The sequence below is a fragment of the Brachybacterium zhongshanense genome (assembly GCF_055385755.1).
The window spans coordinates 1,697,144-1,924,878 of record NZ_AP043790.1; the positions used below are offsets into that span (position 1 = coordinate 1,697,144).

Annotated in this window: 195 protein-coding genes, 2 tRNA genes, 3 pseudogenes and 2 riboswitches (2 of these 202 running past the window's edge); of the genes and pseudogenes, 90 read left to right on the forward strand and 110 right to left on the reverse strand. The window is 70.4% G+C overall.

Going from position 1 to position 227,735, the window contains the following annotated elements; translation table 11 throughout:
• The 9 genes from ACZ5AJ_RS07655 to ACZ5AJ_RS07695 all read right to left on the reverse strand — a co-directional run.
• A protein-coding gene (locus tag ACZ5AJ_RS07655; protein WP_464138486.1) for an NAD(P)/FAD-dependent oxidoreductase crosses the window boundary here: on the reverse strand, positions 1–601 show its beginning. The gene continues 776 nt to the left of window position 1, outside the view; 601 of the gene's 1,377 nt are visible here — the first part of the coding sequence; the start codon lies at positions 599–601; its stop codon lies off the left edge, out of view.
• A gap of 131 nt (positions 602–732) precedes the next feature.
• Positions 733–1,692 (reverse strand): Ppx/GppA phosphatase family protein, encoded by a 960-nt coding sequence (locus ACZ5AJ_RS07660; RefSeq protein WP_464138487.1) that lies wholly within the window; start codon positions 1,690–1,692, stop codon positions 733–735.
• Positions 1,689–2,234: a DUF501 domain-containing protein gene (locus tag ACZ5AJ_RS07665; RefSeq protein ID WP_464138719.1), complete on the reverse strand. Its 546-nt coding sequence runs from the start codon at positions 2,232–2,234 to the stop codon at positions 1,689–1,691. Before ACZ5AJ_RS07665 ends, ACZ5AJ_RS07660 begins: the two co-directional genes overlap by 4 nt.
• A gap of 77 nt (positions 2,235–2,311) precedes the next feature.
• On the reverse strand, positions 2,312–3,073 hold the full coding sequence (locus ACZ5AJ_RS07670) for an FtsB family cell division protein (RefSeq protein ID WP_464138488.1): 762 nt from the start codon (positions 3,071–3,073) through the stop codon (positions 2,312–2,314).
• Positions 3,074–3,126: 53 nt separating this feature from the next.
• Positions 3,127–4,413: a phosphopyruvate hydratase gene (gene eno / locus ACZ5AJ_RS07675; protein ID WP_464138490.1), complete on the reverse strand. Its 1,287-nt coding sequence runs from the start codon at positions 4,411–4,413 to the stop codon at positions 3,127–3,129.
• 164 nt (positions 4,414–4,577) lie between these two features.
• On the reverse strand, positions 4,578–5,387 hold the full coding sequence (locus ACZ5AJ_RS07680) for a MazG nucleotide pyrophosphohydrolase domain-containing protein (protein ID WP_464138491.1): 810 nt from the start codon (positions 5,385–5,387) through the stop codon (positions 4,578–4,580).
• Complete coding sequence (mfd, locus tag ACZ5AJ_RS07685; protein WP_464138493.1) at positions 5,384–8,956, reverse strand: transcription-repair coupling factor; 3,573 nt, start codon at positions 8,954–8,956, stop codon at positions 5,384–5,386. Before mfd ends, ACZ5AJ_RS07680 begins: the two co-directional genes overlap by 4 nt.
• Positions 8,953–9,567, reverse strand: a complete 615-nt coding sequence (gene pth, locus ACZ5AJ_RS07690) for an aminoacyl-tRNA hydrolase (protein WP_464138494.1) — start codon at positions 9,565–9,567, stop codon at positions 8,953–8,955. The genes mfd and pth overlap by 4 nt, the downstream gene beginning before the upstream one ends.
• 214 nt (positions 9,568–9,781) lie before the next feature.
• Positions 9,782–10,390 carry a 50S ribosomal protein L25/general stress protein Ctc gene (locus tag ACZ5AJ_RS07695; RefSeq protein ID WP_464138496.1) on the reverse strand — a complete coding sequence of 203 codons (609 nt, stop codon included), beginning with the start codon at positions 10,388–10,390 and terminating at the stop codon, positions 9,782–9,784.
• Positions 10,391–10,733: 343 nt separating this feature from the next.
• Here ACZ5AJ_RS07695 and ACZ5AJ_RS07700 point away from each other — a divergent pair, with 343 nt between their 5' ends.
• Positions 10,734–11,285, forward strand: coding sequence for a hypothetical protein (locus tag ACZ5AJ_RS07700; protein ID WP_464138497.1), 552 nt, complete (start codon positions 10,734–10,736; stop codon positions 11,283–11,285).
• Between the two features lie 162 nt (positions 11,286–11,447).
• Here the strand turns inward: ACZ5AJ_RS07700 and ACZ5AJ_RS07705 are convergent, their stop codons facing one another.
• From ACZ5AJ_RS07705 to ACZ5AJ_RS07715, 3 genes are all read right to left on the reverse strand, one after another.
• On the reverse strand, positions 11,448–12,428 hold the full coding sequence (locus tag ACZ5AJ_RS07705) for a ribose-phosphate diphosphokinase (protein WP_464138499.1): 981 nt from the start codon (positions 12,426–12,428) through the stop codon (positions 11,448–11,450).
• Complete coding sequence (gene glmU, locus ACZ5AJ_RS07710) at positions 12,425–13,861, reverse strand: bifunctional UDP-N-acetylglucosamine diphosphorylase/glucosamine-1-phosphate N-acetyltransferase GlmU (protein WP_464138720.1); 1,437 nt, start codon at positions 13,859–13,861, stop codon at positions 12,425–12,427. The genes ACZ5AJ_RS07705 and glmU overlap by 4 nt, the downstream gene beginning before the upstream one ends.
• A 115-nt stretch (positions 13,862–13,976) precedes the next feature.
• Positions 13,977–14,048, reverse strand: a tRNA-Gln gene (locus ACZ5AJ_RS07715).
• A 168-nt stretch (positions 14,049–14,216) separates the two neighbouring features.
• On the opposite strand from ACZ5AJ_RS07715, the gene ACZ5AJ_RS07720 reads away from it, so the two are divergent.
• The 3 genes from ACZ5AJ_RS07720 to ACZ5AJ_RS07730 all read left to right on the forward strand — a co-directional run bounded on the left by ACZ5AJ_RS07720 (position 14,217) and on the right by ACZ5AJ_RS07730 (position 17,301).
• Positions 14,217–14,864, forward strand: coding sequence for a TetR/AcrR family transcriptional regulator (locus tag ACZ5AJ_RS07720; RefSeq protein WP_464138500.1), 648 nt, complete (start codon positions 14,217–14,219; stop codon positions 14,862–14,864).
• 35 nt (positions 14,865–14,899) lie between these two features.
• Positions 14,900–15,427, forward strand: a complete 528-nt coding sequence (locus ACZ5AJ_RS07725; RefSeq protein ID WP_464138501.1) for a MarR family winged helix-turn-helix transcriptional regulator — start codon at positions 14,900–14,902, stop codon at positions 15,425–15,427.
• Positions 15,428–15,489: 62 nt separating this feature from the next.
• Positions 15,490–17,301 (forward strand): ABC-F family ATP-binding cassette domain-containing protein, encoded by a 1,812-nt coding sequence (locus ACZ5AJ_RS07730; protein WP_464138503.1) that lies wholly within the window; start codon positions 15,490–15,492, stop codon positions 17,299–17,301.
• Positions 17,302–17,310: 9 nt separating this feature from the next.
• Here the strand turns inward: ACZ5AJ_RS07730 and ACZ5AJ_RS07735 are convergent, their stop codons facing one another.
• The 3 genes from ACZ5AJ_RS07735 to ACZ5AJ_RS07745 are packed head-to-tail and all read right to left on the reverse strand — an operon-like array spanning position 17,311 to position 20,143.
• A complete protein-coding gene (locus tag ACZ5AJ_RS07735; protein ID WP_464138505.1) occupies positions 17,311–18,237 on the reverse strand; it encodes a 4-(cytidine 5'-diphospho)-2-C-methyl-D-erythritol kinase in 927 nt (308 codons plus the stop codon).
• The gene (gene rsmA / locus ACZ5AJ_RS07740; RefSeq protein ID WP_464138506.1) at positions 18,234–19,139 is read right to left on the reverse strand and encodes a 16S rRNA (adenine(1518)-N(6)/adenine(1519)-N(6))-dimethyltransferase RsmA; all 906 of its coding nucleotides are present in this window, start codon (positions 19,137–19,139) and stop codon (positions 18,234–18,236) included. The genes ACZ5AJ_RS07735 and rsmA overlap by 4 nt, the downstream gene beginning before the upstream one ends.
• Complete coding sequence (locus ACZ5AJ_RS07745; protein ID WP_464138507.1) at positions 19,136–20,143, reverse strand: TatD family hydrolase; 1,008 nt, start codon at positions 20,141–20,143, stop codon at positions 19,136–19,138. The genes rsmA and ACZ5AJ_RS07745 overlap by 4 nt, the downstream gene beginning before the upstream one ends.
• A 278-nt stretch (positions 20,144–20,421) precedes the next feature.
• On the opposite strand from ACZ5AJ_RS07745, the gene rpmF reads away from it, so the two are divergent.
• Complete coding sequence (gene rpmF / locus ACZ5AJ_RS07750; protein ID WP_464138509.1) at positions 20,422–20,592, forward strand: 50S ribosomal protein L32; 171 nt, start codon at positions 20,422–20,424, stop codon at positions 20,590–20,592.
• Between the two features lie 154 nt (positions 20,593–20,746).
• On the opposite strand, the gene rsmI is transcribed toward rpmF, so the two are convergent.
• Positions 20,747–21,592, reverse strand: a complete 846-nt coding sequence (gene rsmI, locus ACZ5AJ_RS07755; RefSeq protein WP_464138510.1) for a 16S rRNA (cytidine(1402)-2'-O)-methyltransferase — start codon at positions 21,590–21,592, stop codon at positions 20,747–20,749.
• 130 nt (positions 21,593–21,722) lie between these two features.
• Between rsmI and ACZ5AJ_RS07760 the strand changes: the two genes are divergently transcribed.
• Positions 21,723–23,492 (forward strand): dolichyl-phosphate-mannose--protein mannosyltransferase, encoded by a 1,770-nt coding sequence (locus tag ACZ5AJ_RS07760; RefSeq protein ID WP_464138512.1) that lies wholly within the window; start codon positions 21,723–21,725, stop codon positions 23,490–23,492.
• 71 nt (positions 23,493–23,563) lie between these two features.
• Complete coding sequence (gene malQ / locus ACZ5AJ_RS07765) at positions 23,564–25,699, forward strand: 4-alpha-glucanotransferase (RefSeq protein ID WP_464138513.1); 2,136 nt, start codon at positions 23,564–23,566, stop codon at positions 25,697–25,699.
• 18 nt (positions 25,700–25,717) lie between these two features.
• Here malQ and ACZ5AJ_RS07770 read toward each other — a convergent pair whose 3' ends face one another.
• The 3 genes from ACZ5AJ_RS07770 to ACZ5AJ_RS07780 all read right to left on the reverse strand — a co-directional run bounded on the left by ACZ5AJ_RS07770 (position 25,718) and on the right by ACZ5AJ_RS07780 (position 27,653).
• The gene (locus ACZ5AJ_RS07770) at positions 25,718–26,194 is read right to left on the reverse strand and encodes an S-ribosylhomocysteine lyase (protein ID WP_464138515.1); all 477 of its coding nucleotides are present in this window, start codon (positions 26,192–26,194) and stop codon (positions 25,718–25,720) included.
• Positions 26,195–26,271: 77 nt separating this feature from the next.
• The gene (locus tag ACZ5AJ_RS07775) at positions 26,272–26,817 is read right to left on the reverse strand and encodes a LysR substrate-binding domain-containing protein (RefSeq protein WP_464138516.1); all 546 of its coding nucleotides are present in this window, start codon (positions 26,815–26,817) and stop codon (positions 26,272–26,274) included.
• Positions 26,814–27,653, reverse strand: a complete 840-nt coding sequence (locus ACZ5AJ_RS07780; RefSeq protein ID WP_464138517.1) for an alpha/beta fold hydrolase — start codon at positions 27,651–27,653, stop codon at positions 26,814–26,816. The genes ACZ5AJ_RS07775 and ACZ5AJ_RS07780 overlap by 4 nt, the downstream gene beginning before the upstream one ends.
• A gap of 188 nt (positions 27,654–27,841) precedes the next feature.
• On the opposite strand from ACZ5AJ_RS07780, the gene ACZ5AJ_RS07785 reads away from it, so the two are divergent.
• On the forward strand, positions 27,842–28,180 hold the full coding sequence (locus ACZ5AJ_RS07785) for a hypothetical protein (protein ID WP_464138519.1): 339 nt from the start codon (positions 27,842–27,844) through the stop codon (positions 28,178–28,180).
• Between the two features lie 93 nt (positions 28,181–28,273).
• Here ACZ5AJ_RS07785 and ACZ5AJ_RS07790 read toward each other — a convergent pair whose 3' ends face one another.
• Complete coding sequence (locus tag ACZ5AJ_RS07790) at positions 28,274–29,044, reverse strand: SurA N-terminal domain-containing protein (protein WP_464138520.1); 771 nt, start codon at positions 29,042–29,044, stop codon at positions 28,274–28,276.
• 251 nt (positions 29,045–29,295) lie between these two features.
• Between ACZ5AJ_RS07790 and ACZ5AJ_RS07795 the strand changes: the two genes are divergently transcribed.
• From ACZ5AJ_RS07795 to ACZ5AJ_RS07830, 8 genes are all read left to right on the forward strand, one after another.
• Positions 29,296–30,903 (forward strand): L-lactate permease, encoded by a 1,608-nt coding sequence (locus tag ACZ5AJ_RS07795; protein WP_464138522.1) that lies wholly within the window; start codon positions 29,296–29,298, stop codon positions 30,901–30,903.
• 126 nt (positions 30,904–31,029) lie between these two features.
• A riboswitch (TPP riboswitch) is annotated at positions 31,030–31,140 on the forward strand.
• Positions 31,135–32,910 carry a phosphomethylpyrimidine synthase ThiC gene (gene thiC, locus ACZ5AJ_RS07800; protein WP_464138523.1) on the forward strand — a complete coding sequence of 592 codons (1,776 nt, stop codon included), beginning with the start codon at positions 31,135–31,137 and terminating at the stop codon, positions 32,908–32,910. (Overlaps the previous riboswitch by 6 nt.)
• Positions 32,911–32,983: 73 nt before the next feature.
• Positions 32,984–35,179 carry a molybdopterin oxidoreductase family protein gene (locus ACZ5AJ_RS07805; protein ID WP_464138524.1) on the forward strand — a complete coding sequence of 732 codons (2,196 nt, stop codon included), beginning with the start codon at positions 32,984–32,986 and terminating at the stop codon, positions 35,177–35,179.
• The gene (locus ACZ5AJ_RS07810; RefSeq protein ID WP_464138526.1) at positions 35,176–36,741 is read left to right on the forward strand and encodes an FAD-dependent oxidoreductase; all 1,566 of its coding nucleotides are present in this window, start codon (positions 35,176–35,178) and stop codon (positions 36,739–36,741) included. Before ACZ5AJ_RS07805 ends, ACZ5AJ_RS07810 begins: the two co-directional genes overlap by 4 nt.
• 234 nt (positions 36,742–36,975) lie before the next feature.
• Positions 36,976–38,295, forward strand: a complete 1,320-nt coding sequence (locus ACZ5AJ_RS07815) for an ISL3 family transposase (protein WP_464138527.1) — start codon at positions 36,976–36,978, stop codon at positions 38,293–38,295.
• A 225-nt stretch (positions 38,296–38,520) separates the two neighbouring features.
• Positions 38,521–39,420: a hypothetical protein gene (locus tag ACZ5AJ_RS07820; RefSeq protein WP_464138529.1), complete on the forward strand. Its 900-nt coding sequence runs from the start codon at positions 38,521–38,523 to the stop codon at positions 39,418–39,420.
• A 59-nt stretch (positions 39,421–39,479) separates the two neighbouring features.
• Positions 39,480–40,622 carry a glycohydrolase toxin TNT-related protein gene (locus ACZ5AJ_RS07825; protein WP_464138530.1) on the forward strand — a complete coding sequence of 381 codons (1,143 nt, stop codon included), beginning with the start codon at positions 39,480–39,482 and terminating at the stop codon, positions 40,620–40,622.
• Complete coding sequence (locus ACZ5AJ_RS07830) at positions 40,619–41,056, forward strand: hypothetical protein (protein ID WP_464138531.1); 438 nt, start codon at positions 40,619–40,621, stop codon at positions 41,054–41,056. The genes ACZ5AJ_RS07825 and ACZ5AJ_RS07830 overlap by 4 nt, the downstream gene beginning before the upstream one ends.
• 269 nt (positions 41,057–41,325) lie before the next feature.
• Here ACZ5AJ_RS07830 and ACZ5AJ_RS07835 read toward each other — a convergent pair.
• Positions 41,326–41,805: pseudogene (locus tag ACZ5AJ_RS07835) on the reverse strand (transposase); the annotation flags it as partial.
• 110 nt (positions 41,806–41,915) lie between these two features.
• Between ACZ5AJ_RS07835 and ACZ5AJ_RS07840 the strand changes: the two are divergent.
• Positions 41,916–43,223: an ISL3 family transposase gene (locus ACZ5AJ_RS07840; protein ID WP_464138533.1), complete on the forward strand. Its 1,308-nt coding sequence runs from the start codon at positions 41,916–41,918 to the stop codon at positions 43,221–43,223.
• A gap of 95 nt (positions 43,224–43,318) precedes the next feature.
• Here ACZ5AJ_RS07840 and ACZ5AJ_RS07845 read toward each other — a convergent pair whose 3' ends face one another.
• The 3 genes from ACZ5AJ_RS07845 to ACZ5AJ_RS07855 all read right to left on the reverse strand — a co-directional run bounded on the left by ACZ5AJ_RS07845 (position 43,319) and on the right by ACZ5AJ_RS07855 (position 45,206).
• On the reverse strand, positions 43,319–43,726 hold the full coding sequence (locus tag ACZ5AJ_RS07845) for a hypothetical protein (RefSeq protein WP_464138534.1): 408 nt from the start codon (positions 43,724–43,726) through the stop codon (positions 43,319–43,321).
• 74 nt (positions 43,727–43,800) lie between these two features.
• A complete protein-coding gene (locus tag ACZ5AJ_RS07850) occupies positions 43,801–44,583 on the reverse strand; it encodes a hypothetical protein (protein WP_464138535.1) in 783 nt (260 codons plus the stop codon).
• Positions 44,580–45,206 carry a hypothetical protein gene (locus ACZ5AJ_RS07855; RefSeq protein WP_464138536.1) on the reverse strand — a complete coding sequence of 209 codons (627 nt, stop codon included), beginning with the start codon at positions 45,204–45,206 and terminating at the stop codon, positions 44,580–44,582. The genes ACZ5AJ_RS07850 and ACZ5AJ_RS07855 overlap by 4 nt, the downstream gene beginning before the upstream one ends.
• 93 nt (positions 45,207–45,299) lie before the next feature.
• Between ACZ5AJ_RS07855 and ACZ5AJ_RS07860 the strand changes: the two genes are divergently transcribed.
• Positions 45,300–45,629 carry a hypothetical protein gene (locus ACZ5AJ_RS07860; protein ID WP_464138538.1) on the forward strand — a complete coding sequence of 110 codons (330 nt, stop codon included), beginning with the start codon at positions 45,300–45,302 and terminating at the stop codon, positions 45,627–45,629.
• Here ACZ5AJ_RS07860 and ACZ5AJ_RS07865 read toward each other — a convergent pair whose 3' ends face one another.
• Genes ACZ5AJ_RS07865 through ACZ5AJ_RS07875 form a run of 3 tightly spaced genes read right to left on the reverse strand, consistent with a single transcriptional unit; the run spans position 45,630 to position 47,911 of the window.
• The gene (locus ACZ5AJ_RS07865) at positions 45,630–46,376 is read right to left on the reverse strand and encodes a hypothetical protein (RefSeq protein WP_464138539.1); all 747 of its coding nucleotides are present in this window, start codon (positions 46,374–46,376) and stop codon (positions 45,630–45,632) included. It abuts the gene before it with no gap.
• A 37-nt stretch (positions 46,377–46,413) separates the two neighbouring features.
• A complete protein-coding gene (locus ACZ5AJ_RS07870) occupies positions 46,414–46,581 on the reverse strand; it encodes a hypothetical protein (protein WP_464138540.1) in 168 nt (55 codons plus the stop codon).
• 10 nt (positions 46,582–46,591) lie between these two features.
• Positions 46,592–47,911, reverse strand: a complete 1,320-nt coding sequence (locus ACZ5AJ_RS07875; RefSeq protein WP_464138541.1) for an ISL3 family transposase — start codon at positions 47,909–47,911, stop codon at positions 46,592–46,594.
• Between ACZ5AJ_RS07875 and ACZ5AJ_RS07880 the strand changes: the two are divergent.
• Positions 47,819–48,367 (forward strand): annotated as a pseudogene (locus tag ACZ5AJ_RS07880) (recombinase family protein); the annotation flags it as partial. The gene ACZ5AJ_RS07875 and the pseudogene ACZ5AJ_RS07880 sit on opposite strands and share 93 nt — an antisense overlap.
• 799 nt (positions 48,368–49,166) lie before the next feature.
• On the opposite strand, the gene ACZ5AJ_RS07885 reads toward ACZ5AJ_RS07880, so the two are convergent.
• The 6 genes from ACZ5AJ_RS07885 to ACZ5AJ_RS07910 form a co-directional block, all read right to left on the reverse strand.
• Positions 49,167–49,239, reverse strand: a tRNA-Ala gene (locus ACZ5AJ_RS07885).
• 296 nt (positions 49,240–49,535) lie between these two features.
• Positions 49,536–50,468, reverse strand: coding sequence for an inositol monophosphatase family protein (locus ACZ5AJ_RS07890; RefSeq protein WP_464138543.1), 933 nt, complete (start codon positions 50,466–50,468; stop codon positions 49,536–49,538).
• Between the two features lie 126 nt (positions 50,469–50,594).
• Positions 50,595–51,971, reverse strand: coding sequence for a D-arabinono-1,4-lactone oxidase (locus ACZ5AJ_RS07895; RefSeq protein WP_464138544.1), 1,377 nt, complete (start codon positions 51,969–51,971; stop codon positions 50,595–50,597).
• On the reverse strand, positions 51,959–53,194 hold the full coding sequence (locus ACZ5AJ_RS07900) for an alanine racemase (RefSeq protein WP_464138545.1): 1,236 nt from the start codon (positions 53,192–53,194) through the stop codon (positions 51,959–51,961). The genes ACZ5AJ_RS07895 and ACZ5AJ_RS07900 overlap by 13 nt, the downstream gene beginning before the upstream one ends.
• A 29-nt stretch (positions 53,195–53,223) precedes the next feature.
• Positions 53,224–54,141 (reverse strand): hypothetical protein, encoded by a 918-nt coding sequence (locus ACZ5AJ_RS07905; protein ID WP_464138547.1) that lies wholly within the window; start codon positions 54,139–54,141, stop codon positions 53,224–53,226.
• 36 nt (positions 54,142–54,177) lie between these two features.
• Positions 54,178–54,816: a GNAT family N-acetyltransferase gene (locus tag ACZ5AJ_RS07910; protein ID WP_464138549.1), complete on the reverse strand. Its 639-nt coding sequence runs from the start codon at positions 54,814–54,816 to the stop codon at positions 54,178–54,180.
• A 37-nt stretch (positions 54,817–54,853) separates the two neighbouring features.
• Between ACZ5AJ_RS07910 and ACZ5AJ_RS07915 the strand changes: the two genes are divergently transcribed.
• From ACZ5AJ_RS07915 to ACZ5AJ_RS07935, 5 genes are all read left to right on the forward strand, one after another.
• A complete protein-coding gene (locus ACZ5AJ_RS07915) occupies positions 54,854–55,585 on the forward strand; it encodes a 5-formyltetrahydrofolate cyclo-ligase (protein WP_464138550.1) in 732 nt (243 codons plus the stop codon).
• A gap of 80 nt (positions 55,586–55,665) precedes the next feature.
• On the forward strand, positions 55,666–56,010 hold the full coding sequence (locus tag ACZ5AJ_RS07920) for an FmdB family zinc ribbon protein (protein WP_464138552.1): 345 nt from the start codon (positions 55,666–55,668) through the stop codon (positions 56,008–56,010).
• 84 nt (positions 56,011–56,094) lie between these two features.
• Complete coding sequence (locus ACZ5AJ_RS07925; RefSeq protein ID WP_464138553.1) at positions 56,095–56,844, forward strand: SAF domain-containing protein; 750 nt, start codon at positions 56,095–56,097, stop codon at positions 56,842–56,844.
• A gap of 114 nt (positions 56,845–56,958) precedes the next feature.
• A complete protein-coding gene (mscL, locus tag ACZ5AJ_RS07930) occupies positions 56,959–57,363 on the forward strand; it encodes a large conductance mechanosensitive channel protein MscL (protein ID WP_464138554.1) in 405 nt (134 codons plus the stop codon).
• A gap of 278 nt (positions 57,364–57,641) precedes the next feature.
• On the forward strand, positions 57,642–58,547 hold the full coding sequence (locus ACZ5AJ_RS07935) for an HhH-GPD family protein (RefSeq protein ID WP_464138556.1): 906 nt from the start codon (positions 57,642–57,644) through the stop codon (positions 58,545–58,547).
• Positions 58,548–58,581: 34 nt separating this feature from the next.
• On the opposite strand, the gene ACZ5AJ_RS07940 is transcribed toward ACZ5AJ_RS07935, so the two are convergent.
• The 3 genes from ACZ5AJ_RS07940 to ACZ5AJ_RS07950 all read right to left on the reverse strand — a co-directional run bounded on the left by ACZ5AJ_RS07940 (position 58,582) and on the right by ACZ5AJ_RS07950 (position 62,696).
• A complete protein-coding gene (locus tag ACZ5AJ_RS07940; RefSeq protein WP_464138557.1) occupies positions 58,582–59,088 on the reverse strand; it encodes an amino-acid N-acetyltransferase in 507 nt (168 codons plus the stop codon).
• Complete coding sequence (locus ACZ5AJ_RS07945) at positions 59,085–59,960, reverse strand: DedA family protein (RefSeq protein WP_464138558.1); 876 nt, start codon at positions 59,958–59,960, stop codon at positions 59,085–59,087. Before ACZ5AJ_RS07945 ends, ACZ5AJ_RS07940 begins: the two co-directional genes overlap by 4 nt.
• Before the next feature lie 153 nt (positions 59,961–60,113).
• Complete coding sequence (locus tag ACZ5AJ_RS07950) at positions 60,114–62,696, reverse strand: ATP-dependent Clp protease ATP-binding subunit (protein ID WP_464138560.1); 2,583 nt, start codon at positions 62,694–62,696, stop codon at positions 60,114–60,116.
• Between the two features lie 247 nt (positions 62,697–62,943).
• Here ACZ5AJ_RS07950 and ACZ5AJ_RS07955 point away from each other — a divergent pair, with 247 nt between their 5' ends.
• Complete coding sequence (locus ACZ5AJ_RS07955) at positions 62,944–63,636, forward strand: FadR/GntR family transcriptional regulator (protein WP_464138561.1); 693 nt, start codon at positions 62,944–62,946, stop codon at positions 63,634–63,636.
• 66 nt (positions 63,637–63,702) lie between these two features.
• On the opposite strand, the gene ACZ5AJ_RS07960 is transcribed toward ACZ5AJ_RS07955, so the two are convergent.
• From ACZ5AJ_RS07960 to ACZ5AJ_RS07985, 6 genes are all read right to left on the reverse strand, one after another.
• Entirely contained in the window at positions 63,703–64,632 is a 930-nt protein-coding gene (locus tag ACZ5AJ_RS07960) for an amidohydrolase family protein (RefSeq protein ID WP_464138562.1), read from the reverse strand.
• The gene (locus ACZ5AJ_RS07965) at positions 64,625–65,650 is read right to left on the reverse strand and encodes an aldo/keto reductase (RefSeq protein WP_464138564.1); all 1,026 of its coding nucleotides are present in this window, start codon (positions 65,648–65,650) and stop codon (positions 64,625–64,627) included. Before ACZ5AJ_RS07965 ends, ACZ5AJ_RS07960 begins: the two co-directional genes overlap by 8 nt.
• The gene (locus ACZ5AJ_RS07970; protein ID WP_464138566.1) at positions 65,647–66,036 is read right to left on the reverse strand and encodes an L-rhamnose mutarotase; all 390 of its coding nucleotides are present in this window, start codon (positions 66,034–66,036) and stop codon (positions 65,647–65,649) included. Before ACZ5AJ_RS07970 ends, ACZ5AJ_RS07965 begins: the two co-directional genes overlap by 4 nt.
• A gap of 4 nt (positions 66,037–66,040) precedes the next feature.
• Positions 66,041–67,390, reverse strand: a complete 1,350-nt coding sequence (locus ACZ5AJ_RS07975; protein WP_464138569.1) for an alpha-L-fucosidase — start codon at positions 67,388–67,390, stop codon at positions 66,041–66,043.
• Positions 67,374–68,687, reverse strand: coding sequence for an enolase C-terminal domain-like protein (locus ACZ5AJ_RS07980; RefSeq protein ID WP_464138570.1), 1,314 nt, complete (start codon positions 68,685–68,687; stop codon positions 67,374–67,376). The genes ACZ5AJ_RS07975 and ACZ5AJ_RS07980 overlap by 17 nt, the downstream gene beginning before the upstream one ends.
• Positions 68,688–68,995: 308 nt before the next feature.
• Positions 68,996–70,363: an alpha-L-fucosidase gene (locus ACZ5AJ_RS07985; RefSeq protein ID WP_464138571.1), complete on the reverse strand. Its 1,368-nt coding sequence runs from the start codon at positions 70,361–70,363 to the stop codon at positions 68,996–68,998.
• Between the two features lie 34 nt (positions 70,364–70,397).
• Here ACZ5AJ_RS07985 and ACZ5AJ_RS07990 point away from each other — a divergent pair, with 34 nt between their 5' ends.
• The 6 genes from ACZ5AJ_RS07990 to ACZ5AJ_RS08015 all read left to right on the forward strand — a co-directional run bounded on the left by ACZ5AJ_RS07990 (position 70,398) and on the right by ACZ5AJ_RS08015 (position 76,977).
• A complete protein-coding gene (locus tag ACZ5AJ_RS07990; protein ID WP_464138573.1) occupies positions 70,398–71,090 on the forward strand; it encodes a DUF624 domain-containing protein in 693 nt (230 codons plus the stop codon).
• A gap of 178 nt (positions 71,091–71,268) precedes the next feature.
• Positions 71,269–72,759 (forward strand): malate:quinone oxidoreductase, encoded by a 1,491-nt coding sequence (locus tag ACZ5AJ_RS07995; RefSeq protein ID WP_464138574.1) that lies wholly within the window; start codon positions 71,269–71,271, stop codon positions 72,757–72,759.
• A gap of 63 nt (positions 72,760–72,822) precedes the next feature.
• On the forward strand, positions 72,823–73,608 hold the full coding sequence (locus ACZ5AJ_RS08000) for a (Fe-S)-binding protein (RefSeq protein ID WP_464138575.1): 786 nt from the start codon (positions 72,823–72,825) through the stop codon (positions 73,606–73,608).
• Positions 73,605–75,161 (forward strand): lactate utilization protein B, encoded by a 1,557-nt coding sequence (locus ACZ5AJ_RS08005; RefSeq protein WP_464138577.1) that lies wholly within the window; start codon positions 73,605–73,607, stop codon positions 75,159–75,161. The genes ACZ5AJ_RS08000 and ACZ5AJ_RS08005 overlap by 4 nt, the downstream gene beginning before the upstream one ends.
• Positions 75,158–76,045, forward strand: coding sequence for a LutC/YkgG family protein (locus ACZ5AJ_RS08010; protein WP_464138578.1), 888 nt, complete (start codon positions 75,158–75,160; stop codon positions 76,043–76,045). The genes ACZ5AJ_RS08005 and ACZ5AJ_RS08010 overlap by 4 nt, the downstream gene beginning before the upstream one ends.
• Positions 76,042–76,977, forward strand: coding sequence for an aldose 1-epimerase family protein (locus ACZ5AJ_RS08015; protein ID WP_464138580.1), 936 nt, complete (start codon positions 76,042–76,044; stop codon positions 76,975–76,977). Before ACZ5AJ_RS08010 ends, ACZ5AJ_RS08015 begins: the two co-directional genes overlap by 4 nt.
• A gap of 92 nt (positions 76,978–77,069) precedes the next feature.
• On the opposite strand, the gene ACZ5AJ_RS08020 is transcribed toward ACZ5AJ_RS08015, so the two are convergent.
• From ACZ5AJ_RS08020 to ACZ5AJ_RS08090, 15 genes are all read right to left on the reverse strand, one after another.
• Positions 77,070–77,399: a histone-like nucleoid-structuring protein Lsr2 gene (locus ACZ5AJ_RS08020; RefSeq protein ID WP_464138581.1), complete on the reverse strand. Its 330-nt coding sequence runs from the start codon at positions 77,397–77,399 to the stop codon at positions 77,070–77,072.
• A 147-nt stretch (positions 77,400–77,546) separates the two neighbouring features.
• Positions 77,547–77,720, reverse strand: coding sequence for a hypothetical protein (locus ACZ5AJ_RS08025; protein ID WP_464138582.1), 174 nt, complete (start codon positions 77,718–77,720; stop codon positions 77,547–77,549).
• A 3-nt stretch (positions 77,721–77,723) separates the two neighbouring features.
• Complete coding sequence (gene lysS / locus ACZ5AJ_RS08030; RefSeq protein WP_464138584.1) at positions 77,724–79,232, reverse strand: lysine--tRNA ligase; 1,509 nt, start codon at positions 79,230–79,232, stop codon at positions 77,724–77,726.
• 43 nt (positions 79,233–79,275) lie between these two features.
• Positions 79,276–80,163 (reverse strand): pantoate--beta-alanine ligase, encoded by an 888-nt coding sequence (gene panC, locus ACZ5AJ_RS08035; protein ID WP_464138585.1) that lies wholly within the window; start codon positions 80,161–80,163, stop codon positions 79,276–79,278.
• On the reverse strand, positions 80,163–81,071 hold the full coding sequence (locus ACZ5AJ_RS08040; RefSeq protein ID WP_464138587.1) for a Rossmann-like and DUF2520 domain-containing protein: 909 nt from the start codon (positions 81,069–81,071) through the stop codon (positions 80,163–80,165). The genes panC and ACZ5AJ_RS08040 overlap by 1 nt, the downstream gene beginning before the upstream one ends.
• Positions 81,068–82,669 (reverse strand): PH domain-containing protein, encoded by a 1,602-nt coding sequence (locus ACZ5AJ_RS08045; RefSeq protein ID WP_464138588.1) that lies wholly within the window; start codon positions 82,667–82,669, stop codon positions 81,068–81,070. The genes ACZ5AJ_RS08040 and ACZ5AJ_RS08045 overlap by 4 nt, the downstream gene beginning before the upstream one ends.
• The gene (locus tag ACZ5AJ_RS08050; RefSeq protein ID WP_464138589.1) at positions 82,666–83,199 is read right to left on the reverse strand and encodes a PH domain-containing protein; all 534 of its coding nucleotides are present in this window, start codon (positions 83,197–83,199) and stop codon (positions 82,666–82,668) included. Before ACZ5AJ_RS08050 ends, ACZ5AJ_RS08045 begins: the two co-directional genes overlap by 4 nt.
• 141 nt (positions 83,200–83,340) lie before the next feature.
• Positions 83,341–83,856: a DUF3180 domain-containing protein gene (locus ACZ5AJ_RS08055; RefSeq protein WP_464138591.1), complete on the reverse strand. Its 516-nt coding sequence runs from the start codon at positions 83,854–83,856 to the stop codon at positions 83,341–83,343.
• Positions 83,853–84,752 carry a 2-amino-4-hydroxy-6-hydroxymethyldihydropteridine diphosphokinase gene (folK, locus tag ACZ5AJ_RS08060; RefSeq protein WP_464138592.1) on the reverse strand — a complete coding sequence of 300 codons (900 nt, stop codon included), beginning with the start codon at positions 84,750–84,752 and terminating at the stop codon, positions 83,853–83,855. The genes ACZ5AJ_RS08055 and folK overlap by 4 nt, the downstream gene beginning before the upstream one ends.
• Entirely contained in the window at positions 84,749–85,600 is an 852-nt protein-coding gene (gene folP / locus ACZ5AJ_RS08065) for a dihydropteroate synthase (protein ID WP_464138594.1), read from the reverse strand. Before folP ends, folK begins: the two co-directional genes overlap by 4 nt.
• A 5-nt stretch (positions 85,601–85,605) precedes the next feature.
• Positions 85,606–86,172 (reverse strand): GTP cyclohydrolase I FolE, encoded by a 567-nt coding sequence (gene folE, locus ACZ5AJ_RS08070; RefSeq protein ID WP_464138595.1) that lies wholly within the window; start codon positions 86,170–86,172, stop codon positions 85,606–85,608.
• Positions 86,173–86,174: 2 nt separating this feature from the next.
• On the reverse strand, positions 86,175–88,247 hold the full coding sequence (gene ftsH / locus ACZ5AJ_RS08075; RefSeq protein WP_464138596.1) for an ATP-dependent zinc metalloprotease FtsH: 2,073 nt from the start codon (positions 88,245–88,247) through the stop codon (positions 86,175–86,177).
• Positions 88,248–88,259: 12 nt separating this feature from the next.
• Positions 88,260–88,814 (reverse strand): hypoxanthine phosphoribosyltransferase, encoded by a 555-nt coding sequence (hpt, locus tag ACZ5AJ_RS08080; RefSeq protein ID WP_464138598.1) that lies wholly within the window; start codon positions 88,812–88,814, stop codon positions 88,260–88,262.
• A gap of 42 nt (positions 88,815–88,856) precedes the next feature.
• Positions 88,857–89,960, reverse strand: a complete 1,104-nt coding sequence (gene tilS, locus ACZ5AJ_RS08085; protein ID WP_464138599.1) for a tRNA lysidine(34) synthetase TilS — start codon at positions 89,958–89,960, stop codon at positions 88,857–88,859.
• Positions 89,960–91,360, reverse strand: a complete 1,401-nt coding sequence (locus tag ACZ5AJ_RS08090) for a D-alanyl-D-alanine carboxypeptidase/D-alanyl-D-alanine-endopeptidase (RefSeq protein WP_464138600.1) — start codon at positions 91,358–91,360, stop codon at positions 89,960–89,962. The genes tilS and ACZ5AJ_RS08090 overlap by 1 nt, the downstream gene beginning before the upstream one ends.
• 69 nt (positions 91,361–91,429) lie before the next feature.
• Here ACZ5AJ_RS08090 and ACZ5AJ_RS08095 point away from each other — a divergent pair, with 69 nt between their 5' ends.
• Positions 91,430–91,942, forward strand: coding sequence for an inorganic diphosphatase (locus tag ACZ5AJ_RS08095; protein WP_464138602.1), 513 nt, complete (start codon positions 91,430–91,432; stop codon positions 91,940–91,942).
• Positions 91,943–92,039: 97 nt separating this feature from the next.
• On the opposite strand, the gene ACZ5AJ_RS08100 is transcribed toward ACZ5AJ_RS08095, so the two are convergent.
• Together ACZ5AJ_RS08100 and ACZ5AJ_RS08105 are read right to left on the reverse strand one after the other, a co-directional pair.
• Positions 92,040–92,762, reverse strand: coding sequence for a hypothetical protein (locus ACZ5AJ_RS08100; protein WP_464138603.1), 723 nt, complete (start codon positions 92,760–92,762; stop codon positions 92,040–92,042).
• Complete coding sequence (locus ACZ5AJ_RS08105) at positions 92,759–93,526, reverse strand: peptide deformylase (protein ID WP_464138604.1); 768 nt, start codon at positions 93,524–93,526, stop codon at positions 92,759–92,761. The genes ACZ5AJ_RS08100 and ACZ5AJ_RS08105 overlap by 4 nt, the downstream gene beginning before the upstream one ends.
• A 267-nt stretch (positions 93,527–93,793) precedes the next feature.
• On the opposite strand from ACZ5AJ_RS08105, the gene ACZ5AJ_RS08110 reads away from it, so the two are divergent.
• Positions 93,794–94,879 carry an ABC transporter ATP-binding protein gene (locus ACZ5AJ_RS08110; protein ID WP_464138606.1) on the forward strand — a complete coding sequence of 362 codons (1,086 nt, stop codon included), beginning with the start codon at positions 93,794–93,796 and terminating at the stop codon, positions 94,877–94,879.
• A gap of 144 nt (positions 94,880–95,023) precedes the next feature.
• A complete protein-coding gene (locus ACZ5AJ_RS08115; protein WP_464138607.1) occupies positions 95,024–96,265 on the forward strand; it encodes a DUF4032 domain-containing protein in 1,242 nt (413 codons plus the stop codon).
• A gap of 143 nt (positions 96,266–96,408) precedes the next feature.
• Here the strand turns inward: ACZ5AJ_RS08115 and rlmB are convergent, their stop codons facing one another.
• From rlmB to ACZ5AJ_RS08135, 4 genes are all read right to left on the reverse strand, one after another.
• Positions 96,409–97,371, reverse strand: a complete 963-nt coding sequence (gene rlmB, locus ACZ5AJ_RS08120) for a 23S rRNA (guanosine(2251)-2'-O)-methyltransferase RlmB (protein WP_464138608.1) — start codon at positions 97,369–97,371, stop codon at positions 96,409–96,411.
• Positions 97,372–97,380: 9 nt separating this feature from the next.
• Positions 97,381–98,847, reverse strand: coding sequence for a cysteine--tRNA ligase (gene cysS, locus ACZ5AJ_RS08125; protein WP_464138609.1), 1,467 nt, complete (start codon positions 98,845–98,847; stop codon positions 97,381–97,383).
• A 110-nt stretch (positions 98,848–98,957) separates the two neighbouring features.
• Positions 98,958–99,437 carry a phage holin family protein gene (locus ACZ5AJ_RS08130; RefSeq protein ID WP_464138611.1) on the reverse strand — a complete coding sequence of 160 codons (480 nt, stop codon included), beginning with the start codon at positions 99,435–99,437 and terminating at the stop codon, positions 98,958–98,960.
• 83 nt (positions 99,438–99,520) lie between these two features.
• A complete protein-coding gene (locus ACZ5AJ_RS08135) occupies positions 99,521–100,627 on the reverse strand; it encodes a LacI family DNA-binding transcriptional regulator (RefSeq protein WP_464138612.1) in 1,107 nt (368 codons plus the stop codon).
• Positions 100,628–100,777: 150 nt separating this feature from the next.
• Between ACZ5AJ_RS08135 and ACZ5AJ_RS08140 the strand changes: the two genes are divergently transcribed.
• Genes ACZ5AJ_RS08140 through ACZ5AJ_RS08150 form a run of 3 tightly spaced genes read left to right on the forward strand, consistent with a single transcriptional unit; the run spans position 100,778 to position 103,856 of the window.
• Positions 100,778–102,235, forward strand: a complete 1,458-nt coding sequence (locus tag ACZ5AJ_RS08140; protein ID WP_464138613.1) for a sensor histidine kinase — start codon at positions 100,778–100,780, stop codon at positions 102,233–102,235.
• The gene (locus ACZ5AJ_RS08145; protein WP_464138615.1) at positions 102,232–102,885 is read left to right on the forward strand and encodes a LuxR C-terminal-related transcriptional regulator; all 654 of its coding nucleotides are present in this window, start codon (positions 102,232–102,234) and stop codon (positions 102,883–102,885) included. Before ACZ5AJ_RS08140 ends, ACZ5AJ_RS08145 begins: the two co-directional genes overlap by 4 nt.
• Positions 102,885–103,856: a DUF4097 family beta strand repeat-containing protein gene (locus ACZ5AJ_RS08150; protein ID WP_464138616.1), complete on the forward strand. Its 972-nt coding sequence runs from the start codon at positions 102,885–102,887 to the stop codon at positions 103,854–103,856. Before ACZ5AJ_RS08145 ends, ACZ5AJ_RS08150 begins: the two co-directional genes overlap by 1 nt.
• A gap of 106 nt (positions 103,857–103,962) precedes the next feature.
• On the opposite strand, the gene acs is transcribed toward ACZ5AJ_RS08150, so the two are convergent.
• On the reverse strand, positions 103,963–105,942 hold the full coding sequence (acs, locus tag ACZ5AJ_RS08155; protein ID WP_464138618.1) for an acetate--CoA ligase: 1,980 nt from the start codon (positions 105,940–105,942) through the stop codon (positions 103,963–103,965).
• 369 nt (positions 105,943–106,311) lie between these two features.
• Between acs and ACZ5AJ_RS08160 the strand changes: the two genes are divergently transcribed.
• Both ACZ5AJ_RS08160 and ACZ5AJ_RS08165 read left to right on the forward strand, forming a co-directional pair.
• The gene (locus ACZ5AJ_RS08160; RefSeq protein ID WP_464138619.1) at positions 106,312–107,421 is read left to right on the forward strand and encodes an NADH:flavin oxidoreductase/NADH oxidase; all 1,110 of its coding nucleotides are present in this window, start codon (positions 106,312–106,314) and stop codon (positions 107,419–107,421) included.
• Between the two features lie 162 nt (positions 107,422–107,583).
• Positions 107,584–108,777 (forward strand): AMP-binding protein, encoded by a 1,194-nt coding sequence (locus ACZ5AJ_RS08165; protein WP_464138621.1) that lies wholly within the window; start codon positions 107,584–107,586, stop codon positions 108,775–108,777.
• Here the strand turns inward: ACZ5AJ_RS08165 and ACZ5AJ_RS08170 are convergent.
• Complete coding sequence (locus tag ACZ5AJ_RS08170) at positions 108,758–110,152, reverse strand: L-serine ammonia-lyase (protein ID WP_464138622.1); 1,395 nt, start codon at positions 110,150–110,152, stop codon at positions 108,758–108,760. The genes ACZ5AJ_RS08165 and ACZ5AJ_RS08170 overlap by 20 nt on opposite strands.
• A gap of 108 nt (positions 110,153–110,260) precedes the next feature.
• Positions 110,261–111,838: a DEAD/DEAH box helicase gene (locus ACZ5AJ_RS08175; protein ID WP_464138624.1), complete on the reverse strand. Its 1,578-nt coding sequence runs from the start codon at positions 111,836–111,838 to the stop codon at positions 110,261–110,263.
• Between the two features lie 59 nt (positions 111,839–111,897).
• Here ACZ5AJ_RS08175 and panD point away from each other — a divergent pair, with 59 nt between their 5' ends.
• The 4 genes from panD to ACZ5AJ_RS08195 all read left to right on the forward strand — a co-directional run bounded on the left by panD (position 111,898) and on the right by ACZ5AJ_RS08195 (position 118,071).
• Complete coding sequence (gene panD, locus ACZ5AJ_RS08180; RefSeq protein WP_464138626.1) at positions 111,898–112,323, forward strand: aspartate 1-decarboxylase; 426 nt, start codon at positions 111,898–111,900, stop codon at positions 112,321–112,323.
• Positions 112,324–112,491: 168 nt separating this feature from the next.
• Positions 112,492–113,418, forward strand: coding sequence for an AEC family transporter (locus ACZ5AJ_RS08185; protein WP_464138627.1), 927 nt, complete (start codon positions 112,492–112,494; stop codon positions 113,416–113,418).
• Positions 113,419–113,679: 261 nt separating this feature from the next.
• On the forward strand, positions 113,680–116,619 hold the full coding sequence (gene leuS, locus ACZ5AJ_RS08190) for a leucine--tRNA ligase (protein WP_464138629.1): 2,940 nt from the start codon (positions 113,680–113,682) through the stop codon (positions 116,617–116,619).
• A gap of 210 nt (positions 116,620–116,829) precedes the next feature.
• Complete coding sequence (locus tag ACZ5AJ_RS08195) at positions 116,830–118,071, forward strand: hypothetical protein (protein WP_464138630.1); 1,242 nt, start codon at positions 116,830–116,832, stop codon at positions 118,069–118,071.
• A gap of 29 nt (positions 118,072–118,100) precedes the next feature.
• On the opposite strand, the gene ACZ5AJ_RS08200 is transcribed toward ACZ5AJ_RS08195, so the two are convergent.
• Positions 118,101–120,740: an ATP-dependent Clp protease ATP-binding subunit gene (locus ACZ5AJ_RS08200; protein ID WP_464138631.1), complete on the reverse strand. Its 2,640-nt coding sequence runs from the start codon at positions 120,738–120,740 to the stop codon at positions 118,101–118,103.
• Positions 120,741–121,037: 297 nt separating this feature from the next.
• Here ACZ5AJ_RS08200 and ACZ5AJ_RS08205 point away from each other — a divergent pair, with 297 nt between their 5' ends.
• On the forward strand, positions 121,038–122,438 hold the full coding sequence (locus tag ACZ5AJ_RS08205) for a PrsW family intramembrane metalloprotease (protein ID WP_464138633.1): 1,401 nt from the start codon (positions 121,038–121,040) through the stop codon (positions 122,436–122,438).
• A gap of 100 nt (positions 122,439–122,538) precedes the next feature.
• Here ACZ5AJ_RS08205 and ACZ5AJ_RS08210 read toward each other — a convergent pair whose 3' ends face one another.
• The 4 genes from ACZ5AJ_RS08210 to ACZ5AJ_RS08225 are packed head-to-tail and all read right to left on the reverse strand — an operon-like array spanning position 122,539 to position 125,298.
• Entirely contained in the window at positions 122,539–122,973 is a 435-nt protein-coding gene (locus ACZ5AJ_RS08210; protein WP_464138634.1) for an RNA-binding S4 domain-containing protein, read from the reverse strand.
• Positions 122,970–124,451, reverse strand: a complete 1,482-nt coding sequence (locus tag ACZ5AJ_RS08215; RefSeq protein ID WP_464138636.1) for an amidase — start codon at positions 124,449–124,451, stop codon at positions 122,970–122,972. The genes ACZ5AJ_RS08210 and ACZ5AJ_RS08215 overlap by 4 nt, the downstream gene beginning before the upstream one ends.
• Entirely contained in the window at positions 124,448–124,948 is a 501-nt protein-coding gene (locus ACZ5AJ_RS08220) for a low molecular weight protein-tyrosine-phosphatase (protein ID WP_464138637.1), read from the reverse strand. Before ACZ5AJ_RS08220 ends, ACZ5AJ_RS08215 begins: the two co-directional genes overlap by 4 nt.
• A complete protein-coding gene (locus ACZ5AJ_RS08225; protein ID WP_464138638.1) occupies positions 124,945–125,298 on the reverse strand; it encodes a GNAT family N-acetyltransferase in 354 nt (117 codons plus the stop codon). The genes ACZ5AJ_RS08220 and ACZ5AJ_RS08225 overlap by 4 nt, the downstream gene beginning before the upstream one ends.
• A gap of 24 nt (positions 125,299–125,322) precedes the next feature.
• On the opposite strand from ACZ5AJ_RS08225, the gene ACZ5AJ_RS08230 reads away from it, so the two are divergent.
• Positions 125,323–125,688, forward strand: coding sequence for a DUF952 domain-containing protein (locus tag ACZ5AJ_RS08230; RefSeq protein ID WP_464138640.1), 366 nt, complete (start codon positions 125,323–125,325; stop codon positions 125,686–125,688).
• A 142-nt stretch (positions 125,689–125,830) separates the two neighbouring features.
• A complete protein-coding gene (locus ACZ5AJ_RS08235) occupies positions 125,831–126,448 on the forward strand; it encodes an L-threonylcarbamoyladenylate synthase (RefSeq protein WP_464138642.1) in 618 nt (205 codons plus the stop codon).
• A gap of 125 nt (positions 126,449–126,573) precedes the next feature.
• On the opposite strand, the gene ACZ5AJ_RS08240 is transcribed toward ACZ5AJ_RS08235, so the two are convergent.
• Entirely contained in the window at positions 126,574–127,935 is a 1,362-nt protein-coding gene (locus ACZ5AJ_RS08240; protein WP_464138644.1) for an MFS transporter, read from the reverse strand.
• Positions 127,936–128,015: 80 nt separating this feature from the next.
• Between ACZ5AJ_RS08240 and deoD the strand changes: the two genes are divergently transcribed.
• A complete protein-coding gene (gene deoD, locus ACZ5AJ_RS08245; protein WP_464138646.1) occupies positions 128,016–128,738 on the forward strand; it encodes a purine-nucleoside phosphorylase in 723 nt (240 codons plus the stop codon).
• A gap of 186 nt (positions 128,739–128,924) precedes the next feature.
• Here deoD and ACZ5AJ_RS08250 read toward each other — a convergent pair whose 3' ends face one another.
• The 7 genes from ACZ5AJ_RS08250 to gcvT all read right to left on the reverse strand — a co-directional run bounded on the left by ACZ5AJ_RS08250 (position 128,925) and on the right by gcvT (position 137,581).
• A complete protein-coding gene (locus ACZ5AJ_RS08250) occupies positions 128,925–129,164 on the reverse strand; it encodes a hypothetical protein (RefSeq protein WP_464138648.1) in 240 nt (79 codons plus the stop codon).
• A 94-nt stretch (positions 129,165–129,258) separates the two neighbouring features.
• Positions 129,259–130,020, reverse strand: coding sequence for a gamma-glutamyl-gamma-aminobutyrate hydrolase family protein (locus ACZ5AJ_RS08255; RefSeq protein ID WP_464138649.1), 762 nt, complete (start codon positions 130,018–130,020; stop codon positions 129,259–129,261).
• A gap of 191 nt (positions 130,021–130,211) precedes the next feature.
• The gene (locus ACZ5AJ_RS08260; protein ID WP_464138651.1) at positions 130,212–131,354 is read right to left on the reverse strand and encodes a glycosyltransferase family 4 protein; all 1,143 of its coding nucleotides are present in this window, start codon (positions 131,352–131,354) and stop codon (positions 130,212–130,214) included.
• Positions 131,355–131,519: 165 nt separating this feature from the next.
• The gene (locus ACZ5AJ_RS08265) at positions 131,520–132,731 is read right to left on the reverse strand and encodes a cobalamin-independent methionine synthase II family protein (RefSeq protein WP_464138653.1); all 1,212 of its coding nucleotides are present in this window, start codon (positions 132,729–132,731) and stop codon (positions 131,520–131,522) included.
• A 147-nt stretch (positions 132,732–132,878) separates the two neighbouring features.
• A complete protein-coding gene (gcvP, locus tag ACZ5AJ_RS08270; protein WP_464138655.1) occupies positions 132,879–135,824 on the reverse strand; it encodes an aminomethyl-transferring glycine dehydrogenase in 2,946 nt (981 codons plus the stop codon).
• 94 nt (positions 135,825–135,918) lie between these two features.
• Positions 135,919–136,290 (reverse strand): glycine cleavage system protein GcvH, encoded by a 372-nt coding sequence (gene gcvH / locus ACZ5AJ_RS08275; RefSeq protein ID WP_464138656.1) that lies wholly within the window; start codon positions 136,288–136,290, stop codon positions 135,919–135,921.
• A 139-nt stretch (positions 136,291–136,429) separates the two neighbouring features.
• Entirely contained in the window at positions 136,430–137,581 is a 1,152-nt protein-coding gene (gene gcvT / locus ACZ5AJ_RS08280) for a glycine cleavage system aminomethyltransferase GcvT (protein ID WP_464138721.1), read from the reverse strand.
• Positions 137,582–137,885: 304 nt separating this feature from the next.
• Here gcvT and ACZ5AJ_RS08285 point away from each other — a divergent pair, with 304 nt between their 5' ends.
• Positions 137,886–138,458 (forward strand): GNAT family N-acetyltransferase, encoded by a 573-nt coding sequence (locus ACZ5AJ_RS08285; RefSeq protein ID WP_464132590.1) that lies wholly within the window; start codon positions 137,886–137,888, stop codon positions 138,456–138,458.
• 73 nt (positions 138,459–138,531) lie between these two features.
• Here the strand turns inward: ACZ5AJ_RS08285 and ACZ5AJ_RS08290 are convergent, their stop codons facing one another.
• Positions 138,532–139,872 (reverse strand): arginine deiminase, encoded by a 1,341-nt coding sequence (locus ACZ5AJ_RS08290; protein ID WP_464132594.1) that lies wholly within the window; start codon positions 139,870–139,872, stop codon positions 138,532–138,534.
• A 205-nt stretch (positions 139,873–140,077) separates the two neighbouring features.
• Between ACZ5AJ_RS08290 and ACZ5AJ_RS08295 the strand changes: the two genes are divergently transcribed.
• Together ACZ5AJ_RS08295 and ACZ5AJ_RS08300 are read left to right on the forward strand one after the other, a co-directional pair.
• Positions 140,078–140,929, forward strand: a complete 852-nt coding sequence (locus ACZ5AJ_RS08295) for an aldo/keto reductase (RefSeq protein WP_464132597.1) — start codon at positions 140,078–140,080, stop codon at positions 140,927–140,929.
• Entirely contained in the window at positions 140,926–141,711 is a 786-nt protein-coding gene (locus ACZ5AJ_RS08300; RefSeq protein ID WP_464132601.1) for an SIR2 family NAD-dependent protein deacylase, read from the forward strand. The genes ACZ5AJ_RS08295 and ACZ5AJ_RS08300 overlap by 4 nt, the downstream gene beginning before the upstream one ends.
• A gap of 98 nt (positions 141,712–141,809) precedes the next feature.
• Here the strand turns inward: ACZ5AJ_RS08300 and epsC are convergent, their stop codons facing one another.
• From epsC to ACZ5AJ_RS08320, 4 genes are all read right to left on the reverse strand, one after another.
• Positions 141,810–142,355, reverse strand: a complete 546-nt coding sequence (gene epsC, locus ACZ5AJ_RS08305) for a serine O-acetyltransferase EpsC (protein WP_464138723.1) — start codon at positions 142,353–142,355, stop codon at positions 141,810–141,812.
• Positions 142,356–142,402: 47 nt separating this feature from the next.
• On the reverse strand, positions 142,403–143,332 hold the full coding sequence (cysK, locus tag ACZ5AJ_RS08310) for a cysteine synthase A (protein ID WP_464132604.1): 930 nt from the start codon (positions 143,330–143,332) through the stop codon (positions 142,403–142,405).
• A gap of 530 nt (positions 143,333–143,862) precedes the next feature.
• The gene (gene trpS / locus ACZ5AJ_RS08315) at positions 143,863–144,939 is read right to left on the reverse strand and encodes a tryptophan--tRNA ligase (protein WP_464132606.1); all 1,077 of its coding nucleotides are present in this window, start codon (positions 144,937–144,939) and stop codon (positions 143,863–143,865) included.
• 20 nt (positions 144,940–144,959) lie between these two features.
• On the reverse strand, positions 144,960–146,042 hold the full coding sequence (locus tag ACZ5AJ_RS08320) for a LacI family DNA-binding transcriptional regulator (protein ID WP_464132609.1): 1,083 nt from the start codon (positions 146,040–146,042) through the stop codon (positions 144,960–144,962).
• Between the two features lie 158 nt (positions 146,043–146,200).
• On the opposite strand from ACZ5AJ_RS08320, the gene ACZ5AJ_RS08325 reads away from it, so the two are divergent.
• The 11 genes from ACZ5AJ_RS08325 to ACZ5AJ_RS08375 all read left to right on the forward strand — a co-directional run bounded on the left by ACZ5AJ_RS08325 (position 146,201) and on the right by ACZ5AJ_RS08375 (position 161,004).
• Entirely contained in the window at positions 146,201–147,499 is a 1,299-nt protein-coding gene (locus ACZ5AJ_RS08325; RefSeq protein ID WP_464132612.1) for a sugar ABC transporter substrate-binding protein, read from the forward strand.
• Positions 147,500–147,604: 105 nt separating this feature from the next.
• Positions 147,605–149,185 carry an ABC transporter permease subunit gene (locus ACZ5AJ_RS08330; RefSeq protein WP_464132615.1) on the forward strand — a complete coding sequence of 527 codons (1,581 nt, stop codon included), beginning with the start codon at positions 147,605–147,607 and terminating at the stop codon, positions 149,183–149,185.
• Positions 149,186–149,197: 12 nt separating this feature from the next.
• Positions 149,198–150,103 (forward strand): sugar ABC transporter permease, encoded by a 906-nt coding sequence (locus tag ACZ5AJ_RS08335; protein WP_464132618.1) that lies wholly within the window; start codon positions 149,198–149,200, stop codon positions 150,101–150,103.
• A gap of 26 nt (positions 150,104–150,129) precedes the next feature.
• Positions 150,130–152,184 (forward strand): glycoside hydrolase family 13 protein, encoded by a 2,055-nt coding sequence (locus ACZ5AJ_RS08340; protein ID WP_464132621.1) that lies wholly within the window; start codon positions 150,130–150,132, stop codon positions 152,182–152,184.
• A gap of 124 nt (positions 152,185–152,308) precedes the next feature.
• Positions 152,309–154,015, forward strand: a complete 1,707-nt coding sequence (locus ACZ5AJ_RS08345) for a glycoside hydrolase family 13 protein (RefSeq protein WP_464132626.1) — start codon at positions 152,309–152,311, stop codon at positions 154,013–154,015.
• 140 nt (positions 154,016–154,155) lie between these two features.
• A complete protein-coding gene (locus ACZ5AJ_RS08350; RefSeq protein WP_464132629.1) occupies positions 154,156–155,415 on the forward strand; it encodes a carboxylate--amine ligase in 1,260 nt (419 codons plus the stop codon).
• A 47-nt stretch (positions 155,416–155,462) separates the two neighbouring features.
• A complete protein-coding gene (locus tag ACZ5AJ_RS08355) occupies positions 155,463–156,770 on the forward strand; it encodes a carboxylate--amine ligase (RefSeq protein WP_464132634.1) in 1,308 nt (435 codons plus the stop codon).
• A gap of 90 nt (positions 156,771–156,860) precedes the next feature.
• Positions 156,861–157,367: a YbhB/YbcL family Raf kinase inhibitor-like protein gene (locus tag ACZ5AJ_RS08360; RefSeq protein WP_464132640.1), complete on the forward strand. Its 507-nt coding sequence runs from the start codon at positions 156,861–156,863 to the stop codon at positions 157,365–157,367.
• A gap of 196 nt (positions 157,368–157,563) precedes the next feature.
• Entirely contained in the window at positions 157,564–158,835 is a 1,272-nt protein-coding gene (locus ACZ5AJ_RS08365; RefSeq protein WP_464132644.1) for a glycosyltransferase family 4 protein, read from the forward strand.
• Positions 158,832–159,557, forward strand: a complete 726-nt coding sequence (locus ACZ5AJ_RS08370) for a TVP38/TMEM64 family protein (RefSeq protein WP_464132647.1) — start codon at positions 158,832–158,834, stop codon at positions 159,555–159,557. Before ACZ5AJ_RS08365 ends, ACZ5AJ_RS08370 begins: the two co-directional genes overlap by 4 nt.
• 193 nt (positions 159,558–159,750) lie before the next feature.
• On the forward strand, positions 159,751–161,004 hold the full coding sequence (locus tag ACZ5AJ_RS08375) for a glycosyltransferase (RefSeq protein WP_464138724.1): 1,254 nt from the start codon (positions 159,751–159,753) through the stop codon (positions 161,002–161,004).
• Here the strand turns inward: ACZ5AJ_RS08375 and ACZ5AJ_RS08380 are convergent.
• The 5 genes and pseudogenes from ACZ5AJ_RS08380 to ACZ5AJ_RS08400 all read right to left on the reverse strand — a co-directional run bounded on the left by ACZ5AJ_RS08380 (position 160,922) and on the right by ACZ5AJ_RS08400 (position 166,197).
• Positions 160,922–161,359, reverse strand: coding sequence for a heat shock protein transcriptional repressor HspR (locus ACZ5AJ_RS08380; protein ID WP_464132649.1), 438 nt, complete (start codon positions 161,357–161,359; stop codon positions 160,922–160,924). The genes ACZ5AJ_RS08375 and ACZ5AJ_RS08380 overlap by 83 nt on opposite strands.
• Positions 161,360–161,410: 51 nt before the next feature.
• Positions 161,411–162,433 (reverse strand): DnaJ C-terminal domain-containing protein, encoded by a 1,023-nt coding sequence (locus ACZ5AJ_RS08385; protein ID WP_464132653.1) that lies wholly within the window; start codon positions 162,431–162,433, stop codon positions 161,411–161,413.
• A gap of 116 nt (positions 162,434–162,549) precedes the next feature.
• On the reverse strand, positions 162,550–163,203 hold the full coding sequence (locus ACZ5AJ_RS08390) for a nucleotide exchange factor GrpE (RefSeq protein ID WP_464132655.1): 654 nt from the start codon (positions 163,201–163,203) through the stop codon (positions 162,550–162,552).
• The gene (dnaK, locus tag ACZ5AJ_RS08395) at positions 163,203–165,074 is read right to left on the reverse strand and encodes a molecular chaperone DnaK (RefSeq protein ID WP_464132657.1); all 1,872 of its coding nucleotides are present in this window, start codon (positions 165,072–165,074) and stop codon (positions 163,203–163,205) included. The genes ACZ5AJ_RS08390 and dnaK overlap by 1 nt, the downstream gene beginning before the upstream one ends.
• Before the next feature lie 361 nt (positions 165,075–165,435).
• Positions 165,436–166,197, reverse strand: a pseudogene (locus ACZ5AJ_RS08400) (NAD(P)H-dependent oxidoreductase).
• Positions 166,198–166,420: 223 nt separating this feature from the next.
• Between ACZ5AJ_RS08400 and ACZ5AJ_RS08405 the strand changes: the two are divergent.
• The 5 genes from ACZ5AJ_RS08405 to ACZ5AJ_RS08425 all read left to right on the forward strand — a co-directional run bounded on the left by ACZ5AJ_RS08405 (position 166,421) and on the right by ACZ5AJ_RS08425 (position 172,056).
• The gene (locus ACZ5AJ_RS08405) at positions 166,421–166,744 is read left to right on the forward strand and encodes a winged helix-turn-helix transcriptional regulator (protein ID WP_464132660.1); all 324 of its coding nucleotides are present in this window, start codon (positions 166,421–166,423) and stop codon (positions 166,742–166,744) included.
• Between the two features lie 215 nt (positions 166,745–166,959).
• Complete coding sequence (locus tag ACZ5AJ_RS08410; protein ID WP_464132662.1) at positions 166,960–168,213, forward strand: multidrug effflux MFS transporter; 1,254 nt, start codon at positions 166,960–166,962, stop codon at positions 168,211–168,213.
• A gap of 40 nt (positions 168,214–168,253) precedes the next feature.
• A complete protein-coding gene (gene ilvD / locus ACZ5AJ_RS08415; RefSeq protein WP_464132666.1) occupies positions 168,254–170,050 on the forward strand; it encodes a dihydroxy-acid dehydratase in 1,797 nt (598 codons plus the stop codon).
• A gap of 62 nt (positions 170,051–170,112) precedes the next feature.
• The gene (locus ACZ5AJ_RS08420) at positions 170,113–170,955 is read left to right on the forward strand and encodes a spermidine synthase (RefSeq protein WP_464132670.1); all 843 of its coding nucleotides are present in this window, start codon (positions 170,113–170,115) and stop codon (positions 170,953–170,955) included.
• Between the two features lie 9 nt (positions 170,956–170,964).
• Positions 170,965–172,056 carry an FAD-dependent monooxygenase gene (locus tag ACZ5AJ_RS08425; protein WP_464132673.1) on the forward strand — a complete coding sequence of 364 codons (1,092 nt, stop codon included), beginning with the start codon at positions 170,965–170,967 and terminating at the stop codon, positions 172,054–172,056.
• 33 nt (positions 172,057–172,089) lie between these two features.
• Here ACZ5AJ_RS08425 and ACZ5AJ_RS08430 read toward each other — a convergent pair whose 3' ends face one another.
• Positions 172,090–172,689, reverse strand: a complete 600-nt coding sequence (locus ACZ5AJ_RS08430) for a class I SAM-dependent methyltransferase (RefSeq protein ID WP_464132677.1) — start codon at positions 172,687–172,689, stop codon at positions 172,090–172,092.
• A gap of 128 nt (positions 172,690–172,817) precedes the next feature.
• On the opposite strand from ACZ5AJ_RS08430, the gene ACZ5AJ_RS08435 reads away from it, so the two are divergent.
• Both ACZ5AJ_RS08435 and ACZ5AJ_RS08440 read left to right on the forward strand, forming a co-directional pair.
• Entirely contained in the window at positions 172,818–174,071 is a 1,254-nt protein-coding gene (locus tag ACZ5AJ_RS08435) for a glycosyltransferase (protein WP_464132681.1), read from the forward strand.
• Positions 174,068–174,925: a PIG-L family deacetylase gene (locus ACZ5AJ_RS08440; RefSeq protein ID WP_464132685.1), complete on the forward strand. Its 858-nt coding sequence runs from the start codon at positions 174,068–174,070 to the stop codon at positions 174,923–174,925. The genes ACZ5AJ_RS08435 and ACZ5AJ_RS08440 overlap by 4 nt, the downstream gene beginning before the upstream one ends.
• Before the next feature lie 6 nt (positions 174,926–174,931).
• Here the strand turns inward: ACZ5AJ_RS08440 and ACZ5AJ_RS08445 are convergent, their stop codons facing one another.
• Both ACZ5AJ_RS08445 and ACZ5AJ_RS08450 read right to left on the reverse strand, forming a co-directional pair.
• Positions 174,932–175,636, reverse strand: a complete 705-nt coding sequence (locus ACZ5AJ_RS08445; RefSeq protein ID WP_464132689.1) for an endonuclease/exonuclease/phosphatase family protein — start codon at positions 175,634–175,636, stop codon at positions 174,932–174,934.
• Between the two features lie 127 nt (positions 175,637–175,763).
• On the reverse strand, positions 175,764–176,774 hold the full coding sequence (locus tag ACZ5AJ_RS08450) for an ADP-ribosylglycohydrolase family protein (RefSeq protein ID WP_464132692.1): 1,011 nt from the start codon (positions 176,772–176,774) through the stop codon (positions 175,764–175,766).
• 134 nt (positions 176,775–176,908) lie between these two features.
• Between ACZ5AJ_RS08450 and ACZ5AJ_RS08455 the strand changes: the two genes are divergently transcribed.
• The 6 genes from ACZ5AJ_RS08455 to ACZ5AJ_RS08480 all read left to right on the forward strand — a co-directional run bounded on the left by ACZ5AJ_RS08455 (position 176,909) and on the right by ACZ5AJ_RS08480 (position 184,039).
• The gene (locus ACZ5AJ_RS08455) at positions 176,909–177,703 is read left to right on the forward strand and encodes a hypothetical protein (RefSeq protein WP_464132695.1); all 795 of its coding nucleotides are present in this window, start codon (positions 176,909–176,911) and stop codon (positions 177,701–177,703) included.
• A 37-nt stretch (positions 177,704–177,740) separates the two neighbouring features.
• On the forward strand, positions 177,741–179,750 hold the full coding sequence (locus tag ACZ5AJ_RS08460; RefSeq protein ID WP_464132699.1) for a M13 family metallopeptidase: 2,010 nt from the start codon (positions 177,741–177,743) through the stop codon (positions 179,748–179,750).
• Between the two features lie 7 nt (positions 179,751–179,757).
• The gene (locus ACZ5AJ_RS08465) at positions 179,758–180,333 is read left to right on the forward strand and encodes a hypothetical protein (RefSeq protein WP_464132703.1); all 576 of its coding nucleotides are present in this window, start codon (positions 179,758–179,760) and stop codon (positions 180,331–180,333) included.
• A 39-nt stretch (positions 180,334–180,372) separates the two neighbouring features.
• Positions 180,373–180,480: riboswitch (TPP riboswitch) on the forward strand.
• 99 nt (positions 180,481–180,579) lie between these two features.
• A complete protein-coding gene (locus tag ACZ5AJ_RS08470; RefSeq protein ID WP_464132705.1) occupies positions 180,580–181,260 on the forward strand; it encodes an ECF transporter S component in 681 nt (226 codons plus the stop codon).
• A complete protein-coding gene (locus ACZ5AJ_RS08475; RefSeq protein WP_464132709.1) occupies positions 181,257–183,488 on the forward strand; it encodes an ATP-binding cassette domain-containing protein in 2,232 nt (743 codons plus the stop codon). The genes ACZ5AJ_RS08470 and ACZ5AJ_RS08475 overlap by 4 nt, the downstream gene beginning before the upstream one ends.
• Positions 183,489–183,511: 23 nt before the next feature.
• Complete coding sequence (locus ACZ5AJ_RS08480) at positions 183,512–184,039, forward strand: ankyrin repeat domain-containing protein (protein ID WP_464132714.1); 528 nt, start codon at positions 183,512–183,514, stop codon at positions 184,037–184,039.
• Here the strand turns inward: ACZ5AJ_RS08480 and ACZ5AJ_RS08485 are convergent.
• The 5 genes from ACZ5AJ_RS08485 to ACZ5AJ_RS08505 form a co-directional block, all read right to left on the reverse strand.
• Positions 183,997–184,485 (reverse strand): GNAT family N-acetyltransferase, encoded by a 489-nt coding sequence (locus ACZ5AJ_RS08485; RefSeq protein ID WP_464132719.1) that lies wholly within the window; start codon positions 184,483–184,485, stop codon positions 183,997–183,999. The genes ACZ5AJ_RS08480 and ACZ5AJ_RS08485 overlap by 43 nt on opposite strands.
• A gap of 62 nt (positions 184,486–184,547) precedes the next feature.
• Complete coding sequence (locus ACZ5AJ_RS08490) at positions 184,548–185,618, reverse strand: alpha/beta fold hydrolase (RefSeq protein WP_464132723.1); 1,071 nt, start codon at positions 185,616–185,618, stop codon at positions 184,548–184,550.
• Between the two features lie 32 nt (positions 185,619–185,650).
• Positions 185,651–186,775, reverse strand: a complete 1,125-nt coding sequence (locus ACZ5AJ_RS08495) for an Fpg/Nei family DNA glycosylase (protein WP_464132726.1) — start codon at positions 186,773–186,775, stop codon at positions 185,651–185,653.
• Positions 186,775–187,248: a ribose-5-phosphate isomerase gene (locus tag ACZ5AJ_RS08500; protein ID WP_464132733.1), complete on the reverse strand. Its 474-nt coding sequence runs from the start codon at positions 187,246–187,248 to the stop codon at positions 186,775–186,777. Before ACZ5AJ_RS08500 ends, ACZ5AJ_RS08495 begins: the two co-directional genes overlap by 1 nt.
• 88 nt (positions 187,249–187,336) lie before the next feature.
• Positions 187,337–187,954: a mycothiol-dependent nitroreductase Rv2466c family protein gene (locus ACZ5AJ_RS08505; RefSeq protein ID WP_464132737.1), complete on the reverse strand. Its 618-nt coding sequence runs from the start codon at positions 187,952–187,954 to the stop codon at positions 187,337–187,339.
• 110 nt (positions 187,955–188,064) lie between these two features.
• On the opposite strand from ACZ5AJ_RS08505, the gene ACZ5AJ_RS08510 reads away from it, so the two are divergent.
• Both ACZ5AJ_RS08510 and ACZ5AJ_RS08515 read left to right on the forward strand, forming a co-directional pair.
• Positions 188,065–189,885 (forward strand): ABC transporter transmembrane domain-containing protein, encoded by a 1,821-nt coding sequence (locus ACZ5AJ_RS08510; RefSeq protein WP_464132740.1) that lies wholly within the window; start codon positions 188,065–188,067, stop codon positions 189,883–189,885.
• Positions 189,882–191,732, forward strand: a complete 1,851-nt coding sequence (locus ACZ5AJ_RS08515) for an ABC transporter ATP-binding protein (RefSeq protein WP_464132744.1) — start codon at positions 189,882–189,884, stop codon at positions 191,730–191,732. Before ACZ5AJ_RS08510 ends, ACZ5AJ_RS08515 begins: the two co-directional genes overlap by 4 nt.
• Positions 191,733–191,781: 49 nt before the next feature.
• On the opposite strand, the gene ACZ5AJ_RS08520 is transcribed toward ACZ5AJ_RS08515, so the two are convergent.
• Positions 191,782–193,080, reverse strand: a complete 1,299-nt coding sequence (locus tag ACZ5AJ_RS08520) for a hypothetical protein (protein ID WP_464132748.1) — start codon at positions 193,078–193,080, stop codon at positions 191,782–191,784.
• Here ACZ5AJ_RS08520 and ACZ5AJ_RS08525 point away from each other — a divergent pair.
• The 5 genes from ACZ5AJ_RS08525 (at position 193,079) to ACZ5AJ_RS08545 (ending at position 199,243) form a co-directional block, all read left to right on the forward strand.
• A complete protein-coding gene (locus ACZ5AJ_RS08525; RefSeq protein WP_464132754.1) occupies positions 193,079–194,398 on the forward strand; it encodes a protein kinase domain-containing protein in 1,320 nt (439 codons plus the stop codon). The genes ACZ5AJ_RS08520 and ACZ5AJ_RS08525 overlap by 2 nt on opposite strands.
• A gap of 206 nt (positions 194,399–194,604) precedes the next feature.
• A complete protein-coding gene (locus ACZ5AJ_RS08530; protein ID WP_464132758.1) occupies positions 194,605–195,222 on the forward strand; it encodes a ribonuclease FAU-1 family protein in 618 nt (205 codons plus the stop codon).
• A gap of 30 nt (positions 195,223–195,252) precedes the next feature.
• Positions 195,253–197,808 carry an aminopeptidase N gene (gene pepN, locus ACZ5AJ_RS08535; protein WP_464132762.1) on the forward strand — a complete coding sequence of 852 codons (2,556 nt, stop codon included), beginning with the start codon at positions 195,253–195,255 and terminating at the stop codon, positions 197,806–197,808.
• 41 nt (positions 197,809–197,849) lie between these two features.
• On the forward strand, positions 197,850–198,794 hold the full coding sequence (locus ACZ5AJ_RS08540) for a mechanosensitive ion channel family protein (RefSeq protein WP_464132765.1): 945 nt from the start codon (positions 197,850–197,852) through the stop codon (positions 198,792–198,794).
• Positions 198,791–199,243: a globin gene (locus ACZ5AJ_RS08545; RefSeq protein WP_464132768.1), complete on the forward strand. Its 453-nt coding sequence runs from the start codon at positions 198,791–198,793 to the stop codon at positions 199,241–199,243. Before ACZ5AJ_RS08540 ends, ACZ5AJ_RS08545 begins: the two co-directional genes overlap by 4 nt.
• 97 nt (positions 199,244–199,340) lie before the next feature.
• Here the strand turns inward: ACZ5AJ_RS08545 and ACZ5AJ_RS08550 are convergent, their stop codons facing one another.
• Complete coding sequence (locus ACZ5AJ_RS08550; RefSeq protein ID WP_464132771.1) at positions 199,341–199,823, reverse strand: acyl-CoA thioesterase; 483 nt, start codon at positions 199,821–199,823, stop codon at positions 199,341–199,343.
• A 54-nt stretch (positions 199,824–199,877) separates the two neighbouring features.
• On the opposite strand from ACZ5AJ_RS08550, the gene ACZ5AJ_RS08555 reads away from it, so the two are divergent.
• Complete coding sequence (locus tag ACZ5AJ_RS08555) at positions 199,878–200,915, forward strand: acyl-CoA thioesterase (RefSeq protein WP_464132774.1); 1,038 nt, start codon at positions 199,878–199,880, stop codon at positions 200,913–200,915.
• Positions 200,916–201,025: 110 nt separating this feature from the next.
• Here ACZ5AJ_RS08555 and ACZ5AJ_RS08560 read toward each other — a convergent pair whose 3' ends face one another.
• The 5 genes from ACZ5AJ_RS08560 to ACZ5AJ_RS08580 all read right to left on the reverse strand — a co-directional run bounded on the left by ACZ5AJ_RS08560 (position 201,026) and on the right by ACZ5AJ_RS08580 (position 208,924).
• On the reverse strand, positions 201,026–202,360 hold the full coding sequence (locus ACZ5AJ_RS08560) for an ABC transporter substrate-binding protein (protein ID WP_464132780.1): 1,335 nt from the start codon (positions 202,358–202,360) through the stop codon (positions 201,026–201,028).
• A gap of 65 nt (positions 202,361–202,425) precedes the next feature.
• Positions 202,426–204,987 (reverse strand): alpha-glucan family phosphorylase, encoded by a 2,562-nt coding sequence (glgP, locus tag ACZ5AJ_RS08565; protein ID WP_464132785.1) that lies wholly within the window; start codon positions 204,985–204,987, stop codon positions 202,426–202,428.
• Between the two features lie 287 nt (positions 204,988–205,274).
• Complete coding sequence (gene ettA / locus ACZ5AJ_RS08570; RefSeq protein ID WP_464132790.1) at positions 205,275–206,957, reverse strand: energy-dependent translational throttle protein EttA; 1,683 nt, start codon at positions 206,955–206,957, stop codon at positions 205,275–205,277.
• A 168-nt stretch (positions 206,958–207,125) separates the two neighbouring features.
• Positions 207,126–207,812 (reverse strand): HAD family hydrolase, encoded by a 687-nt coding sequence (locus tag ACZ5AJ_RS08575; protein WP_464132794.1) that lies wholly within the window; start codon positions 207,810–207,812, stop codon positions 207,126–207,128.
• On the reverse strand, positions 207,812–208,924 hold the full coding sequence (locus ACZ5AJ_RS08580; protein WP_464132797.1) for a YlbL family protein: 1,113 nt from the start codon (positions 208,922–208,924) through the stop codon (positions 207,812–207,814). The genes ACZ5AJ_RS08575 and ACZ5AJ_RS08580 overlap by 1 nt, the downstream gene beginning before the upstream one ends.
• Before the next feature lie 108 nt (positions 208,925–209,032).
• Here ACZ5AJ_RS08580 and ACZ5AJ_RS08585 point away from each other — a divergent pair, with 108 nt between their 5' ends.
• Both ACZ5AJ_RS08585 and ACZ5AJ_RS08590 read left to right on the forward strand, forming a co-directional pair.
• Complete coding sequence (locus tag ACZ5AJ_RS08585) at positions 209,033–210,544, forward strand: zinc-dependent metalloprotease (protein WP_464132800.1); 1,512 nt, start codon at positions 209,033–209,035, stop codon at positions 210,542–210,544.
• Entirely contained in the window at positions 210,541–211,095 is a 555-nt protein-coding gene (locus ACZ5AJ_RS08590; RefSeq protein ID WP_464132803.1) for an NUDIX hydrolase, read from the forward strand. The genes ACZ5AJ_RS08585 and ACZ5AJ_RS08590 overlap by 4 nt, the downstream gene beginning before the upstream one ends.
• Before the next feature lie 82 nt (positions 211,096–211,177).
• Here the strand turns inward: ACZ5AJ_RS08590 and ACZ5AJ_RS08595 are convergent, their stop codons facing one another.
• Positions 211,178–211,813 (reverse strand): M48 metallopeptidase family protein, encoded by a 636-nt coding sequence (locus ACZ5AJ_RS08595; protein ID WP_464132808.1) that lies wholly within the window; start codon positions 211,811–211,813, stop codon positions 211,178–211,180.
• A gap of 487 nt (positions 211,814–212,300) precedes the next feature.
• Between ACZ5AJ_RS08595 and ACZ5AJ_RS08600 the strand changes: the two genes are divergently transcribed.
• Entirely contained in the window at positions 212,301–212,459 is a 159-nt protein-coding gene (locus ACZ5AJ_RS08600) for a DUF5679 domain-containing protein (protein ID WP_457883999.1), read from the forward strand.
• Between the two features lie 135 nt (positions 212,460–212,594).
• Here the strand turns inward: ACZ5AJ_RS08600 and ACZ5AJ_RS08605 are convergent, their stop codons facing one another.
• The 3 genes from ACZ5AJ_RS08605 to nudC form a co-directional block, all read right to left on the reverse strand.
• Positions 212,595–212,885 (reverse strand): WhiB family transcriptional regulator, encoded by a 291-nt coding sequence (locus ACZ5AJ_RS08605; protein WP_464132816.1) that lies wholly within the window; start codon positions 212,883–212,885, stop codon positions 212,595–212,597.
• Positions 212,886–213,289: 404 nt separating this feature from the next.
• Complete coding sequence (locus ACZ5AJ_RS08610; RefSeq protein ID WP_464132821.1) at positions 213,290–215,383, reverse strand: UvrD-helicase domain-containing protein; 2,094 nt, start codon at positions 215,381–215,383, stop codon at positions 213,290–213,292.
• Between the two features lie 123 nt (positions 215,384–215,506).
• A complete protein-coding gene (nudC, locus tag ACZ5AJ_RS08615; protein ID WP_464132825.1) occupies positions 215,507–216,418 on the reverse strand; it encodes an NAD(+) diphosphatase in 912 nt (303 codons plus the stop codon).
• 48 nt (positions 216,419–216,466) lie between these two features.
• Here nudC and ACZ5AJ_RS08620 point away from each other — a divergent pair, with 48 nt between their 5' ends.
• Positions 216,467–217,420 (forward strand): phosphotransferase, encoded by a 954-nt coding sequence (locus ACZ5AJ_RS08620; RefSeq protein WP_464132828.1) that lies wholly within the window; start codon positions 216,467–216,469, stop codon positions 217,418–217,420.
• Between the two features lie 95 nt (positions 217,421–217,515).
• On the opposite strand, the gene ACZ5AJ_RS08625 is transcribed toward ACZ5AJ_RS08620, so the two are convergent.
• Together ACZ5AJ_RS08625 and ACZ5AJ_RS08630 are read right to left on the reverse strand one after the other, a co-directional pair.
• Positions 217,516–220,953: an ATP-dependent helicase gene (locus tag ACZ5AJ_RS08625; protein WP_464132831.1), complete on the reverse strand. Its 3,438-nt coding sequence runs from the start codon at positions 220,951–220,953 to the stop codon at positions 217,516–217,518.
• Positions 220,950–224,240 carry a PD-(D/E)XK nuclease family protein gene (locus tag ACZ5AJ_RS08630; protein WP_464132834.1) on the reverse strand — a complete coding sequence of 1,097 codons (3,291 nt, stop codon included), beginning with the start codon at positions 224,238–224,240 and terminating at the stop codon, positions 220,950–220,952. Before ACZ5AJ_RS08630 ends, ACZ5AJ_RS08625 begins: the two co-directional genes overlap by 4 nt.
• A 105-nt stretch (positions 224,241–224,345) precedes the next feature.
• Here ACZ5AJ_RS08630 and ACZ5AJ_RS08635 point away from each other — a divergent pair, with 105 nt between their 5' ends.
• The 4 genes in view from ACZ5AJ_RS08635 to ACZ5AJ_RS08650 are tightly spaced (at most 60 nt apart) and all read left to right on the forward strand, a layout consistent with a single transcriptional unit that may run on beyond the window.
• Positions 224,346–224,957, forward strand: a complete 612-nt coding sequence (locus ACZ5AJ_RS08635) for a TetR/AcrR family transcriptional regulator (RefSeq protein ID WP_464132837.1) — start codon at positions 224,346–224,348, stop codon at positions 224,955–224,957.
• A gap of 60 nt (positions 224,958–225,017) precedes the next feature.
• The gene (locus ACZ5AJ_RS08640) at positions 225,018–225,239 is read left to right on the forward strand and encodes a DUF3107 domain-containing protein (protein WP_464132841.1); all 222 of its coding nucleotides are present in this window, start codon (positions 225,018–225,020) and stop codon (positions 225,237–225,239) included.
• Positions 225,240–225,254: 15 nt separating this feature from the next.
• Positions 225,255–227,003 (forward strand): metallophosphoesterase, encoded by a 1,749-nt coding sequence (locus ACZ5AJ_RS08645; protein WP_464132846.1) that lies wholly within the window; start codon positions 225,255–225,257, stop codon positions 227,001–227,003.
• A 36-nt stretch (positions 227,004–227,039) separates the two neighbouring features.
• Positions 227,040–227,735 carry the start of a DEAD/DEAH box helicase gene (locus tag ACZ5AJ_RS08650; RefSeq protein WP_464132851.1) on the forward strand. Its footprint extends 1,044 nt past the window's final position, so only the first 696 of its 1,740 coding nucleotides appear in the window; the start codon lies at positions 227,040–227,042; its stop codon lies beyond the right edge, outside the window.

Below are 227,735 nucleotides of genomic sequence, written 5' to 3' on the forward strand. Positions count from 1 at the left end.
AGGCATGCAGGTCGGGGTAGTAGCGCAGCGCATCGCGCACCATGTCCTCGGCCTCGGAGACAGCCTCGCCACCGGCGAAGCCGCCGCCGATGAAGGTGAAGGTGAGCAGGCGCTTGCGGGTCTGAGGATCCTTGGTCGAGGCGGCCTCGGCCAGGTTCGCGAGGATGCGGTCGCGCACGGCGATCGCCTCCTCGACCTGCTTGAAGCCGATCGCGTTCTCCGCGAGCCCGGGGATCGGGAGCAGTCGCGGGACCGCACCGAGGCCCACGACCAGGTAGTCATAGGCGATCTCGAGCTGCGAGTCGTCCTCGGTGGTGACGACGACGACGTTCTCGCCGCTGCGGATCGAGGTGACCGAGCCGGTGACGACCTTCGTCCCTGCAAGGACCTTGCGCAGCGGGGCGAGGACGTTGCGAGGATCGATGCTTCCCGCCCCGACCTCGGGGAGGAAGGGTGCGTAGGTCATGTACGGACGCGGGTCGACGACCGTGATCGCCACCTCCGAGCCGAGGGTCTTGCGCAGCTCGGACGCGGCCGTCAGGCCGACCGACCCGCCGCCGAGGATCAGGACATGGGGCTTTCCGCCGAAGGTGGTGTTCATGCACTCAGACTAGAACCGACGCCCCTCTTGTCCAAAACTCGGATGAGTCGTGGACAGCCCCGTCGGCCTCGCGGAACCTGCACCCGGTGTGCTCCGGCAGGGCCCGGCGCAGGCGCTCGGATCGCCTCCGCTCAGGCGCCGACGGGCCCGATCCGGTCCAGTTCGGCGAGCGCGATGCCATCGAGGATGTCGTGCTCGCTGGTGCGCTCCGTCGTGATCCCCGCGGCATCGGAGACCCTGCGCAGCACGCGTGCCCAGATCAGAGCGCCGGCGCCGATGACGTCGATGCGTCCCGGATGGATGACCCGCAGCGCAGCGCGCTCCTGACGGCTCATGCCGAGCACCCGCTCGCAGACCCTGATGGACTCCTCGACGCCGAGGCTCGCACCATGGGTGACATCGGGCTCGTAGGTCTCCAGGCCCTGTGCCACAGCAGTGATGGTCGTCACGGTTCCTGCGACGCCGACGAGAGCCCGAGTGCGTTCGACAGGCACTGCCGCGAAGGCCTCGTCAAGGAGCTCATCGATGTCAGCCTGCGCAGCGGCGATCTCCTCGGCCGTCGGCGGATCGGAACGCAGGTGCCTCTCCGTCAGCCGCACGGAGCCCATGTCGGTGCTGATCCGGGCCTCGGGCAGCAGCTCTCCGAGGACCAGCTCGGTCGAGCCGCCGCCGATGTCGACCACGAGCCGCGGACCGTCGGCGAGGTCCGCGATCGTCGAGACGGCGCCCCGGAAGGACAGCTCCGCCTCCTCCTCGCCGGAGATGACCTCCGGGACGACCCCGAGGATGCTTCGGATGCCATCGATGAACACGTCGCGGTTCTCGGCGTCGCGCGTCGCCGAGGTCGCGACGAAGCGGATAGCCGCCACGTCATGACGGGAGATCAGCTCGGCGTAGCCGCGTGTGGCGGCGAGGGTCCGCTCCACGGCGTCGGGGTCGAATCGACCGGTGCGATCCACGCCGTATCCCAGCCTCACCATCTCCAGCCGCCTGTCGAGCTCGACCATCGCTCCGGTGGCCGGATCCCGGCGGGCGATCAGCAGTCGGATGGAGTTGGTGCCGCAGTCGATCGCGGCCACTGCCCTGCTCATCGCACATCTCCCTCTCGAGTGCCGGCCTCGTCGGCTCCGGAGCCGACAGCCCTGTCGATGATCGCCGACGCAGCGGACTCCTCAGGATCCTCGCAGCGGCAGCGGAGCTCGACTCCGCCGTCGATCGAGGCGAGGACCTCGTCGGCCACAGGGTTGATCCCGGGTCCCTCGGCCAGCGCCTGCCCTGCCAGCGCATGCAGGCACTTCACGCGAGCAGGCATGCCGCCGGCGCTCACCTCGGCGACCTCCTCGGCGGTGCCGAGCTCGTCTCGGCGCGCGAGATAGCGCACATGGGCGAGACGGTACGCGGCGGCGAGCTCCTCGTCGGCCGCGAGGCGCTCGGTGAGCTCGGCCATGGCGCCCGTCGCCTCGATCCGCGAGATCTCCAGCGTCAGCCACGGCAGGGTGAGGTAGAGCGACGTCGGGAACGGGGTGCCGTCCTCGAGCCGTGGGCGGGTGCGCACCACGGCAGGACGCCCGCAGGCGCAGCGACGTGCGATCGAGACCACACCGCGCATGTCGCGGCCGAGCTGCTCGCGCATGACCGCGAGGTCGTCCTCGGTGGCGGGGGTCTCGTAGGGCAGCGCGGGCAGGGCCTCTGCTGCGAGATCGTGGGCGTTCACGGGGTGGTGTCCTCGGGGTCTGCGGTTTCTGCGGTGTCTGCGGTGTCTGCGGTGTCTGCGGTGTCGGGGTCCGTCGCATCGGTGGAGCCGGCGACCTCGTCTGTCGGATCGCCGGATTCGCCGGTGGCGTCCCCCTCGCCCGTGGTGTCCCCGGTGTCGGGGATGTCCTCCGGGGTCAGGCGGCTGGCTCCCTCGACGCTGCTCCACAGCGCGGAGAACCACTCCTCCTGGGTGGCCTCCTCGGCGGACTGCTCATCCTCCGTCAGCGGCACGTCCTGCCCGGAGGTGTCGGTGAGGCGGTACTGCGTCTCCCCCGGCATGGCGAACAGCAGACGCTCGCGAGCCTGTGCAGCGACGTAGGCGGGATCCTCCCAGCGATCCACCTGCGCCTGCAGGTCGTCGACGTCCTCCTGCTGGGAGGAGACCTGCGAGCGCAGGCTCGCCAGCTGCTGCCGCTGGGCCACGTAGGAGTTGACCGTCGGCACCAGAGCCGCCAGAGCTATCACGATCAGGGAGACCAGCACGAGGGTGCGGCGGGTGATGGTGATCCCGGGGCCGTCGCCCGAGGATCCCGGAGCCGTCGTGGAACGAGGACGGGCGGCCGCGGCGGGGCCTCGGCTCGAGCCTGCGGCACCGGCGGACAAGCTGCGCGGCGTGCCGCCCCCGGGTGTTCCGCGCCGGGCGCCCCCGCGCCGACCTCCGGATGCGGCGACCGGGCGCCTCGCAGCTCGCGGGGCGCCCGGTCGTCGTGAAGTCATGCGGAAAGGCTACCGCCTCGGACCGAGGGAGGTCCCAGGCGGCATGCGGCCTCTCAGGCCGAGAAGCGCGGGAACGCCGCGGCGCCGGCGTAGACGGCGGCCTGGTCCAGCTCCTCCTCGATGCGCAGGAGCTGGTTGTACTTGTTCACGCGCTCGCCGCGAGCAGGAGCTCCGGACTTGATCTGGCCGCAGTTGGTGGCGACCGCGAGGTCCGCGATGGTGGTGTCCTCGGTCTCGCCGGAACGATGGGACATCATCGCCTTGAAGCCCGCACGATGCGCGAGCTCGACGGCGTCGAAGGTCTCGGTGAGCGAGCCGATCTGGTTGACCTTCACCAGGAGCGCGTTGGCCGAGCCCTCCGCGATGCCGCGGCCCAGACGCTCCGGGTTGGTGACGAACAGGTCGTCGCCCACCAGCTGGACCTTGGAGCCCAGCTCGTCGGTGATGGTCTTCCAGCCGGCCCAGTCCTCCTCGTCCAGCGGGTCCTCGATGGACACCAGCGGGTAGGCGGCCACGAGCTCGGCGTAGTAGGCAGTCATCTCGGCCGAGGTCTTGGCCTCGCCCTCGAACTGGTAGGTGCCGTCCTCGTTGTGGAACTCGGAGGCCGCGACGTCGAGCGCGAGCGCGACGTCCTTGCCCGCCTCGAAGCCGGCCTTGCCGATGGCCTCGACGATCAGGTCGAGAGCAGCGCGGTTGGACTCGAGGTTCGGCGCGAAGCCGCCCTCGTCGCCGAGCCCGGTGTTGAGGCCGCGCTCCTTGAGCACTGCCTTCAGCGCGTGGTAGACCTCGGCGCCGACGCGCAGGGCCTCCCGGAAGGACTCCGCGCCGATCGGAGCGATCATGAACTCCTGGATGTCGACGTTGGAGTCCGCATGGGAGCCGCCGTTGAGGATGTTCATCATCGGGACGGGCAGGACGTGGGCGTTCGGGCCGCCCAGGTACTGGTAGAGCGGGACGGCGGCGGAGTCCGCGGCGGCCTTCGCCACGGCGAGGGACACACCGAGGATGGCGTTGGCGCCGATGGAGCCCTTGTTCTTGGTCCCGTCGGCCTCGATCATCGCCTGATCGATGGCCCGCTGCTCCTGAACGTCGAGGCCGACGACCACCGGGGCGAGGTCGTCGATGACGGCGGACACGGCCTCCTCGACGCCCTTGCCGAGGTAGCGGCCCTTGTCGCCGTCACGGCGCTCGACGGCCTCGAAGGCGCCGGTGGAGGCGCCGGAGGGGACCTCGGCGCGGGCGAAGGTGCCGTCGGAGAGCAGCACCTCCACCTCGACGGTCGGGTTCCCGCGGGAGTCGAGGATCTCGCGGGCGTGGACGGCATCGATGAGAGCTGCCATGTGCTGTTCCTTCCAGAGGATGAGGTTCGGGCATGGCCGGTCGGCGCTGACCCACCTCCGACAGTCTAGGCGGTGGCGCAGGGCGACGAGTCCGGCATCGGGTCCCGGACGGCGCAGTTTCCCTCGCGAGCGTATCGGGAACGGTCCTCCAGCGCCCTCTCCGCTCACCCCTCGCGGGAGATGCGTGCCAGGAGGGTGCGCAGGGTCGTCTCGGGGTCGACGTCGCGGGCCTCTGCGGCGATCACCAGGTCCAGGAGGGCCCGTCCGAGGTCCGCATCGCCCGGATCGGGGGCTCCTCCGACGGCGTCGGCCCTCTCCCGGAGCTCCGCCAGCCGCCCCTCCGACCGTGCGCGATGGACGATCTTCGCCGCGGTCTGCAGGGCGGGCAGCCGCTCAGGAATCCCGTCGGCCCAGGTTCCGGGGCTCTCGCCCTTCGCCTCCTTCTCGGCGGCCTTGACCGCATGCCACTGGGCGACGATCTGCTCGACGTCCCCGCGATCTTCGAGCGCCGTCGAGCGCTCGGGCCCGAAGACGTGAGGGTTGCGCCGCTCCATCTTCGCGACGAAGGAGCGCGCGACGTCGTCGATGTCCCACGCCGGGTCCTCGTCCTGACCGATGCGAGCATGGAACAGGATCTGGAAGAGGAGGTCCCCGAGCTCGTCGACGAGGGCCGACGGCCGGTGGGAGCCGGGGGCGTCGATCACCTCGAGCACCTCGTGGGTCTCCTCGAGGAGATAGCGGGCGAGCGAGGAGTGCGTCTGCTGATGGGTCCAGGCGTCGCCGTCGGGAGAGCGCAGCGCCTCCATCACCTCGACCGCGCGCAGCAGAGCCTCTCCGCGGGGCGCCGCCCCGCGCATCGGGTCATCGGAGGTCCGCCCTCGGGGAGCCGGCCCGCCGGGCGTCCGCTCCGCCGCAGCGCGGCCCCCTCCGGGGAGGCCCGACGTCGCGTCCGCAGGATTCTCGGAAGATGTCACGTGGACGAGGCTACCGAGGATGGGACCAGGGTGGTCATCACCTTCCGCGCCCAGTCCAGCAGCTCATGGTCCCTCAGCTCCGTGCCTCCGAGGCGGGAGGTCATGGGCCGGGGCACCAGCACCTGACGCACTGCCGGTTTGATCAGGGTGCCCGGATGCAGGCGCTTCATGCGCATGGCCACCGAGTCGGGCGGCTCGACGTGCGCGAAGCGGATCATCCTGCCCTGCGCCTGGACTTCGTCGATCCCCGCGGCGCGGGCGTCGATGCGGAAGCGGGCGACATCCAGGAGCATCTCCACCGGGGCCGGCGGGGCGCCGTACCGGTCCGTGAGCTCGGCGCGGATCTGCTCGATCTCGGAGACCTCCCGCACCGCGGAGAGCTTCGAGTAGGCCTCCAGGCGCAGCCGCTCCGAGGAGATGTAGTCGTGCGGTACATGGGCGTCCAGCGGCAGCTCGACCCGGATGTCCTTCTCCGGCGCGGCGGACTCTCCGCGGAACGCTGCCACCGCCTCCCCGACCATCCGCACGTACAGGTCGAAGCCGACCCCGGCGATGTGGCCGGACTGCTCGCCGCCCAGCAGGTTGCCGGCACCGCGGATCTCGAGGTCCTTCATCGCCACCTGCATGCCGGCGCCGAGATCGGTGTTCGTGGCGAGGGTGGTGAGCCGGTCATGGGCCGTCTCCGTGAGCGGCTTCGAGCCGTCGTAGAGGAAGTACGCATAGGCGCGCTCGCTCGAGCGGCCCACGCGTCCCCTCAGCTGGTGCAGCTGGGAGAGGCCGAAGCGGTCGGCGTTCTCGACGATCAGCGTGTTGGCGTTGGCGATGTCCAGCCCGGTCTCGACGATCGTGGTGCACACCAGGACGTCGAACTCCCGCTCCCAGAAGTCCACGATCACCCGTTCGAGCTGGTTCTCGTTCATCTTGCCGTGGGCGACCTGCACACGGGCGTCCGGCACGAGCTCCCTCAGATGCGCGGCGACCCGGTCGATGTCCTCGACCCGGTTGTGGATGTAGAAGACCTGGCCCTCGCGGAGCAGTTCGCGACGGATCGCGGCGGTGACCTGCTTGTCGTCCTCGGCACCGACATAGGTCAGCACCGGGTGGCGCTCCTCCGGAGGAGTCGCGAGGATCGACATCTCGCGGATCCCGGTGACAGCCATCTCGAGGGTGCGCGGGATCGGCGTGGCGGACATGGCCAGCACGTCGACGTTCGTGCGCAGGGCCTTGAGGGTCTCCTTGTGCTCGACCCCGAAGCGCTGCTCCTCGTCGATGATCAGCAGGCCCAGATCCTTGAAGCGGACCTGACCGGTGAGAAGACGATGGGTGCCGATGACCACGTCGACGCTGCCGTCGAGCAGCCCCTTGACGGTCTCCTCGGAGTCCGCGGCGCTCTGGAAGCGCGAGAGCCCTCGAACGGTCACGGGGAATCCCGTGTAGCGCTCGGTGAAGGTGTCCAGGTGCTGCTGCGCCAGGAGGGTGGTGGGAGCCAGGACGGCGACCTGCTTGCCGTCCTGGACGGCCTTGAAGGCCGCGCGGACGGCGATCTCGGTCTTGCCGTAGCCGACGTCGCCGAGGATCAGGCGATCCATCGGCACCGGCTTCTCCATGTCCGCCTTGACGTCGTCGAGGGTGGCGAGCTGGTCGGGCGTCTCGACGAACTCGAAGGCGTCCTCGAGCTCCCGCTGCCACGGCGTGTCCGGGGCGAAGGCATGGCCGGGTGCGGACTGCCGTGCGGAGTACAGGCGCACCAGCTCGTCGGCGATCTCCCGGATCGCCTTGCGCGCCCTCGACTTCGTCTTCGCCCAGTCGGCTCCGCCCATGCGGTTGACGCTCGGCTCTTCGCCGCCGACGTACTTGGTGACCTGGTCGAGCTGGTCGCTGGGGACGTAGAGCCGGTCGCCCGGCTGTCCCTTCTTCGACGGCGCATACTCGATGACGAGGTACTCGCGGGTGGTGCGCTTGGCTCCCGCACCGACAGTGCGGCTGGTCATCTCGACGAACCGTCCGACGCCGTGGTGGGCGTGGACGACGTGGTCGCCGGGGCGCAGCTGGAGCGGATCGACGACGTTGCGGCGGCGCGAGGGAATGCGCCTCTCCTCACCGCGACGGGCCCCGGACTTCCCGGTCAGGTCCCGTTCGGCGGCGAGGATCAGTCGGAGGTCCTCGTCGACCAGCCCGTCGGCGAAGGGCCCGACGGTGACGACGGCCTCGCCGGCCGTCACCCGATCCTCGAGGGGCGCTGCGAATACCGCGGGCAGGCCCTCGGCGCGGAGGTTCTCGGCGGCGTGCCGTGCTCCGCCGGGACCGGTCATGGTCGCGACCACCGTCCATCCGTCCCGGCGGCGGCGCTCGAGATCCTGCGCCGCGTCGCCGGGCTTCCCGGAGTATCCGGGGTGGGTGGTCGAGGAGGTGGTGAGGTCGACGTCGGCGTCGAGTCCGAAGGCTGCCAGGGTGAACCAGGCGCGTCCTCCGTCGCGAGCGTGCGCCTTCGCCTCGGACAGCGGCACGAAGCTCGCCGCTCCCACGTCGATCGGCAGCCCTCCTCCGGCGGCGGCGCTCGACCACGCGGCGGCCAGGAACTCATCGGTCGTGGCCACGAGCTCCTCGGCGCGGGCACGGCACTTCTCGGGGTCCAGGATCAGGAAGCGGGCTCCTGCGGGAAGCACGTCGGCGACCTGCTCCATGCGCTCGACGAGCACAGGGCTGAGGGACTCCATGCCGTCCACGGCGATGCCGGCGGCGATCCTCCCGAGCATCTCCGACACGCCCGGCAGGTCCTCGGCCATCGCGGCCGCGCGCTCGCGCACCGCGGGCGTCAGCAGGATCTCTCGGCAGGGAGGTGCCTCGAGACCATGGGGAACGGCCTCCAGGGAGCGCTGGTCGGCGACGGAGAAGTACCGCACGTCGTCGATCTCGTCGCCGAAGAGGTCCACGCGCACCGGATGAGGCTCCGTCGGGGGGAAGACGTCGAGGATCCCGCCGCGGACGGCGAACTCCCCGCGCTTCTCGACCATGTCGACCCGTGCATAGGCGGCGTCGACCAGATCGCGCTCGATCTGCTCGAGGGGGTACTCGTCGCCGACGGCGGCGCGCACCGGACGCAGGTCCCCCAGGCCGGACGCGATCGGCTGGAGGAGGGAGCGCACGGGCATCAGCAGGGTGCGCACACCTCGCTCGCTCTCCGGGTGGGCGATGCGGCGCAGCGTCGACAGCCTGCGTGCGACGGTGTCGGCGCGCGGGGAGAGGCGCTCGTGCGGGAGGGTCTCCCATGCAGGCAGCTCGGCGAGGTGCTCACCGCCCACCATGGCCGTGATCGCCGCACGCGCGTCCTCGGCGGCGCGCGTGGTGGGCGTGACGATGACCAGCGGCTCCTCGACGCTCGCGCGCCGGGCGAGATCCGCCAGCAGGAAGGGGACCAGACCCGTGGCGGAGACGATGTCCCCGCCCTCGCCGGTGGCCGTCCCCTCGGCGACGAGAGCCCGCACGGCGGTGAGGTCCCGCCCGTCGGCGATCTGATCGAGCAGGGGGGCGAGCGGCGGACGCTGGGGCTGCGGGACTGCGGTGCTCATCGGACCTCACGGGAGTGGAAGCGCTGCTGCGCGGCGGTCAGGCCCTGCAGGACGAGGTCCTCGACCGCATCCGACGCGTCGGAGATCAGCAGCTCGAGGGTCTTCCGCTCGGATGCGGTGAAGGGGGCGAGCACGTGGTCGGCGGTGTCCCGCCCGCCCTCGGGCCGACCGACTCCGACCCGCACCCGCAGGTAGTCCCTGGTACCGAGGGCGCGCGTGATGTCCCGGAGGCCGTTGTGGCCGCCCTCACCGCCGCCCCGCTTGAGCTTGATGGTGTCGAACGGGATGTCGACCTCGTCGTGGACGACGACGATCCTCTCCGGCGGCACATCGTAGTACGAGGACAGCGCCTTGACCGGTCCCCCGGACGTGTTCATGTAGGTGGTCGGGGTCGCGAGGACCACCCGCTCGCCGACGCCCGGGGCACCCAGGTGCCCCTCCAGCACGAGCGCCTGGGCCCGACGCGCGGTCGAGAGCCTCCCGCCTGAGGTCGCGACGATGTGGTCGATGACCATGCGGCCGACGTTGTGCCGAGTGCCGGCGTACTTCGCACCGGGATTGCCCAGGCCCACCACCAGGTGGGTCCCCGGACTGCGGTCTGACGGGTTCACAGGAGCCTCCTCGGCGCGGCACGGGCGGGATCGGGCCGGTGCCGCTCCCCCTCGAGCGACGCGCACGGCCCCGGCAAACCTACCGGGGCGCCGCGCAGCGCGCGACGCCCCGGAGGCGGTGGTGTGACGAACGAGCATCCCGTGACGATGCGGACGGTGCGGACGATGCGTCGACGCGGACGCCGGATCCGGGAGGCTCGGACAGGACAGAGGCTCAGGCCTCCTCGGAGGCCTCCTCGGAGGACTCCTCCGAGCTCTCCTCGTCGGACTCCTCGTCCTCGTCCTGGGCGCGCGGGGTCGTGATCGCGATGACGAGCGACTCGGCGTCGGTGACCAGCTCGGCCCCCTCGGGCAGCGTGATGTCGCCGGCGTGGAACTGCTGACCGTCCTCGGCGCCCTCGACGGAGACCTCGACCTGCTCGGGCACGCTGACGGCGTCCACGGAGACGGTGAGTGTCTGGAGGTCGACCACGGCGATCGACGGGGAGACGGGCTCGCCGGTGACGATCACGGGGATGTCGACCTCGACCTTCTCGCCGCGACGGACGATCAGCAGGTCCAGGTGGTTCAGGGTGCGCTTGAGCGGGTGGCGCTGGATCTCCTTGATCAGCGCCAGGTGCGAGGTGCCGTCAGCGAGCTGGAGATCGAGCAGGGCGTTGGAGTTGCGGGCCGCCAGGGCGGTCTCGTGGCCGGGCAGGACCAGGTGGATCGGATCGGTGCCGTGGCCGTACAGGACGGCCGGGACCTTGTCGGTGGCGCGGATGCGACGCGCCGCGCCCTTGCCGAACTCCTCGCGCAGCTCGACGTTCAGCTTCTCAGCCATGGGTTCTCCTCGAAGACGGATGCGGGGGCGAGGACCGCCGCGGCATCCGGAGGCGCACAGGGCCTCGGGAACCGCACCGCGTCGATCACGGAGCGGGCTCGCAGCCCTCTCCCTCGCCGAAGTGACCTCGCGAGATTAGCATGCGCGTCCGGGACCCAGAAGCGGACGTGACGACCGTCGCCCGTCGCCCGGGCGCTCGGCGCCGCACGGATTCCGCATTCCTCAGGATCCTCAGATGGATGACTTTGGTCCTTTGGGTGCGCGCGCGGAGATATCTAGCGTTGATGCCATCAGAAAGACACCGCGATCCGTCCCCGGTCGCTCTCCCGAAAGGTCAGCCGTCATGGCCACCGCAACCCCCGCCCCCGTCTCCTCCGTCGACGTCACCGCAGGTTCTCCCGTCCGCAGCTGGGGCTTCAAGGCCCTCGGAGTCGTCCGCATCCTCGTCGGCTTCTACTTCCTGTGGGCCTTCTTCGACAAGCTGTTCGGCCTCGGATTCTCCACCCCCTCGGAGAACGCCTGGATCAGGGGCGGCTCTCCGACCGCTGGATTCCTCGGCGGTTCGATCGAAGGAGGGAATCCGTTCGCCGGATTCTGGGATTTCTGGCTCTCCCTGAATCCCTTCACGAACATCCTGTTCATGGCGGGCCTGCTCGGCATCGGCATCGCGATGCTGCTGGGCATCGGGATGCGGATCGGTGCAGCCTCCGGATTCGCCCTCTACATGCTCATGTACCTGGCAGCGTTCCCGATGACCACCAACCCGATCCTCGACGACCACGTGATCATGGCCGTTCTGCTGATCGCGCTGGCCGGCCTCGCCGCGGGCGACCACCTGGGGCTGGGCAAGCAGTGGCGCAAGCTCGTCGGTGAGAAGGCTCCGTTCCTGATCTGAGACCCCGAACCTACCCGGTTCCTCCCCCGGCATCGGATACGCCAGGAGCCCGCAGCCTCGAGGCCGCGGGCTCCTGGCGTGTCGGCCTCCGTCCCCGAGAGACGGAGGGTCCCCGAGAGGCGGAGGCCGACGACGTCGCGACCTCCTGTCGACGCCTCCGGCTCAGACCTCGCCGTCGAACAAGCTGGTGACCGAGCCGTCGTCGAAGACGGCGCGGATCGCGCGGGCGATGAGGGGCGCGATGGACAGCTGCGTGAGCTCCTCGAAGCGCTTGTCCTCCGGGATCGGCAGAGTGTTGGTGCAGATCACCTCGCGCACACCCGAGGCGCGCAGGCGCTCAGCAGCCGGATCCGAGAGGATCGGGTGGGTGGTCGCCACGACGACGGAGGCCGCACCGTTGGTGCGCAGCGCATCGATCGCCTGCACGATCGTCCCTGCCGTATCGATCATGTCGTCGACCAGGACGCACGTCTTGCCGACCACGTCGCCGATCACACGCTTGGCGACAGCCTGGTTCGGCCGGCTCTTGTCCCGCGACTTGTGGATGAAGGCGAGGTCCGCTCCGCCCAGCTTCTTGGCCCACTGCTCGGCCACGCGGATCCGGCCGGCGTCGGGCGAGACGACGGCGATGTCCTCCTCGCCGTACTTCTCGGCGACATAGGCAGCGAGGATCGGCAGCGCCATCAGATGGTCGACCGGCTTCGCGAAGTACCCCTGCACCTGCGGCGCATGCAGGTCCACGGAGATCATCCGGTCCACACCGGCGGTCTCGTACAGGTCGGCCACGAGCCGTGCCGAGATCGGCTCGCGACCACGGTGCTTCTTGTCCTGCCGGGCGTACGGGAAGCTCGGGGCGATCGCGGTGATCCGCTTCGCCGACGCGCGCTTGAGCGCGTCGATCATGATCAGGTGCTCCATCAGCCAGGTGTTGATCGGAGCGGGATGGGACTGGAGGACGAACACGTCGGTGCCGCGCACCGACTCGCCGTAGCGCACGTAGATCTCGCCGTTGGCGAAGTCCCATGCGTCCATCGGGAGGACATCGACGCCGAGCTCCTCCGCGACCTCCTGGGCGAGCACCGGATGGGCCCGACCCGAGGCCAGGACCAGCCGCTTCTCCCCCGTGGTGACGATTCCGCTCATCGCTGCTGATTCTCCTTGCTGTCCTCGGCGTCGTCCGCCCCGGTGCTGCCTGCGTCGTCGGCGTTGCCGAGAGCGGCGCGCGCGGCCTCATCGGCCGCGGTCCCCGCGCGGCGGCGCAGGGTCCATCCTTCCACGTTCCGCTGACCGACAGCGTTGACCGCGAGCGAGCCGGCCGGGACATCCTTGCGCACGACGGTCCCGGCTCCGGTCGCAGCACCGTCCCCGATCGTGACGGGAGCCACCAGCACGCTGTCCGAGCCCACGCGCACATGCTTGCCCACCGAGGTGCGATGCTTGTTCACCCCGTCGTAGTTCGCGAAGATGGTCGCGGCGCCGATGTTGGTCCCCTCGCCGATCTCCGCGTCGCCGACATAGCTGAGATGCGGAACCTTCGCGCCCGTCCCGATCTGCGCGTTCTTGGTCTCGACGAAGCCGCCGATCTTCCCCTTCGCCCCGAGGTCGGTTCCCGCTCGGAGGTAGGAGAAGGGTCCGACGGTCGCCTGCTCGCCGATCACCGCGAGCACCGCATGCGAGCGCACGACCTCCGCCCCTGCGCCGACCTCGGTGTCCCGCAGCGTGGTGTCCGGACCGATGATCGCCTCCGCCCCGACGTCCGTGGCGCCGTGCAGCTGCACGCCCGGCAGCAGCACCGCGTCCTGGCCGATGACGACATCGGCGTCGACCCAGGTGGTCGCCGGATCCACGACGGTGACCCCAGCGCGCATGTGCCGCTCGAGGATGCGGCGGTTCATCTCGGCGCCCAGCTGCGCCAGCTGCACACGGTCGTTGACGCCTTCGACCATCATCACGTCATCGGTGACGACCGCCCGCACGGAGCGGCCGTCGGAGCGCGCGACCGCGAGGACGTCCGTGAGGTACATCTCGCCCTGCGCGTTGTCGGTGCCGATGCGCCCCAGCGCATCGCGCAGCACGGCGAGATCGAAGGCGTAGATCCCCGAGTTGATCTCGTCGATGGCGAGCTGCTCGTCGGTGGCGTCCTTGTGCTCGACGATGCCGAGCACCTCCGAGCCGTCCTCGCTGCGCAGGATGCGGCCGTATCCGGTCGGGTCCGGCACCCGTGCGGAGAGGACGGTCACCGCGGCGCCGGTGCTCTCGTGCTGAGCGACCAGCTCACGCAGGGTGACGGGATCCAGGAGCGGGACGTCGCCGTAGGTCACCAGGACGGTCCCCTCGGCCGCCCCCACCTTCTCGAGACCGCACTGGACGGCGCGTCCCGTGCCGGGGATCTCGTCCTGGTCGGCGACGGAGACCTCGGGAGCGTGATCGGCCAGATGGGCCGCGACGCGCTCGCGCTCATGGCGCAGGACCACCACGAGCTCGGCGGGCCCGGTGCCCTCCGCAGCGGTGACGGCGTGGATCAGGAGGGATCTGCCCCCGATCTCGTGCAGGACCTTCGGGGTGCGGGACTTCATGCGCGTCCCTGCGCCGGCGGCCAGTACGACGACAGCGGCGGGTGCGGGCGATTCCACGTCGGCAGCTCCTCGGTTTCGACGGGTGGTGTGCTGCGGCTCCGCGGTCACGGAGTCGTTCCGCCATCAGGACTCGAACCTGAAACTTCAGAACCAAAATCTGAGGTGTTGCCGATTACACCATGGCGGACCGCGTCCCGTGGGCGGTCCGGCGGTGGGCGCGGTCCGATGCCTGGACCGCCCCGGAACCGGCTCCGGAGGACCCGGGGATGCCCGGGACGCGGGCCGATCCTATCGTCGTGCGCACGCACCCACTCGCACCCGCGGTCCCCGACGTCCCCTGTGCGAGACTTCGCTCATGGCGAAGGACGGGACCCCGCGCGCACGATCGACCCGGATGAGCGGCCGGGAGCGGCGCGAGCAGCTGGTGGCGATCGGGCGGCACCTGTTCGCCGAGAAGGGGTACGACGCCACGAGCGTCGAGGAGATCGCCGCGCGCGCGAAGGTCTCCAAGCCGATCGTCTACGAGCACTTCGGCGGCAAGGAGGGGCTGTACGCCGTCGTCGTCGACCGCGAGGTCAGCACGCTCCTGGCGTCCCTGGAGCACTCGCTCCGTCAGCAGCGCGCCCATCCGCGGGTGCTCATGGAGCGCGCGGCCATGGCCTTCCTGTCCTACATCGACGAGAACGAGGACGGCTTCCGGATCCTGGTGCGGGACTCCCCCGTCAGCCAGAGCGGAGGCACCTTCTCCTCGCTGCTGACCGACGTCGCCCGAAGGGTCGAGGAGATCCTGGCCGCTCAGCTCAAGCTGCGCTCATACCCCACCCGCGACGCACCGATGTATGCGCAGATGCTGGTCGGGATGGTCGCCTACACGGGGCAGTGGTGGCTGGAGACGCGGCGGCCCTCCAAGGAGGTCGTCGCCGCCGGCATGGTCAACCTCTCGTGGTTCGGACTCTCCGCGATCGAGAAGAAGCCGGAGCTGCGGGGCATCGACCCCGGGTGACCATCCCCTCGATCGCGCCCCCTAGAATCTGACGCATGTCCCCTGCTGCCGACGATCTCCGCCCGCTCGACGAGGTGGACCGCATCATCGACGGCTGGGCGCGCGCCCGTCCCGACCTGGATACGGCACCCCTGGCCGTGCTCTCGCGGATCTCCCGCCTCTCGCGCTATCTCGAGACCGCGCGCCGCGAAGCCTTCTCCGGCGCAGGCCTGGAGGGCTGGGAGTTCGACATGCTGTCCGCCCTGCGCCGCAGCGGCGATGCCCTCTCCCCCGGCGCTCTGATGCAGCAGACCCTCGTGACGAGCGGCACGATGACCACCCGCATCGACAAGCTCGTCGCCCGCGGCCTGGTCAGCAAGTCCCGCAGCCCGCATGACGGCCGCGCCGTCGAGGTGCGGCTGCGACGCGAGGGCATCGCTCGCGTCGACGATGCGATGGAGAGTCTGCTGGAGGCTGAGCGCGAGCTGCTGAGCGGGCTGCCGGAGCATGATGCCGGGGAGCTGGCCGGCATCCTGAGGAGCCTCCTGCTCACCTTCGAGGCCGACGTCCCAGGGCGCGACTGAGCCTCCTGGTCTCCCCAGACCTCGCTTCGTCCAGACGACTCCCCTTCGGAGGATCCACCCGTATGGCCCATCTGCTCGGCACCCAGTCCCTCCACGTCGCGCTGCCCGACCGCGTGCTGCTGGACGATGTCACGCTCGGCATCGACGAGGGCGACCGCATCGGCGTGGTCGGCCGCAACGGCGACGGCAAGTCCACGCTCCTGCGGCTCCTCTCCCGTCTCCAGGAGCCCGACTCGGGACGTGTCACCGTCCGCGGGGACGTGCGCGTCGGCGTCCTCTCCCAGCAGGACACGGCCACGCCCGGCGCGAGCGTCCGGGATCGGGTGGTCGGGGACCGGCCGGAGCACGAGTGGGCATCCGATGCACGCATCCGCGATGTCCTCGCCGGGCTTCTCGACGGCATCGACCTCGACGAGAAGCTGACCGCCCTCTCCGGCGGCCAGCTCCGCCGGGTCCATCTCGCCGAGCTGCTCGTCGGCGACTGGGACGTGCTCCTCCTGGACGAGCCCACGAACCATCTCGACGTCGAAGGCATCGCCTGGCTCGCCGAGCATCTCTCCCGCCGTTGGAGCGCCAAGGACGGCGGTCTCGTGGTCATCACCCACGACCGCTGGTTCCTCGACGCCGTGTGTACCCGCATGTGGGAGGTGCATGACGGGCTGGTCGAGCCCTTCGAGGGCGGCTACGCCGCCTATGTCCTGCAGCGGGTCGAGCGCCATCGCCAGGCGGCGGCCGTCGAGGCGAAGCGCCAGAACCTCATGCGCAAAGAGCTGGCGTGGCTGCGTCGCGGCGCTCCGGCCCGCACCTCCAAGCCCAAGTTCCGCATCGACGCCGCCAACGAGCTGATCGCCGGCGAGCCTCCCGTGCGCGACACCGTCGCACTCACACAGCTGGCGACCTCCCGGCTCGGGCGCGACGTCATCGACATCCTCGATGCCGACGCCGGCTACGGGGACCGTACGGTGCTCACCGACGTCACCCTGCACATCGGCCCCGCCGACCGCATCGGCGTGCTGGGCCCCAACGGTGCCGGGAAGTCCACCCTCCTGGGCCTGGTCATGGGAACCGTGCCGCCGACCTCGGGACGGGTCAAACGCGGGAAGACCGTCACGGTCCGCCAGGTGTCCCAGCGCCTCGACGGTCTGGCCGAGCACATGGAGGAGCGCATCAGCGACATCGTCGGCCGCTATCGCACCTCCTTCCGGGCCGGCAGGGACGAGGTCTCCCCCGGTCAACTGCTCGAACGGCTCGGCTTCACCGCAGCGCACCAGAAGGTCCAGGTCAAGGCGCTCTCCGGTGGGCAGCAGCGTCGTCTGGACCTGCTGCTGACGCTCCTGGAGGAGCCCAACGTCCTGGTGCTCGACGAGCCCACCAACGACATGGACACCGACATGCTGGCCGCCATGGAGGACCTGCTGGACACCTGGCCGGGCCCGCTCGTCGTCGTCTCCCATGATCGCTACCTTCTCGAGCGGGTCACCGACATGCAGTACGCCGTCCTCGACGGGCGCGTCCGCCACGTCCCCGGCGGTGTCGACGAGTACCTGCGGCTGCGCGCCGAGGGCTCGGCGGCCGATGGTCGTGCCGGCGGCACGACGACCGCGGGATCGGGATCGGGTGCCGATGCTCCGACGGGATCAGCGTCGGTGCCGACGGGCGCGCAGAAGCGGGCCGCGCAGAAGGAGGCGTCCGCGCTCGAGCGCAAGGTGGAACGCACGCAGAGGAGCATCGACGAGGCGAAGGCGGCCCTCGCCGACCATGATCCCGCCGACTACGCCGGGCTGGCCGAGGAGATGAAGCGGATCTCGGCGATGGAGACGGAGCTCGCGGAGCTCGAGGGCCGCTGGTACGAAGCCATGGAGCTCGCCGAGTGAGTCGGCAGGTCAGACGATCTCGAGGACAGTCGCTCCCGGGGCGGAGCCTCTGACCAGATGGCACTGCTCGACCCTGCCCAGGTCCAGCAGGTCCTCGGTGAGGGTCCGGCCCTTGGCCTCGTCGCCGACCAGCACGGCGATGGTCGGACCTGAGCCGGAGACCATCGCTCCCCAGACACCTGCGCCGAGGGAGGTCTCGAGCGCGGGCTCGAGCCCCGGATGCAGCGCGCAGGCCGCGGCCTGCAGGTCATTGCGGAGCGTCCGTCCCAGCAGCTCCAGATCGCCGCTCGCGAGCGCCTCGATCTGTCGCGGGTCGATCGACGGGGTGCGCGGGAGCTCGCGTCCCCGGGCTGCGGCGAGCTCGTCGTGCCGACGGTAGACCTCAGGCGTGGACAGATGCCCTCCGGGGACCCCCAGCAGCCAGTACCAGTCGCCGTCGGTGAGGATGCGGGTGAGATCGGTCCCATTCCCCCGCCCCAGCGCCGTGCGACCGAGCATCGCGAAGGGGACGTCTGCGCCGAGTCGCGCCCCGAGCTGACGCAGCTCCTCCGGCGGGATCTCCAGCGACCACAGATGGTTCAGCGCCACCAGGGTCGCCGCGGCATCGGCGGATCCCCCGCCCATCCCCCCGGCGACGGGGACCTGCTTGTGGATGTGCAGGGCGGCACCGCGATCGATCCCCGCATGCTCCTGCAGCAGCCGCGCGGCGCGCAGGGCGAGATTGGTCCCGTCGGTCGGGATGTCCCCCGGCACGTCGGAGTCGACGACGAGGCTGAGCTCGTCGGAAGCCAGAGCTGTGACGGTCTCGAACAGGTGCACCGCGTGGAAGACCGTCGCGAGTTCGTGGTAGCCGCGCTCATCCACAGCGCCGACTGCCAGCGAGAGGTTGATCTTGCCCGGGGCGCGGACGACGACGCGCATCGGGGGGCGGCTCATCGAGCCTCCCCGCCCGCAGCCGCGGCCGCGCGCCCGATCGCCCGGAACTCCTCGATGCCCAGGCGCTCTCCGCGCACGGCGGGGTCGATGCCCGCGGCACGCAGGATCTCCTCGGAGCGCGAGGCGGACCCCGCCCAGGTCGACAGCGCGGCGCGCAGGGTCTTGCGCCGCTGCGCGAAGGCCGCGTCGATGATGGTGAAGACTCGCTCCCGCTCGAGGTCATCCCCCAGCGGCTGCTCCCACCGGACGAGGCGGACCAGAGCCGAGTCCACATTGGGCACCGGCCAGAAGATCTGCCGGGAGATCCGTCCCGCATGCTCGACGGTCCCGTACCAGGCGGTCTTCGCGCTCGGCGCCCCATAGGTGCGAGAGCCCGGACCCGCGGCGAGTCGGTCGACGACCTCGGACTGCACCATCACCAGCGCCGTCGCGATCGCGGGGAAGCGCTCCAGGGCCGTCAGCAGGATGGGTGTGGCGACGTTGTAGGGGAGGTTCGCGACCAGCGCCGTCGGCGTCCCGGCGTGCGGGAGCACGGGCGGCTCGGTGACCTGCAGAGCATCGGCATGCACCAGGCGGAATCGATCCTCCTCGACACCGCGGGCGCGCAGTGTCAGCGGGAGCAGGCCAGCCAGCCCGCGATCCAGCTCGATCGCCGCGACATCCGCGCCCGCCTCCAGCAGCCCCAGGGTCAGCGACCCCAGTCCTGGTCCGACCTCGAGCACGGCCTGCCCCGGCACGACTCCGGCGCGCTCGACGATCAGCCGCACGGTGTTGGGGTCCATCACGAAGTTCTGTCCGCGCTGCTTGGAGGGACGGATCCCTGCGGCGTCGGCCAGCTCGCGGATGTCCCGGGCGGTCAGCAGCATCCCGGACGAGGCCGCGTCCGCCGCGTCGGCGCTCATGCGGCCTCGCCGATCCGTCCGTAGACCTCCTCGGTGGTCGCGCGCACGATGCGGCACGCCTCCTCCAGCTCCGTCCCGGTGGTCTCCGCGATGGTGGCCATCGTCAGAGGGATCAGATAGGAGGAGTTGGGGCGGCCCCGGTAGGGCACAGGGGTCAGGAACGGCGCGTCGGTCTCGACCATCACGCGGCCGAGACCGACGTCGGCGAGGGCCTCGCGCAGAGGCTGCGAGTTCTTGAAGGTGACGGTGCCGGCGAAGGACAGGTAGAAGCCGCGCTCGACGCAGGCCCTCGCGAACTCGGCATCGCCCGAGAAGCAGTGCAGCACCGTGCGCTCGGGGGCACCGTCGGCATCGAGCACCTCGAGCACGTCCCGATGGGCGTCGCGGTCGTGGATCTGCATCGGCAGTCCGAGCTCCTTGGCCAGCGCGATGTGCGCTCGGAAGGAGCCGATCTGCGCGGCGCGCGCGCCCTCATCCTTCCGGGAGGTGCGGAACCAGTCCAGTCCGGTCTCCCCGACGACCACCATGCCGGGAGTGCGCATCACGTCGGCGACCTCGGCGATCGCTGCGTCCAGAGGGATCATCGGCTCGCCGTCATGGCCGCTGCCGCGGGCGTGGAGCGGCGCCTCGTTGGGATGGACCGCGACGCCGCCGCGCAGCTGAGGCGGGCACTGGGGGGAGGACAGCAGCGCACCGGTCCAGCGCACCGCCTCCCTGTCCGAACCGATCGTGATCATCGCATCGATGCCGGAGGCCTTCGCCAGGCGCACGTGATCGGACACGTCCAGCTGCTCCTCCCCGTCGGAGAAGTCGAGGTGGCAGTGGTTGTCGATCACCGGGAAGGGCAGAGCCTCAGGGGCCGGCGGCCATGAGCGATCGCGCTTCCTCCCGCGCGGATCGATGTCCTCTCGAGCACGCACGGGCGCCGGAGCGGCCGCCGCAGCGGGCGCACCGGAGTCCTGCGCGCCGGAGGCGGCGCGGCTGTCTGGCAGGGGAGTCGGCATGCGCCCATCGTAGGAGGATCTCGGCACCGGCTCCCGCCCTCGACCGCAGCGGGGGCGCAGATCACCCCGGGGCGCCGGCCGTGCCCTCCGGCGGACCCCACGGTGTCACAGGTCACCTGGTCCGATGCGACATGGACGCCGTTCCTGTGGCACCATGGGATGTCGTCGCGCGCACCTCCGTGCCCCGAGCGCCCCGCCTCTTCCGAGGAGGGTCCGGGTCGCAGCTCGGTGGTCGGCGCCGATGCAAGTTCATCTCCGGACCGTCAAGGAGCGTTCCCATGGCAGTGCCCAAGTTCAAGATGTCCCGGGCTCGCACCCGGTCCCGCCGTGCGCAGTGGAAGGCGAACAACGCCGACCTGGTCCAGGTGACCGTGCGCGGCCGCAGCGCCGCTGTCCCGCGCCGCCTGGCCAAGGCCTACCAGCGCGGTCTCCTGCAGATCGACGACTGAGGTCGTCCACCGGTTCTGCACCCGGTATCGCAGCACGAGAGCCCCGACCATCCCGGTCGGGGCTCTCGTGCATCCGGAGCAGTGCATCCGGAGCGCCTTCTCGCTGCGTCCGCTTCCGCTCCTGAGCCCACGAGGCCGGGCCAGGTCCGACAGGTCAGCCCCGTCGAGCCGAGAGCACGAGGTCGTACAGCTCCCGGGAGCTGACGCCCTCCGCGGCGGCGGCCACGGCCTTGGCGGCGTCCTTGAGCCTCTCCCCCGCCTCCGCGCGGGCGATGACATCGGGGACGAGGTCCTCCGCGCTCACGCTGCGGCGCTCGGCTCCGGCGATGACGATCACCACCTCGCCCAGCACCTCGTTCTCGGCGGCATGGACTGCCAGCTGACCGAGCGTTCCGCGCAGCACCTGCTCATAGGTCTTGGTCAGCTCCCGGCAGAGCGCGGCCCGACGATCCTCGCCGAACGCCGCCGCCATCGCCGTGAGCGTCTGGGCGGTGCGCCTCGGGGATTCGAAGAACACCAGGGTGCGCGTCTCGTCGGCGAGCCGCTCGAAAGCCGTCGACCGCTGTCCGTCGCGGCGCGGCGGGAAGCCCTCGAAGGTGAACCTGTCAGGGGCGATGCCGGAGGCAGCGAGTGCGGTCAGGACGGCAGACGGTCCCGGGATGACCGTGACCGTGAATCCTGCGTCGGACGCCGCGCGCACCGCGCGGAACCCGGGGTCGGAGACGACGGGCATGCCGGCATCGGTCACGATCAGGACGCGCAGGCCCTCCTCGAGGGCGTCGAGCAGCCGACCCGTGCGCTCGGTCTCGTTGTGCTCGTGGTACGACATGACCGTCCCCGTCACCTCGACCTCGAGGGCGGCCGCCAGCCGGGCCAGGCGCCGGGTGTCCTCGGCCGCGATGAGATCCGCCTCCGACAGGGCGCGCATCAGGCGCACGGAGGCGTCCAGCGGGTTGCCGATGGGTGTGGCGGCGAGGGTGAGGACACCGGGTTCGAGCATGTCCACCATGCTAGGTGCCCACGGCCGCATCCCGACGTCGGCACTCCGGCGGATGCTCCGCCGTGCGCCGCGGCGCGGGCGAGCTGTTCCGCCGTCAGGCCGTGAGCAGCCGATGTCCTAGCATGACCGGGTGCAGACGACGGCCCCGGACTCCCCTCAGCCTGCCGATCCCGAGCGCGACCCGGAACCGGCGCCCGCAGCGGAGGACCGGTCCCCCTCCCCAGAGGGCAGTCCGACCGCAGCGGAGGACGGTCCGTCGACCGCTGGGGTCTCCGTTGCCGAGGGCGAGCACTCAGTCCCCGCGGAGCACGCAGATCCGGAGGAGCACGCGGCACCGGAGGAGTCGGATGCCGTCCTGTCCTCCCTCCGTCGTCGGCTGAAGGTGTTCGACCTCCCCCTCTCGCGGGCCTCATGGGCCCTCGCGCTCGGCCTGTTCGGGCTCGCGCTGGTGCTGCGGCTGTGGGGGCTCGGGACGATCGACGAGCTGATCTTCGATGAGACCTACTACGTCAAGGACGCCTACACCATCTCCCAGAACGGCGTGGAGATGGACTGGCCCGACGAGCCTGACGCGGCCTTCGAGGCCGGGGACGTCGACAGCTATGAGGACGAGGGCTCCTACGTCGTCCATCCGCCGCTGGGCAAGTGGGTCATCTCGCTCGGGATGACGGCGCTCGGTGCGGACAGCCCATGGGGCTGGCGGATGTCGGTCGCGGTGCTGGGGTCGCTCAGCGTCCTGATGATCACGCGGATCGGGCGCCGGCTGTTCCGCTCGACCACGGCCGGGGCGATCGCCGGGCTGCTGCTCGCGATCGACGGCATGCATCTGGTGCATTCGCGCACGAGCCTGCTGGATCTGATCCTGATGCTCTTCGCCCTGGCAGCCTTCGGCGCGCTGCTGATCGATCGCGATCGGTTCCGGCAGCGCCTCGCCATCGAGACCGCCCGGCTGCATGTCGCCGGTGAAGCAGGCGACCCGATGGGAGCGGCCGGCGGATGGCGCCCCTGGCGGATCGCCGCCGGCGTCCTGCTGGGCATGGCGTGCTCGGTGAAGTGGTCCGGCCTGTACTTCCTGGCCGTCTTCGGCATCATGACCGTGCTCTGGGACTGGTGGGCACGACGCGCCGCCGGAGAGCGCCGTTGGCGGCTCGCAGGCCTTGTGCGCGACGCGATCCCCGCGTTCTTCGCGATGGTCGGATCGGCCTTCGTCACCTACCTGATCTCCTGGAGCGGATGGTTCGCCTCCTCCAAAGGCTATTACCGCGACTGGGCGGCGTCCCAGGACGGCGGCGGGACCGGCATCGGCCCGCTGGACGCCCTCTGGTCGCTGTGGCACTACCACCAGCAGGCCTACTCCTTCCACATCGGCCTCGACACCCCGCACCCGTACCAGGCGAACCCGCTGGGCTGGCTGCTCATGATCCGGCCGACGAACTTCTACTACCGCTCCTACGAGTACGGAGAGCACGGGTGCGAGGTCGCCAAGTGCGCCTCCCACATCCTCTCCGTCGGCAATCCGCTGATCTGGTGGCTGGGCACCCTGGCCGTGCTGGCCGTGCTCGTCATCGCGATCGTGCGTCGCGACGGACGCTGCTGGGCTGCGCTCGCAGGCATCGCCGCCGGCTATCTGCCCTGGCTGATGTACATGGACCGCACCGTCTTCACGTTCTACGCGGTGGTGTTCGAGCCCTGGCTGGTGCTGTGCCTCGCGTACGTGCTCGCGCTGATCATCGGACCGCGCGGGGCGGACCACGAGCGGCGCCTGGCCGGCGGGCTGTTCGCAGGATCGCTCCTGGTCCTCATCGTGCTGGTGTCGGCGTTCTTCTGGCCGATCTGGACCGGTCAGGTGATCGACTTCGAGCAGTGGCGCTGGAGGATGTGGCTCCCCACCTGGACCTGATCCGGCAAGGACCTGCAGGACGCGGGACGCTCCTCCCTGGACAGGGTGCCCCATCTCACTACGATGTCGCTATGGCACTGACCTCCTCCCTGTTGCGCGAGTTCTCCTCAGAGCTCGGCATAGGCACCGAGTTCTGGGGGTGGGACGGGAATCGTCAGCAGGTCGAGGACAGCACGCTCCAGCGCGTGCTCGAGTCCCTGGGCTTCCCCGTCTCCTCCGACGACGACATCCGTCGCCTGCGCGCGGAGCGCGAGCGCGAGCCGTGGGAGCGCACGCTGCCCCCGGTGACTGTCCTGCGAGAGGACCGCGGCAGCTCCATCGCCGTGCATGTGGACCATGGGACCGAGGTGTCGGTCCACCTCGTCCTCGAGGACGGCGGCACCGTGGGGCTGCAGCAGGTCGACGACTTCACTCCGCCCTTCGACCTCGACGGTCGGCCGCGCGGCCGCGCTCGCTTCGCCCTGCCGCCGGGTCTTCCGCTGGGCTGGCATCGAGCGGTGGCCAGCACCTCCCGAGGTGATGAGTCGGCCGACGTCGTGGTGACCCCTGCACGCCTGACGACAGCCGATCGTCTCGGCTCGCGCCGTGCCTTCGGCCTGCAGGCCCAGCTGTACTCGGTGCGCTCCGAGCGCTCCTGGGGCATCGGGGACCTCGCCGACCTGCGCGACATCGCCGCGATCACTGCCGCAGACCACGGAGCGGACTTCCTCCTGGTCAACCCGCTGCACGCGTCCTATCCGACACCGCCGATGGAGCCCTCGCCCTATCTCCCCGTGACACGGCGCTTCACCAGCCCCCTCTATCTGCGCATCGAGGACGTCCCCGAGCACCGCGACCTCCCTGACTTCGCCCGTCAGCGGATCGCGCTGCTGCGGGAGGGGGTGTCCGGATGGAACGACCGGACCGACCGCCTCGAGCGCGACGACGTGCTGGCTGCCAAGCTGCAGGCGCTCGAGGAGCTCTTCGCCGTGCCGCGCACCGCCGGACGGCAGGCGCTGCTGGACGCCTACCGGCGCAGGGAGGGTCAGGGACTGGAGGACTTCGCGGTGTGGTCGGCGATCGCCGAGCGCGTCCGCGGGCAGGACGACGATCTGCTGCGGCATCTGGATGAGCGCACCGTCGAGCAGGCTCGGACGGAGCTCGCCGACCGCGTGGAGTTCCATGCCTGGGTGCAGTGGCTCCTGGACGAGCAGCTGGGTCGGGCCCAGGCGGCAGCCCTCGAGGCCGGCATGCGGATCGGGGTCATGCACGACCTCGCCGTCGGCGTCGAGCAGGTCGGTGCGGACTCCTGGCGCCTGAGGGACGTGCTCGCCGTCGGCGTCGGCGTCGGCGCCCCGGCGGACCAGTACAACCAGCAGGGGCAGAACTGGCACCAGCCGCCCTGGCATCCCGAGCGGCTCCGCCAGGCGTCCTACCGACCCTGGCGCGACATGCTGCGCTCCCTGATGCGCCATGCCGGTGCACTGCGGATCGACCATGTGCTGGGCCTGTTCCGCCTGTGGTGGATCCCCGAAGGGCAGCAGGCATCCGACGGCGCGTACGTCTTCTACGACCATGAGGCGATGGTCGGGATCCTCGCGCTGGAGGCCGAGCGCTCGGGCACCATCGTGATCGGCGAGGATCTCGGCACCTTCGAGCCCTGGGTGCGGGATCATCTCGCCGACCGCGGCATCCTCGGAACCTCGATCCTGTGGTTCGAGCAGGACGCCTCCGGCGGCCCGCTCGCGCCGGAGCACTATCGTCGGCTGTGCCTGGCGTCGGTGAACACGCATGATCTTCCTCCGACCGCGGGCTATCTCGCGGGCGACCACGTGCAGCTGCGCCATGAGCTCGGTCTTCTCGAGCGTCCGCTGGAGGAGGAGCTCGCCGCCGACGTCGCCGCGCGGCAGAGGGTGCTGGAGGCTCTGCGGGACGAGGGGCTGCTGGAGGAGGGCGCATCCGTCGAGGACACCGTGATCGCCCTGCACAGGCATCTGGCGCGGACGCCGTCCCTGCTGATGGGCGTCTCGCTCGTCGACTGCGTCGGCGAACGGCGGATCCAGAACCAGCCGGGCACCGACGACGAGTACCCGAACTGGAGGATCCCGCTGGCGGATGCCGACGGCGCATCGGTGTCCGTCGACGATCTGGCCACCGATGCGCGCACCGAGCGCCTGCTGCGGGCTGTACGGGAGGGGATCGGCGGAGCGGGGATCGGCGGGGCCTGAGCCCAGGTGCCGTCCCGCTCAGGACACGGTGACCTGCTCCCATCCCTCGCGGGCCGCGAGGAGCTCCCGGGCGGCCTGCTGGGCGCCCTCGAGGGTGTGGTGGGCTCCCCAGCCGCACTGGATCTCGTTGGCGGCCGGGACCTCGTCGGCGGCGATCAGGTCCTTCAGCGTCGCCTCCAGCAGCGGAGCGAACGACGCGGGAGTATGGTCCCCCACCAGCAGCACGTAGAAGCCGGTGCGGCATCCCATCGGCGAGACGTCGATGACGACATCGGAATGGTCACGCATATGCTCGGCCATCATGTGCTCGAGCGAGTGCACCGTCTCGGACTCGAGGTGCGCGACGTTGGGCTGGGTGAAGCGCACGTCGAACTTCGTGAGCACGTCGCCGCCCGGCAGCACCTTGCGATCGGCGATGCGGATGTACGGGGCGGCCACGGTGCGGTGATCGAGGTTGAAGCTCTCGACGTTCATGTGCGGGGTCTGCTCGGTCATGGTTCTCTCCTCGGGATCTATGGGCAGGGACTCTGCGAGCACGGGATCTGCGGGCACGCGATCAGCGGTGAGGGGTGTCATCGGCTGGAGCGCGAGGTGCGTCCGCGCACGACGCCGACGAACTCCTGGCGGTCCTCGTCGTCGGCGGCGCTCGGCCACACCAGGGCGATGCGGCTGGGAGCACCATCCACCAGCGGACGATGGACGGCGTCCTTCCGATGATGCAGGCGCGCGAGGGACAGCGGCATCCTGGCATAGCCGACACCGGTCGCCGCGACGGCGACCCGCGATGCCGCGTCGTCGGCGTCCTGCTCGACCAGCTCGTTCTCCCCGGACAGATCGGACTCGGTGATCTCGTCGAGGACGCTCAGCACGTGATCGGAGCCGACGACCACCGCAGGGCGCTCCTCCCACAGCGCGACCACGTGCAGGCCCTCGGTGGCGATGGGGAGGCGCACGAAGCACATGTCGACCTCTCCTCCATCCAGGGCAGCGCGCTGGTGCGATACAGGGATCGGGATGAGCTCGAGCCAGGCGCGGCCGCGACCGGTCTTCCAGCGTCGCGCGAAGCGGTCCGGCTCGACTCCCGGCACGAAGCCGACGCGCAGTATGGGGCGTGTCATGGTGCCACCCTACGGGGCACGGGCACCGGTCCGATGCGGCCCAGCACGCGGAGCAGCTCCACCGTGAAGCGACCATGATCGGAGAGATTCACCAGATGGCTCCCGAAGGGGAGGACCTCCAGCCGGCCATCGGGTGCCGCGGCCGCGAGACGCTTCTCATGGACCCGCAGCTGATCGAAGCGCCCGTGCAGGAAGGTCACGGGGAACCGGATCCGATGCAGATCGGAGAGCGGGTCGAGCGACCCTGCCGCCTCCATGGCAGGGCCGACGACCTCCACGCCAGCGCGGCCTCCGCGGCGCAGAGCGCGTGCTCCGTCGACGCCCAGCAGAAGGGTCAGAAGCCGTCCCCCGGCTGCTTCGTGCCCCGTGAGCAGATCAGCGACCCGGATCGCGCAGCCGTACGCACGTGCAGCCCATGGCGTCGGCTGGATCGCCGCCCCGCACAGGGTGAGCGAGGCCAGCTGCGCAGGGTCCGCAGCGGCCGCGTTCAGCGCGAGGAGCCCGCCGAGCGAGGAGCCGACGAGGTGCACCGTCGGTCCTCCGGGGCCTGCAGCTTCGTCGATCGCAGTGCGGATCGCCGTAAGGGCGGAGTCCAGCGTGAACGGCTCCCGGCTGCGGATGCCGTGCCCGGGAAGATCCGGGGCGAGCACTCGGTATCCGGCCGCCCGCAGCGAGGGGATCTGCAGGTCCCACTGCGAATGCGAGGCGCGAGTACCGTGCACGAGGACCACGGACGCGGGCCCTGTGCCGGCAGAGGCCGACAGCGAAGGGCGGCCGCGGGATCCGACGGCTCGGCCGGGTTCGCGCGGAGTCGCAGCATCAGCTTCGCAGAGCACCTGACCATTCTCCTCCGCGCCGCGAGATCGGGGACAGGACCCCAGCGCACCCCCGCGCGAGGCGAAGCCCACGCCGCTCTGTCCGATCGGCGAGAGCACCGCCCCGATCGACGGGACGAATCGACGGGACGAGGGGACCGATCATCGAGACGACCGGACCGTTCGCCCGGACTGGCTAGATTGGGCAGATGCCGAGCTATCGCATGCACCTCCCCATCGGAGACCTGCAGGAGGGTGCGACCCCCGCCGATGTGATGGAGCAGGCCTCGCTCGCGCTGGGCTCGCTGCACCAGGTGGAGACGAAGGACGTCGAGGCCCCGGTGGTCGCCGGTCGCCGCGTGGGCCGCATCGTGCTGCGCTTCCTCGTCGATCCGCTCGACGGTGCGAGCGAGGACGATTCGGCCCGTCAGGCCCTGCACATGGTCATCGACCACCTCGAGCGCGGCACCGCCCTCGTCTCCCCCTCATCCGCCGTGCTGCTGACCCGCGGCCGGGGCGGCCGGTTCCGTCCCATCCCCTGGCGCTGATCCGACATCCCGGGAGGTCTGGCCGCAGGGCATCAGGGCCCCGAACCCGAACCCGAACCCGAACCCGAACCATGCTCGGCGGCGCTGACCGGTTCAGAGGTTGACCGTGACCTCGCCCTTCTCAGCGAGCTCCTCGGCGAGCGCCGAGGCCGCCTGGTCCTCCTGCTCCGAGATCATCTGCTGGGCGAGCTGATCACGGACGTCCTCGAAGTCGGGCACCTGAGAGGTGTCACCGCCCTGCGCGGTGAGCTGCTCCACCTGCGCGTCGTACTCCTCCTGGATCTCCTCATCGCTGGGCTCGGAGATGTCGCCCTCCTGGTCGACGTAGGCGGTCAGCTCGTACTGGGTGGCGGCGTCCTCGCGGACCTGCTCCTCGGTGCTCCCCTGGTCGACGAGCGCCTGGACGACCTCGTCCCCCGAGCCCATGCCGTTCTGCGCGGCGATCTCGTCGAGGGTGTCATCGACATCCTGATCGCTCGCCTCGATCCCGGCATCCTCCGCGCCCTGCTGCAGCAGCAGGTTGTCGACCAGCATGTCGGCGACCTGCCCGCGCAGCTCGCTCTCGTCGACCTCCTGCCCGGTGGTCTGTGATGCGGTCATGGCCTGCTGGTACTGCGACTGGTAGACCTCGACGAACTGCTCCTTGGTGATCTCCTCGCCGTTGACCTCCGCCACCGGGTCGGGGACGTCGGAGACGTCGGCCTCGGGGACGGCCGATCCGTCGGCCGAGGACGACTGACCGGCATCGCTCGCAGCCGATCCGCCGGCGTCGCTACCGGCGGACGCGTCGCCTCCCCCGCTGCATCCGGCGAGCGCCAGGACGGCGGTGAGGGAGAGCGCCGCAAGGGCGTGCTTGATCTGCATGGGGTGGTCCTCCTGTCGCGGACGTCTGCGGACGGCCCGGGCGACGGTACACGTCCTACCAGGGCATCGCGTCCCGGATGCGGACAGGGAGCACTGAGGCCGCATCCAGGAACAGTGGCGTTCCGGAACTCTGTCGCGCCGCCGCGCCATCGTGACCATCCGGGACCTTGGTCCTTAGGATGCCGATCGACGACAGCCTCGGTCCTCTGCAGACAGTCCTCTTCCCACCGCCCGTTCGTGAGGAGACGCGCATGTGGTACCAGTCCATCGACCCCCTGGGCTGCCTGCCGTTGTCGGCGCTGGTCGCCGCCCTGCCCATCGTCGTGTTCCTCCTGTGCCTGGTGGCGTTCAAGCTGTCCGGCATCAAGACGGCACTGATCGCCCTGGCCGTGCAGGTCGTCGTGGCGCTCGCAGTCTTCGGCATGCCGGCCTCGGCCGCCGCGGGCGCCGGGATGCTGGGAGCGCTGACGGCGATCTGGCCGATCGGATACATCATCGTGATGGCGGTGTGGCTCTACCGACTGAGCGTCGCCTCCGGTCATTTCGACGTCATCCGCGCCTCGATCGGTGCGGTCTCCGACGACCAGCGCATCCAGGTGCTGCTGATCAGCTTCGCCTTCGGCGCGTTCCTCGAGGGCGCGGCGGGATTCGGCGTGCCGATCGCGATCTGCGCGGCGCTGCTCGTGCAGCTGGGCTTCCGCCCCGTGCGGGCGGCCATGATCTCGCTGGTCGCCAATGCGGCCGCCGGTGCATACGGGGCGATCGGCGTGCCTGTGCTGGTGGGGGCACAGGTGACCGGGCTCGATGTGCTCGAGCTGTCGCGCGCCCTGGTGATCGTGCTGCAGCCGCTCACCCTGCTGATCCCGTTCCTCCTGGTGGTGATCCTCGATGGGCTGCGAGGGCTCCGGGAGACCTGGCCCATCGCTCTGGTGGTGACGATCGTGTTCAGCGGGATCCAGGCGGCGGTGCTGTGGTTCCTCGGCCCCGAGCTCGCGGATCTGGCCGCAGGCCTCGGAGCGATGGTCGCGATCTTCGCTCTGTGCAGGGTGTGGTCCCCGAAGCGGGTGTTCCGCGAGGCTGACGCCCCGGAGCCGGTCCGCACCGCAGCGCCGTCGCTGAAGGAGGTGGGAGTCGCCTGGAGCCCCTTCTACTTCCTCTCGCTGGTCATCCTGCTGTGGTCGATCCCGCCGGTGAAGGCGCTGTTCTCCGAGGGTCTGCCCTCCTTCTCGACGCTCGAGACCGGCATCCCGGGGCTTACGGGGAGCGTCACCACGGCCTCGGGAACCGTCGTGACCGCGACGTGGACCTTCAGCATCCTCGGAGCGACCGGCACCGCGATCCTGCTCGCGGTCCTGGCGACGTACCTGACGACTCCGCGGATCACGGCATCGATGCTGCTCGACGAGCTGCGCGCCACCATCGCGAGCCTGTGGAAGGCGCTCGCCCTGATCCTGGTCATCCTGGTCCTCGCGAACATCGCCAACTACTCCGGGGGCTCGACGTCGATGGGCACGGCGCTCGCCGCCACCGGCCGTCTGTTCCCGCTGATCGCGCCGGTGATCGGGTGGATCGGAGTGTTCCTCACGGGATCGGTCGTCAACAACAACACCCTGTTCGCGCCGCTGCAGGTCGCGACTGCCGAGACCATCGGCTTCACGCCGTCCACCCTGGTCGCGGCCAACACCGCCGGAGGGAACGCCGCCAAGGTGATCTCGCCTCAGTCGATCGCGATCGCTGCAGGCGCCGTGGGCCTGTCCGGCCGGGAGAGCGAGATCCTGCGAGCCTCGATCCTCTACAGCCTGGGGATGCTGGCCTTCCTGTGCGTGTGGATCTTCGTCCTCACCCTCATGGGCGGCTGAGCCGTACGGTCCTCTCTCCTCGCTCTCCTCGCTCTCCTCGTCCGAGGACGGTCCGCCGCACTCCGGGACGGTGCACTGCACTCCGGGACGGTGCGCTGCGCACCGGCACCCATGTGATAGACAGTCCGCGACCCCACGGGGGCCCTCGGCAGAGGGCTGAGACCGGGCTGCAGCCGCCCGGGACCGTAGAACCTGATCCGGCTAGCACCGGCGTAGGAAGAGAGGCCGCAGATGACTGTGCGCTCCCCGCTGTCCGAGCAGTACCCCTCGCACTCCCTGGACCATCTGGAGGATCCCGAGCACGGGATCCGGGTTCCGGTGACCCGCATCGACCTGGAGCCCACCGGTGAGGTCCCCAACGAGCCGTTCATGGTGTACCGGACCGCCGGCCCCGGCAGCGTCCCCGAGGAGGGGCTGGCGCCGATGCGCAGTCCGTGGATCGCCGAGCGCGGCGACACCGAGGAGCATGAGGCGCGCGCACGGAGACTGGCCGACGACGGCCGGGCCGCCTTGCGCCGCGGCAGTCCGTCGCAGCAGTGGCGGGGCCGTCGGCCCCTCCCCCGTCGGGCGCTGCCCGGGCGGACCGTCACCCAGATGCACTACGCGAGGCGCGGCATGATCACCCCCGAGATGCGCTTCGTGGCGCTGCGGGAGGGTTGCGACGTCGAGCTGGTGCGCTCCGAGGTCGCCGCCGGACGGGCGATCATCCCCGCGAACGTCAACCATCCGGAGTCCGAGCCCATGATCATCGGCCGGGCGTTCCTGGTGAAGATCAACGCCAACATCGGCAACTCAGCCGTCACCAGCTCCATCGCGGAGGAGGTCGAGAAGCTACGCTGGGCCTCCCGCTGGGGCGCGGACACCCTGATGGACCTGTCCACCGGCGACGACATCCACACCACCCGCGAGTGGGTGATCCGCAACTCCCCGATCCCCATCGGCACGGTCCCGATCTACCAGGCTCTCGAGAAGGTCGACGGCGACGCCTCGGCGCTGACCTGGGAGGTCTATCGCGACACCGTCATCGAGCAGTGCGAGCAGGGCGTGGACTACATGACCGTCCACGCCGGAGTGCTCCTGCGCTACGTGCCGCTGACCGCGGACCGGGTCACCGGCATCGTCTCGCGGGGCGGATCGATCATGGCCGGGTGGTGCCTCGCCCATCACCAGGAGAACTTCCTCTACACCCGCTTCGACGAGCTGTGCGAGATCTTCGCACGGTACGACGTCGCGTTCTCCCTCGGGGACGGGCTGCGACCCGGTTCCCTGGCCGACGCGAACGATGCCGCACAGTTCGCCGAGCTGGACACCTTGGCCGAGCTCACCCATCGGGCCTGGGAGCACGACGTCCAGGTGATGGTGGAGGGACCCGGCCATGTGCCGCTGCACAAGGTGCGGGAGAACGTCGAGCGCCAGCAGGAGCTGTGCTCCGGGGCGCCGTTCTACACGCTGGGTCCGCTGGTCACGGACATCGCCCCGGGCTACGACCACATCACCTCGGCGATCGGGGCGACGGAGATCGCCCGCTACGGCACGGCGATGCTCTGCTACGTCACCCCGAAGGAGCATCTGGGGCTGCCGGACCGGGAGGACGTGCGCGCCGGCGTCGTGACGTACAGGATCGCCGCGCATGCCGCGGACATCGCCAAGGGTCATCCGGGGGCGGCCGCCCGCGACGCCGCGCTGTCCAGGGCCCGCTTCGAGTTCCGGTGGCGGGATCAGTTCGCACTGGGCCTGGACCCGGAGACCGCCGAGTCGTTCCATGACGAGACGCTGCCCGCCGAGCCGGCCAAGACCGCGCACTTCTGCTCCATGTGCGGGCCGAAGTTCTGCTCGATGAGGATCTCCCAGGACATCCGGGACACCTACGGCAGCGCGGAGGCGCAGGTTGCGATCGCCGGGATGCAGGAGCGCAGCCGGGAGTTCGTCGAGCGGGGAGGAGCCATCTATCTGCCGGATCCGACTGTCGTCGGCGACGACGGGACCACCCCTCGCCCCGTGCCGTGACCCGATCGTGACCGGAGGGTCCGGGCGCTGATCGGATGCTGAGCAGGCCCGGGGTCCATCGCACCCTCGTTGCATGAGCCTGTCGACCGTCCCCGCGCGCCCGGCGAAGACCTCGTTGCCCGTCGGCACCGTGCCCGGCACCACGGCGACGCACTGCCCGTACTGCGCCCTGCAGTGCGCCCAGTCGTTGACCGTGGGGCCGGGAGCCGCATCGGACGGCTCCGGGGAGGTCACCGTGGACGGGCGGGACTTCCCCACGAACCTCGGAGGCCTGTGCCGCAAAGGATGGACGAGTGCGGAGGTCCTCACCGCTCCCGACCGTCTGCTGCACCCGCAGATCCGCACTGCCGACGGAGGCTTCCGCGATGCCTCCTGGGACGAGGCTCTCGACCTGATCGCGGGGAAGGTCCGCGAGCTCCAGGAGCGTGATGGCGCCGACGCCGTCGCCGTGTTCGGCGGCGGCGGGCTCACCAATGAGAAGGCCTATGCGCTGGGGAAGTTCACCCGAGTGGTGCTGGGCTCGCGGTTCATCGACTACAACGGACGCTTCTGCATGGCGGCCGCGGCGACCGCCTCGAACCGTTCACTGGGGCTGGACCGGGGCCTCGCGTTCCCGCTCGCCGACCTCGGCGGATCGGACTGCGTCCTCCTGCTCGGGTCGAACGTCGCCGCCACCATGCCCCCGTTCGTGCAGCATCTCGCGGGCGTCCGCGAGCGCGGGGGCCTGATCGTCATGGATCCGCGCGAGTCGGCGACCGCGAGGCTCACGGCCGACGGCAGAGGGACCCATCTCGCCCCGGTCCCCGGCACCGACCTGGTGGTGCTGCTCGCCCTGATCCACATCGTCCTCGCCGAGGAGCTGTACGACGCCGAGTACGTGGCCGACCGCACCACGGGCATCGAGGACCTCGCCCGCTCCGTGGCCGCATGGTGGCCCGAGCGTGCCGAGGGCGTGTGCGGCATCGGCGCCGACCGTCTGCGCGAGGTCGCGCACCTGCTCGCCGACGCCTCGCCCTCACGGGGCGGCCGGGGAGCGCACCTGCTGACCGGTCGTGGTGTCGAGCAGTCCACCCAGGGCACCGCCACCGTCACCGCGACCATCGATCTCGCCCTGCTGCTGGGGCTCGTCGGCCGCGAGGGATCCGGATACGGACCGATCACCGGCCAGGGCAACGGCCAGGGCGGGCGCGAGCACGGGCTCAAGGCGGATCAGCTGCCCGGATACCGGTCGATCGCCGACCCGGCGGCGCGCTCCCACGTGGCCGGCGTCTGGGGAGTGGACCCCGACTCCCTTCCCGGTCCCGGGGTCCCCGCGGTCGACCTCATCCACCGTCTGGGGACGCCAGAGGGCCCGTCGGCGCTGCTGGTCGCCGGGGCGAACATGGTCGTCTCCGCGCCCAACGCCGGTCGCGTGCGCGAGCGCCTCGAGTCCCTCGAGCTGATGGTGGTCATGGATGTGATCCCCTCCGAGACGGCACTCCTGGCCGATGTGATCCTCCCGGTGAACCAGTGGGCCGAGGAGGAGGGCACCATGACCAACCTCGAGGGCCGCGTGATCCGTCGTCGCAAGGCTCGCGAGGCCCCTGGAGAGGCCCGCAGCGAGCTGTGGATCCTGCGAGAGCTCGCCGCCCGGCTCGAGCGGCCCGAACCCTTCCCGCTCGAGCCCGCCGACGTGTTCGACGAGCTGGCGCGTGCCAGCGCCGGCGGCCGCGCCGACTACTCGGGGCTCAGCCACCGCCGCCTCGACGAGGAGGGGTCGCTGCAGTGGCCCGTCCCCGCTCCTGACCATCCAGGCACACCACGGGTGCTCCTCGACGGGTTCCCGCTGCCCGACGGGCGCGCCAGGCTGATCCCCGTCGACCACCACGGCCCGGAGGACGACGTCCACGACCAGGCGCCGATCCACCTCATCACCGGGCGCCTGCTCGAGCAGTACCAGTCGGGCGCCCAGACGCGCCGCGTGCCCTCCCTGCTGGCCGCACGGCCGGAGTCTTTCGTCGAGATCCATCCGCTGCTCGCGGATCGGCTCGACGTCGAGGACGGGGACATCCTCCTGCTGCGCACGGGCCGCGGAGAGGTGCGGGCACCCGCCGTGATCACGGAGGGCATCCGCCCGGACACCGTCTTCATGCCCTTCCACTACTCAGGGGCCGGCAGCGTGAACCTGGTGACCAACGACGCGGTGGACCCCCTCTCGGGCATGCCGGAGTTCAAGGTGACTGCAGTCGACGTGGTGCCGATGCGCCGGAAGGGATGGAGTCCCGCATGAGAGTCGTCGTGATCGGACACGGGATGGTGGGCTCCCGCTTCGCCGCAGATCTCCTCACCGCACTCCCGCAGACCGAGGTGACCGTCCTCGGTCAGGAGGAGCACGATCCGTACAACCGCGTCCAGCTGTCCTCCGTGGTCGCCGGGAAGAAGGACCCCACGACGCTGACGCTCGACCAGGCGGACCCCGAGCAGGCTCGCATCCTGCGGGGCGTCCGGGCCGTCTCCATCGACCGCGAGCGCAGAGAGGTCCTCGACTCCCGCGGAGAGTCGCACCCGTACGACCGGCTCGTGCTGGCCACCGGCTCCGCCGCCAGGATCCCCCAGATCCCCTGGCTGCGCGGACGCATGGGCACTCCGGTGGAGGGGGTCACGGCGCTCAAGGAGATGGACGACGCCTACCGGATCCTCGGCGCCATCGCGCCCGACCGCCGCGCCGTCGTGCTCGGGGCAGGCGTCCTCGGGCTCGAGGTCGCCACCGGCCTCGCCTCCCGCGGGATGCAGGTCACCCTGGTCCATCATCGCGACCGACTCATGGAGCGCCAGCTCGACCCCGATGCCTCGGAGATCCTGCGAGGGACTCTCGAGGAGCTCGGGATCGCCGTGGTCACCGGGGTCAACGCCGTCCGGGCCACCAGTCACGAGGACCGGCTCACCGGGCTCGAGCTGTCCGACGGCACCTACAGCCCCGCAGAGCTGCTGGTGCTGTGCACCGGCACCTCGCCCAACGTCGCCCTCGCCGCCGAAGCGGGACTCGACTGCGCCCACGGCGTCCTCGTCGGCGACGACCTCGCCGCACCCTCCGACCCGTCGGTCTTCGCCATCGGAGACTGCGCCCAGCCGCCCGATGGCGCGAGCGGCCTGGTCGCCCAGGGCTGGGACCAGGCCCGACGACTCGTCGACGCCTGGGCGGCGCAGGCAGCGCACGACGAAGCACTCGCCCGCGGCGAGGAGCCTCCTGCGCGGGCTCCCCAGGCCGCCCCGGTCGATCGGCGCACCCAGGGCGATCTGGTGCGCGTGAAGTCCGTCGGCTTCGCCATGGTCACGATGGGCCGCATCGACCGGCCCGGCCCGTCCGCCCATGCTCCGCGCTCGGTGCGACTGAGCGACCCCGAGGGCGGACGCTACACCGAGGTGGTCGTGCGCGACGGCCTGCTCCTGGGGGCGACGGTGATCGGCGATGATGACGTCGCAGCGGAGCTGAGCTCCGCCTTCACCCGTCGCACCCCGGTGCCCCGGGACCCCATCCATCTGGTCGCACGTCCGCTGCCTGCGTCGGCGGCTGCCGCTTCACCCGCCCGCTCCGTGCTCGAGATGGACGACGACGAGACCGTCTGCCAATGCAACGGCGTCTCCAAGGGCGCGATCTGCACCGCGGTCCACGACGGCGCCGATGGCGCTGACGACGTCGCCAAGGCGACACGCGCCGGCACCGGGTGCGGCACCTGCAGGAGCCAGGTCGCCGAGCTGTGCCAGGCACTCACCTCGGCGGCGGCCCCGGAGGGAACGAGCGCAGGTGCCGGTCCGAACGCTGTCCCCGAGCCTCTCCCTGCGCGACTCTGAGAGTCGCGCGCGTCGGCACTAGCCCTCGCGCTCGCCCGGACAGCTCCGCCCGGCCGGCCCGCTCCGCCCGGCCTCGGATGGCCCTGAACCGCCCCGAATGATGGGCAGTGTCCGTCTACCGGCTCTTCGGACATCCGGTGGGGTGAGGGTGGCCGGGCGGTGATTCGGCGGTAGGGGTCGAGGTCCCCGAGGATCAGAAGCGCTAACTCTCTGATTCCGACCGAGGACCTCGACGTGCTTCACCCTACTTCGGGGTGCGCTGACGCGCGCCCCGCCGACTGTCCGTGTGCCCGCTGCGACCTGCTGCTCGGCCTCGACGGCGTCCATGTCGAGCACGTCGAGCGTCGCGACGGACTTCTTGTGGTGACCGTTTCGACTCCGGCGTCCCCGACGGGCTGCCCGGGGTGCGGCGTGCTCGTGACGAGCCGTGGTCGGCGCCTTCGGGTGCTGCATGACGTGCCGGGTGTGACGCGGGTGAGGGTGGTGTGGCGGCAGCGGATGTGGCGGTGCGGCGAGTCCGGCTGTCCGCGGAAGACGTTCGTGGAACAGGTCCCGTCGCTGGTCGCGCCGCGCGGGTCGATCACGAAGCGCGCCGTCGCGTGGGCGATCGGGCAGCTGCGTCGCGAGCTCGCCACCATCCAAGGACTCGCCCGGCAGCTCGGGACGTCGTGGAAGACGGTGTGGCGGGCCGTCGAACCCGAACTGGTCAAGCTCGCGGCGGACGAGTCCCGGTTCGAGAATGTCACCAGCCTCGGCGTCGACGAGCACGTCTGGCATCACGTCGACCCGCGCCGACGGGGGCCGAAGGAGCTGACCGGGATGGTCGACCTCACCCGCGACAGCCACGGGAAGACGCGGGCCAGGCTGCTCGACCTCGTTCCCGGCCGGTCCGGGAAGGCGTACGCGACCTGGCTCGGTGAGCGCGGCGACGCGTTCCGGAAGCAGGTGAAGGTCGCCGCGTTGGATCCGTTCGCCGGATACAAGACCGCGATCGACGACAAGCTCGACGACGCCGTCGCCGTCCTCGACGCGTTCCACGTTGCGAAGCTCGGCACCGCCGCGGTCGACGAGGTCCGCCGTCGCGTTCAGCAGGACACCCTCGGGCACCGCGGACGCACGGGCGACCCGCTCTACGGGGTGCAGACCATCCTGCGCGCCGGGGCCGAGAACCTCACCGAGAAGCAGCGGGTGAGGCTGACCGCGGCGATGGAAGCCGACCCCGCGCACGACGAAGTGTCCGTCGCTTGGCAGTGCGCGCAGCAACTCCGCTCCGCCTACCACCAGGGCGATCTGGCTGCGGGGCGGCGGATCGCTGAGCAAGTCGTCGACACGTTCCACACCTGCCCGATCCCCGAGATCGCACGACTGGGCCGCACCCTCCGCCGCTGGCGCGACGCGTTCCTGGCGTACTTCACGACGGGGCGGTCATCGAACGGTGGCACCGAGGCCGTGAACGGGATCATCGAGCTCCACCGCCGCCTCGCCCGCGGCTACCGCAACCGGCACAACTACCGGCTCCGCATGCTCCCCGCCGCCGGCGGACTCACCCCATGACCCCCACCGGATGTCCGAAGAGCCGGGATAGGGAGCAGGCATGATGCACATCCTTCCCTGCGACGCTGCTCAGCGCCACAGATGATGTGTCACCTACACGTGCACCAGTCCCCGGCGAACTACCGCGTGTACCATCGACGAAGCGACAGCACTCAGTGGGATTATGCGCGACTCAAGAATGTCCTTCCCACAACGTAACGAAAAGGTGAAGGTGGTTAGTTGCGCGTGAGCACCGAAGAGCACGCTGTGCTTCAGAAGAAGATCGCGGATGTCATCATCGCTGCGTGTGCAGACTCGCCGTGGGCCAGAGCGGACGTCTCTGCGGTCCTCGTCGGAGACGAGATCTGGTTCCGCTGGGGAGTGACGGGCGGGAACGGACGTCCTCTCGATCTCGAGCGTCCACCGCCGTTCAGCCAACTCGAGACACCGGTCTTGGAATTGCAACAGGCGATGCACGACCGAGAAGCGGGAACCTGGTTGTCGGTTCAGATTGCGGTGCAGGCGAATGGGAGTTTCGCGTTTACCTTCAACTACGATGAACCGGTTTACGCGGGCGGCCACCCCGGCGCACCACTGCAACCGGACTCGACTGTGCCAGTGGGCGATGAATCGCCCACCCTCGAGGACTACCGTCAGTTCATTCAGGAGTTCCCACGGTCCGCTTCGAACACCCCGGCATGGATGACGGGTTCGACCGGGCAAGCGGGAAGCGAGCCGCGGGAATCAAACGCCGCGGAGATCGAGCGAAAGCTTGCCGCTCCGATCAGCGTTCCCGCACGGTTTGAAGACGCTGTCGCTCATGACAACGCGTGGGTCAAGATCTTTGCATCGGTTCAGAGCAATCTGCGGTCAGTGCTGGCTGACCAGGCGCGCACGGGAGGGCTGCCTCTCGAGGATCCAGCGCGTCTTGCCGGCGATCTGGACGTTCTCATTGATGTGATCGAATCCGCTGTGTTTGCAGAAACGCTTGCGCATGCTGACACGAACGAGCTTCGTCGCGTGCTTGACGTCGCTGGAGGGACCACTGTCGCTGACGAGGACACCACCGACAAGGTCAAGCGCTTGATCAGTAGCATGGTGAGCCAAGTGATGGTGTCCATCTTTGGAGTGGAACCGGTGAGCTGACGGGTGAATAACACGATGTTCTCGACCACCCACGTCTGCAATCAGGAAGATTTGAGAATATGAACGCGCTACGACAGATGGAGCTACAGAAATCCATCGCTGGTCGCATTTTTGCCGCGCACCAGTCGGAGGAATGGGACTCGCTCGCTGTGACGTGGGCAGAAGTCGGCCGCTTTGTCGCATCGCGTGTTGCGTTGCTTGATCACAAGGGCGTGCAGACGACCGTGCATGTTGGAGCGGTCGGCAGTGAGGAAACCGATCTTCTCAGAGAGCTTCGACAGGCAATGTCATCGTCAGAGACCGGAGCGTGGCTGACCGCCTCCGTAAACATCTCCCGTCCCGGTGACTTCTCGTATGCCTTCTCGTTCGACGAGAAAGTCTCTGTGGGTTCTGCTGAACCCACGGAGCGCGATTATCTTGACGATCTCGACGCCTTCCCGCGGACACTCGAGCACGTTCCTGCATGGTATCCGACCGCTGATCGCCGACAGATTCTCGCTGTGCCGAGGAATGTCGCCCAGCCGCCGAATCGAGATTTCAAGCCGGGAACTCAGGCGCGGTTCACGGACGTCGCCAAATTTATCGACGTGTTCGGGGACGTACTCGATCATTTCGGAACTCCGAACGATCGGGTGTTCACGGTTGGTGGCGGGACGCTATCGGAACGTTCGGCCGTCCCACCCGTGCTGCGGTCCGAATCCAACCTTTACGAATACCGCCTCACCGGTGCGCTGCCGTCGAATGTGGTGGTCGAGGTCGGAGAGACTGCGCCAGCGTTCGGAGGAACCGGCGGTGCGTCGCAGGTCGTCTTCATGGCAGGGGATGAACAGCTGCTGAGCGCCTACGATCTCGTCGATGCCGGTGTGCTCGTCGGTGTCACGAACAAGTACACGACTGCGGTCACGGCGACGCCCAACGTCGCGGGCCTTTTCGCTCGGCATCCTGAGCTTGTCGACCTTGCTGCGACGTGTTTGGGAACCGATCAGAACGATGTGCTCACCCACCATGAGGATCTGTCTGAGGAAAGCGCCGTTTATGTGTGGCGCCCGATTCGTGGCGGTGGAAAGATCATTGTCGCGGAAGACGGCTCGGCACTCTTCGGAGCGTCAAGCATCGATCGGGAGACGCTATTCGACCTGTTTCGGCAGGGGAAGCGAAGCGATCTGAGTTCGCTTCTGTGGATTGACGACGACCGAAGATGAGCTATCGTGCAGTGGTTCGCCGGGATCCCGTAAGTCCGGCGGACGAATCCCATCCGGTTGAAATCGAGGTCGACAGTGATACGCGAATCGGTGACATCATCGTCACGATCGCCACAGAGCTCGTGCCGAGAGTCTCAGCGAGCGTCGCGTGGTCGGTCCGCGTCGTGGACCGACCCGTCATTCTGCGCTCAGAGTCAGGAGCGCCGCGAGGGATTTCGCGCGAATCCGGTGTTTTTCGTCCCCTTGCGATGATCGTCGTTCCACGCGGTGAAACACCGCAGATCATCCGGATGAGCGCCGGACTCGGGCCGCGCCAGGAGCTCGTGAATGTGCTGACTCCCTCGGAAGACGGCACTTTCGCTTTCACCGTGAGTTATCTCGAGGATGGAAAGCCGACGGCACTCGATGAATACAGATCGTGGCTCGACCGTTGACACCGTTTCGTCACGGTGAGGCAATCCGGGTGTGAGTTCAGGAGTGCTGTGTCAGCGCCGTTGCACTTCTGCCTAGGAAAGATCCGCGGGGATATCCCCTAGCCTCGATCTTTCATGGTGTCGGTGAGCGGGTGTGGTCGGCGTCGTTGCCGGTGTTCGCAGGGGGATTCTGGCATGAGGGTGTGACGGAGTGCCGCGTGTCGTCGCGGTGGCCGGGCTTCCAGCGGGCCGGGTCCTTGAGGTCGTGGGCAGTCGGGGGTCCTGAGGGCCTATCCAGCAGGGACGGGCAGAGCGCAGAGACGAGCGTGGCCAGCCTCGACGATCCCGGCCCAGGCTGAGCGGTCCGAGAGGTGCACGGTTCGAGCGCGGGCATGGCGGGCGAAGGTCGCCGGGACCTGGAACAAGCGGTCGCGGAGACGTTTGGGCTCCCACCTCCTGGCAGGCGCTTCGGGGTGGGCGAGCAGCCCCATCCAGGCGGTGAGTTCGCTGGCCAGAGCGACGATCTGGCACCAGATCCGGTTCTGCGCGAACGATGCAAGGGGCAGGTTCGCAAGTCCCATGTCCTTGGCGAGGCGGATCCGGTCCTCGCAGCGTGCCCGGCGGCGGTGGCGTACCTCGAGATCGGCCAGCTGCCCACGGGCGGTGTTGGTCGCGAAGGCGGTCAGCCGATACCCGTCCACATCTTCGAACCTCAGCTGTGCTCCCGGATGGGGACGCTCGCGGCGGACGATGACCCGCATCCCTTTGGGGGCTCTTCACAGATGAGGGTGTAGGAGCTGGCGGCGCGGCGGTGTCGGGATAGACGTCGAGGTCTCCCGATGATGGAAGTTCCTACGCTCGCCATCTGGAAGACCTCGACGTGCTCAACGCTACCTTCACCGCGCCCGATCTCGATACCTTCAGCCAGCTTGACCGGCTGGGCCTGACCGTGACGGGGCAGCTGATCGAGCCGCACCGATCGGTGTTGGAGTGTCGCGTGCTCGAACCGGACAACTGGTGCCACGGTTGCGGCCAGCAAGGCGTCTCCCGGGGCACGGTGGTCCGGCGTCTCACCCACGTCCCGCTGGGCTGGCGTCCCACGACGCTGCAGGTCAGAGTGCGTAGGTACCGGTGCCCGGACTGCCGTAGCGTGTGGCGTCAGGACACCTCGACCGCGGCCGAGCCCCGCGCTGTCCTCTCCCGGCACGCCGTGCTGTGGGCGCTCAAGGGCGTGGTGATCGATCGCTTGTCCGTCGCCCGGATCGCCGCCGGGCTCGCAGTCGCCTGGAACACCGCCAACGATGCGATTCTGGCCACCGGCCAGCAGCTGCTGATCAACGATCCCACCCGCCTCGACGGGGTCCGCGTCATCGGCGTGGACGAGCACGTGTGGTCCCACACCCGTCGGGGCAGCAAGTACGTCACCGTCATCATCGACCTGACTCCGATCCGCGACGGCACCGGCCCCTCCAGGCTCCTGGACATGGTCCCGGGACGCTCGAAGAAAGTGTTCAAGACCTGGCTCGATGGCCAGACCGCCCAGTTCCGGGACGGGGTCGAGGTCGTCGCGATGGACGGGTTCTCCGGCTTCAAGACCGCGACCGCCGAGGAGCTGCCCGAGGCGACCGCGGTGATGGACCCCTTCCACGTCGTCGCCCTGGCCGGCGAGAAGATCGATCAGTGCCGCCAGCGCGTCCAACAGGCCATCCTCGGCCATCGGGGCCGATCTGGGGATCCGCTCTACGGGATCCGGCGCGTTCTGCACACCGGCGCTGACCTGCTCACCGACAAGCAGATCACCCGCCTGAAGGCCGTGTTCGCCCGAGACGAGCACGTCGAGGTCGAAGCGACCTGGGGCATCTACCAGCACATCGTCGCCGCCTACCGACACCCCGACCGCGCGAGTGGGAAGAAGGCTCTGCAAGCCGTGATCGACGACCTCACCCAGGGAGTGCCCACGCAGCTCACCGAGCTGATCACTCTCGGTCGAACCCTGAAACGACGGGCCCTGGACGTGCTGGCCTACTTCGACCACCCCGGCACCAGCAACGGTCCCACCGAAGCGATCAACGGCCGACTCGAGCACCTCCGTGGCACCGCGCTCGGCTTCCGCAATCTCGCCCACTACGTCATCCGCGCCCTACTCGACACCGGAGGATTCAGAACCGAACTACACCGTCATCTGTGAAGAGCCGGATATCTCCGAACGCTCGGTAAACGTCAACCCGACTCGGACCATCCAGCCACCTCACCCTCCGAGACCCCCGCCGACCGGGAGTGTTGCTACGACGCTACGACACCACCGGCATGCTGTGCCACGATTGCGTGACTCTCGAGAACGCCGTCTGCGTACACGACTCGCTGTGTGAACAGTGCGGGAGAGGCTTCCTCGAGCTCAGCAATCCGCGCGACCACCGACTGCTCAGCCTCGACGGCGAGTGCAAGCGTGACGTTCGAGACCCAATCGTGGATGTCGCCCGCGAAGTCTGGGCAGTGAACGATGAGGATGCCGCCATCGTCGACGAGCTTGAACGCGCTCCAGCCCGCGCGCAGCACGAACCCGTCTCTCACAAGCTCGGTGGGCGCCGCCTCGATCACGCTCAGGAGCGCGTCGGCCTGCGGTTCCAGAGCGGGATCCGCCGTGCACGAAACCGTCTGACCAGCAATCTCTCGCGTATACGTCTCAGCCACAAACTCATCGTATCGACGGCTGCAGTCTGACGACGACGCGTGTGCCGTGTCAATTCATCGGATGCTCGCCCGGCTCACTTCTTGGGAGGCGGCGCAACCCAGGTGGGGTCGACGAGCTGACCGATGCGGTTCATGGCGTCCATCGCTGCCGCTCCCGCGAGAAACTCCGTGCCGGAGTATCGGCAGCCCTGCTCGAGGGCGTAGATCATCGCGCCGAGAGGCTCGGGGTTCACCAGCGCATCGGGAACGAGGCTCACCGTGCCGGTCCGTGGGCCCGACGGTTGTTTCCACGTGCTGACGAAACGACGTGCGTCAGCATCCGTAGCCCTCTCGACCACAGCATCCGCGTTCTTGAGAGCGAGCATGACCGAGACCCAACCGTTCCCTGACCGCGCCGAGAGGCGGGCGCCTGTTCCGAGCAACGGTCTCTTCAACTGCGCCGGCTTGTTGGCCGTGCGGTCGATCACCGCGATGAGGAAGATCTCATCCCAGCGGATCACCGGGAATTTCGCCAGGTGGATTCCCTCGGCCGACACCCCGAGATAGAGGGGGGACTGCTGCGCGGTCTCGCGCCGAATCCGACGACGATAGGCAAGCATCAGAGGAACAAGGATGCCGACCGTGATAGCCGCGAAGATCGCCAACACGACGATGAGTCGCACCCAGATACCGATGTCCACGGCCAGGGCGAGCACGACGCACACGAGCGCCGCACCGCCGAGGATGCTGCCTGCGGTGACGACCCAGCGATTCCAGCGCAGAACACTCTCACGACGCGACGAATCGTACAGTGTGTCGTGGCGGCGGTGTGCTGAGAAGTACTCCGCCCACTCCGGGGCGACACCCGGATGACTCATGCGCTGCCTCCGACACGACCATCTTCGGGGACAGGCCGACGGATGCCGCGCTTCTTCGCGTCGGCGAGGATACGGTACCTCGCACCTCGCATCTCGATCATCGGGAATACGACCTTGTCGACGCGATGGGCCAGAAAGACGTAGCCGATCTGGTCGGCGTCGCAGAGCCAGACCTCAAGCAGGGCTCCGCCTTTCGAATCCGACTCCGGAACGGGGAGGAAGCTGTTCGGCGCTCCGGTCGCAAAGTTCTGAGCAAGCTGAGCGACCTGCTGCGAAGATGCGTGAAAGTACTCGCGCACGACGGGCACGATCTCCGCTCCCGTCTCAGTCCGAGCCCACCGTACGGCTTTGATCGCGGAATACACGACGAACAGACCGATCACAGCGATGAGCACAGGCGTCAGCGGTGTCCCGAGAGCGTGGACGATGACCGAGTTGTAACGGGTACCACTCGCTCCCGATGGCTCCACCCATTCGCTGAACGTACTGTAGCCCGCGACGATGGCTCCGGCGACCGCGATGAGCGCGCCTCCGATCACTCCGAGGATCGCTGTCTTCCGCGCGTTTCGACGCGACGTGAATCGCTGCGGGTCGGCTCGAAACTCGTTCTCGATGTCGCGCATTGTGTCCTTCGCTGTCGGGCGCGTCCATTCTAAATGCACGTGCGAAGACCGATCGGTACACTCGTCGAGGATCATCCGCGAAACGGAGGAATCATGTCAGACGCTCTGCGAGACCGATGCGAAGAACTGCGCGCCGTCGTGCTCGAACTGACCACGACGACGATCGAGGCCATGGGCAAGCCGTCCAAGCTCACCGATGTGGTGACCGTCATCGGCAAGCTCCGCGCCATCGGCGACAAGGGCGCCGCCGGCATCGACAACCCCGACTACCTCGCCTGGGACCGAGTGTACGAGGCCAGCCTTCAGACGTTGGAGGATACCGCGCGACGAGGCGACGCGCAAGAGGCGTGGCGCGCGTTCGCCGACCAGGAGACGGGTGTGAACCTCATCGCACGCGCCTGCACCGGCTACCCAGGCTGGTAATCATTCGCAGCCGACGACGACGTCGTCGGGAACGGTCGGTGTGCGGGTCGTCCCCCAGTCGTCGAATGTGAAGGATGCGTCACCTGACGAGTCGCCCGCGACATAGTTGTGCGGAAGCGGCGGCCCGAATGCGGCGACGCTCATCGTCCCGACGGGCGCTGTCCCGTCGCTGATCACAACATCGACGCTCTTCTGCTTCCCGTCCGTCGGAGCGCTGACCGATGCACTGCTGCCGAGCAGTGCCGCCACAAGCGCCGCGGGATCGAACACAAGATTCCATTCGTCGAGGATGCCTCGGGCATCCGCGACGCAGACCGAACCCTCAACTGCTTCAGCCTCTCCGATGTGCGCCGCGAAGGCCTCGTTGCCCGACACGTAGGTGTCGCCCTTCACCGTCACAATGCTCGCCGTGAGTTTCCCGGCCTCGATCGACGCCGAGTACTGCTCCGGGCTTCCCGCATACGTCACGTGCAGCGTGCGCCCCTCGGTCGTCGCCTGATCGTCACCGTCGACAGGGACCTGCTCGACGTACGTGCCCTCGTACAGCACCCCGTCCGAACGATCGACAGCGTCGACGATCTGCTCGATCGCCTGGTTCCCTGACAGGTGCCACAGTCCGTTCTGTCCCGATTTCGCGTCATCGACGGAACCGAGGTCGAGGTTCGCCGGAGGCGTCCCCGGCGGCGGCGGGCTCGATTTGCCGCGCTTGAGCAACCCGCCTGAGCACCCGCTCATCACGATCGACACGGCGACGGCGACGGCGAGCGCTCGTCCGATGCTGCGCTTACGAACCGACATCTGCCATGCACACGCTCTGCGCACCCTGGGCTTCGAGGACGTCTGCGCTGAGCTTCACGGCATCGGGCACCTCGGATGCGCGGACGACGAAGCAGCTGTTCTCGTCATAGAGGCCGAGCGCATTCGGAATCCAGATATCGGGCTCTTCGGACATCCGGTGGGGGTCATGGGGTGAGTCCGCCGGCGGCGGGGAGCATGCGGAGCCGGTAGTTGTGCCGGTTGCGGTAGCCGCGGGCGAGGCGGCGGTGGAGCTCGATGATCCCGTTCACGGCCTCGGTGCCACCGTTCGATGACCGCCCCGTCGTGAAGTACGCCAGGAACGCGTTGCGCCAGCGGCGGAGGGTGCGGCCCAGTCGTGCGATCTCGGGGATCGGGCAGGTGTGGAACGTGTCGACGACTTGCTCAGCGATCCGCCGCCCCGCGGCCAGATCGCCCTGGTGGTAGGCGGAGCGGAGTTGCTGCGCGCACTGCCAAGCGACGGACACTTCGTCGTGCGCGGGGTCGGCTTCCATCGCCGCGGTCAGCCTCACCCGCTGCTTCTCGGTGAGGTTCTCGGCCTCGGCGCGCAGGATGGTCTGCACCCCGTAGAGCGGGTCGCCCGTGCGTCCGCGGTGCCCGAGGGTGTCCTGCTGAACGCGACGGCGGACCTCGTCGACCGCGGCGGTGCCGAGCTTCACAACGTGGAACGCGTCGAGGACGGCGACGGCGTCGTCGAGCTTGTCGTCGATCGCGGTCTTGTATCCGGCGAACGGATCCAACGCGGCGACCTTCACCTGCTTCCGGAACGCGTCGCCGCGCTCACCGAGCCAGGTCGCGTACGCCTTCCCGGACCGGCCGGGAACGAGGTCGAGCAGCCTGGCCCGCGTCTTCCCTTGGCTGTCGCGGGTGAGGTCGACCATCCCGGTCAGCTCCTTCGGCCCCCGTCGGCGCGGGTCGACGTGATGCCAGACGTGCTCGTCGACGCCGAGGCTGGTGACATTCTCGAACCGGGACTCGTCCGCCGCGAGCTTGACCAGTTCGGGTTCGACGGCCCGCCACACCGTCTTCCACGACGTCCCGAGCTGCCGGGCGAGTCCTTGGATGGTGGCGTGCTCGCGACGCAGCTGCCCGATCGCCCACGCGACGGCGCGCTTCGTGATCGACCCGCGCGGCGCGACCAGCGACGGGACCTGTTCCACGAACGTCTTCCGCGGACAGCCGGACTCGCCGCACCGCCACATCCGCTGCCGCCACACCACCCTCACCCGCGTCACACCCGGCACGTCATGCAGCACCCGAAGGCGCCGACCACGGCTCGTCACGAGCACGCCGCACCCCGGGCAGCCCGTCGGGGACGCCGGAGTCGAAACGGTCACCACAAGAAGTCCGTCGCGACGCTCGACGTGCTCGACATGGACACCGTCGAGGCCGAGCAGCAGGTCGCAGCGGGCACACGGACAGTCGGCGGGGCGCGCGTCAGCGCACCCCGAAGTAGGGTGAAGCACGTCGAGGTCCTCGGTCGGAATCAGAGAGTTAGCGCTTCTGATCCTCGGGGACCTCGACCCCTACCGCCGAATCACCGCCCGGCCACCCTCACCCCACCGGATGTCCGAAGAGCCACCAAAGGGCTCGTGCAGAAGGCGTCCACCGGCGGCACCCCGCACAAGGCGCCCATCGGATACCTCAACATCCGCACCACCGACGCGGGCGGCCACGAGGTGCGTGACGTGGAACTCGACCCGGACCGGGCCGAGCTGGTCCGGTTCGCGTTCACCGCCTACGCCACCGGCGACTGGTCCCTGTCCAGGATCGCCCGCGAGTTGGAGACCCGCGGCCTCACCACCAGGCCCACGCCGTCGTTCCCCGCGAAGCCGGTCACCACCACGACGCTGCACAAGATCCTCACGAACCCCTACTACCAGGGCATCGTCACCTTCCGTGACGCCACCTACCCCGGCACGCACGACCCGCTCGTGACGCCGGAGACGTTCGAGCAGGTGCAGACGATCCTCCAGCAGAACCACGTCGTCGGCGACAAGCCGCAGAAGTACGACCACTACCTCAAAGGCTCGATCTACTGCGCGTGCGGGAAGCGGCTCATGTTCGAACGGCCCCGCAACCACCAGGGCGTCGCCTACGACTACTTCACCTGTACCGGCCGCCGGTTCAAGCGCAACGACTGTCAGCGCACGGCCGTGCTCGCGCACCGTGTCGAGCAGACCATCGAGGACGGCTACCGGCCCCTGTCGGTCAGCAGCGACGAGGCCGCGCAGATCAAGGGTGTGCTCGGGCAGGTGTTCGATACCCTTGCCGAGTCCACCAGCGACGAACAGAAGCTCCTCGCCGGGCAGAAGGCCAAGCTCGAAGCCGATCAGGTCAAGCTCCTCCAAGCCCACTACGCCGACGCGGTCCCGCTCGACCTGCTCAAGACCGAGCAAGACCGCATCCGAGCGAGCCTGCAAGCGATCACCAGCCGGCTCGACACGCTGGAGACGACCTACGACAAGGCCAAGGTCGGGCTCGACGCGATCCTCGGACTCCTCACCGACATCGGCGACGTCTACGCGAGGGCCGAACCAGCCGAGCGGCGGATGCTCAACAGGGCACTGTTCGACCGCATCACCATCGATGACGAGGACCAGGCCACCCTCGAACCAGTCGAGGCCATCGAGACGATCCTCGCCGCCAACCCCAGGTCACACAACGAAAGAACCTTGCCCCGCGATCAAGCGGGGCAAGGTTCGAACGTTCAACTTTACGTGGAGCTAGGGGGATTCGAACCCCCGACCTTCTCATTGCGAACGAGACGCGCTACCAACTGCGCCATAGCCCCATGTCGCTGAACGACTCGTACAGAGTAGCACCGGTCATGGGCTCCCCGCGAACCGGAAGAGCTCTCATTGACGAGCGTCACAGATGTCGCGGGCTCTTTCGCTTCGGCCCTCTGCCTGCGACGACACTCGGACTGCACCCCAGCCTCCCGCGCTTCGCGTGCTTGTCGCGGGCCCGGAGCATCGGCCCGGGGCAGCGTCCCGACACCGGCCCGGGTCCGGAGCGGCGGCGGTGGCGGCGCCGGACGCGGTGACGCAGCGGGCGGTCCGGTCCAGAGACCCGGGACCGCAGACCGGATCAGGAGCCCGCGGCGGCAGCGGAGGCAGCGTCCCGGAGGTCCTGCAGCTCCTGCTGGAGCTCGTCGAAGACCTCGAGGCGGCCCTGCCCGGTGCAGGCGACGTAGGCGGGCTGGAGGTGGGCCGGGAGCGAGGGATCGCCGTCGCGGCCCGGCCAAGTGCGCACGGACCCTCCGGCACGGCGGAGGATGTGGAAGCCGGCGGCGATGTCCCAGGGGTTGATGGAGCCCAGCCCGGTCGCGTCGGCCCAGCCGGCGGCGACGTAGGCGAGCTCCAGAGCAGCGGTCCCCAGGTGGCGGACCGCGGACACGCCCTCGTGCAGCACGACCGTGGAGCGCCCCGTGAACTCGGGGAACTCGCGAGCGATGTTGTGACCGGGGAAACCGGAGACGATCAGTGCGTCGGCCGCGGGGCGGGTTTCCCGCGGGGTGATCGGCCTGCCGTCCAGCAGAGCGGGACCGTCGGCCGCGGAGAAGACGGTGCCCAGGATCGGGGCGTCGATGACGCCGGCGACCAGCTCGTCGTCCACGGCGACGCCGATGGAGATGCAGAACAGCGGCAGACCGGCCGCGAAGTTGCTCGTGCCGTCGATGGGATCGACGTAGAAGCTGACCACGGGCCCCTCGGCGGCCGCCGTCTCCGCAGGCCGTTCGCCGCCCTCCTCGCCGACGATGCGGCAGCCTGGCAGCTCGCGGCGCAGCGCGGCGACGATGATGTCCTCGCTCGCACGATCGTGCACGGTGACGATGTCGTGGCTGGAGGTCTTGTACTCGCGGGCGAGATCGTCCCGATCCAGTCCGCGGATGTAGTCGGCCGCCTCATGTGCGGCGGCGACTGCGATCCTCCGCAGAGCCTCCGGAGAGGGCACCGCGGACGTCTCCTCGGCATCGGACAGGGAGCGAGGGCTGCTGGGTGCGCTGATCTCGGTGTTCACCTGACCCACCCTAGACCGGACCGGTCGCCGGGGCTCGTCCTCCCGATGGACGGCAGATGACGGCGCCCCGCCCATCGAGCGACGCAGTTCGTCCGCGCAGCCACGCCGCCCAGCGGACGCTGCCGTTCAGCCCAGCAGATGACGCAGATAGGGGGTCATCAGGAGGCCGTCGGGATCGACGCGCTCGCGCACGCGCCGGAAGTCCTCGAAGCGAGGATGCACCGCGACGAGCTCCCGGGCGCCCAGCCAGTGCCGCTTGCCCCAGTGCGGCCGGGCGGCGAAGGGCTCGAGGGTCCGCTGGACCATCAGCAGATAGGGGCCGGGCTCCTCGCGGTGGTAGCGGTGCGCGGCGACGTACACGGTGTCGCGGCCGTAGGCGGTGGAGAGCCACACGTCGTCGGGTGCGGCCCGACGGATCTCGAGCGGGAAGGTGACCCGGACGTCCTCATCCTCGAAGCGTCGGCGCAGCGCAGCGAAGGCCGCGTCGAAGCGCTCGGCGGGGATCGCCCACTCGGACTCGTGGAAGCGCACCCGACGCGGCGCCGTGAACACGCGTGCGGAGTCGTCCACCACGCGAGGGCCGGCGAATGCCCGCGAGGCGATCTCCGCGGTGGGCCGGGACAGCGGGGGCAGCAGGGCCGACGCCCCGCAGAGGAGCTCGAATGCTCCGTTGCCCAGGATCTCGCTCTGCAGGACCTCGAGCGGGCGCGGCGGGCGGGACTGCTCGACGTCGGCCGGGAGCCTGCGGCTGCTGCGCACGGTCGCCCGCGGCGTGCGGGGGAACCAGAAGATCTCGTGATGGTCGACGATCGAGGAGTCGGGCACGAAGGACCCCACGGCCTCGTCGATGCCGACGGTCGACTCGAGCAGCTCGAGCCGGTACCGGGGCACGCACTGCAGCGTCACCTCGAGCAGGACCCCGATGGTGCCGAGTCCGAGACGGGCCGCCTCGAACAGGTCGGGCTCGTGCTCGGCGGAGACCTCGAGGACCTCGCCGTCGGCGAGCGCGAGCCGCATGCCGCGCACCATGCCGGCGAAGCCCGTGAAACGGGCCCCTGTGCCGTGGGTGCCGGTCTGGATCGCCCCGGCGATCGACTGCCGGTCGATGTCTCCCATGACCGACAGCGCGAGATCGAAGGGGGCGAGCAGATCGGCGATCTGCCAGAGCCTCGTGCCGGCGCGCAGCGTGGCCCTCCTCCGGTCGAGGTCGACGCTCACCAGCCCCTGATGCGCGTCGAGCGTCATGAGGGTTCCGTCGGTCGCTGCGAGCGGGGTGAACGAGTGGCCGCCGCCGATCACCCGCAGCGAGCGCCCGCTGCGCCGGGCGGAGGCGAGGGCTGCGAGGACATCGGCCTCGCAGCGCGGGGCGGCGATCTCAGCAGGGCTCCAGCGTGCCGATCCGCTCCAGTTGCGGTGCATCGGCGCGGTGCCGGCCCCCGACCGGTCGTCGTGCCGACGATCGGAGTGCTGACGGATGGAGAGGGCGCCGATCAGAGGAAGCATCGCTGCTCTCCTCGGTAGGTGGGAGCCTCGTCGACGACCCGGGCCTCGACCCCGGCGACGAGCACGCAGCGCTCGGTGTGCTCGGCCGGCTCCCCCGCCTTGGCATGGCGGAGCCATACGTCGTCGCCGAGGCGCAGCGACTCGGCCGCCGGACCGACGACGGGAGTCTGCACCTCCCCGGCGCCCTCCTGCGGGGCGAAGGAGAGGCCCTCAGGTGCATCGATCGTCGGAAGGCGGTCCGCTCCCGGGACGCTGCTGGCGATGCGGCCGCCGCCGAGCAGCGTGGCCACGTCGGGGCCGGGACGTCGGACGACCGGGAAGGCGGTGAACAGTGCCGGGGTCGGCGAGAACCCGCGGTAGTGGTCGAAGAGTCCTGCTCCGATCAGCCCGGAGCCGGCGGCGATCTCGGTGACGGCGCTCTCGGCTCCCGTGGTCTCCACCGATCCGGTGCCGCCGCCGTTGACGAACTCCAGCTCCGCGAGCTCCTGCACCGCGGCGACGGCTTCGGCCCGGCGTGCGGCGATCTCCCGGACGGACAGGCGCTTCATCGTCCTGACCGCGGCCCCGCGGGGAGTGCCGGCGTCGTCGACGACACCGGCGATCTGCCCCTCGTAGGCCATGACCCCGACGAGACGAAGTCCCTGACGTCCCAGGATCTCGCGAGCGAGCTCGACGAGCTGCGGGGCCGTGCGCACCGGTGAGCGCAGCGCCCCGAAGCGCACTCCGGGGACCGGCGCGAAGGCGGCGTCGAGCTCCAGGGCGACGCGGATCGGACGGTCGCGGTCGATCAGGCCCCGACAGGCATCGAGGATCAGCTCGGCGTGGGCGGTCTCGTCGACCATGACGGTGATGGCCGCACGTGCGGCGTCGTCCGCGGCGAGTCGGCGCAGCGCCGCGCGATCGACGCTGGGGTAGGCGACGACGACGTCGTCATGGCCGTGCTCGACCAGCCAGAGCGCCTCAGGGAGCGTGAAGGCGAGGACCCCTCGGAAGCCGTCGGCGGCGACTGCTCGATCGATGAGCCGACGCACCCTCAGGGATTTCGAGGCGACGCGCAGCGGCACTCCGCGGGCTCTGCGGGCGAGGTCGACGGCGTTGGCGTCGAAGGCATCGAGGTCGAGCACGGTCAGAGGCCGGCGCTCTATGCCCGCCGAGCGGAGGGCCGCCCCGATCACCTCGAGCCGCTCCGCGATCTGCTGAGCACGGAGCTCTGCGCTGCGCACCGCACGATCCTCGGCGCCGCGCACGTCGATCAGGCCCGACGGCGGGCCAGAACCTCGTCCAGCCGCAGGTCGACGGCGGGGGCGGGGATCCCGGTCGCGGCCTCGGCGACCGCTTCGGCCTCCTCGACGCCTGCGCTCTCGAAGGCAGTGGTGGCCGCGCGGACGCTCTCGCGGTGCATCGCGTGGCGGGTGCCGAGATCGTCGACCTCTCCGCGCATCTCATAGGTGGGCCTCGGAACCGGTCGCGGCGTCCATGCGCCCGGTGCTGCCAGCCTCTCGCTCGCACGGCGCTCCGTGTCCTCGAGCGAGGGGCGCGGCGCGCGCTCGCGCGGAACGAGGGCTCGCTGCTCGGCGGGCTCCCCCGCTCCTTCCCGGTGCTCGGCGCGCTGCTCACGCGCATGCCGTTCCGCGCGCTGGGCATCGGCGCGGTCCGCCGCCTCGAGGCGGGCGAGCGCGGCGGCGCGGCGGGCCCGGGTGCGACGCTCGAGCTCAGCCCTGCGCAGACCGAGCAGATAGGCGGCGACCCCCAGGGCCGCGATCGCCGGAGCGGCCCAGTGCACCATCTGCAGCACGGCGAGCACACCGAGGGCGGCCGTCACGGCGATGAGCAGACCGAGGACGACGACGAGCAGGCGACGCGATCGCGCCCGCTCCTCGATCGGATCGACCCTCACACCCGGGGCGGCGTCGAAGCGCGGACGACTGGTGGGGTCGGCGGGGCGGAGGAGCAGTCGGTCCTGGGGCATCGCGGGACTCGCCTCTCGAGACGGACGACGGTTGTGGACGGCCTCGGAGAGGTCGCGGGCTCCCGAGGTGGGCTCGGCGAGCTCTGCGGAGCGCGCGCGACCCATCACATCGCGTCGGCTCGCGGTGCGCGGCAGGGCATAGCCCAGCCACAGCACGAGGAGAAGGGCGAACAGCACGGCCCCGAGATTGATGGGCTCCATGAGCCCAGCGTAATGACAGCGATGTCGTTCCGCTGGTCACACCCTGGGCGTGTCGGTCGGAAGATGCGTCGGATGCTCGGCGTGCAGCCGGGCGAGGACTCCTCGCCCGCTGTCGTCCGTCGCGACCTCCTCCGCGCACAGAGCGAACACCAGATGGTCCCTCCAGGCGCCGTCGACATGGATCGCCGCCCGACGCAGCCCTTCCTCGCGCAGGTGCAGCTTCTCCGCGACGCGCAGGCTCGCCGAGTTCTCCGGACGAACCGTCATCTCGACGCGGTGCATGCCGACCTCGGCGAACAGGTGGTCGATCAGCAGCGCAGCAGCTCTCGGCACGAGCCCCCGACCGGCGTGCCCGCGGTCGATCCAATATCCGATCACCGCGGAGCGCACAGCGCCGTACTGGAGGGGACCGGCGGTGATCTGGCCCAGCAGGACCCCGTGGGCCTCGATCACCAGCGGCAGGTGGGCTCCCATGCGCGCCTGGCTCTCGTTCCAGCGCCGCAGGGCGGAGAACGACGGCCGACGACCGAGCCGCACCGGATCGGTGGCGTCCCACGGTCGCAACCACTCATGATTGCGCATCCGCAGCCTCTCGAAGGCTGTGCGGTCGCGCCGATGCAGCGGCCTGAGCGTCAGCTCCCCGTCGCTCAGCGTGAGCGGCCACACGTGCACCATCGGCCCATCGTAGGCATGGCAGGCTCTCGCCATGGGCATGGACGGCACACGGGATCAGCGCACGGGCGAGGCGGACGAGCCTCTCGCGGAGCGGAAGCGGCGATTGCGCGCCGCTCTCCGCGCACGACGGCGGGAGCTGTACGGGGGGCACGACGGTGCGGCCCGCCGCGCGAGCGAGGGTGCCGAGGTGCGCGCCCGCGCCACCGAGCTCGTCGGCATGATCACCCCATCCGAGAGGCCGCTCGTCGCGGTGTTCCATCCGACGCCGACGGAGCCCGACGTGATGCCGCTCGTCCGGGCCCTGGTCGCCGCAGGGGCGCGCCCGCTCTTCCCCGTCCTGGCCAGGAGATCGCCCGAGCGTGCCGACGGAGCTGAGGCGGAGTCCGATCCGGCGGAGCCGTGCTCCCTGGAGCTGAGCCCGCCGGAGCTGGACTGGGCGGAGTGGGATGGCAGCTCCCCACTCCGCGTCTCGCCGGGGAGAGGGTTCGGCCTCGAGCCGGACGGACCGCGCCATGGCTCCGACGCCCTCGCCCGCGCACGCCTGGTCCTCGTCCCCGCTCTCGCGGTGGACCTCAGCGGTACGCGTCTCGGCCACGGCGCCGGCTACTACGACCGGGCTCTCACCCATCTGCTGCCCGGCACGGCGGCAGTCGCGGTCGTCCACCCGCACGAGGTGCTCGAGCCGGGGGTGCTGCCCCGCGCCGACCACGACATCCCGATCTCCGAGGCGATCACCGCCGCGGGACGCGTATCACTGCGGACGCCCTGACCCGTCCGTGCTCTCCGGTCGTAGAATCGAGGGCGCCGCGACGGCGGCTCACCCCTTCTGACCATCCCGGAGGATCCCGCGTGCCCACCTACGTCTACGCCTGCAAGAACTGCGGTCACCGGTTCGAGAAGTACCAGTCCTTCAGCGAGGACTCGCTGAGCACCTGCCCCGAGTGCGCACAGGAGTCGCTGCGGAAGGTCTTCGACTCGGTGGGCATCGTGTTCAAGGGCTCGGGCTTCTACTCCACCGACTCCCAGACCTCCGGAGCCAGCTCGGTGGCCAGCACGTCATCCCCCTCCGAGAGCGCCGCCTCCGCGACGACCTCGGACTCGGGCAGTGCGAGCAGCTCGGGTTCCGCCGCCTCTGCGCCCGCCGCTCCCGCCGCGACCGCCGCTCCGGCCGCGAGCGCACCAGCCGCCTCCTGACGCTGCTCCTCCCCACCGGTCGATCGTCCACAGAGCCGGAGGATCGGGCGTCGTCCCTGCCCGTGCCCGCCTAGCGTGCACGTCATGCTCGATCAGCTCCGCCTACGAATCCCGCGCTGGCGACGCGCACTGCGACGTCGTCGGCGCACCCTGCTTCTGCTGGTGATCGCCGCTCTGCTGGCCACCGCCGCTCCGCCGCTCGCCGCCGCCCTGACCCCGGCTGAGCGCGACGGGGTCACCGTGGCCGTCGCCGCTCGCGACATCGCCCCAGGCGCTGAGCTCACCGCCGCCGACCTGGCCACGACGCACGTGGCCGCCGCGCTGGTGCCGTCCGGGACTGCGAAGGACCCTGAGGAGCTGATCGGCCGAAGGACCTCGGCATCCGTTCCTGCGGGGACGGTGGTCCAGGAGGGCATGCTCGCCTCCGGATCCACCCCCGTTCCGGAGGACATGGCGCTGATGGCCATCACAGCTCCCGCCGTGCTGTCCGCGCACCTGGAGCCCGGAGTGCGGCTCCACGTCCATGGCAGCGGGGCCGTCGACGACGTCTGGTCCGGCGGAGGGGCCGCCGCCCGGACGAGCTCAGGATCCGGCGGTCAGGAGCCTGAGGGGACGCACCTCACCGCTGGAGATCCGGCCGAGCAGGGAGGCTCCACCGGGAGCGCCCTGACGGTCCTGGTCATCGAGGTGCCGCAGGATGCGGCCGACGGGATCGATCTGGGAACGACCTCCGGCCAGGATCTCCAGATCCTCGTGGCCGTGGACATGGCCGACGAGCGTGCTCTGGCTCGCATCATCGCGGAGGGCTGGTTCACCGTCTCGGTCATCCGCTAATGTCCTGCGTGATCCGTCGGGCTACGGACGGAACGGTCGCCTCTTCCGATGAGGCGCTCCGGGCCTCCTTGTTCCGCGCCTCTGTCCCCGATCTCTCCCAGTAAGGATCACCCCATGAAGGGCTTCAAGGATTTCGTCATGCAGGGCAACGTCATCGACCTCGCGGTCGGCGTCGTCATCGGCTCTGCCTTCACCGCCCTCATCACGGCGTTCGTGGACAACCTGATCCAGCCGATCATCAACGTCTTCGGCGGCTCCAATGTGGACGGCCTGGCCTTCACGATCACGAACGAGGCCACCAAGGTCGACCTCGGCGCCATCCTCTCGGCGATCATCGCCTTCCTGATCACCGCCGCAGTCGTGTACTTCGTCTTCGTGCTCCCGATCTCCAAGGCGCGCGAGATGGATCGTCGCCGTCGTGGCCTCCCGGTCGATGAGGAGGAGGCGGCGCCGGAGGACATCGCGCTGCTCACGCAGATCCGCGATCTGCTGGAGGCTCAGCAGGCACCGCGCCAGTGACGCGCTGACGCACGCGGATCCTTCCGCGCGCAGAACCCCACGGAGGCGGGGCGGGACCGAACAGCGGTCCCGCCCCGTCGTCGTTCTGCGCAGCGTCCCCGCGCGGGTCTTCCCGGCGTCGTGCCCGCGTCGCCCCGGCAGCACCCAAGCCGCCCTCCGGCGTCCCCGCCGACGCACGGCCTGGACCGGACCTGTCGAGAGTGCGATACCGTCCCTGGGTGCCCGCCGTTCCCCCTCCCTCCCCCTCCGAAGCATCGTCGGGATCACGAGCATCGCCAGTGTCCTCGACGGCCCCGTCCGAGGAGCAGGTCCGTCTTCCACCTGCCTCGGTCGACGCGGTGATCGACTGGTTCGAGCACGCTGCCCGGGACCTCCCCTGGAGAGCTCCTGACGCCTCAGCCTGGAGCATCCTCGTCTCCGAGATCATGCTCCAGCAGACTCCGGTCGTCCGCGTGCTGCCGCGATGGCAGGCGTGGATGGAGCGCTGGCCGACCCCTGCGGACCTCGCAGACGCTCCCACGGCCGAGGTGCTGCGTGCATGGGACCGACTCGGCTATCCCCGTCGCGCACTGCGCCTGCAGGAATGTGCACGCGCCATCGTGCTCGAGCACGGCGGCGAGGTGCCGCACGGGGAGGATGCGCTGCGGAGCCTGCCAGGCATCGGCGAGTACACTGCAGCGGCCGTCACAGCCTTCGCCCATCGTCGGCGCGCCGTCGTCGTCGACACGAACATCCGCCGCGTGCTCGTGCGGTCCGTGACCGGCCGAGCGGTTCCGGCGCGCTCCTACACGGCGGCCGAGCGTCGGCTCGCCGCCGCGACCGTCCCCGCCGAGACGGATCGTTCGGTCCTGTGGAACCAGGCGTCGATGGAGCTCGGCGCCCTGGTGTGCACTGCCCGCTCACCGCGCTGCGAGCAGTGCCCGCTGTCCGACAGCTCCTGCGCTTGGCATGCTGCGGGCCGTCCTCCGGCTCGGCCGGAGGAGCGGCGCACCCAGCCCTTCGAAGGGACGGATCGGCAGATGCGCGGGCAGATCATGGCCGTGCTCCGCAGCAGGGGCGAGGTCGCGCGAGTCGACCTCGACGCACTCGATCCGGAGGACCTCGGTCGGGTGGAGCGCTGCGTGCGATCCCTGGTCTCGGACTCGCTCGCGGTCGTCGAAGGGGACCGGCTGCGCCTGCCGTGAGCGCGCTGCCGGACCGTCAGGACGCCGCCGCCGGTCAGCGGTCGAGGTGCACGATCATGCGGGTGTTGCCCAATGTGTTGGGCTTGACCCTGGCGAGATCGAGGAACTCTGCGATGCCTTCGTCGGGAGAGCGCAGCAGCTGGCTGTAGAGCTCGGGATCGACATCCTCCGCCATCTCCTCGAAGCCATGGCGACGGAAGAACGGCACCTCGAAGGTCAGGCAGAACACGCGTGCCAGGCCCAGGTCCCTGGCTCGTTGCAGGAGGGCCTCGAGCATCCTGTGGCCGAGTCCCGTACCCAGCATCTCCTCGAGCACGGCGAGCGTGCGCACCTCGGCGAGGTCCTCCCACATGACGTGCAGGGCGCCGCAGCCGACGACTCTGCCGTCCTCGTCGTCGACGGCGACGAGGAACTCCTGGACCGCTTCGTAGAACGAGACGAGATCCTTGCCGAGCAGGATCCCCCGATGGGACAGAGGCTGGACGATGGCATCGATCGATCGGACGTCCGCTGGCAGCGCCGGGCGGATGGTGATGCTCATGAATGCTGATCCTCCTCGACAGGCGACTCCCTCACGCCTCCCGGCGCCTCCTGCAGCGCGCGACTCCTCCGGGAGCCGGTCCGCTCGCTCCGATCGTCCTGCTCCGCCCGTCCGGCATCGCCGTCCGAACGGTGCGCGGGGCGGTCCTCCCCGTCCGCAGGGTCGAGCTGCTCGGCCAGCTCCTCCTCCGCCCGCGCGACCAGACGGTCGACCGTCTGGTTCCCGCGACGCTCGGCACGACGATCCAGCGCCCGGTGCACGGCGTTGATGACGCGCTCGACGACGACGGCCAGCACCACTGCGGCGACCAGCGCCACGCTGATCGCCAGCAGATGATTGTCCTCGAACCAGGAGCCCGCCACCGCACCGATCGCACAGGAGTACACGGCCCACACGAACGTCGACAGCAGCGAGCGCGGCCAGAAGTTCCGATGCGGATAGTGGACCGCGCCGGCGACGAGGTTCACCGCAGTGCGGCCGAAGGGGATGTAGCGGGCCGTCATGAGGAACAGAAGAGCCCTGCGCTGCAGTCCGCGATCGGCGGCCTCCACAGCACGCCGCCCCTTGCCCTCGCGCAGGAAGCGGAATCGCTCCCAGCCGATCATGCGTCCCAGGAGATAGCCGAGGTTGTCCCCCGCCCAGGCACCCATCCAGGCGGCCATTCCGATGAGGATGATGGCAGGCTCCCCGGATGACGACCACAGGGAGGACAGCGTGACGATCGTGGACTCGCTCGGCACCGTCGGGAAGAAGCCGTCGGCGGCGGCGAAGACGAGGACGACGAGATGGATCCACCAGGCGTCCGCCACCACGAGGATCCAATCCTCGATCTGGCCGCTGATGGACATGAGCCGGTCCAGGAGGTCCTGCACTCGCGATTCTCCTTCGCTGGCCCGGAAGAGGTGCCGGCCTCCGGTGCTGACGCCGCGGCACGGCGCCCACGTGCACCGCCGTCGGGACGGTGCCGGCTGGTCCCGATGATACGGAACCGGCTCCGTCGAGGACGGAGCCGGTTCCCAGGTTCATCAGGAGGCGGTGGCCTCCGCGCCGTCGGGCGAGGACGGCTCGCCCGCATCAGGACGGGAGACCTCGGCGGTGCGCGCCGCCGTCATGCTCTCGACGTCCACCTCGTCGCTGATCGGCTCGAGGGAGCCGTCCGGCGTGCGCCGGCTGAAGGTGAGCTCGCCCAGCAGGCCCTCTCCCTCGGCATCGACGACGAGGGTGTCGCCGACCTTGACCTGACCGAAGAGGATCTTCTCGCTGAGCGTGTCCTCGATGTCGCGCTGGATCGTGCGACGCAGGGGACGCGCTCCGAGGACCGGGTCGTAGCCCTTGTCTGCCAGCAGCTGCTTGGCCGCCGGGGTGAGCTCGATCGACATGTCCTTCTCCTCGAGACGGGTCTCCAGACGACCCACCATGAGGTCGACGATCTCGACGATCTCGGACGGGGACAGCTGCGGGAAGACCACCACGTCGTCGACACGGTTGAGGAACTCCGGCCGGAAGTGCTGCTTGAGCTCCTCGTGGACCTTCGCCTTCATCCGGTCGTAGTCGGTGGACAGGCCGCCGCCGGCGGTGAAGCCGATGGAGACGCCCTTGGCGATGTCCCGGGTGCCGAGGTTCGTGGTCATGATGATGACGGTGTTCTTGAAGTCCACCACGCGGCCCTGCGAGTCGGTCAGGCGACCGTCCTCGAGGATCTGCAGCAGCGAGTTGAAGATGTCGACGTGCGCCTTCTCCACCTCGTCGAACAGCACGACGGAGAACGGCTTGCGACGCACCTTCTCGGTGAGCTGGCCGCCCTCGTCGTAGCCGACGTAGCCGGGGGGCGAGCCGAACAGGCGCGATGCCGTGTGCTTCTCGCCGAACTCCGACATGTCCAGCTGGATGAGGGCGTCCTCGTCACCGAACAGGAACTCCGCGAGCGCCTTGGCCAGCTCGGTCTTGCCCACGCCCGTGGGCCCGGCGAAGATGAACGACCCGCCGGGGCGCTTGGGGTCCTTCAAGCCGGCACGGGTGCGCCGGATGGCCTGCGAGAGGGCCTTGATGGCCTCGTGCTGACCGATGACGCGCTTGTGCAGCTCGTCCTCCATGTGCAGCAGGCGCGAGGACTCCTCCTCGGTGAGCTTCACGATCGGGATGCCGGTCGCGGCGGCCAGCACCTCGGCGATGGTCTCCTCGCTGACGGTGGTCACGGCATCGGACTCGCCGTGGCGCCAGGCCTTCTCCTTCTCGTCCCGCTCGGTCTTGAGGTTCTGCTCCTCGTCGCGGAGGGAGGCGGCGAGCTCGAAGTCCTGCCCGTCGATCGCCTCCTCCTTCTTCTTGCGCGTCTCCTCGATGCGGGCGTCGTACTCCTTGAGCTCCGGAGGAGCCGTGAGGCGACGGATGCGCAGACGGGCGCCGGCCTCGTCGATCAGATCGATCGCCTTGTCCGGGAGGAAGCGGTCGTTGACGTAGCGGTCGGCGAGGTTGGCCGCGGCCACCAGGGCGCTGTCGGTGATGGTCACCTTGTGGTGCGCCTCGTAGCGGTCGCGCAGACCCTTCAGGATCTCGACCGTGAGAGCGACGGAGGGCTCATTGACCTGGATCGGCTGGAAGCGCCGCTCGAGCGCGGCGTCCTTCTCGATGTGCTTGCGGTACTCCTCGAGCGTGGTCGCGCCGATGGTCTGCAGCTCGCCGCGGGCGAGCATCGGCTTGAGGATGCTGGCGGCGTCGATCGCGCCCTCGGCGGCGCCCGCTCCGACGAGGGTGTGGATCTCATCGATGAACAGGATGATGTCGCCGCGGGTGCGGATCTCCTTGAGGACCTTCTTCAGGCGCTCCTCGAAGTCGCCGCGGTAGCGGGATCCGGCCACCAGCGATCCGAGATCGAGGGTGTAGAGCTGCTTGTCCTTGAGCGTCTCCGGGACGTCGCCGGCGACGATCGACTGCGCGAGGCCCTCGACGACGGCGGACTTCCCGACACCGGGCTCGCCGATCAGCACCGGGTTGTTCTTGGTGCGACGGCTGAGGACCTGCATCACGCGCTCGGCCTCGTGCTCGCGCCCGATCACCGGGTCGAGCTTGCCCTCGCGAGCGGCCTGGGTGAGGTTGCGGCCGAACTGGTCCAGGACGAGCGAGCCCGCGGGCTGACCCTCGGCGGGGCCTCCGGCGGTCGCCGGCTCCTTGCCCTGGTAGCCGGAGAGTCGCTCGATGACCTCCTGGCGGACCGCGGCGGGCTCCGCCTTGAGGCGCGAGAGGACCTTGACGGCGGTGCCCTCGCCCTCGCGCAGCAGGCCGAGCAGGATGTGCTCGGTCCCGATGTAGTTGTGGCCGAGCTGGAGGGCCTCCCGCAGGCTCAGCTCGAGGACCTTCTTGGCACGCGGGGTGAAGGGGATGTGCCCGCTGGGGGTCTGGTTCCCCTCCCCGATGATGTCGCGGACCTGCTCACGGACGGCGTCGAGCGTGACGCCGAGGGCCTCGAGGGCCTTCGCCCCGACGCCCTCGTTCTCGTGGATCAGGCCCAGCAGGATGTGCTCGGTCCCGATGTAGTTGTGGTTGAGCAGGCGTGCCTCGTCCTGCGCGAGGACGACGACGCGGCGTGCGCGATCGGTGAAGCGTTCGAACATGGTCCTCCCCCGTTCGTTGGAGCTGATGCAGCGAGACTACGCGGGTTCCAGGCTCGGTTGAGCGCTGTTCGCCGCTGGCGTGACTCCATCCGTCGGCAGGGCTCCTCCCTCCCGTCCCGCCGTCGGCGTCCGGAGCCGTGGACTAGGATCGCGGCGTCGGCCCGAGCGCCGCCCCGTCGCAGGTGGGAGGCTCGGCAGCACCTGGACGGCAGGCCCCGGCACTGCCCCGAGACGAGGAGCTCAGAGCGTGAGTGCACCCCGCGCCGTGACAGATCGGGCGATCGAAGCGATCAAGCAGATGATCATCGCCGGGGAGCTCGGCCCCGGGGATCGCCTCCCGCCGGAGAAGGAGCTGGCCGAGAGGGTCGGCGTCTCCCGCAACTCCCTGCGCGAGGCGGTCAAGGCGCTGTCCGTGATCCGTGTGCTGGACGTGCGTCAGGGTGACGGCACCTACGTCACCTCCCTCGCGCCGAACCTGCTGGTCGAGGCGCTCGGCTTCATGCTCGACCTGCACCGCAGCGACGACGAGGGCCATGTGATGGAGGTCCGCCGTCTCCTCGAGCCGGCAGCGGTGGAGCAGGCCTGCCCGCATCTGACCGCGGAGGACTTCGACGAGCTCGAGCGGATCATGGTGGACCTGTCCGAGCGATCCGAGGTGGAGGATCTGGTGGAGGCCGACATCGCCTTCCATCGTCTGATCAACGCCCGCTGCCCCAACGGCTATCTCAGCTCCATGCTCGAAGGGCTGGCGTCCGCGACCGCTCGTGCCCGGGTATGGCGCGGGCTGACCGAGGGCGCCGCCGTGGAGCGGACCCTGGCCGAGCACCGTCGGATCCTCGATGCCCTCCACGCAGGAAGAGGGGACCTCGCGCGCGTGCACGCCGCGGCTCACATCGCCGGCGTCGAGAGCTGGCTGGAGCGGACGGCGCAGGTCGGCTGATGCTCGACAGGGGCCTCGCCGCTCGACGACGGTCCCACGGATCGCACGATCCGGTGGCCGCCCTTCTCAGACGATGCGGCGGTAGATCCTCTCGGCGGTGATCGAGAGGATCTGATCCCGTGCGCCACCGGGCAGCTCGCCGAGCAGATCGTGCAGACGTCCTGTGCCACGGGCGAGGTCGAAGGGGACCGGGGCGATCGGCCAGTCGCTGCCGTACATGAGCCGTCCGGGTCCGAGCACCTCGAGGGCGAGATCCAGCGCGCGGCGGAGATCGTCGTCGGCCGAGTACCCTTCGCCGCTGGTGGACAGGCCCGAGAGCTTGGCGACCGCGGTGGGCAGCGCGGCGAGGCGCCGGAGACCGATCGCCCAGTCGTCCATGCGATCAGGGTGTCCCAGCGGGGGCTTGCCCAGATGGTCGAGGACGACGACGAGCCCCTCCACCTCCTCGGCGATGCGTGCCGCCTGGTCGAGATGCCGGGGGAAGGCGTCAGGGACATCCAACGGAAGGCCCTTCGCGGCTAGCATCGTGAGGCTCTCACGCACCGGTGACCTGTCCAGGAAGCCGGCATCGGGGTCGTCGTGCACCAGATGGCGCGCGCCGACGATCCGCTCCATCGCGGCTCGGTCCTCCAGGAGCACGGCGACGGCGGACGGATCCGCGAGGGGCAGCCAGGCCACGACGTCGGCGCGATGCACCGTCCCCTCCTGCACCCGGGCCTCCGGTCGAGCCTCCACCTGACCCTGGACCAGCGCCTCGCTCTCGATGCGGGCGGCGGCACGCTGCAGGGCACGCGTATCGGTGAGCGCATCGTCGGCCTGGACCAGGACGACCCGATCGACGTCCAGGACGGACAGCTGCGGGGCGACCTGCTCCCATCGCGCGTCGCGACGCAGCCCCTCGGGGGCATCGTCCAGCCAGGCATAGCCCCCGCCTGAACGATCCCACAGGTGCAGATGCGCGTCGGTGACCGCGAGACGACCTCTCGGCTCACCCATCCGCGGCCGTCCGCTGCAGCTCGTCGACCTCGTCCCACAGCTCCTGGGGGATCGGCCTGCGCATGCGTCCGAGATTCTGCCGGACCTGCTCGCCGGTGCGCATGCCCAGCACCACAGACGCGATCGCCGGATGCTGCAGCGGCCAGTGGATGGCCAGGTCGGGCAGCTCGACGCCATAGCGCTCCGCCAGCCCTGCGAGCCGACGGGCGCGATCCAGCAGCTCGGCAGGAGCTCGGCCGTACTCGTACTTCGCGTCATCGGGGACGCGATGGCGCGAGAGGATGCCCGAGTTGAACACGGACACCGCGACGACGTCCACCTCGTGCTCCAGGCAGGCGGGCAGGAGTTGCTCCGCGGCGGGCTGCTCGAGCAGCGTGTACCGGCCGGAGACCATCACCGTGTCCACCTGGCGTGTGCGCACGGCACGGGCCAGGACATCCGTGTCCTTCGAGCCGACGCCGACGCGGGAGACGAGTCCCTCATCGCGCATCGCGGCGAGCGTCGGGAGCGCCTCCGCGAAGGCCTGCTCCACCGGTCCCTCCTCCGGATCATGGAGGTACAGGATGTCGATGCGCTCGGTGCCGAGGCGCTCGAGGGACTCCTGATGGCTGCGACGGATGCCTGACTCGCTGAGGTCCCATCGGCGGACGTGATGGTTCGGGACGGCGAACTCGTGCGCCATGTCGTCGCCGTCGCCGGGTCCCGGTACGAGCAGGCGACCGACCTTGGTCGAGAGCAGATACTCGTCGCGCGGCCGCTCGGCCAGGAGCGCTCCCAGCCGACGCTCGCTCGTCCCCACGCCGTAGTGCGGAGCGGTGTCGAACATCCGCAGACCGCCCTCCCAGGCCGCCTCGACGGCGTCGGCCACCTCGGCATCCGTGGTGGGGCGGTAGAGGTTCCCCAGCTGGGCGGCGCCGAACCCGAAGTCCGGGAGCGCGGGCCGGCCGCCGGGCCCGCTGCGGCGCGGTGCGGTCGGGGACGGCGAGGGGATCGAGGTCGGAGCCGGGATCCTGCTCATCGTCCGCCCTCCGATGCGGTGTGCGAGGCGCTCCCCGGCGCCCCCTCCTGCGTCGGCCCGGCGGATGCCGGCTCGGCGGGCAGATGCCAGACCTGCTCGATGCCCTCATCGTCGCCGTCGTAGGAGTCGACGACCTCGAGGAAGGCGTTGATGTGCTCCTGCCAGGCCAGATTCACGGGGTCGTCGGCGAGCGCGCGCCGCATGGCGCGATAGTCCTCCACCTCGACGAGGTGGAAGAGGTCGCGTCCGTCGCGCCAGATCCGCCAGGCGCGCGCACCGTCGCGTCGGAGCGAGGTGTCGAGATCGTCGGGGATGCGCCGATGCTCGCGGACGTAGTCGTCCTCGGCTCCTTCGGCGATGCGGGTGTGCAGGGCGATGGTCTGCATGGGTTCAGCCTTCCGTGTCCTCCGCTGCGACGTCCAGCCGGATCTCGATGACGGGCAGGAGGACGTCGGGTCGGGTGATGGGGATGGAGAGGGTCGCGACGTCCGGTCCGATGCCGTCGACGTCGGTATGGCTGCCCTGCGGTCCGGGCTGGATCACGCTGTGGTTGATCTCTGAGCAGTCGTGCAGGAGCCGGGCGAAGCGCACCTTCCCTGCCAGCCCCTTCACATGCAGATGCCCGAGCGGCCAGGCCGCCACGCACAGATGGAGACGGTCGCCGCGCTGGGTGATGAGTGTGCCGGGAGGAGGCTCGATGCCCAGCGCCGGGTCCAGAGGGCCGGCGCCGTGGATGACCCCGCGATGCAGATCCATCCATCCGCCGATCGCGCTGAGCAGCTCCGTGTCCTCGCGACGGAGTCCGCCCCGACCGTCCGGTCCGATGTTCAGGAGCATGCTGCCGCCCTTGGCGACGGTGTCCACGAGCATCCGGAGCAGCAGATCCGCAGACTTGAACTCGAGATTGTCCCGGTCATACCCCCAGGAGCCGTCGGTGGTCTGGCAGGCCTCCCATCGCACCGGCTCGCCGCGGTCGTCGCGGACCGGCTCGGCCGGCTGGTTCTGCTCAGGGGTGGCGAGGTCCCCGGGGATGCCCAGCCGATCGTTGACGATGCAGCCGGGCTGCAGCTCGCGGACGAGCGCCAGCAGTCCCTCCGCGTCCCAGTCCTCCGGGCCCTTGCCGTCCTCGCCCGGGTAGGTGAAGTCGAAGAAGAGGTAGTCGATCTGTCCGTATCGGGTCAGGAGCTCCCGGACCTGGCCGTGGAGATGCGCCCGATAGCGGGCCATGTCCCGCCCGGCGTTCAGCTTCTCACGGTCGGGACGGTCGCGCAGGGGATGGATGCCGTCGATGGTGAAATCCGGATGATGCCAGTCGATCAGCGAATGGTAGAGGCCGACCTTCAGCCCTTCGGCACGCACCGCCTCGACGAACTCGCGCACGAGATCGCGTCCGCAGGCGGTCACAGAGGTGTAGTCGGTCAGTTCGCTGCCGAACAGGCAGAAGCCCTCGTGGTGCTTGGTCGTCAGCACCGCGTAGCGCATGCCCGCCTCGCGTCCGGTGCGTGCGATGAGACCGGCATCGAAGCGATCCGGATCGAAGCTCTCCGCATACTGCTCGTAGTCCTCGGCGCTCCGGCGCTCGCGGCTCATCGACCATTCGTGGCGGGCAGGGATCGCATAGAGGCCGAATTGCACGAACAGACCGAAGCGAGCGGCGTCGAACCAGCCGGTGTCGGCTGATCCGGGGGCGCTCGCGGGCGCGGGAGCGGCGGTTGCGTCGGTCTCACGGGACGGCGACATGGAGCTCCTCGGTCCAGACGGGGCCGTTCGGGTAGAGATGCCGCGCGACTGACTCCTCGTGCATGCGCGCACCGCTGCCCGGGGCGGTGGGAGCCAGATATGCGCCGCGCACGACGGCTGCAGGATGCTCGAAGTGCTCGTGGAGATGGTCGACGTACTCCACGAACCGCTGCGGGTGCTCCCCGCTCACCGCGGCCGCGTCGAAGAGGGCATAGTGCTGGACCAGCTCGCACAGGCCGACTCCGCCCGCATGCGGGCACACCGGCACGCCGAACTTCGCGGCCAGCAGGATGATCGCGAGGTTCTCGCTGAGTCCTCCGACCCGCGTCGCGTCCAGCTGCAGGACGTCGATGGCCTCGGCCTGCAGCAGCTGCTTGGCGACGATGCGGCTCTGCATCTGCTCGCCGGTCGCGACCGGCAGCGGGGCGACGGCCCGTCGGATCGCGGCATGGGCGAGGACGTCGTCGGGACTGGTCGGCTCCTCGATCCACGCCGGCCGATAGGGCGCCAGACGGCCGAGCCAGTCGATCGCGTCGGCGACATCCCAGCGCTGATTGGCGTCGACGGCTATCGGGAAGCCATCGCCGAGCTCCTCCCGCGCGATGGCCATACGGCGCACATCGTCCTCGACGTCGGCGCCGACCTTGAGCTTGACCATGGGGAAGCCGTCCTCGCGAGCCTCACGCAGCAGTCGCAGGAGCTTCTCGTCGCTGTAGCCGAGCCAGCCGGGGCTGGTCGTGTAAGCGGGCACGCCATGCTGGAGGAGCCCGGCGATGCGCTCCTCCTTGCCGTCCTCTCCGCGACGGAGGATCTCCAGCGCCTCCTCGCGGGTCAGGGCATCGGTGAGATAGCGGAAGTCGATGAGTCCGACGACCTCCTCCGGGGAGAGGCGCGCCAGCAGCAGCCACAGCGGGAGGCCCTCACGACGGGCGCGGAGATCCCACAGGGCGTTGACGACCGCGCCGATGGCCATGTGCATGACGCCCTTCTCGGGCCCCAGCCAGCGCAGCTGGGAGTCGCCGACGAGGCGCCGCGAGAGCCCTCCGAGGTCTGCGAGGGTCTCCTCGACGTCGAGGCCGACGAGATGGCCCGCGAGCAGCTCGATCGCCGCGCACTGGAGGTCGTTCCCCCGACCGATGGTGAAGACCAGGGACCAGCCTGCGTCCCCGTCGGAGGTGCGCAGCTCCAGGTACGCCGCGGAGTAGTCGGGGTCCGGGTTCATGGCGTCGGAGCCGTCGAGCTCCCGGGACGTCGGGAAGCGGACGTCGGACACGCGCAGGTGGGTCAGAGTGCTCATCGGGCCTTCCTCGACCGGTGCAGTCGGTGCCGCCGATGCGACTCTCCGCCCCCGGCGCTCCAGTGATCGGATGTCTGGGAGTGTATGCGTCACACAGACATCGGACAACTCGCGCCGAGGCGCCTTCCATCCACCCCTTCTCCAGAGGTCAGATGGAGACTTGAGAAAGGGCACTGACCCCAGGTGGGCGTTCACCTCTCCCGCACTACCGCCACCCATCGGAGGTGTCATCGCTGAGCGGCGGAACGACGCCGACGGAGCGCACTCGTTCCGCCGACCCCGTCGGCCCCTCACCCCTCTCTGACCCCTCACCCCGCTTCCGGCGGCGCCGTCGTCGCCGCATAGAAGTCGCTCAGGTCGGGCACGGGAGCGTCGTCGGCATCATGGACGAGAACGGCGTCGAGCGCGGCCCCCTCGCCGACCAGCTCGACGACGATCGCATCGGCCTCGGCCGCCGACTCGAGCCGATGGATCCGCCGCACACCGATGCTGCCGCCTTCGGCGAGGACCTCCCCGTCGTGCGTCGTCACCCGATGTCCGACGACTCGCTGGCCGCCCTCGAGGGACTCCCGCAGCTCGATGTGGTCGAAGCGGGTCCTCCCCGGGAGCACGGCGCGGAGACGGTGCACGGCTCCGTCTGGGCCACCGGGTCCTTCGGCGAAACCGGCTCCTGTGGTGCTGCCGGTCTCGAGCACCAGCTCGACCGGAGCGCCGAAGCGCGCATGCAGCGCGGCGGAGAGCTCGCCGATCCGAGCAGCGTCGGCGGGATCGATCCGTCCGCGCCGGTCCGGCGGGATGTTCAGCAGGAGGTTGGCGCCCAGTCCGATCGACCTGTCGTGGATGGCGAGCAGGTGACCGAGCGACTTGGGCTCCTCGCCCTCCTGCCAGAACCAGCCCTTGCGCAGGGAGACATCGCACTCGGGTGGGAGGTAGCGGGCCTCTGCGGTCTCGATGACATCGGTGTCGTAGTTGTTCAGGTCCGCCGACCGCATCACGTAGCGGACAGGGTCTGCCGCCAGTCCGTCCTCGTTGCCGACCCAGCGGATCGTCGCAGGCCCCATGGTGAAGACCTTCGCGCCGGGCTGGAGCTCGGCGATCAGTGCCCCGATACGGTCCCAGGCGTACTCCCGCTCGGCCGAGCCCGCACCGTCGAACCACAGCTCGTGCAGGTCGCCGTGGTGCGTGCACAGCTCGCGCAGCTGGGCGAGGTAGAGATCGTCGTACGCCTCCGGATCCGCGTATCGCGGGTCGTGCCGGTCCCACGGGGACAGGTAGAGGCCCAGCCGCATCCCCTGTGCCCGGCAGGCCTGCTCGACCTCGCGCACCACGTCGCCACGGCCGTCCCTCCATGGGGAGGAGGCGACCGAGTAGTCGGTGGTGGCCGTGGGCCACAGGCAGAAGCCGTCGTGATGCTTGGCCGTCAGCACCACGAACTGCGCACCGAACTCGGAGGCTGTGCGCACCCATTCGTCGGCGTCGAGATCCGTGGGATCGAAGATCTCCGGGGAGAGAGTCCCATCGCTCCATTCGAGGCCCGCGAAGGTGTTGATGCCGAAGTGGAAGAAGACCCCGAGACCTTCCTTCTGCCAGGCGAGCTGCTCCGGTGTGGGGACGAGGTGGGTGCCGCCGCTGGTGTCGGCGACAGCGCTGGGGTTCTCTGCGATGCCCTCACCCAAGCAGAGATCGGACGTCTGGCGATAGTGTTTCCGCATGAGCGATCGCCGAGGCCGTCCGGGCCCCGCCGAGGTCCCCGCCTGGGGGATGCGCATGAACGAGGTCATCGAGCGCATCTGGCTCCTCGTCCGCGTCTCCGTCATCTGGCTCGCCCTGAGCCTCCTCGGTCTCGTCGTCCTCGGGATCGCCCCGGCGACCTGCGCGGCGGCCGACGTGCTGATCGCCGCACGCCGCGGCGACAGGGTGAGGGTCGTCCGGACGATGTGGGGGTCGTGGCGCTCGCACCTGGTCACGGCCAACATCCGGATGCTGCCTCTGATGATCGTCCAGGCGGGCGCTGCGACGACGCTGCGCCTGATCACCCCCGGCGGAGCGTCGAGCCCCGCGGAGACCGTGCTGGTCGGCATCCTCGCCGTCATCAGCACCGGATGGACGACGGTCGCCCTGGCCGCGATCGTCGCCTCACCGCGAGTGCGACGGCAGGACCTCCTGGTGTGCTGGCGACTCGCGCTGCTCATGCCGGGCATGATCCCGGGCCGTGCGATCGCGCTGCTCCTGCTGCTGGTCATCTGGCTCTATCTGTGCATGCTGCTGTGGCCGCTCGCGCTGCTGGTGGGCGTCGGCGCGGCGACAGACCTGGCCACAGCGGTCCTGAGCGGGCGCATCGGGGATCTGCTCGAACAGATCGACCGTGCCGGCGAGAGCCCACCCGGGGCGGAGAGCGCATGAGCAGCCGGGCAGGAGCTGCCGAGCGTGACCCGCGCCTCGTCGCCCCCGCCTTCGTGATCCGGCGCCGCAGGGAGACAGGTGGGGGCGATACCCTGGCATGCACGGCCGCCCGGGGTCGCGCGATGCATCGTGCCGTACAGCGCCGGGCGGCGAGCCCGGCGACCTCGAACGGAGAGACATGGCAGACCTCAGGGTGGAAGTGACTCGCGCAGATGCGGTCCTGATCGGCGGCGGCATCGCCAGCGCCACGCTGGCGGCCATGCTCAGCGAGCTGGAGCCGGACTGGGACATCCAGGTCGTGGAGAAGCTCGACAGCCTCGGGCTGGAGTCCAGCGACGGCTGGAACAACGCCGGCACCGGCCACAGCGCCCTGTGCGAGCTGAACTACACGCCGCAGGACGTCGACGGCTCCGTCAGCCCCTCCAAGGCGATCAGGATCAACGAGCAGTTCCAGATCAGCCGTCAGTTCTGGGCTCATCTGGTGGAGAACGACCGGATCGGTGACCCGTCCTCGTTCATCCACACGGTGCCGCACATGAGCTTCGTGCATGGCACCGACAGCGTCGACTATCTGCGTCGCCGCCATGAGGCGCTTACCGCGAACCCTCTGTTCGACCGCATGCTCTTCACCTCCGAGCACGCGCGGCTGAAGCAGTGGGCCCCGCTGGTCGCAGAGGACCGGCCGGTCACCGAGACGATCGCGGCCACCTACTCCCCCGACGGCACCGACGTCGACTTCGGGGCCCTGACCGGGCAGCTGTTCGACTATGCCCAGCGCGTGGGCACGACCGTCTCCACCGGCTGGGAGGTCGTCGACCTGCGCCGGATGGGACAGGACTGGGGCGTGATGGCGCGCTCCACCCGCACCGGTGACACTCGGGTCCTGCGCGCCCCCTTCGTCTTCGTCGGAGCGGGCGGCAACGCTCTGCCGCTGCTGCAGAAGTCCGGCATCGAGGAGATCCGCGGCTTCGGAGGGTTCCCGATCTCCGGTCAGTGGCTGCGCTGCACGGATCCCGGGATCGTCGCCCGCCATTCTGCGAAGGTCTACGGCAAGGCCGCCGTGGGCGCTCCCCCGATGAGCGTGCCCCACCTGGACACCCGCTACATCGACGGCGAGCAGGCCCTCATGTTCGGCCCGTACGCGGGGTGGTCGCCGAAGTTCCTCAAGACCGGCCGCTACACGGATCTGTTCGCCTCCATCAAGCCCGGCAACCTCGCCCAGATGATGGCGGTCGCGCCGCCGAACCTCGACCTCATGAGCTACCTGGTCGGGCAGCTCGCTGCGACGCGCAGCCAGCGCTTCGAGGCGCTTCTGGAGTACATGCCCTCCGCCCGTCCCGAGGACTGGGAGCTGGTCACCGCGGGGCAGCGCGTCCAGGTGATCGCCCCGGACCGCAAGAAGGTGGGCGTGCTGCAGTTCGGCACACAGCTGATCACGTCTTCGGACCGCTCCATCGGCGGCATGCTCGGCGCCTCGCCGGGAGCCTCCACGGCGACCGACATCATGCTCAGCCTGCTGGGGACGATGTTCCCGGAGCGCGCCCGCCGATGGGCGCCCACGATCTCCCGCATGGTGCCGAGCTTCGGCACCTCGCTGTCCGATGACGCACAGGCGGCCCACGCCTCGCTGGAGCGGACCGCGGCCTCGCTCGGACTCGACCACGACTGAGTCTCGGGCACGACAGTTTTCGGAGCCGGCGCCTCGAGCGCCGCGGACCTGGAAGAGACACCGATGAGAATCTCCTTGATGACGACCTGCCTGGTCGACGTGATGGCGCCCGACGTCGCGAAGTCCACGGTGCGGCTCCTCGAGCGCCTGGGCCACGAGGTCGTGTTCGAGCGCCGCCAGACCTGCTGCGGCCAGATGCACACCAACACCGGCTACTACACGGAGGCGGCACCCGTGGTGCGCAGCTTCGTGGACACCTTCGAGCCGACCCTCGATCGGATCGACGCGATCGTCATGCCCTCGGGATCGTGCGCAGGCTGCGTGCGCGAGCAGCACCGGCTGGTCGCCCAGCACGAGGGCGATGCCGAGCTCGAGGAGCGCTCCGCGGCGGTGTCCGCGAAGACCTATGAGCTCTCCGAGCTGCTGATCGACGTCCTCAAGGTGACCGACGTCGGCGCCTACTTCCCTCACACGGTCACCTACCACCCCACCTGCCACTCGATGCGATTCCTGAAGGTCGGACCGAGACCGCTGAAGCTCCTTCGCGCCGTCGAGGGGATATCCGTGGTGAATCTGCCGGAGTCGGACACCTGCTGCGGCTTCGGGGGGACCTTCTCGGTGAAGAACGACGCCACCTCCGATGCGATGGTCACCGACAAGGCCGCCAACGTCGTCCGCTCCGGAGCCGACTACGTCGTCGCGGGCGATGCCTCGTGCCTGATGAACATCGGTGGGAAGCTGCATCGCACGGGCGCCGAGCCGCGTTCGATCCATCTCGCGCAGATCCTCGCGTCCACCCATGAGGAGCCGTTCGTCCCGTCGGAGACCATCCTGGGGAGGGCCTCATGACCACTGTCGACCTCGGCATGCCTGCGGTCCGTCCGCAGCACGCGTCCCCGTCGTCCCATCTGCGCGGTGCAGAATCCTTCCCGAAGGCTGCCCGCTCGGAGCTGCAGGACGAGACCCTGCGGTCCAACCTGCGCCATGCGACCACCACCATCCAGGCCAAGCGCGCCGGCGTGGTGCGCGAGGTCCGCGACTGGCAGAAGCTGCGGGATGCGGGCAGCGCCCTGAAGTGGCAGGTCACCGATCATCTGCCTGAGCTGCTGCTGCAGCTGGAGGAGTCGGTGCAGGCCGCGGGCGGCACCGTCCATTGGGCGCGCGACGCCGAGGAGGCCGGCGAGATCGTCACCTCCCTGGCGCTCGAGAGAGGCGCCCGCGAGATCCTCAAGGTCAAGTCCATGGCCACCCAGGAGATCGCGCTGAACGAGACGCTCGCCGCCGCGGGCATCCAGGCGATCGAGACCGACCTCGCCGAGCTGATCGTCCAGCTGGCCGACGACACCCCCTCGCACATCCTGGTGCCGGCGATCCACCGCAACCGCGCCGAGATCCGGGAGATCTTCCTCCGGGCCATGCCCGATCTGGATCCGTCGATCACCGACGACCCTGCTGAGCTCGCAGGGGCCGCCCGTCGGTTCCTGAGGGAGAAGTTCCTCGACATGCCCGGCTCCGTCGCCGTGTCCGGCGCGAACTTCGCCGTCGCCGACACGGGCACGCTGGTCGTCGTGGAGTCCGAGGGCAACGGTCGCATGTGCCTCACGCTCCCGAAGACCCTCATCTCCGTCGTCGGCATCGAGAAGATCGTCCCCAGCTTCCAGGATCTCGAGGTGTTCCTGCAGCTGCTGCCCCGCTCCTCCACCGGTGAGCGGATGAACCCGTACACGACCCTGTTCACCGGAGTCTCCGAGGGCGATGGGCCCGAGGAGTTCCACCTGGTGCTGCTGGACAACGGCCGCAGCTCGGTGCTCGAGGACCCGGAGGGCCGATCGGCACTGCACTGCATCCGCTGCTCCGCGTGCCTGAACGTGTGCCCCGTGTATGCACGAGCCGGCGGCCACGCCTACGGATCCACCTATCCCGGTCCGATCGGAGCCATCCTCTCACCGCAGCTGACGGGCACCACCGGCGAGGGCGACCCCAACAGCTCCCTGCCATATGCCTCGAGCCTCTGCGGCGCCTGCTACGACGTCTGCCCGGTGAAGATCAACATTCCCGAGATCCTCGTGCATCTCCGCGCCAAGGGCGTCGACGAGCGCCGCGGGCAGCGCGGGCAGTTCCACGGCCAGTGGGATCTTGCGATGAAGGGCGCGAGCTCGCTCATGTCCTCACCGCGCGCCTACGACACGGCCGTGCGCTCCGCCGGGACTCTCGCGAAGGCCCTGCCCGGCCGCAACATCGGCAAGCTCCCCGGGATCCTTCCAGTGATCCCCGGCTGGACGGACCATCGCGATCTGCCCAAGCCCGAGCAGTCCTTCCGCTCCTGGTGGGACAAGCGGGAGAAGGAGGGCGGCGCGCCCTCCGACGACGACGGGACGACGAACGGGAGCGAGCAGCGATGAGCAACCAGGCCTCCGCCCAGCAGCGCCCCCAGCGCACACCGGGCATGAGCGCGAAGGACGAGATCCTCGCGCGAGTGCGCAGCGCACTGGCCGTGCCGCGCCGCGACGCCGTCACCGAAGCGGACGACGTCCCCCGCGCCTACCAGCGGGCCGACGATCGTCAGGAGGTCAGGACGGATCCGACGAAGATCCGCGACGTCCTCGTCCAGCGCATCGAGGACTACAAGGCCACCGTTCACCGCACCACGCCGTCGAAGCTTCCCGAGACGATCGCAGAGGCGCTGTCCGGCGCCTCCACCGTCATCGTCCCGCCGGGGCTGCCGGGCACATGGACCTCACAGGTCGGCGCCGGCATCCGCGTCGACGACGGGTCGGCCGCACCTCGAGAGCTCGACGCGATCGACGCCGTGCTCACCGGCTGCCATACGGCCATCGCGATCACCGGCACCATCGTCCTGCGGGCCGATGGGATCGGCGGGCGGCGCGCCATCACACTGGTCCCGGACCACCATGTGGTCGTCGTCGAGTCCGAGCAGGTGGTGCTGGGTGTGCCCAAGGCGATCGAACGCATGGACGAGGACCCCCGCGCGGCGTGGACGATGATCTCGGGTCCGAGCGCCACCAGCGACATCGAGCTCTCCCGCGTCGAGGGAGTCCATGGCCCGCGAACGCTGGAGGTCATCCTCGTAGAGCCCGAGCCCGAGCCCGAGCCCGAGCCCGAGCCCGAGACGGAGCCTGAGTCGGACTCACGTCCTGACGCGCGCACCCGCCGCGACTCCACGGCGGACGCCTCACCGGGCGCCGACGTCCCCTCACAGTCCTCCGACGGGCCCTCGCAGGGACCCTCGGCGTCATCCCCGCAGAAGAAGGAACCCACCGCATGAGCGCTCCCTCCCCCACCCCCCGCGATCGCGGACGGCTCTTCACGCTGACCGCCGGCGACTACCGTGCCGAGATCTCCGCCGTCGGCGCCGTCGTGGAGTCGCTGACCATCGGCGGCCGGGACCTGCTGGTGCGCAACCCCGAGCAGGGCCCGATCCAGTTCTACCGCGGAGCGCTCGTGGCGCCCTGGCCCAACCGCATCGGTGACGGCCGGTACACCTGGGACGGCCAGGAGATCCAAGCTCCCATCAACGAGGTGGAGCGGAACACAGCCCTGCACGGGGTGGTCTCCTTCCAGACCTTCGAGGCGGTCTCCGAGCAGGCTGACGTGCTCGAGCTGCGCACCGAGATCTTCGCGAGCCCGGGATACCCCTTCCACCTGGAGCTGCGGGCGCGATTCTCCCTCGATGCGGAGAAGGGGCTGGAGACCGTCGTGACCGCCCGCAATCTCGGCGAGAAGGATGCACCCTACGGCGTCTGCCCCCACCCCTATCTCGTCGCAGGCGTCGACCGCCTGGATGAGTGGTCCCTCGAGGTGTCCGCGGGAACGGTCGTCACCGTCACCGAGGATCGTCTTCTTCCCACGGGAACCGCGCCGATCATCCCCGGCAGCGAGTTCGACTTCTCCTCGGCGCGCGTCATCGGCGATCTGTTCATCGACCATGCGTTCACCGACCTCGCCCGCGATGAGGACGGGCGCCTGCGCGTGACCGTGACCTCGACCCAGGGAACCGGTGCGGAGCTGACCTCGGGTCCCGAGTGCCCGTGGCTCCAGATCCACACCGGTGACCAGCCGGACCCGGCGATCGACCGACTGGGGCTAGCAGTCGAGCCGATGACCTGCCCTCCTGACGCCTTCCGCTCCGGCACCGACGTCGTCCGCCTCGCGCCGCAGGCGGAGCACACCGCCGCCTGGACCATCCGAGGCTGGTGACTCGACAGGGGACGACGACTCTCCGACAGCCCCATGAGGAAGGGCTCGTCACCGCCGGCGGCGGTGACGAGCCCTTCCTCATGGGGCTGTGATCAGGCGCCGTGGGCCTCCTCGTAGGCCTTGCGGATCGCACCTGCGACACGACCGCGATCCGGCACGTCATAGCCGTTCTCGCGAGCCCACTCACGGATGCGCGCGGAGTCGTTCGAGCCGGAGCGCGCCGTCGAGGTCCCGCGCTGGCGACGGCCACCGACACGGCGCGCCCGATCCGCCCATGCGCCGAGCTCGGAACGCAGCTTCAGCGCATTCTCCTCGGAGAGGTCGATCTCGTAGGCGACGCCGTCGAGCGCGAAGCTGACGGTCTCGTCAGCCTTCTCTCCATCGATGTCATCGATGAGCTCCACGAAAGTCTTCCGTGCCATGAAGGTACTCCCTATACGTCGGGTGCGATGTGCATCGCATGGTCGATCCGGTCGAGTCTTCGAGGGGGAATGATGCCCGACCGGTGCCGCCCAGTATGCACGGTAAATATAGAGAATTCAATCCGACACGGAGTTTCCTGTGGATTCTCAGGAATCGTCGGCACCGCCATGACGTGCACGATAATCGAGCTCGGCCTGCTTCTCAGCATCCCTGACATGGCGATCGCCACGCAGGATGGAGCGCATGGCGAACCAGAACGCGAGCCCTGTGAGGACCGGCGGGATCAGCGATGCCGCTTCGTACCAGAATCCAGATTCCATGTCTCAGCCCTCCGGCTTCACGAGCGGGAACAGGATCGTCTCGCGGATGCCCAGCCCGGTGATCGCCATGAGCAGACGATCGATGCCCATGCCCATCCCGCCGGTGGGCGGCAGCGCGAACTCCATGGCCTCCAGGAAGTCCTCGTCGAGTCGCATGGCCTCGTCATCTCCCTGCGCGGCCAGCCGTGCCTGCTGGGCGAAGCGCTCACGCTGGATGACGGGGTCCACGAGCTCCGAGTATCCGGTCGCGAGCTCGAACCCGCGCACGTACAGGTCCCACTTCTCGACCACGCCCGGGATGCTGCGATGGGCGCGGACCAGCGGACTGGTCTCGACGGGGAAGTCCCTGACGAAGGTCGGGAGATGGAGATGATCGGCGACCCGATGCTCGAAGAGCTCCTCCACGAGCTTTCCGTGGCCGAACTTCGGATGGTCAAGATCCAGGTCCAGCGAGTGCGCGATCTCCCGAAGGCGCTCGGGGGTGGTCTCCGGGGTGATCTCCTCCCCGAGAGACTCCGAGAGCGACCCGTACACGGTGATCGACCTCCACTGACCGGAGAGATCGTATTCGCTGCCGTCGGCCAGCGTCACGACCTGCGATCCTGTGGCCGCCTCGGCGGCCTCCTGCACGAGGGTGCGCGTGAGATCCCCGATCGAGTCGTAGTCGCCATAGGCCTGATACGCCTCGAGCATGGCGAATTCGGGCGAATGAGTGGAATCCGCACCCTCGTTCCGGAAGTTGCGGTTGATCTCGAAGACCCGCTCGAGACCGCCGACAGCGGCCCGCTTGAGGAACAGCTCCGGAGCGATGCGCAGGTAGAGATCCAGGTCGAAGGCGTTCATATGGGTCACGAACGGGCGCGCGGCCGCGCCCGACGGGACCACCTGCAGCATCGGTGTCTCCACCTCGACGAAGTCGCGACTCTCGAAGGAGGAGCGCAGAGCACGCATGACCGCGGCCCTCTGGCGCACGGCATCACGAGCCTCCTGGCGCACGATGAGGTCGACGTATCGGCGCCGCACCCGTGACTCCTCGCTCAGCCCGGCATGAAGCACCGGCAGCGGACGCACGGCCTTCGCCGCCATCTGCCAGGAGTCGGCGAAGATGCTCAGCTCCCCGCGGCGGGACGCCCCCACGCGTCCATGGAAGAACACGTGGTCGCCCAGGTCGACGTCGGCCTTGAGATCGGCCAGGCGATCGGCGCCGACCTCCGCGAGGGACAGCATGATCTGCAGCCTCGTGCCCTCCCCGTCTTGGACGGTGACGAAGGCGAGCTTGCCGGTGTTGCGCTGGAAGACCACTCGACCGGCCACGCCGACCACGTCCTGCGTCTCCTCCCCCGCCTGCAGGTGCGCATACTTCGCGCGGACCTCGGCGATGGTGGTCGTCACGGGGACGGAGACCGGGTAGGCCTCCTCGCCGCGGGCGAGCAGCCGCTCCCGCTTGGCCATGCGGACCGCGACCTGGTCGGAGGTGTCCGGCTGTTCGGGTGCAGGGGGGTTCTCGCTCATGGGGGAGATTGTCTCACTTGGGCCCTGGGGATCGCCGTCGCGGTCAGGGAGCTGTCACAGGGATTACAGCCGCGTCGATGAGCCTGGTCCCCTCGACCCGTGCTGCGAGCACGATGATCGTCTCCCCGCGGTGCTCCGCTGAGATCTCCTCAAGGGTCACAGGATCCACCGCCAGTGCGTAGTCCCAGTCCACGGCGCCGTCCCTCAGCGCCTCCTGGAGAGCGCCGAGGACCCTTCGTGCCGAGGGAGCGGCCTGCTGCGCGGCGACGACGGTCCGCGAGAGGGCGAGAGCCCGCCGACGTCCGTCCTCGCTGAGATAGGCGTTGCGGCTCGATCGGGCCAGGCCTGAGGGCTCACGCTGGATGTCCACCGCCTCGATGCGCACGGGAAGATCGAGGTCGGCGACCAGCCGGGTGATGATGGCCAGCTGCTGAGCGTCCTTGCGACCGAAGACGGCGACATCGGGGGCCGTGAGCATCAGGACCTTCGCGACGACGGTGACCACCCCGTCGAAGTGCCCGGGGCGCGCCGCCCCTTCGAGCACGGTCCCGGCCCGCCCTGCGGTCACCGAGACCGTCGGGGGCAGGACCGGATACATCTCCTCCACGGACGGGGCGAAGACGGCATCGACGAGGCCATCGACGAGGCCGACGTCGGCGTCGAGGTCGCGCGGATAGGCCTCGTAGTCCTCGCCGGGCCCGAACTGGAGCGGGTTCACGAAGTCGCTCAGGATCACGTGATCGGCGATCTCGCGGGCCCGGTGGACGAGGGCGAGGTGCCCCTCGTGGAGGGCGCCCATGGTCATCACCAGGCCGACGCTCCCGTCGAGACCCTGGCGCAGCGCCCGCACCTGCTCCTTCGTCGTCAGGACGCGGGTGGTGCGGTCCACGGCATGCCGGGCAGAGCGGGCGAGATCCTTCTCGCGGGTCATCAGGACTCCTCCATCGATCGAGGATCCTCGAGCAGTGCACGGATCTGCTGCTCGAGGATCGGGTCGAGGCCCGAGCGGCGCAATGCTGCCAGGGCGAGCGTGCGGTAGACGGCCTCGACGTCGCGCGGCGAACCGGGGACGGCCGTGCGGTCGAGGTCCTCGAGAGCGCCCAGGTGCGCGGCGATCGTCCCGCTGTCACCGCGCATCACCGGTCCGGTCAGCGCCTTCGCCCCGCGCCGGAGGGACTCCTCGAGGGCCGCCTCCAGGAGCGGGCGCAGGTAAGCACCGGGATCCTCGAAACCCAGCCGCTCAAGGGACTCGCGGGCCTGGTCGACCAGCACCACGAGATGGTTCGCCCCATGGGCGAGAGCCGCGTGGTAGAGCGGCCGGTCCGCCTCCGCGAGGACCACCGCCTCTCCTCCGAGCTCGACCACGAGCGCGGCGGCGACGGGCAGGTAGGTCTCCTCCGCGGTGACGGCCATGGGGCACCCGATCAGCCGAGGGAGGTCCTGCGCGGTGCCGGTGAAGGTCATCGCGGGATGGATCGCGAGGGTCGCACAGCCCGCCTCAGCGAGCGGCGCGAGCGCCCCGATCCCATGCAGGCCGGAGGTGTGCACCACGAGCTGGCCACCCGGAGCCAGGCCGGTCGAGGCGATGCCTGCCGCAAGAGGGGCGAGCTGGTCGTCGGGCACCGCCAGCAGCAGCATCTCGCTGCGCTCGACGATCCTCTCCACGTCCAGCAGCGGCACACCCGGCAGCAGCTGAGCAGCACGTTCGCGGGAGGCGTCCGAGACCGCATAGGCACCGGTGATCGCGTGGCCCTCGGCGCGCAGAGCTGCGCCGAGCACCGCTCCGACCCGCCCGGCGCCGATCACTCCGATGCCCAGGCGAGGCGCGGACGGGCTCATGCCGCCCCCTCCGGTGCCGGTTCCGCGCCGGCGAGCGCGGGACTGGCCCAGGAGCTCCTATCGCGATACCGGCGGGAGGAGGCGGCATCCGGCGCGAGGACCGAGTGCAGCTCGATCGCTCCCTCCCGCGGGAGGGAGCTGAGCAGAAGGCTCTCGCCCGCCACCGCGACCGTCAGGTCGAGCGCTCCGAGTCGTCGCGAGAGCGGACCATCGGCGATGGTCAGCTGCTGGATGCGGTCGCGGGGCACGATCTCCAGGGTACGTCCCAGGATCCCTCGGCGTCGCACGACGGCTCCGGGCAGGAGAACGGTGACGTGGGTGCGCCGCATGATCCACTGGAGCCGATGCGGGGCCCTCCACCCGGGGATCGAGCGCGCCGGTGCGGTGAGGAGATGCTCGATGGTCGCGAGATCATCGTCCGTTCCCAGCGGCGGTGCGAGATGCCCGAGCGTGAGGGCGAGCTCCTCCCTGGATCCCACCGGCAGGACGCTGCGGGCGCCGGTGTCCTCGGCGTCGTCGATGCCGGCGACGGTCGCGGAGACCGCGGTCCAGTCCGGAGTCCGCCATAGCAGGGGGCGGGAGACCTCGAACATCTGGATCCTCCCGGCCGCGATGTTGTCCGTCCGCGTGTTCATCAGTCCCCGGCGCATGCGCAGGCCGCTCTCGGAGATCCGGGAGACGAACCCCCAGCCCGCCTCGATGCGCCCGAGGACGTATCTCGGGAGAGCGATGACGGCGGGAACGAGCGCGATCACCATGGCGAGGCTCGCCCCCTCCTGCCAGATCGCGACGCCCACCGCGACGGCGACGCCCGCGGCGCTGGCGAGGGTCCCCGCCAGGAATCCGGGGTCCCGGACGAGGGATCGCAGCAGACGCTCCGTGGGGATCTCGGCGATCGGTTCGCCGTCGGTGACGCCGTCGATCATCATCTCGCGCAGATGCTCGCGCATGCCGGGCTGGGGCGCCTCGCCCGACCGGACGTCTGCTGCGCTCGCCGCTCCCTCGGCCGCTGCGCTCTCCGCTCCCCCGTCGGAGCCGGCCTCCGCCTCCGATGTACGTTCGCTGATCCTGCTCTCCGTCGGATCCGAGTCGTCCTCGGACGTCGGTGCGGTCTCCGATGCGGGTTCGGCCGACGCAGAGGAGGCGACGTGCAGGATCCTCCGGCGGAGCGCCTCGGCGTCCTCTGCGGTCACGTAGCGGATGTCCAGGTGGGAGTCGCCACCGCCGGCGACCTCGATGCGCACCTTCGCGAGCCCTGCCAGACGTGCGATGAGCGGCCGCTCCACGGAGACGGACTCGATGCGGGAACGGGGCGCGAACTCCCTGCTGCGGCTGAGCAGTCCGCTGTGCAGCGCCACCCCCTCGTCGTCGACCGCGTAGCTGGTGCGGCGCCAGGAGACCAGGGAGACCAGGACGGCGATCACGACGACGGCGGCCAGCAGGCCGATGCCGATGAGCGCGCGCCGCACGGTGAAGTCCTGCAGGAGGGTCGCGAGGTTCTGGGCGGTGATCACGGCGACCACTCCGACGACGATCCGCCATCCGGTCAGCAGCGGCGTGATCGGGTGGGTGCGCCGATGCCCCTCGGGAAGGCTCACAGCGCCGCCATCCGCTCGATCCCGCGCTCGGTGAGCAGCTCGCGCAGACGCTCCGCCTCCTCGCGAGGGAGTCCGGAGAGCGACTCGGTGCCCGTGTCCGAGGCCGTGCTGAGCGTCAGGGAGGCCAGACCGTAGCGGCGCTGGATCGGACCCTCGTCGATCGTGACGGACTGGATCCGTCCGTAGGGCACGGTGACGATGCTGCGGAACAGGATCCCCGAGGCGATGACGAGCTCCTCCTCGCCGTCCAGGTAGCCCCTGGCACGGACCCGTCTCCCGGTGAGGGCGAGCCCCTGAGCGCTCAGGATCAGCGGCACGATCGCGATCAGTGCGAGCCACCACCAGGAGGTGAGGACGGCGCCGACGATCGATCCGGCGATCATGAGCAGCCCGATCAGGTGGAAGGGGAGCACGGAGAGGTGATGGGCGCGGATCTGCCGGGGAGAGATGGGCCGCAGACCCACCGCATCGAGTCGGCCGTCGGTCAGGCGCGCGCGGGCATGCGTGTCGGGTCCGGGGGGTTGGTCCATGGGGACATCGTGGCATCCCGACCGTCGTCCTGCTTCCCTCGGAGGTCGCGCTGTCGCCGACGGAAGTCGCACGATGTCCGAGGGAGGTCGCACCGTCCCGCGCACCGTCCCGGGCCGAGAGCTGAGTGCGCCCGCGCCCCCTCACGACTCCGCGCCGGCCTCCTCGTGCCCGGGTTCGCCCTGGCCGTCCTGCGGCGGCAGGGTGCCCCAGTGCTCGACGACCACGCCGAGCACTCCCAGAGCCACGCCGCAGATGGCGGCACCAGCGGTCGGCAGCACGCCGGTGACGAGGTCTCCGATGCCGGATCCGATCAGATAGAGCGTCTGGCCCGAGAAGATCCCGCCGACGACGGCGCCGGTGCAGGCGCAGGCGCGGGCGAGCAGCACCGTGCGGAAGGCCGTGGGCATGTCGATCTGATGGCGACGCGGCGCGAGGGTGGGCGTCCTCTCCCGCTCAGCGGACTCCAGCATGTAGCGGCGCAGCGGGATTCCCCGCGCCAGGAGGACTCCGATCATCGCCAGGAGCACGAGCGACGTCAGCCAGCCGCCGAGCGGCAGGACGAGCCCGCGTGAGGCGATCAGCGCCAGCAGCTGCGCGCCGAGGCCGGCGCTGATCACGGCGACCAGCACCAGCACCGGGATGTTCAGCGGCTTCATGGCCGGTCGAATCCTGCGATCCTCGGGCCGGGACGCAGTCCGTCCCGGTCGGCGGCACGTTCCAGCAGGGCTCCCACGGTGCCATGCCCGTCGAGCTCGGCACCGGGACGGGCGGCATGCCATGGGCCCAGGACGAAGGCGCGCTCGTGGGCGCGCGGATGCGGGAGCGTGAGATCCGGATCGTCGGAGACGACCTCGCCGTAGACGATGACGTCGACGTCGAGGGTCCGCGGTCCCCAGCGCACCAGGCGCTCCCGTCGCGCGTCGCGCTCGGCGCGGTGGCAGACCTCGAGCAGGGCGAAAGGCGCGAGCACGGTGCGCACACCGATCACCGAGTTCAGGAATGCTCCCTGATCGTCGGGCCCGCCGACGGGCTCGGTCTCGAGAACGGGGCCGGTCCACTCGAGATCGATCCCATCGGCCTGCGAGATGATCTCCAGCGCCCGCTCGAGGTGACTCTCGCGATCGCCCAGGTTGGTACCCAGGGCCAGCACGGCCTCGACAGGCGCGGCATCGCGGACCACGCGCACGCGCACGTCACCGACAGGGAGCCCGACGGGTGCGGACGGCTTGTGGACGACGACCTCGATGCGCCGCACCGTCGGATGCCCGACGCCGGACAGGATCCGCTCGGCGATCCGCTCGGCAAGCGTCTCGACGAGGTCGTGAGGGCCACCGGCGATCTCCTCGCGGATCTCGGCGGCGACCTGGGCGTAGTTGACGGTGCGCGAGAGGGCGTCGGAGCGTCCGGCGGCGGCGGTGGACAGATGCAGGACCGCATCGACCGAGAACTGCTGGCCGATCTGCTTCTCCTGCTCGAGCACGCCGTGGTGCCCCCACTCGCGGATCCCGATGACCTCGATGCGGTCCGGTGCGCTGGAGGTCGAGCGGATCATGGGCGTCGGCTCCTTCGGAGGCGGTCGCCGACACGGACGGCGGCGAGAGTGGGCGGGACCGAGTGAACGCGCACCGCCCACGCTCCGCGCTGTGCGGAGTACTCGCTGATGGCGGCTGTGGCGGCGTCGCGGTCGACGCCGAGAGCGGAGACGAAGCGCTTCCGCGAGGCGCCGATCAGGATCGGGAGCCCGTGCTCGGCGATCGGTTCCCAGTTCGCCAGCAGCTCCCAGTTCTGCTCTCCGGTCTTGGAGAAGCCGAGCCCGGGGTCGACCACGAGGAAGCGATCCTCGACACCGGCTTCGCGCAGCGCGCGCAGGCGCTCCTCGAGCTCATCGGCGCTCTCATGCGCGACGTCGTCGTACACGGCCAGCTCGTTCATGACGTCGCTGTGGCCGCGCCAGTGCATCGCGATGAAGACCGGCGGAGTGCCCAGGCGAGTGCGCAGCCGTGCGACCTCGGTGCCCATGTCCTGGTCGGCGCGGCCCGCGGAGACGTCGTTGACGATCATCGCGCCGGCCCGGATGCTGGCCACTGCGACCGATGCCCTCATGGTGTCCACACTGACGACGACGTCCTCGGCGGCGAGCGCTTCGACCACGGGGATCACTCGTCGCATCTCCTCGTCCTCGTCGACACGGGGTGCGCCCGGACGGGTGGACTCTCCGCCGACGTCGACGATGTCGGCTCCCTGGGAGACCAGCAGCCGTCCGTGCGCGATCGCCTCCGGCGCGCGATCGTGCTGCCCGCCGTCCGAGAAGGAGTCGGGCGTGACGTTCAGCACCCCCATCACGAGGGTGTCGTCCCGATCGAGATGCTCGGGCAGTCCCTGGGGCCGGCGCTGACCCATCGAACTCACCCCCTGTTGATGAGGCTCATCGCCTCGGCGCGGGTGCTCGAGCTCTCTCGGAGCATGCCCCGCACCGCCGAGGTGACGGTGCGGGCGCCTTCGGCCCGCACACCGCGCATGGACATGCACATGTGCTCGGCCTCGACGACGACGATCGCGCCCGCCGCGTCGATCTGCTCCATGAGGGCATCGGCGACCTGACTGGTGATGCGCTCCTGGACCTGCGGTCGCTTCGCATACACGTGCACGAGGCGGGCCAGCTTGCTCAGCCCTGTGACCTTTCCCCGGCCGGGGATGTAGCCGACGTGGGCGACTCCCATGAACGGCAGCAGATGATGCTCGCACATCGAGTGGAACCGGATGTCGCGCACCAGGACGAGCTCCTGGTGATCGATCTCGAAGGTCGTCGCGAGCGGCTCGTCGGCGTCCTGGTCCAGGCCCTGGAACACCTCGGCGTACATGCGGGCGACCCTCGCGGGGGTCTCCTGAAGGCCGTCGCGATCCGGGTCCTCGCCGACTGCGGCGAGGATCTCCCTCACAGCGGCGGCGACCCGCGGCTGGTCCACCGGCATGCTCAGCCCTCCGTCCTCTGGTCGCGATCGGAGCCGTCATGCCAGGGGGCGCCGGGGATGTCAGGGCCCTCACCGCCCGGGTGCGGAAGCTCCGGGGCGCCCGGATGCACCGGCTCGCCCGCGTCCTGCGACTCGGCACCGGTCGCAGTGGTCTGACCGCCGACCCGCGGGGCCTCCAGGACGGGACGCTGATCGCTGGACTGCCAGACCTCGCGCAGCGGACGCTTGCGCACATCCTTGAAGACCTCGGCGAGCTCGTGCTCGTTCAGGGTCTCCTTCTCGAGCAGCTGCTCGACCAGACGGTCCAGCACATGGCGATTGTCCACGATCACCGCCCAGGCCTCGTCCAGGGCGTTCTCGAGCAGGCGTCGGACCTCCTGGTCGATCAGGGAGGCGGTCTCGGCGCTGAACTGCGGGCCCTGCCCCTGCTGCATGCCCACGAAGACCTCGTCCTGGTCACCGGAGAGCGCGACCTGGCCAACGGCATCGCTCATTCCCAGCTGCATGACCATCGTCCGCGCGATCTTCGTCGCGTTCTGCAGATCGGAGCTGGGCCCTGTCGTGACGTCGTGGAAGATGCTCTCCTCCACGGCGTAGCCGCCCATCGCATAGGCGAGGCGGTCCAGCAGCTCATTGCGGGACTGGTAATTGCGGTCCTGGGTCGGCACCACCATCGTGTAGCCGCCGGCACGGCCGCGGGGAAGGATCGTCACCTTCGTGACGGGAGCGGAGTTGTTCAGCGCCGCTGCCACCAGGGCATGCCCGCCCTCGTGGTATGCGGTCATCTGGCGCTCGCGATCGGTCATGACCTTGGAGTACCGCTGCGGCCCCATGGAGACGCGATCGATGGCCTCGTCGAGGGCACGGTTGTCGATGATCTGGTTCCCGCTGCGCGCGGTGAGCAGCGCCGCCTCGTTGAGCACGTTGGCGAGATCCGCGCCGGACATGCCGATGGTGCGCCGCGCGACGGCCTCGAGGTCGACGTCGTGCGCGAGCGGCTTGCCCTTGGCGTGCACCGTCAGGATGTGCAGGCGTCCCTTGAGGTCCGGGGCCTCCACGGCGATCTGGCGATCGAAGCGGCCCGGACGCAGCAGAGCGGGGTCGAGGATGTCCACGCGGTTGGTGGCGGCGATGAGGATGACGTTCTGGTTCTCGTCGAACCCGTCCATCTCCACGAGCATCTGGTTCAGGGTCTGCTCGCGCTCATCGTGACCGCCGCCCATGCCGGCGCCGCGATGGCGGCCGACGGCGTCGATCTCATCGATGAAGATGATCGCGGGGGCGTTCTCCTTGGCGGTGGAGAAGAGGTCGCGGACGCGGCTCGCGCCGACGCCGACGAACATCTCGACGAAGTCGGAGCCGGAGATCGAGTAGAAGGGCACGTTGGCCTCGCCTGCGACGGCGCGCGCCAGCAGGGTCTTGCCCGTGCCGGGAGGGCCGTACAGGAGCACGCCCTTGGGGATCTTCGCTCCGACGGCCTGGTACTTCTCGGGCGCGACGAGGAACTGCTTGATCTCGTCGAGCTCCTCGACTGCCTCCTCGGCTCCGGCGACGTCGGCGAAGGTGACCTTGGGGGCCTCCTTGCTGAACAGCTTGGCCTTGGACTTGCCGAACTGCATGGCCTTGCCGCCGCCCTGCGCGTTCATGATGAGGAACCAGAACAGGCCGATGAAGATCAGCAGCGGCAGGAAGGAGACCAGCAGCGTCGACCACCAGGAGCTGCCGACCATCTCATCCGTGTAGCCCTGAGCCGGCTCTGCGGCGGAGACCGCAGCGACCACGTCGTCGGACCGGGCGGTCACGTAGGAGAAGCTGACCCTGGTGCCCTTGTCGGTGTCGTCGACGACGTAGGACTCGGTGAGGACGAGGTCCACACGCTGCTGATTGCCGTCGATGATCTTCGCCTGCTCGACGGTGCCGCCCTCGAGCAGCTCGAGACCCTGCTGGGTGTCGATCTGCTGATAGCCGTCACGGTTGAAGACGCCGATGAGAATGCTGATCAGCACGATCGCCACCAAGGACCAGATCGCGATGCTGACCAGGGGACGCTTGCGGGTGCTCGTGTTCTCCGCCATCTCAGTCCTCTCTCAGCCCTCGTAGACCGAGCGCTTGAGGACGCCCACGTACGGAAGGTTGCGGTAGTGCTCGGCGTAGTCCAGGCCGTAGCCGATCACGAAGTCGTTGGGTATGTCGAAGCCGACGTATCGCACGTCGATCTCGACGCGAGCCGCCTCGGGCTTGCGCAGCAGCGCACAGATCTCGACGCTCCGGGGCCCGCGCGAGCGCAGGTTGGAGATCAGCCACTTGAGCGTCAGGCCGGAGTCGATGACATCCTCGACGATCAGCACATGCCGATCGGTGATGTCGGTGCCGAGATCCTTGAGGATCCTCACCACGCCGGAGGACTTGGTGCCGGATCCGTAGGAGGACACGGCCATCCAGTCCATCTCCGTCTGGAGATCGATCGCCCGGGCGAGATCGGCCATGACCATCACCGCGCCCTTGAGGACCCCGACCAGGATCGGCGGCTCGTCCGCGTAGTCGTCGGCGATCGCGGCGCCGAGCTCGGCGATGCGATCCGCGATCTGCCGCTCGTCGAGCAGAACGCGCTCGACGTCGGGGTGGATGGGCGTAGATGGCACGCGGGTCTCCTCCGTGGGTGAGATGGGTGCGAACGCCGCGGCTCACGGATCCGTTCGGCGCCACACGAGCAGGCCGTCGCGGCGAGCGACCTCGATCCTACCCGGAACGCTCACCGCTGCCTGACCATGCCATGAGACGAGAAGTCCGTCGACGGCCAGCAGCTGCCGACGCAGCAGGGACTTGCCGGAACCGCCCGACGACCTGCCCATCCTGCCGTCGGCCTCGATGCGGGCGGCACGAGTGGCATCGCGGAGCACCCTCGTGCGCAGGGGAGCCGGAGCAGCCGCGAGGGCATGCGCGTCCAGCAGCAGCAGATCCCTCTCCTCGCGCCGCCCGGCACCGTCGCGTCGCAGCTGCTCCAGCAGCTCCCCCGCCTCCGCATCGAGATGCTCCACGTCCGGCCGCACCAGATCGGCGGTGCGGGCGAGGTTCTCGTCGATGTGGTCGCCCAGGATCTCCCGCAGCAGCGGGAGCGCCCGATGCCGGACACGGGCCCGGAGAAGGGTCTCGTCGGCGTTCATCGGGTCCTGCCACCACTCCAGATCGTGCAGGCGGCAGATCTCCTCGGTGTCGGCGCGACGGAGAGCGGTTGCCTCGTCACGGCCGCTGCCGAGGAAGGGCCGAAGCACTCCGTCGCGCTCTCGGGCGATACCGGCGAGCGCCCTCGGGCCGCCTCCGCGAGCCAGCCCCATGAGCACCTGCTCGGCCTGGTCGTCCAGGGTGTGGCCGAGCAGGAGCGCCAGTGCGCCCGTGTCCTCGACGCGAGCATCGAGGACTGAGCGGCGAGCGTCCCGAGCCGCGTTCTCGATGCCTCCCGGGGCATCTGCGTCCACGCGCACCGTGAGGACGATCGCTTCGGCTCCGAGGCGCTCGGCCTGGGTGCGGGCCCTCTCGGCGACGGACGCGGACTGCCCCGACAGACCGTGGTCGACGATCGCCGCCTCGACGGCGAGTCCCATGCGGGGCGCGACCCACTGCGCCGTCGCGAGCAGGGCGAGGGAGTCCGATCCCCCGCTCACGCCGACCACCAGACGCGGGGAGAGCCGCCCGGAGGAGGTGTCGTCGGCGAGCGCCTCGAGCCGCGAGGCGAGCGCCGCCCGCACGGCGAGCCGGGCCCGGGCGACGACCTGGGGAGGGCCCGCCATCACGCAGCCGCGACGATCTGAGCGGCCACGGCGTCCACGGCGGATCTCGCCTCCGCCGCATCGGCACCGTCGAAGCCGTGCACGACGATCGAGTAGCCGACGGTCCGTCCGTCAGCCATCACAGCGACCCCCGCGAGGGTCGCAGCACCGCCCAGGTAGCCGGTCTTCCCCCGGACGACCCCCCGCGCGGACTCGGTGCCCTCTGCACCGAAGCGCTCGGCCAGCGTGCCGGACAGACCCGCGATCGGGACGTCGTAGAGGATCTGCTCGAGCTGAGGGACGCTCCCCGAGGCGACCTCCCCGAGCACGGCCGCGAGCAGCGCCGGCGGGATCCGATCCTCTCGGGAGAGCCCTGAGCCGTCGTTGATGACGATCGACTCGAGATCGTCCTGCGCGACCCCGAGCTCCTTCCCGAGCTCGACGATCTCGGCGCGCACGGCGCCCGCCGCACCTTCCGGGGTCGTCGGCTCGCCCCTGCGCAGAGCGACCAGATGGGCGAGCATCTCGGCGGCGGTGTTGTCCGAGATCTGCAGGGTGCGGCGCACGATGTCGCCGAGCGGCTCGGACTCGACGGTCGCCTCTGCGGCGTCCTCCGGAGCCGTTCCCGAGGAGATGTCCCCCTCGACCTCGACACCCGCCTCCTCGAGCAGCGCGGCGAACAGCTCGGCGGCGTCTCCGGCCGGGTCGACGGACTTCGGTCCGTACTCCTCATCGTCGAGCCATCCCTCGTCGACGGCGAGGGCCGCCGTCGGCGCCACCCACCCGCCGGCGGTTCCGTTGTTCCCCCAGGCCGGGTTCTGGCCGCCGACGATCAGCGAGCTGTCCAGCACCAGGGAGACGCTCCCTCCGCCCTGCTGCTCGACGAGCTCCGCCGTCTGCTGGGCGAGGTCTCGGAGATCGCCCTCGGTGAGAGTCATGTCGCCCTCGCCGACGAGGGTCACTGTCCCGTCCGCCACGACGGCGCGCGTCGTGAGCGTCTCGTCGGCGTCGTAGAGACGCAGCGTCGCCGCGGCGGTCAGCAGCTTGAGGGTGGAGGCCGGGGTCCGGGCGGTGTCCGCGTCGCGCTCGGCGATGACCATGCCGGTCTCCGCATCGACCACGGAGAAGGCGAGGTTGCCTCCGACGACATCGAGGTCAGCCTGCGCATCCATGCGTTCCTGCAGGTCGGAGGCGAGCTCTGGGGAGACCTCCGCGGCTGTCGCCCCGGTGGGCACCGAGGCGCTCTCCCGCTCCCAGTCCTCGGCGACCGCGCGCGGCCCGGCCTCGGGGGTCGCCTGCGCGGATGCCACCGTGAGGACGCCGGGGAAGGCATCGGCCAGATCGCCGAGGACGTAGAAGCTGGCGGGGACGGCGATGCACAGGCCGATCGCGGTGTTCCGCCATATGCGCTCAGAGACCATGTCCCTCACGATAGAGTGTCGAGGTCAGAATCAATGCCCGCTAGGGGCGGAAGCAACGGAGCGGCTGTCGTGGAATTCGACGTGACCATCGAGATCCCTCGCGGGAATCGGAACAAGTACGAGGTGGACCACCACAACGGGCGCATCCGCCTGGACCGGATGCTGTTCACGGCGACGCGCTACCCGGACGACTACGGGTTCATCGAAGGGACGCTGGGCGAGGACGGGGACCCCCTGGACTGCCTGGTGCTGCTGGAGGAGCCCACGTTCCCCGGCTGTCTGATCCGCTGCCGCGCGCTCGGCATGTTCCGCATGCGGGACGAGGCCGGGGGCGACGACAAGATCGTGGCGGTGCCCGTCGGCGACCGGCGGCAGGTGCGTCGTCAGGAGCTCACCGACGTCTCGGAGTTCCATCGTCTGGAGATCCAGCACTTCTTCGAGGTCTACAAGGACCTCGAGCCCGGCAAGAGCGTCGAGGGCGCTCACTGGGAAGGTCGCAGCGATGCCGAGGCCGAGATCCGTCGCTCGTACGAGCGCGCGGTCGGCACCGAGCACGCCAATGAGTTCACCCAGACCACCTGATCGCGGGGACGGAGCGATCCGTCGATGAGGACGGCGCGGGCCCGGAGGAGATCCTCCGGGCCCGCGCCGTCATCGGTGTCCGACCCGGACGAGGTCCTCAGCCCTCCAGCGCGGCGCCCTGTCCGGCCAGCTCGCCTTCGATGGTCTCGGCCTGCGCGAAGATGTCCTCGAGCACCTCGATCACGGTGCGGCTGATCGCGCGGGCTCCGAAGCCGCCGATGGCAGCACCGATCCCGAACGGCAGCAGGCGGACCATCCACAGCTTCCCGCTGCGCGAGATCACGCGCTTGCGGACGTATCGCGAGACCTGCTTGCTGACGAACGTGGGGACGATGCCGCCCCCGCCGCCGAGCAGCGCGTTCCACTGCAGCCCCTGCTTGCCCATCGCCCGGGCCACGATCTCCGCGCCCCGCTCGCCGCTGAGGACGGCCATGAGGATCAGCCTTCGCGTCTCACGGTCGTCCATGTCGACCTCGTGGATCTCGGCCGTGGCGAGAGTCAGGAAGGCGCAGCTCTCGGCGAACGAGATGCCCTCTCCGACGGTCAGGCCGACGGCCACGGCCGTGCCGATGCCCGGCAGCGCCGCCGTGCCGCCGATGCCCGCGCCGGTGAGCGTGGACAGGGCGGTGAACCTCCGGTGGAGCGCGCTCAGCAGCTCCTCGCGGCTGGCATCGGGATGCTTGGACCGCAGACGACGCACGTAGGAGCGCGCGAGCGGGGCCTGCACCTTCAGGGCGGTGTCGATCAGGGAGAGCCAGCGGTCGTCGACCGGCTCCGGGCTCTCGGGCGCCGTCTCGGGCGTCGGGGCGCTCTGGTTCACCGGTGTGCTCCGTTCCTGGGGGTCGAGGTCAGGGACACGCTACCCTCGGCGGCTCCGAGCTCCTCGTCGGCGGTGTCGAGGACGACCTCCCCGGGCGCCAGCCGAGCGATGTCGCCCTCGAGGCCCAGCAGACGCACGGCGTCGGAGAGCTCGGCGTAGTGCGGGGCGTAGGAGGACTCGATGAAGGACCGCGGGACCGCCCGGTCGTGGCAGAGGGTGCCGTGCAGATGATCGGTCTCGTGCTGGAGGATGCGGGCGGTCCAGCCCACGAGCTCCTCATCGACCTCGCGAGGGGCTGCATCCGGTGCATCCGTGCGCACCTCATGCGCCCTCAGCCGCACTCGGCGCGACCGCGGCACGATCGACTGCCATCCGTCGACGGACAGGCAGCCCTCCCAGGCATGGACGGTCTCGGTGCCCATCTGCTCGATCCGCGGATCGAGCAGCGCACGCAGCGGAAGCGGACGACGCTCGAGCAGGTCGTCGTCCGCGTCCTCGCCGGGAGCGGTGCCATAGCGGTCCTCGACGACGATCAGGCGCAGCGGGATGCCGACCTGCGGTGCGGCCAGGCCCACCCCGGGAGCGCGCCGCATCGTGACCGTCATGGCTGCGATCAGCTCGGCCTGGAGCTCCGGATCGAGGCGCCCGACGGCGGGGGCCGATCGCCGCCGCAGCGCCGGATGCCCCGCCTGCACGATGCGCAGCGGGTCCTCCGGCGCGCCTCGACGGTCCAGGATCCTGCGGGTGAGTTCGGAGATGTCCACCCGGAGATTATCCATCGGTGGGGCTCGCTCGGGCCCCGTGCACCACCTGAGCGCCATCAGGGCGCGCGGCCTGCGGCGATGCCGCCCTGCACGGCGACGCGCGGAGATTTCTTGTCCGAACGACGTCAGATGGCGCGGAACACGTGAGAGTTCGGCTACACTTCTCGAAGCCGGTGCAAGGGAGCACCCCAACGCCCCCAGCCATACCGGTGAACGACACTTCACAACGGACCGTCCGGCACGTACCTGCCGGTGAAGGGAAACACCATGGCAACTGTGACATTCGACAATGCGTCGCGCATCTACCCGGGGCAGGAGCGCCCGGCGGTGGACAGCCTGAACATCGAGATCGGCGACGGCGAGTTCCTCGTGTTCGTCGGCCCCTCCGGCTGCGGCAAGTCCACCTCGCTGCGCATGCTCGCCGGCCTCGAGGAGATCGACGCAGGTCGCATCCTGATCGGCGACCGGGACGTGACCGACGTCCCGCCGAAGGACCGCGACATCGCGATGGTGTTCCAGAACTACGCGCTCTACCCGCACATGACGGTGGCCGACAACATGGGCTTCGCCCTGAAGATCGCCGGCACGCCGAAGGCGGAGATCCGCAAGCGCGTCGAGGACGCCGCCGAGATCCTCGACCTCACCGAGTACCTCGACCGCAAGCCGAAGGCGCTCTCCGGCGGTCAGCGCCAGCGCGTCGCCATGGGCCGCGCGATCGTGCGCTCCCCGCAGGTGTTCCTCATGGACGAGCCGCTGTCGAACCTCGACGCCAAGCTTCGTGTGTCCACCCGCACGCAGATCGCCTCCCTGCAGCGTCGGCTGGGCGTCACCACGGTCTACGTGACGCATGATCAGACCGAGGCCATGACGATGGGCGACCGCGTCGCCGTCCTGAACGCCGGCGTCCTGCAGCAGATCGATTCCCCGCGCCGCATGTACGACCACCCGAACAACGTGTTCGTGGCCGGCTTCATCGGCTCCCCCGCGATGAACCTGCTCGAGGAGAAGCTCACCGACCAGGGTGTCCAGTTCGGCGGCGCCGTGCTGCCCGTGGACCGCGCGACCCTCTCGGACACCGACGAGACCAGCGTGACCGTCGGCATCCGTCCCGAGGACCTCGAGCTCGTCGGTGAGGGCCAGGGCATCGCCATCGAGGTCGACGTGGTCGAGGAGCTGGGCGCGGACGCGTTCATCTACGGTCGCCGCGCCGGTGCGGACGAGACGGCCAAGCCGTTCATCGCCCGTGTCGACGGCCGCCGTCCCCCGGTGAAGGGCGAGACCGTCCACTTCCGCCCGAAGCAGGATCATCTGCACCTGTTCGATGCGAAGAGCGGCGAGCGCCTGGGCGACTGATCCCCACGCTGAGCGAGCGGGCGTCCGGCACCTGGCCGGGCGCCCGCTTCTCTTGTGCCGGTACCTGAGGAGATTCCGGGACGAACCCGTGCCCATCCGCACGTCGGCCCCCGACCACACCGCCCTGTAGGGGAGAATGAGGCCATGGCACCCTTGGAGATCACCGCGTCCCGTGCAGATCCGGCGCTGCTCGATCTGCCCTGGGAGCATCCGCTGGAGGACTGGCCCGAGGAGATGCTCGCGGCCCTGCCCCGCGGCATCTCCCGCCATGTCGTGCGCTTCGTGCGGGTCTCCGGCCGTGTGCTCGCACTCAAGGAGATCGACCACGCGCTCGCCCGCCGCGAGTACGAGATGCTGCGCGTCCTGGGTCGTCTGGACATCCCCGCCGTCGAGCCCTTCGCCGTCATCTCCGGCCGTGCACGGCCGGACGGCACTGAGCTGGACGCCGTCCTGATCACCCGGCACCTGCAGTTCTCCCTCCCCTACCGTGCGGTGTTCAGCCAGGTCTCGAAGGCGGAGACCGCCCATCGCCTGCTGGATGCGCTCACGGTCCTGCTGGTGCGTCTGCACCTCGAGGGCTTCTACTGGGGTGACGTCTCGCTGTCGAACACGCTGTTCCGCCGCGACGCCGGCGCATTCGCCGCATACATCGTCGACGTCGAGACCGGAAGCCTCCATGAGGAGCTCTCCGACGGGCAGCGCCTCTATGACCTCGACCTCGCCCGCACCAACATCATCGGCGAGCTCATGGATCTCCAGGCAGGAGATCTGCTGGATCCGGAGACTGATCCTGTCGCCGTCGGCGACGACCTGGTGCGCCGCTACGAGGAGCTGTGGGCGGCGCTGACCGCCCGCGAACAGTTCTCGACCGACGAGCGCTGGCGAGTATCGGCTCGCATCGAGAAGCTGAACGAGCTGGGCTTCGACGTCGGTGAGCTGGAGATCACGACCGACCTCGACGGCACCACCCTCTCGATCCGCCCCAAGGTCGTCGACGCGGGCCATCACGCCCGACGTCTGATGCGTCTGACGGGCATCGACGCGCAGGAGAACCAGGCCCGGCGACTCCTCAACGACCTCGATCACTATCGGGCGGTGACCGACCAGCAGGCCGAGGAGGAGGAGTTCGTCGCGCACGAGTGGCTGCAGCAGCAGTACGAGCCGGTGGTCCGGGCCATCCCTCGCGGGATGCGGTCGAAGCTCGAGCCGCCCGAGTTCTTCCACGAGGTGCTAGAGCACAAGTGGTTCCTCTCCGAGAAGGAGGGGGCGGACGTCAGCCTCGATGACACGGTGCGCGACTACATCCTCACCGTGCTCGTCCATCGGCCCGACGAGAAGTCCCTGGTCACCACCGAGACGTCAGCCCTGCCGATCTTCCGGGACTGACGGGACCGGACTCAGCCGGCGCGCATCCGGCGTGGCGGCCCTTCGGCGCGACTGCCCTCCGGCGTGGCGACCATCAGGCACTGCCGGGGCCGACGGCCCGGTGGGACGGGACGGAGACCTCGCCGCACCGGGCCGCCGTCATGTCACGCGCGACCGAGCGCCGAGCGGACCCCGGAGATCTCGTAGAGAGCGATCGCAGCGGCGACCGACGCGTTGAGGGACTCGGTCCTGCCTGCCATCGGGATGGAGACCACCTGGTCGCTGTGCTCGCGCGCGAGCCGCGACAGGCCCTTGCCCTCGGCCCCGACCACGATGACCACAGGCTGCGCGCCGAGCTCGAGCTCCCGGGAGGTGACGTCGCCGTCGGCGTCCAGGCCGAGGACGAACACGCCCTTCGTCTTCAACGAGGCGAGGGTCCGGTTGAGGTTGGTGACCTGCGCGACGGGCACGCGGCCGGCCGCTCCGGCCGCCACCTTCCACACGCTCGCAGTCATCCCCACGCTGCGACGCTCGGGGATGATCACACCGTGAGCGCCGAATGCGTCGGCGCTGCGCAGGATCGCGCCGAGGTTCCTCGGATCGGTGATGCCGTCCAGGGCGATCAGCAGCGGCTCCTCGAAGCTCTCGGAGGCGCGCTGCAGAAGGTCCTCGACATCCGCGTAGTCGTACGGCGGGATCGTCAGCGCGACGCCCTGGTGGACGGCCCGGTCAGTCATCCGATCGAGGTCCGTCCGGGTCGCCTCGGTGATCGGCAGAGACCGGGAGCCCGCCAGACGCAGGATCTCGCGGACGCGCTCATCGACCTCGATGCCGTTGAGGACGGTCAGACGCGTCGCAGGGACGTCCTCCCGCAGCGCCTCGAGCACGGCATTGCGGCCGGCGACCTGATCCTGGCCGCGCCGGGCGCGCTCCTGGCCACCCCGCGGAGCCCGACCTCCCGACGCGCCACCGCTGCCGCCGCGGTAGGCCTTGTGCGCGGGGCGGTCCTCCGCCTTCGGTGTCGGGCCCCTGCCCTCGAGCCCACGGCGGCGGACGCCGCCCGATCCGGTGCTGGCACCCTTCTTGCCGCGGCGCACTGCGCCCCGGCGAGAGCTGTTCCCTGCCATGATTCCTCCTCAGCTGCCGGTCGCGAGCGTCCAGCGGGCGCCGTCGGCCCCGTCCTCGACGCGGATCCCGGCAGCGCTCAGGGCGTCGCGGATGGCGTCCGCCCCGGCCCAGTCCTTCTCCGCGCGAGCGGTCGCCCGCGCGTCCAGCTGTGCGGTCACGAGAGCCTCCAGCGCAGCATGCTCCGCTGCACCGCTCCCCTCGGCCGACGCCCACTGGTGTCCCAGCGGGTCAAGTCCCATGACGTCGAGCATCGCACGCAGACGCCCCAGCCCGGCAGCGACCCGTTCGACGCGGTCGGGACCGGACTCCCCCGCGGCCTCCGCCAGCAGGGTGTTCAGGGCGGACTGCTCACGATGGATCACGGCGAAGGCCTCCGGCACGGCGAGGTCATCGTCCATCGCCCCGACGAACGCCTCCGGCAGCTCGACGGCGAGGAGATCGGCATCGGGCCGGGCAGTCGCCGCGGCGGGCGTGCCGTCGAGGATCTCCGCCGCCCTCTGCGAGGTGGCCACGAAGCGCTCCCAGACGACACCGGCCTCGTGGATCGCGCGGGAGTTGTACTCGACGGTCGCACGGTAGTGGCCGCTGATCAGGGCGAGGCGGACCACCGGCGCGGGATGCGCGGCCAAGGCGTCCGCGGCGGTGACGAAGTTGTCCAGGCTCTTGCCCATCTTCAGACCGTCCACGGTGAGCACGCCGGAATGCATCCACCGCTGCGCGAATCCGAATCCGGCGGCATGGGACTGGGCCTGCTCGTTCTCGTGATGCGGGAATCGCAGATCGAGACCGCCGGCGTGGATGTCGAAGGTCTCGCCGAGGTACTTGCGGCTCATGGCGGAGCATTCGAGGTGCCAGCCCGGCCGGCCCCGGCCGAAGGGGGTGTCCCAGGAGGCGGTCTCCGGCTCCGTCGGCTTCGCGGCCTTCCACAGCGCGAAGTCCCGCCGATCCCGCTTGCCGGGTTCCATCTCCTCGCCGGCATCCTGCATGTCCTCGAGGCTCTGTCGGGTCAGGGAGCCGTAGGACGGCAGGGAGGCGACGTCGAAGTAGACCGAGCCGTCGCCGTCGGCGTAGGCGTGCCCCCGCTCGATCAGCCGCTGCATCAGCTCGATCATCTCGGGAACGTGACCCGTGGCGCGCGGCTCGTAGCTGGGGCGTCGGTTCCCCACCCGGTCCAGCACGTCCTGGAACTCGCGCTCGAACCTCAGCGACCAGGCCCACCATCGCGCACCCGCCTCAGCGGACTTCACCAGGATCTTGTCGTCGATGTCCGTGACGTTGCGGACATGGGTGACCTCGTATCCGCTGCGCTCGAGCCAGCGCACGAGCACGTCGAAGGCGAGGAAGGTGCGCAGATGCCCCAGATGGGGTGCCCCCTGGGTCGTCGGCCCGCAGACATACAGCGACACCGCCCCCTCGCGCACCGGGGTGAACGGCGCAGTGGTGCGGGTGGCGGTGTCGTGCAGTTGGAGTGTCACGCGTCCCAGGGTACTGCCCCGGACGCCGTGGTCAGGACCTTCACACGCGGACGGTCGGTGAGGCGCCGCGGGTGCGGGACGGCTGGTCGCCGCGCGCGACGGAACGGTCCTCAGGCCGAAGGCCCGGCAGGCTTGCCGTAGAGCTCCTCGAAGGTGTCGTCGTAGGAGACGGCGTTGCTGCGCTTCTTGCCCTGGACGGCGCCGACGGCGGCCTGTGCGGTCTCGATCGTCGTCTCGGGGGCGCGGATCCGCTTGGAGACGAGGTAGGCGACCAGGCCCGCGATCGCGGAGATCACGATGAAGACGCCTGCCACGATCAGGAAGGCGGCCCAGTCGGGCAGGCCCGCGCGCTCGAGCCCGGTGGCCGCCGCGAACAGCAGCATCACCCAGGCCGACAGCAGGAGGAACAGGAGCACGGCGGCGCAGGCGGCGATGATGCCCACCTTGATCGCGATCGCCGTGATCTCCTTCTTGGCGATGTCGATCTCGTGGTGGACCACCCCGAGCAGCTCGTCGCGGATGGACTGGACGAGCTCGCCGATGGACCGCTGGGTGGGCGGCGTGCTCGGGTCGTTCGTGGTGTTGATCATGGTCAGAGCCTAACGCAGGCGGGACGGAGGACGGGGAGGGCACGACAGGCGGGGCCGGGGAGCAGACGCCCCGGGCATCCCGCTCACTCCACGGAGATGCGCTTGCGGCGCGGAGCCTCGGCGCGGGGACCGGCAGAGCTCGAACGGCGCACGACGACCTCAGGGGCGACCGCGACGTCGCGGGCGTCCTCCTCGTGACCTGACACGCGCTCGACGAGGAACTGCGCGGCGAGGGCGCCGAGCCGGTCGGAGTTGGGATCCACGCTGGTGATCTGCGCGATGCCGGATGCGGCCAGCGAGGTGTTGCCGTAGCCGGCGACGGCCAGCTGGTCGGGGACCGAGAAGCCGTACTCCCGTGCGGCGGAGAGCACGCCGATCGCGGTGACGTCGTTGGCGCAGGTGACAGCGGTGGGGACCTGGCTCCCGCGCAGCAGCATGTTGCCTGCCGTCTGCCCGACCTGCTCGGTGAAGTCGCCCGGCTCGACACGGGCATGGTCCGCCAGGCCGTGGCGCTCCATGGCGTGGCGGAAGGCGTCGGCCCGCTCTCGGGCGACGGCCGCGCCGACACCGCCGACGTGCGCGATGTCCCGATGTCCGAGGCTCACCAGATGGTCGACCAGCAGACCCTGACCGACCTCGTCGTCGATGCGGACCGTGTCGATGCGGCCGATGAAGTCCCTCGAGCAGCCGATGCCGACGATCGGTCGATCACCGGTCGCCGTCATCACGCCGTCCACGTCGGCGGGATCGGAGACCATCAGGAAGCCGTCCACGCCGAGATGGACGAGGTTCTCGATCGCGTCGGTGTCGGCCGCGACCGGATGCTCCGGCACGCGACGTCGGGTGGGGACGACCACGGCGGAGCGACCGGTCGCGGTCAGCTCGATGCGGATCGCCCGCACGAGATCCGAGATCCAGGTGTTGCGCATCGTGTTGACCAGCACGGCGACCACGCCGCGATGGTCGTGCTCGCCGGCGAGCTCCTCGAGCGGGAAGTTCATGCGTTCCGCCGCCTCTCGCACCCGTCCCGCCAGCTGGGGACGGATGTCGTCGGTCCCGCGCAGCGCCCTGAGGGCGACGGCGCTGGAGATGCCGACGGAGTCCGCCACGTCGCGGAGCGTTGCGCGGCCGGTTCCGCCGGAGGACGGATCTGCAGGGGTCTCGGAAGGAGTGCTCGCCTCGTTGCTCATGGACCCATTGAACCGCATCCGGAGATCACCACGGAGACCTGCGGGCGGTTCGCCCCAGGTCGTGACCTCAGCCTGCGGGGGATATCCCCCCGCAGGTCCGGCGGGAGGACCGGGTGGGAGGTCGCTCCCCCGCCGCCTAGGGTCGGTGACATGGAAGACACCTCCGCCCCGCCCTACGCGCCGCGCTCCGCGCCGCCCCCGGCGCCGACGTCCCCGGCAGCGGCTCCGAGCACGGCCCCGGGAGCACATCCGGCGCCCGTCCCGTCCCGGCTGTCGTTCGCGGGCGTCTGCGCCGTCATCCCCGGGGGTCTGCTGTCCCTCACCTGGTTCTGGATCAGCCTGACGCTCCTGATCGCCGGCATCGGCGGACTCCTGGCGCTGGGCTCCGGGGTGCTGCTGCTGATCCCCTGGGTGCTGCTCATGCAGGCGGCCGTGCGCATCGAGCGCCGACGGGCGGTGGCCGTGCACCGCATCGAGGTGATCGTCCCCCGACGGCGCCGCAGCCGTCGCGCCGGGTTCGTGGGCTGGCTGCACGGGCTGTGGCTCGAGATCACCTCCGGTGCCTTCTGGCGCGGGGTGCTCCACCATCATCTGGCCATGCTCGTCGCCGGTGTTTTCTTCATCCTCTTCCTCTCGATGCTCTGGGTCTCGTGGACCGCCGGCGACATCGCGGTGCGCGCCGGCGAGCTGGCGCTGGGACCCGTCGTCCTGCCTCGCTGGTCGCTGGTCGCGCTCAGCGCGCTCAGCGCAGTGCTCGCGCTCCTGATGCTCGTGCTCGGCGGGCTCAGCGATCGCGGCCTGGCGCGGGGGCTCATCTCCGGCTCCGAGGATGACCTGCGCGAGCAGGTCGCCGAGATGAGCGAGCGCCGACAGGGCGCCGTCGACGCCGCCGCCCAGGAGAGGCTGCGCATCGAGCGCGACCTCCATGACGGGGTGCAGCCGCGCCTGGTGGCGCTCGCGATGACGCTGGGCATGGCCAAGGGCGCCATCCGCCGCGACCCCGACCGCGCCGAAGAGCTCGTCTCACAGGCGCACGGCGAGGCGAAGGGCATCATGACCGATCTGCGGCAGCTCGCCCGCGGCATCCATCCCGCGGTGCTCACGGACCGTGGCCTGGACGCTGCGCTCTCGGCGATCGCCGCCCGATCGAGCGTGCCCGTGGACCTCCGGGTGGAGCTGTCCGGCCCGCTCGACCGCGAGCGCGAGGCCGTCGCCTACTTCGTGGTCGCCGAGGCGCTCACGAACATCGCCCGGCATGCGCAGGCGAGCCGCGCGAGCGTCCTGGTCGCCCAGAGCGGCGACGTTCTGCGGGTGCGGGTCGAGGACGACGGACGCGGCGGTGCGATCGTGCACCGGGACGGCGTCTCCACCGGTCTGGCAGGTCTGACCGACCGCGTCCGAGCGACCGGAGGCAGGCTGGAGATCGCGAGCCCTGCCGGGGGCGGCACCGCTCTGCTGGCCGTCATCCCGCTGCCGACGCTCCCTCGGAGCGGTGTCCCTCAGCCGTCGACCCAGCAGCCGTCGACCCCGCAGGACCTCGGCCCTGCCGACGGTCCTCCCGCTCCTGCGGACGCCGGAGCCCCCGACCACCAGGAGGTCTCCCGATGAGGATCGTCATCGCCGACGACGCCGTGCTGCTCCGTGCCGGCCTGGAGCGTCTGCTGACCGAGTCCGGGCACGAGGTGGTCGCCGCCGTGGGAGACGCCTCCGCGCTGCTCTCCGCCGTCAGCACCCATCGCCCCGACCTCGCCGTCGTGGACGTGCGCATGCCCCCGACCTTCACCGATGAGGGGGTGCGCGCCGCCGCCCTGATCCGTCGCCAGGACCCCGACGTCGCCCTCCTGGTGCTCTCGCAGTACGTCGAGGAGCGCTACGCCTCCGAGCTGATCGCGGACTCCCCGCACGGACTCGGGTACGTGCTCAAGGACCGCGTGGCCGACGTGGAGGACTTCCTCGAGGTCGTCGACGAGGTGGGCTCCGGCAGCACCTGGCTGGACCCCGAGGTCGTCCAGCAGATCTTCGTGCGATCGCGTCGTCGTCGGACCCTCGAGTCCCTGACCCCGCGAGAGCGGGAGGTGCTCGCGCTCATGGCGCAGGGCCGCTCGAACCAGGCGATCGCCGACACGCTGTTCGTCTCTCCCGGCAGCGTCGAGAAGCACATCTCCTCCCTGCTGTCCAAGCTCGACCTCCCGCCCGTGGACGGCGAGAACCGCCGTGTGATGGCCGTCCTGCGCTACCTGGAATCCGAGGACCGATGATGAGCACCGAACTGCATGCCGCCCCCGTCCCTCCGTCGGCCGATCCCTCCGGTACGCCGACCGCGGCGCGCTCCGGGGAGGAGCGCCGAGGAGTCTATGTCGAGCCCGCCCGCCGCCTCTCGCCCGAGCCGGGAGGCGGCCGCGGCTGGCGGACCGTCACGGTGATCGTCTCGCTGGTCGTCACCGGGATCGCGGTGCTGGGTCTGGCCGCCTCGACGATCGTCCCGTGGGCGGTCGCCCGCAGCTACGACGACGTCCCGGCGACCATCCCGCTCGGTGCCCCCTCCTCTCTCACGCTCGACGCCGACGTCGCCGACGTCCGCGTGGTGAGCAGCGCCGAGGCCCAGGAGGTCGTGGTCGCTCTCGTCGAGGACGGATCGACCGAGCTGCCGGGCCCTGATGAGTCCGCCCGCGCGATGGTCCGTCAGAGCGGCACCGAGGACTCCCCCGAGCTCACGATCAGCGAGCCCGTCGACGCGAACCCCATCCCCTGGATCAGCGACTCCCACGACCTGCTGGTGATCATCCCCGACTCCCTCGAGATCGCTCTCGATCTCAGCTCGGACGTCGGCGGGATCGAGGCCGACGGCTCCTACTCCTCCCTGCGTGCCTCCACCTCCGTGGGCGACATCGATCTGCGGGCGATCACCTCGACGGGTGAAGTCGTCGCGAGCACGAGCACCGGATCGATCGAGCTGGACCTGGGAGGCGCCTCCGGCGACGTCTCCCTGGACTCCTCGATCGGCGACGTCGACCTGGTCCTCTCCGAGGAGTCCGCGAACGGCATCGACATCACTGCCGAGACCGGTGACGTGAGCGTCCGGGCGCCCGGGTCCTCGCTCTGGGATGTCGACGCGCAGTCGGACCTCGGCGAGGTCGACATCGACCGCTCGCTCATCGGGGCAGGCTCCCGCGCCGCGGGCACGATGACCCTGCGCACATCCGTCGGCGACATCCTGGTGACCCGCTGAACCGGAGCCTCCCGCGCCGCAGAGCTGCAACAGCGAGGCGGAGCTGCAACAGCGAGGAGGCCCTGCCCGCGGTATCGCCGCGGGCAGGGCCTCCGTCGTGCGGGACTCAGCGCTTGCCCGTCAGCCCCTGCTGGATGAGGTCCATGACCGAGGAGTCGGCGAGGGTCTGGGTGTCGCCGACGGTGCGGTTCTCGGCGACGTCGCGCAGGAGGCGCCGCATGATCTTCCCGGACCTGGTCTTGGGCAGCTCCGTCACCAGGAGCACCTTCTTGGGCTTGGCGATCGGACCGATCTCCTTGCCCACGTGCTGGCGCAGGACCTCCACGGCCGCGGACTCGCCGCCAGCCTCCTCGACCGCGCTCTCGGTGCCCTCGCGCAGGATGACGAAGGCGACCACGGCCTGGCCCGTGGTCTCGTCGTCCGCGCCCACCACAGCGGCCTCGGCCACCCATTCGTGGCTGACCAGAGCGGACTCGATCTCCATGGTGGAGAGACGATGCCCGGAGACGTTCATGACATCGTCCACCCTGCCGAGCAGCCAGATGTCGCCGTCCTCGTCCTTGCGTGCGCCATCCCCGGCGAAGTACTTCCCGGGGAACCGTGACCAGTAGGTCTCCTGGAAGCGCTCCGGATCGCCCCAGATCCCCCGCAGCATCGACGGCCAGGGATCGGAGAGGACCAGATATCCACCCTGCCCGTCGGGGATCTGCTCGCCGGCGTCGTTGATGACGTCGGCCGTGATGCCCGGCAGGGGGACCTGCGCCGAGCCGGGCTTGGTGGCGGTGATGCCCGGCAGCGGCGAGATCATGATCGCGCCCGTCTCCGTCTGCCACCAGGTGTCGACGATCGGGCAGCGGTCCTTGCCGATCACACGGCGGTACCACATCCATGCCTCGGGGTTGATCGCCTCGCCGACGCTGCCGAGCAGCCGCAGCGAGCTGAGGTCGAACCGGTCCGGGATCTCCTCGCCCCACTTCATCGCCGTGCGGATCGCCGTGGGCGAGGAGTAGAACAGCGAGACCTTGTGCTTCTGGACGATCTCCCACCAGCGGCCCTGGTGCGGAGTGTCGGGCGTCCCCTCATAGATCACCTGGGTGGCGCGGTTGGTCATGGGTCCGTACACGACGTATGAGTGGCCGGTCACCCAGCCGATGTCCGCGGTGCACCAGTAGACGTCCGAGGCGGGCTTGAGGTCGAAGACCGCGCGGTGCGAGTAGCTGACCTGCGTGAGGTAGCCACCGGTGGTGTGGACGATGCCCTTGGGCTTCCCGGTGGTGCCCGAGGTGTAGAGGATGAACAGAGGATGCTCGGCCTCGACCCACACGGGCTCGTGCTCGCTCGAGGCGGTCTCGCGAGCCTCGTGCCACCACACGTCGCGCCCCTCGGTCCACTCGACGTCGCCTCCGGTGCGACGCACCACGAGGACTTTCTCGACGCTCTTCCCACCGCCGGCGAGCGCCTCGTCGACAGCGGTCTTCAGCGGCATCGCCTTCCCACGACGGAACTGGCCGTCGGCGGTGATCACCGCACGCGCCTCGGCGTCCTCGATGCGGGAGCGCAGCGCCTCCGCGCTGAACCCTCCGAAGACGACCGAGTGCGGGGCGCCGATGCGCGCGCAGGCCAGCATCGCGAAGACCGCCTCGGGGATCATCGGCATGTAGATGGCCACGCGGTCCCCGGTCCTCACCCCGAGGTCCACGAGGACGTTCGCCATCCGACTGATCTCATCCTTGACCTGGGCATAGGTGTAGGACGCGTCAGACCCGTCCTCGTACTCCGCCAGGAGCGCGACCTGCTGACCGTGACCCGACTCGACGTGACGATCCACGCAGTTGTAGGCGGCGTTCAGCGTCCCGTCGGCGAACCAGCGGGCGAAGGGCGGGTTCGACCAGTCCAGGGTCTCCGTGAACGGAGTGTTCCAGCTCAGCAGCATCGCCCGCGAGCGCCAGAAGGCGAGCCGGTCGCGGGCCGCCTCCTCGTACAGCGAGGGACGGGCCACCGCATTCTGGACGAACTCGGTGGGCGGCGAGAACGTGCGGCTCTCGTGCGAGAGGTTGTCGATACCGGTGGCGGCGTCGTCCGACATCTGCGCTCCTGAATCTCGGGTTCCCGCACGCGGCGGGGACGGTTCGGTCGCACCCACCCTATCGCGCTGAGATCCAGCTCACTGACACTCCTCGCGAAGAGATCGGACCTCCACGTGATGCCGCTGATCAGCGAGGACGACGCCTTCCGCGCCCTGCGGAACTGTCGGATCCGAGCGGGGCGGAGGACCCGGGGGACATCCGCGCGGTCCGGCACCGGCTCCGTCGACGGAGCGCGCAGCGATCCCTGCGAGGTCCTCGGACGTCTCGACGCCCGGGTGGGTCCGGAGGCCGTGCCCGGGCCCGGCGGTCGCCGTCCACGGGCGGGTCCGTCCGCGCAGGCCCGACGGTGCGAGGGATACCGTGGGAGCATGTCCCTCGCTACCGGATCGTCGAGCCCCATCGCCCTCTTCGACCCCGTCAGCCTGCGCGACATGTCCATGCGCAATCGCATCTGGCTCGCTCCCATGTGCCAGTACATGGTGGAGGCGGAGGACGGGGTCCCCGGGGACTGGCACCTCATGCATCTGGGCGCTCGGGCGGCCGGCGGCTTCGGCCTGCTGATCACCGAGGCCACCGCGGTCTCCCCTGAGGGGCGGATCTCGCCGAGGGACACCGGCCTGTGGAACGACGAGCAGGCGGCGGCGTGGGCACGCATCGCCCGCTTCTCCCGCTCGCAGGGAGCCCCGATCGCCGTGCAGCTCGCCCATGCGGGCCGCAAGGCGTCCACCTGGCCGGCGCTGCCGCGCTATGCGAACCGGCGAGGCACGATCCCCGCGTTCGCCTCCGGATGGCGGACCGTCGGCCCCACTGCCGAGCCGTTTCCCGGCCTCGAGGCTCCCGACGTCCTCAGCCGCGAGGACATCTCCCGCGTGATCGAGGACTTCCGCTCCGCCACCCGCAGGGCGCTGGATGCGGGGTTCGACGCCATCGAGCTCCATTTCGCCCATGGCTATCTCGTGCACGAGTTCCTCTCACCGCTCGTGAACAGCCGTACCGACGAGTACGGGGGCGATGACGCGGGCCGCCGGCGGCTCGCGCTCGAGATCGCCCGCACCGTGCGGGAGGCATGGCCCGCCGAGCGACCGCTGCTGGTGCGGATCAGCGCCACCGACTGGATCGACGGAGGCTGGGATGTCACCCAGTCGATCGATCTCGCCCGCGAGCTCGAGGCGGTCGGTGTGGACGCCCTGCACGTGTCCACCGGGGGCGCCGTCATCGCCGACATCACCATGGGACCGCAGTACCAGGTGGGCTTCGCCCGCTCGATCCGCGATGCGGTGGGCATGCCCGTCGCCGCCGTCGGCCTGATCACGGATCCCGCCGAGGCGCAGGAGGTGCTGGAGCGCGGCGATGCCGACTATGTGGCTCTCGGGAGGGTCGCCCTGCGGGAACCGACCTGGCCCCAGCGCGCCGCCCATGAGCTGGGCGTGCGCGATTCGTCGCTCTATCCCGGGCCCTATCGTCGCGGCTCCTGGTGAGGCGACCGCGGTCAGGCATGGGGATAGCACGGATCGGACGCGTCCTCCGCGCGGCGGGACCGTCGGACACCGCGCACAGGGCATGATGCACAGGGAGCGAGGCGAGCTCGACCGGCAGGAGGCGGAGCATCCTGCCGGTGGATCGCCGGAGGGAGGACGTCCATGAGAGTGCTGCAGGCGGGCACCGCGCTGCGCATGCGCGTCACGCTGCGTCCGGCATCGGTGGTCCTCACCGATGTCCACGGCGATCTCAGCGCCCGGGACCTGTTCGATCAGGTGCAGCTGTTCCGCCGCCGTGGAACGCGCGCTCCCCATCTCGCCGATCTGCCGGCCGATGCCCCGCTGCGCACCGTGCTGGTGACGGCGCTGGCCGACGGCGGTCGGATCTCCCTGCGCTCGAGCGGCGCCACAGGCACGCCCCACCATCTCGAGCGCGGGCCCCTCACCCCTGCCCAGCTGCGGACCCTCGCGGATCTCGCACGGCGCATCGGCCTGCGCAGCGGAGCGAAGGTCGCGATCGCAGCTCCCGGGGTCCACGGCCACGGCCTGCTGCTCGCGCTGGGTGCGCTCGGGCTCGGAGCTCCGCTCGTGGACCTGAGCCACCTGCTCGTCGGCGAGCGCGTGACGCTGCTGCGACGGACCTCCCCGAGGATCCTCTCCGGAGTGCCTGTGCACCTCTCGGACCTGCTGCAGGCGGACAGGGAGCTCTCGGGCAACCGAACCCTGGCCATCCCCCGGATCGTCTCGGGGTCCGACGTGCTGCCCCCCGAGCTGCGCGCCGATCTCGCCCGCCACTGGCGCGCCCGGGTCCACGATGTGTACGGCACCGTGGAGACCGGCTCGATCAGCGTCGACGGGCGTCCCCTTCGCGGAGTCTCCGTGACCGAGCGCGACGGGCTGCTGATGGTCCGCTCCCCCTTCACGGGCGGGCGCGCGCTGGCCACCGACCGCGGCCGCATCGAGGCCGACGGGACGATCGTGATCGAGGGACGCGCCGACGGACGGATCACTGACGGCGGGATGGTCCACGACCCCCGTGCCGTCGTGCGGCTGCTGCGGCTCCAGCCGGGCATCGACGAGGTCAGCCTCAGGATGGTCCCCGATCCGAAGCTCGGACGGCGCACCGTCGCAGAGGTCGCGGTGCGAGAAGGAGTCGTCGTCACCCCCGATGGTCTGCGTGCCCTGGTCCTCGACCGTCTGGGGGCGGCGTCCGTTCCACGGGAGGTGATCCTGCGGGGCGCACGGGACGAGGCGTCGGGCAGCGGGACGCGAGGAGGCGCGGCGTCGACCGGCGACGCATCGGAGCAGGCCACGACCGCCGGAGCCGGCGAGGGCCTCAGCAGTCCGGGACGCTGACGGGCACCGCGGTCACCGCGAGCCCGCCCATCGCGGTCTCCTTGTACCGCTCGCTCATGTCCCTTCCCGTGCGGCGCATGGTCTCGATGACGGTGTCCAGGGACACGAAGTGCTCACCGGTGCCCCGCAGTGCGAAACGTGCCGCGGTGATCGCCGTCACCGCCGCCATCGCGTTGCGCTCGATGCACGGGACCTGCACCAATCCACCGACAGGATCGCAGGTCAGCCCCAGGTTGTGCTCCATGGCGATCTCCGCTGCGTTCTCCACCTGTGCAGGTTTGCCGCCCATGGCCTCGCACAGCGCACCAGCGGCCATGGAGCAGGCCGATCCGACTTCGCCCTGGCATCCGACCTCCGCTCCGGAGATCGACGCCCGCTCCTTGTACAGCGAGCCGATCGCACCGGCGGTCAGCAGGAAGCGCACGGCGATCTCCTCCGGATCGACCCCCTCGATGTAGGTGGTCGCGAAGTGCAGGACGGCCGGGATGATCCCGGCCGCCCCGTTCGTCGGCGCGGTGACCACACGACCCCCCGCGGCGTTCTCCTCGTTGACCGCGAGGGCGGCGAGGGAGACCCACTCGACGGCGTTCATCGGCAGCCGCACGGGATCCTCCGCACTGAGGGACTCGAACCAGGAGGCGGCCCGGCGAGGGACCTCGAGGCCTCCGGGCAGGACGCCGCGGGCCCGCATCCCGCAGTCGATGCAGTCGCGCATGGCGTGCCAGATCTCGAGCGCCCCACGGCGGATCTCCTCGTCGCTGCGCCACTGCCGCTCCCTCAGGAGCATCGCCTCGGACACGGCGATGCCCTGTTCAGAGCACACCTGCAGCAGCTCTGCGGCGGAGGAGAACACCGCGCTACCCTCGCCCTCCGCCGCCACCTCGGCGATCGGTCGGCCCATGTCGTCCTCGTCCACGATGAAGCCTCCGCCCACGGAGTACATGGTCCGTCGGAGGATCTCCTCGCCATCTGCGTCGACGGCGAGGAACGTCATCCCGTTGGGATGCGCCGGCAGGAGCGTCAGCGGGTGCAGAGCGATGGTCGAGGGCCGCACCGTGACCTCGACCCGACCGTCGAGCATGAGTCCGCCGTCGGCCTCGATCTCCGCGACGCGCTCGCGCCCGGCGACGGGATCCACGGTCTCGGGGTCGCTCCCCTCCAGACCCATGATGACGGCGTCGAGGGTCCCGTGCCCGGCCCCTGTCGCGGCGAGCGATCCGTACAGGTGCACCTGCACATCGGCGAGTGCGGCTCCGACGACAGGATCTCCGAGCGCCTCACGAGCGAACACGGCGGCCGCGCGCATCGGTCCGACCGTGTGCGAGCTCGATGGTCCGATCCCGATCGTGAACAGGTCGAACAGGCTGATGCTCATGCCCCTCCTACGGAAGACGGGGACCGCCGTCGCCGCGGGCCCTGCTCCTCTCATCATGCCTCGCGCCGGGCGCGCATGCCGCCCCCAGCGGACCTCCCGCCGGATGCTTCAGCGAGCGCCTCCGCGCCTGCCCCCGCCGGAGGACCGTCCTCCGCGCCGGGCTCCGCTTCCCTTCCCGCCGCCGTTCCGAGCACCACCGGACCGGGAACCGCCGGAGCGAGCGCCACCGGACCGGGCGCCACCAGAGCGAGCGCCACCGGAGCCGCTGCCCCCGGAGCGGGCGTCGGCGGATCGGGGCGCGGCCTGGCCCCGCTTCCCGGATCGGGTCCCAGCACGGCCGGCGCTCGACGACTCCTCGTCCCAGGATGCGCGGCGCTCCTCGTTCAGGCGCCGCTCAGCCGCCTTGCGCGAGTTCGCACCGGTGGTCTTCGAGATGTCGAGCTTTCGGGGTGCTCCCTTGTACTTCACGGTCGCCGGATCCTCGACCGGCTCACCCTTGGGCCTGCGCCCCCCGAGGACCCCGATCTCCGGCTCCTCCCCGGTGGCGATCTCGCTCCAGGTCGGTTCGACGTCGGCGTCCTCGAGGATGCGACGGGTCGAAGAGGTCTGATGGGGCAGCGCGAGCGTGACCACGGAGCCGGAGGCTCCGGCGCGCGCCGTGCGGCCCGAGCGGTGGACGTACTCCTTGACGTCATCGGAGGGGTCCACGTGGACGACCATCGTGATGTCGTCGATGTGCAGACCCCGCGCCGCCACATCGGTGGCCACCAGCACCGGGAAGGCGCCGGACCGGAACCCTGCGAGGACGTTCGTGCGCAGCCCCTGCTGCTTGCTCCCGTGCAGCGCAGCGGCCTTCACCCCGACCTCGACGAGCTCCTGCGCGACGCGCTCGGCTCCCAGCTGCGTGCGGGTGAACAGGAGCGTGCGCCCCTTGCGCGCCGCCAGTCTGGCCGTCGTCTCGCGCTTCGCTGCCGGGGCGATGGCGAGCACATGGTGCTCCATGCTCTGCACCGCCGCCGCCACCGGTGTCGTCTCATGGGTGACCGGGTCGACCAGGAAGGAGTCCACGATGCCCTCGACCTGACCGTCGAGGGTCGCTGAGAACAGCATCTTCTGGGTGCCCATCTCGACGGCGGCCAGGATGTCCCGCACCTGGGGCAGGAACCCGAGGTCGGCCATATGGTCGGCCTCGTCGATCACCGTGGTCTCCACGCGGTCGAGCATGAGGTCGCCGCGCTCGGCGAGGTCGATGAGCCGTCCGGGCGTCGCGACGATGATCTCGACGCCTCGTCGCAGCGCCTCGGCCTGCTTCTCGACGTTCATGCCGCCGGCGACCAGCTGGGCACGGATTCCCACGGCCCGCGCGAAGGGGTGGATCGTGTCGACGACCTGCACGGCCAGCTCACGGGTCGGCACCAGGACGACGCCGAGCGGCCGACGGCGGTGGACACCTCGACCGCGGAACCGGGCCGTCATCGCGAGGGTGAAGGCGAGCGTCTTGCCGGATCCCGTCTCCGCCCGGGCGAGGACGTCCCGCCCTGCCAGGGCGTCGGGCAGGATCGCCTCCTGGATCTCGAAGGCGCGCTCGAACCCGTGGTGGGCGAGCTCGGCGAGAAGCTCCTCGGGCAGCGCCATGTCCTCGAAGCGGCTCGAGCTGTGGGCGGAGCGGCGGCGAGCCTTGGGCATGGTGATCCTCCTGACGATGCGGGCCCGACCATCATCCCCCATGGGACACTGGGGGGACGATGCTCAGGACACTCATGACCTCGAAGATCCACCGTGCCACCGTCACGCAGGCAGATCTGCACTACGTGGGCTCGGTGACCATCGACGCCGATCTCGTGGATGCGGCAGGCCTGATCGAGAACGAGCAGGTCACGATCGCGGACATCACCAACGGCCAGCGCCTGACGACCTATGTGATCGCCGGCGACCGCGGCAGCGGTGTGATCGGCATCAACGGTGCGGCTGCTCACCTCGTCGCCCCCGGCGACCTCGTGATCATCATGGCCTACGGGCAGATGGACGAGATCGAGGCCGCCGCGCACACCCCGCGGGTCGTGCACGTCGACGAGCACAACCGCATCGTGGCGCTTGGCTCCGACGGCGCGGAGCCGGTCCCCGGCATGGCGGACCAGATCAACGGCCGACAGAGCGTCGGAGCCCGCTGACCGCTGCCCGCGGGCCCTTCTGCGCACCACGGGCGCTTCTGCGAGCATCCGCAGCCCCGTCGACCGGCCGCTGGGAAAGCCCTGTCCGACGGCCGGACCCCGCTCGCGCCCCCTGGAGCGTCCCCCTAGGATCGAGCCCATGCGCCTCCCCCATCCCCGCACATCCGCATGAGCGGGGTCCTCGCCGGGTTCTTCGTCGTCTGGTCGATGATCCTCGTGGGCTGGATCGCGGGTCGCGCCGGCGTGCTCGGCCCCCAGGGGCGCTATGTCCTGAACCGAGCGACCTTCTTCATCTCCTCCCCCGCTCTCGTGCTCGTGGGACTGCTGGACTCGGATCCGCGGGAGATCCTCTCCACCCCGTTCCTGGTCGCCGGGATCTCCGGGCTCCTCACCGGCGGGCTCCTGGTCCTGGTCCTGCGCCTGTTCACAGCCCGGCGCGGACCGGACCTGGTCGTCGCCGCGATCACCGGCTCCGTCGTCAACGGCGCCAACATGGGCTTCCCCATCGCCGCCTACGTGCTGGGCGACATCTCCCACGCCCTGCCCGTGATCCTCTTCCAGCAGGCCGTCTACAACCCGCTGTACCTGTTCGTGCTGCACTCGATGACGCAGGAGTCGAAGCTCGGGGCGCGGGGCATCGCCCGCAGCATCGGCGCGAACCCCACCATCATCGCCGCGGCCGTCGGCATCGTCGTCTCCCTCGCCGACGTGCGCGTGCCCGGCGTCGTCCTGGAGCCCCTGCAGTCGCTCGCCGACATGGCCATCCCGGCGATGCTGCTGGCCTACGGCCTGTCCCTGCACGGCTCGAAGCCACTGGCGAAGGACGACGGATACCGGGGACTGATCGCGCTGTCCTCGTCGTCGAAGCTCGTCGTGATGCCGCTGATCGCGCTCGGCGTGGGGGCGCTGATGGGGCTGCGAGGCCAGTCCCTGTACGAGGTGGCCGTGATGGCCGCGCTGCCGACCGCGCAGAACGTCTTCGTCGCCGCCTCGCGCTACCGCGCCGCCGAGAACCTCGCGCGCGACACCGTGCTGATCACGACCATCGGCACGGTGCTGGTGCTGCTCGTGCTGTCCTCCGTGCTCGGGCACTGATCCCCCGCGGAGCCTGATGGATCACGGCAGCCGGGTCGTTCCTGCGACGTCGCCGCGGGCCGCGGTACCATGTCCCCGTGACTCGACGGCTTCTGCTTCCGTAGCCGCGTCGGAGAACATCGCCCCGCACGGCGGCCGCAGAGGCCGCGGGTGCGGCGCCGATACCGACGCGGCTCCCCTCGCTCGCGCGGGGGTTTTTTCATGTCACGACACGCTTGCAGGCGGCGCAGGCCGCACCGAGAACCCGGGAGACGATCGCCCATGAGCGAGGCACCGTACCGCTACACCGCCGCGGTGGCGGACCAGATCGAGCAGCGCTGGCAGCGGCGCTGGGACGAGGACGGCACCTTCCGCGCCGTCAACCCCGTCGGAGCGCTCTCGGACGGCACACCCGCCGATGAGCTGCCCGAGAAGTGCTACATCATGGACATGTTCCCCTATCCGTCCGGATCGGGACTGCACGTGGGGCACCCGCTGGGCTACATCGCGACCGACGTCGTCGCCCGCCACCAGCGCATGATGGGCCGCAACGTGCTGTACACGATGGGCTACGACGCCTTCGGGCTGCCGGCCGAGCAGTACGCCGTGCAGACAGGCACCCACCCCCGCACGACCACCGAGGCGAATGTGGCGAACATGCGCCGCCAGCTGCACCGCCTGGGTCTGTCGCACGATCCCCGCCATTCGCTGGCCACGACCGATCGAGAGTTCGTGAAGTGGACGCAATGGATCTTCCTGCGCATCTTCGACTCCTGGTACGACCCGGAGGCGGAGAACGCCGACGGGATCCTCGGCCGTGCCCGCCCCGTCTCCGAGCTGCGCTCGGGGCTGCGCGACGGCAGCGTGGATCCGTTCGCGCTGGCCGATCGTCAGGGCATCGAGCTGCCCGCCGCCTGGACCGGCCGCACAGCCGCCGACGTCCCCGGGGCCGAGGACGCGGAGATCGAGGAGCTGGTGGAGTCATTCCGTCTGGCCTACATCTCCGAGACGCCGGTGAACTGGTGCCCGGGACTGGGCACCGTGCTGGCCAACGAGGAGGTCACCGCCGAAGGCCGTTCCGAGCGCGGCAACTTCCCGGTCTTCACCCGCCGGCTGCGCCAGTGGAACATGCGCATCACGGCGTACTCGGATCGCCTGATCGACGACCTCGATCGTGTGGACTGGCCCGAGTCGATCCGTGCCATGCAGCGCAACTGGATCGGACGCAGCCACGGCGCCCAGATCACCTTCCGCGTCCTGGGCGCCTCCGGTGCCGCAGCCGATGACGCGTCGTTCGACGTGTTCACCACCCGCGCTGACACCCTGTTCGGCGCGACCTTCTGCGTGCTCTCCCCCGAGCACTCCCTGCTGGAGAGCACCGAGGCCCTGCCCACCGCCTGGCCCGAGGGCACGAAGGACGCCTGGACCGGTGGGATGGCGAGTCCGCGGGAAGCGGTCGCCGCCTATCGTGAGCGCGCGGCGGCGCTCGACGACTCGGAGCGCACCGCGGAGGACCGCGAGAAGACAGGCGTGTTCACCGGGCTGTATGCGAAGAACCCGATGGACGGTCGCGAGCTGCCGGTCTTCACCGCCGACTACGTGCTCACCGGCTACGGGACCGGCGCGATCATGGCGGTCCCCGCGGAGGACGAGCGCGACTTCGCCTTCGCCGAGAAGTTCGACCTGCCGGTGATCCGCACGGTCCGTCCCCCGGAGGACTTCGAGGGCGGCGCCTGGACCGGCGAGGGCGAGAAGATCAACTCCGCGAACGACGAGCTGGATCTGAACGGCCTGGACAAGGACGAGGCGAAGGCCCGTGCCACGCGGTACGCAGCCGAGAAGGGATTCGGCCGCGCCCGCACGACCTACCGTCTTCGCGACTGGCTGTTCTCGCGCCAGCGGTACTGGGGAGAGCCCTTCCCGATCGTCTACGACCCCGAGCGCCCGCACGAGCCGATCGCGCTGCCGGAGTCGATGCTGCCCGTTGACCTGCCCGAGGTCGCGGACTTCTCCCCGAAGACCTTCGATCCGACGGATGCGGACACCGAGCCGCAGACCCCGCTGTCGCGGGCGACAGACTGGGTCGAGGTCGAGCTGGACCTGGGGCAGGGTCCCAGGACATACCTGCGCGAGACCAACACGATGCCGAACTGGGCCGGTTCCTCCTGGTACCAGCTGCGCTACATCGATCCCACCGACGACGACCACCTGGTCCGGGCGGAGAACGAGAGCTACTGGCTGGGCGCGCGCGAGGACGGCGGCGTCGGCGGAGTGGACCTGTACGTCGGCGGTGTCGAGCACGCGGTGCTGCACCTGCTGTACGCGCGCTTCTGGCACAAGGTGCTGTTCGACCGGGGAGACGTCTCCAGCCAGGAGCCCTTCCATCGCCTGTTCAACCAGGGCTACATCCAGGCCTTCGCCTACACCGACTCCCGCGGGGTGTATGTCCCGGCGGAGGACGTCATCGCCGAGGCCGACGGCACGTTCACCTATCAGGGACAGCCCGTCACCCAGGAGTACGGCAAGATGGGCAAGTCGCTGAAGAATGCGGTCGCGCCCGACGACATGTACGAGCAGTACGGCGCGGACACCCTGCGGGTCTACGAGATGTCGATGGGTCCGCTGGATCTGTCGCGACCGTGGGAGACCCGCGCGGTGGTCGGCTCCCAGCGCTTCCTGCAGCGGCTGTGGCGTCTGGCGGTCGACGAGGAGTCCGGCGATCTGCTGGTGTCGGACGACGACGCGGACCCCGCGACCCTGAAGGCGGTGCACCGCACCATCGACAGCGTCTCCCGCGACATGGCCGGAATGCAGTTCAACACGGCGATCGCGAAGCTCATCGAACTGGTCAACCATCTGACGAAGTCTGCCTCCGACGGCGTGCGCGCCCCTCGGACCGCCGTGGAGCCGCTGGTGCTGATGGTCTCCCCGTTCGCGCCGCACCTGGCGGAGGAGCTGTGGAGCCGCCTGGGCCACGAGGAGTCCCTCGCCCGCGCCCCCTACCCGGTCGCCGATCCTGAGCATCTGAAGGCCGATGCGGTAACCTGCGTCGTCCAGATCAGGGGCAAGGTCCGCCACAAGGTGGAGGTCGACCCCGAGATCTCCGAGGCGGACCTGAAGGCGCTGGTCCTGGCCGAGGACCGCGTCCAGCAGCTGCTCGACGGCCAGACGCCCCGCAAGGTCATCGTGCGCGCACCCAAGATCGTCAACATCGTGGTCTGATCCCCGCGCAGCTCCTGATCCTCGGAGTCCAATGCCTCAGCCCGTCGGCCCGACGGATGCGGCTGACAGACGGCCCCGGTGTCCTCGAGACGCCGGGGCCGTCGCCGCATCGGATGATCCCCCGATCCGATGCTCCTCCCCAATCCCTGTTCATCCACATTCGGACGTACCGGCGGGCACGGAGGACAGCGGTCGCCCTACGGTCGGCGCATGGACGAGATCTGGGGTTGCGACACCGACGACATGACGACGCTGGCGGACCGCTTCATCGAGGCGGCCTCTCGGGTGCGGAGACTCATCGAGCTGCTGAGCTCGGCATCGATGTCGGTCACCTGGACCGGGCCCGATGCGGACACCCACCGTGAGAGCACCGAAGCCGTGCTCGCTGAGCTGGACGCTCTCGGCACCGCAGTGGAGACGCGGGGACAGGGACTCGACGACGAGGCCGCGCAGCAGGAGGAGGCATCCGGGCCGGAGAGCGGCACAGGGCAGGCTCCTGCTCTCAGCGCACCTGGCCTGCGCGCCGAGCTGCCGGACTGGCACCCGGCGGCGGGCCGCGATGACCACCGCAGCAGCCCCGACAGCCCCGGCGGCGTCTCCGGCATCCCTCCTGCCTTGCGTCCCTTCGTCGAGAAGGGCCGCCGGCTGGTGGACGGCATCAGCCCGGAGGACGAGGGGCTGGGACCCTGGATCGGTGGGCCCATGGGACCGACCATCGGTGGCCGGGACCCGCAGAGGGTCGACACCGGAGGTCTCGTCGAGAGGCTGCGCGAGAGCTCCGACGAGCGGGTGCGCATCCCCCTCCCGGGCGGCGGCGAGTACGAGCTGGATCCGGACCAGCTGCGGCTCGCCGAACAGCGCCGCCGCGCAGCCGTCGGGAGCATCCCGGTGGCGAGTCGGGTCCAGCAGGCCGTGTCGATGCACGAGCTCCGGGACGAGGAGCTGGATGCGATGGAGGAGGGCGCTCGCGCCAGCGGCATACCGCTCGCGACGGCGGCGGTCGGCGCCGCGCGCCTTCCCCATGAGCTCAGCGGAGCCGTCCTCGGCGACCGGTCGCTGGTAGGTCAGGCTCTCTCCAGCATCGACGAGGAGATCGCGAACTATCAGCAGACTGGTCAGGAGGTCTCCGATGCGATCGGCGAGCGCGATCCCGGTGCCGTGTTCGGAGCCCTCGAGCGCGGAGGCTATCGTCATCTCGGAGTGATCGCAGACCGGGTGACCCTCACCTCATTGCCCGGGACGCTCGACGCCGCCGGCGGTGCAGCGGGTGCCGTCGGGGAGATGGTCGAGCCCATCAGCGGCGAAGCCGCTGATGTCCTGCACGAGACGGAGCGGAGGCTCGACGGCCATGCCGACGACGCCGAGGCTCTCCTCGACCGCGTCACGGACACCGAGCGGCTGTATGAGGCTCGCCGTCGGCACCTGCCACTCCCCTGGGAGGACGGAGTCTGAGGGCGGCGTCCGAGGACGCCGCCCTGCGATCACCGCGTGGCCGCAGCAGCCTCCGGGGCATCATGGTCGGGCACGCTGAGCACCAGCGAGGTGCCGTCCTCCGCCGTCCGGACCAGCACGGTGTCGTCGTCGTGGACCGCCCCGGTGAGGATCAGGCGGGCCAGAGCGTCACCGATCTCCTTCTGGACGAGCCGCTTGAGCGGGCGCGCCCCGTACAACGGGTCGAAGCCTTCGGCTGCCAGCCAGGTCGTCGAGGCATCGTCCACATCCAGGCGGATGCGACGGTCCTTCAGCCGATCCGCGACCGCGGCGATCTGCAGCGAGACGATCCTTGCGAGCTCCTCTCGGTCGAGGGCATCGAACATGACCACGTCGTCGAGGCGGTTGAGGAACTCCGGCTTGAAGGAGGCTCGCACGACCTGCATGACCTTCTCATGGCGCTCCTTCTCCGAGAGCAGCTGGTCCTGGAGGAAGTGCGCGCCGAGGTTCGAGGTCAGGATCAGGATGGTGAAGCGGAAGTCCACCGTCCTCCCCTGCCCGTCGGTCAGCCGCCCGTCGTCGAGCACCTGCAGGAGGATGTCGAAGACGTCCGGGTGCGCCTTCTCGATCTCGTCGAGCAGGACGACCGAATAGGGTCGACGGCGCACGGCCTCGGTGAGCTGTCCGCCCTCGTCGTAGCCCACGTACCCCGGTGGGGCACCGACCAGACGGGAGACGGTGTGCTTCTCCCCGTACTCCGACATGTCGATGCGGATCATCGCCCGCTCGTCGTCGAAGAGGAACTCGGCGAGCGCCTTGGCGAGCTCGGTCTTGCCCACGCCGGTCGGGCCGAGGAACAGGAAGGACCCTGTGGGGCGGTTCGGATCGGAGATCCCGGCACGAGCACGGCGCACCGCATCGGAGACCTCGCCGACCGCACGCTTCTGACCGATCAGGCGCTGACCGATGATGTCCTCCATCTCCAGCAGCTTCTCGGTCTCGGACTGCAGGAGCCGACCCGCCGGGATCCCGGTCCACGAGCCCACCACCTCAGCGATGTCGTCGGGACCGACATGGTCGGCCACCAGCGGACGCTCACCGTCGACCGTCTCCCCGCGGGCTTCGTTCTCCTCAGCCTCGCGCAGCTGGGACTTCAGGGTCGGGATGTCGCCATAGAGGATCTTCGAGGCCGCAGTCAGGTCGCCTTCACGCTGAGCACGATCGGCCTGCATGCGCAGCTGCTCGAGCTGGGCCTTGAGATCGCCGACGAGGTTCAGTCCCGCCTTCTCCCGCTCCCAGCGCGCAGACAGCGCGGTCATCCTCTCGGTCCGATCAGCCAGCTGGGCGCGCACGGAGTCCAGCTGAGCGACGCTGCCGGGGTCGTCGCTGCCGGCGAGCGCCAGCTCCTCCATCTTCAGGCGGTCGACCTGGCGGCGCAGGATGTCGAGCTCCTCGGGAGAGGAGTCGAGCTCCATGCGCTGACGTGAGGCGGCCTCGTCGACAAGGTCGATGGCCTTGTCCGGGAGCTGTCGACCGGAGATGTACCGGTCTGACAGCGTGGCCGCCGCCACGAGCGCCGCATCGGTGATCGAGACCTTGTGGTGCGCCTCGTACTTGTCCTTGAGCCCTCGCAGGATGGTGATGGTGTCCTCGACGCTGGGCTCCCCGACGAAGACCTGCTGGAATCGGCGCTCGAGAGCAGGATCCTTCTCGATGTTCTCGCGGTACTCGTCCAGCGTGGTCGCGCCGACCATGCGCAGCTCACCGCGGGCGAGCATGGGCTTGAGCATGTTCCCGGCGTCCATCGCACCGTCACCACCGCCGCCTGCTCCGACGACGGTGTGCAGCTCATCGATGAAGGTGATGATCTGACCGTTCGAGGTCCGGATCTCGTCGAGGACCGCCTTCATGCGCTCCTCGAACTCACCGCGGTACTTCGATCCCGCGACCATCGAGGACAGGTCCAGGGAGATGAGCTTCTTCCCGCGCAGCGAATCGGGGACGTCCCCGGCGACGATGCGCTGGGCGAGGCCCTCGACCACAGCGGTCTTGCCCACGCCGGGCTCACCGATCAGCACGGGATTGTTCTTGGTGCGACGGCTGAGCACCTGGACCACGCGCCGGATCTCGGCGTCACGACCGATGACGGGATCGAGCCTGCCCTCCCGAGCCTGCTCGGTCAGGTCGAGGCCGTACTTCTCGAGGCTCTTGAAGGTCCCCTCGGGGTTCTGCGAATCGTTGCTCATGCGGTCATCTCCTGTGGTGAGTCGGTCGACGGCATCGCGCAGGAGGCCCGGTCCGGCGCCGACGTCGGCCAGCAGACGGGCAGCGTCGTCCGAGCCGATCGCGATGCCGATCAGGAGGTGCTCGGTGGACAGGTAGGTGCGGCTCCGGGCATCCGCCTCCCGCCGCGCGGCCTCGAGAGCATCGAAGCCCGCACCGACGAAGGTGGGGTGCGATGCAGCGCCGCTCGCACGGGGCAGAGCGCGGATGCCCTCCTCCGCCCGTTCGAGGACGTCCGCGGGGTCGGCTCCGACGTCGATCAGGACCGCCCGAGCGATGCCGTCCCCCTGCGCGGCGAGAGCCGCGAGCAGGTGCAGAGGGGTGATCTCAGGGTTGCCGAGCTCGGCCGCCTGCTGCGCGGCAGCGGCGACGGCCTCCTGGCTCCTGGTGGTGAACTGGAACTCCATGGGACTCCTTCCGGGCCTGCGACGAAGCGAGGCGGACGACTGCGCTCGGTCCTCCACAACGACGGTGACGTTGAGTCTATTCCACTCAACCCTGACCCGACCTCGCGCCATGGACCTTCTGCGACCAGGAGCTGCACCTCGCAGCTCCTGCATCGGCATCCGACACGGCCTCCGAGAGCATCGTCATCCACAACCGCCCGCGAGGAGGCCACGCATCGGGGACGATGGGTCCGCCACCGGTAGCATCGCACCGCACCAAGCGCATCCCGCCGTCCCGACGCCGAATTCGAGGTCCCGATGTCCCAGATCCCGTCGCCGCAGCCCGACCCGTGGCAGTCCCCACCAGCCGGCCGGCCTCGCCCCGGTGCGAGCCCCGTGCCCGGTGGGGCACCGTCCTTCCAGGCGCAGCCCCGCTACATCGACTACGGCACGCCCCGCGCCTTCGACACATCAGTGCGCCCAGCCGGCGTCCTGACCGCGGCGCGCTACGCCCCTGCACAGATCCAGCGCCCCGGATCAGCGCAGCCGCATTCGGCGTGGTCGACGCAGACCCGGCGGATCCAGGAGGTCGCGCAGAACGCGACCATCGTCCCCGCCGTCGGCGTGGCCGCATGGATCGCGGCGATCCTCCTGGGGGTCGCGCTGCTGGTCGTGCTGGGACTGTCGTTCCTCGAGTTCGTGGTGTTCGCCAGCTCGAACCCCATCTGGTGGCCGCTCTCGGCGTTCCTCGCACTGTTCTCGCTGATCGTGATCATCGGCGTGATAACCCTTGCTGACCGCTGGGACCCTCAGCCGAGGACCCTGCTGCTCATCGCGGTGCTCTGGGGCGCTGCGATCGCCGCCGGCATCTCCTACTGCCTGAACACGCTGAACGGCATCATCCTCTACTCGGTGACCGGGGACGAGGGCCTTGCCAACACGCTCACGGCCGTGCTCAGCGCCCCTCTGGTGGAGGAGTCCAGCAAGGGGCTCGGCCTCATCCTGCTGATGCTGCTGGCACGCCGATACTTCAACGGCCCCCTGGACGGGCTCATCTACGGCGCCCTGATCGGCGGTGGGTTCGCCTTCACCGAGAACATCCTCTATTACACGCGCCAGGTCGAGGACTTCGGCGTCCAGGGCTGGGCGCTCCTCTTCGGAGTCCGTGGCGTGCTGAGCATCTTCGGGCACGCCATCTACACGTCGCTCACCGGAGTGGTGATGGGTTTCATCGCCCGCAAATGGGGGACCCTCCCCGGCGTGCTCGCGTTCATCGTCGGCGTGATCCCCGGCATGATCCTCCACGGCCTGTGGAACCTCGGTGCGAGCTTCGCCTCCACCATCGCCCTCATGGTCCTGATATTCGGCCTCGAGATCCTGCTCTCCATCCTGTGGCTGACGCTGATCGGCGTCCTGGTCTGGGATGAGTCCCGCCTGACCCGCGTACGCCTGGGCGACTACGCGAACCAGGGATGGCTCACCCATGAGGAGGTCGACATGCTCGCCACCTGGAGAGGACGCTACGAGGGCAAGCGCTGGGCTGCGCAGATCGGCGCCAAGCCCCTGATGAAGAGGTTCATCCGCGAGAGCGCGGACCTCGCCTCAGTCCGTCAGCGCCTCCTCGCCGATGGAGCGAATCCCAAGGTCGTCGCGCAGGAGGCTGCGCTGCTGGAGCGCCTGACCGAGAACCGGCGCACACTGCTCCGCACCAACGGCTGACCTCCGTTGCGCGGGCTCCCGACGTGCTCCGCCGACGGATGCGCGCAGGGGTCTGCGCCGAGGACGGATCCGTATTCGCCTCCCTGCTCGCCGAGACCGCTCAGCTCCGCCGGTCCTCGTCGGAGCTGTCCCGGTGCGGCCTGCCCTGCTCGCGTCCGCGCAGTCGATCCAGTTCGCGGCGCTCCCGCTTGGTGGGACGGCCGGCACCTCGGTCGCGGCGGGGTGGGGCCGCCAGCAGCTGGGGCGCCGGCTCGGGACTGCGATCCTCATAGGCCTCGCGGGCGATGGGTGCCCCCACCCGCTTGGCGAGGAGCTTCGTGATCACCACGATCCGCTCCCGTCCCGGGGATCGCACTCGCAGCTCATCGCCGACGACCACCTGCTGCGCCGCCTTCGTCGGATCGCCGTTGCGGCGGACGTGACCGGCACGGCACGCGGCGGTCGCCGCGGAGCGGGTCGGGAACAGCCGCACGCTCCACAGCCACACGTCCAGCCGCACAGACGTCGGCCCTCCGGTCTCCTGCGCAGGACTCATGCGGTCCGCGGAGAGATGGGAGGTACGAGGGGCCAAGGGTCGGCCGCTTCGATCTGCGCAGCGAGCGCCAGCAGCAGCGGTTCGTCACCGATGCGCACACCCCCCAGCTGCACGCCGAGCGGCAGGAGGGAGCCGTCGATCTCCTCTCGATGGAGGGGGAGGCTGATCGCAGGGCATCCGGTCATGTTCCACAGGCTCGTCCATGGCGTGAAGGCGCTCTGCGCCGCGAAGTCCGCAGCGGGATCATCGAGCTGCAGGTCCTGCGGGAAGGCCGGCGGGCCGGCGAGCGTGGGAGTCAGGACGACATCGAGGCCGTCGAACGCATCTGCTGTCCGGCGCACCAGGAGCTGGACCGCGCTGAACGCCTGCGCGAGCTCGACGGCGCTGAAGGACCGCCCGCGCTCGCGCAGCCAACCCGTCAGCGCCATCAGCCGATCCTCCCTCTCCGGGGGCACGGGGATCGTCGCGGCTCCGACGGACCACAGCGGCATGAAGCTGCGCCACTGCTCGGCACTGAACGGGGCGTCGACATGGACAGTCTCATGCCCGATGCCGCGCAGCACCTCCTCGGCCCGCTCGACGCCGCGCAGAGCCGCCGGCTGCACCTCGGTGTCCGCAGCGACCGGCTGGGTGAGGATGCCGATGCGCAGGGGCCGCACCGTCTGCTCGCAGTCCGCGAGGAACGAGCCCCGATGCGAGGGCGATGCGTGGAAGTCGCCCGGTCGTGCTCCGGCGATGAGGTCGAGCCCGGCGGCGACGTCCCGCACGCTGCGCCCGAGCATCCCGTCGACGGCCAGTCCCATCCCCTCCACGCCGAAGGGCCCCGGCGAGACAGCGCCTCGAGAGGACTTGATGCCGACGACTCCGCAGCATGCGGCGGGGATCCGCACCGATCCTCCGCCGTCGTTGCCGTGCGCGAGGGGGACGATCCCGGAGGCCACGGCGGCAGCGGCTCCACCGCTCGAACCGCCGGCGGTGCGCCGTCGGTCCCACGGGGACCGTGCCGGGGCGCCGATCGCCGGTTCGGTGTAGCAGGGCATTCCGAACTCCGGCGTGGTGGTCTTGCCGACCGTCACGGTTCCCGCATCGAGGATCCGCTGGGCGACGCCGTCGGTGACGTCGGCGCGGACTCCCTCCATCGCGGCGCTGCCGCACTCGAAGGGCTCGCCCTCGATGCGGACGAGGTCCTTGATCGGCAATGGCACGCCCAGGAGCGGCGCCGAGTCGGCGAGATCCTGCATCGCCTCAGGGCTCTTCCGGCGGGCGCCCGCCAGACGCTCGGCGGCCAGATCGGCCTGGCGCCGGCTGCGCTCCTCGAGCAGGTGCGCGAACGCACCCACCCTCGACCCTCCGGTGCGGGCCTCGTCGAGGACGCTCTCGGTGTGCTCTCGCACATCGATCTCGCCTGTGCGCAGTGCAGCGGCGAGGTCCAGCGCTCCGATCGGCGAGTCCTCGGGCTTCCGGCCGTCGGCGGTCACCGCGTCTCCTGAGATCGCGTGCCCAGCTCGGCCCGGACATGCTCGAGGATGCCGCCGACGGCGGCGTCGATCTGCTCGCCGGTCGTGATGAAGTCGCGCTCGTCCCCGTACCAGGGATCGCGGATGCCGGTGTCCTCGGGATGCGACGGGTCGAAGTCCCTCAGCATTCGCAGTCGCCCGCCCAGGGACTCCCCCATCATCCGTTCGAGGGGTGCGACGTGGTCGTGGTCCAGGGCGAGCACGAGATCCGAGGCGGCGAGCTCCTCCCGGGACGCGGCGCGGGCGACGTGGGCCGAGGAGTCGATGCCTCGGACGTCCAGCAGCGCGGCGGCTCGCGGATCGATGGGGTTGCCCTCCTCCCAGCGGGTGGTGCCCGCACTGGCCACCTCGACCGCGCCGTCGAGGCCCTCTCTCTCGAGAGCGTCCCTCAGCAGCAGCTCGGCCATCGGGGAGCGGCAGATGTTCCCCGTGCAGACGGTGAGGATGCGGTAGGTCATCGGGACTCCTCGGCGAGGTCATCGGGGTCCGCGAGCAGATCCCGGTACTCGGGATGGCGCTGGATCCAGCCGCGCACGAACCAGCACGTCGGCAGGATGCGCAGATCTGAGGCCCGGACGTCGTCGAGGGCGAAGCGCACGAGAGCCGAGGCGATCCCCTGCCCCGAATGCTCCGGGGCGACGACGGTGGATCGCAGATCCCTCACCGGCGACCCTTCGTCGTCGGGCTGCTCCTCATCTCCGTACTGGAGGACGCCCAGGACGGCCCCTCCTCGGATCGCCTCGTACCGGTCGCGGTCATCGTCGTGGACCAGGCGCATCTCGCCGGGTGCGACGGAGCTGTCATCCATGCCGGTCACGGTACACTGCCCGTCATGCCCGCGCCTCTGATCTGGCACATCACCGCACTGTCCGCCTGGGAGGCGGCCGTGCGCGACGGAGCGTACGCCCAATCCACCCGAGGCCGCGATCTCGACCGCGTCGGGTTCGTGCACGCCTGCTGGCCGGAGCAGGTCTCGATGGTCGCCAAGCGCGTCTACCCCGACCGGCCCGACGACCTCGTGATCCTCGAGATCGATGTCGCTCGGGTGGAGGCCGCCGGCATCGCCGTGGACATCGAAGCGGACGACGACGGCCGCGGTCGCGGCTATCCGCACGTGAAGGGCCCCCTGCCGATCGGTGCCGTCCTGCGCCTGCGGCGCACCAAGTGGATCGGCCGGGAGTTCGTCGTCGTCGCCTGAGAGTCCGCCGGCGCAGTCCGTCAGCAGTGCGCGCAGCAGTGCGCAGTCGTCAGAGCACCGTCTGCCGAGCACCACCGCCCGAGCGCCGCCGACATGGACTCCGTCGGAGCGCGCTGCGAGGCGCAGAGACGTAGCATCGGGTATGGCCCGATATCTCGACATCCATCCCGTCGATCCGCAGCCGCGCCTGATCGAGCAGACCGTGAGGGTCCTGCGGGACGGCGGACTGATCGCCTATCCGACCGACTCCTGCTATGCGCTGGGGTGCACTCTCGACGCCCACGACGGGCTCGAGAGGATCCGCCGCATCCGCCAGCTCGGCAAGGACCACAACTTCACGCTCGTCTGCGCGGACTTCGCGCAGCTGGGACAGTTCGTGCTGGTCTCGAATCCGGTGTTCCGTCTGGTCAAGAACGCGACTCCCGGTCCGTACACCTTCATCCTGCCCGCGACCAAGGAGGTGCCGCGGAGGATGGCGCATGTCAAGAAGCACACCGTCGGCGTCCGCATCCCCGAGCATCGCGTGGCGCATGCGCTCGTGGAGGCCCTCGGCGAGCCGATCGTCACCTCCACACTGCTGCTGCCGGGTCAGGAGCAGCCTCCGACCCAGGGGTGGGAGGTCCAGGACCTCCTGGACCAGCAGGTGGATGTCATCATCGACTCCGGCGAGGTCGGCGTGGAGCCCACCACGGTCATCGACCTCTCCCGCGGCGAGGTCGAGATCGCACGCGAAGGCGCGGGCGACATCAGCCGGTTCTGAGCAGCTCCTGATCGTCGCGATGCTGCGCAGAGGCAGAACAGCGGCTGCCTCAGCCTCAGCCGCAGCCGCAGCCGCAGCCGCAGCCGCAGCCGCAGCCCAGGGTCCCGAAGCGGCGCCTCTCGTGCTCAGGCGCTCGAGGGCCGGTCTCCCTGCCGTCGCCTGCGGGTGCTGAACGCGCCGGAGAAGATCAGGATCCCGACGGCGTAGAGAGGCACGAGCCACAGCGCGTACCGCAGGGTCAGCGCGTCGGCGAGCACACCGACGAGCGGCGGGGTCGCGAAGAAGCCCACCCGGGCTATCCAACCGACGACGGTGATGCCGACGCCGTGGGGAACGCCCGGCATGTCATCGGCCGCCCGGTACGCCGCCGGGAAGAGCGTCGCCACTCCCCAGCCGGCGGCGGCGAAACCGATCATCGCGGTCACCGGGGTCGGGACCAGCAGCGCGAAGCTCATGCCGATCGCCGACACCAGTGCCCCGAGACGTGCCGTGGTGCGGTCGCCGAGCCGGTCGACGACAGCATCGCCGGTGAACCGACCGATCGTCTGTGCTCCCTGGAGGCAGACGAAGGCGAGGCTCGCGACGAAGGGGGTGACCGAGAAGGTCGAGGTCATGAACAGCGCCCCCCAGGTGCTTCCGGCGTCCTCGGTGGAGCCGGCGAAGACCAGGACGATGCCGAGTGCGACGATCAGCGCGAGTCCGCGCAGGCTCATCCCGGCGATGCTGCGGCCGACGGCCGACGGCGCCTCCCCGTCGACCGGTACCTCTGCGGCGCTGGACACGGACGGCGAGGCCACCTCCGGCCGCTCCGTCGCGTCGTGGCCGGGGAGCATGAACCTCCCCGAGACCAGGGCGAGAGCCCCGAAGAGCACCAGACCGATCAGTCCCTGCAGCCACAGGGCGAGGCCGACCTGCGCCGCCGCCCCTCCGAGGAGGCCGCCCGCGACCGCACCCAGCGACCACCATCCGTGGTAGCTGTTCATGATGGAACGGCGGTAGCGGCGCTCCACCCGCATGCCATGGGCGTTCATGGAGATGTCGGTGATGGAGTCCGCCGCTGCGGCGAGGAGCAGAGCGGCCGCCAGCCAGAGCCAGGACCCGGAGGTGTACACCGCGAGGTGGACGGTGGAGGCGGCGACCTGGGCGACGACGGCGGAGCGCGCCGAGCCGAAACGACGCATGAGAGTCGCGGCGGTGAGCCCGGCCAGCAGCCCGCCGACGGGCCCGATGCCGACGGCGAGGCCGAAGGCGGTGTTGCTCAGGCCGATCTGCTCGACGAGCTCCGGGTAGCGGGGAAGGATGGCGCAGAACGATGCGCCGTTGATGAAGAACAGCAGCGAGACCGCCCAGCGCGCGCGGCGGGCGTCGGCGGCGACCGCGCGTGCGCCGCCACCCTCGCCGTCGCCGTCACCGTCGGGCGAAGCATCGCGGGACACGTCGGAGGCAGTGGCGTCGGGACGCGCACGATCATCGGAGTGAGCGTTCACGACGCACCATCCTCCTCCTTCTGAGCACCGGTCCGCAACGCCTGCGGCATCAGCCCCGCGCCCCCACGTACGCTGTGCGCATGTCGACACACATCGGTGCCTCTCCCGATCAGATCTCCCCTTACGTGCTGATGCCGGGCGATCCCTACCGCGCGCGGTGGATCGCCGAGACCTTCCTCGAGGATCCTGTCCAGTACAACGAGGTGCGCGGGATGCTCGGCTACACCGGCACCTATCAGGGGGTGCGCATCTCCGTGCAGGGCTCCGGCATGGGGCAGCCCTCGATGGCGATCTACGCCCAGGAGCTGTTCTCGGACTACGACGTGCAGGCGATCATCCGCGTGGGCACATGCGGAGCGCTGTCGGAGCGCGTCAAGGTCCGCGATGTCATCCTCGGGCTCGCCGCCTCGACGGATTCGAGCATGAATCGAGTGCGCTTCGGCGAGGTCTCCTTCGCTCCGGCCGCTGACTTCGAGCTCGCCCGGATCGCCGCTGACGTCGCCGAGGAGCGTCTGCTGCCGGTCGTCGCCGGAGGGCTGTTCTCCTCCGATCAGTTCTACAACCCCGATCCGCTCATCACCTCGACGCTCGCGGGGTACGGGGTACTCGGGGTGGAGATGGAGGCCGCCGCGCTGTACACGCTGGCCGCACAGTTCTCGCGGCGCGCACTGGCGGTCTGCACCGTCTCGGACCACCTGCTCACCGGAGAGGAGACCAGCGCGCTCGAACGGCAGGAGTCCTTCGAGGACATGATCGTGATGGCCCTCGAGACCGTGGTGAGGCTGGATCGGGGACGCTCCTGAGCTGCTGCCGATCCTGAGAGCTCCTCCGCGTCCGAGCTCGTGATGGATCGGCGGAGCCGTTCGGCGGCACCTGACGCTCCCTGCGGCACTCCGGGCGGCACCTGATGCGCGAGAGCCCGGCACCTCTCGGTGCCGGGCTCTCGCGCAGGTGCTCGGAGCGTCCCGGGAAGGGGACCTGCTCCTCCGTCAGGAGAGGAAGCGCGGAACGGTGTCGAAGGTCAGGAAGAGCGCGAGCAGCACCATTCCGAGGCCGACCAGGAAGGTGACCGCGGTGAAGAGGCTCATGACGTAGAGGCCCGCGGCGAAGAGGACGAACAGGATCGCGAAGAGCACCCACGACTGGACGACGCTGTTGCCCTCATGGGTGGTGACCGACTCGCGGCCCTCGACCTGCTCGGCCGTGGGGGTGGCCTGCTCAGTGCTCATGCTGCTGCTTCCTCCGCTCGAGGGGTTCGCTCAGGACCGTTGCTCTCGGACGGTGCGCTCGCGGTCGGCGATCCCGGATGATGACGCTCAGTCCTCATCCTAGACCAGCCACGAGGGCGGTGCGCGCATCCTGACGGTGGCGGATCGCACCCAGCAGCGCCGAGAACAGGCTCTCGCCCTCCCCGTTCGGAGCATCGAGCTCGGGATGCCACTGCACGGCGATCACCGGGGAGCCGCAGGTGGCCTCGACCGCGAGCGGCAGCCCGCTCGCGTGGTGGGCGACCGTCCGGAGATCGCCGGCGACACCACGGACGCCCTGGTGATGGTAGGCGGTGACCTCGGCACTGGTGCCGAGCGCGAGGGCGATGTCGCTGTCGGCATCGATCTCGACCTCCACCTGTGTGGGGGCGAGCCCCGTGGAGGGATGCGAGGGAAGATCCACCGGAAGGTGGCGGTGCAGAGATCCCCCCTCGGCGACGACGATGATCTGCAGGCCGCGGCAGATGCCGAGGACGGGGACCTCTGCCCGTCGGGCAGCCCGGTACAGCGCGGTCTCGAAGGCGTCGCGCTCCGGATCCGGAGTCATGTCGGTGGGGAGCGGAGCCTCGCCGAACCCGGTCGGATCCAGGTCGGTGCCGCCGGTGAGCACGATCCCGTCGAGCTCGGCGACCTCCTCGTCGCTCCACTCGTCCTGCGGGGCGATGATCACGGGCCGGGCGCCGGCCTCGCGGATGGCGCGCACATAGTGCTCGGTCACGGTGACGACGCGATGACCCTCCCAGGCGCCGGACATCATCCGGGTCGCTCCCGCGGTGACTCCGATGAGCGGTCGACGGGAGGTCGTGCGCTGCGCCATGAGTGGTCCTTTCCGCGTGGAGGGGGCGCCGCCGATCGGCGACAGGCACAGTCCACTCCTCCGGGTGCCCGCTGCGCGACATCCGTGGCGGAATATGACGCCGCCGTGACAGCGACGACGGAACGGTCCTCAGCACGAGGTCCGAGCGCAGGGTCTCGGCGTCGGCCCTCAGCGCGGGTTCTGCGCGGGACTCAGTGGGCCGGCTCGCCCACCGCCTCTTCGATCGCCGCGCGATAGTGCTCGTGCAGCTGCTCGCACAGCACCGGCCAGGTGCGCCGCTTGACGGACTCGAGCGCCGCCTCCCCCATCGCGCGGCGCTTGGCGTCGTCGAACAGGAGGTCGGTGGCCGCCTCGCGCAGCTCGTCGAGCATCCCCGGCGCATAGAGGTGGCCCGTGCGGCTGGGGTCGACGATGTCGATCGGGCCGCCGCGGCGCGGGGCGATGACCGGCAGGCCGGATGCCATCGCCTCCTGGAGCGTCTGCCCGAAGGTCTCGAGCTCTCCCGGATGCACGAACAGATCCGCGCTGGCCAGGTGCGCACCCAGATCGGTACCGCTGCGGAAGCCCGCGAAGCGGGCGCGCGGCATGGCCCTGCGCAGCACCTCGCGCTCCGGTCCGTCGCCGACGATCAGGAGCCGCACACCGGGGATGTCATGGATGACCCGGAGATCCTCGACCTGCTTCTCCGGTGCGAGGCGGCCGACATAGGCGACCAGCCTCTCGCCGTCCTCGGCATACCGGGCGCGCAGTCGCTCGCTGCGCAGCGACGGCGAGAAGGAAGAGGTGTCCACTCCCCGGCCCCACAGGCGCACGTTCGCGATCCCGTGCTCCTCGAGCTGGTCCCGGGTCGCCCGGGAGGGTGCGAGCGTGAGAGCACAGCGGTTGTGGACGTCCCGCAGCAGCTGCCAGGAAGCCGCCTCGAGGAACGGCATCCCGTACTTCGCGGTGTATCCGGGGATGTCCGTCTGGTAGACGGCGACCGCCGGGACGCCCGCCCTCTGAGCGGCGACCGCAGCGCGTCCGCCGAGGATCGTGGGAGAGGCGAGATGGACGACATCGGGGGCGAAGTCCTCGATGCGGCGGCGCAGCAGTGCGGCGCTCGCAGCGGCGATCCGAACATCGGAGTACCCGGGCAGGGGCGCGGAAGCGATCCGGTGCACTCTCACCCGGCGCCCGCAGGCGGTGCGCAGGAAGCGATCAGCTCCCCGTCGGTGCGGGGCGATGATCTCCAGGTCCTCGCCCGCGGCTGCGAAGCGCTCGACGATCTGCAGGACCGAGTTGGTCACACCGTTCACATGGGGGAGGAAGGACTCGGCCACGACAAGGATCCTCACGCCCGCATCGTCTCCTCGGCGGATGGCTGAGTCCCAGCCCCCGGATGACGCGAGGCCGACGGTCCGGTGACAACCTGTCCGTCGGCCTCGCGCCGCATCGCGGCGTCGTCGGTGCGTCATCGATGCGTCGTCCGCCCAGGGGCGACGCACCGACGCCCTCCCCGCTCAGAGTCGCCGGGAAGCGATCTCCGCGCCCTGCACGAGCGACTCGAGCTTGGCCCAGGCGATGTCGGGATGGATGCGCCCGCCCAGGCCGCAGTCGGTCGAGCCGATCACGCGCTCAGGGCCGACGATGCGGGCGAACCGCTCGAGCCGCTGAGCGACCAGCTCAGGATGCTCCACGACATTGGTGGCATGGGAGACGATGCCCGGGACGATCACCCGGTCCTCGGGCAGCTCGACGTCCTGCCACACGGTCCACTCGTGCTCGTGGCGGGCGTTGGCGGCCTCGAAGCTGTAGTACCTCGCGTCGACCTCGAGGAGCAGGCCGACGATGTGGCGCAGCTCAATGTCGGTGGTGTGCGGCCCGTGCCAGGAGCCCCAGCACAGGTGGAAGCGAGTCTGCTCGGTGGGCACGTTCTCCAGCGCCCTGTTGACCGCCTCGACGCGCTTGCGCGTGAACGCGAGGTAGTCCTCGACCGAGGGCTCGGGATTGATCTGGTCCCAGTTCTCCGCGAACGACGGATCGTCGACCTGGACCAGCAGGCCAGCAGCGGCGATCGCCTCGTACTCCGGACGCATGACCTCGACCCAGGCGTCGAGGAAGGCGTCCTCGTCGCCGTAGTGATCGTCGACGATCCGGCTTCCCGATCCCGGCGAGAGCGAGGTGATGAAGCCCGTCCCGTACCCGGAGGCGTCCAGAGCGGAGCGGAAGTTGGCCGTGTCCTGCGCGACGAGCTCGCGGCCGAGATCCGAGTAGGCGATCTCGGAGGTCGCCGCGGGGAAGGTGTGCTGTCCTCCCAGGGAGATGCCGGAGGTGGGATCGGTGTAGGCGGCCTTGAAGATCGTCCAGTCCCGACGATCGGGGAAGGTCGTCAGACGAACGTTCCCGGGCGTCGAGCGCACAGGCTCCCCGCTGAGGTGATCCGAGCCGGTCAGCTCGAGCCCCGAGGTCCGGTCGAAGATGTAGGACCACCAGGAGCCGTAGTTCACGGAGGTGCCCATCGCGTGACCGTACTCGCCGTCTCCGGGGACGGAGATGCCGATCCTCTGCTGACGTGCGACGACGTCGGCGACGGCCTGCGCCAGGACCTCGCGGTGCTCGTCGGTGGGGATGGGAGCGATGCCGTCCTCGGCCAGGGGGCGGGCGGCGTTGGCGGCGATCAGCTCGGGAGTCCGAGGAAGGGATCCCGCATGGGTGGTGAGGATGTCGGTCATGCTCGCAGGTTAAGCGGTATGACACCCCGAGGAGCCGGCGGTCCGTCATACGGGTTCACGCCCGACAGAGCCTATGGCACGCACCACGCAGGTCGCGGATCGGCGGCGACGACCCCTCCGTTCAGCTCCGCTCCTCGATCCCTCCGTTCAGCTCCGCTCCTCGGGCAGAGGCCACGTCGCCACGAGATGACGGTCGCCCCATGCCTGGTCGATGCGACGCACCGGCGGCCAGTACTTGGACTGGATGCGCATCTGCGCGCTGTCATGGACCGCACCGTCGGCTGCGGCGCTCCTGCTGCCCGGATACACGGCGATCTCGCGGGAGTAGGGATGGGTCCACTCCCCCGTCGCGATCGAGGCGGCGGTGTGCGGAGCATTCACCAGGGGATTGTCCTCGGCCGGCCAGACTCCGGAGGCGACCTGGTCGGCCTCCTCGGCGATCATGAGCATCGCGTCGACGAAGCGGTCCAGCTCATCGAGTCCCTCCGACTCGGTGGGCTCGACCATCAGCGTCCCCGCGACCGGGAACGACATCGTCGGCGCATGGAATCCGTAGTCGATCAGCCGCTTGGCGACGTCATCGACCGTGATGCCGGTGCGAGCGGTCAGCGGGCGCAGGTCCACGATGCACTCATGGGCCACGAGGCCCTCGTCCCCCGTGTAGAGGATCTCGTATGCGCCCTTCAGCCGGTGCGCGACATAGTTCGCCGAGAGCACCGCCGATGCCGTCGCATGGCGCAGTCCCTCAGGACCCATCAGCCGGATGTACGTCCAGGAGATCGGGAGGATCGATGCGGATCCGAAGGGCGCCTGGGACACCGGCGCACCACCATGGACCATCGTGCCCTGCCCGACCACCGGGTGCTCCGCCCTCTGGATCGCCGGGTGCCCGGGGAGGAACGGCGTCAGATGCGCCTTCGCCGCGACCGGCCCCACTCCCGGTCCGCCTCCGCCGTGCGGGATGCAGAAGGTCTTGTGCAGGTTCAGATGGGAGACGTCGCCGCCGAACTCGCCGGGGCGGGCGACCTGCAGCAGCGCGTTGAGGTTCGCTCCATCGACATAGACCTGTCCGCCGGCGTCGTGCACCAGCTGGCAGACCGTTCGCACCTGCTCCTCGTACACCCCGTGGGTGGAGGGATAGGTGATCATGATGGCCGCGAGCTCGTCCCCGTGATCCTTGATCTTCTGCTGGAGGTCGTCGATGTCTATGCTGCCGCGGGAGTCCGAGGCGACGACCACCACGCGCAGACCCGCGTTCACGGCGCTGGCCGCATTGGTGCCATGGGCGGAGCTCGGTACCAGGCAGACGTCGCGGCCGGCCTCGCCCCGGGAGGCGTGGAAGGCACGGATCGCCAGCAGCCCTGCGAACTCCCCCTGCGAGCCGGCGTTCGGCTGCAGCGAGACGGCATCGTATCCGGTCAGTCCCGCGAGCCACCGCTCGAGCTGATCGATCATGGCGAGATGCCCCTCCACGTCCTCGCGCGGGGCCAGAGGATGGATCGCGCTGAAGCCCGCCCAGGTGATGCCCGCCATCTCGACTGCCGCATTGAGCTTCATCGTGCAAGAACCCAGCGGGATCATGCCGCGGTCCAGCGCGAAGTCGCGGTCGGCGAGTCGGCGGAGGTACCGCATCATCGCGGTCTCCGAGCGGAACGAGGAGAAGACGGGGTGGCGCAGATAGTCCCGCTCACGTGCGAGATCCCCCCATCCTGCGCCGACCTCGACCCGCCGCTCTGCGGCTCCGGCCGACGGGGACGGGGCGAAGGGCGCGAGCGCCGCGGCGATCGAGAGGAGGTCCTCGTCGGTCACGGTCTCGTCCAGGCTGAGATGGACGGTGTCAGCATCAGGGCTGTGGAGCAGCCAACCGGCTTCGCCCACCTTCTGCACGATCTCCTCGGCCCGGCCGGCAGCACGCAGCTCGATCGTGTCGAAGAAGGACTCGTGGACGAGCTCGAACCCGTCCTCCCTCAGTCCCGCGGCCAGGCGTGCGGTGCGCTCGGCGACTCGGGCGCCGATCCGATCGAGCCCCTCCGGACCATGGTGGACGGCGTACATGGCGGCCATCACCGCCAGCAGCACCTGAGCGGTGGTGATCGAGCTCGTCGCCTTCTCACGACGGATGTGCTGCTCGCGGGTCTGCAGCGAGAGGCGATAGGCGGGATCTCCTGCCGCGTCCTTCGAGATCCCGACCAGGCGTCCGGGGAGCTGCCGCTCCAGACCTCTGCGCACGGCGACGTAACCGGCATGCGGGCCGCCGAAGCCGAGCGGGATGCCGAAGCGCTGCGAGGTGCCGATGACGACGTCGGCCCCGAGGGAACCGGGCGACGCCAGCTGGGTGAGGGCCAGCAGGTCCGCGGCGACGATCGCCACGGCACCGGTCCCCTTCACCGCTGCGATCACGGAGCTCGGGTCCCAGACTCGTCCGGAGGCACCCGGATACTGGATGAGTGCACCGAGGACGTCCTCCTCCGGGGCGCCGTCGGCGGCGAAGTCGATCTCCCGCAGCTCGATGCCGAGCCCCTCCGCCCGTCCGGCCAGGACCGCCTTGGTCGCAGGCAGCGCATCCGCATCCACCAGGAAGACGGGCGGCCTGCCGCGGCCGGTGCGGCGTGCGAGCATCAGGGCTTCGGCCGCGGACGTGGCCTCGTCCAGCGTCGACGCGTTGGAGACGTCCATCCCGGTGAGGTCGCAGATCATGGTCTGGAAGGTCAGCAGCGCCTCCAGCCGACCCTGCGAGATCTCCGGCTGGTAGGGCGTGTATGCCGTGTACCAGGCGGGGTTCTCCAGCACGTTGCGCTGGATCACCGCGGGGGTGTGCGTCCCGTAGTACCCCAGGCCGATCAGCGAGCGGCGCACGCGGTTGCGGTCCGCGAGCGCCCGCAGCTCCTCGAGCGCGACGGGCTCGGGGACGCCGTCGGGCACCCCGGAGGGGGCGTCGGCCTCGAGCAGGATCGTCGAGGGCACCGCCCTGCGCAGCAGCTCATCGAGCGAGTCGAGGCCCAGGGCCTCGAGCATGCGGGTCTGCTCCTCGGGGCTGGGTCCCACATGGCGCGGGACGAACGAGTCAGAGCGGTGCAGGGAAGGGACGGACATGCGCAGTGGACTCCCGGGTGCGATGTGATGGTGCGACGGAGGCGGCGGCCGACGGACCTCCGCCGACCGCCGACGGATGCTGCCGGACGACCTGTCAGGCCTCGGTGAGCCTCGAGTACTCCTCGGCGCTGAGAAGGTCCTCGGGGAGCTCGTCGAAGCTCGCGGTGATCAGCCAGCCCTTGTCGAACGGAGAGGCGTTGACCAGCTCGGGCGAGTCGACGACGTCCTGGTTCACGCTCAGCACGGTGCCGTCGATCGGGGAGAACAGGTCGGAGACGGACTTCGTCGACTCGATCTCGCCCATCTCCGTCCCCGCCGTGAGGCTGTCGCCGACGTCGGGGAGGTCGACGTAGACGACGTCGCCGAGCTGCCCGGCTGCGAAGTCGGTGACGCCGATCACGGCGCTGCCGTCCTCGGCGATGCGGACCCATTCGTGGTCCTTGCTGTATCGGAGCTCGTCTGCCATGGAGTGGTCCTTCCTGGGACGCGATCGTTATGCGGTGGGTGGAGAAGCGGAGGGAGGAGTGCGGCGGGTGAACCGGCGGATGATGGAAGGGTCCTGTCCGCAGGGGATACCACCCGGACGCGGGCCAGGACCGGGAGCATCAGGACCGGGAGTAGAAGGGCAGCGGGACGACCGTGACCGGAAGGTCCCGGCCCCGCACGTCGGCGACCAGCGCTGTCTCGGGGGCGACGTGCGCGGGATGCACGAGGGCCATGGCGATCGGGTGTCCGAGAGTCGGGCTGAGAGCACCGGAGGTGATCGACCCGACCTCCTCGCCCTCGGGTGTGCGGACCGGCGATCCGGCACGGGCGGCGCGCCGCCCCTCGGCGCTCAGGCCCACCAGCACCGGCAGGTCTCGGAGGTCCGATGCCTCGATCGCGGCTCGTCCGACGAAGTCCTCCGGAGATGCGAGGGCGACGACGCGCCCCAGCCCCGCCTGCGCCGGAAGAAGATCGCGGGAGAGCTCGTGGCCGTAGAGGGGCATGCCGGCCTCGAGCCGGAGCGTGTCCCGGCAGGCGAGGCCGCACGGTGTCAGACGGTCTCCCCCCGCCGCCGTGAGCAGCTCCCACAGCGCGACGGCGTGCTCAGAGGGGACGTACAGCTCGAACCCGTCCTCACCGGTGTATCCCGTGCGGGCCAGCAGCAGCTCAGCCCCTCGGAAGGTCCCCTGGATCGCGCGGTAGTACCTCAGGCCCGAGATCGCCTCACGGCTGATCCCTCCGACGCCGGCCTCCGACTCATCTGTCCCGCCCTCCTCGCCGACGAGGGCGTCCAGCACGATCCGCTCGCTCGCCGGCCCCTGCACAGCGATCAGAGCCGTCTCCGCCGAGGCGTCCTCGACGGCGGCGTCGAAGCCGTCGGCGCGCTCGACGAGCGCCGCGACGTCGACCTCGGTGTTGGCCGCGTTGGCGACCACCAGGAACTGCTCCGGGTCGAGGCGATAGACGATGACGTCGTCGATGACCGTCCCCTGCTCGGTCAGCAGCAGCGAGTACTTGGCCCGACCGACGGGCAGCGCCGACAGCTTCCCTGCGAGCGCATGGTCGAGGGCATCGCCCGCCTGCGGACCGCGCAGACGGATCTCCCCCATATGGCTGAGATCGAAGATCCCAGCGCTGGTGCGCACCGCGGAGTGCTCACCGAGATCGGAGTCGTAGCGCACCGGCATCCGCCATCCCGCGAAATCCGTGAAGGTCGCCCCCGACGACTCGTGGACCCTCTCGAGAGCGGTGCTGCGCAGGGACTCGGCCATGGTGCTCCTTCGGTCGCGGATGCCGGTGACGGGATCGCCGTTCTCGGCGCGGCAGAGCTCCGTCACGCGGAGGTCCTGTCTCGCACGGTCACTGTACCCGGCCGGTACCGCCGTCACAGACACCACGGGCATCAGCGCTCCCCCGCCGCCTGCTCACCGCCGGCCCGGTCCCGCGCCGTCCTGCACGCGGACGTCTGCGCCCCCGACTCGCCCGCCGCTCAGCCGCCCGCGAGCCCATGCCTCCCTCCGTCCCGACTGCTCCGTCCCGACTGCGGGCGACGGGCGGTGCTTGTACGGTGGAGGGGTGACGAAGGAAGGCTCCGACCAGTGGCCGGTCCGGCTCCGCAGCCCCCGGCTGCTGATCCGGGAGCCCATGGACCCCGATCGCGAGGCGATGATCCGTCTCCTGACGCATCCGGTCACCCGGGAGTATCTCGGCGGATCCGTGGACTATGCCTCGCGCCAGGCGCTCGAGCTCTCTCCGCTGGGCCTCACCTGGGGCCGATGGGTGCTGGTGCTCGAGGAGACCGGGGAGGTCATCGGTTCGATCACCCTGGACTACGACCGTGGTGAGCTCCAGCTCTCCTACGCACTGATCCCGGAGCGCACAGGTCAGGGCTACGCCGCCGAGTCCTGCCTCGCCGTGCTGAGATGGGCGTGCGAGCATCTCGAGGATGATCACGTGATCGCCGTGACGCAGACGCGCAACAAGCGCAGCGTGGCGCTCCTCCGGCGCCTGGGCTTCTCGGTGCGCAAGGGGCTCGAGGAGTTCGGAGCTCAGCAGCTGCTGATGGAGAGATCCCTGCGCGAGGGCCTTCCCGATCCGGAGCAGGCCCTCCAGCCGGCATCGGATCCGCCGCCGCCATCCCTCGGCTGACACGCGGCCCCGCTCGCTCCACGACGACCCTCCGTCGCAGATCCGCTCTTCGCTCCGGTCATCCGGTTCCCGCTCATCCGCGTGCGATCGGGCAGCTCATGCAGCGCGGGCCGCCGCGCCCGCGACCCAGTTCGTCGCCGTCCAGCTCGATGACCTCGATACCCTGCGCACGCAGATGGTCGTTGGTCGCGTGGGCCCGTTCGTAGGCGATCACCCGGCCCGGCGCGACGGCGAGCACGTTGCACCCGTCGTCCCACTGCTCGCGCGCGGCGCCGTGCGCTTCCAGCGGCGGGACGATCGATCGCAGCGCACTCACCCCGAGCCCGGAGGCGAGGACCTGGTCCATCTCGTCCCTCGCCCGTGCGCGCGAGACGAGATGTCCCTCGCGCCGATGGATCTCGAAGGTCTCGAGCATCCCCAGGGGCCCGAACCGCAGCAGGCTCTCGGCATCGACCACCGTCATCACGGTGTCGAGATGCATCATCGAACGACGATGGGGCAGCGCGATCGCGATCACACGGTCGACCTCGTCGGCCTCCAGGACGGCCGCCGCAAGATGCTCGGCGCCGACGGTGCTCGTCCGTTCGGACAGTCCGATCGCCGCAGTGCGCGGCGAGAGCATCATGATGTCCCCGCCCTCGACGCTCGTCCTCCCCGGTCGATCTCCCCCGATGGTCAGCAGCCGTCCCGCCCCGGGCTCGGCGGCCGTCCCATCCGCCGCGCCGAAGGCACCGGCGAACAGAGGATGCCGTCGATAGATCATGTCCAGATGGATCGCCTCCCGGCGCCGTGCTGCCCGCCGCATCGGGCTGATGGACACGCTGCTCCCGATCCATGCGGAGGAGTCCCGGGTGAACAGATGATTGGGCAGCGGATCGAGGACGAGCTCTTCCGGCGACAGCCGTTGCAGCACGATCGATCGGGAGGCTGATCCCCATGCGGCCAGCTCTCCTGCCGTGATCCCGGCCAGCAGGGCGTCCCTCAGGCGCCCTGGATCCTCCTCGCCCAGCCTCGTGAGCGCCTCGCGCAGCTCCCGCGCGGCGATGTCACCGAGCACCGCCGGGTCCGCCGTCCTCTCGAGCAGCTCCGAACGCGGAAGCGGGTCCGACAGGATGTCCTCCAGCAGGTCTCCGAGCCGGAGCGCCTGCACCCCCTCCGCCTCGAGGATCCTGATGAACCCCTCATGCTGGCTGCGGGCACGCTGGGGCCAGAGCACCTCGTCGAACAGGAAGCGCTCACGGGTCTCCGGAGTCAGCCGCTCGAGCTCCGGACCGGGTGTGTGCACGAGCACGCGCTTCAGCGGTGAGATCTCGTCATGCACACCGACGCCCGCGCTCCCTGCAGCAGCGGACGCGGCCGGTCCCGCGGATGCGGCACCATGCCCGGCCGCCAGCTCGGCATCGGCGACGCTCATCGTGAACTCCTCGGGCTCGGTGGATGCACCGTACCAGCGCCCCGGACGCTCCGTCCCTGCTCCGACGATCCGCCGCAGCCTTCGCGAGGATCGCCATCAGCGGGTGAGCATCCTCGCTCCTCCGTCGCGGGTGCCCGGTGCGATCGCGTCCGGCGCCGGAGATGGCTAGCCTGGACTGGTCCGTGCCCTCATCCCAGGAGTCATCATGAACGAGACCGCTCCCGTGCTGTCCATCCCGCAGACCTCCCTCGCCGACGGCAGCGCGTTCCCCCTGATCGGCTTCGGGACCTCGAGCCTCAAGGGCGTCGGCGGCGTCGAGGCCGTGGAGGCCGCGCTGCGCTCCGGGTATCGGCTGATCGACACCGCGGCCCAGTACGGCAACGAGGCCGCCGTCGGGGAGGCGATCCGTCGCAGCGGCGTCGACGCTGACGAGGTGCTCGTGACCACCAAGATCGCCGGAGGCGACCAGGGGCGCGAAGCCGCCCGCGCGGGACTCGGGGAGTCGCTGCGCCGACTGGGCCTGGCCTCCGCCCACCTCGTGCTGATCCACTGGCCCAACCCGTCGCGGGGTCTCGCCGTGGACACGTGGCGCACCCTGATCGACCTGAAGGAGGAGGGCCTGACCCAGCACATCGGCGTCTCCAACTTCCGCCCCGAGCAGGTCCAGGAGCTCGTCGAGGCGACCGGGACCTGGCCGGAGGTCAACCAGATCCAGCTCTCACCCGCCCTCGCACGCACCGATGCACTCGCCTTCCATCGCGAGCACGGGATCATCACCGAGGCCTGGGGACCGCTGGGGGGCAGGGACAACCTCGGTGCCCAGTTCGCGCTCCAGAAGGTCGCCCGCAAGCATTCGGCGAGCACCGCTCAGGTCGTGCTGCGGTGGACGATAGATCAGGGTGTCGTCGCGATTCCGAAGTCCTCCGATCCTCAGCGCCAGCGCGAGAACGCCTCCCTCGAGCATGTCCGCCTCGACGACGAGGACCGGGCGCTGCTGGCCACGCTCGATCTGGGCGAGGACGCGGCGTGGGACTCCCGCGAGCACGAGGAGTGGTGAGCTCCGCCCGCATCAGCCACTTCCATCCGGGCCCCGAGCACCTCGAGATCGTCTTCCTCACGGGCTCCGGGCTGAGCGCGCGCACAGGCATGGGGACCTTCAGAGGGCCGGATGGCCTGTGGGCGCTGGAGCCCGAGGTGGAAGCGGCTATGCATTCGGACAGGCTGCCCGGCTCTCTCCCGGAGCTCTGGCGCGTGTGGGGACGCATGGCCGCCATCGCCCTCTCCCATGGTCCGACACCCGGGCACCGGGCGATCGCGCGCATGGGGGCTCCGGTGATCACCCAGAACATCGACGGCCTGCATCAGGCCGCCGGGAGCGAGATCGTCGCCGAGCTCCACGGCAGCGCGCTGCGAGCCGTCTGCCTCGAGGCGTCCTGCACCTGGAGCGCCCTCCTGCAGCCCGGCGAGGGCTCCCGCGCGGAGGATCACGGGGTGCCAGGACGATGCCCTCGCTGCGGAGCGCCGACCCGTCCGGACGTCGTCCTCTTCGACGAGCAGCTGCCTGCTGCGGACCTCGAGCTGGGGATGCGCCTCGCGCAGAGGGCCGACCTGTTCGTGGTGGTCGGCACCAGCGGGACCGTGTTCCCCGCGGCGCATCTGGCGCCGCTCGCGCACCAGTCCGGTGCGACCACCGTGCTCGTGGACATCGAGCCTCCGCACTCACCAGAGCTGAGCACGGCCTTCGACCACGTGATCGTCCAGGACGCCCATGACGTTCTGCCCGCATGGGAGCGAGCTATGAACGGCATCGGAGGGACATCGTTCCTCGATCCCTTCTGAGCGCTCGCCATCCTGCCTCGGCACCGCCTCCGCTCGCCACGGCCTCCGCTCCCGCGGAGCACGATCCCTCGCCGAGAGCTCCCGCGAACCCGGCTCCGTCAGATCCAGATCGCCGGATCGACATGCTCCTCGACGTGGGAGGCGAGTCTTCGCACGGTCGCCGGGACTCCGACGGCCGTGGCCTGGGAAGGCACGTCCTTCACCACCACCGCATTCGCTCCGATCTGGGCCCCCTCCCCGAGCACCACCGGACCGATGACGCGAGCGCCTGCCCCGATCGTCACGCCGTCCTCCACGGTGGGATGGCGCTTCGTGCGCTCCATCGAGCGTCCGCCCAGAGTGACTCCGTGGTAGAGCATGACGTCGTCGCCGACCTCCGCCGTCTCACCGATCACGACGCCCATACCGTGGTCGATGAAGAAGCGACGGCCGATGGTCGCACCGGGATGGATCTCGACGCCCGTCACCGAGCGCGCGCCTTGGGCGATGACCAGCGCCGGGAGCTTCGCTCCTCGCTCCCACAGCACGTGGGCGGCGCGATGCACCCAGATCGCATGCAGACCCGGGGAGGTCAGCAGCATGGCGATGTCATCGGTCGAGGCGGGGTCACGGCGACGCGCCGCCGCGAGGTCCTCTCGGACCATCGCGACGGCGCTGAGCGCTCGGTCGACGAGGCGACGCGGCACTGCTGTCAGTCCAGGTACTCGGCGTACAGCGGGCTGGAGAGGTAGCGCTCGCCGAAGGACGGGATGATCACGACGATCGTCTTGCCGGCGTACTCCTCCCGTGCACCGACACGGGCGGCCGCCTCGATCGCGGCGCCGGAGGAGATGCCCACCAGCAGACCCTCGGTGCGTGCGACCTCACGGGCGCGGGCCATGGCCGTCTCCGCATCGATGTCGACGACCTCGTCGTAGACCTCCGTGTCCAGCAGGCTCGGCACGAAGTTCGCGCCGAGGCCCTGGATCTTGTGCGGGCCGGGCTGGCCGCCGTTGAGGATGGGCGACTCAGCGGGCTCCACAGCGATGACCTTGAGGTCGCTCTTGCGCTCCTTGAGCGCGTTGCCGACGCCCGTGATGGTGCCGCCCGTGCCGATGCCGGCGAGGAAGACGTCGATCTCACCCTCGGTGTCGGCCCAGATCTCCTCGGCGGTGGTGCGCCGGTGGACGTCGGCGTTGGCAGGGTTGTCGAACTGCTTCACCTGGACGGCTCCGCGCTCGGCAGCGATCTCCTGAGCCTTCTCGACGGCACCCTTCATGCCCTTGGCGGCCTCCGTCAGGACCAGCTCGGCGCCGAAGGCCCGCAGCAGCGCACGACGCTCCTTGGACGCGGACTCCGGCATCGTCAGCACCACGGTGTAGCCGCGGGACGCGCCGATCATCGCGAGCGCGATCCCGGTGTTGCCGCTCGTGGCCTCCACGATCGTGCCGCCGGGCTTGAGGTCGCCGGACCTCTCGGCGGCATCGATCATGGCCACGCCGATGCGGTCCTTCACGGAGCTCGCGGGGTTGTAGAACTCCAGCTTCGCCACGACGTTGGCCTTGACGTCATCGCCGAGGTGGTTCAGGCGCACGAGCGGGGTGCGGCCGACGAGCTCCGAGACGTTCTCAAAGATGGGCATTCGGGTTCCTCCCGTCCGAGGGCCGCCGACGGCCTCCCCGCCGACGCACCCTGCAAAGTTCTGCTTGGGCCGAGTATAAGGGTGACCACGGGCATGCTCCGATCCGTCCGCGCCCGCTCGATCCGGCCGCGCTCTCAGCACCGCGCTCGAGGTGCTGCCGCTCCCCCACAATGTCTGGCGATCCCCCTCCGGATCCAGGCATCCGGCCTCCGGTTGCAGTCGAGCGTGCGCGTCACCCACCTCTGACAAAACCCCTGGTCACGGCACAACCACCTCCGTCTCCCGCCGGAAGCTGCGGCCACCGGCAGAGCGGCACTGCGGACCCCGGATCACGGAATGCCTCCATCAGAGCCTCGGCCCGAGAAGATCTCGGCCTCTGTGAACTCCGATGAAAAGACCGCCATGAGGAACCGCCGATGTGGCGACAGCAGCCGCGGCACCCCGCTGGTGGCGTGGAGGACCGGACTGCCGCCTCCCGAGGGAAGGACCTGGGACAGGCTCCACGCCATCCGATCTGCGGATCGGGCGGCTCAGTACACCATCCCCATGGCCTCCCGGACGCGCGCCAGCGTCGCGTCGGCGATCTCGTTGGCACGCTCGTTGCCCGTGCGCAGCACGTCGAAGAGGTAGCCGGGGTCCTGCTCCAGCTCGCGCCGACGCGCCCGGATCGGGGCCAGATGCTCGTTGAGCACCTCGGCCGTCATGATCTTGAGGGTGCCGGCTCCCTTGTCGCCGATCTCCTCGGCGATCTCCTCGGGCGAGCGGCCCGTGCACTGGGACGCGATGGTCAGCAGATTGGCGACCTCGGGACGGCTCTCGGGATCGTAGGTGATCAGCCGCTCCGAGTCGGTCCTGGCCTTCTTGAGCTTCTTGGCGGTCTCCGCCTCGTCCATGCGGAGCATGACGGTGTTGCCACGGGACTTGCTCATCTTGTGCTCGCCGTCGAGCCCCAGGATGGTCGGAGCCTCCGAGAGCAGCGCCGAGGGCTCGGTGAAGACCTGTTCACCACCGGCATAGCGCTCATTGAAGCGGCGGGCGATGACTCTGGTCTGCTCGATGTGAGGCAGCTGATCCTTGCCGACGGGCACGACGTTCCCGCCGCAGAAGAGGATGTCGGCCGCCTGATGCACGGGATAGGTCAGCAGCAGCCCGCCCATCGCGGACTTGCCGGCCGCCGCCAGCTCCGCCTTGACGGTGGGATTGCGCTCGAGCTCAGGCTGCGTCACCAGCGAGAGGAAGGGCAGCATCAGCTGATTCAGGGCAGGGACCGCCGAATGCGCGAAGAACGTGGCACGGGCAGGATCGAGGCCGACGGCGAGGTAGTCGGTCAGGAGCTCGCGCACGGAGCCCCGGATGTCACCGATGACCTCCCGGTCGGTGATCACCTGATAGTCGGCGACCAGGACCCAGGTCTCGACCCCGGCATCCTGCAGACGCACGCGATTGCGCAACGACCCGAAGTAGTGGCCGATGTGCAGCGCTCCGGTCGGACGATCACCCGTGAGCATCCGCAGCCCTGAGGGATCGCTCCGGATCCTCGCCCACAGCTCATCGCTGCGGGACTGGGCGGTGTCATAGCTGCTGCGGGTGCCGGTCGAATCGCTCACCAGCCCATGCTAGCGGCCGCTCAGGGCCTCACGGCTCCGGCGTCCGCCCCGTCGAGAGGCACGGCCCCGGCGGCCGGCTCCGACCCGCCGGACGCAGCGGAGTCACGCCGGGGCACAGCGCCCGTCGTCCCGCGGACCACCAGCTGCGGGCGGACGACCACCTCCGTGCGTGCCGGGCGGCGGGAGGACTGGCCACCGCCGAGCACTGCCCTCACGGCGGCGCGCGAGAGCGACGCCACAGCCTGCCGGACGGTCGTCAGCGGCGGATTCGTGAGCGCCGCCCAGAAGACGTCGTCGTAGCCGACGACGGAGATGTCCGAGGGGACGGTCAGGCCGAGGGAGCGGATCGCCTCGAGCGCCCCAGCGGCCATGACGTCCGATCCGCAGACGATCGCCGTGACACCGCGCGAGACGAGGTCTCGTGCGGCCTCATAGCCGCCCGCATAGGAGAAGTCGGTGAAGGACGTCGCCCAATCGCCCTCGGGGAAGGCTGCCGCCGCCTCCTCGAAGACGGTCAGCTTCTCCCGAACCGGCCAGGTGTGCTCATCACCGACGGCGAGGCCGATGCGACGATGGCCGAGCTCCTGCAGATGCGTGAGCGTCAGCCGCATCGCATGTTCGTCGTCGGTGGAGAGGAAGGCCGCATCGACGTCCTCCCGGACGCCGTTGATGAGCACCAGGGGCACTCCGGCCGCCGTGATCTCCCGGTAGTGCTCGACCGGCCCGCGCTCCTGAGCATGGTGCCCCGAGACGACGATCACACCTTCTACTCCACTGTGCAAGAAGCGCTGCAAGATCTCTCGTTCACGTTCCACAGTGCGAGCCCGGGTCCCCACCAGCGTGGATGCTCCGAGCTCGAAGAGCTCCGCCTCGATGCGCTCGACCCAGGTGGTGAACACCTGGTTGTCCAGATCGGGCACCAGCACCCCGATCAGCGGGCCAGAGTCCATGGCGACGGGACCCACGTCCCGCCCGAGCCTTCGGGCGACTTCGAGGACAGAGCGCCTGGTCACGTCGTTGACCCCGGGCTTCCCGTTCAGCACCCGGGAGACCGTGGCCTCGCTGACCCCGGCCTCCCGGGCGATGTCGATGAGTCGTGGCATGTCGCTCATCCTTCCCGACCAGGAGCTTCGTCGCTCGTAGCCGAATCGTCATCTGCAAGATGTTGCGTATTCTTGCACAGACGGGGGGATGTGTTCTAGATTCGCTGCCATCGAGCACCGCAACGTCGCCTGGTGCTCCACGATTCGAAGGAGAAGACGTGCAGATTCGTCGAAAGAGTTTCCTCGCCCTCGGCGGTGTCGCCGCCGGAACCGCCATGCTCGCCGCCTGCGGCGACGACGCGGACACCACGACCACCACCGATGCCAGCGACAACGGCGGCGCCTCGGACGACGGCGGCTCGGACGATGCGTCCGGCGCGCCCACCCGCGCCGACGCCGACCTCGTCATCTGGACCGACGAGGAGAAGGCGGCCGCCCTCGAAGAGCCGGCTGCCGCGTGGGGCGAAGCCAACGGCTACACCGTCGCCGTGCAGATCGTCGCGGAGGACCTCCAGTCCAACTTCATCACCGCCAACCAGGCAGGCAACGGTCCGGACATGATCGTGGCCGCTCACGACTGGATCGGGAACCTGGTGCAGAACGCCTCCATCTCACCGATCCAGCTGCCGTCCGAGGCCGCATCCCAGATCGCCGAGATCGGCATCACCGCAGTCACCTACGAGGGCCAGACCTACGGCGTGCCCTACGCCGTGGAGACCCTGGTGCTGTTCGCGAACAACGACCTCACGGACGCCCCCGAGCCGAAGACGGTGGAGGAGCTGGTCGAGGCCGCCACTGCAGGCGGCGCGGACAACGTACTCGCCCTTCCCGTCGGCGAGCAGGGCGACGCCTACCACATGCAGCCCTTCTACACCTCGGGGGGCGGGTACCTCTTCGGCACCGACTCGGAGGGCAACCTGGATCCGACCGACGTCGGCGTGGGCCAGGAGGGCTCCATCACCGCTGGAGAGAAGATCGGTGAGCTCGGCGAGCAGGGAGTGCTGAAGACCTCCATCTCCGGTGACAACGCGATCTCGCTGTTCACCGACGGCAAGGCCGCCTACCTCGTCTCCGGCCCCTGGGCCCTCGAGGACGTCCGCACTGCCGGCATCGACTTCACGCTCAGCGCCGTCCCCGGCTTCGACGGCCTCGACCCGGCAGTCCCCTTCGCCGGCGTCAACGCCTTCTACGTCGCCACCAACGGCCAGAATCCGGCCATCGCGCAGCAGTTCGCGACGGACGTCGCCTCCTCGCCCGACATCGCCGAGCAGATGTTCCCGAAGAACGAGCTGCCTCCGGTCCACACGGAGCTGCAGGACAGTCTTGCGGGCGACTACCCGGAGATCGTCCAGATCGCCGAGTACGCGGCCAACGCCACCCCGATGCCGGCCATCCCCGAGATGGCCGCCATCTGGAGCCCGCTGGGCCAGGCCCAGGCCAACATTGTCGGCGGCTCGGACCCCGAGTCCACCATGGTGTCCGCCGGCGAGGAGATCGTCAGCCAGATCGGCAGCTGACGCCGCCACCCGCATCCGACGGGGTGCGACGCCAGCGCGTCGCACCCCGTCGCTCCGGGTCCGGACCCTCCACCCACGACCTCCACCCCGAAAGGCAGCGTCGCCATGTCCTCCACCAACGCTCCCACGCACCGGGGGCGCTCCACCACGATCACCGCCCTCGCCGTGCGCATCGTGTTCCTCGGCATCGTCCTCGCCGTGGTCGCCTTCTCACTGCCGATCATGATCCAGCTCCAGCAGTGGATGTGGTTGACGATCATGCTGCTCGCCGCGATCGCGATCTTCGTCCTGTACTCGACGAAGCGCTTCATCCCGGGGAAGTACATCTTCCCCGGCACCTTCTTCCTCGTCGTCTTCCTGATCACGCCGATCATCCTCACCATCGGCTACTCCTTCACGAACTTCGGCGACGGCACCCGCGGCACCAAGGAGCAGGCGGTCGACTCGATCATCGCCAACTCGGTCCAGCAGACCGAGGACTCCACCTGGTACAACCTCTCGGTGGGCACGCAGGGCGACCCTGAGACCGGCCCGTTCACCCTTTTCCTGGTCAACCCGGCGACCGGCGAGGTCCAGCAGGGCACGGAGGAGCTCGGCCTCGAGGCGCTCGACTCCGGTGACGTCACCGTCTCCGACGGCTTCGTCACCGCCGCCGACGGCTACACGATCCTCACCTCGCGCGAGGTGAACACCGCGTACGACACTCTCACCGCGCTCGCCGTGCCGATCGACGACAGCTCGGCGATCAAGATCCAGGGTGCGAACCAGGCGTTCGAGGGCACGACCACCCTCGCGTACGACGAGGACACCGATGAGATCACCAACAAGGTCACCGGCGACGTCTACACCGTCGGCAAGATCGGCGACACCGAGTATTTCGTGAACGCCGAGGGAGAACGGGCCTTCAGCCAGTCCTGGCTGCAGAACGTGGGCGCGAACAACTACATCCGTCTGTTCACCAACTCGAACATCGCCAAGCAGTTCCTCGCAGCCTTCGCCTGGACCCTCGTCTTCGCGTTCGCATCGGTGCTGCTGACCTTCGTCGTGGGATTCGCCCTCGCGCTGATCCTCAACGACGACCGCATGAAGGGCCGGCGTCTGTACCGCTCCATCCTTCTCATGCCCTACGCCGTCCCCGGCTTCATCTCGCTGCTGGTGTGGTCGAACTTCTACAACCGGGACTTCGGACTCATCAATGAGATGCTCGGGCTCCATCTGAACTGGCTGGGTGATCCGACGCTCGCCAAGGCCGCCGTGCTGATCACGAACCTGTGGATGGGCTTCCCCTACATGTTCATCGTCTCGACCGGGGCTCTGCAGTCCATCCCGAACGATGTCATGGAGGCGGCGCGCATGGACGGCGCCAGCCGGCTGCAGACGACCGTCAAGGTCGTCACGCCGCTCCTCCTGGTGGCTGTGGCTCCCCTGCTCGTCGCCTCGTTCGCGTTCAACTTCAACAACTTCAACGCGATCCAGCTGCTCACCGAAGGCGGGCCGTTCCTCGCGGGCGAATACACCCGCGGCGGCACGGACATCCTCATCTCGATGATCTACCGCATCGCTTTCGGCGGCTCGGGAGCGGACTTCGGCTTCGCCTCAGCAGTCTCCGTCGCACTGTTCGCCCTGACCGGCATCCTCGCGGCGATCCAGTTCCGCTTCACCAACGTCCTCGAAGACGTCAACTGAGAGGGGCCCACGATGAGCACTCAGACCTCCACTCCTCACACGCCCGTCACCGAGCAGCGGCGGATGCCCTTCGGCCGCTGGATGGCGGAGATCGGCTGGCGCCACATCCTCGGCCTCATCGCCGTGGTGTTCGCGGTCTTCCCGATCCTGTTCGTGGTCTCAGCCTCGCTGAACCCTCTGGGGACCGTGTCGTCGTCCGGCATCATCCCGAGGGACTTCAGCCTGGTGCACTACAAGGCTCTGCTCAGCGGCTCGCGCGGTCCGTTCGTGCACTGGTACATCAATACGGTCGTCGTGTGCGGCGTCGTGGCCGTGGTGCAGGTGTTCCTGTCCACCCTCGCCGCCTACGCCTTCAGCCGCTTCCGCTTCACCGGTCGCCGCATCGGACTGCTGTCCCTGCTGCTGATCATGATGTTCCCGGCGGTCCTCGCGATGATCGCCGTGTACTCGATGATCTCCGGCCTCGGCGACATCTTCCCGTTCCTGGGCCTGAACTCCCTGCCCGGCTACATCGTCGTGCTGCTCGGCGGATCGCTCGGCCAGGTGTGGCTGATCAAGGGCTTCTTCGACACCGTGCCGAAGGAGCTGGACGAGGCCGCCATCATCGACGGCTGCTCGCACTGGCAGGTCTTCACGAAGATCCTCATGCCCACGCTCACCCCGATCCTCGCCACCACGGTCCTCCTGGCCCTGGTCGGCGTGCTCAGCGAGTTCCTCCTGGGCTCGATCTTCCTGACCGCCGACGACAAGAAAACGCTCGCCGTGGGCCTCTACGGCCTGCTCTCGGGTGATCGCTCGAACAACCTGGGCGTCTTCGCGGCCGGCTCGGTGATGATCATGATCCCGGTGATCGTGCTCTACCAGTTCCTGCAGCGCTACATCGTCGGCGGTTCGACCGCCGGCGCCGTCAAGGGCTGAGCGGCAGCGCCATGACCGCTTCCGCCATGAACGCACCCCTCTCCGAGACGGAGGAGGGCTCGACCGGTGCTCCCCTGGGCGGCGCTGAGATCGAGCAGCCCGACGCCGCCGTCCTGTGCGTCGAGGCTTCGGGGGTCCCTCTCGTCGAGCAGCCGCACCACGACAGCGGCCCCTCGTTCGTCACCCGCACTCCATCGGGCCTTGACGACGAGGTTCCGCTGCGGGTGTGGGTGCCGGCCGCCTACCCGGCATCCGCCATCGCACTGCGCACTGTCGTGGACGGCGAGATTCGCTCCGCCAGCCTGGAGAACGTCTGCTCGGACGCCTCGGGCAGCTGGTGGGAGATCCCGCTGACGATGTCCAACCCGGTCATGGTCTATCGCTTCTGCATCCTGGCTCCGGAGGGGGCGCGCACGGCATCCGGCGCGCTCGTCCCCTCCTACGCCTGGCTCACCGCCGCAGGGCTCGTCCCCTGGGACGTCGCAGATGCGACCGACTTCCGTCTCGTCGCGCACGAGGGCGCCCCCGAGTGGGTCGACGACGCCATCGTCTACCACGTGTTCCCCGATCGCTTCTCCAGGAGCAGCCGCATCCCGCTCGACGAGCAGGGGCGACCTGCGCCCGAGGACCTGCCGGGCTGGGCGATCCCTATGGCCTGGGACGACGAGCCCGCAGTGCGCGGCTCCGTCACCGGTCGCCAGTACTACGGCGGCGACCTCGACGGCGTGATCGACCGGCTGGACCACATCGCCTCCCTCGGCGCCGACACCGTCTACCTCACGCCGATCTTCCCGGCGGGATCGGTGCACCGCTACGACGCCTCCACCTTCGACCGCGTCGACCCGCTGCTCGGCGGGGACGAGGCACTGGTTCGGTTGGCTGAAGCGCTGCACGCACGGGGGATGCGCCTTGTGCTGGATCTGACCACGAATCACACAGGGGACACCCACGAGTGGTTCCGCGCCGCCCAGGAGGACCCTTCCTCCCCGGAGGCCGCCTTCTACCTCTTCGAGGAGCACCCCGACCGGTATGTGGCCTGGCTGGACGTTCCGTCCCTGCCCAAACTGGATCAGCGCGACCCGGAGCTGCGATCGCGTCTCACACAGGGCCCCCGCAGCGTCGTCGGCCGCTACCTCGCGGCGCCCTTCTCGGCAGACGGCTGGCGCATCGACGTGGCCAACATGACCGGTCGCCATCGCGAGGTCGATCTGGCCCACGACGTCGCCCGGGAGATCCGCGAGACCATGCGCGAGGTGAGAGGAGGAACCGACGCCGAGCGCCCCGAGCACTGGCTGATCGCCGAGCACGGGCACGACGCCACCGGCGACCTCGCAGGCGACGGATGGCACGGCACCATGAACTACGCGGGCTTCACCCGTCCTCTGTGGGCATGGCTCGCCGATCCGGACAGCGAGCTGAACTGGCTGGGCCTGCCGATGACGATCCCTCGGCTGTCCGGCACGGCAATCTCGCACACTCTGCGCGAGTACAACGCCCACATGCCCTGGACCTCCCGGAGCCATTCCCAGAACCAGCTGTCCAGCCACGACACGCCACGCATCCGGACCGTCGTCGGCACCCGCGATCGACAGCTCACGGCGATCGCCGCGCTGGCGACCCTGCCGGGCGTGCCGACCGTGTTCGCCGGCGACGAGCTCGGGGCAGAGGGGACCACCGGCGAGCACGCCCGCTCCCCCATGCCGTGGGATGCGATCGGACGAGAGGACCCCTCGCGCATCGATGTCGAGGTGCTCACGGAGACCCGCAGCATGCTCGGCCTCCGGCGCGACTGGACGGCGCTGCGCCGCGGCGGGCTGCGCTGGCTGCACGTCTCGCCGGACACGCTGGTGTACGTACGCACGCATCCGGAAGGTGATGTCATCGTCCATCTCGCGCGCGACGCGCATCCCGTGATCGAGATCGACCTCGCCTGCCTGCCGGACGTCGGCTCGCTCGAGCTCCTGCACGAGCTCGGCGGAGCCGAGACAAGGATCGAGGGGACCCGTCTGCAGCTCGCCGCCTGGACGGCGGGGGCGAGCGTGGTCCGCGCGATCCGCACAGGGCACGGCAGCGACCTCTGACATCGTCCGTCACTGTCCAGGGCTCCTGACAGCCCCGGACCCCACCCATCGCACTTGCCCGCGCCGCCTCCGCGGCCGGGTCCCGGGCGTCGTCCGACGCCTCCTGCTCCATCGGAAGGACATCATGACCACGCAGACGCCATCTGCCTCCACCGCCCCCACGGCTACGCTGCACGAGATCGCCGGGAGCGACCAGGCTCTCCAGTGGTGGCGAGACGCCGTCGTGTACCAGGTCTATCCCCGCTCGTTCGCCGACTCCGACGGCGACGGGATGGGCGACCTCCCCGGCATCACCGCCCGCCTGCCCTACCTGCGCGACCTCGGTGTCGACGCGCTGTGGCTCTCTCCCTTCTACACCTCGCCCCAGAACGACGGCGGCTACGACGTCTCCGACTACACCGATGTGGATCCGCGCTTCGGGACCCTCGCCGATGCCGACGAACTGATCGCTCGCGCCCATGAGCTGGGTCTGAAGGTCATCGTCGACATCGTCCCGAACCATTCCTCGGACGAGCATGAGCTGTTCAGGAAGGCCCTGGCGGCCGGCCCTGGATCTCCCGAGCGCGACCTCTACGTCTTCGCGGAGGGCAAGGGCGAGCACGGCGAGCTCCCCCCGAACAACTGGACCTCCATCTTCCACGGTCCCGCCTGGACCCGTGTCACCGAGCCCGACGGCACTCCCGGACAGTGGTACCTGCACATCTTCGACACCACCCAGCCTGACTGGAACTGGAACAACCCGGCGGTGCACGAGCTGTTCCGCGGCGTCCTGCGCTTCTGGCTCGATCGCGGGGCGGACGGCTTCCGCGTCGACGTCGCCCACGGCATGGTCAAGCCCGAGGGACTGCCCGATGCCGAGGTCAACGCCGAAGGACTGATCGACATCCCGGAGGGCGAGGTGCCCGTCTACTTCGACAACGACGGGGTGCTCGACATCTACCGGGAGTGGCGGCCGATCCTCGACTCGTACGAGGGGGACCGCATGATGGTCCTCGAGGCATGGATCCCCGAGCATCGGCTTCCCCTGTACATCGGCCCGAAGGAGGCGCACCAGTCCTTCAACTTCGGCTTCCTCCAGGCGGGTTGGAGCGTCGAGACCATGCGTGCGGCCATCGAGAAGCCGCTCGCCCTGGCCGCCGCCGTCGGCGCACCGACGACCTGGGTGCTCTCGAACCACGATGTCATCCGCCATGCCTCGCGCTACGGCTTCGAGCACGGCTACTCCTTCGGCGAGGGCCTTCGGCGGGACGAGGTGCCCGATGCCGAGCTCGGTCTGCGGCGCGCTCGCGCCGCCACCCTGCTGATGCTCTCCCTGCCGGGCGCCGCCTACCTGTATCAGGGCGAGGAGCTGGGTCTGCCCGAGGTCTCCGAGATCCCCGACGAGCTGCGCGAGGACCCCTCGCACCACCGCGCAGGCGTTCCCGGCCGGGACGGCTGCCGCGTGCCGCTGCCGTGGGAGAAGGATGCTCCGGCCTTCGGCTTCTCCCCCAGCGGGAAGAGCTGGCTTCCTCAGCCCGCCGTCTTCGGCGAGCTCGCCGCCGACGTGCAGGAGGGCGTCGAGGGATCGACGCTCGAGATGTACCGCTCGGCCCTCGCCCTGCGTCGTGAGCTCCACCTGGGGCGGCCCGACGCACCCGTCGAGTTCTCCGAGGGCCTGCCCGCGGGTGTTCTCGGCGTGGTCCGCGGAGGGGTGACCGTCCTGGTCAACACCACTGCCACGGACATCACCCTCGAGGGACCGCTCGCGACCTCCGAGGTGCTGGTCTCCTCCGCCCCTGCCTCTGCAGGAGTCGTCCCCGCCGATGCGACCGTCTGGCTGCGCTCCGCCTGATCGGAGGCGGCAGGGCAGGGTCCCTCGCGCAGCACGGGAACCTCAGTCAGCAGCGAGCACCGACGTCGCGCTCGTCACGATGGGCCGCGGAGCCGCACGGCTCCGCGGCCCATCGCGTCTGCCCGGATAGGATCCTCCTCATGCAGTCCTCCCCCACGCCGGTCGATCCCGGCTTCGACGTCGTCGTCCTCGGTGCGGGTCTGAACTCCCTCAACCTCACGATCGCCTTCCATCAGCAGTACGGGATGCGATGTACGACGGTCGTGCGCACGCCGGTGGCCATGAACGAGCGCACGGTCACGACGGACCTGCTCGTGCTGGGCGCCGAGGCGAGCGACGAGCAGATGCGGGATGCCCTGATCGAGCTGGCCGCGCGGCGACCTGCAGGCCGTCCGGCCCTCCTGCTCACCAATGCCGACTCCCTGATCGCCTTCATCGACCGCTTCCGGTCGGACCTCGAGCCCCACTACCTGCTCGCCCAGGTCGACGCGCAGCTCCTCTCCCGCCTCGCCGACAAGGCCGAGTTCGCGCAGCTGTGCGAGGAGCTGGGGATCGGCACGGTCCCCACCGTCATCGTCGACTTCTCGCAGGCGGGAACCCCCGGATGGAACGGCGAGGAGCCGCTGCCATGGGAGTATCCCGTCGTCGGGAAGGCCGCGAGCACCGCCGAGTACCACCACATATCCTTCCCCGGAAAGCGGAAGGTCTTCTTCCTCGAGACTCCCGAGCAGCATCGGGACCTCGTGCGCCGGCTTCGCGACGCGGGCTTCGCCGGGCGCTTCCTGTTCCAGGAGCTGATCCCCGGGGACGACACCGCCGAGCGCTCCATCACCGCTTATCGATCGAGCCATGGGAAGGTGACGCTCCTGTGCGCCGCGCAGGTGCTCCTGGGCGAGCACACCCCCGATGCCCTGGGTCGTCCCGCCGCGATGGTCACCGGAGACTTCCCCGCCCTGACCGAGGCGGCTGAGAGGTTCCTCGATGCCGTGGACTATGTGGGCTTCGCGAACTTTGACGTGAAGGTCGACCCCCGCACCGGCCGAGCGTGCTTCTTCGAGATCAACCCGCGGATCGGACGCAACAACTACTACGTGACCGCGACCGGGGAGTCCGTCGCCCGGCACGTCGTCGAGGACCGCATCCTCGGCAACGACATCGACCAGGTCGTGGTGACCCGGCCGGTGCTGTACACGATCCTTCCGCTGCGGCTCGTGCAGTCGTACGTGCTCGATCCCGCGCTGCGCGCCCACGTCCGGTCCGTGGCACGCACCTCCTTGCGCAATCCCTTCCGGTACGGTCCCGAAGGGCTGTGGATGCGCGCGTACTCGGTCGTCTCCGGTCTGAACTTCGTACGCAAGTACCGCAAGGTCTATCCGCGCCCCACCGAGACCGGATTCTGACCCGCCCGCCTCCGTCGCTCCGCCCCCATCGAAAGGCCAGGTCCGAGATGGCCCCATCCGCTGAGACGCCCTCGACGCCGTCACCGCTCCCGCTCCGTCCTGTCGGCGGCGTCGCCTCCCCGACGGATGTCGACCTCGTCCTCCTCGGCGGGGACATCGGGGTGTATGCCCTCGCGCGCGCCTTCCATGAGCGCTTCGGGATCGTCTCCACCGTGGTGACCCGAACCGTCTCCGGCCCGGTGGCCGACTCGAGGATCCTGAGCACTGTCGAGCTGGGCTCCTCCGCGAACGAGGCGGCGATGGTCGACGCGCTCCTCGAGGTCGGCGCGCAGAAGGCAGCCCGTCCCGGGGCGGCACGGCCGATCCTTCTGGCCAACGCGGACTTCCTGGTCGCGCTGATCGCCGCGAACCGCGAGCGTCTGGGCGAGTTCTACCATCTGCCGCTGCTGGAGGACAACGTCCTCGAGGCGGTCGCCGACAAGGCCACCTTCTCCGAGCGCTGCGCCGAGATCGGCGTCCCCGCACCGGCCACCATCGTGCTCGACTTCGCCGCCGGTGCGCGGCCTGCGGTCCCCGAGCTCGCCTGGGAGTTCCCCGTGGTCGCGAAGGCTTCGCGCTCCTCCGCCTACTCTGCGGTGTCGTTCCCGGGCAAGCGGAAGGTCTTCGAGATCGGCTCCCGGGAGGAGCTCGAGGACCTCGTGGATCGTCTGCGCGAAGCCGGTTACACCGATCGCTTCGTGGTGCAGGAGATGATCCCCGGGGACGACACGGCGATGCTCTCGGTGACGGCCTATGTCGACAGGCGCGGCCAGGTGACCCTGCTCGGCGGTGCGCACGTGCTCCTCGAGGAGCACACGCCCGGAGCGCTCGGGAACCCCGCGGCGATGTTCACGACTGATCTCGGGGAGGTCTTCGAGCAGTCGGTGCGCTTCCTGGAGCACACCGGGTACCGCGGCTTCGCGAACTTCGACGTGAAGGTCGACCCCCGCGACGGCATCGCGAAGTTCTTCGAGGTGAACCCCCGCATCGGGCGCAACAACTACTACATGACGGCGGCCGGGGCGAACGTCGCGATCCCGGTGGTGGCCGACGTCGTCGAGGAGCGGGAGATCGAGCGGCTGAGCCCGGAGGAGGAGATCCTCTACTCGATCGTTCCCTGGTCCCTGCTCCGCCGCTACATCGTCGATCCTGAGCTGCGCGACCGCGTCCGCGCCATCGGCCGACGACGCACGGTGCATCCTCTCGCGTACTCCGTGGAGGGTCCTCGTCGCCGTGCCTATGTGGCCGCGGCGAAGGCCAATCAGGTCAAGAAGTTCCTGCAGCACTATCGCCGCCCGTCGGCCGACGGGTTCTGAGACGGGTTCTGATCAGCCGTCGGCCCGAGCCCAGCATCGGCGAGAGTCGGAAGCCCCGCAGCAGCAGGAGGTGCGGGCTACTCTGGCTTCATGACCCAGAGCACACCCCGAGGGCTCGAGGAGTCCTCCTTCGTCCTGACCTCGACCGCGGTCCCCGAGGGCTCAGTCATCGCTCCGCAGCAGCTCGTCGAGGATCTCGGCGGGCAGAACCTCTCCCCTGATCTCGCCTGGACCAGAGCGCCCGACGGGACCCGGTCCTTCGCGATCACCTGCTACGACCCCGATGCGCCGACCGGCTCCGGCTTCTGGCACTGGATCGCCTGGGACGTCCCCGCGGGGACGACCTCGCTGCCGCTGGGAGTCGCCCGCGACGATGCCTCCCTCCAGCAGGCGGTGAACGACTTCGGCCGCATCGGCTACGACGGGCCGCAGCCTCCACCGGGCATGCCTCACCGCTACGTCTTCACGGTGCACGCGCTGCCTGTGCCGACGCTCGGTGCCGATCCCACGGGTCCGCATGTCGGCATCCGCTTCGCCATCTTCACCCAGCAGCTCGCCTCCGCGTCGATCACAGCCTCCTATCAGGTGACCGGCTGAAGCACCAGGGGGAAACACTCCGCGACGCGGCAGGCGCGCCCCATCCCTCCCGTCGTCGTCGGTGCGTAGTCTCGGAGGCATGAGCCCGACGACCAACCCCCGTGACCAGCGGGCGGAGACAGGATCAGACCACGGTCTGATGCCTCTCGTCCGCTCGACGGACGACGTCGGCCGGCGCGAGTGCGATGCTCACAGGGTGAAGTCATTCAGCATGCGACGCCCCGCCCCACCGCAGCCGCCCCTCCGGCCGCTGCGCGTGCTGCTCACGACCGATTGGTGGGAGCCCGTCGTCAACGGGGTCGTCGCGTCCGTGACCACGCTCCGGCGCGAGCTCCAGTCCCTGGGCTGCGACGTGCGGGTCCTGACCCTCTCCCCCGGCATCCGCACTCGCAGCGAGGAGGGGGTGTACCGCCTCGCCTCGGTGAACGCGTCGATGGTGTACGACCGTGCGCGGATCGGGATGCCCGCCTCGCGCCCGGTCCTCAAGGAGATCCTCGCGTGGGGACCCGATGTCGTGCACTCCCAGTGCGAGTTCTCCACCTATGTGTGGGCGCGCCGCATCGCCCGTCAGCTCGACGTGCCGCTGGTGCACACGTACCACACCATCTACGAGGACTACACGCACTACTACTCGCCCAGCCGGACCGTCGGGCGCAAGGTGGTCCAGACCTTCTCCCGCAAGGTGCTCGATCGCACGGACGCGGTGGTCGTCCCCACGCGCAAGGTCGCCGAGATCCTCGACGGCTACGGCGTCACCCGCCCCGTGCACGTGATCCCCACGGGGCTGGACCTCGAGCGGTTCCGTCCCGCCCGCACCTCCGAGGAGCACGCCGACGCCGCCGCGCTGCGGGCGAGCCTGGGCATCCTTCCCCACCAGGAGGTCGTGCTCTCCGTCAGTCGGCTCGCCAAGGAGAAGAACCTGGACGAGGTGCTCGAGCGCTTCGCGACGATCGATCGCGCGGATGCCGTGCTGGTCCTCGTCGGCGACGGACCTCACCGCGAGGCGCTGGCCGAGCACGCCGAGCGCCTCGGCATCGCTTCCCGCGTCCGCTTCGCAGGCGTGGTGGATCCCTCCGAGGTCCACCGCTGGTACCGGATCGGAGATCTGTTCGTCTCCGCCTCGCTCAGCGAGACCCAGGGTCTGACGTTCATCGAGGCCATGTCCTGCGGCCTCCCGCTGCTGTGCCGCCGCGACCCGTCGCTCGCGCACGTCGTGATCGACGGGCGGACCGGCTGGCAGTATGACGACGCCGGCGGCTTCATCCGCCTGGCCTCCGCGCTCCTGGACGATCCGTCCCTGCGCGAGAGGATGTCCCGGGCGAGCGTCGAGCATGCACGGTCGACCTGCGGGTCTGCCGCCTTCGGACGTGACGTGCTCGAGATGTACCGCGAGCTCCTCGAGTCTCGTCGGAGCCGACTCCGTCAGGGGCGGATCCTCGCTCCCCGCCGGCAGGAGGTGACCGTGTGAGCACCGCGACCGATGCGGTGCGCGACGTCGCGCCCGCCTCACCGCACGCATCCTCCGCCCCGACGTCCGGGCGCACCGCCTCGATGCCAGGACGCACCCGCCCGACTGACGTCCACGCACGGCCGTCGAGAGTGCGCCCTCGCGATCCGCTGCGGATCGCCGCCCGCTTCAGCCCCGTCCTCGGACTCCTGGTGAGCATCTCCCTGGTGATCTGGGGATGGGAGTCCGGGGTGCTGCAGTCCCTGGAGAACCTGCAGGCGTACATCGACTCGCTCGGCGCGTGGGGGCCGCTCGCCTTCCTGCTCGTCTCGACCGCCTCGGTCATGTTCCCGGTGGTCCCCGGTGGACTGCTGGTCGTCGCAGGCCCGGTGCTGTTCGGCCCGGTCGAGGGGACCGTCCTCAACTACATCGCCGTCTGCGGCGGCTCGCTGCTGAACTTCATCGTCGCCCGGCGCGTGGGCCTGGGGCTGATCGAGCGGATGTTCGCCCCGAAGACGGTGGAGAAGCTTCTGGGATGGACTCGGAGCTCCCACTTCACACGGCTCTTCGCCACGGCGATCGCCCTGCCCGTCGCGCCCGACGATCTGCTGTGCTACATCGCCGGCACCACGAAGATGCGCTGGCGCACCTACGTCCTCATCATCGTCACCTGCAAGCCCTGGTCGCTGATCGCCTACGGCCTGGGAGTCAGCGCCCTCCTGATGAGGTTCCTGCCATGGTGAGACGGTCGGACGACGAGTCCGCCGCCCACGACGGGCCCGGCCCGGACGACGGATCGACCGCGGAGACCGGAACGTTCGCTGCCGACGAAGGAGATCCGACATGCTGATGAGAACCCGCTCCGTGCGGCGCCGCCCGGGGTCCGCGCACCGTGCCTCGGACTCCATCGGTGCATCCGTCAACGCCGCGCGCGCCATGCTCTCAGGGCGCCCGTGTCCGACAGGACCTTCACGATCCTCGGGACGGCAGGACGGCGCACGCATCGAACAGGACGTCACACGCAGAGAGCAGGACGGCACACGCAGAGAGCAGAGCGAGCGCGCCGCCCCCGGGGTGCTGACGTCCCCGAGGCTGCGTGTGCTGATGCCCGTCGGCCTCAGCCGCCTGGCCCGACAGTCCGGGATCGGTGCCGCCATGCGCCATCAGGCCGAGATCGTCGAGGGCCTCGGCCATCGCACGGTCACGAACCCGCTGGGACGCTTCGACATCATCCAGCTCAACACGCCCTTCCCCGACACCCTGCTGATGGCTGCCTGGGCGCACCTGCGGGGACGACCGGTGCTGATGTGGGCGCACTCCACGGAGGACGACTTCCGAGACTCCTTCACCGGCTCCAATCTGCTGGCGCCCCTGTTCCGGCGCTGGATCGCGCTGCTGTACCGGCGGGGCGACGCAGTGGTCACGCCCACCGAGTACGCGCGGCGCCTGATCTCGGCGCCGAAGTACGGGATCGACGCCCCGATCCATGTGCTCTCCAACGGAGTCGACACCGACTTCTTCCGGCCCGACCCGGGCGCGCGGTCGACGCTTCGTGCACGACTCGGACTGCCGGCCGAATCGCGCGTCGTCGTGAGCGTCGGGATGCAGCTGGTCCGCAAGGGGATCCTGGACTGGGTGGAGGTCGCCCGCAGGATGCCGGGCACGACATTCGTCTGGTACGGACGCACGGATCCGGCGCTGCTGACCGCAGAGGTCCAGAGGGCCGTCGCGAGCGCTCCCGCCAACGCCAAGTTCCCCGGGTATGTCGACGCGGAGACGCTCCGTGAGGCCTACTGCGGGGCCGACGCCTTCTGCTTCCTCACGAAGGAGGAGACCGAGGGGATCGTCCTGCTGGAGGCTCTGGCCTGCGGTGCACCGGCACTCGTGCGCGGCATCGAGATCTACCGGGACATGGTCCCCGACGGCGTCCTCGCCCATCATGTCGAGGGAGAGGGGCCCGGCTTCGCCGCGGAGGTCGTGCGTCGGCTGAGCTCGCTCCTGGACGGCGAGCTGCCCGATCTGCGCGAGGCCGGCCGTGCCGCCGCCGAGCAGGTGGACCTGCGCAGGGTCGGTGACCAGCTCGAGGCGATCTACGCGGCGACGGCGGTCAGCGGCCGCCGCCGGGGCGCCACAGCACCATCGCCCCGCCCGGACGCCGCCGAGGACGCTCACCGCGGCGCAGTGCGCTGATCTCCCCGCTCGTGTCGGCGGCGAACACCCGGCGATCCTGCGGGGAGAGCGTCTCCAGTGCCGCGGTGACCTTGTCCAGCTGCGCCGACAGGGCGGCGACCTCGTCCTGCAGCTCGAGGATCCGCTTGATGCCGGCGAGGTTGATGCCCTCCTCCTGCGAGAGCCGCTGGACCTCGCGCAGGGTGGCGATGTCCCGGACGCTGTAGCGACGGCCCCGCCCGCTCGTACGGCGAGGGGAGACCAGACCGAGCCGGTCATACTGCCGGAGCGTCTGAGGGTGCATCCCCGACAGCTCCGCCGCCACCGAGATCACGAACACGGGGGCGCGCTCGTCGATGCGATGCGGAGTGGCCATCAGGGATGCTCCTTCCTGGTCAGGTCGCGCCGGCCGGCACGACCCAGGATGTCAGCGTGCGGCGGCCTCCGCCAGCCCGGCGCGCGGATCCTCGCCGGCGAGCGCTTCGCGCAGGTCCTCGACGGCCTTGCGCACCGCGCCCTCGACATGCGAGGGAACTGCGACGTCGAGCGTGACCAGCAGATCACCGGTCTTCTTCGAGGTCTTCAGACCCTTGCCCCGCGCCCGCAGGACACGCCCGGACGGCGTGCCGGGGGCGACCTTCAGCCTGACAGAGCCGCCATCGAGCAGCGGGACCTCGAGCGTCGTGCCCAGCACGGCCTCGTCGAACGAGACCGGGACGGTGATGCGCAGGTTCGCACCGTCTGCCGTCCACACCGGGTGCTCCTCGACCTCGAGGGTGAGGATCAGGTCTCCTGCCGGCGCACCGGACGGGCCGCGGCGCCCCTTGCCGCGCAACCGGATCTTCTGGCCATCGTGCACCCCTGCGGGGACGCGCGCGGTGATGCTGCGACCGTCGACCGAGAGCGTGAGCTCGGTGCCGAGGGCGGCATCGCGGAAGCCTATGCGGGTGCGGGCATTGATGTCCTCGCCCTGCGCTGGCGGTCTCGCCGCACCGCCGGGAAAGCCTCCCCCGCTGAAGCCCGCTCTCTGGGCGCCGAAGCCGCCCTGGCCGCCGAACATGCGCAGGATGTCCTCGATGTCCGGTGATCCCGCCGCGCCGGCGCCGCTCCCAGCACCGGAGAAGCCGCCCTGGCCGCCGAACATGGACGAGAAGACGTCCTCGAAGCCGGCTCCGCCCGGGCCGCCCTGGCCCGCGCTGAAGCGGGCGCCTCCGGCACCCATGGCGCGGATCGCATCGTACTGCTTGCGCTGCTCGGGATCGTTGAGGACCGAGTACGCCTCGCCGACCTGCTTGAAGCGGTCCTCGGCAGTGGCGTCGTCGGGATGGCGATCCGGGTGCAGCTCCTTGGCCTTCTTCCGGTACGCCTTCTTGATCTCCTGCGCGCTCGCGTCCTTCGAGACGCCGAGGACCGCGTAGAAGTCCTTGTCGAGCCAATCCTGCGAGGACATGTGCTGCGCCTCCTTCCGGGAGCCTGGAAAAGTCTGTGAACGGGGCGGGGCCCGCCCGGCCGTGCGGCCGGGCGGGCCCCGCTGCCGTGATGGTCGTCCTCGCGGACGATGGATCGTCAGGCGGGCCCGCGGGTGCCCACCCGTGCCGGGCGCAGGATGCGCTCGTGCAGGCGGTAGCCGGGCTGCATGACCAGCGAGACCGTGGTGGTCCCGACCTCATCGGAGTCCTCATGCATGAGGGCCTCGTGGAGCGTCGGATCGAACTCGTCGCCCTCGGCGCCGTAGCGCTCCAGGCCCTGGCCCGCGAGGACCTCCTCGAGCTTCGAGGCGATCGCGTGGAACGGGGTGCCTTCGACGATGTCGCCGTGACGGCGCCCCAGCTCGATGTCGTCGAGCACTCCGATCAGGGAGCCCAGGACCCGACCCACTGCCGCCTCCTTGGCGACCTCGGAGGCCTGCTCGATGCGCCGACGGGAGTTGACGTACTCCGCCTGCTCCCGCTTGAGCTGCTCGCCGAGCTCGGCGACCTGGGCCTCCAGCTCGGCGACGCGGGAGCTGCCCGCATCCGCCTCGCCCGCAGCGGCCTGCTCGAAGAGCTTCGCCGCCTCGGCGTCGATCGCGTCGACGCCCTCGGCCTGATCGCCCTCGGCGGGCTCCGACGGGCGGACGGTGCCGTCCGCCGGATCCACCTTGCGCTTGTCGGTGAAGGAGAACCGCGGCTCACCCTCGGGGCGCTGCGCGTCGTCGGGAGTGCTCCGGTCCTCGCTCATCACTTCTGCTCCTCGTCCTCGTCCACGATCTCGGCGTCGACCACGTCCTCGTCATCCGACGAGGCATCGGCGCCCTCGCCGCCCGCCGCCCCGGCGGCGCCATCGGCGCCCTCCTGGGCCTGGGCGTAGATGGCGGTGCCGACCGCCTGGAGCGCCTCGTTCAGAGCATCGCGCTTGGCCTCGAGGTCGCTCGTGGAGGCGTCCTCCTTGGCGAGCTCCTCCTTGGCCTCCTTGATCGCGTCCTCCGCCTTCGTCCGGTCCGCGTCGGCGACCTTGTCCGCATTGTCCTTGAGCAGCTTCTCGCCCTGGTAGACGAGCTGCTCGAGGGTGTTCCGGGCGTCCGAGTTCTTACGACGCTCCTCGTCCTCCGCGGCATGCGCCTCGGCGTCCTTGACCATCCGGTCGATGTCCTCCTCGGAGAGGGCGGATCCGCCGGTGATCTGGATGGACTGCTCGTTGCCCGTGCCGCGGTCCTTCGCGGTCACGTGCACGATGCCGTTCGAGTCGATGTCGAAGGTGACCTCGATCTGCGGGATGCCGCGCGGCGCCGGCGCGATGCCGGTCAGCTCGAAGGTTCCCAGAAGCTTGTTGTCGCGGGTGAACTGACGCTCGCCCTGGAACACCTGGATCGCGACGGAGGGCTGGTTGTCCTCAGCGGTGGAGAACACCTCGGAGGTCTTGGTCGGGATCGCGGCATTGCGCTCGATGAGCTTGGTCATCACGCCGCCCTTGGTCTCGATGCCGAGGCTCAGCGGAGTGACGTCCATGAGCAGGACGTCCTTGCGCTCGCCCTTGATGACGGCGGCCTGCAGGGCAGCGCCGACAGCGACGACCTCATCGGGGTTGACGCCCTTGTTGGGCTCCTTGCCACCGGTCAGCTCCTTGACGACCTCGGTCACCGCAGGCATGCGGGTCGAGCCGCCGACGAGGACCACGTGGTCGATGTCGGCGATCTTGATACCGGCATCCTTGATGACCTGATGGAAGGGCGCCTTGGTGCGCTCGAGCAGATCCGAGGACATGTCCTCGAACTGGGCGCGCGTGAGCTTCTCGTCCAGGTGGAGCGGGCCGTTCTCGGTCATCGACAGGTACTGCAGCGAGATCGAGGTCGAGGTCGAGGAGCTGAGCTCCTTCTTGGCCTGCTCCGCGGCCTCCTTGAGGCGCTGGAGGGCGATGCGGTCCTTGGACAGGTCCACGCCGTCCTTGGACTTCACCTGCGAGATCAGCCAGTCGACGATCTTCTGGTCCCAGTCGTCGCCGCCGAGACGGTTGTCGCCGGCGGTGGCCTGGACCTGGATGGTCGAGCCGTCCTCGTCCTTGCTCACCTCGAGCAGGGACACGTCGAAGGTGCCGCCGCCGAGGTCGAAGACCAGGATCTGCTCGTCGTCCTGCCCCTTCTCGAGGCCGTAGGCGAGGGCCGCGGCGGTGGGCTCGTTGATGATGCGCAGGACGTTCAGGCCGGCGATGGTGCCGGCGTCCTTGGTGGCCTGGCGCTCGGAGTCGGAGAAGTACGCCGGCACGGTGATGACGGCGTCCGTGACAGGCTCGCCCAGGTAGGACTCGGCGTCCTTCTTCAGCTTGCCGAGGGTGCGTGCGGAGATCTCCTGCGGGGTGTACTTCTTGCCGTCGATCTCCTGGGTCCAGTCGGTGCCCATGTGGCGCTTGACGGAGGAGATCGTGCGGTCGACGTTGGTGACGGCCTGGCGCTTGGCGACCTCGCCGACGAGGACCTCGCCCTGCTTCGAGAAGGCGACGACCGACGGGGTGGTGCGGGAGCCCTCGGCGTTCGCGATGACGGTGGGCTGACCGCCCTCGAGGACGGCGACGGCGGAGTTGGTGGTGCCGAGGTCGATTCCGACGACACGGGACATGTGTGCCTGCCTTTCTGCGGCGCGCTGTGCGCACCGCCCTGGTTTCGTGCATCGCCGTCGGCCGCTCCCGGTCGCCCGGGGGTCGCCGTCCGGCTCCGCCGGCCGCCTGGACCGGCGGCAGGTCTGAGTGACAACGGCTCAAGTAGAGATCCGTCGGTCGCCGCTTGTCAACCCGCGACGCATCGAACTTGAGTACATCCGACTCAACCTGTGCGAGGGTCACATCATTCCCGAACCCCGCAGGAGTGGCGCGACTCACACGGAGGGGGATCTCGGCGCGTCGGCAGCCGTCATCATCCGGCGGCGGCGCAGCGACAGGGCCTTCGACCCCTCGGCCGACCTGCCACCAGGAGACGACGGATCAGCCACGTGCCGCCATCGCCGACAGACCCTCACGCGGATGGCGGCGACCACCCGGCCTCCGCGTCTCCGCCTGGCCCCGGACACACCCTGACGACAGGCTCCAGCAGCGCGACTCGTGATGGTCGACCATGTGCACGGACAGCCCCGTCTCCCCCGGCCGGACCTCAGGGACGAGCTCCCATTCCTCCGTGCAATCACCCTGGAACTGCGCTCGATAGCGGAGCGGTGGGGTCTCGAAGAGGTGGTCCAGCCGGTCGCGCAGCGCATCGGTCGCCCGCGCGTAGGACTCGTCATCGATGCAGTCGGCGCTGGGGACCGCCATCGGCGGCAGCACGTCCATGCCGGTATAGGCGAAGGTCCTGTGCAGGAGGCCGAAGAGCAGCTCGCACAGCTCCCCGTTCTTGCCCCGCGGTCCGATCGCCTGCGGGCGGTCACCCAGGGTGGTGAGGACCAGGACGCGCTTGCCCCGGAAGGGGCCGTTCTCGAACCGCAGCCGCTGCCCTGCGCGCGGATCCGTGCCGAACGCGAAGCCGCTGACCAGCACCCGGTCGAACCACCCCTTGAGGATCGCCGGAACGCCCTACCACCACAGCGGGAACTGCACCACCACGGCGTCGGCGGAGGCCAGCTTCTCCTGCTCCCGTCGGACGTCGTCGGGCAGAGAGCCCTCGACATAGACGCGCCGTGGATCACCGGTCGGGTCGAAGCGCCGCCCGTCCTCGACCAGACCTTCTCCGTGCACCACCGGGTCCCACCCCATCGCAAAGAGGTCGGACTCCACGACCTGCAGGCCCCCGATCCGAGATGCACGACGCCCCCACGGCGGAGGGAATCGTTGAGGGAGCGGGGCTCCGGGTGAGCGCTGAGCCAGAGCACGTCCTTCTGTTCATCCATGGCCCCAGCGTCACAGGTCTCGGCCGGATACGGCAGCAGGGACATTTCTGGCCATCAGGGCCGACACGCAGGACTTGGAGGCGACCGGAATGCGAAAGCCCGTCGAATCGGCGATCAGGGTCTGCCCGGTGGAGGTGGCGACCGCCGTGCTCGACGGGGCCTGGAAGCTGACCGTCGTGAAGCACCTGCTCGAGCAGCCGTACCGATACGGCGAGCTGTGCCGAGCACTGCCCTCCGCTCCCCCGCGCTCGCTCACCCACCAGCTGCGCGAGCTCGACGAGGACGGCATCATCCACCGCGAGGTGCACGCTCAGGTGCCTCCGAAGGTCGAGTACTCGCTGACGCCGCTCGGCGCCTCGTTGGCACCGATCGTCGAGCAGCTGGACGCCAGGGGCGCCGCATACCAGCGATAGGCGCATACCAGCGATAGGCGCATACCAGCGATAGAGCCTGCGCTCCACGCCGCGCCCGCGGCACGCAGGCAGGCCCGGGATCACGTGACCGATCACACCCCGCCTCCTATCTGGGACAGTCGTCCATGTTTGACGTGGGTTCATCCCGGAGCCACGGGTCCAGCACCCCGTCTCCGGAACTCCCCGCCACGGGGCGCCCTCGAGAGAGTCCGATCATGACCACGAGCACCACGACCACAGCCCGCGCCGGCGCGATAGGCGCAGCCCGCCCCACCGCACCGATCATGCTCGCCCTCATCGGCGCGGTCGCTCTCCCGCCGCTGGCCATCGACATGTACCTGCCCTCGCTCCCCGAGATCAGCGAGGTCTTCAGCGCACCGGTCGGGATCTCCCAGCTGACCCTGACCTCTTTCCTCCTGATGCTCGGGATCGGCCAGCTGGTCGCCGGTCCCCTCTCGGACGCCGTCGGTCGCCGGCGCCCGCTGATCCTCGGGCTCATGATCTTCATCGCCGGCTCGGTCCTCGCAGCCCTCTCACCCAGCATCGGAGTGCTGCTGGCCGCGCGCATCATCCAGGGCGTCGGCGGCTCCCTGGCCGTGGTGGTCGCCAACAGCTCGGTGCGGGACCTCTCCTCCGGTGACGGCGCGACCCGGCTCTACGCCCTGATGATGGGCGTCGTCGGCATCGCCCCGGTGATCGCCCCGACGATCGGCGGCTTCGTCGACACCGCCGTCGGATGGAGAGCCGTCTTCTGGATCCTCGCGGTCCTCGGCACGCTCCTCATCGCCGTGGTCCTGCTGGCCCTCCCGGAGACGCTCGCCCCGGAGCATCGAGCACCCCTGCGGCTCGGCACCGTCTTCACCGTCCGCCGGGACCTGGCTCGCACCCGGGGGTTCGCGGTCCCCGCGGCCGCGCTGATCGCCATGTTCGGGCTGCTGTTCGCCTACATCGGAGGCGCCTCCTACGTCTACCAGGGGACGTTCGGGCTCAGCGTGAGCGCCTTCGGACTGGCCTTCGGAGCGACCGGTGTGGCGATGATGGTCGCGACCCTCGCGGTGAACAGGCTCTCCACACGCTTCCGCTCCGCCTCGCTCGCTCTCGTCGGGGACGTCATCACCTCCGCGGGAGCGCTCGGGAGCGTCGTGCTGGCCCTGGCCACAGCCCCTTTCCCCGTCTTCCTGGGCAGCATCTTCGTGCTCGTCCTCGGCCTCGGGATGTGCGAGCCGGCTCTGATGGGTCAGGCCATGACAGCCTCGGAGACGGGCTCCGGTCAGGCGGCGGCCCTGCTCGGCTCCGCACAGTTCCTGCTGGGAGCCGTCGCCACTGCGGTGGCCGGCGTGGTGGCCGCGGCAGGAGCGCTTCCCTGGGCCCTGCTGCTGTCGGCCTTCGCCGCGCTCGGCCTGGTCCTGATGCTCCTCGGCAGGAGGGCGCCGACGGTCGCCCCATCTCAGGGCGGCCCGGAGCGCTGACGCGGGTGCGCATCGGCACCCGCGGGCATACGCTCGTCCCATGGGCGTCAACGGAGACAGCACCTTCAGCGGAGACAGCACCACCACGAGCGCCGGGACGGCGCGGGGCGGTGACGCGCCGCACGGGACGGCGCCGCCGCGTCCGGTCCCGGACGTCAAGCCCCGCAGCCGGCAGGTGACCGACGGCCTGGCGGCGACCGCCTCCCGGGGCATGCTGCGAGCGGTCGGCATGGGCGACGAGGACTGGGACAAGCCCCAGATCGGCATCGCCAGCTCCTGGAACGAGATCACCCCGTGCAACCTGTCCCTGGACCGCCTGGCGAAGGCGGCCAAGGACGGCGTCCACGCCGGCGGCGGATACCCGCTGCAGTTCGGGACCATCTCGGTGTCCGACGGGATCTCCATGGGGCATGACGGCATGCACTACTCCCTGGTCTCCCGAGACCTCATCGCCGACAGCGTCGAGACGGTCATGCTGGCGGAGCGGCTGGACGGATCGGTGCTGCTCGCCGGCTGCGACAAGTCCCTGCCCGGGATGCTCATGGCCGCCGCACGTCTCGACCTGGCGAGCGTGTTCGTCTACGCCGGCACGATCATGCCGGGCCGCGCCGCGCTCTCCGACGGCACCCAGAAGGACGTCACCATCATCGACGGCTTCGAGGCGGTGGGCGCCTGTGCGCGCGGGCTGATGAGCCGCGAGGACGTCGGCCGGATCGAGCGCTCCATCTGCCCCGGCGAGGGAGCCTGCGGCGGCTTCTACACCGCCAACACGATGGCCACGGTCGCCGAGGCCATCGGCATGTCGATCCCGGGCTCGGCGACCCCGCCGTCGGCCGATCGCCGTCGCGACGCCGATGCCCGCCGCGCCGGCGAGGCTGTCGTCGGGCTCCTGCGCGACGGCATCACGAGCCGCGACATCATGACCAAGCCGGCCTTCGAGAACGCGATCGCGGTGGTGCAGGCCTTCGGTGGGTCGACCAACGCGGTGCTGCATCTGCTCGCGATCGCCCACGAGGCCGACGTCGATCTCACCCTCGAGGACTTCGCGAGGATCGGTGCGAAGGTTCCGCACCTGGCGGACCTCAAGCCCTACGGGCGCTACGTCATGAACGATGTCGACCACGTCGGCGGCATCCAGGTGGTCATGAAGACCCTCCTCGACGAGGGTCTCCTGGACGGCGGATGCCTGACCGTCACCGGGCGCACCATCGCAGAGAACCTCGAGGCGCTCGCGCCCCGTCCCGCCGACGGCACCGTCCTGCGCCCCGCCTCCGCCCCGATCGCCCCGACCGGCGGCATCACGATCCTGCACGGGACCCTCGCCCCAGAGGGCGCGGTCGTGAAGTCCGCCGGCTTCGAGGAGGACGTCTTCGAAGGCACGGCAAGGGTCTTCGAGCGCGAGCAGCAGGCGCTGGACGCCCTCGCCGACGGCACGATCGACCACGGCGACGTCGTCGTCATCCGCTACGAGGGCCCCAAGGGCGGACCAGGGATGCGCGAGATGCTCGCGATCACGGGTGCCATCAAGGGCGCCGGCCTGGGCAAGGACGTGCTGCTGTTGACCGACGGCCGCTTCTCCGGCGGAACCACGGGCCTGTGCGTCGGGCACATCGCACCCGAGGCCGTCGACGGAGGCCCGATCGCCGTCGTCCGCGACGGCGATCGCATCCGCCTCGACGTCGCGGACGGACGTCTGGATGTGCTGGTCGACGCGACCGAGATCGCCTCCCGGCTGGAGGGCTGGAAGCCGCTCCCCCCGAAGTTCACCAAGGGCGTCCTGGGGAAGTACGTGAAGCTCGTGCAGTCCGCATCGCGAGGCGCGATCCTCGGCGATTGAGCGGGCCGAGCAGACCGTACGGGAAGGGCGACCGCCGGAGGCGTCCCCGGTAGGCTCCGACCATGTCCGTCCCCCGCGCCCCAGGGCCCCGTCGCAGCGTCCGCCTGCGCCTGTCCGACAGGATCGCCGAGATCGTCCCGGACCCGGTGCGCGGCGGATGGGCGCTCGAGCTCGGAGGGCTCGAGCAGTCGCATGTCGACCTGGCTGATCCGACTCGACTGACCCACGAGTACCTGGCACGCATGGCGCGGATGCTCGATGCCTGCTGGCCACCCGGCCGACCGATCTCCGTGATCCACCTGGGCGGCGGGGCGCTGACGCTCGCCCGCTACGTGCAGGCGACCCGCCCCGGCTCCGCGCAGATCGCGGTGGAGATCGAGAGCGAGCTGCCGACATTCGTGATCGATGCGCTCCCCCTTCCGCAGGGGACCCGGCTCGAGGTCGAGATCGGCGACGCCCGCGAGCGCCTCGCCAGGAGGATCGAGGAGCACTTCGATGCGGTGGTCCTGGACGTGTACTCCGGGGAGGCGTCCCCGAAGCATCTCACCGGCTCGGAGTTCTTCCGCGAGGCCCTCGGGCATGTCGCCGAGGACGGTCTGCTGCTGGTGAACGTCGGCGACGACGCCGGCCAGCGCTTCGTCGCCCGCCAGATCCGTGCGCTCGACACCGCGAGCGCACAGCTGGGCCACGCGGGCACCTGGACGCTCACCGACGCGACGCTGCTGACCCGCCCCTCCGACGGCAACATGGTCCTCGCGGCCGGTCCCGCCCTCGCCTCGCCGCGCATCGAGGAGATGCGTGCGGCCTGGCTCGCCGCCGGGCCGCACCCCGCAGCGGTCCTCGATCCGCAGGAGTCCGTCGCCTTCGCGGACTCCCGGCTGCGATCCGCCGACCGGACGGCTTAGGGATCGCCGATGATCCCGCGCCTGCGCACGCGGATCCTCGGTGCCGGGGTCGCCGGGCTTGCCGCGGCCGGCGCCCTCGCCCGCGACGGGCACGAGGTCGAGCTCATCGACGAGGCGTTCGCCCTTCCGCCCGTCGGCACCGCGCTGGTCCTGTTCGGATCGGGGCGCGAAGCGCTCGATCGCCTCGGGGTCCTCGAGGAGATCCGTGATCACTGCGCGGCCCCGCGCGAGGGCCGACTGATGAACGCCGACGGAAGGGTCCTGGCCCGGATCCCCGCCGGCGACACGCTGCTGGTCCCACGCACCGACCTGGTGCGGATCGTCCGGGACTCGCTGCCCGCGACCGTCGTCCGCCGCACGGGCCGCATCGAGGATCCTGCCGCGCTGCGACGTCTGCAGGAGGACACGCACGTCCTGGTGGGAGCCGACGGCGTGCACTCCCCGCTCCGGCGCACCCTCTGGCCCGGCGACCGCTCGGCCCGCTCCCACGCGGTGACGGTGCTGCGCGGCACAGCGGACATCGCACCGCCGGAGATCGCCGAGATCTGGGGTCCCGGCTGGCTGTTCGGGATCACGCCCCTCCCCGGGGGCCGTACGAACTGGTTCGCGAGCTGTCCGGAGCACCGCACCGGTTCGACGGACGAGGACCTCGCCCATCTGCGGGCGCTCATCGGAGGGCGTCTCGCCCCGATCGACGCGGTGCTCGAGGCCGCGACTGCGGAGACGACCCTGGTGCACGGGATCCTCACAGCGCCCCCGGTGATCCCGGTCCGCGGTCGCACGGTGCTGATCGGGGACGCGGCCCACGCGATGGCGCCCAACCTGGGACACGGGGCGAACACGGCGCTGGAGGACGCGATGGCCCTCGCCCGGGTGCTCCGTCGGCCCGGGTCCCGGGCCGTACCCGATGTCGGGGCTGAGCAGGATCCGACGTCGGCCGATGCGGAGGTCGCCCTGCGCCGCTATCGACGGCGCCGCACCGTGCCCGGGCAGGCGTGGAGGATAGGGTCGTCGGCGATGATGCGGCTGGCGTCGGCGCGCCGCACCGCCCCTGCCCGCGACGCGGTGCTCGGCACGCTCGGAGCGGTCACCCGCCGCTGAGGTCCCGGCGCGAGCCCTCAGGCGGTGGGGAGCTCAGGCGATCTTGCGGGCGAGGGTCGTGATGACGTGCCAGTGCTTCTTGTCGGCCAGGAAGCGGCCGTCCTCATCACGGACCGAGCGGTCGATCACCTGGAACCCGCGGAACATCGCATCGATCTCGGACGCTTCGAGGGTCGCGACATCGGGCCTCTCCGCCCAGGTGTCGTTGGTGCCGAAGACGTCCACCGCCATCACGCCGCCGCGCGGCAGCGCGTCGACGAGCTTCGGCCATGTCGAGGCCAGACCTTCGGGTCCCAGCAGACCGAGCGTGTACGTGGAGTAGACGATCTTCGCGGCCGGGAACTCCTCGACCTCCGCGATGTCGGTGTGGTGGAAGTGCACGGCGCCTGTCATGCGCTCGTTCTCGACCAGGCGCGCGGCGAGGGTGTCGTCGGCGTCGTAGGCGTGAACGGTCCAGCCGCGGCGCGCGAACTGCAGCGAGTCCGCTCCGGAGCCCGCTCCGAGCTCGAGAACCGTGCCGGCGCTGCGGTCGCCGCCGGCGGCGGCGATGGCTCGGGCGACCAGGCGTCGGGCAGGTCGACCCGCCGCTGACGTGTTCAGCGCCGCCCAGTCCACCTTCTCAGCCGTGTCCATGCCTCTCAGGCTGTCTGAGTACGGTTCCGGATTCAACTTCCCGTGACCCAGGACGCGTCGGTTTTCGTCACGGGCGAACATAGTGGGGTCCCACGTCGCTCCGCGACGCCCCGCCTAGGATGGCTGGCATGCCTGACACCTCCCTGCGGATCGCCGCGATCTGCCTGCACACCTCCCCGCTCGAGGAGCCCGGAGGCGCCGATGCCGGCGGGATGAACGTGGTGGTGCACGAGCAGGCGCTCGCCCTCGCGCGCGCGGGCCATCACGTCGATCTGATCACCCGCCGTGCGGATCCCGAAGCGCCCGATACGGTCGAGGTCGCCGACGGCGTGCGCCTGCACCATCTCGATGCGGGCCCCGCGGCGCCGCTCGCCAAGAGCGACATGGAGCAGGCGATCGTCCCGTTCCGGGCGGGTCTCGCGGCGCTGCTGCCGGGCCTCGGCGCGGACCTCGTCCACTCCCATCACTGGTTCAGCGGCGTGGCGGCGCTGCCCGTCGCCCGCGAGCTCGGCCTGCCGCACCTGCAGTCCTTCCACTCCGTCGCCGCACCCGAGGGCGCGGGCGGGCTGGAGGCCGGCGAGCCCGCGGAGTCCTCCGGCCGGATCCCCGGAGAGCGGACCGTCGCCGAGGGGTCGGACCTCGTCGTCGCCGTCTCCGAGGCGGAGGCCCGGACCGTCGGAGAGCGGTACGGCGTCCCCGGCGAGCGCCTGGCGATCGTCCGCCCCGGAGTCGACGTCGACGCCTTCCGACCCGCTCACCGTTCCTCACGTCCGTCGGCTGCCTCCACGGAGGACCGCCCGGATCCGGAGCCGGGGCCGGAGCGCTCCGCGGCCCCGACCCTCCTGTTCACCGCGCGCCTGCAGCCGCTGAAGGCGCCGGACCTCGCCCTCGAGGTCCTCGCCCATCTCGATCCTGCGCTCGGTGCGCGACTCGTCCTGGCCGGCGGACCGTCCCAGGACTTCTCCGACTACGGGGCGCAGCTCGCGGCGAGGGCGGAGGAGCTCGGGATCGCCGACCGGGTGAGCATGCCCGGATCCCTGCACCGTGCCGCCCTCTCCCGCGCCATGCGGGAGGCCTCGGTGCTGCTGCTGACCAGCTGGTCGGAGACGTTCGGCCTGGTCGCTCTGGAGGCGCAGGCCAGCGGGACTCCCGTGGTCGCCTGGAGGTGCGCCGGAGGAGTGCAGGAGGCCGTGGATCCCGAGCACGGTCTGGTCCTCTCGAGCCGAGACCCCGATGTATGGGCCGAGGCCGTGCAGGCTCTCCTCGGCGACGACCGGCGCATGCGGACCGCTGGAGCCTCCGCCCGGGAGTTCGCGCTCTCGCGCACCTGGGAGGTCTCGGCCGCTGCCCTCGCGGCGCTCTACGCGAGGGTGCTGCGATGATCGCTGGTCAGATGCCCCCGGCGAAGACCCCTGCACCGAAGAGCCCCTGGGAGCTGCTGGAGGACGCCCCCACCGTGCTGGCCGTGCATGCCCATCCCGATGACGAGACGCTGGCCACCGGTGCGCTGCTGCGCACTCTCGCCTCGTCGGGGACCCGTCTGCTGCTGGTGACCGCGACCCGCGGCGAGGAGGGCGAGATCGTCCCCGGCACCGTGGATCCTGCGGACGCGCGACCCCTCGACGTGATCCGCGCTGCGGAGATCGACCGCGCCGCAGGAGTCCTCGGCATCGCCGAGCGCTTCATGCTCGGCACGGCCCCCGCGCTCGCCGAGGGCGCCGGCGAGCGCCGTTACCGGGACTCCGGCATGCGGTGGATCCGCGAGGGCCTCGCCGGCCCCTCCGAGAGCGCGGGCGAGGACAGCTTCACCCGTCGTCCGCTGGAGGACGCGGTCGCCGATCTGTCCGCGCTGATCGGAGAGGTGCGGGCCGACGTCGTCCTCGGGTACGACGACGAGGGCACCTACGGCCATCCCGATCACGTGCGCGCCCATCACGTCACCGCTCGAGCTTGCGAGCGCATGGGGGTCCCGATGATAGAGATCTCGAGCTCCGACACCGCGGACGGCCAGGTCACCGGGCACCGGGACGCCGAAGGGCACGCCGACGCCCGGGGCTTCTCCTGGCGCGACCTCCCCGACGCCGCCGACGCCGTGCGGGAGGCTCTGCGGGGCTACCGCACGCAGCTGACCGTCCGCGAGACCGACGCACGGCCGCAGGAGGGCATCGCGATCCGTCATGTCGGCGGACAGGACGACACCGTCCCGCTGCGCAGCGGGCTGCGTCTCAGAGGGTGACCAGCCTCAGAGACTGACGTCGAGCAGCGTCGGCAGATGATCGGAGGCACCCGCGAGGCGATCGGCCGGGACGCGGCGGGTCTCCGTGACCGCATGGGCGGCGCGGACGGCCACCCCCTCGGTGGTGAGGATCGCATCGATCCGGCGCTGAGGGCGCTGCGCGGGGAAGGTCAGCTCGTCGTCGTCAGCAGGATCCCGGAGCAGCGGGGCGAGGGAGCGGCGGGCGGCTCCGTCGGCCGTCTCGTTGAGATCCCCGCCGATGATGACCGGTGCCCCGGCGCCCCGCACGAGAGCGGCGACGTGCTCCGCATGGACGAGGCGGTTCTCCTCCTGCAGGGCGAAGTGGATGGAGGAGACGACGACCTCGCCACCGCCTGGGAGGGAGAGCCGCACGGCGGCCACGCCGCGAGGATAGGTCGAGTTCAGGTCCGTGACCGCCTGCGGGACGGGATGCAGGCCGCGCCGGATCACCCGCGCCGCCATGTCGTCGGAGCCGAGCACAGCGAGCCCCCGACCGCCGAGCCCGCCGACCAGCACCTGCCGGCCGACCTGTCGGGCGAGCCAGTCCAGGCGAGCCGAGGGGAGGACGAAGCGCGGGGCCTCCTGCACGAGCAGCACATCCGGCGCGAGGTCCTCGATCGCGTCGATCATGGCGCGCAGATCCCCGCGCAGCTCCCACAGGTTCCATGCGCAAATGCGCAGATCGGTCATTGCGACTCCTCCGACTCCACCTGATCCACCTGCACCGCAGACTGCATCTGCATCGCCTGCATCACCGAACGGGACGTCGGCGGTCCAGGAGCGGGCACCGGCCCGCGTCCTCGGCGCCGAACGGGTCTCAGCACTGCGCGACGGTGATCACGCGCTCGGTCAGCCCGATCAGCTCGTCGACCTCATAGCCGGGCCAGCCGAACAGCATGCGCCGCCATTCCGGCGGCACCGCCTTGACCCCCAGCCCCGCGCCGATCAGGGCGCCGGCGATGCAGGCGACGGTGTCGGTGTCATAGCCCGCACGGGTGGCGGACTCCAGCACCGCCACCAGGGACTCGCGCCGCTCGAACCTCCCCTCGGGGAGCGGCAGGGCGCCGGAGATCGCCGACCAGGCGGCCTGGAAGGCTCCCACGACCCAGCCGTTGCGCCGGAACGACGAGGGCACCGAGCGCTCGGCCTCCTCGATCCTGCCCAGCCACAGCTGGCGCCGATCCTCCTCGAGACGGGAGAGCCCGACCCGCACGTCGATGTCTCCTGTGAGGATCGCGGCACGGACCGCGAAGCCCCACAGCATGCACGCCTCTGTGACATCGGGATGGACATGCGTGAGCCTGCACACGGCATCGATGCCCGCGGCGGCGTCATCGTCGGACGCCAGCAGGTAGGGCAGCACCGCCGCATGGGTGCGCATCAGCGATCCGTTCCCCGCGATCCTCGGCAGCTCCTCATGGGCGCTCCGAGCAGCTTCTCGGAAGTCCTCTGCACGGGGGGCGTAATGGCCGGCGGAACGAGCCCGATCGGCGGCTCGCCGGACCACCGTCGAGGTGAGGGTGCCGATGTCCGGGGTGCCCAGGGACCACGAGTACCACTCGCGCGAGATCTGGTCCTGTGCGGACTCGACCCGCAGGTCATGCACCCCCGGGGCGCTCGCGGCGGCCTCCAGCACGACGATCGCCATCGAGGTGTCGTCGGTCCATTCGCCGGGCTGCCAGTCGAGCACGCCGCCGCCGACCATCGCGACGTCGTCGGAGTCGGCGACCGGGGCCTGGAACTCGTACGGGGCGCCGAGAGCGTCCCCCGTCGCGGCCGCCACCACGGCGCCGAGCGCCCGCTCGGCCTGCACCTCCGTCAGCGCCATCTCTGCCTCTCCCGTGCCGTCCGTCCTCACGGGCCCATGTTTCCACACCCTGGCTGACCCGGTCCTCCACACGTGCCGCCCCCAGCCTCGGGCGCTCGGATCCCGGTAGGCTGGGGGAGACCAGAAGGAGCCGCATGACCGAGACCCCGAACGCTGCGGAGCAGTGCTGCAGCGATCCGCACGACCACACCGGGCACGACCATCCGCCGACAGGGGCGGACCTCGTCCAGGACCTCGTCCGCAGCCTCTCGGTCCTCGCGCTGCTGATCCCCGCCGCAGCCGTGATCATGATGATCGCGGTGCTGCCGGCGGCCCCGTCGAGCCCCGTCGTGATCTCCCTCGGCCTGGGGCTGGGCCTGGCCCAGCTCATCGTGCTGGTCCTCACGAGCCAGTTCGTCAGCCGCACTCGCAAGCAGCTGGCGGTGAACCCGGGCATGCTCGCCGTGCGCAGCGTCGTCGAGGAGGTGCTGCGCCTGGCGGCAGCCCTGATCGCTCTTCTCCTGTGGCCGGACGACCTGCGCGGTGAACTCGGTGTCTGGATCGGAGCGGGAACCGCGCTGGTGTGGCTGCTGCTCGCCACGGCGCAGACCATCTCCACCCGCCGCCGCATCGCCCGTCCCTCGCAATGGTCCGCGGACGCGATCGCGACCCTGCTCGACCAGAAGGTCGACGCCCGCTCGACGGCGCGCATGCGGCTTCTCGACGTGATCGGGACGGCATGCTTCCAGATCGGTGCGACCGTCCTGGTGCTCCTCTCCCCCATCCTCCTCATCGGCACCATCGTGCTCTCGATCGGCTCGGGCCTGTCCACCCTTGTCCTGCAGCGCCGCGCGCCCGCCGAGCGCGCCCGCTCGCCGTGGGCCTACGCACCGCTGGCCATCGGCGTGATCACGCTCGCCCTGGCCCTCCTCGGCATGACCGCCGTCTGACCAGACGTCCCCCGCACGCACTCACCAGGAGATTCCGATGACGCTCTCGCCCGCTCGCCCTCGCCCCTCCGGCCTGGATCTCTCCGCCGTCGACGAGTCCATCCGGATCCAGGACGACCTTTTCGGCCATGTCAACGGCCGCTGGCTGGCCGAGCACGTGATCCCCGCGGACCGTGCGAGCGACGGCGAGTTCCGTCGCCTGCGCGATCTGTCCGAGGAGAACGTGCGGGCGATCGTCGAGGAGGCCGCCGCGGCACTGCCCGAGGACGCGGCTCCCGCGAGCGACCTCGAGAAGGTCGGCGCCCTGTACCGGACGTTCATGGACACCGAGGCGATCGAGGCCGCCGGCACCGCGCCCCTCGAGCCGCTGCTGACGGAGATCCTCGCCGTCGACTCCCTGGATCAGCTCGTGCGGCTGACCGGGTCGGCGGCCGCAGGCACCGGACCGCTCGCCGCGTACGTATGGACCGATGACCGCGACTCGACCCGCTACCAGGTCAAGATCCACCAGGCCGGTCTCGGTCTGCCGGACGAGTCCTACTACCGCGAGGACTCCTATGCAGAGATCCGAGAGGCGTACGTCGACCATCTGACGAACCTCGCCGAGCTCGTCGGCCTCGCCGGCCGCGAGGGCCTCGTCGCGGGCGATGCGGCGGCTCTGGCCCGGGCGGTCATGGACTTCGAGATCCGGCTGGCGGACTGCCACGTGGACGTGGTGCGCCTGCGCGACCGCGAGAGGTCCTACAACCCGATGGACGCCGAGGCGCGCCGTGAGCTCGCGCCCGCCTTCCCCTGGGACGCCTTCTTCGAGGGCACCGAGGCGCCGTCGGCCGCTCTCGAGGTGGTCTCGATCGGTCAGCCGGAGTACGTCTCGGCGGCCGCCGAGCTGCTCGCCGGCGAGGACCTCGCGGTGCTGCGCAGCTGGCTTGCCCTGCACACCGTCTCCTCCTACGCCCCGTATCTGGACTCGGCCCTGGTCGACGAGGACTTCGCCTTCCACGGGACGGTCCTGTCGGGAGCCGAGGAGCTGCGGGAGCGCTGGAAGCGCGGGGTCGGCGTGGTCGAGGGCGCGCTCGGCTTCGCGATCGGTCGCGAGTACGTGACCCGGCACTTCCCCGCATCCCACAAGGAGCGCATGGTCGTCCTCGTCGACGCCCTCGTCGACGCCTATCGCTCCTCGATCTCGCAGCTCGAGTGGATGACCCCGGCGACCCGGGAGAAGGCCCTCGAGAAGCTCGCGAAGTTCACGCCGAAGATCGGCTACCCCTCGGAGTGGCGGACCTACGAGGACCTCGAGGTGGTCCCCGGCGATCTGGTCGCCTCCGTGCGCGAGGCGCGCCGGGCCGACGCCGCCTTCGACTTCGCCAAGGTCGGCGGGCCGATCGACCCCCACGAGTGGCACATGACCCCGCAGACGGTCAACGCCTACTACAACCCCGGCGCCAATGAGATCGTCTTCCCCGCCGCGATCCTGCAGCCGCCGTTCTTCGACGCGGACGCCGACGACGCCGTGAACTTCGGAGGCATCGGCGCCGTGATCGGGCACGAGATCGGGCACGGGTTCGACGACCAGGGTTCGAAGTACGACGGCGACGGGAACATGGTCTCCTGGTGGACCGAGGAGGATCGGGCGGCCTTCGACGAGCGCACCGCGTCCCTCATCGCCCAGTACTCCGAGCTCAGCCCCCGCGACCTCGGCGACGAGCATCGCGTCAACGGCGCCCTGACCATCGGCGAGAACATCGGCGACCTCGGCGGCCTCTCGATCGCCGTGAAGGCGTACCTGGCCACCGCCGGCGAGTCGGCGGCCGAGGAGGTCGACGGCTTCACCGGCCTGCAGCGGGTCTTCCTCTCCTGGGCGACGGTGTGGCGCGCGAAGAACCGCCCGCAGGCCGCCGTCCAGCTGCTGGCCACCGACCCCCACTCCCCCGCCGAGTTCCGATGCAACATCACCGCGGGGCACATCGACGAGTTCCACGAGGCCTTCGGAGTGCGCGAGGGCGATGCCATGCACCGCGCCCTCGAGGACCGCGTCCGCATCTGGTGACCCGCCGATGAGACCGGAGGCCCCCTTCTACGTCGGGACCACTCGGCCCACGGCCGTCGGCTGGACCCGCATCGGACTGACGCTCCTGGCGGGCGTCGTCGCCACCGCGGTGCTCGCCCAGCGGCCGACGCTCGACTCGCCGCTGCTGCTGGTCGCGGCGATGGGCGTGTTCGTCCTGATCGCGCTGTGGACGTGGATGAACCAGCGCACCCGCTTCATCGTCGACGAGCACGGGGTGACCGTCAGCCTCGGCGGGTTCCTTCCGCGGCGTCCGTGGCCGCTCGAGCAGTTCCGCACCGTCCAGCTGCGCGAGGTCCCCGGTTCCAGCGTGGGGGTGACCGTGGGCGGCTACGGGTGGCGTCGAGGGCGGGCGATGTCCTCGACGCCTGAGGAGCTCAGGCCCGTCGGCGGACGGCGCATCTTCACCACCGGCGAGGCCCAGGAGACCTATCGGCTGCTGGTCACGCGCCCCGGGACCATGGTCGAGATCATCAGCCGCGAGGGACCCCACTTCCTCTTCTCCCCCGATGACCCGGTCGCGACCGCCGAGGCCGTCGACCAGGCGATCCGCGCACGCCGCTGAGCGCACGAGCCCGGGCTGCGGTATGCTCGCGGACGGTCATCCAACTGACAGGGGAGCACCATCCGGGTGCTGAGAGTGCGCAGCAGTGCGCAGACCCTCGAACCTGATCCGGGTCACACCGGCGTAGGGAGTCGGGATTTCCGCGGGAGCATCCCCGTCGCACGCCGTCGGCGCGCGACGCACGGCGCACGATCGTCCGCCGCTGCGATGCGCCTGCGCCCCTTCCGCTCGTGGAAGGAGTATGAGATGACGCGTTTCCGCACCGTGGATCTGCTGGTCACCGTCGCGATCGGCGCCGCCTTCGGCGTCGCGTTCCTGGGATATGGGGCGCTGTACAGCCTCATCGGCCCGCTCACCGCCCTGTTCCGGCCCGCCGAGGGGCTCCTGATGGGCATCTGGTTCCTGCCCGCGATGATCGCGGCTCTCGTCGTGCGCAAGCCCGGCGCCGCGCTCCTCGCCGAGCTCATCGCTGCCAGCCTCGAGATGCTCCTGGGCGGCCAGTGGGGCTGGGGCACCGTCGTCTCCGGGGTCCTGCAGGGCGGAGGCGTCGAGATCGCCTTCCTGGCCTTCCGCTACCGCCGATTCACGCTCCCGGTGGCGATCCTCGGCGGCGTGATCGCCGCAGCCCTGGAATGGGTCTATGAGCGCTTCGCCTACTACCCGGAGATGAGCTGGCCGTTCGCCATCGTCCTGCTGGGCTTCGCCCTGGTCTCCGGCGCGCTCGCCTGCGGTGCGCTGGGCTGGGCGGTCGTGCGCGCACTGGCGGAGACCGGTGCGCTGGACGCGCTGCCCGCGGGACGCGAGCACGCCGAGATGCGCCTCGTCGCACGTCGAGCCGCAGGTGAGGGCACACGGGAGAGCTCTGCCGAGGATGCTTCCGGCGCCTCCGGCACCCCGCGGGCAGGGTCCGGGGCCATCTCCGGATGACCTCTCTCGAGCTGCGTGGGCTCAGCTGGCGCCCGCAGTCGCGCCTGGACCCGACGGTCCACGACCTCACCCTGGAGATCCCCCGCGGTCAGCGGGTGCTCCTGACCGGAGCCAGCGGCAGCGGCAAGTCGACTGTTCTGCGGGCGCTCGCGGGTCTGCTCGATCCCGAGGCCGGGGAGCTCCGGGGCGAGGCCCCCGGGGCCGCGCGCCCCGGGGAGCGCGGTCTGCTGCTGCAGAACCCGACGAACGCTCTGATCGCTGCGACCGTCGGCCGCGAGGCGGCGTTCGGGCCGGAGAACGCGGCGCTCGACCGCGCCGAGATCGCCGATCGGGTCCGAGAGTCCCTCGACGCGGCCGGCGTCGACGTGGACTCCACCCGTCCGCCGTGGGAAGCCTCCGGGGGCCAGCAGCAGAGGATCGCATTGGCCGGGGCTCTCGCCCTCGGCCCGGGGGCGCTGCTGCTGGACGAGCCGACGTCCATGCTGGATGGCAGGACGGCGGGCACCGTCCGACGGGCGATCCTGGACGTGATCGGCGACGCGACGCTCGTCGTCGCCGACCACGATGTCGTGCCGTGGGCCGAGCACGTCGAGCGTCTCATCGTCCTCGGCGACGGAGCCCGCATCCTGGCCGACGGTCCCCCCGACGAGGTCCTCGAGGCGCATCCGCGACTCGTGCAGCCGCCCGTCGCGGGATCCCTGACGGGATCCATGACGGGAACCATGGCGGGGTCCGCGGCGGGGTCGGGATCGCTCGCGAGGCCTGTCGCAGGGCCGGGGCCCATCGCGGGCGGCGGCGAGCAGCCTCCGCCCGGCGACCAGGCTGCTCGGGCTCGGGGAGACGTCGTGGCCTCGCTCACCGACACCGCGATCGCCCGCCGCGACGGCACGTCCGGTGTGCTCGCCCGCGGCATCGATCTGACGCTGCGCGCGGGGACGCTGACCGTTCTCTGCGGCCCCAGCGGCAGCGGCAAGACGAGTCTGCTGCGGGTTCTCCTCGGCCTGGACGCCCCGGCCGGAGGCCGCGTCGACCCTCCGTCCGGGCGTGATCTCGCCTGGGTCCCGCAGAACCCCGAGCACTCCTTCGTCGCCGCCACCGTGCGCGACGAGGCGCAGGCCTCTCCCTGGGCGGATGACTCCGACCTCGTCGACCGCCTGCTGTCCGCCGCGGGCCTCGACCAGCTCGCAGAGGCGAACCCCTACACCCTGTCCGGCGGCGAGCAGCGTCGGCTGGCGATCGTCGCAGCCCTCGCGCAGAAGCCGCGCCTCCTGGTCCTCGACGAGCCGACGGTCGGGCTGGACCCCGAGCGCCGGAGCGCCGTGCTGGCGCTCCTGGAGGAGGCTGCTGCGAACGGCGGTGCGATCCTCGCCGCGACCCACGATGACCATCTGGCGGCTGCAGCGGATGCCCGCCTGGATCTGCCCGGCCCGGTGGCCGCAGCCGCGGCCGACGGGGCCCCGGGGGCCACGGGCGCCCCGGGACCGGACCGACGCGTCCTCCCCGTGATCCGTCGGCCGCGGATCCCCGCTGACGCGCTGAACCCGCTCGTCCTGTGCCTGATCGGCATCCTCGCCGCGATCGGATCCTTCGGAGTCCAGACCTGGCAGGGAGGCCTGCTGGCGCTGCTCCCCACGGTGCTGCTCGCGCCGCTCGCGATCCGCAGCCTGCGGGGAGCGGCAGTGCGGATGGCACCCATCGCGCTGTCCGCCGCCAGCCTCGCCTGGACCACTGCGCTCCTCGGCGACGCGCCCGCACTCTCCGCGGACGCCTGGCTGCTGGGCCTCAAGGAGGCCGCTCGGATCAGCGCCTTCGTCGCGCCCGGAGTGCTCGCGCTCGGCAGCATCGACGTCACCGCGCTCGGAGATGCGCTCGGAGGCCGCCTGCGGTGGCCGGCGCGGCCCGTCGCCGCCGGGGTCAGCGCCCTCGTGCGGGCATCGCATCTCGGTCGCCAGTGGGACACGATCGTCACCGCACGGACCCTGCGCGGCCTGGGCTCCCCGCGATCGCCGCGTCTGCTCGCCGGGGCCACCCTCGCTCTGCTGGTCGACGCTCTCCGCAGCGCGGAGCAGCAGGCCCTGGCGATGGACTCGCGCGGGTTCGCCACGGCCGCACGTCGCACCTGGGCGCTCCCGAGCCCCCTGCGTCGAGCCGACCTCGCCGGAGCCGGCATCGCCGCGCTGCTGCTGGTGTGGCCGACGCTCGCCCAGCTGCTCGCGGGATGGCCGTGAGCGCGCGTCGTACCCTGATGCGCATGGACGACGACACCGCACCCCCCCGCGAGGAGGATCCCTCGCAGGACACCACGACGGACGGCGCGCAGGATCGAGCACCGGATGGCGCACCCAACGGCGCCGGAGCCCCGGCGAGCACAGCCGGAGCCGGGCCGGAGGGAGGCCTCTCCGCCCAGGAGGAGGAGCTGATCGCGCTGGCGACCACGCTCATGGACCTGGCCCGCCAGGGCGACACCGAGCGCCTGGTGCCGGTCCTCGACCAGGGCGCTCCGCTGAACCTGCGCGACGCGGCGGGCAACACCATGCTCATGCTCGCCGCCTACCACGGCCATGCAGATCTCGTGCGCGCCCTCGCCTCCCGCGGCGCCGACGTGGACCTCGCCAACGACCGCGGACAGTCCCCGCTGGCGGGCGCGGTCTTCAAGGGCTTCACCGACGTGGTGGAGACTCTCGTGGAGGCGGGAGCGGACCCGGATGCGGGCACCCCCAGCGCCCGCGAGTCCGCTCAGTTCTTCGGCCGCGAGGAGCTCTCGGCGCTCTTCGGGTGACGGAGCACCATCGGAACGTGCTCGATCCCCGCCTCCATGAACAGCGGACCGACGGTCTCGTACCCCATGCCCCGGTACCAGGTCTCCAGGTGGGCCTGCGCGTCGATGCGGACCTCCGCCTCCGCGTCGATCTCGGCGGTGACGTCCAGTGCCGCACGCATGATGCGCCCGCCGAAGCCGTCGCGCCGATGCTCGGACGCGACGGCGAGGCGGCCGATGCGCATCGCTCCGTCGGGCTCGCGCAGGACTCGGATGTGGGCCGCAGGGACTCCGTCGGCCTCGATCCACAGCAGCACGGTGCCGTCCTCGAGATCACGGCCGTCGAGGTCCGGGTCGGTGGCCCGCTGCTCGATGGTGAACACGTCCAGGCGCAGCTTCGCCAGCAGATACAGGGTGGTGGAGGGGATGTCGCGCACATGCGCACGGCGGATCACAGGGTCTTGCATGCGCACACCGTACGCCTGCGCAGGTCATCCAGCATTCCCAGGACCCCGCTCCGGTGACGTGCTCAGGAGGTGAAGCGATCCATCGCGGTGCGCCAGGCCGCGACCATGGCGGGGCCGCCGTGACCCTCGTCCTCGACGACGATGAGCTCGCTCGCGGACCAGTGCCGATGCAGCTCCCAGGCGGTCACGACCGGGCCCGACACATCACGCCGGCCGTGGATCAGCACCGCGGGAATGCCGGCGATGCGGTGCATACCGCCGAGGAGGCCGCTGCCGGGTGCGGCGCCCCAGCGCTCCGCCCAGTCCGCGACGAACCCGTCGGCGGCCCAGAAGTGCGCGACGAGCCTCGCGAAGCGGCGCTGCTGCTCCCCCACCTGCTCCGGAACCGGCGCGATCCCGCTCCCGCCGGCGCCGATGCGCACGTGCTCGCTCTCCCAGGCGCACCACTGGGCCGCCGCTCGGTCGACGAGCATCGGATCATCCCCCAGGAGCATCCTGCGGTATGCCTCGACCAGCCTCAGCCGCCCCTCCGTCCGATCATCGCGATCGAACCCCCCGTGCTGCTCGGCGAAGCCCGCGAGACGATCCCATGCCTCAGGGAAGACTGCGCCGATCCCCTCCGTGATCCAGTCCACCTCGCGCCGGGAGGTGGTGGTCACGGCCATCAGCATCATCGCCCGCACCCTCTCGGGGTGCGCCTGCGCATAGGCGATCGCGAGCGTCGAGCCCCAGGAGACCCCCTGCACGATCCAGTCCTCGATGTCCAGGTGCTGGCGCAGCGCCTCGATGTCGGCGACCAGGCGGGCCGTCGTGATCGAGGAGAGGTCCACGGGTCCGGGCACCCCGGCGGACGGGGTCGAGTCCCCGGCTCCCCGCTGGTGGATCCCCACCAGTCGGGTCCGGGCCGACGGCGCATTGCGCCGATATCCGGGACCGATCCTCCCGCCGGGTCCCCCATGCAGGTAGAGCGCCGGGATGCCGTCGGCAGCCCCGGAGACCTCGAAGGCGATCTCGTGGCCGTCGGAGACGGAGAGCCTGCCCGTGCCGAGCAGTTGAGCGGGTTCAGGAGCGAGAGCCTGCCCGGCGTCGAGATCGGGCTCGGAGCCGGTGGGAGGAGCGCTGGCGGTCGGCATCGGATGCGTGCTCCTCGGGTCCGTCCGTGCGGTCATCCTGCCGTGACCGGGGCCGGGGCGATCGGTCCGGCGTCCGTCGGCCCAGCATCCGTCCGCCCAGCGCCTGCGAGCGCCCACGGCGCGGCAGGGTTCTCCCGGGTCCACCGCGCCCTGCGGGAGCGGACGCCCTGGCAGCGGGGGCACCAGAAGACGGTGCGAGCGGCCATGTCCGCGCTCCGGATCGCGGTGCCGCACAGGCGGCAGGGCAGCGTCTGACGGTGGTAGACGTAGAACGACTTCTCGCGCGGGACCACGTCCGGATCCTCATCGCCGTTCTGCCTGGTCCCGCGGGAGCGCTCGACGATGCGCGCCTCGATGTCGCGGTGCTCGGGCTGGGTCGTGACGATCCGCCCGGTGCGCGCGCCGTACTCCATCAGCGGCACCAGGTCCTCCCAGAGGCCCTCGACCATCCCGCGGGTGAGGTCCCTGCCGGGGACGGACGGATCCAGACGGGCTCGGAACAGCACCTCGGCGCGATAGATGTTGCCGATGCCCGCAATCACGTCCTGGTTCATCAGCAGGACGCCGATCGCGGTGCGCGATCCGAGCACACGATCGACGAATCGCCCCGGATCGGCATCGGCGCGCAGCGGATCCGGGCCGAGCCTGTCGATCACCGCCTGCCGACCGGCGGCATCCACGACCTCGCAGGCGGTCGGTCCGGTGAGGTCCGCGAGGCCGTGCGGGCCGACGATCCGCAGCCGGGTGGTGGGCCGAGGCATGATGGTGCGCCATTGCTCCGCCGTGCCAGGGCCGACGGCGCCGTCGGCCCCAGGGTCCCCGCGCAGCTCCTGCTCCTGCTCTCCGACGCGCACCCGCGGTGCTCCGATCGCATGGGCGCTCGAGAACCCCTCGTCTCCCGCGAAGGTCCAGGAGCCGTACAGACCGAGATGCACCCGGACATAGCGGGTGACCGGGGCGCCCGGCTCGACGGAGTCGTCGGGCACGAAGGCGAGGAACAGATGCTTGCCCACGGCCTCCGCATCCGCCAGCACCCAGCCGTCGAGGTCCGCCGCCTCGGCGAAGCGTCCCTGAGGGCTGGATGTGCGGACCCTCTGATGGCCGAAACCGGCCCGCAGCGCCGCTGCGAGCCGGTGGACGGTGTGCCCTTCAGGCATCAGGCGCCTGCGGGGGCGTCGTACCCGCCGGTCCTCTCATAGCGGGCGACGAGGTCGATGCGCCGCTGGTGGCGCTCATCCCCGCTGAACGGCTCGGCGAGGAAGAGGTCGATGAGGTTCTCGAGCTCCTCCTCCGTGTGCTGCCGGGCGCCCACGGAGATCACGTTGGCGTCGTTGTGCTGACGGGCCAGGCGCGCGGTGTCCTCGTTCCACACCAGCGCGGCCCGCACGCCCTCCACCTTGTTCGCTGCGATCTGCTCTCCGTTGCCGGAGCCTCCGATCACGATGCCGAGGGATCCGGCCTGTGCGACCACGGCCTCGCCGACGGCGGTGCAGAAGGGGGGATAGTCGTCGACGGCGTCGTACTCGTGGGCGCCGTGGTCGGTGACCTCGTGCCCCTTGGCGGTCAGCGCCGCCACCAGCCGGTTCTTCAGCTCGAAGCCGGCGTGGTCGGTGCCGATGTGGACATGCATGTCAGAGGTGCCTTTCGATAGATGGCAGGTCGGACCGGACCCGCGGGGCGGCGTCCGGGAGCAGGGAGCCCGGCCGGAGGACGGGGGTTCAGTCGAAGATCGGGCCGACGGTGCGGCTGCGCTTGAGCTCGAAGAACCCGTCCACGCGGGACATGGCCAGGAGCCCGTCGAGCAGAGCACCGGCCTCATCACCGCGGGGCGCCGGGGAGATGACGGGACCGAAGTACGCACGGCCCTCGCCGAAGGAGATCACGGGGGTTCCGACCTCGTCGCCGACCAGGTCCACGACGGCCCTCTGCCGCGCGCGCAGCTCGTCGTCCCGCGCGGAGTCGTCGAAGGCGTCGATCAGCGATGCGTCCAGCCCCGCGCTCTCGAGCGCGGCGACGGCCGATGCGCGACGGTCCTCGGAACCGCCCACGTGGTGGGCCGTCCCGAAGCCCGTGTAGTAGGCGGCCAGGCCCTCCTGGCCGGCGGCCTCCTCCACGGCGAGGGCGAGGCGCGCGGGGCCCCAGGCCGCGTCCATGCTGCGGCGGTACCCCTCCTCCAGGTCGCGGCCCTCGTTGAGGGCGGCGAGAGACATGATCGAGAAGGTCACCTCGACATCGCGCACCTCGGCGGCGTTCAGGAGCCATCGGCTGGTCATCCAGGCCCACGGGCAGATCGGGTCGAAGAACAGCTCGACGGGGGCGGCGGTGCTGCTGGCCATGAGGCGGATTCCTTCCCTCGGGACGCGGACGCCGTCCATTCTCTCACCCACCGGCGCATGTGACGGGAAAAGACGTTGCGCGTCGGGCGCGAACGCGGTTGGATCCTCTGGTGCCCCGCAATGCCCCCGCCCCTGAGATCCAGGATCCCCCGCCGGCCCCGATCCCCGACACGACCGTGCGCCCGACCTCGGTCATGCGCTCCATCGTGCGCGGTCACCGGCGGATCCTGCCCTGGATCATGGCCCGCTCCCTCATCGTCGAGGGCGTCGACATGCTCATCCCGATCGCTCTGGGCGTGATCATCGACGTCGGCATCGTCCAGGGCGATCTGCTCTTCACGCTCCTCGGCGCCGCTGCGATCTTCATCGCGCGGCTGGCGTCCACCTGGGCCTGGGCCGGGATGTTCGCCGACTCGCAGCGAGCCCGCATGTACGAGCGCCATCGCCTGCGCGTGGCCGTCACCGGCGCCGTGCTGGACCCGCGTTCCCGTCCGATCGAGCGCCCTGCCGGCGAGGTCCTCTCGATCGCCACCTCGGACGCGGACAAGGCCTCGGACGTGATGGACATGCTCCCGTGGGCGTTCCCCGCCTCCGCCGTGGTGCTGGGCGCCGGGGTGTGGCTGGCTGTGCTCGATCCGTGGCTCGGTCTCGCGACGCTCATCGGCATCGTCGTGATGGTCCTGGTCATCCGCGTGATCAGCCCTGTGCTCTCGGCCCGCTACGACGCCCAGCAGTCCCGGGCAGCCGACGCCGCGGCGACGGCGACCGATCTGGTCCACGGCCTGCGGGTCCTCCAGGGCCTGGGCGTGCAGTCCCGGGCCCGCGCCCAGTACCGCCGACGCTCGCGCATCGCCCTCGACGCAGCGCTGGTCAACGCCCGCTTCTCGGGCGTCTCCAGCGGCCTGACCACCCTGGTCACCGCAGCGATGATGGCCGCGGTCGTGATGATCGCCGCGCAGCGCACCATCGCCGGGGACATGACCATCGGCACCCTCATCGCCGTGGTGGGCGTCGCCCGCTCGAACATGGGCATGCTGCAGGGGCTGTCCGGGCTCCCGGTGTGGTGGGCGTCCATGTCGACCTCCGCGCGTCGGGTGAGGGACCTGCTCGCGGACCTCGGCCGCACCGTCGACGAGCCGGCGCTGAGCATCGAGCACCTGTCCACCGCCCGCGACCGGCGCGGGGAGTCGCGTCCCGGCGAGCGCCGGCCCGGCGTCGGCGGGCTGCACCTCCAGGGCGTGGACGTCGGCACCCTCGAAGGGCTGGACCTCTCGGTCCCGGACGGCTCGGTGATCGCGGTCGCCTGCGCGGACATGCACGACGCCGACGCCCTGGTCGAAGCGCTCAGCGGCGGCTCGGAGCGCACGGGCGTGCTGCTGGGCGGCACGGAGGTGACGTCCTCCACGCGCTTCGACACGCGCGCCGACCTCCTGGTCGAGCCCCATGTCGTGGACCTCTTCGACGGGACCCTGCGCGAGCAGCTGGCGACCCGAGCACCGGACTCCGCCACCGCGGACGGCAGCGGGGGCGACGGCTGGGCGGACTCGGCGATGCGCGCCGCCGGCGCCGAGGATCTGCTGCGGATCCTCCCCGAGGGCTACGACACCCGCATCCTGGACCGCGGCGCGAACCTGTCCGGCGGTCAGCGGCAGCGCCTCGCGCTCGCCCGCGCGGTCGCAGCGGACGCCCCTGTGCTCGTGCTGCAGGACCCCACCACCGCGGTCGACGCGGTCACCGAGCAGCGCATCGCGGAGGCCCTGGTCGCGGCACGCCGCACCGAGGACCGCGCGACCCTCCTGATCACCCGGGCGCCGGCCCTCCTGAAGGAGGCCGACGAGGTGATCTTCCTGCGCGGCGGACGTCCTGCCGCGCGAGGCGACCATCAGACCCTGATGGCGCGCGACGACTACCGGGAGGCGGTGCAGCGATGAGCGCCGACACGAGCACGATCGACTGGAGCGGGTCGACGGAGGATCTGCTGTCCTCCGACGCCACAGCGCGCCGCCAGCTCGACGAGCATGCCCAGATCCTGCCGGTCGCCGACGTCGGCACCGCCCTGCGCCACCTGGGGCGGCGTCTGCTGCGCTACCGGTGGATGACGCTGGCCACGCTGCTGGTGGTCACCGGCGGTGCGATCGCCGCGGCCTGGATGCCGCGGCTGATCGGCGGAGCCGTGGACATCGTCCAGGACGGAGGCGGATCCTCGCAGCTCTGGACCCAGGGCGCCCTGATCATGCTCGCGGGCGTCCTGCAGGCCGCGCTGTCCGCCCTGGGCTGGGCGCTCGTCAGCGCCCTGGGCCAGCGGGTCCTCGCCGGCATGCGTGAGGACGTGATCGACCGCGCCCTGGACCTTCCGGTCCAGCAGATGGAGATCACCGGCATCGGCGATGCGCTCTCCCGTGTCGCCGACGACGTCGACGTGACCGCCCGCGCCGTCAACAACGTCGTCCCGAACCTCATCCAGATGGGCTTCTACGTCGCCGTCACCCTGGTCGGGATGGCGACCCTCTCGCCGTGGCTGCTGATCCTGGTGGTCGTCGTGGTCCCGATGTATGCGATCGCCGCCGTGTGGTACCTGCGGCGGACGGCCCCGATCTACCGGCGCGAGAGGGTGGCGATGGGGGCCAGGGCGCAGGGCCTGCTCTCGGCGATCCACGGCATCCCCACCGTGCACGCCTACGGCATCGAGCGCCGCGAGACCCGTCACGTCGCCGTGCTCTCAGAGACCGCCGCGGTCCTGGGCATGCGCGTGATGACGCTCGTGACGCGTCTGGTGAAGATCATCGTGTGGCCGGAGAACCTCTCGATCGCCCTCGTGATCGTGCTCGGCTACGTCATGGTGCAGGTCGGCGGGTACGGCGCGGGCACCGTCACCTCCGCCTCGCTGTACCTGATCAGCCTGCTGTGGCCGATGATGAACCTGATCTTCAGCCTCGACGACGTGCAGTCCGCCGCCGCGAGCCTGACCCGCATGGTGGGCGTCGTCGAGTCGATCGATCCTGCGGTCTCCCCGGGGCCGGAGGTCCCGGCGGACGCCTCGATCGAGCTGACGCAGGTCTCCCATGCCTACGGCGAGGACCCGGAGGGACGCGAGAGGATCGTGCTGCGCCCGCTCGACCTGTCGATCGCGGCCGGCGAGACGATCGCCCTGGTGGGCGCATCCGGCGCCGGGAAGTCGACCCTCGCGGCGATCATCGCGGGCACGCTGGCCCCACGCCATGGGAGGGTCCGCCACGGCGGTGCGGATCTCGCGCGCGCCGATCTCGAGGCCGTGCGCCAGCACGCCACCATCGTCTCGCAGGACGTCCATGTCTTCCGCGGGACCCTGGCGGAGGACCTGCGCCTCGCGGCGCCGTCGGCGACCGACGAGCAGCTGCGGGCGGCCCTGCGGATGGTCGACGCCGATGCCTGGGCGGATCGTCTCCCCCGCGGACTCGAGACCGAGGTCGGCGAGAAGGGCGAGCGCCTGACCGCCGAGCAGTCCCAGCAGCTCGCGCTCGCACGCGTCGCCCTGCAGGATCCGGCAGTCCTCGTGCTCGACGAGGCCACGGCCGACGAGGGATCCTCAGGTGCTCGGGTCCTCGAGCGCGCGGCGCTCGCAGTGGCGGCGGGGCGCACGACCGTGATCGTCGCCCATCGCCTGTCCCAGGCGAAGGATGCCGACCGGATCCTGGTGATGGCCGACGGCCGGGTCGTCGAGCAGGGCACGCATCGCCAGCTGGTCGCCCTCGGCGGGACCTATGCGGAGCTGTGGGAGGCGTGGGCCGGCGACTCCTGAGCGCGGGCCGGATGCAGGGCCGGGATGGCCGGGGCCGGTCCGCCTCCGCTCAGGCGATGCGGCGACGGCGCACGACGAGCACGGCGATGCCCGCCGCGACGCTGATCACCCCGACCGCACCGAGGAGGACGGCCGCGGCGGCCGCCGCCGCACGACCGACGCCCCAGGATGCGCCCGAGGAGGAGACCGTGCCGAGCTCGAGCACCTCGTCGGCGGCGTCCGGCCCGGGCTCGCCCTCCACCTCGAGGGTCAGCACGAGGCGGAGCGGATCGGAGTCCTCCGGATCGGCATCGGCATCGGCCTGCTCGCGGTGGACCAGCACCGTGTGGCGCCCGGGCAGCCAGGCTGAAGCGATCGCAGCATCCTCGGAGGAGCGGTTCCCGACGGCGATCGGTGCCGCCATCCCTCCCCCGGCGATGTCGCCGTCGGCCATGCTCCAGCTGCCGCCGCCGACGGTGACCTGCCCCCGTGCCGCGTCGAACACGCGAAGCGAGACCGGCACGGCAGAGCCCGGCGCCGATGTCGCCTCGGTGCGCCACCGCAGCCTCTGCCCCTCCGCCACGTCGATCGCCAGCAGAGCGCTCTGACCCGGCCGCAGCTCCAGGACGACCGACCCCTCCTCGACCTCGGCGGCGGTGAGGAACGAGCGTCCCGCCTCGATCGGCTCGGGGTCGTCCGGGACGACCGGATCCGCCCCGTCGTCCTCGACCGGCTCGTCGGCCGACGGTCCGCCCTGCCCCAGGTCGGACGGCTCGACCGCGACCTGCACCTCGACGGGCAGCGCCTGGTCCATGGCGCGCGGCCCGGAGCGCACGACCCTCACGAACAGGGCGGAGCCCTCGCAGCCGTCCTCGCCGAGCGGCTCGGAGACCGCGGTCGCCGTGATCGGCCCGTCCCCGGTGTACTCCTCTCCGATGCCGCTGTCGTGCTCAGCGGTGCAGTCCGTGCCGTCGGCGCTGACCACCTCGACGTCCGTCGACAGACCCTCGGCGATGTCGGGAAGACCGTCCTGGTACAGGGGCGCGGCGATCGTGACCGCCGCATGCACGCGCTCGCCATCGGCGAGATCCACCCTGTAGTACTTCGCAGGGCTCTCGACATAGACCTGCTCGGTCCCCTCGCTGAAGCTGTCGAGGTGGATGCCGGGCGCGACCGTCGGCGCCTGTGCGATCGACGCGCCTCCCTGGACCTCCTCACCCTGGGCGGTGTAGCCGACCTCCGCCGCGTCCGTCCCGTCGGTCGGATCCGCGGCCACCGGAGCAGCGCCGACCGCACCCCCGAGCGCGGCACCGAGGACCGCGGCGAGGGCGAGAGGGAGCGCGGTCCGGATGCGGTGGTGGCCTAGCATGACCCCCATCATGTCCGATGTCATCGCCGGTCGCATCGAGCTGCTCGACCCCCTCGCCCGGGGAGCCTCCGGGTCGCTGTGGCGCGCCGTTGACCGCCGCTTCGGCGCCGTCTGCGCCGCCAAGGTCATGCGACAGCGCGACGGCGCCGAGGTGCTGCGCTTCGTCCGCGAGCAGTCGGTGGGCACCGCTCAGGGGCTGGGCACCCACCCGCATCTGCTGCCGCCCTACACCTGGGTCGCGGAGGACGACACCGTCATCCTCGTGATGCCACTGGTCCACGGCGGCACGCTCGCCGGAGCTCTGCGGGAGCAGGGCCCGCTGGCTCCGTCGCTCGTCGCCCAGCTGCTGCGCCAGCTGCTGGACGCCCTGGCAGCGATGCACGCCTCGGGCTGGGTCCATCGCGATGTGAAGCCCGCGAACCTCCTGCTGGACGTCACCGGAACCGGAGCGCCGCATCTCCTCCTCGCCGACTTCGGCATCGCGCTGCACGAGGCCGACATCCGTCTGACCGATACCGGCATGGTCCACGGGACACGCGGGTACATGGCCCCCGAGGTCCTCGCCGGTCTCACCACGGCTCCTGCCCAGGACGTCTGGGCCGCGGCGGCCTGCGCTCGCGAGCTGCTCGGGCCGGCGCATGCCGAGCTGGCCGACGGCGCCGCCGCCGCGCACCCCGTGATCGCCGCCGATCCGGCCTCAGCGCCCCTGCACCGTCTGCTCACCACGATGCTCTCCTCCGATCCCTCCGCACGGCCGTCGGCCGCCGCGGCACGGGACTCGATCCCTTCGGACCCCGGCCCGAGCGCTCAGTGGTCCCGCACCCTCGCGGGGGCTCGCTTCCGGGTCGTCGACACGGTCGACCCCCTGCCGGAGCCGCGCCCGGAGGTGCCGTTGGACGGCCCCGTCGCGCTCGCGGGTCTGGCACCCGGCCTGCACGAGCGCCTCGAGGCGCGCTCGGTGGCGTCCCCGCCGTCGGCCGCCCCGGCCGGGCCGGCAGGACCGCCCCGGACTCCAGGACCGCCCCGGACGGCAGGACCGGAAGGCGTCCCAGGCTCGGCCGTTCCTGTTGGCGCGGCGGGTCCTGCACGTTCATCGGTTCCTGCGGACGGGATCACGGCCGACGTGCCGGACGCGGCCACGCGGGTCAGCCCTCGCGCGCTCCCTCCGATCGGCGGTGAGGGCGCTCGCGTCGTCCACGCCGACGGCTCCCGTCGTCCCGGGGTCGGGATCGGCATCTCCCTGGTCCTGGTGGGCGTCCTGTGCCTCGCCGGAGCCGGGGTCCTGGGCGCCGCAGCGGGCACCGGGGCCTGGTGGTGACGGAAGCGCTCCGAAAGGACGTCCGAGAGGACGGCGCGCCTGCCCCGGCGCCGGAGCGGAGGCGGTATGGTCGCCCCATACGCCTTCCCCTTCGCGGGCGGTGGAGCCCCGGTCGTGCGGCCGGACGGTACGGGGCGTCCGTGGAGGCCGATCCGGCCGGGAACCCCACCATGTCTTCGACACCACGGTGGTCACCTGGGGACCAGGTGACCTGGACCTATTACACCCATCAGCACCCGACCCGCACTGTCCGCCCCGGCACCGTCGTGCTGGACGACGACCGCGGCGTGGTGGTCTGGATCGCGCCCGGCACCGAGGTGCTGCTGCCGGTCCTCGAGTCCGGGGCCGCGCTGCGCCGCGCCGGCGACGAGGGCATGTTCACCGCGCCCCGCCTGCAGTCCAAGCAGCTGTGGACCGGCAACGGCATCCTCATGATCGGTCTGCCCGACACGCCGTACTCGGTCTGGCTCTTCTACAAGGACGACGGATCGCTGGGCTGCTACTACATCAATCTCGAGACGCCGTACGAGCGCACCGACGAGGGCGTGCGCACCCGCGATCTCGTGCTCGACCTGGTGGTCCTTCCACGCCGGGACTGGCACTACAAGGACGAGGACGAGCTCGCGGGCGCCGAGCGCGTGGGCTACTTCTCCGCAGAGGAGATCGAGGAGATCCGTGAGGCCGGGCGCCTGGCCGAACGCCACATCGGGGAGTGGACCTACCCCTTCTCCGCCGGATACGAGTACTTCTTCCCGGATCCCTCCTGGCCGCTGCCCTCGCTCCCCGAGCACTACACCTGGGACCTGGACCTGACGCGACGCTGACCGCGCGCGTGCAGTGGCAGGATGGCGGGCATGGCATCCGAGAACCTGACCCGGGACGAGGCGCGGGACCGCGCCGCGCTCCTCAGCACCGACTCCTACGACATCCGCCTGGATCTGACCTCCTCCACGGAGACCTTCGTCACCGAGACCACGATCCGCTTCTCCTCGACCGAGGCCCGCGGAACCTTCGTCGACCTGATCGCGAGGGCGGTCACAGAGATCGAGCTCAACGGAGAGCTGCTGAGCGATCCCGCATCCCGCTTCGACGGAGCCCGGGTGGCGCTGCCCGAGCTCGCCCTCGGCGAGAACACCGTGCGGATCCTCGCCGAGGGCGTCTACATGAACACCGGCGAGGGACTGCACCGGTTCGTCGACCCGGTCGACGACGAGGTGTACCTGTACACCCAGTTCGAGGTCTCGGACGCACGGCGGATGTTCGCCTGCTTCGAGCAGCCCGATCTCAAGGCGACCTTCCGCCTGACCGTCACCGCTCCCGACCACTGGCGCGTCATCTCCAACGCCCCCACTCCCGAGCCCGTCGAGCTGCAGCATCGCAAAGGGGTCGCCACCTGGGCGTTCGATCCGACGGAGCGGATCTCCACCTATCTCGTCGCGCTCATCGCCGGGGCGTACCAGGGCGGTACCGGGGAGATCACCGCCCGTGACGGACGCGTGATCCCGATGGGCGTGTTCGCGCGCGCCTCGCTCGCCGAGCACGTGGACGCCCAGTACGTGATCGACGTGACGAAGGCGGGCATCGACTTCTACGAGGAGGCCTTCGACTGCGACTTCCCGTTCCGGAAGTACGACCAGGTCTTCGTGCCCGAGTACAACATGGGCGCCATGGAGAATCCCGGTGCCATCACCTATGTGGAGTCCTACGTGTTCCGCTCGGAGGTCTCCGACGCGATCCGCGAGCGCCGCGACCTGACGATCCTGCACGAGCTGGCCCATATGTGGTTCGGCGATCTCGTGACGATGCGCTGGTGGGACGACCTGTGGCTGAACGAGTCCTTCGCCGAGTACGCCTCCACCCTCGCGAGCGCCGAGGCGACCCGCTGGACCGACGCCTGGACCACCTTCGCCTCCTCCGAGAAGGCGTGGGCGTACAAGCAGGACCAGCTGCCCTCGACCCACCCGATCGTCGCCGACATGGTGGACTTCGAGGCGGTCGAGACCAACTTCGACGGCATCACCTATGCCAAGGGCGCCTCGGTCCTGCGCCAGCTGGTCGCGTACGTCGGCAAGGACGAGTTCTTCGAGGGCCTGCGCTCCTACTTCCGCAAGCATGCCTGGGCGAACACCGAGCTGAAGGATCTGCTGGTCGAGCTGGAGGCCACGAGCGGCCGCGATCTGGCCGAGTGGACCCGCCTGTGGCTGCAGACCGCCGGGGTGGGCACCCTGCGTCCGCTGGTGGAGAAGGATGCCGATGGTGCGATCGTCCGCTTCGCGATCGCCCAGGAGGCTCCCGCCGAGCATCCGACGCTGCGTCCCCACCGCCTGCGCGTGGGCGGCTTCCGCCTGCGGGACGGCGCGCTCGTGCGCACCGAGCAGGTCGAGCTCGATGTCGACGGACCCCTCACCGAGGTCCCGCAGCTCGCCGGCCGCCGGGCCGACCTCTGGCTGGTCAACGACGACGACCTCGCCTTCGCGAAGATCCGTCTCGATGACGACTCCCTCGCCGTGGCCACCGAGCATCTGCGCGACATCGAGGACCCTCTCGCGAGGACCCTGATCTGGTCCGCCGCCTGGGACATGGTGCGCGATGCCGAGCTGCCGAGCTCCCGCTTCCAGCAGCTCGTGCTCGCCAACATCACCGGGGAGGCCTCGTCCTCGGTGGTGCGCACGCTGCTGCAGCAGCTCGAGACCGTCGCCGGGCCGTACGCGGCCTCCGCGGACCGCTCCCGCCGCACCGCCGCCGCCGCGACCGCGCTCCTGGATCTCGCGCGCTCCGCCGATGCCGGCTCCGATGCCCAGCTGCAGTTCGTGGAGGCCTTCGCCCGGCTCTCCTCGACCGACGAGCATCGCGAAGCCCTCACCGACCTGCTCGACGGATCGGAGCAGCTCGACGGTCGGGAGATCGACACCGATCTGCGCTGGAAGCTCGTCATCGCGCTCTCAGCTCTGGGCGGGATCGACGAGGCCGGGATCGAGGCGGTCCTCGCCGAGGACGACACCCAGTCCGGCCGCAAGAGCGCCCTGACGGCGAGGGCCGCGCTGCCGACCCCGGAGGCGAAGGCCGACGCCTGGGAGAGCACCGTCGAGCAGGATGCGCTGGCCAACGAGTCCGTCACCGCAGTGATCCAGGGCTTCCGGCGCGTCGTCGACCCCGCGCTGATCGCCTCCTACGAGAGCCGGTACTTCTCCGTGCTGGAGAAGGTGTGGTCCAGCCGCTCGAACGAGATCGCCAACCGCATCGTCGGCGGATACTTCCCGTCGGAGCACGCCGGGGCCGGCGTCCTCGATGCAGCCGACGCCTGGCTCGCGGACCATGAGGAGGCGCCCTTCGGCCTGCGCCGGATCATCATCGAGGGTCGCGACACCGTCGCCCGGCAGCTGCGCGTGCGCGAGGCCGATCACAGCTGACCGCCCAGGCATGCCCCGGCCCTCGGCGCTATGGTCGGGGCATGCCTGACGATCCCCTGTCCGACCTTCCGATCCTCGCCGATCCGACCGTCGAGGACACTCTGTCCCTGGTGGACTCCCTGTGGCGCTGGCTGGCGATGAGCGGATTGAGGATCCTGCTGATCCTGGTGGCCGCCATCATCGTCACTGCCGTCGTCGGATGGCTGCTGCGACGCTTCTTCAGCACCATGTCGGAGTCCTCGACCCGCCTGGCGAGCGTCGCCGGCACCGTCGTGAAGCGCGATGCCCGGGCGCAGAAGGCGGCCGCCGCACGGCGCCAGCAGCGCACCGAGACCCTCTCCAACGTCGCCCGCAATGTCAGCCGCCTGCTGATCTGGGCGATCGCGATGGTGATGATCCTCTCGGAGCTCGGGGTGAACGTCGCACCGGTGATCGCCTCCCTCGGCGTCGTCGGCCTCGCCGCCGGCATCGGCGCGCAGACGATCATCAAGGACGTCGTCGCCGGTGTGGTCATGCTGTTCGAGGACATCATCGCCGTGGGCGACGCGGTCGACCTCGAGTACGCGAGCGGCACCGTCGAGGGCATCAACCTCCGGGTCACCCAGGTGCGCGCGCTGGACGGCACGCTGTGGACCGTGCGCAACGGGGAGATCATCCGCATCGGCAACATGTCCCGAGGATTCTCCAACGCCGTGATCACGCTGGACATCGACGCCTCGGCCGACAACTCCCGTGTCTCCACGATCCTCGAGGAGGTCACCCGTGGCTTCGTGGAGGACGCCGACTGGGAGCCGAAGATCACGGGCGAGCCCTCGATCTCCGGCATCCTGGGAGTGGACGGCTCCCGATTCCAGCGGCGCGTGATGATCCGCGCGACCCCCTCCGACAAGCCCGACGTCGAGCAGGAGCTGCGCCGCCGCATCCGCATCGCCTTCGCCGAGGCGCACATCCCCTTCGCCCTCCCCCGCTACCAGGAGATCTCGTGAGCACCAGCGACACCGCGCCCGGCACCGAGACGACGTTCTTCGACGCCGTCGGCGGCCATCCGACGTTCCAGAAGCTCGTGGACCGCTTCTACGAGGGGGTCGCGGAGGACCCGCTGCTCCGTCCGATGTATCCCGAGGAGGACCTCACGGGGGCGAAGGAGCGGCTGCGCACCTTCCTCGAGCAGTACTGGGGCGGCCCCAAGGCCTACGGCGAGCGCCGGGGCCATCCGCGCCTGCGGATCCGCCACGCCATCTTCCCGGTCTCCCCGGCGGCGCGCGACGCCTGGCTCGGCCATATGCGCGACGCCGTCGAGGCCTGCGAGCTCGCGCCGATGCATGAGGAGGCCCTCTGGGACTACCTCGAACGGGCGGCGCATTCCCTGGTCAACACCCCCGACGGCGGCGAGGCTCCCATGAAGGGGGAGATCCTGCCCGACGTCATGAGCTGAACCTGGCCCGACACCCCGAGCAGCCCCTGCCCCCGAGCCGCTGGGTCGGCTTCTGAGCCGGCTGCTGAGCCGGCTCAGAACGGTGGACGCCTCGGCGTCAGCCGCGGAAGCGCAACGGCTCCCCCGTGTGCTCGGCCAGCCGAGCGCGGGTCGCAGCATCCAGTCGCACAGGACGCCCGCTGCCGGCGTCGACCAGCACCACCACGGTGCGGGCCCGCGCATAGGGCGCGCGGCCCTCGGGGTCGTCCTTGGTGAGCACGAGGTAGTCGACGTCCAGGCTCGCTCCGCCGATGCGGGAGAGCCAGAGCCGCACCACGGCCCCGTCGCGCCGATGCTCGAGTGAACGCAGGTACTCGATGCGCTGCGAGGCGATCACGCTGTTGACCGGTGCCCCCGCCCCGCTGACCGGCAAGGCGGCCGGGGGCCGCTCGGCACCGAGGGCCGCCTGGTCCTCCGGCACCTCCCAGAACGCGGCGATGCGCGCCTCCTCGAGCAGACGCACCATGGCGGCGTTGTTGACGTGTCCGTAGGCGTCCAGATCCGTCCAGCGGACGGGGACGACGAGTTCGAGATGAGGCATGCTCCTCATCGTACGATCGACAGCCTCTCACCGTCTGACCAGTACGATCTGAGCATGACCGGTTCGAAGGACATCCCCGACCCCTCCGCCGTCGCCGCGTCCCTGGTGGACCTGCTGGACCTGCGGGAGATCACTGCGGACCCTGACCTCGTCGGTCCCGGGACGGTCGCCGCATGGGAGGGCGACTCCTCCCCGCAGCCAGGAGGACACGTCTTCGGCGGACAGGTGATGGGGCAGGCGGTCACGGCCGCCGGGCGCACTGTCCCGGAGGGGCGCGCGATCCATTCGACGTTCTCGTACTTCCTCGCACCGGGCGATCCCGAGCAGCCGATCCGCTTCCGCGTCGAGAACCTCCGCGACGGCGGCTCGTTCTCCGTGCGTCGGGTGCTCGCCACGCAGCCGTCGTCCGCCGACGCCGCCGACCAGATCGCCGCTGACGCATCACCTGCCGCGGACGCCGGGGCTAGGGCTGGGGCCGGGGCCGGGGCCGGGGAGCGCACCATCCTGGCGATGACCGCCTCGTTCCAGGAGCAGCAGGAGGGCTTCGAGCATCAGCAGAGGGCCCCTGAGGCTCCCGGACCGGAGGATCTGCCGACCACCGCGGACGTGCTCGCCGGGATCGACCATCCGGTCGCCCGCTACTGGTCCACGCAGCGCCCCATCGACATCCGCCATGTCACCGATCCGATCTATCTGCAGCCGGATCCTCGCAGCGCCGATGCCGTCGACGGCGCGGGGGCGGACACGCAGATGGTCTGGATGCGCACGGTCGCTCCGATCGATGCGGACCAGCTGGTCCATGATGCGATCCTCGCCTTCGCGAGCGACTACACGCCCTTCGAGCCGATACTGCGCCGACAGGGCCTGAGCTGGATGACCCCGGGACTGCGGATGGCGACCATCGACCACGCGATCTGGTGGCACCGCCACGTGCGAGCCGACGAATGGCTGCTGTATGTCCAGCACTCCCCGTCGGCGTCGGGCGGGCGCGGTCTGACCCATGGGCAGATCTTCGACCGGGCCGGCGACCTCGTCGCGACCGTCACCCAGGAGGGCATGATCCGCGCACGACGGGAGCGGAGCGGCAGCTGATCCGCGCCGCCCTGCGGGCCCTGCACGGCTGGCGGGGCCATGACCACCGGACGCGGGCCCTGCACTGCGGCCAGGCCCCGGAGCAGGACGTCGACGGCGACGGCCTCGGGTCAGGAGCCGCTCATGGCCGCGTTCGCGGCCTGCTGCGCCTCCGGAAGGGCGGTCGCGGCATCGGCCTCCCCGGTGAAGACCGTCGCGATCACCGGCAGCGCGGCTCCCGTCCCCTCGGACGATCGCGTTCCGCTCTCCGGCGTCGCGACCTCGGCGGGGACCGCGGCGATGGCGGAGACGTCGACTCCCGCGTCCTCCCAGGCGTCGGCCCAGGTGCTCCTCAGATCGGTGCATCCGGGGATCCCGAGCCTGGCGGTCGCCAGGGGCCGCTGCCCGTCGGCCGAGCCGAGCCAGCCCAGCAGGCGCTCAATCGCCGCCGCCCGGTCGTCGTCGTCGGTGGGGACGCCGACGACGGCGATCGCATGCACCAGAGGCCGGGCGCCCGACGGGCCGGCGACGACCTCGCCGACGCTCCAGGAGAAGGTGTCCCCGACGCCCTCGAGGATCGAACCGAGGTCGTAGGTCCCCGTCTGCAGCAGCGCGAGCCGGCCGCCGACGAACAGGTCCGTGCACAGCGAGGCGTCCGCGACGGCGGAGGCACCGTCCGGGGCGAGATGAGTCGTCGACAGATCAGCGAGGTACTGGACCGCGGCGATGCCGTCTTCAGAGGCGAAGGCGAAGGCATCGTCCTCGTCCTGCCAGGTGCCGCCGTTGCCGGCGATGAACGGACCGAGCACGGCCGTGCGATCAGGAGCGGCGCTGAACCCGTGGACCGCCTGGGAGGAGGCGTCGAAGCCCTCGTCCGCCGCACCCAGTCCCTCCTCATCGGCGATCACAGCTCGGCACAGATCCCGCAGCGAGTCGGTCTCGGCCGACGGGTCGAACTCGAGGTCGATCTCCGCGGGGTCGATCTCGGCGGCCTCGAGCAGCGAGCTGTTCGCCAGCAGCACGCTGCGGTCCCAGATCTGCGGGACCCCCCAGAGGCCATCGCCCCGGCGATAGAGGTCGGTGGCGGCTGCCTCCCACTGCTCGACATCACCGCCGAAGATCTCCTCAATCTCGAGCAGCTCCTCGGCGTCCGCGAGCTGGGCGAGATGAGCAGTGTTCATCCAGAGGACGTCAGGCAGCGACCCGGCGGCGACGTCCAGCGGCAGCTGATCCCAGTACTCGTCCCAGGCCAGCACCTCGATCTCCACCTCGATGCCAGTCTCCTCGGTGAAGGCGTCCAGCGAGGTCCGGTAGGCGCTCGCTGCGGCCTCGCTCCAGACCCGCAGCTGCAGCGCCTCGCCCTCGCCGAGATCGACGTCAGGCTCTCGCGAGCACGCGGCCAGGACCCCTGTCCCGGAGGCTCCCGCCGTGAGCGCGGACAGCAGCAGACGACGACGGGAGAGCACGGGAGAGGGGTCCTTCCGAGGGGATCCGGGCACCGGCCCGCTGGTCAGATCACACGATCAGATGATCATGCGGTCGCGACCAGACCGAGCTCGGCGCGCGAGGCGAGAGCCGGATGATGCGGCGTGACGCGCACCGTGTACCCGACCTCGCCAGGGACGGAGAGCACGAACCGGGCCGACCAGCGGTCGCCCTGCTCGCGCTGCAGCGGGATCAGCTGCCCGTCGATGATCTCACCCTCCTCGCCGATCGCTCCCAGGACCGCTTCGACGAGCACATCCTCCGGTGCGAGACCGCCGAGGGACACGGTGGCCGAGAGGACGAGCTCCTCCCCCGCGGCGACAGCGCGCTCCTGCGCCCCGGAGATCTCGACGCCGTCGACATGGACCTGCGGCCACGCCCCGGCGACCCGCGTGCGCCACGCGACGAACGCCTCGGGCGCCGACGGATCCGTCGTCATCGAAGCGGCCGCGCGGGCCGCCGGCAGGTACAGGTCGGTGACGTAGTCGCGCACCATGCGGGCTGCGGTGATCCGCGGGGCGATCTCCACCAGGGAGGAGCGCACCTTCGTCATCCAGCCGCGCTGCATGCCTCGTGCATCGCGCTCGTAGAACAGGGGGACGATCCTGCTCTCGAGGATCTCGTAGAGGGCTTCGGCCTCGAGGCGGTCCCGCTCCCCCTGGTCCTCGATGCTCGCGGTCGGGATCGTCCATCCCGCAGCATCATCCTTCATCTCGTCCCACCAGCCGTCGGAGATCGAGAAGGTCAGCCCGCCGTTGAGGACGGCCTTCATCCCGGAGGTGCCGGACGCCTCCTCGGGACGGATCGGGTTGTTCAGCCAGACGTCGGCACCGGCGATGAGCACCGAGGCCATCCGGATGTCATAGTCCGGCAGGAAGACGATCCGGTGCCGGACGCCGTGCTCGTCGGCGAAGCGGACCATCTGCTGGAGGAACTCCTTGCCGGGCCGATCCGCCGGATGGGACTTGCCGGCGATGACGATCTGCACCGGATGGTCCTCGTCGAGCAGGATGCGACGCAGCCGCTCGGGATCGTTGAGCATGAGCGTCAGGCGCTTGTACGTCGACACCCGGCGCGCGAAGCCGATGGTCAGGATGTCGGGGTCCAGGACATGGTCCGTCCAGGCCAGCTCCGCCTCGTCCGCCCCGCGGCGCAGCCACGCGTCGCGCACATGCCTGCGTGCCATCCGCACGAGGTCGCCGCGCAGGGTGCGACGCACCTCCGTCAGCTCGTGATCGGTCAGCGACGCCAGAGGGCTCCAGTCGCTCAGCGCCGACACGTCCACGTCGCCCAGCGCCTTCTTGAACAGGTCATCCATCGGCGCGGAGGTCCAGGTGCGCCGATGCACGCCGTTGGTCACCGAGGTGATCGGGACCTCCGGGACGTCGAAGCCCGGGTACAGCTCCTGGAACATAGCCCGGGACACCGCCCCGTGGAGCTTCGCCACACCGTTGGAGCGCTGGGCGATGCGGAAGCCCATGTGCGCCATGTTGAAGACCTGCCCGCCCTCCTCCGTGCCTAGCGCCAGAGCGGCCTCGACCGGCAGGGCGGGGATCAGCCGGGAGAGCCCGTTCTCGTCGGCATCCAGGTATCGGCGCAGCTGCTCCGCATCGAAGCGGTCGATGCCGGCGGGCACCGGCGTATGGGTCGTGAAGACCGTCCCGGCGCGCACCATGGCGAGGGCCTCAGCGAAGCCGCGGCCCTCCTGCATCAGCGCGCCGACGCGCTCCAGACCGGAGAAGCCCGCATGGCCCTCGTTGAGATGGAAGACGGTGGGCTCGGGGCGCCCGGCGACCTTCGCATACGCCTCGACCGCCCGCACTCCGCCGATGCCCAGGACGATCTCCTGGACAATCCGGTGCTCGTGGTCGCCGCCGTAGAGACGGTCCGTGATCTGGCGGTCCTGCTCGTCGTTGGCCTCGACATCCGTGTCCAGCAGCAGCAGCGGGACCCGCCCCACCTGGACCACCCAGATGGCGATGGAGACCTCGCGGCCGCCGGGGAGGGCGACGGACACCGTCAGCTGCTCGCCATCGGCTCCGAGCACCTTCTGCACCGGCAGGTTCGCCGGATCGTTGTGGCGGTACTCCTCCTGCTGCCATCCTTCGCGGTCCAGCGACTGCGAGAAGTAGCCCCACTGATAGAGCAGGCCGATGGCCGTCAGCGGCAGACCGAGGTCGGAGGCGGACTTCAGATGGTCGCCGGCGAGGATGCCGAGTCCCCCGGAGTAGATCGGCAGGGTCGGAGTGATGCCGAACTCCATGGAGAAGTAGGCGATCGACGAGCCCGTCTCGGCGTCACCGCCGCCGACGGTGCGCTGGAACCAGCGGCCCGAGTCGAGATAGGTGCGCAGGTTCCCTGCCTCGCCGCGCATCCGGCTGAGGAAGGCCTCGTCCCGTGCCGCCTCGGCCAGCCGCGAGGCGGGCACCTGGGAGAGCATCGCGATGGGGTTCTCGCCGCTGGCGACGAAGACGGCGGGGTCGAGCTCGCGGAAGAGGTCGACGGTCTGGCGGCGCCAGGTCCAGCGCAGGTTCAGCGCCAGCTCCCGCAGGGGAGCCAGCTCGGCCGGCAACTCGGAGGACACCGTGAGGGTGGAGATCGGCTTCATGACACCACGGTACCCGAGCAGGGGGTCAGATTAGCACCCCTTTCGGCAGGCCGCGCCAGCAGCTCCTGGCACCCCACATCATTGCAGGTCGCGCAGGCAAAAGGCATGCCCGGACCCGGAGCATCGCGCGCCGTGGCGGGACAACCGTCCTGCAAGATGTTTCATCGGTGTGACAGCCCGCTCCGGATCGGTGGCGCCTTCCGCATACGGGGAGGCCCGGGTCGAGGGCGTCCTCGACCCGGGCCTCCCCGGCGATCGGCACGATGCGTACCGCGCCATGCAGTGACTCAGTCGCGCGTGAGCCGACGGTGCGTCACGCGGTGCGGACGAGCGGCCTCCACTCCCAGACGCTCGACCTTGTTCTTCTCGTAGGCCTCGAAGTTGCCCTCGAACCAGTACCAGTTCGCCGGCTCCTCCTCGGTGCCCTCGTAGGCCAGGATGTGGGTCGCCACACGGTCGAGGAACCAGCGGTCGTGCGAGACCACCACGGCGCAGCCGGGGAACTCCAGCAGCGCGTTCTCGAGAGAGCCGAGGGTCTGGACATCCAGGTCATTGGTGGGCTCGTCCAGCAGCAGGACGTTGCCGCCCTGCTTGAGGGTGAGCGCGAGGTTCAGACGGTTGCGCTCGCCGCCGGAGAGGACCCCGGCCTTCTTCTGCTGGTCCGGGCCCTTGAAGCCGAACTGGGAGACATAGGCGCGCGACGGGATCTCGACCTTGCCGACCTGGATGAAGTCCAGTCCGTCGGAGACGACCTCCCAGAGGTTCTTCTCCGGGTCGATGTTCTCGCGGTTCTGGTCGACGTAGCTGATCTTGACGGTCTCGCCGATCTTCAGGTCGCCGCCGTCCAGGGGCTCGAGGCCGACGATCGTCTTGAACAGGGTCGTCTTGCCGACGCCGTTGGGGCCGATGACGCCGACGATGCCGTTCGGCGGCAGCGAGAAGCTCAGGCCGTCGATGAGCTTCCGGTCGCCGAAGCCCTTCTCGAGGCCCTTGGCGTTGATGACGATGGTGCCCAGACGCGGACCCGGGGGGATCGTGATCTCCTCGAAGTCCAGCTTGCGAGTGCGCTCGGCCTCCGCGGCCATCTCCTCGTAGCGAGCCAGACGGGCCTTCGACTTCGCCTGGCGGCCCTTGGCGTTGGACCGCACCCACTCCAGCTCCTCCTTGAGGCGCTTGGCGAGCTTCTGATCCTTCTTGCCCTGGACCTGGAGGCGCTCCTCCTTCTTCTCCAGGTACGTGGAGTAGTTGCCCTCATACCCGATGAGGCGCCCGCGGTCGACCTCGGCGATCCACTGAGCGACGTGGTCCAGGAAGTAGCGGTCGTGGGTGACGGCGATGACCGCGCCCTCGTACTGCTGGAGGTGCTGCTCGAGCCAGAGCACGCTCTCGGCGTCGAGGTGGTTGGTGGGCTCGTCCAGCAGCAGCAGGTCGGGCTTCTCCAGCAGCAGCTTGCACAGCGCGACACGGCGCCGCTCACCGCCGGAGAGGTGGGTGACCTGCTCATCGCCGGGCGGGCAGCGCAGCGCGTCCATCGCCTGCTCGAGCTGGGAGTCCAGATCCCAGCCGTTGGCTGCGTCGATCTCCGTCTGGAGCCTGCCCATCTCCTCCATCAGCGCATCGAAGTCGGCATCGGGGGATGCCATCTCCTCGCCGATGGCGTTGAAGCGCTGGACCTTGCGGTACAGATCCCCCATGCCCTCCTGGACGTTCTCGAGCACCGTCTTGGACTCGTCCAGCGGCGGCTCCTGGAGGAGGATGCCGACGCTGTAGCCGGGGCTGAGGCGGGCCTCGCCGTTGCTGGGCTGGTCCAGTCCCGCCATGATCTTGAGGATCGTCGACTTGCCGGCGCCGTTCGGGCCGACCATGCCGATCTTCGCACCCGGGTAGAAGCTCATGGTGACGTCATCGAGGATGACCTTGTCTCCGACGGCCTTCCGGGCCTTGTACATGGTGTAGATGAACTCTGCCAACTCTTCTCCCTGTTCAGCAGGTGGCTTCATCGCGTGCGCGCCGAGCATGGCGCCGCCGCGGACGTCTCGCGGCCTCCGACTCTACCCCGCTGGGCTCCGTGCGGCCCGCCCGTCGGACACCGCGGTGCCCGAGCTCTCGCGGACGGATGGCCTCAGGTCCCGCCGTGCTCAGTCGAGCGCGATGCCGCGACCGGCGAGCACCTCGCGCGCCGTGACGCTGCCGTGGACGGCACCCTCGGGCAGGGGGTCGCCGTTGCGCGGCCAGAAGTGCGCGTCGATGCCGAGCTTCCTCGCCGCATCGACGTTCTCCTCGCGATCGTCGAAGTAGATCACCGATGAGGGGACGGAGATGCCGCCGGTCTCGTGGGAGAGCACTTCGAGGAGGATCCGGTAGATCGTCGGCTCCGGCTTGACGGTGCGCTCCTCGCCGGAGATCACGGCGAGGGTGAACGCCTCGAACCAGTCGGCCCGACGCACGGACTCGCCGAAGGCGACCGAGGCGTTGGACAGCAGCGCGAGGCGCGTGCCGTTGCGCGCGAGGTCGTGCAGGAGAGCCCGGGCCTCGGGGTCCAGACGCAGGAAGTAGCGGTCGTCGGCCGCCTGCAGCTCGGCGACCTCGTCGGCGGACAGGCTCTCGACGCCGACGGCCGCTGCCACGGCGCCCCAGTACTGCGCCGCATCGACCCGGCCCGCGTCGTAGGCGGCGCGCTCGGCCCACAGGGCCTTACCGAGGACCTCGACATCGCCCCCGAGGAGCTCGTGGATGGTGGGCACCGGGTCGTGCCCGGCGCTCAGGACCCCGCCGAAGTCGAAGACGACGGTGGGGCGGGGCGGGGTGCGGCGCTTGCGGCTCATCAGCTGTCCTCACAGGTCGGCAGGCCCTCGGCGCTGCCGGTCTCGGCGATGGTCTCGGTGGCCTCGAGGGCCTCGTCGAAGGTGCTCACGGCGACGACGCTCATTCCGTCGGGCTCGTAGCCGACGACCTCGTCGCAGTTGGTCTCGGGGGCGAGGAAGAACTCGGCGCCGGCCTCGGAGGCACCGACCATCTTCTGGCGGATCCCGCCGATCGCGCCGACCGCGCCGTCGGCATCGATCGTGCCGGTCCCTGCGACGGCCTCGCCTCCTGTCAGCGCGCCGGGGGTGAGCTCGTCGTAGACCGAGAGGGCGAACATGGTGCCGGCGCTGGGCCCGCCGACCTCGCCGACCGAGATGTCCACATCGATCGGGAAGTCGTAGCCGGTCGAGAGGACGACGCCCATGCGAGCCTCGCCGTCGACGTCCTCCGTGGGCACGGACAGCTCGGTCTCCTCGCCGTCCCGTCGGACCACCAGGTCGACGTCCTCGCCGGGCGTCGAGGCGGCGACCAGCTGCTGGAAGCCCACCACGTCGTCGGCGGCGGTGCCCTCGACGGACACCAGCTCGTCTCCGGCCTCGAGCACGCCGTCGGCCGGCGCCCCCTGCTCGACTCCCGCGATCACTACGGTCTGATCGAAGTCGATGCCCAGCTCCTGGAGGGCTACGGCGACGGCCCCCTGCTGGGACGTGTTCATCTGCACCGTGTTGGTCAGCTGCGTCTCCTCCTGGGTCTGACCATCGGGGTAGACGGTCTCGCGCGGCAGCACCGCGTCGGAACGGGTGAACCAGGAGACCATCACCTCGAACGCGGTCACCGGATAGCCCGGCCCGCCGTTCACGGAGACCGTCGTCATCATCAGCGAGCCGTCGGTGTCGTAGGTCTCGGCGCCGTCGACCGTGAGGATCCGTTCGCCGTCGTACTCCCCCAGGACGTCGATCGCCGGTCCCGGCCGCTCGATCACATAGGGCACGGGAATGAAGGCGGTCGCGAGGATCATCGCGCACAGCAGGGCGAGGGAGGCGAGCGCGAGGACCGGACGGTGGAACCGAGCGTCCTCGATCCATCGGCCGATCGCCGTGCGGGCTCCCTGGGCGGTGTCGGCGTCTGGCATCACCGGGCCATTGTGCCCCACTGACGTCGCCCCGCCCTGCACGCCTTCACATCGCGCATCGGTAGTCTGAACGTCGATGCCCTGCTGGACCCGCTGCTGGAGGTGGCCATGAACCAGAACCCGACGCCGGACGGTCCCGGCGGCATGGACGAGGAGGCCCTGCGGCGCTTCCTCAAGGAGACCTTCGGCGACGCCCTGCCCGAGGAGGCGCTCGAGGGCCTGGACCTCGCCGCCCTCGCGCAGCAGGCGAACCTCCCTCAGGACCCGGCGGCGCTGCGAGCGGCCGCCGCGCAGATGCAGCACCTGTTCAGCACGCAGGGTGAGGGACCCGTGAACTGGACCATCGCCGAGGACATCGCTCGGCGCACCGCGGCCGGCGCCGCCGGGATCCCAGGAGCCGCCGAGCCCGTCGGCTCCCCGGGGGACCCCTCCCCATCCGCCGAGCAGACCGAGGATCTCCGTCAGGCGGCGCAGATCGCCCGACTGTGGCTGGACCCGGTGATCGCGATCGACGTGCCGTCTCACGAGCTGGGCGTCCTCAGCCGCGGCACGTGGACCCACCGCACCCTCCCCCGCTGGAAGTCGACCGTGGAGCCGGTCGCCAAGTACATGTCCGGCGCGATCGGCGAGGCGATCGCCGCGCAGCTGCGGGACTCCCCGGTCGAGGTGCCCGGCGATCCCGCCGCTCTCATGGAGCGCATGGGAGGGACGCTGTTCGGCATCCAGTTCGGCCACGCCATCGGCTCCCTCGCCCGGGAGGTCGAGGGCACCACCGATCTCTCCCTGCCTCTGGGACGCGAGGGCGAGCCCGCTCTCGTCGCCGCCAATGTCGACGACTTCATCACCGCCCATGGACTGGACGCCGGCGCCGCCCGCATCTTCCTGGCGGCCCGCGAGATCGCCCATACGGCGCTGTTCGACGCCGCGCCCTGGCTGGGCCGCACCCTGTTCTCCGCGATCGAGGACTATGCCCGCGGCATCACCCTGGATCTCGACGCGCTGGACGAGATGGTGCGCGGTCTGGATCTCTCCGACCCGCAGTCCCTGCAGGCCCGCCGCCCGGAGGAGATGTTCGTCTTCACCCGCCGTGCCGCGCAGGAGCGTGCCCTCGAGGAGCTGGCCACCACCCTGGCGCTCGTCGAGGCATGGGTCGACCACGTGACGACGCGCGCGCTCGAGGGGAAGCTTCCGCAGCTGGAGGCCATGCGCGAGGTGCTGCGTCGTCGCCGTGCCACCGGATCCCCCGCCGAGCAGATGCTGGCGAGCACCGTCGGCATCGAGCTCCGACCGCGACGGGTCCGCGAGGCCCTCGCCTGGTGGGAGAGCGTGCTGGCGACAGAGGGTGAGAGCGGACGCGAGGCCAAGTGGGATCATCCCGACCTCCTCCCGAGCGCAGAGGTCCTCTCTGGCCGCCCCCAGGCACCGAACCCCGCCGCCGACAGCGATGAGGGTCTCCAGGTCGAGCTGCCCGAGGACTTCGACGCCGAGCTGCGTCGGCTGCTGGACGGCTCCGACGAGCAGGACGCCCCTCATGAGGATCGGAAGGGCGGTGTCCAGGACGACGGCACCGACGGCTCCGACGGCTCCGACGGCTCCGACGGCTCCGACGGCTCTCGATGATCGTCGAGAGGGTCCTCGAGCAGCTCGCCGCGGCGCCCGACCCCGCCGTCTCGAGCGCCTATCGCGCGCTGGTGCGCGCCGACAGCGCGTCCCTGCATCGAGCAGGAGGTCCCCGCCACCTCACGGCGAGCGGGGTCGTGGTCGATGCCCCCGGTGAGCATGTGGCCCTCGTGTGGCATCTCAAGGGCAGGTTCTGGGTCCAGCCCGGCGGCCACATCGAAGAAGCCGACGAGGACCTCGAGCAGGCTGCCCGTCGCGAGGTCGCCGAGGAGATCGGTCTGACCGATCTCCGGCGCGTCGGCCCCGGGCCCGCGCTCCTCCACCGCCATGAGCTCGGTTCGGGCTTCGTCCGCTGCACCGAGCATTGGGATGTGCAGTACCTCCTGCGCGCCCCGCTGCCCGCCGCGGAGCTGCCCCTGACCTGCAGCGAGGAGTCCGGCGCCGCGCGCTGGGCACCGCTGGACCGTCTACCTGAGGGGACGGTCCCGGACATGCAGGGCAAGCTCCTCAGCCTGAGCACGATGCTCGCATCGGAGCCGCCCCTGCGGTGAGCTCTTCACCGCAGCCTCCACCCCGACTGCCACCGCAGGGCCCGCCCGGCGCGGGCGGCACCACGGTGCTGTCCGCCCAGGTTCAGGCGGCGTCCCCCTTCTCGACGTCTCCCTCCTCCGCGTCCGCGCCATCATCGTCGTCAGCCGTCCAGGACGCCCGCTCGCCATCGGTGGCGTGCTCCGCCCAGGAGATGCCGTCGAGAAAGCCGCGCGCCCTCTCCGCGAGCGGATAGCGGGCCATGAGCGCCTGGAATTCAGGGCCGTGGCCAGCCACCAGCAAGTGCACGAGCTCGTGATGGACGACGGCGCGCACCACCCAGTCCGGCATGCCCTGCAGGCGCGAGGAGATCCGGATCGTCCGCTCCGAGGTGGTGCAGGAGCCCCAGCGACGGTTCTGCCGTGACGACCATGTGATCGAGGCGGGGTGAGCACGGCCACCGAGATGAGTCTCACTGAGCTCCTCGGCCAGTGCCGCGAGCTGATCGTCGGACCGCTTCGCAGGAGCCTTGCGCTCCTGGGAGTCGGTGTACTGATCGAGCATCCGGCGGACCCAGTCCCGCTCAGTCCGGCGGGAGAAGGACGCGGGGACGGAGACCACCAGATCGCCGCGATCGCGGGAGATCGAGACGCTCCGACGGCGGCGCGCAGAGCGCCGGATGAGCACTCGCTCGCCGCGGGGCCCAGTCAGATCGGTGGTGACAAGCTCGACAGATGGCATGTTCCCAGCCTGGCATGAAGTCGTCCAGGAAAAATCCGTCCACAGCTGTGAGCCTCATATGCCCAGGTCACAGGCTCCTCGATCGTCCACACCGATGCTCCTCCACAACAAGGGCCGTCGTCGTCGACACTCCGTCCACAAGTGCTGGCCGGTTGTCCACATCCTGTCCCCCGCGCCCCTTTGACCGCCGGGGTCCGCAGGGGCTACGTTGCCCTGGACGTGGGACCCCGGGATAACTAGCAGGACGCACACGGGGAAGGTGCGCGTGGTGCTGAGCGCCCCCGGGGTCCCACGGTCCGGGGGACCAAACGGTCTCCGACAGGACCTCCGCCGTTGGCCCGTCGCACGCACTTCCTCCGCTCTCCGAGCATCCTCCGCCCGAAGCGTGCGACGGGCCGCCCTGCGGGCGCGTTAGAGTGAACGGCCCCCTCTCGCCGGACGGCGAGCGGGGATGTCCACTCGATATCGAATCCATGGAGGAGCGGGTATGGCCGACGAGACCTACGCCGGAGAGTTCTACTGCGTCAAGTGCCGCGAGAAGCGCGAGGCCGAGGGCAACGTGGTGGTCTCCAACGGGCGGCGCATGGCGAAGGCCGTGTGCCCGACCTGCGGCACCAAGCTCAACCGGATCCTGGGCAAGGCCTGATCCGCGCCTGCCGCGCTGAAGCGCCGACGACGAAGGGCGGAGCACCCATCGAGGTGCTCCGCCCTTCGTCGTCCATCAGGGGAGATGCAGATCCCGCGCGTCGGCCACCGCAGTGGCACGCGAGAGCTGCTCATCTCAGGCCGCCGCGTTCTTGCGGGGACGGCCCCGGCCACGCTTGACGGCGATGATGCGACCGCCGTCGAAGATGGCCCCGCCCCAGACGCCCCAGGGCTCCGCCCGGTCGAGAGCACCGTTGCGGCACTCGTCGATCAGCGGGCAGCCGGAGCACAGGGACTTGGCCTGCTCGAGATCCGCGGGGCGCTCCGAGAAGAACAGATCCGCGGCCTCGGCGTCATGGCAGGGCAGGGTGTCCGCCGCGAGGGCGGAGGGGAACAGGCTGGAGAGGCTGGGAAGGGTGGAGGTCATCGTCTCGCTGCTTCGAAAGTCGTCGGGGAGAGCCGAGAGGCTCGAGGATCGGCGCCGGTGCCGACCCGCAGCGAGAGCGTTGCTCGTCAGCTCAGGGAGGGCACCGCGAGGGCATAGCCTCGTTCGCGACGCAGATCGGGCACGCCGATGAGGGTGCGGCCGATCGCGAGGTTCCTGATGTCGATCAACGTGAGCACCCCCTTTCCTCTGCGCGCGCCCCGGTATCCCGGACCACGATGTGGACGAATGACAGGCATGAGTCTACACATGCCCCGGATCCCGACCAATCTTTTTTTGACCTGCAGCTTCTCTGCCGAAGGTGCTGGTCCGGCACGCACGGAGGCACTGCGTCGCCTCTCCTCCTGCCCGTCGCCGCCCCTTCGTCGCACCTCCCTCGTTCCGGCTCACCCTGCCCGATGATGCTCGAGCAGAGCGAGCAGCTGCTCTCCCTGCGACCGTGCGGTCGCCGGTGAGATCCCGGGGATCGCCGAGAGCTCCTCGGCGCTGGCGGGCCCGCGCTCCGCGACCGCCTCGAGCGCCGCGTCGGTGAGGATCGCGTAGGCGGGGACGCCCGCGGCGGCAGCCCGCGCACGGCGCCAGGAGCGCAGTGCGGTGAGCATGTCTGCGTCGGCCGACGAGGGGCATCCTGCATGACGCCCCATCCGCTGGTCCCGCGCGGAGACCAGGGCCTGACCGCAGATCCGGCATTCGTCGAAGACCGTGGCCGAGCTGCGTCCGGTCCGGCGGGCCACGGGTGCACCCTTCCTCCCCCGGCCGCGTTCTGGGGTCTCCAGCGCTCCGTCGAGGAACCGGGAGGGGCGCCGCGATCCGCGGGCACCAGGGGTGCGGGCGGCCGCCCAGGTGATCGTCAGGAGGTCGCGTGCGCGGGTGAGGGCGACGTAGAAGAGTCGCCGCTCCTCCTCGATCTCGGCGGCGGTGCGGGCCATGGAGATCGGCAGCAGGCCGTCGCTCGCGCCGATGACGAACACCACCGGCCACTCCAGACCCTTGGCGGCATGCACGGAGGCGAGCGTCACGCCGTCCACCACCGGGGCCGACTGAGCCTCAGCGCGCTCCTCGAGCTCGCGGACGACGTCGACCAGACCGGTCCCGGGCCGCCTCAGGACCGTGTCGGCGAGGCCGACCACGGCGTTCAGCGAGTCCCAGCGATCGCGTACCGCGCCTGTCCCCTCGGGTGCCGTCTCCGACCATCCCTGCTGCGAGAGGACATCGCGCACCGCCCGCTCCGGCTCCAGATGCTCGACGCGGGTCGCCGCCCGCAGGGAGACCATGGCCCTGCGGACCTCCTGCTTCTCGAAGAAGCGCTCTCCACCTCGCACCAGGTAGCCGACGCCCTGACCGGTGAGGGCCTGCTCGAAGGCCTCGGACTGGCTGTTGGTGCGGAACAGGATCGCGATGTCCGCCGCCGGTCGACCATCGCGGACCATCGCGGCGATCTGCTCCGCGACGCCCTGCGCCTCCGCGAAGTCATCGGAGTAGGACTCCACCGCTGGTGGCTGACCGTCCTCACGCTGGGAGACCAGGGTCAGCCGACTGTCGCGGGTGCGACCGCGGGCACCGTCCAGGACGGTGTTGGCGAGGCGGACGACCTGCGGGGTCGACCGATAGTTCCGCTCGAGGCGGATGGTGCGGGCGCGGGGGAACTCCTTGCGGAAGTCCAGCAGGAAGGACGCTCGGGCACCGGCGAAGGTGTAGATCGTCTGGGAGGCGTCGCCCACGACGCAGATGTCGTCGGAGGTCCCCAGCCACAGCCGCAGCAGAGCGTGCTGGAGCGTCGAGACGTCCTGGTACTCGTCGACGACGAAGTGACGGTACTGGCTGCGCACCTCGCGAGCGACATCGGGCCGCTCGGAGAGGAACCCGACCATGTGCAGCAGCACGTCCTCGAAGTCGATGACGCCCCGAGACTTCTTCACCTCCTCGTACTGGGTGAGGATGCGGGCGATCGACCGCGAGTCGAACCCGGCGACCCCGGGACGACCGGCCCTCTCCGCCGCCTCCGGATAGGCCTCCGGCGTCAGCATCGACACCCGTGACCATTCGACCTCGGAGACGATGTCCCTCAGCGCCGCGCGGTCCACGCTCATGTGCAGGCGTGAGCAGGCCTCGCCCACGCCTGCGTACTTGTTCGTCATGATGTCCGGCATCGCGCCGCCCACGACCCGGGGCCAGAAGTGGCGCAGCTGACGCAGCGCGGCCGAGTGGAACGTCCGGGCCTGCACCGCCGGGACGCCCAGGTCCCGCAGGCGCGAGCGCATCTCCGCAGCGGCCTTCGCCGTAAACGTCACGGCGAGCACATGGCGCGGATCCATCTGTCCGGAGGCGACGCCGTGGGCGATGCGGTGCGTGATGGCACGGGTCTTGCCCGTTCCGGCGCCGGCCAGGACGCACACGGGGCTGCCGAAGGTCTCGGCGACTGCCCTCTGCTCGGGATCGAGGGCCGCCAGGATCGTCTCAGGGGTGCTGCTGTGGTTCATCGCCCCCACATCCTGCCAGCGACGACCGACACCTGCCCCGCAGGTGTGGACGAACGGCCACGGATCGACAGCGGCCAGCGTGAACGCGCCCTCTGGCGCTCAGGCGCTCGGGTGCTCAGGACCTCATTCTCCGGAACGGCTCCGCCAGTCCTCGATCAGGGCATGGCCGAGCGAGGCGGAGCCGGGCAGGGTGATGCTCCCCGCAGCGACCTCGGCCTCGAGCTCATCGCGGGTGAACCAGCGGGCCTCGGCGATCTCGTCAGCCTGCAGCCGCAGCGCACCGGCGCTCGAGGCCCAGGCGCGGTAGCCGACCATCAGCGAGCGCGGGAACGGCCAGGGCTGGCTTCCCACATACTCGACCTCCTGCACCTCGACGCCGACCTCCTCGGCGACCTCGCGGACGACGGCCGCCTCGAGCGACTCCCCCGGCTCGAGGAAGCCGGCGAGCACCGAGTGGAAGCCTGGCGGGAAGTGCGCGTTGCGGGCCAGCAGCAGGCGGTCGTCCTGATCCCGCACCGCCATGATCACCGCCGGATCCGTGCGCGGGAAGTGCTCGCTGCCGTCCTCCCGGCAGCGCAGCACCCACCCGGCCGACTCCGCGTCCAATGGCCCTCCGCACTGCGGACACCGCCTCATGGACCGGTGCCAGGAGCCCATGGCGACCGCGGTCAGCGCGATCTCCGCATCCTCGGTCGGCAGAAGGTCGGCGATCCGGCGCAGGTCACGCAGGTCATGACCGGGGTCGTCGAGCTCCGCACTGGGCTCGGGCGCCTCGACGCCGATGATCCTGAGCCCCTCTCGACGGCCCAGCAGGACCGGCACGGCGCCTTCGCCGCGAGGCGCCTCGTCGTCGAGCACCAGCCGCACCTCGCCATCATCGTCCTCGGACACGGCAGCGGCGCCCGCGCGAGTGACCAGGTAACGGGCATCTGCACCAGGCATCAGCGCCCCCGGATCCGCACGCTCCAGCGCGGCTCGATCGGATCCGGTGAGATTCAGAGGAGTGCCCAGGTGGGGGCCGCGGTGCGTCGCCATGGACCGAGCCTACGCGGCATGCGGAGATCGGACGGGTACGGTGGTTCCGTGCATCGCAACTCGTACTCCCTGGCAGCCCTCGCCGCCGCTGCGGTCCCCGGGCTGGTCCCCGTGCGCACGACTCCGATCGTCCTGCCCGTCGACGACCTCGACGCGGCCGGCATCGTCGGCGAGGACGACCGACGGGTCCTGGTGCTCTCCCCTGCCACCACGGCGGCAGGCGTGCGCCTGGAGCGCGACCTCGCGGTGGCTGATGCGCTGGGCGGCACGCCGCTGCGAGCCGTCGTCCCGCCCGTGCTGGGCTTCGTGAAGCTGTCCGAGGGCGGCCGCGCCGCCGTCACGCAGGCTCCCGCCGGACGTCCCCTGATGCTCGACGACCTGCGCGACTCCTCCGAGGCCGCCCGCTCGCTCGGCAGGGTCCTGGCACGCATCCACACCGTGCCCCGCTATGCCGCGGAGTCGGCGGGCGTGGAGTGCTTCACCGCCGAGGCGCTGCATGCCGAGCACCGCGCCCACGTCGACCGTGCCCGCGAGGGGGACCGTCTGCCCACCGCGGTCGCGCAGCGCTGGGAGGCCCTCCTGAAGGATGCCGAGCTGTGGGACTTCACGCCGCAGTTCGTCCACGGCGACCTCTCCGAGGAGTCGCTGCACATCTCGGGCGAGGCGATCAGCGGTGTGCGCGACTGGTCGGCGGCGAAGGTCGCGGACCCTGCCGGTGATCTGGCCTGGCTGATCTCGTCGCTCGAGCCGGATCAGTTCGACGAGCTGTACTCGGCCTATCGCGAGGAGCTGCCCACCGCACCGCATCCGCGCCTCGTCGAGCGCGCCCAGGCGCTCGGCGAGTTCGCCGTGTGCGAGTGGCTGCTGCACGGACTGGACACCGGCGACCAGGAGATCGTCGAGGACGCGCGCGGCATGATCTCGGACCTCGACCAGGATCTCGCGCAGCTCGCCCGTGACGAGGCCGAGCGCACCTATGAGGAGCTCAGCGCCCAGGAGTGAGCCGCGCGTCCCGCCCCATCGGGCGGGTGCGGTCCTCCGGCAGCGGCCATCCGCAGGGAGAGGTCATCCGCCGGGAGAGGTCATCCGGCAGAGGATCACGCGCCGGGGACGACCATCCTCTCGATCTGCTCGCGCCCCGGATGCTCCGCGACCTCATGGGTCCGATCCTCGCCGACGTAGTGGAAGGCCGTGCGGATCCTCTCCAGTGGCAGCCCTGTCGTCTCGTGCCAGGCCAGGCGGTAGATGGACAGCTGCAATGAGCGTTCCCGCAGCTGTGCGGGCGGGGGCATGCGTCCGGTCTTCCAGTCCACGATGATCACGCCATCGGAGCCGTCCGTCCCCTCGGGGTCGGCGAAGACGGCGTCGATCACGCCGCGCACGGCGATCGACCCCAGCTGCGTGGTCACCGGGTGCTCGACGACGAGCGGCCGCCGGTCAGCCCATGCGGAGGCGGCGAAGGCCTCCCGCAGGGAGATCTCGTCGGCCGCCGGCCCCTCGTCCTCGAGACCGGAGTCGACGAGCTCCTCGAGGTCGATCAGTGCGGCCGACTCGAAGCGAGACTCGAGCCAGGCATGGAAGGCCGTGCCTCGCGCCGCCGCCGGAGAGGGGCGGCGCGGCAGCGGGCGCAGCAGGTCCATCGCAGCTCCGACAGGGTCCTTCGCCTGCTGCACCACCTGGGAGGCCGACAGCCGCGGCGGCGAGTGCACCGCGGGCTTCGCCTCCTGGTCGGCCAGATCGGCGAGCGCCCTGTCCACGAGGGTCGCGAGCACCGGATCGGAGATCTCGGTGCCGAGATCTCCGGATCCGGCAGCATCGAGCATGGCCTGAGCCCGGTCGCGGGCCGCCTCGGCCTCTCCGGGCTCGGGCGGCCACCATGCCACCTCCCGCTCGGTCTCCAGCGGATTCTCGTCGGGCACCTCCTCGATCGTGCGGAAGGGCTCGGGCACGAGGTCGGAGACCTCGGCGAGATAGCGGGACCGGGGGCGAGCCCCGGACAGCCCCGCTCGCCACGCCGCTGAGGTCAGCAGGAGCCGACGCTTCGCACGGGTGACCGCGACATACATCAGACGGCGATCCTCCCGCAGCGACTCCTCCCCCTGGTCGACGTGGTACTGCTCTATCAGCTCCTCCGCGTCCACCTGGGTGTCGGCCTCGGCCCAGGCGAGCTCGGGCAGGGTGTCGGCATCCCCGCGCAGGGCCGTGGGCACCGAGGCGGAGGAGAGCGGTCCGAGCCAGCCGCTGTCGGGCACGCGGACGCGTCCGGTCTCGTCCGCCTTCGCGCGCCGCAGGTCGTAGGACGGCACCGTGCCCTCCGTGAGCCCGGCGACCGCCACCAGGTCCCATTCGAGGCCCTTGGCGGAGTGCATCGTCACGATGGTGACGGCCGACGGGTCCGCCTCCGCGGCCCCTCCGCCTGCGGCGCGGACGGCGAGCCCCGCCTCCTCGTCCTCGCTGATCTCCAGCAGGTCCAGATAGGCGCCGAGACCGCCGCGCTGCGCCGTGCGGTCGAAGGCGGCCGCATGGTCGCGCAGGGCCTCGAGGTCGGCGAGCGCACCGGGTCCACGGTCCTGCTCGAGGAGCTCGAGGTCGATCTCGAGGGTGCGCACGGCGGCGGTGACGAGATCCGGCAGAGGCAGCGGGAGCAGGCGACGCATCGCCCGCAGCATCTGCTGCAGCGCGAGCAGCCGCTCCCGCGCGTCCGCGCTGAGGGAGCGCCCGGCTGCGTCCTCCCAGCCTTCAGGCGGGAGATCGTCGACGGCATCGAGCAGGGTCACCTCCTCGGCCTCGTCAGGAGCCGCAGCCTGGTCGGGGGCCGCAGCCTCGTCGGATGCCCTCGCAGCACTCGTCGTCGGCTGATCCGAACCGTCGGTCGGGCTCTCCGGTCTCCTCCGCCGGGCGGTCCGCACGCGCGATCCCATGCGGTCGCGCCATTTCCCGAGCACCGCGAGGTCGCGGGCGCCGAGGCGGAAGCGGGGACCGGTCAGCAGACGCATCAGGGCATCTCCGCGCCCCGGATCATGAGCGCAGGTGAGCAGCGCTCGCACGTCGGCGACCTCCGGTCGGTGCAGCAGACCTCCGAGACCCACCACCTCGACCTGCAGCCCTTCCGCCTCGAGCCCTTCGACCAGTGCCGGGATCTGGCGCCGGGCGCGCACGAGCACCGCTGCGGAGGGAGTCTCCCCGTCGTCGGCCTCACCGCGGCGGGCGATGATCCAGCGGGCGATGGCGCGCGCCTCGGTCCGCTCGTCGGCGGCCTCATAGGACTCCACAGCGCCCTCCCCCGCACCGGGTCGGGGTTCCAGCTCGGGGATGGTCACCCCGCCGCCGGCGGCGCGCAGGGGTGCTGCCAGCCGGTTGGCGATCGAGAGCACCGCCTGGTCGTTGCGCCAGGACGTCGACAGGGTGCGCTGGAGCACCGGGTGCTCCGCGGAAGCGAAGGCGGTCGCGAAGCCGCCGAGCGATGCGCTGGAGGCGCCTCTCCATCCGTAGATCGCCTGCTGCGGATCGCCGACGGCGCAGGCCGCGTGCCCGGGGCCGAAGAGATCGGCGAGCATCCGCAGCTGGGCGACCGAGGTGTCCTGGAACTCGTCGAGGAGGACCACCCGATGCCTGCTGCGGGCGTCGGCCGCCGCCCGCGGAACCTCACGAGCGATGCGGGCGGCCAGTGCGATCTGGTCGGCGAAGTCGAGAGCGGCACGGGCACCGCGCTCGTCGGCGAACCGTTCGAGCAGCGGCACCAGGGCGAGCCGCGCCTCGAGCGCGTCGAGCACGGCGGCGACCTTCCTGGGCGTCGTGCGGCGCCGTCCCTCCGCCTGCAGGGGGATCCCCGCGAGGTGATCGCGGATCTCCCGCAGATGCTGCTCGAGCTGGGCAGGGGTCACCAGATGGTCCGAGAGCGACGAGGTCAGAGAGATCAGCGCGGCCGTCAGCGTCGCCGGAGACGCCTCGAGGTCCAGGGAGTCGTCGCTGGACTCCACGAGGGAGTGCGCGAGCTGCCAGGACGCGGAGGCCGACATCATGGTCAGGTCGGGATCCAGGCCGACGGCGAGAGCATGCTCGCGCACGAGGTCGAGGGCGAACCCGTTGTAGGTGGCGACTGTCGGGCGCTGGCCCACCAGCTCATCCGAGCCGCGATCGAGACCGGGCGGCAGCTCGAGCCCCTCGGCGCGCAGCGCATCGGCGAGAGTGCGCAGCCGTGCGCTGATCCGTTCGGCGAGCTCGTTGGCGGCCTTGCGGGTGAAGGTCAGGCCGAGCACATGGCGCGGCTCCACGATCGCATTGGCGATCAGCCACACCACTCTCGAGGCCATGGTCTCGGTCTTGCCCGATCCGGCCCCGGCCACCACCAGCATGGGAGCCAGCGGCGCCTCGATCACCGCGGCCTGCTCTGCAGTGGGCGCGGGCTGACCGAGCAGGGCGGCGAGGTCCCCGGCGCCGAGCTGCGGGCGCTCCGGGGCCTCTGCCGACGGACGATCCGATGCTCGCTCCGACGGACGGTCCGGCAGGTCGGACGCGTGATCACTGCGGGTCACAGCTGAGCCCCCTCGGGCTGGAGCGGGCAGGACGAGCGCACGCCGCAGCGGCTGCAGTGCGGGTTCAGCCGGGCGATCACGCGCCGGCCGGAGACCTCGGAGGCGACGCGCTCGACGAGCTCGTCGAACCAGCCGGGATTCTCTGCGCGATCGAGCGCCCCCTGCGTCCGGACGGCCGCCTTGCGCCCGCCGGTGCCGACATAGACGAGCTCAGCGCCGGACAGGCGCTCGCGCGCGTCCTCTCCGAGCGCGCCGTCGAGCGCGCCGTCGCGCACCGCGGCCTGATAGGCGGCCAGCTGCAGGTCGGTCTCCGCGGCCTTGGCGGTCTTCGCGCTGCGCCCGGTCTTGAGATCGACCACGCGCACGCCACCGGCATCGCCTTCGATCCGGTCGATGCTGCCGCGCAGACGCACCCGGCCGAGCGACACGACGAAGGGCTCCTCGATCGCCAGCGGCTCCCCGGCGGCACGGGCGAGGTGCTGGGCGAGCAGGCGCGCGGCGTCCTCCGCGCGGGCCACGCGCCGTCGCCCCGACCAGGTGCCCAGACCCGGCGCTCCTCGCAGGAGCGCATGCAGCTGCTCCAGGAGGTCCTCGACCTCGCGCGGCTCCTCGGCGCCTCGCGGGTGGTCCTGCGCGATGCGATGCAGAGCGGTGCCGATGAGCTGCGCAGGTCCGGAGCTGCGCGTTCCCCCGGCACGCTCCATGAGCCATGCGCGCGGGCAGTCGTCGGCGCGCTCGAGGGCCGACGGCGACAGGGCGATCTCGCTGCCCGCGTCCTGCAGGGGCTCGTCGGACGTGGCCCGCTGGTGGTACCAGCGGGAGGGATCGGCACCGGGTGCTCCGGCCTCGGCGAGCAGTGCGAGCGCTCGGGCGGCATCGGCCCGGACGGGCTCCTGCCGAAGGTCATCGGAGTCGCCCGGTGCACCCGGACCGCCCGGAGCCTCTGTGCGCAGACGCCTGCGCAGCGCGGCCACCAGGCGCCGCGGGTCCGGTGCAGGTCCGGGATCGGCGCGCAGGAGGTCGACGTCCACCCAGGGCTCGGTCCCCTCGGCTCTCCCGAGCACGGCCTCGATCGCCTCGAGGAGCGCGGAGGGCACCGTCTCGGCGTCGTCGACCGCGGTGACCAGGACGTTGCGACGGGCGCGGGAGATCGCGGAGACGGCCATGCGCAGCTCGTCGTCGACGACCTGGCGCCGCTGGACCGCCCGCAGCGCCTCGGGGTCGCGGGGCAGGTCCTCGCCCTCGGCGCTCGAGGCGAGCAGCGACAGCTCGGCCGCTCCGAACAGGGTCGAGCGCAGACGCAGATCGGGCCACAGGCCCTCCTGGACGCGCGCCAGCACTACCGTGTCACGCTCCTCGCCCGCGATCTGCGCGGGCGTCAGCACGGCCAGCCGCCCCCGGGGCTCGGCTCCCGCGGCCAAGGTGTCCTCGACGACCGCCTGGGAGCGCACCTGCTCGATGAGATCGAGGGGACCCGCACCGGGGCGACGGTCGGCCAGGCGCTCGGCGGCGGCGAACAGCGCCATCAGCGCGTCGAGACGAGCTGCGGCGAGACGGGCTCGCGCCCCGTCGACGTCGCCGGATCCTCCGAGAGCCGCTCGCCGCCAGCCGCCCGCGAGACCCGCCGCGTCCCATGCCGCCCACAGCACCTCCTGCGCTGCGGCTCCCTCGGGCTGCGCGCTCACGGCGGCGATCATCTCCCGCAGACGGTGCACGGGCGCGGAGGCGCGGTCGCGCTCATCGGGCGCCGGGAGCCCCGGCACCTCCCGGTCGACGAGCGCCCGCGCCAGCAGCTGCTCGCTGGTGGCCGAGTCGTCCTCGCTCGCGGCGAGCAGGCGACGACGGATCCTCCGCAGGCGCAGCGCATCGGCGTCCCCGAAGGGACCGCGCAGCAGCTCGAGGGCGCGCAGCGGCTCCAGCTCCACCTCCCCGAGGCCGATCTCGACGACCGCGAGGAGATCGGCCACCACGGGCTCCTCGCGCAGCGGTCGGAGGCGCCGCGGCACCCGCACCGGCAGACCGGTGCGGGCGAGCAGATCGGCGACCTGCTCGACGGCGCTGCGGGAGCGGCAGATCACCGCCATGTCGTCGTAGCCGATGCCCTCGCGATGGTGGAGGTCGCGGAGGGCGGCACCGATCAGTCTGGCCTCCTCGAGAGCGTCATCGGCACGGAGCACCGCGACCGATGCCGGACCGACGGGTCCGCTGCTCGCCGTCGGCCCCTCTGAGGGGCGCCTCACCTCCGAGGGCGCTCCGGCGAGCGGGAGCCGACTGCGCAGCGCATCGAGCACGGGCGAGGGAGGTCCGGGCAGGACGAGCTCGGCCGTCCCGTCGCGGGACACCGAGCCGGCGATCTCCTGCTCGACGGCTCCGCGGACAGGGCCGCGCACGCGCCGCAGGCCATCACGCAGGCGCGCTGGGGCGTCGGGGACCGCGCCGCGGAAGGTGTCGACCGCTTCGTCGGGGCAGGCGGTGGCGAGAACACGGGCACCGGCGCCCGCGAGCGCCAGGACGAGGGCGACTCCGGCGGTGGTGAGGTCCTGCGCGTCGTCGACGACGACGACCGATGCAGGAGGAGGCACTGCCTCCGACTCCAGCAGAGCCGCTCCGCGTCGGACCAGAGCGCCGCTGTCCAGGCGGGGTCCCGCGTCCAGCGCGGTGGCGGCCTCGAGGTCGAGCACTCCGAGATAGTCGCGCAGCATCGAGGCCGCATCCCGCCAGGCAGGACGCATCCGGCGTCTGCCCAGCGCATCGAGCTCGGCAGGAGCCAGCCCGAGCTCGGCGGCGCGCGTGATCAGATCGCGCAGCTCGGTGCGGAATCCGGGCAGGGCGCGGGCTGCGGCATCGATCTCGAGATGCCATGGCTCGCCTGCCTCGTCACGGGCTGCGATCAGCTCCGCCAGCAGGGAGTCCTGGTCCGCGCCGGTGACGAGCGCTGGTTCACCGAGTCCGCGGGCGACCGCGTCCTGGCGCACGATCGCGAAGCCGAGCGCCGCCGGTGTGATCGCTCTGGCACGCGATCCGGCGACGCCGAGGGCGTCCCGCAGGCGCGCGGCCGAGGTGCGTCGCGGGGAGATCAGTAGAGCGCCCTCCCCCGCATCGGCCGCAGCGGAGAGCGCGATCGCGGTGCGACCGCTGCGGGGCGCCCCGTGGACGAGGACGTCGGCCCCTCCGCGCAGCGCCTCGAGGGCGCGCCGCTGCACCTCGCCCAGGTCCTCCGGCGCCGGGACGGCGGGGAGGGCTGCGAGGTCGGGGCCGAGCAGTCTGATCGCGGTGCGGTGCTCCATGGTGAGCCCATTCCACCTCATGGCTCGGACGCCCGGGAGGGCCCGGCCTGCCCGGAGCCGACGGTAGAGTGTCGGGGATCACTGCACCTCGGGAGGCCCTCGACCATGTCACCGACCACGCGGATGCCCCGTACCGAGCGCCGCGCGCAGCTCCTCGAGCTCGCCACCCGCGTCTTCACCGAACGCGGCTACCAGGCCACCTCGATGGACGACATCGCACGCGCCGCCGGTGTCACCAAGCCCGTCCTCTACCAGCACTTCTCCTCGAAGGAGGATCTCTACGGCGAGGTCATCGAGATCACCGGCGCCACGCTCCTGGCTGAGGTGCGGTCGATCGCCGAGGTCCCCGGTGGGACCGCGGAGCGGGTCCGCTACGGCCTCTCCCGGTTCGACGAGCTGGTGGGCCTGTACGGCGCGCTCCAGCTGTTCACGGGCGACCAGGAGGTGTCCGCCGCGGTCGCCGAGAGGCTGCGCCGCGTGCTCGATGAGATGGCTGTGGAGCTCGCCGGAGTCCTCGCCTCCTTCCGCGTCCTCGACGAGGCGCAGGCTCGAGCGATCGGCCGCGCGATGATCGGTCTCACGCGCTCGACCGCCAAGATGCTGCAGGAGGTCGACAGCGAGGAGGAGCGTCAGGAGATCCTGACCGCCATGACCACTCTCGCCGTCGGCGGGCTGCACGCCTTCGAGCCCCTGCAGGACGCCCCCGGTGGCCGGTAGACTCCCGGCCGCCCCACAATCGCACGTCCGCCGTTCGGCGGAAGAAGGAAGGCGCAGGCCATGGAGATCCGCATCGGCATCCAGCACTCCCCCCGCGAGATCGTGATCGAGTCCGAGGAGGAGGCCGCCGCCGTCCTGGAGTCCCTCACCCAGGCCGTCGAGTCCGGCTCGCCGACGACGCTGCGCGACTCCAAGGGCCGCACGGTCCTGATCCCCGGTGCGAAGGTCGCCTACGCGGAGGTCGACAACCAGGAGCCGCGCCGCGTCGGCTTCCTGGGCTGAGCCCGCCCCCGCATCGTGACGGACGCGGAGCGACCTGAGGACACCGCGCGGCCGGAGGACACCGCGCGGCCGGAGGACGTGGAGCGCATAGGGCCTGACCCCGAAGGCGCCGAGTCCGAGGCCGAGGGGTCCGAGGAGGGCGAGCGCGCACGCCGCCGCAGGCGCCGCCTGCGGCGACTCCGCTTCGCCCACATCAGCACGACCGCGATCGTCGCTCTGCTGGGCGCGATCGTCGGCATCCTGCTGGTGCCCGCCAGCAAGGTCGATATCGGGCCGCTCACCGCGACCGTCCACATGCGTCCCTCGCTGCACTCCGAGACCGCGATCCTGCTGCCGCCCGTCGGCGAGGTCGACTTCGACACCCACACTGCGCCGGTGCGCATCGAAGCCCGCGTGAAGAATGTGGACATCGAGGCGGCGCAGGAGCTGCTGTACTCCGACGACGCGCTCGCAGAGCTCGAGGACACCGCCCCGGAGGCGCTGACCGCGGCCGCCGCCCGCAACGCGCTCCTGAACGCGACGTTCGCCGCGGCGGGCGCCGGCCTCGCGGTGGCGATGACCTTCCGCCGCCTGCGGCGCTCGCTCCTCTCCGCCGGGAGCGCCGTGGCCGTCGTCGCCGCGGGCGTGGTCACGACCTCGGCGACGTTCCGCCCGCAGGCGCTGTACGAGCCGACCTTCGACGGTCTCCTCACCCAGGTCACCTACATCGCCGACCTCGGCCACAGCACTCTCGCCGACTACTCGAGCTACCGCGCCACGCTCGCGGAGTTCGTCAGCCAGGTCTCCGCCCTCTACATCGCCGCGGACTCCCTCCCCGTGGGCCTGGACGAGACCCAGATCATCACCGTCCTGCACGTCTCGGACATCCACGACAATCCGCAGGCCTTCGACGTCATCGACCAGCTCGAGGAGCAGTTCGCGATCGATCTGGTGATCGACACCGGTGACATCGTCTCCTGGGGCACCCAGTTCGAGCACGATCAGCTCACCGCGATCGGGCAGCTCGACGTCCCGTACGTGTACATCATGGGGAACCACGACGGCTCCTCGACCGCTGCGGCGATCGCCGCCCAGGACAATGCGATCGTGCTGGACAACGAGGTCGCCGAGGTCGAAGGACTGACCATCGCCGGTATCGGCGATCCCCGCTTCGCGGCCGACGACGACTCCGACACCACCGGGTGGCAGGAGGGCAAGGACGCGGTCGCCGCCTCCGCCTACCAGCTCGGCGACACCATCACCGCCTGGGATGAGGAGAATCCCGAGAACACCGTCGACCTCGCCCTGATCCACGATCCCACGCAGCCCGAGGGTCTCGAGGGGCGCGTGCCGCTGGTGCTGTCCGGTCACATGCACACCTCGGACGTCGAGCTGGACCGCGACGGCTCGGGGACCGACTGGCTGACGGTCGGCTCGACCGGCGGGGCCCTCGCCTCCGGCGGGGTCGCCCCCGTCCTCGAGGGCGAGGATCCCCTGGACCTGACCGCGAGGATGCTCTACTTCGACCGCACGACCGGGCGTCTGGTCGCCTATGACGACATCGTGATGGGCGGCCTGGGCCTGGTGTCCATCTCGATCAACCGCACCTCGATGCCCGACGAGGAGTCCGTCCTCGAGGTGCCCGAGGGCGCCGAGACCCCTGAGACCCCGATCCCGACGGAGCTGGAGGTCGACGAAGGCGAGAGCCTCCCCGACGAGGACCGTGTCACCCCGACGGATCCCGCCTCGCCCCTTCCCGAGGTGAGCGACGGCGGCGAGGGCTAGACTGCAGGCGCACATCCATGACCAGAGAGTTGAACGGTGCCTGAAACCATCCCGCACACCGAGGAGGCCGTGTCGGCCTCCAGCGCCGTCGAGCAGAGCTCCGGCCCCCAGCAGACCTTCGCCGACTTCGACATCCGCGCCGACATCGTCGACGCGCTCGCGGCGAAGGGCATCATCCACCCGTTCCCGATCCAGTCCATGACGCTGCCGGTCGCGCTCAAGGGGCGCGACATCATCGGCCAGGCGAAGACCGGCACGGGCAAGACCCTCGGCTTCGGCATCCCGCTGCTGCAGTCCGCTGTCGCTCCCGGGGAGCCCAATCCCGACGGCAGGGAGATCGGCAAGCCCCAGGCGCTCGTCGTCCTCCCCACCCGTGAGCTCGCCGTCCAGGTCGCAGAGGACCTCCAGGATGCTTCCGCGAAGCGTCCCGTGCGCATCCTCACCGTCTACGGCGGTCGCGCCTACGAGCCGCAGATCGAGGCCCTCGAGAAGGGCGTCGAGGTGGTCGTCGGCACCCCCGGCCGGCTCATCGACCTCATGCGGCAGAAGCATCTGGACCTGTCGCAGGTGCGCACCGCCGTCCTCGACGAGGCCGACGAGATGCTCGATCTGGGCTTCCTGGAGGACATCGAGAAGCTGCTGCGCGCAGTCCCCGAGAAGCGTCAGACGATGCTCTTCTCCGCCACGATGCCAGGGCCGATCCTGGCTCTCGCACGTCGCTTCATGAGCCGT

Coding starts and splice junctions, on each gene's coding strand:
- ACZ5AJ_RS07660 (WP_464138487.1), bottom strand. CDS start 1,692: ATGAGCAGGGCAGTGGCCGCGATCGACTGCGGCACCAACTCCATCCGA.
- ACZ5AJ_RS07665 (WP_464138719.1), bottom strand. CDS start 2,234: ATGCGCGAGCAGCTCGGCCGCGACATGCGCGGTGTGGTCTCGATCGCA.
- ACZ5AJ_RS07670 (WP_464138488.1), bottom strand. CDS start 3,073: ATGACTTCACGACGACCGGGCGCCCCGCGAGCTGCGAGGCGCCCGGTC.
- eno (WP_464138490.1), bottom strand. CDS start 4,413: ATGGCAGCTCTCATCGATGCCGTCCACGCCCGCGAGATCCTCGACTCC.
- mfd (WP_464138493.1), bottom strand. CDS start 8,956: ATGAGCACCGCAGTCCCGCAGCCCCAGCGTCCGCCGCTCGCCCCCCTG.
- ACZ5AJ_RS07695 (WP_464138496.1), bottom strand. CDS start 10,390: ATGGCTGAGAAGCTGAACGTCGAGCTGCGCGAGGAGTTCGGCAAGGGC.
- ACZ5AJ_RS07700 (WP_464138497.1), top strand. CDS start 10,734: ATGGCCACCGCAACCCCCGCCCCCGTCTCCTCCGTCGACGTCACCGCA.
- ACZ5AJ_RS07705 (WP_464138499.1), bottom strand. CDS start 12,428: ATGAGCGGAATCGTCACCACGGGGGAGAAGCGGCTGGTCCTGGCCTCG.
- glmU (WP_464138720.1), bottom strand. CDS start 13,861: ATGAAGTCCCGCACCCCGAAGGTCCTGCACGAGATCGGGGGCAGATCC.
- ACZ5AJ_RS07720 (WP_464138500.1), top strand. CDS start 14,217: ATGGCGAAGGACGGGACCCCGCGCGCACGATCGACCCGGATGAGCGGC.
- ACZ5AJ_RS07725 (WP_464138501.1), top strand. CDS start 14,900: ATGTCCCCTGCTGCCGACGATCTCCGCCCGCTCGACGAGGTGGACCGC.
- ACZ5AJ_RS07730 (WP_464138503.1), top strand. CDS start 15,490: ATGGCCCATCTGCTCGGCACCCAGTCCCTCCACGTCGCGCTGCCCGAC.
- ACZ5AJ_RS07735 (WP_464138505.1), bottom strand. CDS start 18,237: ATGAGCCGCCCCCCGATGCGCGTCGTCGTCCGCGCCCCGGGCAAGATC.
- rsmA (WP_464138506.1), bottom strand. CDS start 19,139: ATGAGCGCCGACGCGGCGGACGCGGCCTCGTCCGGGATGCTGCTGACC.
- ACZ5AJ_RS07745 (WP_464138507.1), bottom strand. CDS start 20,143: ATGCCGACTCCCCTGCCAGACAGCCGCGCCGCCTCCGGCGCGCAGGAC.
- rpmF (WP_464138509.1), top strand. CDS start 20,422: ATGGCAGTGCCCAAGTTCAAGATGTCCCGGGCTCGCACCCGGTCCCGC.
- rsmI (WP_464138510.1), bottom strand. CDS start 21,592: ATGCTCGAACCCGGTGTCCTCACCCTCGCCGCCACACCCATCGGCAAC.
- malQ (WP_464138513.1), top strand. CDS start 23,564: ATGGCACTGACCTCCTCCCTGTTGCGCGAGTTCTCCTCAGAGCTCGGC.
- ACZ5AJ_RS07770 (WP_464138515.1), bottom strand. CDS start 26,194: ATGACCGAGCAGACCCCGCACATGAACGTCGAGAGCTTCAACCTCGAT.
- ACZ5AJ_RS07775 (WP_464138516.1), bottom strand. CDS start 26,817: ATGACACGCCCCATACTGCGCGTCGGCTTCGTGCCGGGAGTCGAGCCG.
- ACZ5AJ_RS07785 (WP_464138519.1), top strand. CDS start 27,842: ATGCCGAGCTATCGCATGCACCTCCCCATCGGAGACCTGCAGGAGGGT.
- ACZ5AJ_RS07790 (WP_464138520.1), bottom strand. CDS start 29,044: ATGCAGATCAAGCACGCCCTTGCGGCGCTCTCCCTCACCGCCGTCCTG.
- ACZ5AJ_RS07795 (WP_464138522.1), top strand. CDS start 29,296: ATGTGGTACCAGTCCATCGACCCCCTGGGCTGCCTGCCGTTGTCGGCG.
- thiC (WP_464138523.1), top strand. CDS start 31,135: ATGACTGTGCGCTCCCCGCTGTCCGAGCAGTACCCCTCGCACTCCCTG.
- ACZ5AJ_RS07805 (WP_464138524.1), top strand. CDS start 32,984: ATGAGCCTGTCGACCGTCCCCGCGCGCCCGGCGAAGACCTCGTTGCCC.
- ACZ5AJ_RS07810 (WP_464138526.1), top strand. CDS start 35,176: ATGAGAGTCGTCGTGATCGGACACGGGATGGTGGGCTCCCGCTTCGCC.
- ACZ5AJ_RS07825 (WP_464138530.1), top strand. CDS start 39,480: ATGAACGCGCTACGACAGATGGAGCTACAGAAATCCATCGCTGGTCGC.
- ACZ5AJ_RS07830 (WP_464138531.1), top strand. CDS start 40,619: ATGAGCTATCGTGCAGTGGTTCGCCGGGATCCCGTAAGTCCGGCGGAC.
- ACZ5AJ_RS07850 (WP_464138535.1), bottom strand. CDS start 44,583: ATGAGTCATCCGGGTGTCGCCCCGGAGTGGGCGGAGTACTTCTCAGCA.
- ACZ5AJ_RS07855 (WP_464138536.1), bottom strand. CDS start 45,206: ATGCGCGACATCGAGAACGAGTTTCGAGCCGACCCGCAGCGATTCACG.
- ACZ5AJ_RS07860 (WP_464138538.1), top strand. CDS start 45,300: ATGTCAGACGCTCTGCGAGACCGATGCGAAGAACTGCGCGCCGTCGTG.
- ACZ5AJ_RS07870 (WP_464138540.1), bottom strand. CDS start 46,581: ATGTCCGAAGAGCCCGATATCTGGATTCCGAATGCGCTCGGCCTCTAT.
- ACZ5AJ_RS07895 (WP_464138544.1), bottom strand. CDS start 51,971: ATGCTTCCTCTGATCGGCGCCCTCTCCATCCGTCAGCACTCCGATCGT.
- ACZ5AJ_RS07905 (WP_464138547.1), bottom strand. CDS start 54,141: ATGGAGCCCATCAATCTCGGGGCCGTGCTGTTCGCCCTTCTCCTCGTG.
- ACZ5AJ_RS07910 (WP_464138549.1), bottom strand. CDS start 54,816: ATGGTGCACGTGTGGCCGCTCACGCTGAGCGACGGGGAGCTGACGCTC.
- ACZ5AJ_RS07915 (WP_464138550.1), top strand. CDS start 54,854: ATGGACGGCACACGGGATCAGCGCACGGGCGAGGCGGACGAGCCTCTC.
- ACZ5AJ_RS07925 (WP_464138553.1), top strand. CDS start 56,095: ATGCTCGATCAGCTCCGCCTACGAATCCCGCGCTGGCGACGCGCACTG.
- mscL (WP_464138554.1), top strand. CDS start 56,959: ATGAAGGGCTTCAAGGATTTCGTCATGCAGGGCAACGTCATCGACCTC.
- ACZ5AJ_RS07940 (WP_464138557.1), bottom strand. CDS start 59,088: ATGAGCATCACCATCCGCCCGGCGCTGCCAGCGGACGTCCGATCGATC.
- ACZ5AJ_RS07950 (WP_464138560.1), bottom strand. CDS start 62,696: ATGTTCGAACGCTTCACCGATCGCGCACGCCGCGTCGTCGTCCTCGCG.
- ACZ5AJ_RS07960 (WP_464138562.1), bottom strand. CDS start 64,632: ATGGGTGAGCCGAGAGGTCGTCTCGCGGTCACCGACGCGCATCTGCAC.
- ACZ5AJ_RS07965 (WP_464138564.1), bottom strand. CDS start 65,650: ATGAGCAGGATCCCGGCTCCGACCTCGATCCCCTCGCCGTCCCCGACC.
- ACZ5AJ_RS07970 (WP_464138566.1), bottom strand. CDS start 66,036: ATGCAGACCATCGCCCTGCACACCCGCATCGCCGAAGGAGCCGAGGAC.
- ACZ5AJ_RS07975 (WP_464138569.1), bottom strand. CDS start 67,390: ATGTCGCCGTCCCGTGAGACCGACGCAACCGCCGCTCCCGCGCCCGCG.
- ACZ5AJ_RS07980 (WP_464138570.1), bottom strand. CDS start 68,687: ATGAGCACTCTGACCCACCTGCGCGTGTCCGACGTCCGCTTCCCGACG.
- ACZ5AJ_RS07990 (WP_464138573.1), top strand. CDS start 70,398: ATGAGCGATCGCCGAGGCCGTCCGGGCCCCGCCGAGGTCCCCGCCTGG.
- ACZ5AJ_RS07995 (WP_464138574.1), top strand. CDS start 71,269: ATGGCAGACCTCAGGGTGGAAGTGACTCGCGCAGATGCGGTCCTGATC.
- ACZ5AJ_RS08000 (WP_464138575.1), top strand. CDS start 72,823: ATGAGAATCTCCTTGATGACGACCTGCCTGGTCGACGTGATGGCGCCC.
- ACZ5AJ_RS08005 (WP_464138577.1), top strand. CDS start 73,605: ATGACCACTGTCGACCTCGGCATGCCTGCGGTCCGTCCGCAGCACGCG.
- ACZ5AJ_RS08010 (WP_464138578.1), top strand. CDS start 75,158: ATGAGCAACCAGGCCTCCGCCCAGCAGCGCCCCCAGCGCACACCGGGC.
- ACZ5AJ_RS08015 (WP_464138580.1), top strand. CDS start 76,042: ATGAGCGCTCCCTCCCCCACCCCCCGCGATCGCGGACGGCTCTTCACG.
- ACZ5AJ_RS08020 (WP_464138581.1), bottom strand. CDS start 77,399: ATGGCACGGAAGACTTTCGTGGAGCTCATCGATGACATCGATGGAGAG.
- ACZ5AJ_RS08025 (WP_464138582.1), bottom strand. CDS start 77,720: ATGGAATCTGGATTCTGGTACGAAGCGGCATCGCTGATCCCGCCGGTC.
- lysS (WP_464138584.1), bottom strand. CDS start 79,232: ATGAGCGAGAACCCCCCTGCACCCGAACAGCCGGACACCTCCGACCAG.
- panC (WP_464138585.1), bottom strand. CDS start 80,163: ATGACCCGCGAGAAGGATCTCGCCCGCTCTGCCCGGCATGCCGTGGAC.
- ACZ5AJ_RS08040 (WP_464138587.1), bottom strand. CDS start 81,071: ATGAGCCCGTCCGCGCCTCGCCTGGGCATCGGAGTGATCGGCGCCGGG.
- ACZ5AJ_RS08050 (WP_464138589.1), bottom strand. CDS start 83,199: ATGGACCAACCCCCCGGACCCGACACGCATGCCCGCGCGCGCCTGACC.
- ACZ5AJ_RS08055 (WP_464138591.1), bottom strand. CDS start 83,856: ATGAAGCCGCTGAACATCCCGGTGCTGGTGCTGGTCGCCGTGATCAGC.
- folK (WP_464138592.1), bottom strand. CDS start 84,752: ATGATCCGCTCGACCTCCAGCGCACCGGACCGCATCGAGGTCATCGGG.
- folP (WP_464138594.1), bottom strand. CDS start 85,600: ATGGGTCAGCGCCGGCCCCAGGGACTGCCCGAGCATCTCGATCGGGAC.
- folE (WP_464138595.1), bottom strand. CDS start 86,172: ATGCCGGTGGACCAGCCGCGGGTCGCCGCCGCTGTGAGGGAGATCCTC.
- ftsH (WP_464138596.1), bottom strand. CDS start 88,247: ATGGCGGAGAACACGAGCACCCGCAAGCGTCCCCTGGTCAGCATCGCG.
- tilS (WP_464138599.1), bottom strand. CDS start 89,960: ATGGCGGGCCCTCCCCAGGTCGTCGCCCGGGCCCGGCTCGCCGTGCGG.
- ACZ5AJ_RS08090 (WP_464138600.1), bottom strand. CDS start 91,360: ATGGTCTCTGAGCGCATATGGCGGAACACCGCGATCGGCCTGTGCATC.
- ACZ5AJ_RS08110 (WP_464138606.1), top strand. CDS start 93,794: ATGGCAACTGTGACATTCGACAATGCGTCGCGCATCTACCCGGGGCAG.
- ACZ5AJ_RS08115 (WP_464138607.1), top strand. CDS start 95,024: ATGGCACCCTTGGAGATCACCGCGTCCCGTGCAGATCCGGCGCTGCTC.
- rlmB (WP_464138608.1), bottom strand. CDS start 97,371: ATGGCAGGGAACAGCTCTCGCCGGGGCGCAGTGCGCCGCGGCAAGAAG.
- ACZ5AJ_RS08130 (WP_464138611.1), bottom strand. CDS start 99,437: ATGATCAACACCACGAACGACCCGAGCACGCCGCCCACCCAGCGGTCC.
- ACZ5AJ_RS08135 (WP_464138612.1), bottom strand. CDS start 100,627: ATGAGCAACGAGGCGAGCACTCCTTCCGAGACCCCTGCAGATCCGTCC.
- ACZ5AJ_RS08140 (WP_464138613.1), top strand. CDS start 100,778: ATGGAAGACACCTCCGCCCCGCCCTACGCGCCGCGCTCCGCGCCGCCC.
- ACZ5AJ_RS08145 (WP_464138615.1), top strand. CDS start 102,232: ATGAGGATCGTCATCGCCGACGACGCCGTGCTGCTCCGTGCCGGCCTG.
- ACZ5AJ_RS08150 (WP_464138616.1), top strand. CDS start 102,885: ATGAGCACCGAACTGCATGCCGCCCCCGTCCCTCCGTCGGCCGATCCC.
- acs (WP_464138618.1), bottom strand. CDS start 105,942: ATGTCGGACGACGCCGCCACCGGTATCGACAACCTCTCGCACGAGAGC.
- ACZ5AJ_RS08160 (WP_464138619.1), top strand. CDS start 106,312: ATGTCCCTCGCTACCGGATCGTCGAGCCCCATCGCCCTCTTCGACCCC.
- ACZ5AJ_RS08165 (WP_464138621.1), top strand. CDS start 107,584: ATGAGAGTGCTGCAGGCGGGCACCGCGCTGCGCATGCGCGTCACGCTG.
- ACZ5AJ_RS08170 (WP_464138622.1), bottom strand. CDS start 110,152: ATGAGCATCAGCCTGTTCGACCTGTTCACGATCGGGATCGGACCATCG.
- ACZ5AJ_RS08175 (WP_464138624.1), bottom strand. CDS start 111,838: ATGCCCAAGGCTCGCCGCCGCTCCGCCCACAGCTCGAGCCGCTTCGAG.
- panD (WP_464138626.1), top strand. CDS start 111,898: ATGCTCAGGACACTCATGACCTCGAAGATCCACCGTGCCACCGTCACG.
- ACZ5AJ_RS08185 (WP_464138627.1), top strand. CDS start 112,492: ATGAGCGGGGTCCTCGCCGGGTTCTTCGTCGTCTGGTCGATGATCCTC.
- leuS (WP_464138629.1), top strand. CDS start 113,680: ATGAGCGAGGCACCGTACCGCTACACCGCCGCGGTGGCGGACCAGATC.
- ACZ5AJ_RS08195 (WP_464138630.1), top strand. CDS start 116,830: ATGGACGAGATCTGGGGTTGCGACACCGACGACATGACGACGCTGGCG.
- ACZ5AJ_RS08200 (WP_464138631.1), bottom strand. CDS start 120,740: ATGGAGTTCCAGTTCACCACCAGGAGCCAGGAGGCCGTCGCCGCTGCC.
- ACZ5AJ_RS08205 (WP_464138633.1), top strand. CDS start 121,038: ATGTCCCAGATCCCGTCGCCGCAGCCCGACCCGTGGCAGTCCCCACCA.
- ACZ5AJ_RS08210 (WP_464138634.1), bottom strand. CDS start 122,973: ATGAGTCCTGCGCAGGAGACCGGAGGGCCGACGTCTGTGCGGCTGGAC.
- ACZ5AJ_RS08220 (WP_464138637.1), bottom strand. CDS start 124,948: ATGACCTACCGCATCCTCACCGTCTGCACGGGGAACATCTGCCGCTCC.
- ACZ5AJ_RS08225 (WP_464138638.1), bottom strand. CDS start 125,298: ATGGATGACAGCTCCGTCGCACCCGGCGAGATGCGCCTGGTCCACGAC.
- ACZ5AJ_RS08230 (WP_464138640.1), top strand. CDS start 125,323: ATGCCCGCGCCTCTGATCTGGCACATCACCGCACTGTCCGCCTGGGAG.
- ACZ5AJ_RS08235 (WP_464138642.1), top strand. CDS start 125,831: ATGGCCCGATATCTCGACATCCATCCCGTCGATCCGCAGCCGCGCCTG.
- deoD (WP_464138646.1), top strand. CDS start 128,016: ATGTCGACACACATCGGTGCCTCTCCCGATCAGATCTCCCCTTACGTG.
- ACZ5AJ_RS08250 (WP_464138648.1), bottom strand. CDS start 129,164: ATGAGCACTGAGCAGGCCACCCCCACGGCCGAGCAGGTCGAGGGCCGC.
- ACZ5AJ_RS08255 (WP_464138649.1), bottom strand. CDS start 130,020: ATGGCGCAGCGCACGACCTCCCGTCGACCGCTCATCGGAGTCACCGCG.
- ACZ5AJ_RS08265 (WP_464138653.1), bottom strand. CDS start 132,731: ATGACCGACATCCTCACCACCCATGCGGGATCCCTTCCTCGGACTCCC.
- gcvP (WP_464138655.1), bottom strand. CDS start 135,824: ATGTCCGTCCCTTCCCTGCACCGCTCTGACTCGTTCGTCCCGCGCCAT.
- gcvH (WP_464138656.1), bottom strand. CDS start 136,290: ATGGCAGACGAGCTCCGATACAGCAAGGACCACGAATGGGTCCGCATC.
- gcvT (WP_464138721.1), bottom strand. CDS start 137,581: ATGGCCGAGTCCCTGCGCAGCACCGCTCTCGAGAGGGTCCACGAGTCG.
- ACZ5AJ_RS08290 (WP_464132594.1), bottom strand. CDS start 139,872: ATGAGCGTCGCCGATGCCGAGCTGGCGGCCGGGCATGGTGCCGCATCC.
- ACZ5AJ_RS08295 (WP_464132597.1), top strand. CDS start 140,078: ATGAACGAGACCGCTCCCGTGCTGTCCATCCCGCAGACCTCCCTCGCC.
- epsC (WP_464138723.1), bottom strand. CDS start 142,355: ATGGTCCGAGAGGACCTCGCGGCGGCGCGTCGCCGTGACCCCGCCTCG.
- cysK (WP_464132604.1), bottom strand. CDS start 143,332: ATGCCCATCTTTGAGAACGTCTCGGAGCTCGTCGGCCGCACCCCGCTC.
- ACZ5AJ_RS08320 (WP_464132609.1), bottom strand. CDS start 146,042: ATGCCACGACTCATCGACATCGCCCGGGAGGCCGGGGTCAGCGAGGCC.
- ACZ5AJ_RS08330 (WP_464132615.1), top strand. CDS start 147,605: ATGTCCTCCACCAACGCTCCCACGCACCGGGGGCGCTCCACCACGATC.
- ACZ5AJ_RS08335 (WP_464132618.1), top strand. CDS start 149,198: ATGAGCACTCAGACCTCCACTCCTCACACGCCCGTCACCGAGCAGCGG.
- ACZ5AJ_RS08340 (WP_464132621.1), top strand. CDS start 150,130: ATGAACGCACCCCTCTCCGAGACGGAGGAGGGCTCGACCGGTGCTCCC.
- ACZ5AJ_RS08345 (WP_464132626.1), top strand. CDS start 152,309: ATGACCACGCAGACGCCATCTGCCTCCACCGCCCCCACGGCTACGCTG.
- ACZ5AJ_RS08350 (WP_464132629.1), top strand. CDS start 154,156: ATGCAGTCCTCCCCCACGCCGGTCGATCCCGGCTTCGACGTCGTCGTC.
- ACZ5AJ_RS08355 (WP_464132634.1), top strand. CDS start 155,463: ATGGCCCCATCCGCTGAGACGCCCTCGACGCCGTCACCGCTCCCGCTC.
- ACZ5AJ_RS08360 (WP_464132640.1), top strand. CDS start 156,861: ATGACCCAGAGCACACCCCGAGGGCTCGAGGAGTCCTCCTTCGTCCTG.
- ACZ5AJ_RS08375 (WP_464138724.1), top strand. CDS start 159,751: ATGCTCTCAGGGCGCCCGTGTCCGACAGGACCTTCACGATCCTCGGGA.
- ACZ5AJ_RS08380 (WP_464132649.1), bottom strand. CDS start 161,359: ATGGCCACTCCGCATCGCATCGACGAGCGCGCCCCCGTGTTCGTGATC.
- ACZ5AJ_RS08385 (WP_464132653.1), bottom strand. CDS start 162,433: ATGTCCTCGCAGGATTGGCTCGACAAGGACTTCTACGCGGTCCTCGGC.
- ACZ5AJ_RS08390 (WP_464132655.1), bottom strand. CDS start 163,203: ATGAGCGAGGACCGGAGCACTCCCGACGACGCGCAGCGCCCCGAGGGT.
- dnaK (WP_464132657.1), bottom strand. CDS start 165,074: ATGTCCCGTGTCGTCGGAATCGACCTCGGCACCACCAACTCCGCCGTC.
- ACZ5AJ_RS08405 (WP_464132660.1), top strand. CDS start 166,421: ATGCGAAAGCCCGTCGAATCGGCGATCAGGGTCTGCCCGGTGGAGGTG.
- ACZ5AJ_RS08410 (WP_464132662.1), top strand. CDS start 166,960: ATGACCACGAGCACCACGACCACAGCCCGCGCCGGCGCGATAGGCGCA.
- ilvD (WP_464132666.1), top strand. CDS start 168,254: ATGGGCGTCAACGGAGACAGCACCTTCAGCGGAGACAGCACCACCACG.
- ACZ5AJ_RS08420 (WP_464132670.1), top strand. CDS start 170,113: ATGTCCGTCCCCCGCGCCCCAGGGCCCCGTCGCAGCGTCCGCCTGCGC.
- ACZ5AJ_RS08425 (WP_464132673.1), top strand. CDS start 170,965: ATGATCCCGCGCCTGCGCACGCGGATCCTCGGTGCCGGGGTCGCCGGG.
- ACZ5AJ_RS08430 (WP_464132677.1), bottom strand. CDS start 172,689: ATGGACACGGCTGAGAAGGTGGACTGGGCGGCGCTGAACACGTCAGCG.
- ACZ5AJ_RS08435 (WP_464132681.1), top strand. CDS start 172,818: ATGCCTGACACCTCCCTGCGGATCGCCGCGATCTGCCTGCACACCTCC.
- ACZ5AJ_RS08440 (WP_464132685.1), top strand. CDS start 174,068: ATGATCGCTGGTCAGATGCCCCCGGCGAAGACCCCTGCACCGAAGAGC.
- ACZ5AJ_RS08445 (WP_464132689.1), bottom strand. CDS start 175,636: ATGACCGATCTGCGCATTTGCGCATGGAACCTGTGGGAGCTGCGCGGG.
- ACZ5AJ_RS08450 (WP_464132692.1), bottom strand. CDS start 176,774: ATGGCGCTGACGGAGGTGCAGGCCGAGCGGGCGCTCGGCGCCGTGGTG.
- ACZ5AJ_RS08455 (WP_464132695.1), top strand. CDS start 176,909: ATGACCGAGACCCCGAACGCTGCGGAGCAGTGCTGCAGCGATCCGCAC.
- ACZ5AJ_RS08460 (WP_464132699.1), top strand. CDS start 177,741: ATGACGCTCTCGCCCGCTCGCCCTCGCCCCTCCGGCCTGGATCTCTCC.
- ACZ5AJ_RS08465 (WP_464132703.1), top strand. CDS start 179,758: ATGAGACCGGAGGCCCCCTTCTACGTCGGGACCACTCGGCCCACGGCC.
- ACZ5AJ_RS08470 (WP_464132705.1), top strand. CDS start 180,580: ATGACGCGTTTCCGCACCGTGGATCTGCTGGTCACCGTCGCGATCGGC.
- ACZ5AJ_RS08475 (WP_464132709.1), top strand. CDS start 181,257: ATGACCTCTCTCGAGCTGCGTGGGCTCAGCTGGCGCCCGCAGTCGCGC.
- ACZ5AJ_RS08480 (WP_464132714.1), top strand. CDS start 183,512: ATGGACGACGACACCGCACCCCCCCGCGAGGAGGATCCCTCGCAGGAC.
- ACZ5AJ_RS08485 (WP_464132719.1), bottom strand. CDS start 184,485: ATGCAAGACCCTGTGATCCGCCGTGCGCATGTGCGCGACATCCCCTCC.
- ACZ5AJ_RS08490 (WP_464132723.1), bottom strand. CDS start 185,618: ATGCCGACCGCCAGCGCTCCTCCCACCGGCTCCGAGCCCGATCTCGAC.
- ACZ5AJ_RS08495 (WP_464132726.1), bottom strand. CDS start 186,775: ATGCCTGAAGGGCACACCGTCCACCGGCTCGCAGCGGCGCTGCGGGCC.
- ACZ5AJ_RS08500 (WP_464132733.1), bottom strand. CDS start 187,248: ATGCATGTCCACATCGGCACCGACCACGCCGGCTTCGAGCTGAAGAAC.
- ACZ5AJ_RS08505 (WP_464132737.1), bottom strand. CDS start 187,954: ATGGCCAGCAGCACCGCCGCCCCCGTCGAGCTGTTCTTCGACCCGATC.
- ACZ5AJ_RS08515 (WP_464132744.1), top strand. CDS start 189,882: ATGAGCGCCGACACGAGCACGATCGACTGGAGCGGGTCGACGGAGGAT.
- ACZ5AJ_RS08525 (WP_464132754.1), top strand. CDS start 193,079: ATGACCCCCATCATGTCCGATGTCATCGCCGGTCGCATCGAGCTGCTC.
- ACZ5AJ_RS08520 (WP_464132748.1), bottom strand. CDS start 193,080: ATGCTAGGCCACCACCGCATCCGGACCGCGCTCCCTCTCGCCCTCGCC.
- pepN (WP_464132762.1), top strand. CDS start 195,253: ATGGCATCCGAGAACCTGACCCGGGACGAGGCGCGGGACCGCGCCGCG.
- ACZ5AJ_RS08540 (WP_464132765.1), top strand. CDS start 197,850: ATGCCTGACGATCCCCTGTCCGACCTTCCGATCCTCGCCGATCCGACC.
- ACZ5AJ_RS08550 (WP_464132771.1), bottom strand. CDS start 199,823: ATGCCTCATCTCGAACTCGTCGTCCCCGTCCGCTGGACGGATCTGGAC.
- ACZ5AJ_RS08555 (WP_464132774.1), top strand. CDS start 199,878: ATGACCGGTTCGAAGGACATCCCCGACCCCTCCGCCGTCGCCGCGTCC.
- glgP (WP_464132785.1), bottom strand. CDS start 204,987: ATGAAGCCGATCTCCACCCTCACGGTGTCCTCCGAGTTGCCGGCCGAG.
- ACZ5AJ_RS08575 (WP_464132794.1), bottom strand. CDS start 207,812: ATGAGCCGCAAGCGCCGCACCCCGCCCCGCCCCACCGTCGTCTTCGAC.
- ACZ5AJ_RS08580 (WP_464132797.1), bottom strand. CDS start 208,924: ATGCCAGACGCCGACACCGCCCAGGGAGCCCGCACGGCGATCGGCCGA.
- ACZ5AJ_RS08585 (WP_464132800.1), top strand. CDS start 209,033: ATGAACCAGAACCCGACGCCGGACGGTCCCGGCGGCATGGACGAGGAG.
- ACZ5AJ_RS08590 (WP_464132803.1), top strand. CDS start 210,541: ATGATCGTCGAGAGGGTCCTCGAGCAGCTCGCCGCGGCGCCCGACCCC.
- ACZ5AJ_RS08595 (WP_464132808.1), bottom strand. CDS start 211,813: ATGCCATCTGTCGAGCTTGTCACCACCGATCTGACTGGGCCCCGCGGC.
- ACZ5AJ_RS08600 (WP_457883999.1), top strand. CDS start 212,301: ATGGCCGACGAGACCTACGCCGGAGAGTTCTACTGCGTCAAGTGCCGC.
- ACZ5AJ_RS08605 (WP_464132816.1), bottom strand. CDS start 212,885: ATGACCTCCACCCTTCCCAGCCTCTCCAGCCTGTTCCCCTCCGCCCTC.
- ACZ5AJ_RS08610 (WP_464132821.1), bottom strand. CDS start 215,383: ATGAACCACAGCAGCACCCCTGAGACGATCCTGGCGGCCCTCGATCCC.
- nudC (WP_464132825.1), bottom strand. CDS start 216,418: ATGGCGACGCACCGCGGCCCCCACCTGGGCACTCCTCTGAATCTCACC.
- ACZ5AJ_RS08630 (WP_464132834.1), bottom strand. CDS start 224,240: ATGGAGCACCGCACCGCGATCAGACTGCTCGGCCCCGACCTCGCAGCC.
- ACZ5AJ_RS08635 (WP_464132837.1), top strand. CDS start 224,346: ATGTCACCGACCACGCGGATGCCCCGTACCGAGCGCCGCGCGCAGCTC.
- ACZ5AJ_RS08640 (WP_464132841.1), top strand. CDS start 225,018: ATGGAGATCCGCATCGGCATCCAGCACTCCCCCCGCGAGATCGTGATC.